Source organism: Streptomyces ardesiacus (assembly GCF_003112575.1).
GTDB classification, from domain to species: domain Bacteria; phylum Actinomycetota; class Actinomycetes; order Streptomycetales; family Streptomycetaceae; genus Streptomyces; species Streptomyces ardesiacus.
This window is the reverse complement of sequence record NZ_BEWC01000005.1, coordinates 170,800-395,192: the sequence shown is the minus strand read 5'-3', so window position 1 is coordinate 395,192 and position 224,393 is coordinate 170,800. Positions and strand designations below refer to the sequence as shown.

212 protein-coding genes, 1 tRNA gene and 4 pseudogenes (1 of these 217 running past the window's edge) are annotated in these 224,393 nt (G+C 72.3%); 128 read left to right on the top strand and 89 right to left on the bottom strand.

The window, feature by feature from the left end; all coding sequences use genetic code 11:
- Window positions 1–127 precede the first annotated feature (127 nt).
- Window positions 128–1,060, bottom strand: a complete 933-nt coding sequence (locus Sdi02f_RS18370) for a D-alanyl-D-alanine carboxypeptidase family protein (RefSeq protein ID WP_055467954.1) — start codon at window positions 1,058–1,060, stop codon at window positions 128–130.
- A gap of 220 nt (window positions 1,061–1,280) precedes the next feature.
- Here Sdi02f_RS18370 and Sdi02f_RS18365 point away from each other — a divergent pair, with 220 nt between their 5' ends.
- Entirely contained in the window at window positions 1,281–1,931 is a 651-nt protein-coding gene (locus Sdi02f_RS18365; RefSeq protein WP_030401539.1) for a GntR family transcriptional regulator, read from the top strand.
- Complete coding sequence (locus tag Sdi02f_RS18360) at window positions 1,928–3,238, top strand: MFS transporter (RefSeq protein ID WP_030401538.1); 1,311 nt, start codon at window positions 1,928–1,930, stop codon at window positions 3,236–3,238. The genes Sdi02f_RS18365 and Sdi02f_RS18360 overlap by 4 nt, the downstream gene beginning before the upstream one ends.
- A 118-nt stretch (window positions 3,239–3,356) precedes the next feature.
- Here the strand turns inward: Sdi02f_RS18360 and Sdi02f_RS18355 are convergent, their stop codons facing one another.
- Entirely contained in the window at window positions 3,357–4,181 is an 825-nt protein-coding gene (locus Sdi02f_RS18355) for a maleylpyruvate isomerase family mycothiol-dependent enzyme (RefSeq protein ID WP_030401537.1), read from the bottom strand.
- A gap of 182 nt (window positions 4,182–4,363) precedes the next feature.
- Here Sdi02f_RS18355 and Sdi02f_RS18350 point away from each other — a divergent pair, with 182 nt between their 5' ends.
- Window positions 4,364–5,173 carry a carbon-nitrogen family hydrolase gene (locus Sdi02f_RS18350; RefSeq protein ID WP_031085779.1) on the top strand — a complete coding sequence of 270 codons (810 nt, stop codon included), beginning with the start codon at window positions 4,364–4,366 and terminating at the stop codon, window positions 5,171–5,173.
- A 67-nt stretch (window positions 5,174–5,240) separates the two neighbouring features.
- A complete protein-coding gene (locus Sdi02f_RS18345; protein WP_030401535.1) occupies window positions 5,241–5,699 on the top strand; it encodes a DUF2867 domain-containing protein in 459 nt (152 codons plus the stop codon).
- A gap of 7 nt (window positions 5,700–5,706) precedes the next feature.
- Here Sdi02f_RS18345 and Sdi02f_RS18340 read toward each other — a convergent pair whose 3' ends face one another.
- The 4 genes from Sdi02f_RS18340 to Sdi02f_RS18325 form a co-directional block, all read right to left on the bottom strand.
- Window positions 5,707–6,201 (bottom strand): LURP-one-related/scramblase family protein, encoded by a 495-nt coding sequence (locus tag Sdi02f_RS18340; RefSeq protein ID WP_030401534.1) that lies wholly within the window; start codon window positions 6,199–6,201, stop codon window positions 5,707–5,709.
- 76 nt (window positions 6,202–6,277) lie between these two features.
- The gene (locus tag Sdi02f_RS18335) at window positions 6,278–6,529 is read right to left on the bottom strand and encodes a DUF6458 family protein (protein ID WP_030401533.1); all 252 of its coding nucleotides are present in this window, start codon (window positions 6,527–6,529) and stop codon (window positions 6,278–6,280) included.
- Window positions 6,530–6,643: 114 nt separating this feature from the next.
- Complete coding sequence (locus tag Sdi02f_RS18330) at window positions 6,644–7,942, bottom strand: M18 family aminopeptidase (RefSeq protein ID WP_108933672.1); 1,299 nt, start codon at window positions 7,940–7,942, stop codon at window positions 6,644–6,646.
- A 97-nt stretch (window positions 7,943–8,039) separates the two neighbouring features.
- The gene (locus Sdi02f_RS18325; protein WP_030401531.1) at window positions 8,040–9,866 is read right to left on the bottom strand and encodes an acyl-CoA dehydrogenase; all 1,827 of its coding nucleotides are present in this window, start codon (window positions 9,864–9,866) and stop codon (window positions 8,040–8,042) included.
- A gap of 149 nt (window positions 9,867–10,015) precedes the next feature.
- On the opposite strand from Sdi02f_RS18325, the gene Sdi02f_RS18320 reads away from it, so the two are divergent.
- The 3 genes from Sdi02f_RS18320 (at window position 10,016) to Sdi02f_RS18310 (ending at window position 12,745) form a co-directional block, all read left to right on the top strand.
- On the top strand, window positions 10,016–10,486 hold the full coding sequence (locus Sdi02f_RS18320) for an SseB family protein (protein WP_003975142.1): 471 nt from the start codon (window positions 10,016–10,018) through the stop codon (window positions 10,484–10,486).
- Between the two features lie 115 nt (window positions 10,487–10,601).
- A complete protein-coding gene (locus Sdi02f_RS18315; protein WP_108933772.1) occupies window positions 10,602–11,579 on the top strand; it encodes a pirin family protein in 978 nt (325 codons plus the stop codon).
- A gap of 65 nt (window positions 11,580–11,644) precedes the next feature.
- Window positions 11,645–12,745, top strand: a complete 1,101-nt coding sequence (locus Sdi02f_RS18310; protein ID WP_030401529.1) for an AI-2E family transporter — start codon at window positions 11,645–11,647, stop codon at window positions 12,743–12,745.
- Here Sdi02f_RS18310 and Sdi02f_RS18305 read toward each other — a convergent pair.
- Window positions 12,661–14,841, bottom strand: a complete 2,181-nt coding sequence (locus Sdi02f_RS18305) for a SpoIIE family protein phosphatase (protein WP_030401528.1) — start codon at window positions 14,839–14,841, stop codon at window positions 12,661–12,663. The two genes, Sdi02f_RS18310 and Sdi02f_RS18305, sit on opposite strands and share 85 nt — an antisense overlap.
- Window positions 14,842–15,027: 186 nt before the next feature.
- Here Sdi02f_RS18305 and aspS point away from each other — a divergent pair, with 186 nt between their 5' ends.
- Window positions 15,028–16,791, top strand: coding sequence for an aspartate--tRNA ligase (aspS, locus tag Sdi02f_RS18300; RefSeq protein WP_108933671.1), 1,764 nt, complete (start codon window positions 15,028–15,030; stop codon window positions 16,789–16,791).
- Between the two features lie 72 nt (window positions 16,792–16,863).
- Here aspS and Sdi02f_RS18295 read toward each other — a convergent pair whose 3' ends face one another.
- Both Sdi02f_RS18295 and Sdi02f_RS18290 read right to left on the bottom strand, forming a co-directional pair.
- A complete protein-coding gene (locus Sdi02f_RS18295) occupies window positions 16,864–17,229 on the bottom strand; it encodes a hypothetical protein (RefSeq protein WP_108933670.1) in 366 nt (121 codons plus the stop codon).
- 94 nt (window positions 17,230–17,323) lie between these two features.
- Window positions 17,324–18,361 carry a hypothetical protein gene (locus tag Sdi02f_RS18290; RefSeq protein ID WP_108933669.1) on the bottom strand — a complete coding sequence of 346 codons (1,038 nt, stop codon included), beginning with the start codon at window positions 18,359–18,361 and terminating at the stop codon, window positions 17,324–17,326.
- A gap of 413 nt (window positions 18,362–18,774) precedes the next feature.
- Here Sdi02f_RS18290 and Sdi02f_RS18285 point away from each other — a divergent pair, with 413 nt between their 5' ends.
- Complete coding sequence (locus Sdi02f_RS18285; RefSeq protein ID WP_030401524.1) at window positions 18,775–19,053, top strand: hypothetical protein; 279 nt, start codon at window positions 18,775–18,777, stop codon at window positions 19,051–19,053.
- A 140-nt stretch (window positions 19,054–19,193) separates the two neighbouring features.
- On the opposite strand, the gene Sdi02f_RS18280 is transcribed toward Sdi02f_RS18285, so the two are convergent.
- The 3 genes from Sdi02f_RS18280 to Sdi02f_RS18270 form a co-directional block, all read right to left on the bottom strand.
- Window positions 19,194–19,559, bottom strand: a complete 366-nt coding sequence (locus tag Sdi02f_RS18280) for a PH domain-containing protein (protein ID WP_030401523.1) — start codon at window positions 19,557–19,559, stop codon at window positions 19,194–19,196.
- A 102-nt stretch (window positions 19,560–19,661) separates the two neighbouring features.
- Window positions 19,662–21,278: a methionine--tRNA ligase gene (gene metG / locus Sdi02f_RS18275; RefSeq protein WP_108933668.1), complete on the bottom strand. Its 1,617-nt coding sequence runs from the start codon at window positions 21,276–21,278 to the stop codon at window positions 19,662–19,664.
- Between the two features lie 125 nt (window positions 21,279–21,403).
- Window positions 21,404–22,915: a VWA domain-containing protein gene (locus Sdi02f_RS18270; protein WP_108933667.1), complete on the bottom strand. Its 1,512-nt coding sequence runs from the start codon at window positions 22,913–22,915 to the stop codon at window positions 21,404–21,406.
- Window positions 22,916–23,178: 263 nt separating this feature from the next.
- On the opposite strand from Sdi02f_RS18270, the gene Sdi02f_RS18265 reads away from it, so the two are divergent.
- Window positions 23,179–25,257: a PhoX family protein gene (locus tag Sdi02f_RS18265; protein WP_030401520.1), complete on the top strand. Its 2,079-nt coding sequence runs from the start codon at window positions 23,179–23,181 to the stop codon at window positions 25,255–25,257.
- Between the two features lie 34 nt (window positions 25,258–25,291).
- Here Sdi02f_RS18265 and Sdi02f_RS18260 read toward each other — a convergent pair whose 3' ends face one another.
- The 3 genes from Sdi02f_RS18260 to Sdi02f_RS18250 all read right to left on the bottom strand — a co-directional run bounded on the left by Sdi02f_RS18260 (window position 25,292) and on the right by Sdi02f_RS18250 (window position 27,184).
- A complete protein-coding gene (locus Sdi02f_RS18260; protein ID WP_030401519.1) occupies window positions 25,292–25,663 on the bottom strand; it encodes a hypothetical protein in 372 nt (123 codons plus the stop codon).
- 45 nt (window positions 25,664–25,708) lie between these two features.
- Window positions 25,709–26,629: a hypothetical protein gene (locus Sdi02f_RS18255; RefSeq protein WP_108933666.1), complete on the bottom strand. Its 921-nt coding sequence runs from the start codon at window positions 26,627–26,629 to the stop codon at window positions 25,709–25,711.
- Window positions 26,630–26,701: 72 nt separating this feature from the next.
- Complete coding sequence (locus tag Sdi02f_RS18250) at window positions 26,702–27,184, bottom strand: hypothetical protein (protein ID WP_108933665.1); 483 nt, start codon at window positions 27,182–27,184, stop codon at window positions 26,702–26,704.
- A gap of 84 nt (window positions 27,185–27,268) precedes the next feature.
- On the opposite strand from Sdi02f_RS18250, the gene Sdi02f_RS18245 reads away from it, so the two are divergent.
- Together Sdi02f_RS18245 and Sdi02f_RS18240 are read left to right on the top strand one after the other, a co-directional pair.
- Entirely contained in the window at window positions 27,269–28,534 is a 1,266-nt protein-coding gene (locus Sdi02f_RS18245) for a PP2C family protein-serine/threonine phosphatase (protein ID WP_108933664.1), read from the top strand.
- A 94-nt stretch (window positions 28,535–28,628) separates the two neighbouring features.
- The gene (locus Sdi02f_RS18240; RefSeq protein WP_030401515.1) at window positions 28,629–29,708 is read left to right on the top strand and encodes a hypothetical protein; all 1,080 of its coding nucleotides are present in this window, start codon (window positions 28,629–28,631) and stop codon (window positions 29,706–29,708) included.
- Between the two features lie 149 nt (window positions 29,709–29,857).
- Here Sdi02f_RS18240 and Sdi02f_RS18235 read toward each other — a convergent pair whose 3' ends face one another.
- Entirely contained in the window at window positions 29,858–30,049 is a 192-nt protein-coding gene (locus Sdi02f_RS18235; RefSeq protein ID WP_053638515.1) for a hypothetical protein, read from the bottom strand.
- A gap of 114 nt (window positions 30,050–30,163) precedes the next feature.
- On the opposite strand from Sdi02f_RS18235, the gene Sdi02f_RS18230 reads away from it, so the two are divergent.
- A complete protein-coding gene (locus Sdi02f_RS18230) occupies window positions 30,164–31,513 on the top strand; it encodes a helix-turn-helix domain-containing protein (RefSeq protein WP_031085745.1) in 1,350 nt (449 codons plus the stop codon).
- Window positions 31,514–32,035: 522 nt separating this feature from the next.
- On the opposite strand, the gene Sdi02f_RS18225 is transcribed toward Sdi02f_RS18230, so the two are convergent.
- The 5 genes from Sdi02f_RS18225 to Sdi02f_RS18205 all read right to left on the bottom strand — a co-directional run bounded on the left by Sdi02f_RS18225 (window position 32,036) and on the right by Sdi02f_RS18205 (window position 37,465).
- Entirely contained in the window at window positions 32,036–32,809 is a 774-nt protein-coding gene (locus Sdi02f_RS18225; RefSeq protein WP_245962221.1) for a hypothetical protein, read from the bottom strand.
- A 118-nt stretch (window positions 32,810–32,927) separates the two neighbouring features.
- Complete coding sequence (locus tag Sdi02f_RS18220; protein ID WP_053638513.1) at window positions 32,928–34,598, bottom strand: glycoside hydrolase family 13 protein; 1,671 nt, start codon at window positions 34,596–34,598, stop codon at window positions 32,928–32,930.
- Between the two features lie 171 nt (window positions 34,599–34,769).
- Window positions 34,770–35,756 (bottom strand): nucleoside hydrolase, encoded by a 987-nt coding sequence (locus Sdi02f_RS18215; protein WP_108933663.1) that lies wholly within the window; start codon window positions 35,754–35,756, stop codon window positions 34,770–34,772.
- A gap of 107 nt (window positions 35,757–35,863) precedes the next feature.
- Entirely contained in the window at window positions 35,864–36,940 is a 1,077-nt protein-coding gene (locus Sdi02f_RS18210) for an aminopeptidase P family protein (RefSeq protein ID WP_108933770.1), read from the bottom strand.
- A gap of 165 nt (window positions 36,941–37,105) precedes the next feature.
- The gene (locus Sdi02f_RS18205; protein WP_030401508.1) at window positions 37,106–37,465 is read right to left on the bottom strand and encodes a DUF6479 family protein; all 360 of its coding nucleotides are present in this window, start codon (window positions 37,463–37,465) and stop codon (window positions 37,106–37,108) included.
- Between the two features lie 157 nt (window positions 37,466–37,622).
- On the opposite strand from Sdi02f_RS18205, the gene Sdi02f_RS18200 reads away from it, so the two are divergent.
- The gene (locus tag Sdi02f_RS18200) at window positions 37,623–39,254 is read left to right on the top strand and encodes a right-handed parallel beta-helix repeat-containing protein (protein ID WP_167458195.1); all 1,632 of its coding nucleotides are present in this window, start codon (window positions 37,623–37,625) and stop codon (window positions 39,252–39,254) included.
- Between the two features lie 24 nt (window positions 39,255–39,278).
- Here Sdi02f_RS18200 and Sdi02f_RS18195 read toward each other — a convergent pair whose 3' ends face one another.
- Window positions 39,279–40,154, bottom strand: coding sequence for a serine hydrolase (locus Sdi02f_RS18195; RefSeq protein WP_030401506.1), 876 nt, complete (start codon window positions 40,152–40,154; stop codon window positions 39,279–39,281).
- A gap of 301 nt (window positions 40,155–40,455) precedes the next feature.
- Window positions 40,456–41,385 carry a LysR family transcriptional regulator gene (locus Sdi02f_RS18190; protein WP_234319749.1) on the bottom strand — a complete coding sequence of 310 codons (930 nt, stop codon included), beginning with the start codon at window positions 41,383–41,385 and terminating at the stop codon, window positions 40,456–40,458.
- Window positions 41,386–41,500: 115 nt separating this feature from the next.
- Here Sdi02f_RS18190 and Sdi02f_RS18185 point away from each other — a divergent pair, with 115 nt between their 5' ends.
- Together Sdi02f_RS18185 and Sdi02f_RS18180 are read left to right on the top strand one after the other, a co-directional pair.
- A complete protein-coding gene (locus tag Sdi02f_RS18185; RefSeq protein WP_108933662.1) occupies window positions 41,501–42,574 on the top strand; it encodes a CE1 family esterase in 1,074 nt (357 codons plus the stop codon).
- An 18-nt stretch (window positions 42,575–42,592) separates the two neighbouring features.
- The gene (locus tag Sdi02f_RS18180; protein WP_108933661.1) at window positions 42,593–44,233 is read left to right on the top strand and encodes a penicillin-binding transpeptidase domain-containing protein; all 1,641 of its coding nucleotides are present in this window, start codon (window positions 42,593–42,595) and stop codon (window positions 44,231–44,233) included.
- 19 nt (window positions 44,234–44,252) lie between these two features.
- On the opposite strand, the gene Sdi02f_RS18175 is transcribed toward Sdi02f_RS18180, so the two are convergent.
- The 3 genes from Sdi02f_RS18175 to Sdi02f_RS18165 all read right to left on the bottom strand — a co-directional run bounded on the left by Sdi02f_RS18175 (window position 44,253) and on the right by Sdi02f_RS18165 (window position 46,115).
- Window positions 44,253–44,483, bottom strand: coding sequence for a twin-arginine translocase TatA/TatE family subunit (locus tag Sdi02f_RS18175; protein WP_030401502.1), 231 nt, complete (start codon window positions 44,481–44,483; stop codon window positions 44,253–44,255).
- 95 nt (window positions 44,484–44,578) lie between these two features.
- Window positions 44,579–45,034, bottom strand: coding sequence for a tellurite resistance TerB family protein (locus tag Sdi02f_RS18170; RefSeq protein ID WP_030401501.1), 456 nt, complete (start codon window positions 45,032–45,034; stop codon window positions 44,579–44,581).
- Between the two features lie 82 nt (window positions 45,035–45,116).
- Window positions 45,117–46,115 carry a sporulation protein gene (locus tag Sdi02f_RS18165; RefSeq protein ID WP_030401500.1) on the bottom strand — a complete coding sequence of 333 codons (999 nt, stop codon included), beginning with the start codon at window positions 46,113–46,115 and terminating at the stop codon, window positions 45,117–45,119.
- Between the two features lie 308 nt (window positions 46,116–46,423).
- Here Sdi02f_RS18165 and Sdi02f_RS18160 point away from each other — a divergent pair, with 308 nt between their 5' ends.
- From Sdi02f_RS18160 to Sdi02f_RS18130, 7 genes are all read left to right on the top strand, one after another.
- Entirely contained in the window at window positions 46,424–47,800 is a 1,377-nt protein-coding gene (locus Sdi02f_RS18160) for a hemolysin family protein (RefSeq protein ID WP_030401499.1), read from the top strand.
- Window positions 47,797–48,822 carry a hemolysin family protein gene (locus Sdi02f_RS18155; protein ID WP_030401498.1) on the top strand — a complete coding sequence of 342 codons (1,026 nt, stop codon included), beginning with the start codon at window positions 47,797–47,799 and terminating at the stop codon, window positions 48,820–48,822. Before Sdi02f_RS18160 ends, Sdi02f_RS18155 begins: the two co-directional genes overlap by 4 nt.
- Window positions 48,823–48,966: 144 nt before the next feature.
- Complete coding sequence (locus Sdi02f_RS18150; RefSeq protein WP_108933660.1) at window positions 48,967–49,479, top strand: hypothetical protein; 513 nt, start codon at window positions 48,967–48,969, stop codon at window positions 49,477–49,479.
- Between the two features lie 83 nt (window positions 49,480–49,562).
- Window positions 49,563–50,810, top strand: a complete 1,248-nt coding sequence (locus Sdi02f_RS18145; RefSeq protein ID WP_108933659.1) for a sensor histidine kinase — start codon at window positions 49,563–49,565, stop codon at window positions 50,808–50,810.
- The gene (locus Sdi02f_RS18140; RefSeq protein ID WP_108933658.1) at window positions 50,807–51,481 is read left to right on the top strand and encodes a response regulator; all 675 of its coding nucleotides are present in this window, start codon (window positions 50,807–50,809) and stop codon (window positions 51,479–51,481) included. The genes Sdi02f_RS18145 and Sdi02f_RS18140 overlap by 4 nt, the downstream gene beginning before the upstream one ends.
- A 138-nt stretch (window positions 51,482–51,619) precedes the next feature.
- On the top strand, window positions 51,620–52,573 hold the full coding sequence (locus Sdi02f_RS18135) for an ABC transporter ATP-binding protein (RefSeq protein WP_167458194.1): 954 nt from the start codon (window positions 51,620–51,622) through the stop codon (window positions 52,571–52,573).
- On the top strand, window positions 52,570–55,113 hold the full coding sequence (locus tag Sdi02f_RS18130; protein WP_108933657.1) for an ABC transporter permease: 2,544 nt from the start codon (window positions 52,570–52,572) through the stop codon (window positions 55,111–55,113). Before Sdi02f_RS18135 ends, Sdi02f_RS18130 begins: the two co-directional genes overlap by 4 nt.
- Before the next feature lie 99 nt (window positions 55,114–55,212).
- On the opposite strand, the gene Sdi02f_RS18125 is transcribed toward Sdi02f_RS18130, so the two are convergent.
- Genes Sdi02f_RS18125 through Sdi02f_RS18115 form a run of 3 tightly spaced genes read right to left on the bottom strand, consistent with a single transcriptional unit; the run spans window position 55,213 to window position 58,768 of the window.
- Window positions 55,213–57,747 (bottom strand): ABC transporter permease, encoded by a 2,535-nt coding sequence (locus Sdi02f_RS18125; RefSeq protein WP_108933656.1) that lies wholly within the window; start codon window positions 57,745–57,747, stop codon window positions 55,213–55,215.
- Window positions 57,748–57,749: 2 nt separating this feature from the next.
- Window positions 57,750–58,505, bottom strand: coding sequence for an ABC transporter ATP-binding protein (locus Sdi02f_RS18120; RefSeq protein WP_031085713.1), 756 nt, complete (start codon window positions 58,503–58,505; stop codon window positions 57,750–57,752).
- Complete coding sequence (locus tag Sdi02f_RS18115; RefSeq protein WP_108933655.1) at window positions 58,502–58,768, bottom strand: hypothetical protein; 267 nt, start codon at window positions 58,766–58,768, stop codon at window positions 58,502–58,504. Before Sdi02f_RS18115 ends, Sdi02f_RS18120 begins: the two co-directional genes overlap by 4 nt.
- Before the next feature lie 207 nt (window positions 58,769–58,975).
- Between Sdi02f_RS18115 and Sdi02f_RS18110 the strand changes: the two genes are divergently transcribed.
- The 6 genes from Sdi02f_RS18110 to Sdi02f_RS18085 all read left to right on the top strand — a co-directional run bounded on the left by Sdi02f_RS18110 (window position 58,976) and on the right by Sdi02f_RS18085 (window position 62,782).
- The gene (locus Sdi02f_RS18110; protein ID WP_030401489.1) at window positions 58,976–60,226 is read left to right on the top strand and encodes a sensor histidine kinase; all 1,251 of its coding nucleotides are present in this window, start codon (window positions 58,976–58,978) and stop codon (window positions 60,224–60,226) included.
- Between the two features lie 126 nt (window positions 60,227–60,352).
- The gene (locus Sdi02f_RS18105) at window positions 60,353–60,739 is read left to right on the top strand and encodes an LPXTG cell wall anchor domain-containing protein (protein ID WP_030401488.1); all 387 of its coding nucleotides are present in this window, start codon (window positions 60,353–60,355) and stop codon (window positions 60,737–60,739) included.
- Window positions 60,736–61,362, top strand: a complete 627-nt coding sequence (locus Sdi02f_RS18100) for a class F sortase (protein WP_031184711.1) — start codon at window positions 60,736–60,738, stop codon at window positions 61,360–61,362. The genes Sdi02f_RS18105 and Sdi02f_RS18100 overlap by 4 nt, the downstream gene beginning before the upstream one ends.
- A 61-nt stretch (window positions 61,363–61,423) precedes the next feature.
- On the top strand, window positions 61,424–61,915 hold the full coding sequence (locus tag Sdi02f_RS18095; protein WP_003975205.1) for an RNA polymerase sigma factor: 492 nt from the start codon (window positions 61,424–61,426) through the stop codon (window positions 61,913–61,915).
- Window positions 61,899–62,432 carry a hypothetical protein gene (locus Sdi02f_RS18090; protein ID WP_030401486.1) on the top strand — a complete coding sequence of 178 codons (534 nt, stop codon included), beginning with the start codon at window positions 61,899–61,901 and terminating at the stop codon, window positions 62,430–62,432. Before Sdi02f_RS18095 ends, Sdi02f_RS18090 begins: the two co-directional genes overlap by 17 nt.
- Window positions 62,429–62,782, top strand: coding sequence for a DUF952 domain-containing protein (locus tag Sdi02f_RS18085; RefSeq protein WP_030401485.1), 354 nt, complete (start codon window positions 62,429–62,431; stop codon window positions 62,780–62,782). The genes Sdi02f_RS18090 and Sdi02f_RS18085 overlap by 4 nt, the downstream gene beginning before the upstream one ends.
- 2 nt (window positions 62,783–62,784) lie before the next feature.
- On the opposite strand, the gene Sdi02f_RS18080 is transcribed toward Sdi02f_RS18085, so the two are convergent.
- The 4 genes from Sdi02f_RS18080 to Sdi02f_RS18065 all read right to left on the bottom strand — a co-directional run bounded on the left by Sdi02f_RS18080 (window position 62,785) and on the right by Sdi02f_RS18065 (window position 66,155).
- Window positions 62,785–63,111, bottom strand: coding sequence for an SCO5918 family protein (locus Sdi02f_RS18080; RefSeq protein ID WP_108933654.1), 327 nt, complete (start codon window positions 63,109–63,111; stop codon window positions 62,785–62,787).
- 62 nt (window positions 63,112–63,173) lie between these two features.
- Window positions 63,174–64,760 carry a DEAD/DEAH box helicase gene (locus Sdi02f_RS18075; protein ID WP_031085195.1) on the bottom strand — a complete coding sequence of 529 codons (1,587 nt, stop codon included), beginning with the start codon at window positions 64,758–64,760 and terminating at the stop codon, window positions 63,174–63,176.
- 274 nt (window positions 64,761–65,034) lie between these two features.
- A complete protein-coding gene (locus Sdi02f_RS18070) occupies window positions 65,035–65,241 on the bottom strand; it encodes a cold-shock protein (RefSeq protein ID WP_030401482.1) in 207 nt (68 codons plus the stop codon).
- 329 nt (window positions 65,242–65,570) lie between these two features.
- A complete protein-coding gene (locus tag Sdi02f_RS18065) occupies window positions 65,571–66,155 on the bottom strand; it encodes a TerD family protein (RefSeq protein WP_030401481.1) in 585 nt (194 codons plus the stop codon).
- Between the two features lie 130 nt (window positions 66,156–66,285).
- On the opposite strand from Sdi02f_RS18065, the gene Sdi02f_RS18060 reads away from it, so the two are divergent.
- The 3 genes from Sdi02f_RS18060 to Sdi02f_RS18050 all read left to right on the top strand — a co-directional run bounded on the left by Sdi02f_RS18060 (window position 66,286) and on the right by Sdi02f_RS18050 (window position 68,830).
- Window positions 66,286–66,906: a VOC family protein gene (locus tag Sdi02f_RS18060; RefSeq protein ID WP_030401480.1), complete on the top strand. Its 621-nt coding sequence runs from the start codon at window positions 66,286–66,288 to the stop codon at window positions 66,904–66,906.
- Window positions 66,907–66,999: 93 nt separating this feature from the next.
- A complete protein-coding gene (locus tag Sdi02f_RS18055; protein WP_030401479.1) occupies window positions 67,000–68,289 on the top strand; it encodes a phosphatase PAP2 family protein in 1,290 nt (429 codons plus the stop codon).
- A gap of 112 nt (window positions 68,290–68,401) precedes the next feature.
- Window positions 68,402–68,830 carry an ATP-binding protein gene (locus Sdi02f_RS18050; RefSeq protein ID WP_030401478.1) on the top strand — a complete coding sequence of 143 codons (429 nt, stop codon included), beginning with the start codon at window positions 68,402–68,404 and terminating at the stop codon, window positions 68,828–68,830.
- Window positions 68,831–68,848: 18 nt separating this feature from the next.
- Here the strand turns inward: Sdi02f_RS18050 and Sdi02f_RS18045 are convergent, their stop codons facing one another.
- Window positions 68,849–70,279 (bottom strand): GAF domain-containing SpoIIE family protein phosphatase, encoded by a 1,431-nt coding sequence (locus tag Sdi02f_RS18045; protein WP_245962220.1) that lies wholly within the window; start codon window positions 70,277–70,279, stop codon window positions 68,849–68,851.
- A gap of 258 nt (window positions 70,280–70,537) precedes the next feature.
- Between Sdi02f_RS18045 and Sdi02f_RS18040 the strand changes: the two genes are divergently transcribed.
- On the top strand, window positions 70,538–70,891 hold the full coding sequence (locus tag Sdi02f_RS18040; RefSeq protein ID WP_030180495.1) for an ArsR/SmtB family transcription factor: 354 nt from the start codon (window positions 70,538–70,540) through the stop codon (window positions 70,889–70,891).
- A gap of 15 nt (window positions 70,892–70,906) precedes the next feature.
- Here the strand turns inward: Sdi02f_RS18040 and Sdi02f_RS35935 are convergent, their stop codons facing one another.
- Window positions 70,907–71,062: a DUF6126 family protein gene (locus Sdi02f_RS35935; protein WP_167458193.1), complete on the bottom strand. Its 156-nt coding sequence runs from the start codon at window positions 71,060–71,062 to the stop codon at window positions 70,907–70,909.
- Window positions 71,063–71,191: 129 nt separating this feature from the next.
- On the opposite strand from Sdi02f_RS35935, the gene Sdi02f_RS18035 reads away from it, so the two are divergent.
- The 9 genes from Sdi02f_RS18035 (at window position 71,192) to Sdi02f_RS17995 (ending at window position 80,288) form a co-directional block, all read left to right on the top strand.
- Window positions 71,192–71,815 (top strand): carbonic anhydrase, encoded by a 624-nt coding sequence (locus Sdi02f_RS18035; protein WP_030401476.1) that lies wholly within the window; start codon window positions 71,192–71,194, stop codon window positions 71,813–71,815.
- A gap of 209 nt (window positions 71,816–72,024) precedes the next feature.
- Window positions 72,025–72,555 carry a hypothetical protein gene (locus Sdi02f_RS18030; protein WP_030401475.1) on the top strand — a complete coding sequence of 177 codons (531 nt, stop codon included), beginning with the start codon at window positions 72,025–72,027 and terminating at the stop codon, window positions 72,553–72,555.
- A 166-nt stretch (window positions 72,556–72,721) separates the two neighbouring features.
- Window positions 72,722–73,564, top strand: a complete 843-nt coding sequence (locus Sdi02f_RS18025; RefSeq protein ID WP_108933653.1) for a DUF4097 family beta strand repeat-containing protein — start codon at window positions 72,722–72,724, stop codon at window positions 73,562–73,564.
- 128 nt (window positions 73,565–73,692) lie between these two features.
- Window positions 73,693–74,721: an ATP-binding cassette domain-containing protein gene (locus tag Sdi02f_RS18020; protein ID WP_107062379.1), complete on the top strand. Its 1,029-nt coding sequence runs from the start codon at window positions 73,693–73,695 to the stop codon at window positions 74,719–74,721.
- Window positions 74,718–75,506 (top strand): ABC transporter permease, encoded by a 789-nt coding sequence (locus Sdi02f_RS18015; RefSeq protein ID WP_031085183.1) that lies wholly within the window; start codon window positions 74,718–74,720, stop codon window positions 75,504–75,506. Before Sdi02f_RS18020 ends, Sdi02f_RS18015 begins: the two co-directional genes overlap by 4 nt.
- 220 nt (window positions 75,507–75,726) lie before the next feature.
- Window positions 75,727–75,816 (top strand): K(+)-transporting ATPase subunit F, encoded by a 90-nt coding sequence (kdpF, locus tag Sdi02f_RS18010; RefSeq protein WP_007451765.1) that lies wholly within the window; start codon window positions 75,727–75,729, stop codon window positions 75,814–75,816.
- Window positions 75,817–75,823: 7 nt separating this feature from the next.
- Window positions 75,824–77,488: a potassium-transporting ATPase subunit KdpA gene (gene kdpA / locus Sdi02f_RS18005; protein ID WP_030401471.1), complete on the top strand. Its 1,665-nt coding sequence runs from the start codon at window positions 75,824–75,826 to the stop codon at window positions 77,486–77,488.
- Window positions 77,485–79,617 (top strand): potassium-transporting ATPase subunit KdpB, encoded by a 2,133-nt coding sequence (kdpB, locus tag Sdi02f_RS18000; RefSeq protein ID WP_108933652.1) that lies wholly within the window; start codon window positions 77,485–77,487, stop codon window positions 79,615–79,617. The genes kdpA and kdpB overlap by 4 nt, the downstream gene beginning before the upstream one ends.
- Window positions 79,618–79,622: 5 nt before the next feature.
- Entirely contained in the window at window positions 79,623–80,288 is a 666-nt protein-coding gene (locus tag Sdi02f_RS17995; RefSeq protein WP_031085177.1) for a potassium-transporting ATPase subunit C, read from the top strand.
- A gap of 18 nt (window positions 80,289–80,306) precedes the next feature.
- Here Sdi02f_RS17995 and Sdi02f_RS17990 read toward each other — a convergent pair whose 3' ends face one another.
- Together Sdi02f_RS17990 and Sdi02f_RS17985 are read right to left on the bottom strand one after the other, a co-directional pair.
- Window positions 80,307–81,083 (bottom strand): polysaccharide deacetylase family protein, encoded by a 777-nt coding sequence (locus tag Sdi02f_RS17990; protein ID WP_031085175.1) that lies wholly within the window; start codon window positions 81,081–81,083, stop codon window positions 80,307–80,309.
- A 172-nt stretch (window positions 81,084–81,255) separates the two neighbouring features.
- Window positions 81,256–82,839, bottom strand: coding sequence for a hypothetical protein (locus Sdi02f_RS17985; protein WP_051849672.1), 1,584 nt, complete (start codon window positions 82,837–82,839; stop codon window positions 81,256–81,258).
- Window positions 82,840–83,176: 337 nt separating this feature from the next.
- Here Sdi02f_RS17985 and Sdi02f_RS17980 point away from each other — a divergent pair, with 337 nt between their 5' ends.
- Window positions 83,177–84,532: a hypothetical protein gene (locus Sdi02f_RS17980; RefSeq protein ID WP_053638915.1), complete on the top strand. Its 1,356-nt coding sequence runs from the start codon at window positions 83,177–83,179 to the stop codon at window positions 84,530–84,532.
- A gap of 103 nt (window positions 84,533–84,635) precedes the next feature.
- Here the strand turns inward: Sdi02f_RS17980 and Sdi02f_RS17975 are convergent, their stop codons facing one another.
- Window positions 84,636–86,198, bottom strand: a complete 1,563-nt coding sequence (locus Sdi02f_RS17975) for an alpha/beta hydrolase (protein WP_031085168.1) — start codon at window positions 86,196–86,198, stop codon at window positions 84,636–84,638.
- Window positions 86,195–87,406: a serine hydrolase domain-containing protein gene (locus tag Sdi02f_RS17970; protein ID WP_030401464.1), complete on the bottom strand. Its 1,212-nt coding sequence runs from the start codon at window positions 87,404–87,406 to the stop codon at window positions 86,195–86,197. Before Sdi02f_RS17970 ends, Sdi02f_RS17975 begins: the two co-directional genes overlap by 4 nt.
- 278 nt (window positions 87,407–87,684) lie before the next feature.
- On the opposite strand from Sdi02f_RS17970, the gene Sdi02f_RS17965 reads away from it, so the two are divergent.
- From Sdi02f_RS17965 to Sdi02f_RS17960, 3 genes are all read left to right on the top strand, one after another.
- Complete coding sequence (locus Sdi02f_RS17965) at window positions 87,685–88,605, top strand: FUSC family protein (RefSeq protein WP_234334113.1); 921 nt, start codon at window positions 87,685–87,687, stop codon at window positions 88,603–88,605.
- A complete protein-coding gene (locus Sdi02f_RS36480; RefSeq protein WP_234328428.1) occupies window positions 88,584–88,826 on the top strand; it encodes a hypothetical protein in 243 nt (80 codons plus the stop codon). Before Sdi02f_RS17965 ends, Sdi02f_RS36480 begins: the two co-directional genes overlap by 22 nt.
- Window positions 88,827–89,277: 451 nt before the next feature.
- Entirely contained in the window at window positions 89,278–90,213 is a 936-nt protein-coding gene (locus Sdi02f_RS17960) for an ion transporter (RefSeq protein WP_031085161.1), read from the top strand.
- A 68-nt stretch (window positions 90,214–90,281) separates the two neighbouring features.
- Here the strand turns inward: Sdi02f_RS17960 and Sdi02f_RS17955 are convergent, their stop codons facing one another.
- Window positions 90,282–91,055 carry an SDR family oxidoreductase gene (locus Sdi02f_RS17955; RefSeq protein WP_031085159.1) on the bottom strand — a complete coding sequence of 258 codons (774 nt, stop codon included), beginning with the start codon at window positions 91,053–91,055 and terminating at the stop codon, window positions 90,282–90,284.
- A 122-nt stretch (window positions 91,056–91,177) separates the two neighbouring features.
- On the opposite strand from Sdi02f_RS17955, the gene Sdi02f_RS17950 reads away from it, so the two are divergent.
- The gene (locus Sdi02f_RS17950; RefSeq protein WP_234342008.1) at window positions 91,178–91,759 is read left to right on the top strand and encodes a helix-turn-helix domain-containing protein; all 582 of its coding nucleotides are present in this window, start codon (window positions 91,178–91,180) and stop codon (window positions 91,757–91,759) included.
- Between the two features lie 95 nt (window positions 91,760–91,854).
- Here Sdi02f_RS17950 and Sdi02f_RS17945 read toward each other — a convergent pair whose 3' ends face one another.
- A complete protein-coding gene (locus Sdi02f_RS17945) occupies window positions 91,855–92,472 on the bottom strand; it encodes a TetR/AcrR family transcriptional regulator (RefSeq protein ID WP_030401459.1) in 618 nt (205 codons plus the stop codon).
- A gap of 100 nt (window positions 92,473–92,572) precedes the next feature.
- On the opposite strand from Sdi02f_RS17945, the gene Sdi02f_RS17940 reads away from it, so the two are divergent.
- From Sdi02f_RS17940 to Sdi02f_RS17910, 6 genes and pseudogenes are all read left to right on the top strand, one after another.
- Entirely contained in the window at window positions 92,573–93,484 is a 912-nt protein-coding gene (locus Sdi02f_RS17940; protein ID WP_382183317.1) for an alpha/beta fold hydrolase, read from the top strand.
- Between the two features lie 487 nt (window positions 93,485–93,971).
- A complete protein-coding gene (locus Sdi02f_RS17935; protein ID WP_474303518.1) occupies window positions 93,972–94,646 on the top strand; it encodes a lytic polysaccharide monooxygenase auxiliary activity family 9 protein in 675 nt (224 codons plus the stop codon).
- Window positions 94,647–95,113: 467 nt separating this feature from the next.
- Window positions 95,114–95,335: a type II toxin-antitoxin system VapB family antitoxin gene (locus Sdi02f_RS17930; RefSeq protein WP_030401456.1), complete on the top strand. Its 222-nt coding sequence runs from the start codon at window positions 95,114–95,116 to the stop codon at window positions 95,333–95,335.
- Complete coding sequence (locus Sdi02f_RS17925) at window positions 95,332–95,742, top strand: PIN domain-containing protein (RefSeq protein WP_031085156.1); 411 nt, start codon at window positions 95,332–95,334, stop codon at window positions 95,740–95,742. Before Sdi02f_RS17930 ends, Sdi02f_RS17925 begins: the two co-directional genes overlap by 4 nt.
- A 1,160-nt stretch (window positions 95,743–96,902) precedes the next feature.
- A pseudogene (locus tag Sdi02f_RS36475) lies at window positions 96,903–97,263 on the top strand (pyridine nucleotide-disulfide oxidoreductase); the annotation flags it as partial.
- 309 nt (window positions 97,264–97,572) lie between these two features.
- Window positions 97,573–98,106 carry a DUF5994 family protein gene (locus tag Sdi02f_RS17910; protein WP_030401453.1) on the top strand — a complete coding sequence of 178 codons (534 nt, stop codon included), beginning with the start codon at window positions 97,573–97,575 and terminating at the stop codon, window positions 98,104–98,106.
- On the opposite strand, the gene Sdi02f_RS17905 is transcribed toward Sdi02f_RS17910, so the two are convergent.
- Window positions 98,074–98,469 (bottom strand): DUF5994 family protein, encoded by a 396-nt coding sequence (locus tag Sdi02f_RS17905; protein WP_234319746.1) that lies wholly within the window; start codon window positions 98,467–98,469, stop codon window positions 98,074–98,076. The two genes, Sdi02f_RS17910 and Sdi02f_RS17905, sit on opposite strands and share 33 nt — an antisense overlap.
- Window positions 98,470–98,783: 314 nt before the next feature.
- Here Sdi02f_RS17905 and Sdi02f_RS17900 point away from each other — a divergent pair, with 314 nt between their 5' ends.
- Both Sdi02f_RS17900 and Sdi02f_RS17895 read left to right on the top strand, forming a co-directional pair.
- Window positions 98,784–99,374 carry a DUF5994 family protein gene (locus Sdi02f_RS17900; RefSeq protein WP_030401451.1) on the top strand — a complete coding sequence of 197 codons (591 nt, stop codon included), beginning with the start codon at window positions 98,784–98,786 and terminating at the stop codon, window positions 99,372–99,374.
- Window positions 99,375–99,379: 5 nt separating this feature from the next.
- A complete protein-coding gene (locus tag Sdi02f_RS17895) occupies window positions 99,380–99,661 on the top strand; it encodes a hypothetical protein (RefSeq protein ID WP_030401450.1) in 282 nt (93 codons plus the stop codon).
- Here the strand turns inward: Sdi02f_RS17895 and Sdi02f_RS17890 are convergent.
- The 5 genes and pseudogenes from Sdi02f_RS17890 to Sdi02f_RS17865 all read right to left on the bottom strand — a co-directional run bounded on the left by Sdi02f_RS17890 (window position 99,658) and on the right by Sdi02f_RS17865 (window position 104,796).
- Window positions 99,658–100,698 (bottom strand): fatty acid desaturase family protein, encoded by a 1,041-nt coding sequence (locus Sdi02f_RS17890; protein ID WP_030401449.1) that lies wholly within the window; start codon window positions 100,696–100,698, stop codon window positions 99,658–99,660. The genes Sdi02f_RS17895 and Sdi02f_RS17890 overlap by 4 nt on opposite strands.
- Before the next feature lie 100 nt (window positions 100,699–100,798).
- The gene (locus Sdi02f_RS17885; RefSeq protein WP_030401448.1) at window positions 100,799–101,314 is read right to left on the bottom strand and encodes a DUF5994 family protein; all 516 of its coding nucleotides are present in this window, start codon (window positions 101,312–101,314) and stop codon (window positions 100,799–100,801) included.
- A 395-nt stretch (window positions 101,315–101,709) separates the two neighbouring features.
- Window positions 101,710–103,341 (bottom strand): GAF domain-containing SpoIIE family protein phosphatase, encoded by a 1,632-nt coding sequence (locus Sdi02f_RS17875; protein WP_245962219.1) that lies wholly within the window; start codon window positions 103,339–103,341, stop codon window positions 101,710–101,712.
- A 194-nt stretch (window positions 103,342–103,535) separates the two neighbouring features.
- A pseudogene (locus Sdi02f_RS17870) lies at window positions 103,536–103,886 on the bottom strand (TerC family protein); the annotation flags it as partial.
- A 34-nt stretch (window positions 103,887–103,920) separates the two neighbouring features.
- Window positions 103,921–104,796, bottom strand: coding sequence for a helix-turn-helix transcriptional regulator (locus tag Sdi02f_RS17865; RefSeq protein WP_497595014.1), 876 nt, complete (start codon window positions 104,794–104,796; stop codon window positions 103,921–103,923).
- 164 nt (window positions 104,797–104,960) lie between these two features.
- On the opposite strand from Sdi02f_RS17865, the gene Sdi02f_RS35930 reads away from it, so the two are divergent.
- The gene (locus tag Sdi02f_RS35930) at window positions 104,961–105,332 is read left to right on the top strand and encodes a hypothetical protein (protein ID WP_167458185.1); all 372 of its coding nucleotides are present in this window, start codon (window positions 104,961–104,963) and stop codon (window positions 105,330–105,332) included.
- Window positions 105,333–105,359: 27 nt separating this feature from the next.
- On the opposite strand, the pseudogene Sdi02f_RS17860 reads toward Sdi02f_RS35930, so the two are convergent.
- Together Sdi02f_RS17860 and Sdi02f_RS17845 are read right to left on the bottom strand one after the other, a co-directional pair.
- Window positions 105,360–105,725: pseudogene (locus Sdi02f_RS17860) on the bottom strand (transposase); the annotation flags it as partial.
- A gap of 676 nt (window positions 105,726–106,401) precedes the next feature.
- A tRNA-Gly gene (locus Sdi02f_RS17845) sits at window positions 106,402–106,475 on the bottom strand.
- Window positions 106,476–106,998: 523 nt separating this feature from the next.
- Here Sdi02f_RS17845 and dcd point away from each other — a divergent pair.
- The 3 genes from dcd to Sdi02f_RS35665 are packed head-to-tail and all read left to right on the top strand — an operon-like array spanning window position 106,999 to window position 108,901.
- Window positions 106,999–107,574, top strand: a complete 576-nt coding sequence (dcd, locus tag Sdi02f_RS17840; RefSeq protein WP_030401434.1) for a dCTP deaminase — start codon at window positions 106,999–107,001, stop codon at window positions 107,572–107,574.
- A 28-nt stretch (window positions 107,575–107,602) separates the two neighbouring features.
- Complete coding sequence (locus tag Sdi02f_RS17835) at window positions 107,603–108,112, top strand: phosphoribosyltransferase (RefSeq protein WP_108933650.1); 510 nt, start codon at window positions 107,603–107,605, stop codon at window positions 108,110–108,112.
- A 24-nt stretch (window positions 108,113–108,136) separates the two neighbouring features.
- A complete protein-coding gene (locus Sdi02f_RS35665) occupies window positions 108,137–108,901 on the top strand; it encodes a hypothetical protein (protein WP_159107660.1) in 765 nt (254 codons plus the stop codon).
- Window positions 108,902–109,385: 484 nt separating this feature from the next.
- Here Sdi02f_RS35665 and Sdi02f_RS17830 read toward each other — a convergent pair whose 3' ends face one another.
- Window positions 109,386–110,051, bottom strand: coding sequence for a YdcF family protein (locus tag Sdi02f_RS17830; RefSeq protein ID WP_108933649.1), 666 nt, complete (start codon window positions 110,049–110,051; stop codon window positions 109,386–109,388).
- Window positions 110,048–110,842: a GntR family transcriptional regulator gene (locus tag Sdi02f_RS17825; protein ID WP_108933648.1), complete on the bottom strand. Its 795-nt coding sequence runs from the start codon at window positions 110,840–110,842 to the stop codon at window positions 110,048–110,050. Before Sdi02f_RS17825 ends, Sdi02f_RS17830 begins: the two co-directional genes overlap by 4 nt.
- Before the next feature lie 159 nt (window positions 110,843–111,001).
- Here Sdi02f_RS17825 and Sdi02f_RS17820 point away from each other — a divergent pair, with 159 nt between their 5' ends.
- The 7 genes from Sdi02f_RS17820 (at window position 111,002) to repSA (ending at window position 115,522) form a co-directional block, all read left to right on the top strand.
- Entirely contained in the window at window positions 111,002–111,331 is a 330-nt protein-coding gene (locus tag Sdi02f_RS17820) for an SCO3933 family regulatory protein (protein WP_052836754.1), read from the top strand.
- Between the two features lie 2 nt (window positions 111,332–111,333).
- On the top strand, window positions 111,334–112,668 hold the full coding sequence (locus Sdi02f_RS17815; protein WP_108933647.1) for an FtsK/SpoIIIE domain-containing protein: 1,335 nt from the start codon (window positions 111,334–111,336) through the stop codon (window positions 112,666–112,668).
- Between the two features lie 20 nt (window positions 112,669–112,688).
- On the top strand, window positions 112,689–113,348 hold the full coding sequence (locus Sdi02f_RS17810; protein ID WP_052836758.1) for a DUF2637 domain-containing protein: 660 nt from the start codon (window positions 112,689–112,691) through the stop codon (window positions 113,346–113,348).
- A gap of 14 nt (window positions 113,349–113,362) precedes the next feature.
- Complete coding sequence (locus Sdi02f_RS17805; protein ID WP_052836926.1) at window positions 113,363–113,545, top strand: mobile element transfer protein; 183 nt, start codon at window positions 113,363–113,365, stop codon at window positions 113,543–113,545.
- Between the two features lie 15 nt (window positions 113,546–113,560).
- Window positions 113,561–113,857 carry a hypothetical protein gene (locus tag Sdi02f_RS17800; protein WP_052836760.1) on the top strand — a complete coding sequence of 99 codons (297 nt, stop codon included), beginning with the start codon at window positions 113,561–113,563 and terminating at the stop codon, window positions 113,855–113,857.
- A gap of 92 nt (window positions 113,858–113,949) precedes the next feature.
- Entirely contained in the window at window positions 113,950–114,129 is a 180-nt protein-coding gene (locus Sdi02f_RS17795; RefSeq protein WP_052836762.1) for a hypothetical protein, read from the top strand.
- A gap of 4 nt (window positions 114,130–114,133) precedes the next feature.
- Window positions 114,134–115,522: a replication initiator protein RepSA gene (gene repSA, locus Sdi02f_RS17790; protein ID WP_108933646.1), complete on the top strand. Its 1,389-nt coding sequence runs from the start codon at window positions 114,134–114,136 to the stop codon at window positions 115,520–115,522.
- A 139-nt stretch (window positions 115,523–115,661) separates the two neighbouring features.
- On the opposite strand, the gene Sdi02f_RS17785 is transcribed toward repSA, so the two are convergent.
- The 5 genes from Sdi02f_RS17785 to Sdi02f_RS17765 all read right to left on the bottom strand — a co-directional run bounded on the left by Sdi02f_RS17785 (window position 115,662) and on the right by Sdi02f_RS17765 (window position 125,481).
- A complete protein-coding gene (locus tag Sdi02f_RS17785) occupies window positions 115,662–117,095 on the bottom strand; it encodes a recombinase family protein (RefSeq protein WP_108933645.1) in 1,434 nt (477 codons plus the stop codon).
- A 204-nt stretch (window positions 117,096–117,299) separates the two neighbouring features.
- A complete protein-coding gene (locus Sdi02f_RS17780; protein ID WP_108933644.1) occupies window positions 117,300–120,536 on the bottom strand; it encodes an FG-GAP-like repeat-containing protein in 3,237 nt (1,078 codons plus the stop codon).
- 158 nt (window positions 120,537–120,694) lie between these two features.
- Window positions 120,695–121,624: a Yip1 family protein gene (locus tag Sdi02f_RS17775; protein WP_030401431.1), complete on the bottom strand. Its 930-nt coding sequence runs from the start codon at window positions 121,622–121,624 to the stop codon at window positions 120,695–120,697.
- A gap of 140 nt (window positions 121,625–121,764) precedes the next feature.
- Window positions 121,765–123,063 (bottom strand): FG-GAP repeat domain-containing protein, encoded by a 1,299-nt coding sequence (locus Sdi02f_RS17770; RefSeq protein WP_108933643.1) that lies wholly within the window; start codon window positions 123,061–123,063, stop codon window positions 121,765–121,767.
- A gap of 135 nt (window positions 123,064–123,198) precedes the next feature.
- Window positions 123,199–125,481, bottom strand: a complete 2,283-nt coding sequence (locus Sdi02f_RS17765; RefSeq protein WP_030401429.1) for a (Fe-S)-binding protein — start codon at window positions 125,479–125,481, stop codon at window positions 123,199–123,201.
- Window positions 125,482–125,837: 356 nt separating this feature from the next.
- Between Sdi02f_RS17765 and dnaK the strand changes: the two genes are divergently transcribed.
- The 6 genes from dnaK (at window position 125,838) to Sdi02f_RS17730 (ending at window position 132,588) form a co-directional block, all read left to right on the top strand.
- Window positions 125,838–127,691: a molecular chaperone DnaK gene (dnaK, locus tag Sdi02f_RS17755; protein ID WP_030401428.1), complete on the top strand. Its 1,854-nt coding sequence runs from the start codon at window positions 125,838–125,840 to the stop codon at window positions 127,689–127,691.
- The gene (gene grpE / locus Sdi02f_RS17750) at window positions 127,688–128,362 is read left to right on the top strand and encodes a nucleotide exchange factor GrpE (protein ID WP_030401427.1); all 675 of its coding nucleotides are present in this window, start codon (window positions 127,688–127,690) and stop codon (window positions 128,360–128,362) included. The genes dnaK and grpE overlap by 4 nt, the downstream gene beginning before the upstream one ends.
- 42 nt (window positions 128,363–128,404) lie before the next feature.
- Window positions 128,405–129,595 carry a molecular chaperone DnaJ gene (dnaJ, locus tag Sdi02f_RS17745; RefSeq protein ID WP_030401426.1) on the top strand — a complete coding sequence of 397 codons (1,191 nt, stop codon included), beginning with the start codon at window positions 128,405–128,407 and terminating at the stop codon, window positions 129,593–129,595.
- A gap of 5 nt (window positions 129,596–129,600) precedes the next feature.
- A complete protein-coding gene (locus Sdi02f_RS17740) occupies window positions 129,601–130,056 on the top strand; it encodes a heat shock protein transcriptional repressor HspR (protein WP_030401425.1) in 456 nt (151 codons plus the stop codon).
- 233 nt (window positions 130,057–130,289) lie between these two features.
- Entirely contained in the window at window positions 130,290–131,408 is a 1,119-nt protein-coding gene (locus tag Sdi02f_RS17735; RefSeq protein WP_030401424.1) for a sugar ABC transporter substrate-binding protein, read from the top strand.
- Window positions 131,409–131,556: 148 nt separating this feature from the next.
- The gene (locus Sdi02f_RS17730; protein WP_030401423.1) at window positions 131,557–132,588 is read left to right on the top strand and encodes a helix-turn-helix transcriptional regulator; all 1,032 of its coding nucleotides are present in this window, start codon (window positions 131,557–131,559) and stop codon (window positions 132,586–132,588) included.
- Here the strand turns inward: Sdi02f_RS17730 and Sdi02f_RS17725 are convergent.
- Window positions 132,551–133,534, bottom strand: a complete 984-nt coding sequence (locus Sdi02f_RS17725; protein WP_108933642.1) for a helix-turn-helix transcriptional regulator — start codon at window positions 133,532–133,534, stop codon at window positions 132,551–132,553. The two genes, Sdi02f_RS17730 and Sdi02f_RS17725, sit on opposite strands and share 38 nt — an antisense overlap.
- Before the next feature lie 25 nt (window positions 133,535–133,559).
- Window positions 133,560–134,570: a helix-turn-helix transcriptional regulator gene (locus Sdi02f_RS17720; RefSeq protein WP_108933641.1), complete on the bottom strand. Its 1,011-nt coding sequence runs from the start codon at window positions 134,568–134,570 to the stop codon at window positions 133,560–133,562.
- 277 nt (window positions 134,571–134,847) lie between these two features.
- On the opposite strand from Sdi02f_RS17720, the gene Sdi02f_RS17710 reads away from it, so the two are divergent.
- The 3 genes from Sdi02f_RS17710 to Sdi02f_RS17700 all read left to right on the top strand — a co-directional run bounded on the left by Sdi02f_RS17710 (window position 134,848) and on the right by Sdi02f_RS17700 (window position 138,752).
- Window positions 134,848–135,183, top strand: a complete 336-nt coding sequence (locus tag Sdi02f_RS17710; RefSeq protein WP_030401420.1) for a Rieske (2Fe-2S) protein — start codon at window positions 134,848–134,850, stop codon at window positions 135,181–135,183.
- Window positions 135,184–135,449: 266 nt separating this feature from the next.
- A complete protein-coding gene (clpB, locus tag Sdi02f_RS17705) occupies window positions 135,450–138,047 on the top strand; it encodes an ATP-dependent chaperone ClpB (protein ID WP_030401419.1) in 2,598 nt (865 codons plus the stop codon).
- A gap of 168 nt (window positions 138,048–138,215) precedes the next feature.
- Window positions 138,216–138,752, top strand: coding sequence for a YbjN domain-containing protein (locus Sdi02f_RS17700; RefSeq protein WP_030401418.1), 537 nt, complete (start codon window positions 138,216–138,218; stop codon window positions 138,750–138,752).
- Window positions 138,753–138,834: 82 nt separating this feature from the next.
- On the opposite strand, the gene Sdi02f_RS17695 is transcribed toward Sdi02f_RS17700, so the two are convergent.
- Window positions 138,835–140,025, bottom strand: a complete 1,191-nt coding sequence (locus tag Sdi02f_RS17695; RefSeq protein ID WP_031085144.1) for a pyridoxal phosphate-dependent aminotransferase — start codon at window positions 140,023–140,025, stop codon at window positions 138,835–138,837.
- A gap of 901 nt (window positions 140,026–140,926) precedes the next feature.
- Here Sdi02f_RS17695 and Sdi02f_RS17685 point away from each other — a divergent pair.
- The 19 genes from Sdi02f_RS17685 (at window position 140,927) to Sdi02f_RS17595 (ending at window position 161,354) form a co-directional block, all read left to right on the top strand.
- A complete protein-coding gene (locus Sdi02f_RS17685) occupies window positions 140,927–141,463 on the top strand; it encodes a DUF2617 family protein (protein ID WP_030401415.1) in 537 nt (178 codons plus the stop codon).
- A 130-nt stretch (window positions 141,464–141,593) separates the two neighbouring features.
- Entirely contained in the window at window positions 141,594–143,237 is a 1,644-nt protein-coding gene (locus tag Sdi02f_RS17680; RefSeq protein ID WP_108933639.1) for a polyamine aminopropyltransferase, read from the top strand.
- Between the two features lie 260 nt (window positions 143,238–143,497).
- Window positions 143,498–144,658: a sensor histidine kinase gene (locus Sdi02f_RS17675; RefSeq protein ID WP_167458192.1), complete on the top strand. Its 1,161-nt coding sequence runs from the start codon at window positions 143,498–143,500 to the stop codon at window positions 144,656–144,658.
- Window positions 144,655–145,398, top strand: coding sequence for a response regulator (locus tag Sdi02f_RS17670; RefSeq protein ID WP_051783396.1), 744 nt, complete (start codon window positions 144,655–144,657; stop codon window positions 145,396–145,398). The genes Sdi02f_RS17675 and Sdi02f_RS17670 overlap by 4 nt, the downstream gene beginning before the upstream one ends.
- 52 nt (window positions 145,399–145,450) lie before the next feature.
- Complete coding sequence (locus Sdi02f_RS17665; protein WP_108933637.1) at window positions 145,451–146,332, top strand: SRPBCC domain-containing protein; 882 nt, start codon at window positions 145,451–145,453, stop codon at window positions 146,330–146,332.
- Between the two features lie 166 nt (window positions 146,333–146,498).
- Window positions 146,499–147,296 (top strand): aldose epimerase family protein, encoded by a 798-nt coding sequence (locus tag Sdi02f_RS17660; RefSeq protein ID WP_053638907.1) that lies wholly within the window; start codon window positions 146,499–146,501, stop codon window positions 147,294–147,296.
- 10 nt (window positions 147,297–147,306) lie between these two features.
- Window positions 147,307–147,855, top strand: a complete 549-nt coding sequence (pyrE, locus tag Sdi02f_RS17655) for an orotate phosphoribosyltransferase (RefSeq protein WP_030401409.1) — start codon at window positions 147,307–147,309, stop codon at window positions 147,853–147,855.
- A 145-nt stretch (window positions 147,856–148,000) separates the two neighbouring features.
- Window positions 148,001–149,032 carry a class II fructose-bisphosphate aldolase gene (gene fbaA, locus Sdi02f_RS17650; RefSeq protein ID WP_030401408.1) on the top strand — a complete coding sequence of 344 codons (1,032 nt, stop codon included), beginning with the start codon at window positions 148,001–148,003 and terminating at the stop codon, window positions 149,030–149,032.
- A 71-nt stretch (window positions 149,033–149,103) separates the two neighbouring features.
- A complete protein-coding gene (locus tag Sdi02f_RS17645; RefSeq protein WP_108933636.1) occupies window positions 149,104–150,558 on the top strand; it encodes an MFS transporter in 1,455 nt (484 codons plus the stop codon).
- A gap of 280 nt (window positions 150,559–150,838) precedes the next feature.
- The gene (locus Sdi02f_RS17640; RefSeq protein WP_030401406.1) at window positions 150,839–151,252 is read left to right on the top strand and encodes a DUF3151 domain-containing protein; all 414 of its coding nucleotides are present in this window, start codon (window positions 150,839–150,841) and stop codon (window positions 151,250–151,252) included.
- A gap of 145 nt (window positions 151,253–151,397) precedes the next feature.
- Complete coding sequence (locus Sdi02f_RS17635; protein ID WP_030401405.1) at window positions 151,398–152,213, top strand: tryptophan 2,3-dioxygenase; 816 nt, start codon at window positions 151,398–151,400, stop codon at window positions 152,211–152,213.
- Complete coding sequence (locus tag Sdi02f_RS17630) at window positions 152,206–153,531, top strand: kynureninase (protein WP_108933635.1); 1,326 nt, start codon at window positions 152,206–152,208, stop codon at window positions 153,529–153,531. The genes Sdi02f_RS17635 and Sdi02f_RS17630 overlap by 8 nt, the downstream gene beginning before the upstream one ends.
- Before the next feature lie 166 nt (window positions 153,532–153,697).
- The gene (locus Sdi02f_RS17625) at window positions 153,698–154,603 is read left to right on the top strand and encodes an alpha/beta hydrolase (RefSeq protein ID WP_031085132.1); all 906 of its coding nucleotides are present in this window, start codon (window positions 153,698–153,700) and stop codon (window positions 154,601–154,603) included.
- Between the two features lie 354 nt (window positions 154,604–154,957).
- Window positions 154,958–155,947, top strand: a complete 990-nt coding sequence (locus Sdi02f_RS17620) for an alpha/beta hydrolase (RefSeq protein WP_108933634.1) — start codon at window positions 154,958–154,960, stop codon at window positions 155,945–155,947.
- The gene (locus Sdi02f_RS17615; protein ID WP_030401401.1) at window positions 155,940–157,145 is read left to right on the top strand and encodes an acyltransferase family protein; all 1,206 of its coding nucleotides are present in this window, start codon (window positions 155,940–155,942) and stop codon (window positions 157,143–157,145) included. Before Sdi02f_RS17620 ends, Sdi02f_RS17615 begins: the two co-directional genes overlap by 8 nt.
- Window positions 157,138–158,550, top strand: a complete 1,413-nt coding sequence (locus Sdi02f_RS17610; RefSeq protein WP_108933633.1) for a sensor histidine kinase — start codon at window positions 157,138–157,140, stop codon at window positions 158,548–158,550. Before Sdi02f_RS17615 ends, Sdi02f_RS17610 begins: the two co-directional genes overlap by 8 nt.
- Entirely contained in the window at window positions 158,547–159,233 is a 687-nt protein-coding gene (locus Sdi02f_RS17605; protein ID WP_031085127.1) for a response regulator, read from the top strand. The genes Sdi02f_RS17610 and Sdi02f_RS17605 overlap by 4 nt, the downstream gene beginning before the upstream one ends.
- Before the next feature lie 13 nt (window positions 159,234–159,246).
- A complete protein-coding gene (locus Sdi02f_RS17600; RefSeq protein ID WP_031085125.1) occupies window positions 159,247–160,674 on the top strand; it encodes a sensor histidine kinase in 1,428 nt (475 codons plus the stop codon).
- Window positions 160,671–161,354 (top strand): response regulator, encoded by a 684-nt coding sequence (locus tag Sdi02f_RS17595; RefSeq protein WP_053639428.1) that lies wholly within the window; start codon window positions 160,671–160,673, stop codon window positions 161,352–161,354. Before Sdi02f_RS17600 ends, Sdi02f_RS17595 begins: the two co-directional genes overlap by 4 nt.
- A 200-nt stretch (window positions 161,355–161,554) precedes the next feature.
- On the opposite strand, the gene Sdi02f_RS17590 is transcribed toward Sdi02f_RS17595, so the two are convergent.
- Window positions 161,555–162,115 (bottom strand): hypothetical protein, encoded by a 561-nt coding sequence (locus tag Sdi02f_RS17590; protein ID WP_055467896.1) that lies wholly within the window; start codon window positions 162,113–162,115, stop codon window positions 161,555–161,557.
- Window positions 162,116–162,299: 184 nt separating this feature from the next.
- On the opposite strand from Sdi02f_RS17590, the gene Sdi02f_RS17585 reads away from it, so the two are divergent.
- The gene (locus tag Sdi02f_RS17585) at window positions 162,300–163,538 is read left to right on the top strand and encodes a cytochrome P450 (RefSeq protein WP_108933632.1); all 1,239 of its coding nucleotides are present in this window, start codon (window positions 162,300–162,302) and stop codon (window positions 163,536–163,538) included.
- Here Sdi02f_RS17585 and Sdi02f_RS17580 read toward each other — a convergent pair.
- The 3 genes from Sdi02f_RS17580 to Sdi02f_RS17570 form a co-directional block, all read right to left on the bottom strand.
- Window positions 163,521–163,742 carry a hypothetical protein gene (locus Sdi02f_RS17580; RefSeq protein WP_234319744.1) on the bottom strand — a complete coding sequence of 74 codons (222 nt, stop codon included), beginning with the start codon at window positions 163,740–163,742 and terminating at the stop codon, window positions 163,521–163,523. The genes Sdi02f_RS17585 and Sdi02f_RS17580 overlap by 18 nt on opposite strands.
- Before the next feature lie 93 nt (window positions 163,743–163,835).
- Window positions 163,836–165,482 (bottom strand): ABC transporter permease, encoded by a 1,647-nt coding sequence (locus tag Sdi02f_RS17575; protein WP_108933631.1) that lies wholly within the window; start codon window positions 165,480–165,482, stop codon window positions 163,836–163,838.
- Window positions 165,479–166,396, bottom strand: a complete 918-nt coding sequence (locus Sdi02f_RS17570; RefSeq protein ID WP_030401393.1) for an ABC transporter ATP-binding protein — start codon at window positions 166,394–166,396, stop codon at window positions 165,479–165,481. The genes Sdi02f_RS17575 and Sdi02f_RS17570 overlap by 4 nt, the downstream gene beginning before the upstream one ends.
- 88 nt (window positions 166,397–166,484) lie before the next feature.
- On the opposite strand from Sdi02f_RS17570, the gene Sdi02f_RS17565 reads away from it, so the two are divergent.
- A complete protein-coding gene (locus Sdi02f_RS17565; protein WP_174843367.1) occupies window positions 166,485–167,006 on the top strand; it encodes a GbsR/MarR family transcriptional regulator in 522 nt (173 codons plus the stop codon).
- A 43-nt stretch (window positions 167,007–167,049) separates the two neighbouring features.
- Here the strand turns inward: Sdi02f_RS17565 and Sdi02f_RS17560 are convergent, their stop codons facing one another.
- Window positions 167,050–167,946 (bottom strand): diacylglycerol kinase family protein, encoded by an 897-nt coding sequence (locus Sdi02f_RS17560; RefSeq protein ID WP_030401391.1) that lies wholly within the window; start codon window positions 167,944–167,946, stop codon window positions 167,050–167,052.
- Between the two features lie 185 nt (window positions 167,947–168,131).
- Here Sdi02f_RS17560 and Sdi02f_RS17555 point away from each other — a divergent pair, with 185 nt between their 5' ends.
- The 3 genes from Sdi02f_RS17555 (at window position 168,132) to Sdi02f_RS17545 (ending at window position 170,351) form a co-directional block, all read left to right on the top strand.
- On the top strand, window positions 168,132–169,415 hold the full coding sequence (locus Sdi02f_RS17555; RefSeq protein ID WP_003975310.1) for an adenylosuccinate synthase: 1,284 nt from the start codon (window positions 168,132–168,134) through the stop codon (window positions 169,413–169,415).
- A 184-nt stretch (window positions 169,416–169,599) separates the two neighbouring features.
- Entirely contained in the window at window positions 169,600–170,091 is a 492-nt protein-coding gene (locus Sdi02f_RS17550) for a DUF3515 family protein (RefSeq protein WP_031085120.1), read from the top strand.
- A gap of 59 nt (window positions 170,092–170,150) precedes the next feature.
- Complete coding sequence (locus Sdi02f_RS17545) at window positions 170,151–170,351, top strand: hypothetical protein (protein WP_030401389.1); 201 nt, start codon at window positions 170,151–170,153, stop codon at window positions 170,349–170,351.
- 38 nt (window positions 170,352–170,389) lie between these two features.
- On the opposite strand, the gene Sdi02f_RS17540 is transcribed toward Sdi02f_RS17545, so the two are convergent.
- The 3 genes from Sdi02f_RS17540 to Sdi02f_RS17530 all read right to left on the bottom strand — a co-directional run bounded on the left by Sdi02f_RS17540 (window position 170,390) and on the right by Sdi02f_RS17530 (window position 173,330).
- A complete protein-coding gene (locus Sdi02f_RS17540) occupies window positions 170,390–171,040 on the bottom strand; it encodes a putative DNA-mimic protein (protein WP_030401388.1) in 651 nt (216 codons plus the stop codon).
- Window positions 171,041–171,156: 116 nt separating this feature from the next.
- Complete coding sequence (locus Sdi02f_RS17535) at window positions 171,157–171,849, bottom strand: GntR family transcriptional regulator (RefSeq protein ID WP_030401387.1); 693 nt, start codon at window positions 171,847–171,849, stop codon at window positions 171,157–171,159.
- A 125-nt stretch (window positions 171,850–171,974) separates the two neighbouring features.
- Window positions 171,975–173,330: an aspartate aminotransferase family protein gene (locus Sdi02f_RS17530; protein WP_108933630.1), complete on the bottom strand. Its 1,356-nt coding sequence runs from the start codon at window positions 173,328–173,330 to the stop codon at window positions 171,975–171,977.
- Window positions 173,331–173,522: 192 nt separating this feature from the next.
- Here Sdi02f_RS17530 and Sdi02f_RS17525 point away from each other — a divergent pair, with 192 nt between their 5' ends.
- Window positions 173,523–175,679, top strand: a complete 2,157-nt coding sequence (locus Sdi02f_RS17525; RefSeq protein ID WP_108933629.1) for a serine/threonine-protein kinase — start codon at window positions 173,523–173,525, stop codon at window positions 175,677–175,679.
- Window positions 175,680–175,718: 39 nt separating this feature from the next.
- On the opposite strand, the gene Sdi02f_RS17520 is transcribed toward Sdi02f_RS17525, so the two are convergent.
- Window positions 175,719–176,477, bottom strand: coding sequence for an SLATT domain-containing protein (locus tag Sdi02f_RS17520; protein ID WP_108933628.1), 759 nt, complete (start codon window positions 176,475–176,477; stop codon window positions 175,719–175,721).
- Window positions 176,478–176,747: 270 nt separating this feature from the next.
- Here Sdi02f_RS17520 and Sdi02f_RS17515 point away from each other — a divergent pair, with 270 nt between their 5' ends.
- From Sdi02f_RS17515 to Sdi02f_RS17505, 3 genes are all read left to right on the top strand, one after another.
- Window positions 176,748–177,092, top strand: coding sequence for a YbaB/EbfC family nucleoid-associated protein (locus tag Sdi02f_RS17515; RefSeq protein WP_063760631.1), 345 nt, complete (start codon window positions 176,748–176,750; stop codon window positions 177,090–177,092).
- Between the two features lie 98 nt (window positions 177,093–177,190).
- Complete coding sequence (recR, locus tag Sdi02f_RS17510; RefSeq protein WP_030401382.1) at window positions 177,191–177,790, top strand: recombination mediator RecR; 600 nt, start codon at window positions 177,191–177,193, stop codon at window positions 177,788–177,790.
- Complete coding sequence (locus tag Sdi02f_RS17505; protein WP_030401381.1) at window positions 177,783–178,442, top strand: DUF5063 domain-containing protein; 660 nt, start codon at window positions 177,783–177,785, stop codon at window positions 178,440–178,442. Before recR ends, Sdi02f_RS17505 begins: the two co-directional genes overlap by 8 nt.
- A gap of 90 nt (window positions 178,443–178,532) precedes the next feature.
- Here Sdi02f_RS17505 and Sdi02f_RS17500 read toward each other — a convergent pair whose 3' ends face one another.
- Window positions 178,533–178,934 (bottom strand): hypothetical protein, encoded by a 402-nt coding sequence (locus Sdi02f_RS17500; protein ID WP_030401380.1) that lies wholly within the window; start codon window positions 178,932–178,934, stop codon window positions 178,533–178,535.
- 120 nt (window positions 178,935–179,054) lie between these two features.
- On the opposite strand from Sdi02f_RS17500, the gene Sdi02f_RS17495 reads away from it, so the two are divergent.
- Both Sdi02f_RS17495 and Sdi02f_RS17490 read left to right on the top strand, forming a co-directional pair.
- Window positions 179,055–179,810: a helix-turn-helix domain-containing protein gene (locus Sdi02f_RS17495; RefSeq protein WP_037824850.1), complete on the top strand. Its 756-nt coding sequence runs from the start codon at window positions 179,055–179,057 to the stop codon at window positions 179,808–179,810.
- Complete coding sequence (locus Sdi02f_RS17490) at window positions 179,803–179,988, top strand: DUF397 domain-containing protein (RefSeq protein ID WP_030401378.1); 186 nt, start codon at window positions 179,803–179,805, stop codon at window positions 179,986–179,988. The genes Sdi02f_RS17495 and Sdi02f_RS17490 overlap by 8 nt, the downstream gene beginning before the upstream one ends.
- A 19-nt stretch (window positions 179,989–180,007) precedes the next feature.
- On the opposite strand, the gene Sdi02f_RS17485 is transcribed toward Sdi02f_RS17490, so the two are convergent.
- Entirely contained in the window at window positions 180,008–182,194 is a 2,187-nt protein-coding gene (locus Sdi02f_RS17485; protein WP_108933627.1) for an FG-GAP-like repeat-containing protein, read from the bottom strand.
- A gap of 301 nt (window positions 182,195–182,495) precedes the next feature.
- Between Sdi02f_RS17485 and Sdi02f_RS17480 the strand changes: the two genes are divergently transcribed.
- From Sdi02f_RS17480 to Sdi02f_RS17465, 4 genes are all read left to right on the top strand, one after another.
- Window positions 182,496–183,773 carry an aspartate kinase gene (locus Sdi02f_RS17480; protein ID WP_030401376.1) on the top strand — a complete coding sequence of 426 codons (1,278 nt, stop codon included), beginning with the start codon at window positions 182,496–182,498 and terminating at the stop codon, window positions 183,771–183,773.
- Window positions 183,773–184,858, top strand: a complete 1,086-nt coding sequence (locus Sdi02f_RS17475) for an aspartate-semialdehyde dehydrogenase (protein ID WP_030401375.1) — start codon at window positions 183,773–183,775, stop codon at window positions 184,856–184,858. The genes Sdi02f_RS17480 and Sdi02f_RS17475 overlap by 1 nt, the downstream gene beginning before the upstream one ends.
- Before the next feature lie 518 nt (window positions 184,859–185,376).
- Entirely contained in the window at window positions 185,377–185,949 is a 573-nt protein-coding gene (locus tag Sdi02f_RS17470) for a SigE family RNA polymerase sigma factor (protein ID WP_030401374.1), read from the top strand.
- A complete protein-coding gene (locus Sdi02f_RS17465) occupies window positions 185,946–187,160 on the top strand; it encodes a hypothetical protein (protein WP_234319743.1) in 1,215 nt (404 codons plus the stop codon). Before Sdi02f_RS17470 ends, Sdi02f_RS17465 begins: the two co-directional genes overlap by 4 nt.
- A gap of 9 nt (window positions 187,161–187,169) precedes the next feature.
- Here Sdi02f_RS17465 and Sdi02f_RS17460 read toward each other — a convergent pair whose 3' ends face one another.
- A complete protein-coding gene (locus Sdi02f_RS17460) occupies window positions 187,170–188,042 on the bottom strand; it encodes an SURF1 family protein (protein ID WP_174843366.1) in 873 nt (290 codons plus the stop codon).
- Window positions 188,043–188,185: 143 nt separating this feature from the next.
- Here Sdi02f_RS17460 and Sdi02f_RS17455 point away from each other — a divergent pair, with 143 nt between their 5' ends.
- Window positions 188,186–190,063: a S9 family peptidase gene (locus tag Sdi02f_RS17455; RefSeq protein ID WP_435605215.1), complete on the top strand. Its 1,878-nt coding sequence runs from the start codon at window positions 188,186–188,188 to the stop codon at window positions 190,061–190,063.
- Between the two features lie 249 nt (window positions 190,064–190,312).
- Here Sdi02f_RS17455 and Sdi02f_RS17450 read toward each other — a convergent pair whose 3' ends face one another.
- The 3 genes from Sdi02f_RS17450 to Sdi02f_RS17440 form a co-directional block, all read right to left on the bottom strand.
- Entirely contained in the window at window positions 190,313–192,247 is a 1,935-nt protein-coding gene (locus Sdi02f_RS17450; protein ID WP_108933625.1) for an NAD-binding protein, read from the bottom strand.
- A gap of 324 nt (window positions 192,248–192,571) precedes the next feature.
- Window positions 192,572–193,654 (bottom strand): PucR family transcriptional regulator, encoded by a 1,083-nt coding sequence (locus tag Sdi02f_RS17445; protein WP_108933624.1) that lies wholly within the window; start codon window positions 193,652–193,654, stop codon window positions 192,572–192,574.
- A gap of 102 nt (window positions 193,655–193,756) precedes the next feature.
- The gene (locus tag Sdi02f_RS17440) at window positions 193,757–194,002 is read right to left on the bottom strand and encodes a zinc-ribbon domain-containing protein (RefSeq protein ID WP_031087676.1); all 246 of its coding nucleotides are present in this window, start codon (window positions 194,000–194,002) and stop codon (window positions 193,757–193,759) included.
- A 243-nt stretch (window positions 194,003–194,245) separates the two neighbouring features.
- Here Sdi02f_RS17440 and Sdi02f_RS17435 point away from each other — a divergent pair, with 243 nt between their 5' ends.
- From Sdi02f_RS17435 to Sdi02f_RS17425, 3 genes are all read left to right on the top strand, one after another.
- A complete protein-coding gene (locus Sdi02f_RS17435) occupies window positions 194,246–194,536 on the top strand; it encodes a DUF3040 domain-containing protein (RefSeq protein ID WP_030404642.1) in 291 nt (96 codons plus the stop codon).
- A gap of 72 nt (window positions 194,537–194,608) precedes the next feature.
- Window positions 194,609–196,153: a potassium/proton antiporter gene (locus tag Sdi02f_RS17430; RefSeq protein WP_108933623.1), complete on the top strand. Its 1,545-nt coding sequence runs from the start codon at window positions 194,609–194,611 to the stop codon at window positions 196,151–196,153.
- Between the two features lie 463 nt (window positions 196,154–196,616).
- Window positions 196,617–197,843 (top strand): cation:proton antiporter, encoded by a 1,227-nt coding sequence (locus tag Sdi02f_RS17425; RefSeq protein ID WP_108933622.1) that lies wholly within the window; start codon window positions 196,617–196,619, stop codon window positions 197,841–197,843.
- Between the two features lie 33 nt (window positions 197,844–197,876).
- Here the strand turns inward: Sdi02f_RS17425 and Sdi02f_RS17420 are convergent, their stop codons facing one another.
- The 3 genes from Sdi02f_RS17420 to Sdi02f_RS17410 form a co-directional block, all read right to left on the bottom strand.
- Complete coding sequence (locus Sdi02f_RS17420) at window positions 197,877–198,365, bottom strand: cation:proton antiporter regulatory subunit (protein WP_030404639.1); 489 nt, start codon at window positions 198,363–198,365, stop codon at window positions 197,877–197,879.
- A 218-nt stretch (window positions 198,366–198,583) separates the two neighbouring features.
- A complete protein-coding gene (locus tag Sdi02f_RS17415; RefSeq protein ID WP_108933621.1) occupies window positions 198,584–199,099 on the bottom strand; it encodes an SLATT domain-containing protein in 516 nt (171 codons plus the stop codon).
- A gap of 102 nt (window positions 199,100–199,201) precedes the next feature.
- The gene (locus tag Sdi02f_RS17410; RefSeq protein WP_245962218.1) at window positions 199,202–199,708 is read right to left on the bottom strand and encodes a hypothetical protein; all 507 of its coding nucleotides are present in this window, start codon (window positions 199,706–199,708) and stop codon (window positions 199,202–199,204) included.
- Window positions 199,709–200,673: 965 nt separating this feature from the next.
- Here Sdi02f_RS17410 and Sdi02f_RS17405 point away from each other — a divergent pair.
- The 4 genes from Sdi02f_RS17405 to Sdi02f_RS17390 all read left to right on the top strand — a co-directional run bounded on the left by Sdi02f_RS17405 (window position 200,674) and on the right by Sdi02f_RS17390 (window position 206,070).
- Complete coding sequence (locus Sdi02f_RS17405) at window positions 200,674–202,725, top strand: hypothetical protein (protein WP_218030779.1); 2,052 nt, start codon at window positions 200,674–200,676, stop codon at window positions 202,723–202,725.
- Between the two features lie 294 nt (window positions 202,726–203,019).
- A complete protein-coding gene (locus Sdi02f_RS36870; protein WP_108933769.1) occupies window positions 203,020–203,454 on the top strand; it encodes a helix-turn-helix domain-containing protein in 435 nt (144 codons plus the stop codon).
- Between the two features lie 656 nt (window positions 203,455–204,110).
- The gene (locus Sdi02f_RS17395; RefSeq protein ID WP_108933618.1) at window positions 204,111–204,914 is read left to right on the top strand and encodes a hypothetical protein; all 804 of its coding nucleotides are present in this window, start codon (window positions 204,111–204,113) and stop codon (window positions 204,912–204,914) included.
- The gene (locus Sdi02f_RS17390) at window positions 204,910–206,070 is read left to right on the top strand and encodes a helix-turn-helix domain-containing protein (RefSeq protein WP_391034180.1); all 1,161 of its coding nucleotides are present in this window, start codon (window positions 204,910–204,912) and stop codon (window positions 206,068–206,070) included. Before Sdi02f_RS17395 ends, Sdi02f_RS17390 begins: the two co-directional genes overlap by 5 nt.
- 186 nt (window positions 206,071–206,256) lie before the next feature.
- Here Sdi02f_RS17390 and Sdi02f_RS17385 read toward each other — a convergent pair whose 3' ends face one another.
- The 4 genes from Sdi02f_RS17385 to Sdi02f_RS17370 form a co-directional block, all read right to left on the bottom strand.
- Complete coding sequence (locus tag Sdi02f_RS17385; RefSeq protein ID WP_108933616.1) at window positions 206,257–206,754, bottom strand: zinc finger domain-containing protein; 498 nt, start codon at window positions 206,752–206,754, stop codon at window positions 206,257–206,259.
- 43 nt (window positions 206,755–206,797) lie between these two features.
- Window positions 206,798–207,538, bottom strand: a complete 741-nt coding sequence (locus Sdi02f_RS17380; protein WP_159107658.1) for a hypothetical protein — start codon at window positions 207,536–207,538, stop codon at window positions 206,798–206,800.
- 116 nt (window positions 207,539–207,654) lie between these two features.
- Window positions 207,655–208,368, bottom strand: a complete 714-nt coding sequence (locus Sdi02f_RS17375) for an 8-oxoguanine DNA glycosylase OGG fold protein (protein ID WP_368668290.1) — start codon at window positions 208,366–208,368, stop codon at window positions 207,655–207,657.
- Between the two features lie 348 nt (window positions 208,369–208,716).
- Entirely contained in the window at window positions 208,717–210,072 is a 1,356-nt protein-coding gene (locus tag Sdi02f_RS17370; protein WP_108933614.1) for a hypothetical protein, read from the bottom strand.
- 297 nt (window positions 210,073–210,369) lie between these two features.
- On the opposite strand from Sdi02f_RS17370, the gene Sdi02f_RS36460 reads away from it, so the two are divergent.
- Window positions 210,370–211,071 (top strand): hypothetical protein, encoded by a 702-nt coding sequence (locus Sdi02f_RS36460; RefSeq protein ID WP_245962216.1) that lies wholly within the window; start codon window positions 210,370–210,372, stop codon window positions 211,069–211,071.
- A gap of 54 nt (window positions 211,072–211,125) precedes the next feature.
- Window positions 211,126–211,689, top strand: a complete 564-nt coding sequence (locus Sdi02f_RS17360) for an HD domain-containing protein (protein WP_073726837.1) — start codon at window positions 211,126–211,128, stop codon at window positions 211,687–211,689.
- Here Sdi02f_RS17360 and Sdi02f_RS17355 read toward each other — a convergent pair.
- Window positions 211,677–212,144, bottom strand: a complete 468-nt coding sequence (locus tag Sdi02f_RS17355) for an NUDIX hydrolase (RefSeq protein WP_073726534.1) — start codon at window positions 212,142–212,144, stop codon at window positions 211,677–211,679. The genes Sdi02f_RS17360 and Sdi02f_RS17355 overlap by 13 nt on opposite strands.
- On the bottom strand, window positions 212,131–212,904 hold the full coding sequence (locus Sdi02f_RS17350) for a DUF5919 domain-containing protein (RefSeq protein ID WP_174843365.1): 774 nt from the start codon (window positions 212,902–212,904) through the stop codon (window positions 212,131–212,133). Before Sdi02f_RS17350 ends, Sdi02f_RS17355 begins: the two co-directional genes overlap by 14 nt.
- A gap of 98 nt (window positions 212,905–213,002) precedes the next feature.
- Here Sdi02f_RS17350 and Sdi02f_RS17345 point away from each other — a divergent pair, with 98 nt between their 5' ends.
- The 6 genes from Sdi02f_RS17345 (at window position 213,003) to Sdi02f_RS17315 (ending at window position 218,052) form a co-directional block, all read left to right on the top strand.
- On the top strand, window positions 213,003–213,728 hold the full coding sequence (locus tag Sdi02f_RS17345) for an HAD family hydrolase (RefSeq protein WP_108933768.1): 726 nt from the start codon (window positions 213,003–213,005) through the stop codon (window positions 213,726–213,728).
- Window positions 213,729–213,800: 72 nt separating this feature from the next.
- Complete coding sequence (locus Sdi02f_RS17340; RefSeq protein WP_108933612.1) at window positions 213,801–214,703, top strand: radical SAM protein; 903 nt, start codon at window positions 213,801–213,803, stop codon at window positions 214,701–214,703.
- Window positions 214,704–214,764: 61 nt separating this feature from the next.
- Window positions 214,765–215,337 carry a hypothetical protein gene (locus Sdi02f_RS17335; RefSeq protein WP_108933767.1) on the top strand — a complete coding sequence of 191 codons (573 nt, stop codon included), beginning with the start codon at window positions 214,765–214,767 and terminating at the stop codon, window positions 215,335–215,337.
- Window positions 215,255–215,917, top strand: coding sequence for a class I SAM-dependent methyltransferase (locus Sdi02f_RS17330; protein WP_108933611.1), 663 nt, complete (start codon window positions 215,255–215,257; stop codon window positions 215,915–215,917). Before Sdi02f_RS17335 ends, Sdi02f_RS17330 begins: the two co-directional genes overlap by 83 nt.
- Window positions 215,918–215,928: 11 nt before the next feature.
- On the top strand, window positions 215,929–216,516 hold the full coding sequence (locus tag Sdi02f_RS17325; protein ID WP_108933610.1) for a class IV adenylate cyclase: 588 nt from the start codon (window positions 215,929–215,931) through the stop codon (window positions 216,514–216,516).
- 582 nt (window positions 216,517–217,098) lie between these two features.
- A complete protein-coding gene (locus tag Sdi02f_RS17315) occupies window positions 217,099–218,052 on the top strand; it encodes an FAD-dependent oxidoreductase (protein ID WP_108933608.1) in 954 nt (317 codons plus the stop codon).
- A gap of 48 nt (window positions 218,053–218,100) precedes the next feature.
- Here the strand turns inward: Sdi02f_RS17315 and Sdi02f_RS36455 are convergent.
- Window positions 218,101–218,250: pseudogene (locus Sdi02f_RS36455) on the bottom strand (nucleotidyltransferase domain-containing protein); the annotation flags it as partial.
- Window positions 218,251–218,426: 176 nt separating this feature from the next.
- Window positions 218,427–218,579 (bottom strand): hypothetical protein, encoded by a 153-nt coding sequence (locus Sdi02f_RS35655; protein ID WP_167458184.1) that lies wholly within the window; start codon window positions 218,577–218,579, stop codon window positions 218,427–218,429.
- A 272-nt stretch (window positions 218,580–218,851) separates the two neighbouring features.
- Here Sdi02f_RS35655 and Sdi02f_RS35650 point away from each other — a divergent pair, with 272 nt between their 5' ends.
- From Sdi02f_RS35650 to Sdi02f_RS17300, 3 genes are all read left to right on the top strand, one after another.
- Complete coding sequence (locus Sdi02f_RS35650; protein ID WP_159107656.1) at window positions 218,852–219,625, top strand: hypothetical protein; 774 nt, start codon at window positions 218,852–218,854, stop codon at window positions 219,623–219,625.
- 274 nt (window positions 219,626–219,899) lie between these two features.
- Complete coding sequence (locus tag Sdi02f_RS17305; protein ID WP_108933607.1) at window positions 219,900–220,253, top strand: SPDY domain-containing protein; 354 nt, start codon at window positions 219,900–219,902, stop codon at window positions 220,251–220,253.
- Between the two features lie 124 nt (window positions 220,254–220,377).
- The gene (locus Sdi02f_RS17300; protein ID WP_108933766.1) at window positions 220,378–221,199 is read left to right on the top strand and encodes an SPDY domain-containing protein; all 822 of its coding nucleotides are present in this window, start codon (window positions 220,378–220,380) and stop codon (window positions 221,197–221,199) included.
- A 253-nt stretch (window positions 221,200–221,452) separates the two neighbouring features.
- On the opposite strand, the gene Sdi02f_RS17295 is transcribed toward Sdi02f_RS17300, so the two are convergent.
- The 4 genes from Sdi02f_RS17295 to Sdi02f_RS17280 form a co-directional block, all read right to left on the bottom strand.
- Window positions 221,453–221,833 carry a hypothetical protein gene (locus Sdi02f_RS17295; protein WP_030404615.1) on the bottom strand — a complete coding sequence of 127 codons (381 nt, stop codon included), beginning with the start codon at window positions 221,831–221,833 and terminating at the stop codon, window positions 221,453–221,455.
- 102 nt (window positions 221,834–221,935) lie between these two features.
- Window positions 221,936–223,672 carry a relaxase/mobilization nuclease domain-containing protein gene (locus Sdi02f_RS17290; protein WP_108933606.1) on the bottom strand — a complete coding sequence of 579 codons (1,737 nt, stop codon included), beginning with the start codon at window positions 223,670–223,672 and terminating at the stop codon, window positions 221,936–221,938.
- Complete coding sequence (locus tag Sdi02f_RS17285) at window positions 223,669–224,061, bottom strand: plasmid mobilization protein (RefSeq protein WP_093845231.1); 393 nt, start codon at window positions 224,059–224,061, stop codon at window positions 223,669–223,671. The genes Sdi02f_RS17290 and Sdi02f_RS17285 overlap by 4 nt, the downstream gene beginning before the upstream one ends.
- A gap of 317 nt (window positions 224,062–224,378) precedes the next feature.
- Window positions 224,379–224,393, bottom strand: partial view of a hypothetical protein gene (locus Sdi02f_RS17280; protein WP_174843364.1) — the end only. 1,272 nt of this gene lie beyond the right edge of the window; the window shows 15 of its 1,287 coding nt (coding positions 1,273–1,287); its start codon lies beyond the right edge, outside the window; it ends in the stop codon at window positions 224,379–224,381.

Sequence of the window (224,393 nt, the reverse complement as noted above, 5' to 3'; positions counted from 1 at the left end):
TTGGGGCAGGTGGTTCCGGCTGCCGGGGGGGCGGGGCCGAGGGCTTCGGGTCATGGGCCCGGGCAGCGGGAAGGGCCCGTCGCGTCGGCGACGGGCCCTTCCCGGCAATGGTGCGCGGGTGCCGGGTCTACTTGGTGAAGGCGTAGTTCATCAGCTTCGTGGCGTCCTTGGCGCGCTGCGCCGACGACGAGGAGGCCAGCACCGTGCCGATCACGGTCTTGCCCTTCCGGGTCGCGGCGAAGACCAGGCAGTACTTGGCCTCGGGGCCCGAGCCGGTCTTCACGCCGATCGCGCCGCTGTAACTGCCCAGCAGCGTGTTGGTGTTGGTCCAGGGCGCCATCGTGCGGGTACCGCCCTTCTTGGTCGTCGTCCTCGCCGTGTACTTCTTGGTCTTGACGACGGTGCGGAAGGTGGAGTTCTTCATCGCGTTGCTCGCGAGCTTGGTGAGGTCGCGCGGCGTGGAGTAGTTCTTGCCGTTGCCGATGCCGTCGAAGGAATCGAAGTGCGTGTTCTTCAGGCCGAGGCTCTTGGCGGTCGCGTTCATCTTGCCGATGAACGACTTCACGCGCGCCGCCCGCGTCTTGCCCGTGCCGAACTTGTCGGCCAGGGCGTACGCGGCGTCGCAGCCGGACGGCAGCATCAGGCCGTACAGCAACTGGCGGACCGTCACCTTGTCGCCGACGATCAGGCGGGCGGAGGAGGCGTTCTTCGACACGATGTAGTCGCTGTACGCCATCTGGATCGTGACCTTGGCGTCCAGGTTCAGCTTCGGCTGGGAGAGGACGACCTTGGCAGTCATGATCTTGGTTGTGGAGCCGGTGGAGCGCTTGGTGTCGGCGGCCTTGGTGTAGAGCGACGTGCCGGTCGCGTTGTTCATCACGAAGCCGCCCTTGGCGGCGATCGAGGGCGCGGCGGCGGCCCGCGCGGCGGCGGCCGGGGCGCGCTCGGGTGCGGCGGCCTGTGCGGGTGCGGTGGCGAGGGCCCCGGTGGCCAGGACGGCGCCGCCGGTCAGGGCGACGGCGAAGGCCCTGTGCGGACGGCTGCCCGGAATGGTGTTCATTGAGTTGATTACCCCGATTGTGGTGAAGTCACCTGGAACGCGGCCGAGTTGTGGTCGGTGGAGCTGTGGCCGCGTCAGTGCGACACCCGAAGGGGGCGAAAGGTTGCACGGCGGGGCGGAGGGGGTCCCGGGTTCCCCCCTGGCGAGTGAGCGGGTCGGGGCGGCGTCCGGATGCTGGAACGGATCCGTCTTGTGTCCCTGTTGTATCTATCCTGTCCTCATGACCACGGCAGTGAAGCAACCCCCGGCGGCGGACCGCGTCTACACCCACGTCAAGCAAGGCGTCCTGGAGCGCCGGTACGAGGGCGGGACGCTGCTCACCGAAGGGGAGCTGGCCGAGGCCGTCGGCGTCTCCCGCACGCCGGTGCGCGAGGCGCTGCTCCGGCTGGAGGTCGAGGGGCTGCTGCGGCTCTACCCCAAGAAGGGCGCCCTGGTCCTGCCCGTCTCGGCGCAGGAGATCGCGGACGTGGTGGAGACCCGGCTGCTGGTCGAGGAGCACGCGGCCCGGAAGGCCGTACCCGCCCCGCCCGGGCTGGTCGAACGGCTGGAGGAGCTGCTCGCCCGGCAGAAGGAGCAGGCGGATGCCGGTGACTTCGCCGCCGCCTCCGTCACCGACCGGTGCTTCCACGCGGAGATCGTCCGCAGCGGCGGCAACGAGATCCTCTCCCGCCTCTACGACCAGCTCCGCGACCGCCAGTTGCGCATGGGCGTCGCCGTCATGCACTCCCACCCCGACCGGATCGCCCACACCCTCGCCGAGCACGAGGAGATCCTCGACGCGCTGCGCGCCGGGGACGCGGACGCCGCCGTGCGCGTGGTGGGACGGCACGTGGGCTGGTTCTCGAACCTGGCCCGGGGGGAGGTCCGATGAGCGCGGCCACCTCGGCCGGCCGCGTCCTGCCCGGTGATCCTCCGGGGGGCCGGCGGGCGATCGCCGTGTGGGGCATCGGCGTGGCGGTCTACTTCGTCGCCGTCATCTTCCGCACCTCGCTCGGGGTCGCGGGCCTCGACGCCGCCGACCGCTTCCACGTCAACGCCTCCGCGCTGTCCACCTTCTCCATCCTCCAGCTGCTGGTCTACGCCGGCATGCAGATACCCGTCGGCCTGCTGGTCGACCGGCTCGGCACGAAGAGGGTGCTGGGAATCGGCGTCGTGCTCTTCACGGCCGGGCAGCTCGGCTTCGCCTTCTCCCCCTCGTACGGCATGGCGCTGGCCTCGCGGGCGCTGCTGGGCTGCGGTGACGCGATGACGTTCATCAGCGTGCTGCGGCTGGGCACCCGCTGGTTCCCGGCCCGGCGCGGTCCGATGGTCGCCCAGCTCGCCGGTCTGGCCGGCATGGCGGGCAACCTGGTCTCCACCCTCGTCCTGGCCCGGCTGCTGCACGGCATCGGCTGGACGGCGGCCTTCGCGGGCAGCGCGCTGGCGGGCGTCGTCGTCTTCGTCCTGCTGCTCCTCTTCCTCAAGGACCACCCCGAGGGCCACGAGCCGGAGCCGCTGCCGCACCAGGGAGCCGCCTACGTGCGGCAGCAGATCGCCACGGCCTGGCGCGAGCCGGGGACGCGGCTGGGGCTGTGGGTGCACTTCACCACCCAGTTCCCGGCGATGGTGTTCCTGCTGCTGTGGGGCATGCCGTTCCTGGTCGAGGCACAGGGGCTGTCCCGGGCCACGGCGGGCACGCTGCTCACCCTCGTCGTGCTGTCCAACATGGCGGTCGGCCTGGTATACGGCCAGGTCATCGCCCGGCACCACGCGGCGCGGCTGCCGCTGGCGCTGGGCACGGTGGGTGCGACGGCCGCGCTGTGGGCCGCGACGCTGGTCTACCCGGCCGAGCACGCGCCGATGTGGCTGCTCGTGGTGCTGTGCGCGGTGCTGGGGGCGTGCGGGCCGGCGTCGATGATCGGTTTCGACTTCGCGCGGCCGGCGAATCCGCCGGAGCGGCAGGGGACGGCGTCCGGGATCACCAACATGGGCGGCTTCGTGGCGTCGATGACCACGTTGTTCGCGGTGGGGGTGCTGCTGGACGCGACCGGGGACGACTACGCCGTCGCCTTCTCGTCCGTGTTCGTGCTGCAGGCGCTGGGGGTCTCGCAGATCCTGCGGTTGCGGAAGCGGGCCGCGCGGCGGGAGCGGGAGCGGTTGGTCGTCAGCCGGGTGGAGACGGTGCACGTGCCCGTGTAGGCACCCGGCGCGGGTGCCGGCCCGGCCGGGGGCCGCCGCCCCCAGCCCTCCGCTCCGGCCTGAACGGCCTGGTCCTCGGTCTCCCCAAAGGGGCCATCCCCCAACGGGGGAGCGATCGTCACGGCGTGACGGTGAAATGGTGCAGGATCGCCGTCGCCAGCTCCGGGTCGCCCTCCGTCTTGATGCGGTCCTTCACCGCCTCCGGGGTCACCCGGCCGCAGGCCAGCCGGACGTAGGTCTCCCAGTCGAGGCTGAGGGTGGCGGCGGGGCCGAGGGCCGGGGACGATTCGAGGGTGCCGCGGCCCTGGATGTCGACGCGGACGGTGCGCAGGAACTCGACCGGGCCGTGCACGTCGAAGACGACGGCCGAGCTGCGCGGCGCGTCGGCACGGTCGGCGACGACGGCGGGCAGTTCGCCGAGCAGCACGTCACGGGCGACGTGCGCGCCGGGGGAGTCGAGGTTGCCGGGGCGGCCCAGGGCCGTGCGCAGGTCCTGCTCGTGCGCCCACACGTCGAAGGCGTGCCGGCGCATCGACTCCTCGAGGGTCAGCTCGGTGCCGAGCGGGCCGCGCACCTTCGTGCCGGGGTCCCTTGACTCGTTGCGCAGCTGGCGGTTGCGCCGGATGATCATGTACTCCAGCTCGGAGGTCATCTCCGGTGCGGTGTGGTGGCGGCGGACGTCGACCTGCATCTCCATGTAGCGCTGGTGGTCGCTCGTCACGTGGAAGAGGTCGCGCGGGAGGGCGTGGATGGGGCGCGGGTCGCCGAGCATCTCGGAGTCCAGGCCCAGCACGTGCGAGACGACGTCGCGCACCGACCACCCCGGGCAGGGGGTCCGGCGGTTCCACTCTGCCTCCACAAGCGGCTGGACCAGCTCGGATATCGCCTCGATGGAGTGAGTCCAGGCGTCGGCGTAGGGCTGGAGGGTGGGATGCAGACTCACGGAAACGGGACCCCTCGGCGGTCGGTACACGGGCGGTTGGTGGCGGCGGTGCCAGTGGCGGCGGCGGCAGTCGGCGGGCGTCTTGAGAGGCTAAGTTACGCTGCTGTGCGGCACCCCGGCAGTGCTTTCGTGTGACGATCGTAGGCCCGTGTGGACGGCTCGAATGCCAGGACGGTGGTAGTGTGCGCGCCTCTCTGATCCAAATCGCCGTGAACGAGGACGAAACGGTCGAAGCGCGTCGCCTGCGGGCGGCTGCCCTGGTGCGGGAGCAGGCGGGCGCCGACCTCGTGGTGCTGCCGGAGCTGTGGACCACGGGCGCGTTCGCCTTCGAGGCGTTCGACGCGGCGGCCGAGCCGCTGCGCGGACCGACGTACGAGGCGATGGCCGAGGCGGCGGGCGACGCGGGCGTGTGGCTGCACGCCGGGTCGGTCCCCGAGCGCGGCACGGACGGACGGCTCTACAACACCTCCCTCGTGCTCTCCCCCTCCGGCGATCTGGCCGCCTCCTACCGCAAGATCCACCGCTTCGGCTTCGACAAGGGCGAGGCCGTGCTCATGGGCGCGGGGCGCGAGCCGGTGACGGTCCGGGTGCCGGACACCACCACGCTCGGCGTGGCCACCTGCTACGACCTGCGCTTCCCCGAACTCTTCCGCTCCCTCGTCGACGCCGGTGCCGAGGTCCTCGTCGTCCCGGCGGGCTGGCCCGAGCGCCGCCGGTCCCACTGGACACTCCTGGCCCGGGCACGCGCGGTGGAGAACCAGGCGTTCGTCCTCGCCTGCGGAACGGCCGGGACGCACGCCGGAGTTCCGCAGGCCGGTCACTCGATCGTGGTGGATCCCTGGGGCGAGGTGCTCGCCGAGGCGGGCGCCGGCGAGGAGGTCCTCACGGTGGACCTCGACACGGCCAAGGTGGCGCGGACCCGGGAGCAGTTCCCCGCCCTCAAGGACCGGGTGCTCGGGCTGGAGCCCCCGCGGCGGCAGCGGGAGCGGTAGGGGCGGCAGGGCGGGCGCGGCGCAACACGGCCCGGGGACGCCCGTCACGCCTCCTACACTCCCGCGCATGACATCGACCGGCACCCCTGTCGTCCGTCGCGTCCGGATCCCGGCCGACGGCGCCCACTTCGCGTCGGCGTTCGCGCTCCCGCTCGCCGGGCTGCCGCACCGCACGGCCGAGGAGTGGGCCCGCTCCACCTTCGAGGACACGCCGGCCCTGCTGCGCGAGCTGCTGCGGACCGGCTGGTCGGGCGTGCTGGGCCTGCGGCTGGGACCGCGGTCCTCGGCACGGCACGTGATCGGCTGGCGCACCGTGGAGTGCGGGCCGGAGCTGATCGCCCTGGAGGCCCGCGCCCCGTCGCTGACCGTGCGCAACGTCGTGACGGTCGACGGGACGCGGCTGCTCTGGGCGACGTACGCCACCTTCGCCCGCCGCGGCGGCCGGGCCCGGTGGTCCCTCGCCGCGCCGGTGCACCACCTGGTCGTGCCGCTGCTCCTGGGCCGCGCCGTGCGCCGCACGGCCTGAGGGCCCCTCAGCCGTCCTCCCGCTCCTTCTCCGCCAGGTGGATCACGCACACGGTCAGGGCGATCAGCAGCGCCGGGTCCGCGTCCTCCCGTACGACGTCCACGCCGTAGGTGTCGCGGAGGGTCAGCCAGCGGCGGGAGACGACGGCCAGGAGTTCGCCGTCGTACTCGATGGCGAACTCCCGGTCGAGGATCTTGCCGCTGACGTCCAGTTCGGTGCCGTCGGCCAGGGTGACGCGGTAGTGGTTGCGCAGCAGGGAGAGACGTTTCCGCTTGAGGCGGGCCAGGGGCTCGCCGCCCCGCTCGATCACCATCGTGTCGCGCAGGGCGAACATCTTCTGGTGGATGTCGATGAGCACGCGCCCCTGGGCGTCCTTCAGCTCCCAGGTGTCCCGCAGCCGCAGCGCCTTGCCGTCGACGAGGAAGACCTTGTTGCCGCGGTCGTCCTCGATCCAGTAGTCGTCACCGATGCCGAGGAGCCGGTCGTACACGAGGAATCTCATGCCCTGACCGCTTCCCCGCCGGGCGCCGCGGAACGCGGCCGGTAGGCCGACAGGCTGAGTGCCGGGCCCGGCCGGTTCAGGCGCCGTAGCCGTTCTGGTAGCCGTCCTGCGTGTGGTGGTGGGGCGGTTCCTCCACGACCGGGGTCGTCGGTGGCATCACGACGCGGCGGCGCCGGGCGATGCTGCTGAACGTCGCGACGCCGATCAGGCCGACGACCATGAAGATCACACCGACCAGGTCGAGGTTGACCCCCCGCATGTCCCAGTCGGTCGCGAACGTGAGGATGGCTCCCACGGCGATGAGGATGATGCACCCGCCGAGGCCCATGAGTGTTGCCTCCCTGTCAGATCCGGTCGGTTCCGGGTTTCCGGCCGATCCGGTTCCGTGCGGGTACCCCCGGCTCCAACCCTCATGCCGCGGGGCGGTGTTGTCCGCGCGCCCCTACGGCCGGAGGAAGGCCACCAGCGCGTTGGCCAGCAGGTACGGGTCGTCGGCGCCGCACAACTCCCGGGCGCTGTGCATCGACAGGATGGCCACGCCGATGTCGACGGTGCTGATGCCGTGCCGGGCCGCGGTGATGGGGCCGATGGTGGTGCCGCACGGCATGGAGTTGTTGGAGACGAAGGTCTGGAAGGGGACGTCTGCCTTCTCGCAGGCCGCGGCGAACACCGCGCGGCCCGAACCGTCGGTGGCGTAGCGGTTGTTGACGTTGACCTTGAGGATCGGGCCGCCGCCCGCGCGCGGGTGGTGCGTCGGGTCGTGCCGCTCCGCGTAGTTGGGGTGGACGGCGTGGCCCGTGTCGGAGGACAGGCAGACCGTGCCCGCGAAGGCGCGCGCCCGGTCCTCGTAGGAGCCGCCGCGGGCGAACACCGAGCGCTCCAGCACGCTGCCCAGCAGCGGGCCGTCGGCGCCCGTGTCCGACTGCGAGCCGGTCTCCTCGTGGTCGAAGGCGGCCAGCACGGGGATGTGGGTGAGGTCGCTGCCGGAGGCCGCGACCGCGGCCAGGGCGGCCGTACCGGCGTGCACGGACAGCAGGTTGTCCATCCGCGGGCCCGCCACCAGCTCCCGGTCGCGGCCCAGGTACGCCGGGGGCTCGACGGAGTGCGTCATCAGGTCCCAGCCGGTGACCTCGCCGCGGGACAGGCCCGCCTCGTCCTCCAGGAAGGCGATCAGGTCGCCGTCGCGCACGGTGTCGCCCAGGCCCCAGACGGGCTGGAGGTGGCGCTGCTTGTCGAGCTTGAGGCCGTCCGTGGAGACCGCGCGGTCCATGTGGATGGCGAGCTGCGGGACGCGCAGCAGCGGGCGGTCGACGTTCACCAGGCGGGTGGAGCCGTCGCGCAGCGAGAGCCGGCCGGCCAGGCCCAGGTCGCGGTCGAGCCAGGAGTTCATCAGCGGGCCGCCGTAGATCTCCACGGCGACCTGGCGCCAGCCGTGCGCACCGGTGTCCGGGCGGGGCTTGACGCGCAGGTTGGGGGAGTCGGTGTGGGCGCCGACGATGCGGAAGGGGGTGTGGGCGGCGGCGCCCTCCGGGACGTACCAGGCGATGATCGCGCCGCCGCGCAGCACGTAGCGGCCGCCGCTCGTCCCGTCCCAGGCGTCCGTCTCGGCGACCTGCCGGAAACCGGCCTTCTCCAGGCGCTCGGCGGCGTTCGCCACGGCGTGGTACGGGGTCGGGCTCGCCGACAGGAAGGTCATCAGGTCGTCGGTGTGGCCGCGGTCGAAGCGGGAGGGTGCGCTCATGGGGTTCACCTTAACGACGTACGGGGGCCCGCTCCCCGTGGAGCGGGAGCGGGCCCTCGTCAGGGTGTCCGGAAGGGGTGCGGAGGCCGGGCCGGTCCTAGAACGCGGCCTCGTCCAGCTCCATCAGGTCCAGCTCGACGCCCTGGGCGACCTTGCGGGCCAGGGTGAGGCCGGGCAGGACGTTGGCCGCGAAGAACTTCGCCGCGGCGATCTTGCCGGTGTAGAAGGCCTTGTCCTTGGCGGACGCGGTCGGCAGCTTCTCGGCGGCGACGGCGGCGCCCTTGAGGAGCAGGTAGCCGACGATCACGTCGCCGGAGGCCTGGAGCAGGCGGGTGGTGTTGAGCCCGACCTTGTAGATGTTCTTGACGTCCTGCTCGGTGGCCGCGAGGTCGGTGAGCATCAGGCCGACGATGGCCTCCAGCTCGACGGCGGCCTTGGCCAGGTGCTCGCGGGCGCCGGCCAGCTCCTCGCCGCCGGTGGCCAGTGCCAGGAACTTCTTGATGTCCTCGGCGAGCGAGTTCAGCGCGGCGCCCTGGTTGCGGACGATCTTCCGGAAGAAGAAGTCCTGGCCCTGGATGGCCGTGGTGCCCTCGTACAGGGTGTCGATCTTGGCGTCGCGGATGTACTGCTCGATCGGGTACTCCTGGAGGAACCCGGAGCCGCCGAAGGTCTGCAGGGACTGGGCGAGCTGCTCGTAGGCCTTCTCCGAGCCGTAGCCCTTCACGACCGGCAGGAGCAGGTCGTTGAGGGCGTGCTCGGCCGAGGCGTCCTCGCCGTTCGCCTCCTTGACCTGGATCTCGTCCTGCACGGAGGCGGTGTACATCACCAGGGCGCGCATGCCCTCGGCGTACGCCTTCTGCGTCATCAGCGAGCGGCGCACGTCCGGGTGGTGCGTGATGGTGACCTTGGGGGCCGTCTTGTCCATGAAGTTGGCCAGGTCCGGGCCCTGCACGCGCTCCTTGGCGTACTCCAGGGCGTTGAGGTAGCCCGTGGAGAGGGTGGAGATCGCCTTCGTGCCGACCATCATGCGGGCGAACTCGATGATCCGGAACATCTGGCGGATGCCGTCGTGCTTGTCGCCGATCAGCCAGCCCTTGGCGGGGTGGCGGTCGCCGAAGGTCATCTCGCAGGTGTTGGAGGCCTTCAGGCCCATCTTGTGCTCGACGTTGGTGGCGTAGACGCCGTTGCGCTCGCCCAGCTCGCCGGTCTCGAAGTCGAACTCGTACTTCGGGACGAGGAAGAGGGACAGGCCCTTGGTGCCGGGGCCGGCGCCCTCGGGGCGGGCGAGGACGTAGTGGAGGATGTTCTCCGACATGTCGTGCTCGCCGGACGTGATGAAGCGCTTCACGCCCTCGATGTGCCAGGAGCCGTCCTCCTGCTCGACGGCCTTGGTGCGGCCGGCGCCCACGTCCGAACCGGCGTCCGGCTCGGTGAGGACCATGGTGGAGCCCCACTGCTTCTCGACGGCGATCGAGGCGATGTGCTTCTGGACCTCGTTGCCCTCCTCGAAGAGGATGCCGGCGAACGCCGGGCCGGAGGAGTACATCCACACGGCCGGGTTGGCGCCGAGGATCAGCTCCGCGTAGGCCCAGATCAGGGAGCGCGGCGAGGTGGTGCCGCCGATCTCCTCGGGCAGGCCGAGGCGCCAGTACTCGGAGTCCATGAAGGCCTGGTAGCTCTTCTTGAAGGAGGCCGGGACCGGCGCCGTGTTGGTCTCCGGGTCGAAGACCGGCGGGTTGCGGTCGGCGTCGGCGAAGGACTCGGCCAGCTCGTTCTCGGAGAGGCGGGTCAGCTCCTCCAGCACGCTCTTGGCGGTGTCCGTGTCCATCTCCGCGAACGGGCCCGTGCCGTACACCTTGTCACGGCCGAGCACCTCGAAGAGGTTGAACTCGATGTCCCGGAGATTCGGCTTGTAGTGCCCCATGGCGACGGCTCCGTTGAGAGATCGGCGAGGCACTCGCTCCTCGCATCCGTACACGTACCAACTAGTAGCTCCGATGATGCTACCCGTCGGTAATAAGAAGCAACCCCGAGCCGCCCATCTGTGACTCGTTACTCGTTACTCTGTGCTGCATGTACGGCTACGACCAGACCGCGGGCCAACAGCAGCAGCAGTACGCCCCGCCCCCGCAGCAGCCGATGGGCGGCGGGTACGGCCAGCAGCCGCCGCTGTACCCCGAGCCGTCCCCGCCCTCGCTCGCGGACGCGGTGCGCGCCTTCACCACCGGCCAGATGTCCGCCGAGGACTTCCAGCAGATCTTCGCGACCTCGAAGGTCTACTGCCCGCGCGGCGACAACCCCGGCTTCCTCGCGCTGCACAACACCCAGCAGCCGGTGATCCCGATGTTCACCGGCCTGAAGGAGCTGCGGCGGTACGCGGGCAAGGAGTCGAAGTACTTCGTGATCACCGGCGCCGAGGTGATCGACCTGCTGCCGACCGGCTACGGCTTCGTCCTGGACATGGAGGGCGAGCACCGGATGGTGTTCGACGCGAAGGCCGTCGAACAGATGGTCGATTTCGCCATGCGCCGCATGTACGGGTGACCTGCCGCCGTCGCCGCGAGCCCGGAGGGAATGCCCTCCGGGCTTTCTTCGTTTGAGGTGGCAAGAAGTTCAACGCTCAACTAAAGTGGGGCGCACGCCGCCCGAGGAGGTCGACATGCCCGCAGTGACCGTCGAGAACCCGTTGACGCTGCCCCGCGTATCCGCGCCCGCCGACGCCGTCGCGCGTCCCGTGCTCACCGTCACGACCGCGCCCAGCGGTTTCGAGGGCGAGGGCTTCCCGGTGCGCCGCGCGTTCGCCGGGATCAACTACCGCCACCTCGACCCGTTCATCATGATGGACCAGATGGGCGAGGTGGAGTATCAGCCTGGGGAGCCGAAAGGGACCCCGTGGCATCCCCACCGCGGCTTCGAGACCGTCACCTACATCATCGACGGGATCTTCGACCACCAGGACTCCAACGGTGGCGGCGGCACCATCACCAACGGGGACACCCAGTGGATGACCGCCGGCTCCGGGCTGCTGCACATCGAGGCGCCGCCGGAGTCGCTGGTCATGTCCGGCGGTCTCTTCCACGGCCTGCAGCTGTGGGTGAACCTCCCGGCCAAGGACAAGATGATGGCGCCGCGCTACCAGGACATCCGCGGTGGCAACGTCCAGCTCCTGACCACCCCCGACGGCGGCGCGCTGCTGCGCGTTATCGCCGGTGAGCTGGACGGGCACGAGGGCCCCGGCATCACGCACACGCCGATCACGATGGTCCACGCGACCCTGGCGCCGGGCGCCGAGGTCACCCTGCCCTGGCGGGAGGACTTCAACGGCCTGGCGTACGTCATGGCCGGGCGCGGGTCCGTGGGCGCCGAGCGGCGTCCGATCCACCTGGGCCAGACCGCCGTCTTCGGCGCCGGGGGCTCGCTGACCGTCCGCGCGGACGAGAAGCAGGACTCCCACACCCCGGACCTGGAGGTCGTGCTGCTCGGCGGGCGGCCCATCCGGGAGCCGATGGTCCACTACGGCCCGTTCGTGATGAACACCAAGGACGAGCTGATGCAGGCCTTCGAGGACTTCCAGAAGGGCCGGCTGGGCACGATCCCGGCCGTGCACGGGATGTCGCAGGAGGGCCCCGGCGCCTGACCGGGCGTCACCCGGGCGGGCCGTCCGCGCAGGACAGCCCGCCCGGTGCGTGATCGGGTGGGGGCGTGCAGTTGCTCCCCGGTCCGGTGCGCCGGTTCGCCGCCTGGTGCGCCGTCATCCTGCTCGCCAGCGGTGTCGGCTACGTCGTGATCCGGCTCTGCGTCGAATTCCGCACCGCCGTGACCCCGGCGCTGCTCGCGCTGCTCGGCACCGCCCTGCTCCGGCCGCTGCACCGGCGGCTGGTGAAGGCCCACGTGCAGCGGTCGCTGGCCGCCGGGCTGACCTGCGTCGCCGTGCTGGCCGTGGTCGGCGGGGCCGTGTACATCGTGGTCTCCGCGCTCGTCCGGACCGGCGACGAGATCCTCGCCTCGCTCCGGCACGCGGCCAAGGGCGTCGCCGACCACTTCGGTGCGGCCGGGACCTCGCTGGACGACCTCGCCTCCAACGGGCGCGAACTGCTCGGCAAGTTCGGCGGTACGGCCGCCTCGGGCCTGGTGAGCGGGATCAGCGTGGTCGGCGAGATGATGGCCATGGCCGTCCTCGCCCTGCTGCTCGTCTTCTTCTTCCTGCGCGACTCCGACCGGGCCGTCGGCACGGTGCGCGCCCTCGCCCCGCCCGGCGCCGCCGACACGGTCGAGGCCATGGCCCGGCGGGCGTTCGGGGCGGTCGAGGGCTTCATGCGGGGCACCACCCTGATCGCCCTCATCGACGCGGTCTGCATCACCGTCGGGCTGCTCGTCCTGCGCGTGCCCGGCGCGGTCGGGCTCGGGGCGCTGGTCTTCGTCGGCGCCTACATCCCCTACCTCGGCGCGTTCATCTCCGGTGCCGTCGCGGTGCTGGTGGCGCTCGCCGACCGGGGGTTCGTCATCGCCCTGTGGGCGCTCGGCGTGGTGCTGGCCGTCCAGGTGCTGGAGGGACACGTGCTCCAGCCGATGGTCCAGAGCCGTACCGTCCAGATGCACCCGGCCGTGGTGCTGCTGGCGCTCACCGCGGGCGCCTCGGTGGCGGGCATCCTGGGGATGCTCCTCGCCGTGCCGCTGACCGCGGCGGCGTTCGGGGTCGTGCACGAACTGCAGGGGCGTTACGAGGCCGCGGCCGGCTCCGGTCCGGCCGCCCCGCCCCCGGCAGGGGGCCCGGAGGCGTCGTCCGGGGCCGGGGACTCGTAGATCTCGAACCAGATGCTCTTGCCCTCGCCGCGCGGAGCGACGCCCCACGCGTCCGCGAGCAGTTCGATCAGCATCAGCCCGCGTCCGGAGGACGCCATCTCCCCCGGCCTGCGCTTGTGCGGCAGGTCGTCGCCCTGGTCGGTGACCTCGACCCGGATCCGCCGCTCGCCCGGCTCCCCGACGACCTCGGCGACCAGGAGGGCGTCGGCGTCGGTGTGCACCAGGACGTTGGTCAGCATCTCGGAGAGCAGCAGCACCGCCGCGTCCCGCTGCTCCTCGCCGGGCCAGTCGTGCAGCAGGCCGCGCAGGTGCTCGCGGGCGGCGGCGATCCGCGCCGGCTCGGACTGGGCGACCGACAGCATCGTGCGGCGCACCGGTGCCTGGGCCACGGTGGATTCTCCGCAGCCGCAGCCCTCGCCCTGCCGGCACAGCAGCACCAGCGCGATGTCGTCCTCCCGGCGGTCGGACAGCGGGCCGACGGTGTGGTGCGAGGAGGGTCCGTGCACGGCCTGGACCAGTGCGTCGGCCAGCTCCTCCAGGTCGCCGGTGTGCTCCTCCAGGATCACGCGCAGGCGGTGCCAGCCGCTCTGCAGATCGTGGCCGCCGGTCTCGACCAGGCCGTCCGTGCACAGCATCAGGGTGTCCCCGGGCTCCATGGCGAGCCGCGTCGTCGGGTAGTCGGAGTCCGGATCGATGCCGAGCGGCAGCCCGCCCGCCGTGGCGAGGATCAGCGCCGTGCCGTCCGCCATGCGCACGACCGGGTCCAGATGGCCCGCGCGGGCGCTCTCCACGGTGCCGGTGACGGGGTCGACCTCGGCGTAGTAGCAGGTCGCGAAGCGATGGTCGCCCGGGTCGTCCTCGGCGGCGACGAGGCCGTGGAAGAAGTGGGAGGCGCGGGCGAGGACCGCGTCGGGGCGGTGGCCCTCGGAGGCGTAGGCGCGCAGGGCGATGCGCAACTGCCCCATCAGCCCGGCCGCCCGTACGTCGTGCCCCTGGACGTCGCCGATGACCAGGGCGAAGCGGTCCCCGGGCAGCGGGATCATGTCGTACCAGTCGCCGCCGACCTGGAGGCCGCCGCCGGTGGGGACGTAGCGGGCGGCGACGTCCATGCCGGGGATCCCGGGGCCGAGCATCGGCAGCATGGAGCGCTGCAGCCCCTCGGTCAGCTCCCGCTGGTTCTCGGCGGCGCCCGCCCGGGTCAGGGCCTGGGCCAGCATCCGCGCCACCGTGGTCAGCACGGAGCGCTCGTCGGGCGTGAAGGCGACCGGGTAGGCGAAGGCCGCCAGCCAGGCGCCCATCGTGCGGCCCGACACGGTCAGCGGCAGGTAGGCCCAGGAGCGGCGGCCGAAGCGCTCGGCGAGGGGCCAGGTGAGGGGGTAGCGGGACCGGTACTGCTCGGGGGAGGAGAGGTAGACGGCCCGGCCGGTGCGGACCACCTCGGTGGCCGGGTAGTCGGTGTCCAGGGACATGTCCGTGAACGGGTTGACCTCGTACTCGGGCTGTCCGTGGTGCCCGATGACGGTCAGCCGGTCGCCCGAGACCCCGAACACCGCGAGGCCGTCCGGGGAGAACCCCGGCATCGACAGCCCGGCCGCGACCCGCAGCACCTCCTCGGTGGAACGTGCCTCGGCCAGCGCCCGGCCCGCGTCCAGCAGGAAGGCCTCCCGGGAGCGGCGCCACTCGCCGGTGACCGCGCTGCGCCCGGCGGGGGTGCCCGGCCGGGGCTCGGCGACCTCCTGGAGGGTGCCGGTCAGCACGTAAGCCTTGCGTACGGCGTCGAAGGAGGGCTTGGAGCGGCTGCGTACGACCCGGACGACGTGACCGTGCTCGTCCATGATCCGGATCCGGACCTCGGCGAGGGTGCCCTCGGCGACGGCGAGCTGGACCACTCCGGTGATCTCGTTCCAGTCCACCGGGTGCAGCCGGGCCCGTACCTGTGCCTCGGTGAGGGTCGCCGGTTCGGCGGGCAGGCCGAGCAGGCGGGCGGCCTCTCCGTCGACCCTGACCTGTGCCGTGGCGGTGTCCCAGTGCCACAGTCCGGTCGCGAGGGAGGCGAGGACGTCCCCCACCTCGGGCAGGGGCTCACCAGTACGCATTGCCCCACTTTAAGAAGAGGTGATCGGACGCTGCCACCGCGCGCCGCGGTGGCCGGACGGCCTCGGAGCGATCCCGGGGCCGGGGTCAATGCGGAGGAAGGCAGGTGTGGCTGCCCGGTAGGCTGGGGTTGTTTCACGTGAAACGCGAAACGCCATCCCCGATCCGCGAAGGCTGGATGAACGACGATGCATCGGTACAGGTCCCACACCTGCGGCGAGCTCCGCTCCTCTGACGTCGGCACCGACGTCCGGCTGAGTGGCTGGCTGCACAATCGGCGCGACCTGGGCGGCATCCTCTTCATCGATCTGCGCGATCACTACGGCATCACGCAGCTCGTCGCCCGTCCGGGCACCGAGGCGTACGAGGCGCTGGACAGGCTGACCAAGGAATCGACCGTTCGGGTCGACGGCAAGGTCGTCTCCCGCGGCGCCGAGAACATCAACCCCGACCTGCCCACCGGCGAGGTCGAGGTCGAGGTCGGCGAGGTCGAGCTGCTCGGCGCCGCCCAGCCGCTGCCCTTCACCATCAACACCGAGGACGGGGTCAACGAGGAGCGGCGCCTGGAGTACCGCTTCCTGGACCTGCGCCGCGAGCGCATGCACCGCAACATCATGCTGCGCACGTCGGTCATCTCCGCGATCCGCAGCAAGATGGTCGCCCTCGGCTTCAACGAGATGGCGACGCCCATCCTCACCGCCACCTCCCCCGAGGGTGCCCGCGACTTCGTCGTGCCCTCCCGCCTGCACGCCGGCCGCTTCTACGCGCTGCCGCAGGCGCCGCAGCAGTTCAAGCAGCTGCTGATGATCTCGGGCTTCGACCGGTACTTCCAGATCGCGCCCTGCTTCCGCGACGAGGACGCCCGCGCCGACCGCTCGCCGGGCGAGTTCTACCAGCTCGACGTGGAGATGAGCTTCGTCGAGCAGGAGGACGTCTTCCGGCCCATCGAGCAGCTCATGACGGAGCTGTTCGAGGAGTTCGGCAACGGCCGCCACGTGACCTCGCCGTTCCCGCGCATCCCCTTCCGCGAGGCGATGCTGAAGTACGGCTCCGACAAGCCGGACCTGCGCGCCAAGCTGGAGCTCGTCGACATCACCGACGTCTTCGAGGGCTCGGAGTTCAAGGCCTTCGCCGGCAAGCACGTGCGCGCGCTGCCCGTCCCGGACGTCGCCGCCCAGCCCCGCAAGTTCTTCGACCAGCTCGGCGACTACGCCGTCGTGCAGGGCGCCAAGGGCCTGGCCTGGGTCCGCGTCGGCGAGGACGGCAAGCTGACCGGCCCGATCGCGAAGTTCCTCACCGAGGAGAACGTCGCGGAGCTGACCAAGCGGCTCTCGCTGGCCCCCGGCCACGCGGTGTTCTTCGGCGCGGGCGAGTTCGACGAGGTCTCCCGGATCATGGGGGCGGTCCGCGTCGAGGCCGCCCAGCGTGCCGGGCACTTCGAGGAGAACGTCTTCCGGTTCTGCTGGATCGTCGACTTCCCGATGTACGAGAAGGACGAGGAGACGGGGAAGATCGACTTCTCCCACAACCCGTTCTCGATGCCGCAGGGCGGCATGGACGCCCTGGAGAACCAGGACCCGCTGGACATCCTCGCCTGGCAGTACGACATCGTCTGCAACGGCGTCGAGCTGTCCTCCGGCGCGATCCGGAACCACGAGCCGGAGATCATGCTCAAGGCCTTCGAGATCGCGGGCTACGACGCGGAGACCGTCGAGCGCGAGTTCGCCGGCATGCTGCGCGCCTTCCGCTTCGGCGCCCCGCCGCACGGCGGCATCGCCCCCGGCGTCGACCGCATCGTGATGCTGCTGGCCGACGAGCCCAACATCCGCGAGACCATCTCCTTCCCGCTCAACGGCAACGCCCAGGACCTGATGATGGGCGCCCCGACCGAGCTGGACGAGACCCGGCTGAGGGAACTCCACCTGACGGTGCGCAAGCCGCAGCCGAAGTAACGGACTCGGGTACGAGAAGGGCCCCGCACCGGGATCGACCGGTGCGGGGCCCTTGCCGTCGCTCGTGCGCGGTCAGGCCGCCGGACGCCGGGAGACGGTCGTGTCCCGGGCCGCGTCGGAGGCCTGCCGGTGGGCGGCCGAGCCGCCCCGGGTGTCCTTGAGGGTCTGGCACACCATGCCGACCGCGCCCAGGAGGACGACGAATCCGGTGAGGACCAGCGCGACCACCACGTCACGGCTCCCGGGCAGCTGTCCGTAGCGGTAGGCGGCGGTGAAGACGGCGATGGCGGTCATCGCCGTCCAGAAGCCCGGCGTGCGCAGCCGCTGCCGGACGTGGGCCGGGAGCACCGGCACGGGGATGTTCAGCTTGCGGATCCAGTGCGGCTGCTGGACCCGCTGCGGCAGCGGGGTGACGTTGGTGTCGTCGGTGGGGTTCATGCGACCGTCCTTCGCACGGGTGGGGGCGGTGGGGGTACTGCGCCGCGCCCGCCGGTGACGCCTGAAGTGCCGGCGCGGCACCGGCGGGCGGGGGTCAGCGGGCGGCAAGCGGGACACGGCCCAGGTGCTGGGCGAGGTTCTTGGCGTTGATCTCGTACCGTCCCAGCACCAGGCCGGGGATGTCGGTCCCCTTGCTCAGGGAGGAGGCCAGCAGCCCGGTGCACTGCCAGGGCGCGAGGACGGTACCGCCCTCGGTGAGGGGGCGGACGAAGAAGCCGTGCGCGGCCGCCACCAGCACCACGGCGGACTGCAGGACGTGCCCTCCGTGGTAGACGGCGAGCGGAATGTGGCCCCCGATCAGCGCCTCGGTGATGGCCGAGGCGGTGTCGTCGGCGAACTGGGCGTGCGCGCCGAGCTGTTCGGGCAGGGGCGAGGGGACACGCAGCTCTTTCGGCAGGATGACGTACCCCGGTGCCACGGGATGGTGGACGTCGTCCTCGGTGCGCATCTTCCAGTCGCCCTCGGGCAGCAGCAGCCGGTAGGCGTCGGAGCAGTCGGCCGCCATGGCCTGGCGGGCGGTGGCGACGGCTGCCGCGATCGGCTCCCCCGGGGCCTTGGCCAGGATGGACAGGGAGGCGGCCCAGGGATGGCCGGTGACCAGGAGGTCCTGCAGCGAACCGCACAGGGCGATCGACACGAAGGCCCGCTTCTTCTCGATGCACGTGCGGATCTGCTCGAGGCGCGTGGCGGGGTCGCCGTGCGGACCGATGATGTCGAGCGCGTCGGTGTCGAGGTCCGTGCGCTCCCACAGCGTTCCGCGTACGGCCGAGGAGATGTCGGTGAGGGCGTTGACCGTCATCTCCCGCCAGAACGCGCGGGCCCGCGGCACCCCGGCGACCGGAGGGGCGGGACGCGGACGCGTCCGGTCGTGGAGGAGGGCGAGCTTCTCACTGGGGGACTGCGGCTGGGGCAGGACGTGGCGCGACTGGTCGACGTCGAGGTCGCGGACGAGGTGGGAGGATCCGCCGGCGATGGCCCGCACCGCCTCCTCGGCGGTGGCGCGCGCCAGCTCCGCCGAGATCCTGGGCGTCGGCGGTACGCCGCCGCTCTCAGAACCGCCGTGAGACTTCACCGGTACCTCCTGGCTCTCAAGCTTCCGGGGTCTGCCCGTCAGACTACACGCGTCGCGAACTACAGAGAGGTGACACGGCGCGTAGTTCTCAAGTTATTACTACCACCGCACCTATTGCTCCTGACGAGGGACGACGAGAGGTTCCGGGTCCGCGGGAGCCCGCCCGTCCGTATCCAAGTGGGGTGAACGTCGTTTGACGAGAGAGGACTTCGGGGAGTTACTCAGTCGATGCGCATTGTTGTGAGAGTGAGGTAACTACGAGATACTCGCACCACAGCACTACAGAACGACTAGTGTGGACCGCCGGAGTTCGTTCCCGTTCCCTGGCACTCCTGTGCCCGGGTGCGACAGCAACCGGCGTGCCGGCGTCCGTCTGGTCGGCGGCGGCATGCCCTCGTCGGAGAGAGGGTTCCATGACCGAACACACCCGGAAGACTGCTCGACAGGGGGACAAGGAGCGGCAGATCGTCGTCTCCGTGCGGTTTCCCGAGCCACTGCTGCAGAAGGTGAACGCCTATGCCGATGTGGTGGACGCCAGCGCGAACGCCGTCATTCGTGAGGCCGTGGAAGAGCACATCCGAACCCAGGTGCGCACGTCGGAGTTCCAGCGCAAGAGCAAGGAGTACCTGAGGCGGGCCCAGGAGCAGATCGCCGTCCTAGAGGACGAGGACACCACCGCCCTGGTCTCGTGAGCGATCCCGCGGCGTGGCGCCGGTGCCGATGGGGGTGGCACCGGCGGCGGGCCGCTCGGACCCGGACGACGGCGGACAGGGGACCGAACCCCGCGGGTTCGGTCCCCTGTCCCACGCCCGGCCGGCCCGGCCGGGGTCGGCTAGCGCGCCACGAACTGGGTCAGGATCGCCTGGACCTCGTAGATGTCGACGCCCTTGGTGAAGGTCTTTTCGATGGGGGCAGAAGAGCCGGAGACCCAGAGCTTCAGTTCGGCGTCGAGGTCGAAGTGGCCGGCCGTCTCGACCGCGAAGTGCGTGATGCTGCGGTACGGGATCGAGTGGTACTCGGTCTTCTTGCCGGTGATGCCCTGCTTGTCGATCAGGATCAGCCGCCGGTCGGTGAACAGGATGGTGTCGCGGATCAGCAGGTAGGCGGCGTGGATCTGCTCGCCCTGGCCGAGCAGACGCGCGTACTCCTGCTGGGCCTGGGCCGGGTCTATGCGGTGCGCGTTGCCGAAGAGTGCCATGGATGTCCCCCCACGTGAGCTGGTTCTTCGTCCGATCTTCGCAAACACGCAGGGCCCGGGAGAAGCCTCCGCCTCTCCCGGGCCCCGGCTGTGGCGAGCGCGTTACGCGGTCGGCTTCTCCTCGAGACGCGGGAAGAGCACCGCGCCCTTGGTGACCGTGGCGCCGGCGGGCAGCCGGCCCCAGTCCGCCGCGTCCTGGACCCGCTGGTCCGCGAGGGCGCCCAGGGAGGCCTCGGCGCCGAGGGAGTCCCAGAGCTTCTGCGAGGTGTCCGGCATGATCGGGTTGAGCAGGACCGCCACCGCGCGCAGCGACTCCGCGGCCGTGTAGAGGATCGTCGCCAGGCGGGCCCGGCCCTCCGGGGAGTCGTCCTTGGCGACCTTCCAGGGCTCCTGCTCGGTGATGTAGCCGTTGACCTGCTTCACGAAGTCGAAGACCGCCAGGATGCCGCCCTGGAAGTCCAGCTCCTCGCCGATCCTCCGGTCGGCCTCCGCGACCGCCCTGGTCAGGCCTCCGTGGACCGCCTTCTCCGCGTCCCCGTCGGCCGTCGCGGCCGGCAGCTCGCCGCCGAAGTACTTGGTGACCATGGCCGCAACGCGGGAGGCGAGGTTGCCGTAGTCGTTGGCCAGCTCGCTGGTGTAGCGGGCGGAGAAGTCCTCCCAGGAGAAGCTGCCGTCCTGGCCGAACGCGATCGCGCGCAGGAAGTACCAGCGGTACGCGTCCACGCCGAAGTGCGTGGTCAGGTCCTGCGGCTTGATGCCGGTCAGGTTGGACTTCGACATCTTCTCGCCGCCGACCATCAGCCAGCCGTTGGCCGCGATCTTCCCGGGCAGGGGCAGGCCCTGCGCCATCAGCATGGCCGGCCAGATGATCGCGTGGAAGCGCAGGATGTCCTTGCCGACCAGGTGCACGTCGGCCGGGAACGTCGACTCGAAGCGCGCCGGGTCCTCGTTGTAGCCGACCGCCGTGGCGTAGTTCAGCAGGGCGTCGACCCACACGTAGATGACGTGCTTGTCGTCCCAGGGGACCGGCACGCCCCAGTCGAAGGTCGAGCGGGAGATGGAGAGGTCCTGCAGGCCCTGGCGGACGAAGTTCACGACCTCGTTGCGCGCGGACTCGGGCTGGATGAAGCCCGGGTTGGCCTCGTAGTGCGCGAGCAGCTTCTCGCTGTACTCGCTCAGCTTGAAGAAGTAGTTCTCCTCGCTGAGGATCTCCACCGGCTTCTTGTGGATGGGGCACAGCTTCTGGCCCTCGTACACGCTCTCGCCGTCGAGCAGCTCGCCGGGGAGCTTGTACTCCTCGCAGCCCACGCAGTACGGGCCCTCGTAGCCGCCCTTGTAGATCTCGCCCTTGTCGTACAGGTCCTGCACGAACTCCTGGACGCGGTCGGTGTGCCGCTTCTGCGTGGTGCGGATGAAGTCGTCGTTCGCGATGTCGAGGTGCTCCCACAGGGGCTTCCACGACTCCGTGACGAGCTTGTCGGCCCAGGCCTGCGGGGTGACCCCGTTCGCCTCGGCCGTGCGCATGATCTTCTGACCGTGCTCGTCCGTGCCGGTGAGGTACCACACCTTCTCGCCGCGCTGGCGGTGCCAGCGGGTGAGCACGTCGCCTGCGACGGTCGTATAGGCGTGGCCCAGGTGAGGAGCGTCGTTGACGTAGTAGATGGGGGTCGAGACGTAGTACGCCTTCGCCCCCTGCTTCTCTGATCCAGTGGCCGCCATGGTCGAAATCCTACTGGCCTCGTGGAGGTCGGCTCACACGCGTTTCGGGGGGTGGACGGGGAGCGGGTCTGCTTCCGGTCCACCCCCCGAGGGCGGTGCGTGCGCGGTGGCGCGTGGTGGCGCGGCTACGGGCGCCAGGTGGCCAGTACGCCCTCGTACAGCTCCTTGTCGGTCAGCTCCTTCGGGGTCTCGCCGGCCAGGAAGTGCGAGGCGTTGCCCGTCTTGAGCTTGCGGAGGTAGTCGAAGGCCTTGTTCTCCGGGTCGCCGAAGGCGACGAAGGAGAAGTGGACGTTCGGGTGGTCCTCGGCCGCCTTGGTGAGCGCCTGGGTGGCGGGGGTCTTGGCGTCGGGGGCACCGTCGGTCTGGAAGACCACCAGGACGGGGGTGCCGGGGGCGTCCTTCTCGGTGTGGTGGGCGAGGACGGCCTCCACGGCGGCGTGGTAGCTGGTGCGGCCCATGCGGCCCAGCGCCGCGTGCAGCTCGTCGATCTTGTCCTCGTGGTCGGTGAGGGTCAGCTCGCCGGTGCCGTCCACTTCCGTGGAGAAGAACGTGACGTGGACCGTGGCCTCGGGGTCGAGGTGCGCCGCGAGGGCGAGGGTCTGCTCGGCCAGGGCCTGGGCGGAGCCGTCCTTGTAGTACGGGCGCATGGAGGCGGAGCGGTCGAGGACGAGGTGGACCCGGGCGCGGGTGCCGGTGAGGTCGTGCTTCTTGAGGGCGGTGCCGGCGGCCTTGTAGGCGGCGGTGAGGGCGGGGGCGCGGTGGCGGAGCCGGGTGGCGGGTGTCGCCGGTTTCGGCGCCTCGGCTTCGCCCTCGGCGTCGGTGTCCCCCTCCGCACCGGTCGCCTCCGGCTGCGGGGTCGTCGACGCCTCGGCTTCGCCTTCGGCGTCGGTGTCCCCACCCGTACCGCCCGTGCTGGTTTCGTCGTCCGGTGCGGGCGACCCCTGTGGGGCTTCCCCGCCGTCGGCGGGTGTGGGTGCGGATGCGGGTGCGGGTGTGGATGCGGCTGCGGGTTCCGGGGCCGGTGCCGGCTCCGCCTTGGCTTCCGGCTCGGACTCCGGATCCGCCTTGGCTTCCGGCTCGGGCTCGGGCTTGGGCTCCGGATCCGTCTTGGCCTCGGGCTCCGGCTTGGCTTCCGGCTCGGGCTCGGGCTCCGGCTCAGCCTCAGCCTCGGGCTCCGGCTTGGCCTCGGGCTCCGCCTTGGCTTCCGGCTCCGGCTCGGGGGCCGGCTCGGGCTCGGGGGCTGTCGCCTCCGGCTCGGGGGCCGTCTGAGGCTCGGGGGTTGTCCCGGGCTCAGGGGCCGGGGTCGGCTCCGGGGTGGGGGCCGGGGGTTCCTCGGCCTCCGTCGGGTTCGTCGGCTCCGTGGGCTTGGGGACCGTGACGTTGGTGAAGGCGGCCTTGACGAGGTCGTGCTCGTCGGGGGCGGCGGGTTCCGAGCGGGGCTCGGGGATCCGGGAGGTCTCCGGCTCGGCCGGGGTGGACTCGGCCGCCGGCTCCGGGGATGCGGTGGGCTGGGACGGGAGCTTCGGCTCCGGCTCGGTGGCCGGCGGTGCCGCCTCCTGCGTCGCACCCTCCGCCTGGGCGGCCCGTTCTTTGCGTGACCGGCCGAACGCGTTCCGCAGGAGAGTGAGAATGCCCATGTGCGCAACCCTTCGAGTGAGTTGGTGCCGTCAATCCCTGGCCAGGACGGACACGTAAGGTTAGCGGTCCCGGCTTGTGATCTTGTGCAGGGTCTGACATGCGAGCGGTGACGCGTCAAGGCCGGATCGAGACGTCGTCGTCGGACCTCCGAGGATTCCGCGGGTTCACCCTCCGTTCACCGCGATGCCCGGTCCCCGCACGCATGCGCGCCTACGGTCGCGCTGACACCAGGGCATCCAGGGATTCTCAAGGGGAGAACACAGTGCGCAAGCTCCTGCCGTTGATCGGAACGCCGTCCGGTTCGCACCCCGGCGGCCGGTCCGCGATGACCTGCCGTTTCCGGTGTGGTGACGCCTGCTTCCACGAGGTGCCGAACACCAGCGGCAACGAGTACGTCGGTGACGTCATCGCCGGTGCGCTCAGCCGCCGTTCCATGATGCGGGCCGCCGCCGTCGTGACCGTCGCCGCGGCGGGCGCCGGGGCGGTGGGCGTGGCGGGGGCGCCGTCGGCGCAGGCCGCGCCCGCGGCCGGAAAGGGCCACGGAGGGTCCTCCAAGGCGTCCGGTGCGCGGGGGCTGCGGTTCGCGCCGGTCGCCCCCAACACCGACGACACCGTGACCGTTCCGGAGGGGTACCGGCAGAACGTCGTCATCCGTTGGGGTGAACCCATTCTGCGCGGGGCGCCGGCCTTCGACCCCGAGCGGCAGAGCGCGAAGGCGCAGGCGGGGCAGTTCGGTTACAACAACGACTTCCTCGCGCTGCTGCCGCTGCGCGGCGAGCACGGCCGCCAGCTCCTCGTCGCGAACCACGAGTACACCGACGAGGTGCTCATGTTCCGCGGCTACGACCCCGAGAACCCGACGCGCGAGCAGGTCGAGACCGCCTGGGCCGCGCACGGGCTGTCCGTCGTCGCCGTGGAGGAGGAGCGCAAGAGCGGCCGGCTGACGCCCGTCACGCGGCACCGGCTCAACCGGCGGGTCACCGCCACCACCGAGTTCCGGCTGACCGGGCCGGCCGCCGGGTCCGACCTGGTGAAGACCTCCGCCGACCGCAGCGGGCGCAAGGTGCTCGGCACCCTCAACAACTGCTCCGGCGGCACCACCCCGTGGGGCACGACGCTGCACGGCGAGGAGAACTTCAACCAGTACTTCGCCAACGCCTCCAGCGCCACCGACAAGCGGTACGGGGTCGGGACCGGGGCCACCGAGCGGAAGTGGGAGCGGTTCGACAAGCGGTTCGACGTGGCGCAGGAGCCGAACGAGGTGCACCGGTTCGGGTACGTCGTCGAGCTGGACCCGTACGACCCCGACTCCACGCCGCGCAAGCACACGCTGCTCGGCCGGTTCAAGCACGAGGCCGCGACCGTGCGGCTGACGCAGGACGGGCGTCCGGTCGTCTACACCGGCGACGACGAGCGGTTCGACTACTTCTACAAGTTCGTCGGCAGCAAGCGGATGCGGCAGGGCAACTCGCGCGGGGCGCGTGAGCACAACCTCTCGCTGCTCGACGAGGGCACCCTCTACGTCGCCAAGCTCACCGGCGACTCCCCGGCGATCGAGATCGACGGGACGGGCACCCTGCCGGCCGACGGCGCGTTCGACGGCTCCGGGACGTGGATCCCGCTGGTCACCGCCACGGAGCGCGGCGCCGTCTCGCACGTGGAGGGGATGAGCGCCGAGGAGGTGTGCGTCTTCACGCGGCTCGCCGGGGACAAGGTCGGCGCGACCAAGATGGACCGGCCCGAGGACATCGAGCCGTCGCCGGTCACCGGCAAGGTGTACGTCGCCCTCACCAACAACTCCAACCGGGGCAAGGCCGGTTACGCCGGTCCCGACGAGGCCAACCCGCGCAACTCCAACAAGCACGGGCACATCCTGGAGCTGACCGAGCACCGGAACCGGGCCGACGCCACCGACTTCGGCTGGTCGCTGTTCCTGGTCGCCGGTGACCCCGAGGACCCGGCGACGTACTTCGCGGGCTTCCCCAAGGACCGGGTCAGCCCGATCTCCTGCCCGGACAACGTCGCCTTCGACGACCACGGCAACCTGTGGATTTCCACCGACGGCAACGCGCTCGGCAGCCACGACGGGCTCTTCGGCGTCGCGACCAAGGGCGACCGGCGCGGTGAGCTGAAGCAGTTCCTGACCGTGCCGACCGGCGCCGAGACCTGCGGACCGCTCGTCCAGGACCGGCGGGTGCTGGTCGCGGTCCAGCACCCGGGAGAGGTCGACGGCGCCTCCGTGGAGCGGCCCGCCAGCACCTGGCCCGACGGGCCGGGGAAGATCGTGCGCCCCGCCGTCGTCGCGGTGTGGCGCGCGGACGGCCGCGACATCGGCGTCTGAGCCGACCCGGGCGGCACAGGGGAGTACGGGAGTTCTACGCCCGCGCGTGGAACTCCCGTACGACCTGGATGCGGCCCACGATGTGCCGGTTGAACTCCGCCAGTTCCTCCGCCGGCACCCACAGCTCGAGGATCGTCTCGCCGCCGGCCCGGCGGACCGGGTAGCGCTCCAGGAACCCCGCGTCGACCTCGAAGCGGGTGACGTGGCCGGAACCGGAGGCGGGGACGTTCCAGTCGCGGGCGATGCGGACGGCGTAGTCCTCGTTGAGGACCGGGTAGAAGATCGGCTGCTCGGGCAGGCGCGGGGGCCAGGCCGTCCAGCCGGAGGACTCGACGAGCGCCAGTTCCTCGGGGCCCGTGGGGCGCCACAGGGTCGTCGTCCGGGGCCGGCGCGTGGTCTCCGTCATGCCCGGTGACCGTAGCCGCCGGGGCACGGGCCCCGCCACGCGGTTTCAGGGACCCGTGCGGGTCGGGTGGGGCGGGGCCGGTTCGGTGGCGGGCTCCGCCGGGGGGCGGCGGGGCGGCCGGCGCCGGTACCGGGCGGTGAGCCAGGCGGTCAGCGCGACCGTGAGGCCGAGGGCGACCAGGAGCCAGGAGACGGTGCGCAGGGTCTCGGTGAGGGCGTCGTACACGGCGCCCGCGGCGGGGCCGTCCACCGGGCCGGGGAGTTCGGTGACGGTGAGCCGGCGGCCGGCCACGACGGCGAGGGCGAGCAGCGCCCCGCCGAGGGCGGTGCCGAGGCCGGCGGCGGCGAGGGCCCGGCGGCGGCGGGCGGCGACGGCGATACCGGTGACCGCGAAGACGACGGCCGCCAGCGGCAGCCAGAAGGCGGCGACGTCGAGCATGCGGTAGCCCTCCCGGAGCCGGTCCGCCTCGGGGGCCGTGAGCAGGGTGACCGCGGTGTGCCGGACCGGGATGCGCCGGGCGAAGGGCACGTGGTCCTCGGCGAGCCGGTCCCGCACGCGTTCGGTGACGGGGGCCAGGTCGACGGTGACCGCGTGTCCGGCCGCCGCGTCGTCCCGCAGGGCGCGCAGCACGGCGGCGTGGACGGTGCGGTTGGCCTCGTCCCAGCCCTCCTGGAAGGCATCCGTCCGGGTGAACGACCGGGCCGCGTCCCGCACGAACAGGCGCACGGCGCCGTTCACGGGGCCGGCCGTGACCTCGTCGACGATGCCGGCGAACCCGGCGCCCAGGGTGTCGGCCGCCGCGTCCCGCACGTCGGGGTCGTCGGCGAGCGGCCCCACGGCGGCGACGTACCGGCCGGTGTCGGCCAGCGCGTACACCGCCCAGCCCGCCAGCGTCGCGCACGGCGCGAGCAGGCAGGCCAGGACGATCAGGGCGGCCGACAGGGCGCCCCGCAGGCGGGCGGACACCCTCCCAGGGAACCCCCCGGGCCGGTCGGCGGCGACCGGCGTGACTGCATATGGCCGCCCGGGACGAGCCGGTCAGGTGGTGCCGGACGGCCGGGCCCGCCCCGGGTCCCGGCGCGTGTAGTAGTGGTAGACGAGCCCCGCCGTCACCGCCCCCGCCAGCAGCAGGGACGCCAGGATCGACGTGAACATGGCCACCCCGCTGCCCGAGTAGATGAACCCCAGCGCGCAGCCCGCGAACGCCCCCCACAGCGCCGCGTGGATCTCGGGCGGCAGTCGCCGGGTCACCGCGCGGAGGGCGACGTACAGGATGACGAACACGAGCGCCGACATGAAGCCGGTCAGCAGGTTCCAGCCGGTGATGGGGCCGCCGTGGCGGCGGACGGACGCGACCCAGTAGCCGTAGACCAGGGCCGTCACGACGGGCAGCCCCCACTTCACCAGCAGGTGGGTCCTCGGGCCCAGGACGTCGGGCGTCGTGCGCCGCCCCGGCCTGCTCGGGCCCGTGCCGGTGCGGGCGCCGGTGGTCGTTCCGGGTGTGGGTACCGCGTGAGCCATGAGAGCACTCCTCTGCCTCGTCGCCCCGTCTGCCCTGCCCCCGTCTACCAGGGCACACCGGGGCGCCCCGGGCGGCAAGTCGGGATGCGGGGCGTGCGGGGGCGTGTTTCGCTGAGGTCCGTGAGGGGTCGTGTCCGCAGTCCGGTGCGCGCCCGGTGGCGGCCGCTCGGCCGGCTCGCGCACGCCGCCGGTCAGGGGGGCGCCGTGTCCCGGCACGAACTCCTCAGCGTGCGCGGCCGCACGGTCGCCTGGCTGTTCCCGCTGCTCCTGCTCGTGGGCATCGTCGCGGGCGACATCACCACCGGCGCGTTCGAGATCATCTCGTGGACGGTGCTGGTGCCGGGGGTCGCCGCCGCGATCTGCGGGGTGTGGGGGACGGCCGTCTTCGCCGTGCTCTCGGTCGTCGTCTACGTCATGGCCGACAGCGTCTGGCAGCACCGCGAGGAGACGGGGCTGCCGGGTCTGGTCCTCGTCCTGCTCGGCGGGGGCATCGCCGTGGTCGCCGCCGCGTTCCGGGTCGGCGGCGAGCGGCGCATGCTGCACATGCGGGACATCGCCGACACCACCCGCCGTACCGTGCTGCGTCCGCTGCCGGTGGGCTTCGGGGGCCTCGACCACGCCGCCGTCTACCTCTCCGCGGACAGCGAGGCCCGCGTCGGCGGCGACTTCTACGACATCCAGCCCGGACCGCACGGCACCCGGGTCCTCGTCGGGGACGTGCAGGGCAAGGGGCTGGGCGCGGTGGAGACGGCCGCCGCGCTGCTCGGCACCTTCCGCGAGGCCGCCTATCACGAGCCGGACCTCGCGACGGTCGCCGAGCGCCTGGAGACCCGCATGGTGCGCCACCGCGGGCACACCGCGGCCTTGGGCCGGTCCGACGGCGACCGGTTCGCCACCGCCGTGCTGATCGGCTTCTCCCCCGGCCTGCCGGACGCGGTGGAGGCCGTGGTCTTCGGCCACGAGCCCCCGATGGCGGTCGGACCGGACGGCGTGCGCGTCCTGCCGGTCGCGGGCGGGCTGCCGCTGGGCATGGCCGAACTCCTGCCGGGCGGGCCGGGCGGGCCGGGCGCGGCACCGCCCGTGCACCGGCTGCCGCTGGCCGCGGACGAGACGCTGCTGCTGGTCACCGACGGGGTGACCGAGGCCCGGGACCCGGCCGGGGTCTTCTACTGCCCGGCCGGCGACATCGCCCGCGCCCTCGCCGCCGACGACCGGTACGCCGCGCCCGCGCGCCTGGTCGCCCTCGTCCGGGACGGGACGCTGCGCCACTGCCGGGGGCGGCTGTCCGACGACACCACCGTCTTCGCGGTACGGCGCGGGCCGCGACGGGAGGAGCCGGCCGACGGGTGAGTGCCCCGCCGCGCAGTCGCAGCGGTTACCGTGCTGCCGTACGTGATCGACCGGTGAGGACAGTGCCCGGCACTGCTCGACAGGGGGAGGGGACATGCCCGGAACCGTGCTGCTGCTCGCGGCGGCGCCCGTGGGCCGCGGGTGCCTGGTGGACGCCGCCTCCGTGCTCCCCGTGCTCGCGGCCGTGCCGCCCGCCGTGCTCTCCGGCGCGGACACGGCCAACGTCGTCGAGCTGGCCGACCCGCTGGACCCGCAGGCCGTCCTCACCCGGCTGCGGGCCGCGGCGGCGGCCCCCGGACCGCTCACGGTCTACGTCGCCGGGCAGCTGCAGCTGGACCGGCGCCAGCGCCTTCCGCACCTGGCGCTGGCCCGCACGACCCCGGCGAACGTCCGCTACACCGCCCTGCCCTGGCACTGGATCCGCGAGGAGCTGCGGCTGCGGCCGAGCGGCGCGACGACCCTGCTGCTCGACCTGCACGCCGACCACGAGACGTGGCAGTGGCTGCGGACCAGCCCGCTGGACTCCGGGCGCAACAACGCCGTCTACGGCCGTGTCGCGCCACCGCCCGCACGGCGGACGGTGGCCGTCCCGGCGTACATGCGGGGCATCGCGACGATCCTGCGCAGCGGGCACCGGCCGCCGCCGGACGAGCTGCACCAGCAGGCGCTGGCCCGGGCCGCCGCGGACACCGCGGCCGCCGGTGCGGTGGCCGGCGCGGACCTGGTGCTGACGGCGCCGGGGCCGGTGGCGGGCGACCCGCACGCCGTCATCGCCGCCGCCGTGCGCTCCGGGCGGCACGGGGACGCCGACGCGCTCGCCGCCCGGCACGAGCGGGCCGCGGCCCACGCGTACGGGCCCGCCTCCGAGGACGCCCTGCACTGGACGGAGGTCCGGGCCGACCTGGCGATGTTCGCCGGGGACCCGGTGCGCAGCTGCCGGGCCTGGCTGTCGGTGGCCGAGGTCCGGCTCGGCGCGGGGCAGCCCCCGCAGGCGCCCGCCGTGGAGGCGGCCGTCGACCGGGCCCACCACCAGTGGGGACGCATCCGCGACGCCGGAAGCGCCCGCGAACTGGGCCCGCCGCTCGCCGCGTTGCGCGGCCGGGTACCGGGTCGCCGCGAGGGCGCCCTGGACCACGTCCAGCGCGAGCTGAGCCGCTTGCAGACCCAGGGCTGAGCGCGGGCCCGTACGCGGACCGACGGGGGCCGGGCCTGACCGGCGGGCCGGTTCGGGGGGAAGGACGCACGGCCCCGCCGATGCCGGTGGCCGGGGCCCGGTGCGCCGGCTCCCGCACCCGCACCCGCGGCCCGATCCGCCGCCGGGGCCTAGCGGGCCGCGGTGGCCGAGCCGTCCTGGGCGGGGACGGGGGCGGTGCCGGACACCGGCGCCGGGGAGGAGGAGCGTGGTTCCGCGTCCGCCGGGGCCGCGTTGGCGGCCAGCAGCAGACCGGCCACGGTGACGACGCCGGCGGCGACGGCCCTGGCGTAACGTTCGGCGGTGCGGGTGCGTACGGGCACGGTGTCCTCGGTGGGATCAGGGGGGTTGTGTCAAGCACGGTTAAGCGCACTTAATACGCCGTTTAACCTAGAGCCGTCCGAGCCGAACGGCAAGAGCCTCATGGGGAGTTGGCAGTGGGGGACCGTGACGACCGAAACGCCATCGGGCGCCGGGTGCAGCGGCTGCGCGCCGAGCGCGGGCTGACCCAGCGCCAGCTCGCGGAGCCGGCCTACACGCCCGCGTACATCTCCACCCTGGAGGCCGGCCGCGTCCGCCCCTCCGAGGAGGCCCTGCGGCACCTCGCCGAGCGGCTCGGCGTCGGCTACGAGGAGCTGGCCACCGGGCGCCCCGCCCACCTCGCCACCGACCTGCGCCTGCGGCTGACCGGGGCGCAGCGCACCCTCGCCACCGAGGGTGCCGAACAGGCCGCCGGGCAGTACGCCGGGCTGCTCGCCGAGGCCGAGGCGTACGAGCTGACCGACGAGCGGGCCGCCGCGCTGCTCGGGCTCGGGGAGTGCGCGGTGGAGACCGGTGAACTGGCCGCCGGGCGGGAGTACTTCGAGCGGGCCGAGCAGTGCCTGGCCGACGCCGGCGCCCCGCTGCCCGCCCGCGTCCCCGCCGTGCGCGGACGCGCCCTGTCCCACTACCTCGCCGGTGAACTGCGGTACGCCGTCTACCTGCTGGAGTCCACCCTCGACGAGCTGAACCGCGGCGGGCTGCACGACCCGGACGCCCTGCTGCTGCTGTACGCCAGCGCGATCGGCCCGTACATGGACATGGGCGCCCACGCACGCGCCGCCCAGGCCGCCGAACTCGCCCTCTCCCTGGCCCCCAGCGCCGGCGACCCCGCGCTGGTGGCCCGCATGCACCGGTCGGTCGCCCGCACCCTGCTCGCCGAGGGCCGCCTCGCCGACGCCGACGCCTCCCTCGCCAAGGCCGCCGAGCTGTACCGCACGCTGCAACTCCGCACCGAGCTGGCCAACTGCCACTGGATGCGGGGGTACGTCTACGCGCAGAACGGCGAACTCCCGCGCGCCGAGGCCGAGATGCGCGAGGCCCTCGGCATGCTGTCAGCCAGCCGCGCCGCCCTGTACAGCAGCCAGGTCGCCGTCGAGCTGGCGGACGTGCTGCACCGGCGGGGCAAGTCCCAGGAGGCCGCGGAACTGCTGCACGGCGTCCTCGACGACCTCTCCTCCGAGCGCGGCGCCGTGCACTCCGCGGGCGCGCACCGGCTGCTCGGCATCATCGCCGAGGACGCCCGGGACACCGAGGCCGCCGAGGAGCACTACGTCCGCGCGCTGAGCCTGCTGGAGCGGGCCGGGGCGGCCGGTGACCTCGCCGACCTGTGCCGGCTCCTCGGCGACCTGCTGCGCCGCACCGGCCGCGTCGAGGCCGCCCTGGACGCCTACCGCACCGGCCTGGGCCACCGCACCGCCCCGGGCACGACCACCCTGGGCCCGGCACCGGCGGCACCACCGCTGTAGGGACCGCGCCGCGCCGACGGCGCCGCGCCGCCGGGTTCGGTGTGCCGGGGCGGGGCGCCGGCGTGGCAGGGTTCGCGCGCTGCGGTGCGGTCGCGCTGGGACCAGGCACGTCAGCGTCGGGGCGGCCCTGTTGTGGCCGTTCGCCTGTGCCTGGGGGCGTGGTGGGCACCGCTGGGGCGGCACGGGGGTGGTTCCTGACCGGCGGCGCTGTGCCGCTGGTCACGGTGTGCCGGGGCGGGGGCGTCCGCGTGGCAGGGTTCGCGCGCTGCGGTGCGGTCGCGCTGGGGCCCGGCATGTCAGCGTCGGGCGGCCCTGTTGTAGCCGTTCGCCTGTGCCTGGGGGCGCGGTGGGCACCGCCGGGGCGGCGGTCGCCTCCGGTGGGCGCGCCCGGCCCGGCTCCCGCGCGGTTCGGTTTCCGCCGGGTTCGGCTCCCGCGCGGTTCGGCTTCCGCCCCGGTCGGCTCCTGCCACAGGGGCGGCTTCCGTGTGCGTCGGCGGCAGGGAGCCGTTGACCGGCGTGGCGTCACACCTGGGCGCGGCCCTGGCGCCGGGCTTCCGTCAGGCGGGCCGTGCCCGTTTCGGTGGCCGTGCGGGTGGCGGTGCCGGAGGGGGTGCCGAGGGTGCCGTGGGTGAGGCTCAGGGCGTCGTCGCCGATGCGGACGGCGATCACGTCCACGGTGAGGGTCCCGTCCTCGGTGGCCGCCGTGTCCCGCACGGTCACCCGCAGGCCGACGCGGGCGTCCCCCGTCTCCGGCGGGGTCAGGGCGGTGACCCGGACCTCCCGGGCGGTCCCGGCGGCCCGCGTCCCGACGTGCCCGCACGTGTCCGGCAGCGTCGCCAGCCACGCCAGGGTCCGGTCGAGGTCGGCGGCGCGGTACGAGGTGATCCGGTAGTGGAGCTGGGCCCCGGTGTCCGTGTCGTCCAGGGCGGCGGTGGCGCGGGGTGCGGCGGCGGCGCTCCCGCCGAAGAGGTCCTCCGTGTACAGGGCGTCGAGGAGGCGCCGGCAGCCGTCCTGCGCGGTTCCTTCCGACGCGGTCTTGAGCACCTCGTCTCGCCAGGTCGCGGCGCCCCGCGTCGGCTCCCACGCCTCCCCCAGGTCCGCCGCCGTGATCAGGGCCGCCCGCGCCTGCCCCGGGGTGAGCGCCGGGGGCAGCGCGGCCGACGGAAGCGCGGCCGGGGACCGTACGGTCCCCGACGGGGTGCCGGCCGGCCGGTCCGCCGCCCGCTCACCGGCCGCGCCGCAGGCGGTCGCCGTCAACGCCAGGGCCACGGCGAGCGCGGCGGGGGCCTGCTGCATCGGTGCCTCCTGGTGGGGCCGGTGCGGCCGGTGCCGTGCGGGTGCGGCCGCCCCTCCACGGCACCACCGTCCCCGCCCCGCCACCAGCGCGCACGGCCGTCCGGGTGAAGGGCGCCGGTCACAGGCCCAGCCACACCGTCGTGTCAGGGCCCAGCCGGCCGCCCTCCAGGGGCGCGCTGCTCAGCAGGACCTCGCCGGCCGGCAGGTCGACCGTCCGTGCGGAGAGGTTGGTGACGCAGCGCCAGCCGTCCGAGCGGTCGAACCGCAGGACCCCCGCCGGAACCTCGTCCGACCAGGTCAGCTCCTCGCCGTCGAGCAGCTTGCGGCGCAGGCGCAGGGCCGTGCGGTACAGCTCCAGCGTCGAGCCCGCCACCCCGTCCTGGGCCTGGACGGCGTACCGGGCGAAGGACGGCGGCTGCGGCAGCCACGCCGCGCCCGCGCCGAAGCCGTACGACGGCCCGTCCGCCGTCCACGGCAGCGGCACCCGGCAGCCGTCGCGGCCCTTGCGGACGTGCCCGGTCTGTTCCCAGATCGGGTCCTGGAGGACCTCGGTGGGCAGGTCGGCCACCTCGGGCAGGCCCAGTTCCTCGCCCTGGTAGAGGTAGGCCGAGCCGGGCAGCGCCAGCATCAGCAGCGTCGCCGCGCGGGCCCGGCGCAGCCCGGCCGCCGTGTCGACGGCGGGCGCGTGGCCGCCGGACAGCAGCCAGGCGTCGGTGTCCGTGCCCGGCGGCAGGGCGAGGCGGGTGGCGTGGCGGACGACGTCGTGGTTGGACAGCACCCAGGTCGCCGAGGCGCCGGCGGCCCGCGCGTCGGCCAGCGAGCCGGTGATGACCTCGCGCAGCTCGGCGGCGTCCCACCCGGTCTGGAGGTACTCGAAGTTGAAGGCCTGGCCCAGTTCGTCCGGACGGGCGTACAGCACGCGCCGGGGGCCCGGGACCCATGCCTCGGCGACCGCGGTGCGGGGCGGGGTGTAGGAGTCGAGGATCTTGCGCCAGTCGCGGTAGACCTCGTGGACGTCGTCGCGGTCGTAGAAGGGGTGGGTGCCCGGCGCGAACCGGGACAGGGCCGCCTCGCCGCTCAGTTCGGGGGCGCCCAGGTCGCGCAGCGGCTCGGTCAGGTCCTTGACCAGCGCGTGCGCGACGTCGACGCGGAAGCCGTCGACGCCCCGGTCGCACCAGAACCGCAGCGTCGTGCGGAAGTCGGCGCGGACCTGTTCGTTCTCCCAGTTGAGGTCGGGCTGCTGGGGTGCGAACAGGTGCAGGTACCACTGTCCGTCGGGCACCCGCTCCCAGGCGCTGCCGCCGAAGACGGACTGCCAGTCGGTGGGCGGCAGTTCCCCGTGCTCGCCCCGGCCGTCCCGGAAGACGTAGCGGTCGCGGGCCGCGGAACCCGGGCCCGCCCGCAGTGCCTCGCGGAACCACGCGTGGCGGTGCGAGGTGTGGTTGGGCACCAGGTCGACGATCACCTTCAGGCCCAGCCGGTGGGCCTCGGCGGCCATCGCGTCGAAGTCGTCCAGCGTGCCCAGCCGCGGGTCGACGTCGCGGTAGTCGTCGACGTCGTAGCCGCCGTCGGCGAGTTCGGAGGGGTAGAAGGGGCTCAGCCACAGGGCATCGACGCCGAGCGCGGCCAGGTGGGCCAGGCGCTGGGTGACGCCCCGCAGGTCTCCGAGCCCGTCGCCGTCGGCGTCGGCGAAGCTGCGGGGATAGACCTGGTAGATGACGGCCTGCCGCCACCAGGTGGGGTCCTTGGACGACAGGTCGGGGGCACCGGCGGTGCTGCGGACGGTCACGCGGCCTCCTTCGCGGTACGGGGTCTCGGTCCGTGGTTCCCGTAAGCGGTTCCGTTGCGTGGTTTCCGGTTCCGGTCCGTGGTTCCGGCACGCGGAGTGACACGAACCGATCCGTTACTTCTGTCCAGATCACCCGAAAAGCGAACCCGTGCGCCCGCGACGCGCCGGTGGCTATGCCTCCGTGCGCTCGACCGCCCCGAGGTACAGCTCCACGTAACGGGCCACGTCCACGTCCAACGCCACGTCGACCATCGGCTGTTCGCGCACGCCGTCGTGCAGCTCGGACTCGCCGGCGCGCAGGCGGCGGTCGACGAGCGTCTGACCGCGTGCCGGGCCGGGGGCGAGGGACACCTCGACGGGCAGCCGCCGCGTGGTCAGGCCCTCCGGGTCGATCACCGCGCAGACCGCGCCCGCGTCGCCGAGCCCGCCGCCCGGGTCGGACGCGTCGGTGGCCGGGCCGCGGTGGGCGAGCAGGTCGCCGGCGAGCCGGGTGCCGGGCTCGGCGCTCGCGCGCAGCCGCCGTACGTGCGTACCCGGCACGATCACCCGCTCGAACACGTCGAGCCCGTACATCGTGATCGGCACCCCGGCCGTGAGCAGGATCGCGGCCGCCTCCGGGTCGTGCCACACGTTGAACTCGGCGACGGGCGTCGCGTTCCCGGTGGCCACCGCGCCGCCCATGAACACGATCCGCTCGATGTTCCCGGTGACCTCCGGGTGGGTGCGCAGCAGCAGCGCGATGTTGGTCAGCGGCGCGGTCGGGATCAGGGTGACCGGGCGCGGGGAGGCGAGGATCTCCCGGCGCAGCAGCGTCACCGCGTCCACGTCGGCGGGGGCGCGGGTGGGGGCGGGCAGCCCGAGGTCGCCCATGCCGTCGGCGCCGTGCACGTGCCGCGCGGTGCGCACGCCCTCGATCAGCGGCCGCTCGGCACCCCGGGCGACGGGGACGTCCGGCGCGCCGGCCCGCTCCAGCACGGTCAGCGTGTTCCGCACGACGCCCGCCACGTCGGTGTTCCCGGCCACGCAGGTGACCGCGCGCAGGTCGAGGCGCGGGTGGCGGACCGCCAGCAGCAGGGCCAGGGCGTCGTCGACGCCGGTGTCGCAGTCGATGATCACCGGGATGGGCTGCTGCCGGTCGGAGGCGGAGGGGGGCGTCACGGCGGGGCTCCTTACGGTGCGCGGGGGTGCCGGTGACCTTACGCGGACTCCGCGCCCCGGGGCCGTGGGGCGCGGGGGCCGCCCGGACCGGTCCGGAGCCGGGCGGATCAGTGGACGACCACCAGCTCGTGCGAGGCGGTGTTGAGTCGTCGGCCACCGTCCTCCGTGCAGGTCACGACGTCCTCGATGCGGACTCCGAAGCGGTCCGGGAGGTGGATGCCGGGCTCGATGGAGAAGCACATGCCGGGTTCGAGCGGCTGCTCCTCGCCCTCCATCAGATAGGGCGGTTCGTGGGTGGTGACGCCGACGCCGTGGCCGGTGCGGTGCACGCCGTGCCCGGCATGGCCGGCCTCCTCCAGCACCGCGCGGGCCGCCCGGTCGACCTCCTGGCACGACGCCCCGGGCCGCACCGCCGCGAACGCCGACCGCTGCGCGGCCCGTACGGTCGCGTGGACCCGGCGCTCCTCGTCCGTGGGCTCCCCGACGTGGACGGTGCGGGCGGTGTCGAAGCCGTAGCCGTCCCGCAGGCCGCCGAAGTCCAGGACGACCATGTCGCCGTCCCCGACGATCCGGTCGCCGGGCCGGTGGCGCGGGTCGGCCGCGTGGGGTCCGGCGCCGACGACCGTGAAGTCGACCCGGCTGCGGCCGGGCCCGCGCAGCAGCCCGGCCAGGTCCGCGGCCAGCTCGCGCTCACTGCGCCCGGCGAAGCGCAGCCCGAGGACCTCCTCGTACGCGGCGTCCGCCGCCGCTGCCGCGGCCGCCAGCCGGGCCACCTCGTGCTCGTCCTTCACCGCGCGCCGCATGGGCAGGACGGCGGACAGCGGCTGGAAGACGGCGAGCGGCAGGGACTTCTGGAGGCAGAGCACGTGCAGCGCCCAGGTCGCGTCGGAGACGGCGTAGCGGCCGTGCGGGCGCAGCAGTCCGGCCGCGGCGGCGTAGGCGTCGTGGCCCTCCCACCAGTCGAAGACGCGCACCGCGCCCGCGCCGGGGGCCGCCTCGGCGGTCGGCCGGTCGAGGGCCGGCACCAGCAGCCGGGGCTGGGCGTTGGCCGTGAGGACGAGGAGGGTGAGGCGTGCGGCGGTGGCGGTGGGCCGGTAGCCGCACAGCCACACCAGGTCCGGACCGGGGGTGACCAGCACCCCGGCGAACCCGAGGGCGGCGGCCTCGTACGCGGTGCGGTCCATGCGGGCCGCGTACACCTCGTCCGTGAAGGCGGCGGGGCTGCCGTCGCCCGCACCCGGGCCCGGCCCGGGCGACGCGGCGCTCTCGCCGGTCACGTCCGCCTCACCCGGCACGCGCGGTGTCCCGCGGCCGGTGCCGGCCGCGGGGCGCCGACGGGACCCGGCGACTCATCCCGGTCCCCCGCTGCCGAAGGATCCGCTCGACCCCGGCGACCAGCGGCGCCGGTGCTGGTCGTCGCCGCGGCGGCTGCCGGCGTGGTGCAGTTGGTAGGGCATGAGCCGCGGGCTCCCGTCCTCGTTGAGGGGGATCTCGTCGGGTTCGCGCATCTCCCGCTCCTCGTGGACGGCGCCGGTGTCCGGGAGGTGCGGCTGTTCGTCGGCACGAGGGCGGTCGGGCTCCCGGTCCATGACCCGCAGGCCCGCGCGCACGGCCCAGATCAACGCGCCGGCGACCACCAGCCCGATGATGAAGGCCACCGTCACTTTGACCTCGCCCGAGGCCAGCAGTACATCCGTTGCCGTACTCATGTTCTGATTATGTACCCCCAAATGGGATAAAGCGCCCCCTGTGCTCCCACTCGTGCGGCCGTGATTGGGAGGGGGCGGTGGCTGGTACCCGGGCGGCACGGGGCGGCACCGGCCTCGGCCCCCGTCCCGGCCGCGTCACCGGTGGAAGGAGCACCCCATGACCGTGCCGCTGACGGCCGACGCCCAGGAGTCCGGCCTGATCGGGGACGGTGTCGCCGACGACCGGCCGGCCCTGCAGGAACTGGTGGACGCGCTCGGCGACGCCACCGCCGCGGACGGACGGCCGCGCACCGTGCGCGTGCCCGCCGGACGGTACGTGATCCGGGACCGGCCGGTGCTCTGGCGCAGCGGGGTCTCGCTGGTCGGCGCCGGACGCGGCGCCACGTGCTTCGAGCTCTCCAACCCCGGTGCGCCGACGCGGCCGGTGCCGCTGGCCTGGTTCACCACCGCGCAGCACGGCGCGGGACGCGAGCGCCATCTCGCCGACGTCACCTTCGCCCACTTCGAGATCGACGGCCTGCGGGTGCGGACCGAGGAGTACGACGTCCTGGCCAAGGGCCTGGGCCTGCAGTACGTGCTGCGCGGGCGCTTCACCGACCTGTACGTCCACGACACCGCCGCCACCGGCTTCGGGTGCGACTTCCTCCAGGACACGGTGGTCGAGGGGGTGCTGACCGAGCGGTGCGGGCGGCAGGACCCCGGCGAGGACATGGGCGGCGCGGGCATCGGGATCGGGGTCGGCGGGTGGGGGCCGGTCGAACGCCTCGCGGTGACGGACTGCACGGCGCGCGGCAACGGCACCAACGGCATCTTCCTCGAACTCCAGCAGGACGACTGGGTCCCGCCGCGCGGCATCCGCATCACCTCCTGCCACACCGAGGACAACCGTTACGGCATCTCCGACTGGGGCGCCGACGGCCTGCTCGTCACCGGCTGCACGATGCTCGGCAACCACGTCGCCGGGTTCGACGTGTCGGCGCAGGGCACGACGAACGTCGGCGGGCGCGGCGGCCTCGTCACGGGCTGCGTGATCGACGCCAACACCGGGGACGGGATCGCGCTCGGCAACACCCCCGGGCCGTACGGCTTCCACGGCAACCGGGTCGGCAACAACGGCCGGTACGGCTACTGGGAGCACAACCTGGCCGGCGGGGACCAGGAGCCCGCCACGGACATCGTCCTGGAGTCCAACGACATCCACGACAACGCGCTGGACGGCATCCGCGTCGACGCCCCGCTGCACGAGCCCGCGTTCCTGGGCAACCGGATCCGCGGCAACGGCCGCCGCGCGGCGCCCCGGACCGGCGGGGGCGGCGAGGGCGTCCACTGCGGGCCGCTGTCCCTGACCGACGAGCGGGCCGACTGGCTCCCGGGCGGCCACCGCGGCAAGGAGCTGGCGGTCGGCACCGGATCGGAACAGGACGACGTCACCGCCGTGGTCGTCGACAACACCACCACCGAACTGACCCTCGCCCCGGTGCGCCCGGGCGCCGGCACCGCCTGGTCCGGCGGCACCCCCGGCCCCGGCGCCGGCTACCGCCTCCCGGACTGCCCGGCCCCGCGCGCCGGCCTCACCGCGGCCGCCGCCGTGACCCACCCGTACGTGCAGGGCAACCGCGTCCGGGACGACGGGCACCCCCGCACCCAGGTCCACGCGGTGTGGATCGCCCCCGAGGCGACGTGGACGGGCGGCCGGGTCTCCGGCAACGACTTCGGCGGCAACGCCTCGGCGTCGACCCGCTTCGACTCGGCGCCGAGCGGCGGGCGCTGGCGCGACAACGCGGCCTGACGGGGGCCGTGCCGCGCCTCCGCGTCAGGGCGCCCGCAGCGCGTCCACCGCGATCCGGGCGGCGGTGCCGATCACGGCGTCCGCCGCCGGGAGCACGGCCGCGGTGTGGGCGGTGCGGGTGAAGACGGCCACGGCGTAGCGGCCGCCGTCGGGGTATTCCACGACGCCGACCTCGTTGCGCAGGGTGGGCAGACTGCCGGTCTTGCCGGCCACGTGCACGTCGTCGAAGGGGAAGCCGGCGGCCAGGCGGTGCGGCCACACCTGGAGCCCCATGATCCGGCGCATCGCGGCGCCGTACTCGGGCGGGCAGGCCTCGTCCCGCCACACCGCGCCGAGCAGGCGGGTCATGTCGCGGGGGGTGCTGCGGTTGGTGCGGGCCGGGTCCAGGGCGCGCAGCCGGGTGATGACGTGCGGGTCGGTCAGCGCCCGGGCGCCGTCGGGCCCGGCGTCCTCGCGCATGGTGCCCAGCATCTCGCCGAAGCCGTACACCGCCCGCGTCCGGGTGAGGCCGAGCCGGGCCGTGGTGCGGTTGACGGCGTCCAGGCCGACCCGGCGCAGCAGCAGGTCGGCGGCGGTGTTGTCGCTGACGGACATCATCAGGAACGCCGCGTCGCGCAGCGACAGCCGCACCGGGTCGAGCATGGCCGCGAGCCCCGTGGGCCCCGGGGTGCGTCCGGCGGGCGGGCACTCGACCTGCTCGGTGAGGTCCAGCGCCCCGGCCGCCGCCAGCTCGTGCAGCGTCACCAGGAGACACAGCTTGTGGACACTGGCCGTGCACACCGGCTGCTCCGCCCGGGTCCCGACCTGCGCCCCCGAGTCGACGTCCACGGCATGCAGCCATCCGGTGACCCCGGCATCGGCGAAGGCCGCGTCGAGACGGGCGGCGACGCTGTCGGTCATGACCGGGACTCCGATCCGGGGCGGGACCCCACCACCCGCCCACCGGCGACGACCCACGCGGGTTCTACACCGAAGGCGCCGCCGTCAGTGCGGGGAGCGGGGCCGGTGACGGGGGCCGGGGACGGGGTGGCGGGGCCGGTCGTGGTGGGGGCTCCGTCGTGGTGCGGGGGCGTGTCGGCGGGGTGGCGTGCGCGGTGGGTGCCGGAGGTCTGGGGGGCCGGGGGCCTCCCGGGTCGGCGGGTGGGGGCGGTCGCCCCGGTGCGGCGGCCCGGGCCGGGCGTCGAGGCGGGCGGGGCAGGGGTCACAGCCAGAACTCCGATGCCGGGCGTAGGTGCAGGGGCCGGGCGGGTGCCTCGGAGTGGGCGCCGGCCGTGGTGCGCAGGGCGTGGGTGGCCGCGTCCGCGAAGGCGCCGACGGCGGCGTCGCCGCGTCCCTTGGGCCAGGCCGCGGAGTGCCGCCAGGCGGGCGGGGCCCCGGCCAGCGGGCGCCAGACCAGGTCCGGGTCGCCGGGGGTCACGAGCCGGGTGTCGCGCGGGCCGAGGGCGACGGCCCCGGAGGACAGCAGCCCGCGGACGAACCCGGCGCCCTGCCCGTGCCGTACGGCGGTGGGGGTGTAGCCGCCCCGGGCGCAGGCGGTGAGCAGGTCGTCGTAGACCGCGGGCGCGTCGGCGCGCGGGAACAGGACCAGGTCGTAGCCGGTGAGGGCGGCCAGCGGCACCTCGTCCAGCTCCGTCTGCGGGGCGCCGCGCGGCAGCAGGACGCCGAGGTCGCGGCGGAGCACCGGGCCCAGCTCCAGGCCGGTGACGTCGCAGGGGTGGTGGATGAGGCCGACATCCAGCTCGTGCGCCGCGAACCCGGCGAGCTGCTGGGCGGTGGTCAGCTCGTGCAGCTCCAGTTCGAGCCCCGCGTGCCGGCGCCGGAAGTCGGCCAGCAGCGCGGCGACGGTCTCGCCGGACACGTCGGGGGACAGGGCGGCGCGCAGCAGGCCGCTCTCGCCGTCCCGGATGCGGCGCGCGGCGGCCCGCAGGGACTCGGCCCGGGCCAGCAGCTCGCGGGCCTCGGCGAGCAGCAGCGTGCCCGCCTCGGTGATCGTCACGTGGCGGCTGGAGCGCTCGAAGAGCCGGACGCCCAGCTCCTTCTCCAGCCGCTGGATGCGCTGCGACAGCGGCGGCTGGGCCATGCCGAGCCGGGCGGCGGCACGGCCGAAGTGTGACTCTTCTGCAACAGCCACAAAGCACTCCAGGTGCCGCACCAGGTCCACGACCAGTCATCATATCGGGGATTGATCGATCCGACATTCATATCGGTCTTGGACAACGACTCCACGGGGTTGCTCTCCTCGGGCCATGCGCTCCTTCCGTGAACGTGCGCGCCGGTGGCCCGGCGCGCTCGCCCTGGCCCTGGCTCTCCCGCTGGCCGGCTGCGCCACCGACTCCGGCCGTCCGGCCGCGGCGCCCCCGGCGAGCGACCCGTCCGGCACCGGCGGCGGCTCCGGTACGGCCACCCCGCCGCCCGGCACCCGCGAACGGCTCCGCGTGGACGGCGACGTCCGCCAGTACCTCCTGCACCGGCCCGCCGCCTCCGCCGCCGACGGCCCGCGCCCCCTCGTCGTCGCCTTCCACGGCCGCGGCGCCGACGCCGCCGAGATGCGGGCCAAGACCCGGCTGGAGCAGGCCGCCACCGCACGCGGCATGCTCGTCGCCTTCCCCGAGGGCCTGGGCCACGGCTGGGGCGCGGGCACCCGGGCGACGAAGCGGCGCCCGGACCCCGGTCTGGACGTGCGGTTCACCGAGGCGCTGGTCCAGCACCTGGTCCGCACCGAGCGGGCCGACCCCGCACGGGTCTACGTCGCCGGGTTCTCCAACGGCGGCTCGATGGCCCTGCGCGTGGCCGCCGAGCGCCCCGCCCTGTTCGCGGGCGCCGCCTCCGTCTCCGGCCAGCTCCCCACCGGCGACGCCGCCGTGGAGCCCACCGGACCCGTCCCGGTCATGGTCGTCTACGGCGCCGACGACCCCGTACGGCCCCTCGCGGGCCTGCCCTCCCCGCCGCCGGACCCCGAGGAGCCGATCCTGGCGACCAGGTCGGCCCGGGACACCGCGGCGGCGTTCGCGGCGGCCGCCGGCGCGGGCGAGCCGGTCACGCGGGCGGAGAAGGGCTACGACCGCACGGAGTGGCGGTTCGAGAACGCCTCCGTCGGCGGCAGGCGGGCCGACGGCACCGTGCGGCTCCTCGTCGTCCACGACGCCGGTCACACCTGGCCGGGCTCGACCCTGCCCCCGCCCCAGGGGTTCGGGCCGGTCAGCAAGGACCTGGACGCCACCAACACGATCCTCGACTTCTTCGCCGACCCCGGCCCCGACTCCGACTCCGGCCCCGATTCCGACTCCGGCCCCGACTCCGACTCCGGCCCAGGCCGCTGACCCGACAAGGACCCTCCCGTGCCCGACACCCCGCACCTCACCCCTTCCCGCCGCCGCAGGTCCCGCGGCGGTCTGCGGGCCGTCGCCGCCGTCGGCGTCGTGCTCGCGGTCGCCGCGGGCGGCTCGTACGCCGCCGGGTTCGGCCCCTTCGCGCGCGGCGACGACGGTCCCGACCCCGCCGCGATGAGACAGGCGCACGCCTTCCTCGCCGACTGGGCCGCCGGACGCCTGCCGAGCGCGGCGGGCCGCACCACCGACCCCGGCAAGGCGCAGGAGGTGCTGCAGAGCTTCACCGCGGGCCTCGACATCGACAAGCCGCGCCTGACGGCGGCGGACGACGGGGTGGAGGAGGACGAGGACGGCACGCTCGGCGTCCCCTTCACCGCCAGGATGCCCGTCACGGGCCTGGGCACCTGGACGTACGAGTCACGGCTGCCGCTGCGCGAGCAGGACGGCGGCTGGAAGGTGGACTGGCGGCTGTCCCTGGTGCACCCGAGGCTCAGCGACACCGAGAAGTTCCGCCTGGAGCGCGAGGAGACCACCCCGCCGAAGGTCACGGACCGCGAGGGCGTCTCCCTCGTCGGCGGCGCGTACCCGTCCCTGGCCCCGCTCCTGGGCCGGCTCGCGGGCGGGGAGGGCGGCGCGGGCGGTCCGCGCGGCGCGGTCCGACTGGTCGACCGGGCCAGCGGGAAGACCGTGCGCACCGAGGCGTCGTTCCGCGAGAAGCCCGACCCCGCGACGGCGGACCGGCCCGTGCGCACCACCCTGGACGCCACCTGGCAGGCGGCCGCCGAGAAGGCCCTCGGGGAGGCCGACGGCAAGAACGCCGCGCTCGTCGCCCTGCGCGTCGACAACGGCGAGGTGCTCGCCCTCGCCAACTCCCCCGCCTCCGGCTTCAACCGCGCCGCCTCCGGCACCTACGCGCCCGGCTCCACCTGGAAGATCGTCACGAGCAGCGCCCTGCTGCTCAAGGGCGCGGTCGCGCCCGACGACGTCGTGGACTGTCCCAAGTACCTGACGGTGGGCAAGGAGTTCCACAACGTCGAGACGTCCGAGCACCCCGGCGCGACCTTCCGCAAGGACTTCACGGAGTCCTGCAACACCGCCTTCATCGGCCTGCGCGGCAAGCTCGGCGACGGGGAGCTGGGCAAGGTCGCCCGCACCTACTTCGGGGTCGGCCAGGAGTGGCACGTCGGCATCCCGACGTACGACGGCTCGGTGCCGGCGCCCAAGGACGAGACGGAGAAGGCGGCGTCGATGATCGGGCAGGGCCGGATCCAGGCCAACCCCCTGATCATGGCGTCGGTGACGGCCACCGCGGTCTCCGGCGAGTTCCACCAGCCGTCGCTCACCGCGGGCCACGAGAACGGGACGCGCACCGAGCCGCTCCCCGACGGGGTCGTGTCCCAGCTGCGGGGGCTGATGCGGGCCACCGTCACCGACGGCACCGCCCGCGTCCTGGCCGACCTGCCCGGTGAGGTCGGCGCCAAGACCGGCACCGCCGAGGTCTCCGACGACCAGGACAACAACGGCTGGCTCGTCGCCCACCGGGGCAACGTCGCCGTCGCCGTCGTGGTGGAGGAGGGCGTCACGGGCGGCGGCTCGGCGGGCCCGGTCGTGCACAGCCTGCTGTCGGCCGTACCGGAGGACCCGTCCTGAACCCGGCCGCGGCGGCCGGTCAGGCCCGGGGCGTGTCCTGGGCGCCGGTGCCGGGGTCCTCGCGCCGGACCGCCTCCCCCTGGATGACGCGCGGGGTCCCCGGCTCGTCCGCGTCCTTGGCGGCGCGGGCCTCGGCCTTGAGGATGCGGGCCGACTTGCCCGCCGAGCGGGTCAGCTCGGGGAGCTTCTTGACGGCCAGGACGACGGCGACGACGACGAGAATGATCGCTAGTTCGCTGAGTCCGAACACGGGGCTCCCCTGGTGGATGTGCGGTGCGGGCCCGCGGCACGGGCCCGCACACGGAATCTACGGCACGGTCGGCGGGCCCGGAACCGGGCCCGGGCTCAGAGGTCGAACTCGTGCGGCGGCAGGTCGAGGGCGTAGCAGGCCTCGCGGACCACGGCGCGCTCGTCCTTGTCGAAGTCCCCGTCGGCACCGCCGATCACGATGCCGATCTGCACCACAGCCCGTGCCTCGGCGGGCTTCTTCTTGGCCTTGGCGATCTCCTGGAGGATGCCGACCTTGCCGAAGTCGTAGTCGGCGGTCAGCTTGTTCAGGTTGTCCTCGAACCGGCGGCGCAGGTCGTCGGCGGGGAAGTTCTGCAGCACCTCGTTGGTGGAGATGAGCTGGGCGACCCGCTGCCGCTCCGAGGGGTCGACGCTGCCGTCGGCCGCGGCGACCAGCGCGCACATCGCCATGCTCGCGTCGCGGAAGGCACCGCTCTTGAGGTCGTTCTTCTTCGCCACGAGCTGCGTCTGCATCTGCGACGCGGACTCCTTGAAGCGGTCCCACAGGGCCATGAGAACTCCGTACTCCGTACCGGTCGGACGGGAAAGGGGCGATCGGGGACGAGCCCGACCCTCTACAGCACTGTAGAAGTTATCAGCCTTCCTCGTCGTCGGAGTCGCCCTCGAAGAAGTCCCCCACCTCGTCGACGACTTCGGCCATCACCAGGCCCCCGGCGATCCCGGCCGCGCCCGCGACGACGGCGGTGCCGATCCCGGACCCGCCGCCCGCGTGCCCGGAGTCGTGACCGCCGTGGCCGGAGTCGTGACCGGCGTACCCGGACTCGTGGCCGTACACCGCGTGGGAGCCGTACGACGCCCGGTGCTCGACCAGTTCCCGGATCCAGCCGTCGACCAGGGCGTTCCAGTCCTGCGGTCCGGCGGGGCCCTCGTGCGGGACGGTGAAGCGGCTGAGCGCGTCGTGGCCGTCGGAGAACGCCCCGCCGCGCTTGTCCGCCTCCAGCACCACTTCGAGGGCGCCGGGCACGGCCAGGAAGGTCAGCTCGATCTCGTTGACCTGGTGGGCGTAGGCCGGGGGCGGGGTCAGCTCGATCTCCTGGTAGAAGGGGAGCTGCTGCCCGGTGCCGCCGATGCGGCCGTACTCCAGGTCGGCGGAGCGGAAGCCGAAGCCGAGCTGTCCGAGGGCCTCCAGGACGGCCTCCTGGGCCGGGAGCGGCGCCACGGCCAGCGGGTCCAGGTCGCCCTTGTCGCGGGCGCCGGCGACCGCGAGCTCCGTGCGCAGGCCGAGCACGATGCCGAGCGGCTGCCCGTGCAGCTCGGTGACCGGGGTCTCCCAGGGCAGCGTCACCGCGAACGGGAGGCTGGTCTCCTCGCCCGCCGCGAGCCGGAAGGCGCCGCCGACGACGTGCCGGTCGAAGACGAGGACGCCCTCCCCGTCGCCGTACTCCTCGTGCTCGGTCTCCACGCGGGCCACCAGCTCCAGCGCGACGTGCTCGACGTCGTGGTCGGCGGTGCCGCCGACGAGGTGGACCCGGCCCGACAGCGTGCCTCCCGGCCGGGCGGCGCCCGGGTCGAGGACCGTGTCCACCGTGGGTCCGCCCACGCCGAGGGAACCGAGCAGCCGCTTGAACACCATCGAGGCGTTCACTCCTTCACGTTCGTTCGGGGGTCATCCGTGCGGGAACTCCTGTGACGCCGCCCGAGGGAACAAGCGGATTCCTCCGGCCGTTCTCTACAGGCGAGTAGAAGCATAGGGGTCTCAGGACTCCCGATCTTTTTGCTCGTCCTTTACCATGAGGAAGAACCTACGGGCGCCCGGCTGGTACCGGAGCCCACCGACCCCGTTAAGGAGTCCCGTTCCGTAATGGAGCCCCCTAGTACCGGCCGTGCCATGGCCGGCCCGCAAGTCCCCCCGTACGTGCGTGAGGGAAGCGGGGTGGCACGGTGACCGAGGTCCTGCTGCTCCTGCTGGCCCTCCTGCTCACCCTCGCCTGCGCGGTCTTCGTCGCGGCCGAGTTCTCCCTCACCACCGTCGAGCGCGGTGACCTGGAGCGGGCCGCCGAGTCCGGTGAGCGCGGCGCCGACGGCGCCCTGAAGGCCGTACGCTCCCTGACCCTCCAGCTCTCCGGCGCGCAGCTGGGCATCACCGTGACCTCGCTGGTCATCGGCATGCTGGCCGAGCCGTCGATCGCCGTGCTGCTGCGCGGCCCGCTGACGGCGATCGGCCTGGGCGGTGCCGCCTCGACGGTGGCGACCCTGCTCGGCGTGGTGCTGTCCACCGTCGTCCTGATGGTCGTCGGCGAGCTGGTCCCCAAGAACTGGGCGATCTCCCGCCCCCTGGCCGTCGCGAAGGTCGTCGCGGGCCCGCAGCGCGGCTTCACCACCGCCTTCGGCCCCTTCATCCGGCACCTGAACAACACGGCCAACCGCTTCGTGCGCCGCTTCGGCCTGGAACCGGCCGAGGAGCTGGCGTCCGCCCGCAGCGCGGAGGAGCTGGTCGCCCTCGCCCAGCACTCGGCCGCGGAGGGCGCCCTGGAGGCGGACTCGGCCGAGCTGTTCGTCCGCACCCTGCACCTGAGCGAGCTGACCGCGGAGAACGTCATGACGCCGCGCGTGGACGTCAAGGCCCTGGAGGCCCACGCCACCGCCGCCGACGCCGCGAACCTCTCGCACGCCACCGGCCTGTCCCGCTTCCCGGTCTACCGGGACAGCCTGGACGACGTCGTCGGCACGGTCCACGTCCGCGACGTGCTGGCCCTGGAGCCCGAGCGGCGCCGGGCCACGCCCGTCACCGAGCTGGCCACGGCGCCCCTCCTGGTGCCGGACAGCCTGCCTGCCGACCGCCTCCTGGAGCGCATGCGCGCGGCCCGCACCATGGCCGTCGTCATCGACGAGTACGGCGGCACGGCCGGTGTGGCGACCGTCGAGGACATCGTCGAGGAGGTCGTCGGCGAGGTGCGCGACGAGCACGACCCGGTCGAGATTCCGGACCTGCTGCCCGCCCCCGCCGGCGCGGACGGCCGTGCGGCCTGGGAGGCCGACGGCTCGCTGCGCCTGGACCACCTGGAGCGCATCGGCCTGACCGCGCCGGAGGGGCCGTACGAGACCCTCGCCGGCCTGGTCGCCACCCACCTGACGCGCATCCCCGCCAAGGGTGACGTGGTCGCCCTGGACGGCTGGCGCATCGACGTCCTGGACGTCGACCACCACCGCGCCGACCGTCTGCGCGTCACGGCCCCCGCGCCGGACGACGACGCCCCGGAGCCCGAGCAGCCGGCCGGCGACCGGTCGGCGCAGGACGAGCGGGAGCTGGCCCGATGACCGTCGTACAGCTCTTCATCGGCGCGCTGACGCTGCTCACCAACGCGTTCTTCGTGGGCGCCGAGTTCGCCATGATCTCGGTGCGCCGCAGCCAGATCGAGCCGCGCGCCAAGACGGGCGACAAGCGCGCCCGGATGACCCTGTGGGGCCTGCGGCACATCTCCCAGATGATGGCCACGGCCCAGCTCGGCATCACCGTCTCCTCCCTGGTGCTCGGCGCGGTCGCGGAGCCGGCCATCGCGCACCTGATGGAGCCGGTGTTCGAGGCGGTCCACATGCCGCACGCGCTGGTCCACCCGGTCGCCTTCGCCATCGCCCTGACCCTGGCGACGTACCTGCACATGCTGATCGGCGAGATGATCCCGAAGAACATCGCCCTGGCCGCCCCGGCGACCACCGCGCTGATCCTCGGCCCGCCGCTGGTCGCCCTCACCCGGGCGCTGAAGCCGGTGGTGTTCGGCATCAACGCCTTCGCCAACACGCTCCTCAAGCTGCTGCGGGTGGAGCCGAAGGACGAGGTCGAGGCCGTCTTCACCGACGACCAGCTCGCCCGCATGGTGGTCGACGCCAGCGAGGCCGGACTGCTCACCCCGGCCGACGGCGAGCGCCTGCGCGACGCGCTGGAACTGGGCACCCGCCCGGTCGGCGAGATCCTGGTCCCGGTCCAGAAGATGCGCACGGTCCCGCACACGGTCACCCCGGCCGAGCTGGAACGCCTGGCGGCCGACGCGGGCTACTCCCGCTTCCCGGTCACCGGCCCCGGCGGCACCGTCCTCGGCTACCTGCACATCAAGGACACCCTGGGCCTGACCGACCGCGAGAGCCCCTTCCCGCGCTCGGCCCTGCACCGCGTCACCCGTGTCCGCATCGACACCCCCCTGGACGACACCCTGACCGCCCTGCGCACGGAGGACAGCCACCTGGCCGCCGTCACCGGCGAAACGGGCTCGGTCCTGGGCTTCGTCACGATGGAGGACGTCCTGACGGAATTGGTGGGCCCGACCACACCGGTGGCCCCGTAGACCACGCGGCCGACCGGCACCGCCGGCCGGCCGGCGCTCCTCCTCGTCGTTCCGGGGGAACTCGGGCGTGAGTGTGTTCGTCTCCCCCCACGACGGCGGCGCGAGGGGCGTCGACGGTATCCGTACCTTCGGGGGGAGACGCCCATGGCCATGGTCGGCCTGTTCTGGATCACTGAGGACTGCGTGTACATGGGGGCCGAACCCACCGGTACCGCGGCCGGTGTGCGGCTGACCGGGGACGGGGTGGAGATCCTGGGGCACGAGCAGGGCGGGCGGTCCTGGGGCTGGGGCGAGGTGCGGGGGCTGGACGTGCGGGACGTCGCCGTGCGGTCCGCGCGGCGACGGCTGGCGTCCATGGCGTTCGACTCGGTCGTCGCGCTGATCACGGGCGACGGCGAGCAGCCGCCGTACTTCACGGTGCGGGTGGAGACGGAGGCCGACGGCACCATCGAGGCGAACGCCCTGATCGCCGTCACCGGCGGCATCCACACCCCGGACGAGTACGAGCTGTCCCGCACCCTGCTCGCCCGCCTCGCCGACGGCACCGCCACCGTCGGGGAGCTGGTCGCCTGGCGCCGGGAGGAGCCCGAGGACGTCGCCCCCACGAGGGACCAGCAGGTGGCGCTGCTGCGGGGGTGGACGGCGGCCTCCGTCTGACGGCCACCCCCTACCGGGGTAGCACTCCGGCTTGGCTCTCCAGGGGGACGGCACGGCAGCGCGGGACACCTAGTCTGGTGCCCATGACCTCAGTGGAGCGCCGGCGTGCGCTGCTCGCGGGGGCTTCGCGGCGGTGGGTGCGGATGCTGCCGTGGGCCGTGGCGCTCGTGCTGTGCGTCGCGCTGCTGCCCACCACCATCGTGGTCCTGACCGCCGACTACGGCCTGAACGGTGCCGTCGCGAGCGCGCTGGCCGTCGCTCAGGCGGCCCCGCTGCTGCTCGCCGTCGTACGCCCGCTGCACGCCTGGTACGTCGTCGTCGCCGCGGACGTGGCCGGGGCGCTCGCCCTGCTCACCGTCGATTTCGAGGCGCGGCTGCTGTGGCCGTTCCCGCCCATGGAACTCGTCGGGTACGTCGCCCTCTGCCTCGCGCTCGGCCTGCGCGAGCGGCGCCGGACCCTGGTGCTGGTGTGGCTGGCGACGGCGGGTGCGAACGTCGGCCTGGGATTCGCCGCCCCCCACGGCGCCGGCGCCAGGGACCTGCTCCTCACCATCCTCGGAGGCGTCACGCTCCTGCTGAGCGGCGCGCTGCGCGAGCGGTACGAGGCGCAGCGCAGGCTGGCCGAGCAGGAGACGATCAGCGAGGCCGAGCGGGGCCGGCGGACGCTGCTGGAGGAACGCGCCCGCATCGCACGCGAGTTGCACGACGTCGTCGCCCACCACATGTCCGTCATCACGGTGCAGGCGGACACCGCCGAGTACCGCCTCGCGGTGCTGCCGCCCGACGTGCGCGAGGAGTTCACCTCCATCGCGGCGACCGCCCGGGAGTCGCTCGGCGAGATGCGGCGGCTCCTCGGCGTCCTGCGCAGCGAGGAGACGCGGGGCGAGCTGGCGCCTCAGCCGGGCCTTCCCGAGATCGGGCAGTTGGTGGAGGCGACGGAACGGACGGGCGCGCCGGTGGACTTCACCCCCTGCGGCACCTCCGGCGACGCCGAGGTGCCCGAGGCGGTGGGGCTCTCGGCGTACCGCATCGTCCAGGAGGCCCTCGCGAACGTCGTACGGCACGCGCCGGGGGCCGCGACGCGCGTGGCGCTGTCGGTGTCGCGTCCCGCCGACGGCGAAGGCGGGGCCCGGCTCACCGTCCTGGTGGTCAACGGGCCGCCGCCCGACCCGCCCTCCGGTCCGCTCGAGGCGGGCGGCACCGGGCACGGCCTCGTGGGCATGCGTGAGCGGGTGCGGCTCGTCGGCGGCACCCTCGACGTGGGCCCGCTGCCGGACGGCGGCTTCCGGGTCGCCGCCCGACTTCCGCTGACCGAGGAGGAGTTAACGTGACGACGCGCGTCATCATCGTCGACGACCAGGCCATGGTGCGGGCCGGATTCGCCGCGCTGCTGGCCGCCCAGAGCGACATCGACGTGGTGGGCGAGGCCCCCGACGGCGCGCAGGGCGTCGAGCTGAGCCGGCGCGCCCACCCGGACGTCGTGCTGATGGACGTGCGGATGCCGGGGACGGACGGCCTGGAGGCCGCGCGCCGGCTGCTCGCGCCCCCGCCCGGGGTGACACACCGGCCACGGGTCCTGATGCTCACCACGTTCGACGTCGACGACTACGTCTACGAGGCGCTGCGGGCGGGCGCGAGCGGTTTCCTGCTGAAGGACGCGCCGCCCGCCGACCTCATCGCCGCCGTGCGGATCGTGGCCTCGGGCGACGCCCTGCTCGCCCCCTCCGTGACGCGCCGCCTCATCGCCGACTTCGCCAAGCAGCGCCCCGTGGCCCGGGGCAGGCCCGCACTGCGGCTCAAGGGCCTGACCGAGCGCGAGAGAGAGGTCCTCACCCTCGTGGCCCGCGGCCTGTCCAACTCGGAGATCGCCCAGATGCTGGTGCTGGCCGAGCAGACGGTGAAGACCCACGTCAGCCGGGTCCTCACCAAGCTCGGCCTGCGCGACCGCGCCCAGGCCGTCGTCTTCGCCTACGAGTCGGGGCTCGTGGCCCCGGGGGAGTAGCCCGGCGGCCCTCCACCCTCCCCTACCGGGGTAGCAGTCCCGTATGGGCTCCCGGGTATGACGCCCGCCGCACGTACGGCCCCGCACGCTTCACCCCGTCGTCGACACGTACGGCGCAGGGACGAAGGAGACGGGGCCATGAGGCTACGCAGAAGCAGGCGGCAGAACGACGGTCACCGGCCGGAGACGGACCACCGTCCCGGGAAACCGGACACGACGGCGGCCACCACGGCCCGTACACCCGCCGTGCCCACCACGGCCCCCACGCCCACCGTGCCCACCACGGCACCCGCCCCCGGGCCCGCCGTCGAACTGCGCGGTGTGCGGAGGCGGTACGGACGCGGCGCGGGCACGGTGCACGCGCTCTCCGGCATCGACCTCGCCCTCCCGCACGGCACCTTCACCGCCGTCATGGGGCCGTCCGGGTCGGGCAAGTCCACCTTCCTGCAGTGCGCCGCCGGGCTGGACCGGCCCTCGGCGGGGTCGGTGCGGCTCGGCGGCACGGAGATCACCGGCATGAGCGAGAACGAGCTGACCGAGCTGCGCCGCGGCCGTCTCGGCTTCGTCTTCCAGGCGTTCAACCTGCTGCCCTCGCTGACCGTGGAGCAGAACGTGCTGCTGCCCGTGCGCCTCGCCGGGCAGCGCCAGGACCACGGGCGCGCGGCCGAGGTGCTCGCGCGGGTCGGGCTCGCCGACAAGGCGCGGCGCCGGCCCGGTGAGCTGTCCGGCGGCCAGCAGCAGCGGGTGGCCGTCGCCCGTGCCCTGGTCACCGCCCCCGACGTGATCTTCGCGGACGAGCCCACCGGCGCCCTCGACACCGGCACCGCCGCCGAGGTCCTCGGGCTGCTCCGGCACGCGGTGGACGCCCTCGGCGCCACGGTCGTCATGGTCACCCACGACCCGGCCGCGGCCGCCTGGGCCGACCGCGTGCTGTTCCTCGCCGAGGGGGCCTTCGTCGACCGGCTGGAGCGGGGTTCGGCGGAGCAGATCGCGGCGCGGATGGCCGCGCTCACCGGCCGCGCCCGGGCGACGGCCGGGGCGGGTGCGGGTGCCGGTGCGGGTGCGGGCGTGGGTGCGGGGGCGGCGGCATGAGCGTCAGGCCCAACGGTCTCGCGCGCGCGGCCGTGCGGTTCAGGCCCGCCTCGTTCGTGGGCACGTTCGTCGCGCTGATGATGTCGGCACTGGTCGTCGCGGCCTGCGGCGTCCTGCTGGAGACCGGCATCCGTGCCTCGGTGCCGGCGCAGCGGTACGCGGACGCCCCGGTCGTCGTGGCGGCCGACCAGTCCGCGCGGGTCGTCGCCGACACGGTCGACGGTCCCGAGGTGACCGAGTTCCCGCTGCCCGGCAAGGCCCGCGTGGACGAGGGGCTCGCGGCGAAGGCCGCCGGGGTACCGGGTGCGGCCGCCGCCGTGGCCGACCACACCTTCCCGGTGCACGGCTTCCCGGCGCACGGCGGTGACGGTACGCCGGGATCCGCCGCGGGCGCGCTCACCGGGCACGGCTGGGGCTCGCACGCCTTCACCGGCGCCACGCTGTCCCGGGGCACCGCGCCGCGGGCGGGCGAGGTCGTCCTTGACGCCGGCGCGGCCCGTGCCGCGCGGGCCGGCGTCGGCGACACCGTCACGCTGGAGACGGCCGACGGGCGGGCCGCCTTCCGGGTGTCCGGGCTGGCCGGGGCCGGTGCCGGTGACGCCGCGCGGGAGGGGGCGGGCGGCGGGGCCACGGCCTGGTTCGCCGACGCCGAGGCGTCCGTGCTGGCCGGGCACCCGGGCGAGGCCGACGCCGTCGCCGTCCTGGCGCGGGAGGGCGTAAGCCCGGACGCCCTCGCCGCGGCCGTCGGTAAGGCCCTCGCCGGCTCCGGTGCGCAGGTGCTCACCGGCGACGACCGCGGCGAGGTCGAGGACCACGGGCTGGCGTACGCCAAGGAGACGCTCCTCGCGGTCGGCGGTTCCTTCGGCGGGATCGCCACCCTGGTCGCCGTCTTCACCGCGGCCGGCACGGTCGCCCTCTCCGTCGGCCGGCGCACCCGCGAGTTCGCGCTGCTGCGGGCCGTCGGCGCCACCCCGCGGCAGATCCGCCGGGCGGTCGCCGCCGAGGCGCTGCTCGTCGCCCCGCCCGCCGGGCTGCTCGGCTTCCTGCCGGGCGTCGGGCTCGCGCACTGGTGGTTCGGGCAGATGCAGGACCGCGGGGCCGTCCCGGAGGCGGTCGGCGTGCACGTCTCCGTGTTTCCGCTGCTCGCCGCCGTCGGTCTCGGGCTGCTCACGGCACTCGGCGCCGGGTGGGCGGCCGGGCGCAGGCCCGCGCGGACCAAGCCGGGGCAGGCGCTCGCCGAAGCGTCGGTGGAGCGGCTGCGGCCGGGCGCCGTCCGCAGCGCCCTCGGGCTCGCCGCGGCCTGCGGCGGGTCGGTGCTCGCCGGCGTGGCGGCCTCCGCCGCCGGTGCGGACGCGGCCAACGCCTCGCTCGGCGTCGTCATGCTCTTCATGCTGGCCGTCGCCCTGCTCGGCCCGGTCCTCGCGCGGCTGGTCGCGGCGCTCTTCGCCCTGCTGCTGCGGGGCGGGGGCGCGTCGGCCTCGCTGGCCGCCGCCAACTCCCGTACGAACGCCCGGCGGCTGGCCTCCGCGATCACTCCGGTCGTGCTGGCCATGGCCTTCGCCTCGACGCTGGTCTTCATGCACACGAGCGAGAGCCACGTCGCCTCTCAGCAACTCCGCGACGGCATCACGGCCGACCACGTCGTGACCGCCCCGGCCGGTCTGCCCGCCGACGCCGCCGAGCGCGCGGCCCGCGTTCCCGGCGTCGACGCCGCGGTGGCGCTGCTGGACACGCAGGTGTTGGTGCCCGTACGGGGTGGTGGTGAGACGTCGTTGCAGGCCACGGCGGTCCAGGGGGTCTCGGCCCCCGGTGAACGGCTCGCGCGGGTGCAGGACCTGGACGTGCGCGAGGGCAGCCTGGACCGCGTGGGTCCGGGCCGGGTCGCCGTCGACAGGACCCTCGCCACCGCCACGAGGACCGGGCTGGGCGACAGGCTGCCGCTGCGGCTGCCCGACGGCACGGAGGCCGCCCCGAAGATCGTCGCGGTCTACGGCCGCGGCCTGGGACTGCCCGCGGTGACCATGGACCGCGCGTCCCTGGAGGGACACGTCACGTCCGCCTTCGACGACACGCTGCTGGTCAGCGGCGGCGACGCCGGGCCGCTCGGCGCGCTCGGCGAGGTCACCGACGCCTCGGGCTACGCCCGCGCGCAGAACGCGGACCGCGCGTTCGGCGCCTGGGCCAACTTCATGATGGCCGCCGTCCTGGGCGGCTTCGCCGCCGTCGCCGCGGTCAACACCCTGGTGATGACGGTCCTGGACCGGCGCCGCGAACTGGAGACGCTCCGCCTGGTCGGCGCCACCCGGCGCCAGGTGCTGCGCATGCTGGGCTGGGAGAGTCTGCTGGTGTCGGCGGCGGGCGTGTTCCTGGGCACCGCCGTCGCCCTGGTCACGCTGACCCCGATGATGCGCGGGCTGACGGGCGAGTCCCCGTACGTCCCCCCGCTGCTGTACACCGCGTTCGCCGCGACGACGGCGATCCTCACCCTGGCCGCCGCGACCCTCCCGGCCCGTGCGGCCCTGCGCCCCCGGGGGTCCTGAGCCCCGGCGGGTGGCGGTGCCGCGCGGGCCGGGCAGGGGGAGGCGGGCCCCGGCCGGCGGCGGGGGCCCGCCCGCCCGGCGCGCCCGGGTCACCCCCGCTCACCCCATACGCAGCCCCTCCGCCGACGGCACCCGGAGGGCGTGGCGGGTGGGGAGCTCGATCGTGAGGTACGCCGTCGCCGTGACCGCCGTCGCCACCACCGGCAGGAGCCACGCCGGGCCGGCCGGCCACGGGTGGCCGAGGAAGCCGACGCCCAGCAGTGCCAGCGGGACGGCGGAGAGCAGGAGGCCGCAGGCCAGGGACAGGGCGGCGACCACGGCGGCCTCGCGGCGCATCATCGCGAGGATCTGCCGCGGGGTCGTGCCGGCCAGCCGCAGCGCGGCGATCTCGGTCCGGCGCTGGGCGGTGGCGGCGACCAGCTTGTTGGCGATGCTCAGCAGGAGATAGCCGAGGAGCACCACGACCACCGCCAGGTTGATCCACACCTCGGGCGGCGGGTCCGTGCCGGCGGCGTCCCGGGCGGTGCCCGCGACGGCGAGGCCGGGCCGGCCGGCGGCGAGCGCGGTGAGCCCCGCCCCGGCCTCGGGCGTGCCGTCGGTGCGGACCAGGATCCGCTGGTCGAGGCCGGTCGTGGTGTGCCCGGCGGCCAGTTCGCGCGAGAGGACGACCGGGCCGAAGCCCAGCCCCCGGTCGTAGACGGCGACGACCCGGGCGTCGACGCGCGCCCCGTCGCCGAGCACCAGCCGCACCCGTTTCCCGAGCCCGGCGCCACGGGTGCGGGCGGCCTCGCCGCTCACGGCGACCGTCGCCCCGGTCAGTCGCTCCAGGCCGCCGTCCGTGACGCCGAGGTCGAGGACGCCCCCGGCGTCCGGCGCGAGGATCAGCGCCGGGGCCGACTCGGCCGCGGGATCGCCCAGTTCCTCGTACTCCCACACCACCGTGGTCGTCCCGGCCGGTGCCGCCGCCCGTACGCCGGGCACGTCCCGCACGGCGGACAGGGTGCCGTCGGGCAGCCCGCCCAGCGCCGGTGCCGTCACCTCGTACTGGGCGAGCGTGCCCGTGCGGGTGTCCTCGGAGGTGGCGGCCAGCACCGTGGTCTGGGTGAGGGTGTACGTCAGGACGAAGACGACGCCCATCGCCAGCGGGCTCACCACGCCCGACAGGCGCAGCGCGTACGCCCGTACGTTGGACAGCGCCAGCCACGTCGGCGCCGCCGTCCCGGGCCGCAGCCGCCGTACGACGGCGTCGCCCGCGCTCCGGACCAGTGCCGGGCCGCACAGCGCCAGGCCGATCGCGGCGAGGATGCCCGCGACGGACGTGACCGAGGCCCCGAGGACCGTCCGCGACAGCAGCGGCACCACGGACAGCGCACACGCGCCGAGGACCAGCAGCAGCCCGGTCCCGGTCCGTGTCCGCGACGGGGTGCGCGGCTCGCTGCGGGACTCGGCGACCGCCTCGGTGGCCGGCATCCGCGAGGTGCGCCAGGCCGCGCACCGGGCGCAGAGCCGTACGGCCGCCACCACCAGGAGCAGCGTGGCGAGCGCGGGCAACGGACTGACCGTGAGGGGGAGTTCGGGCGGGAGGACGCCGCGGCCGGCCAGCAGGTCCCGGAAGCGCCCGGCGAGCAGGTAGCCGACGGCCACGCCCGGTACCAGGGCGATCACCGCGACGACCGTGGACTGCGCGGCGGCCAGCCGGCGGATCTGTTTCGGCGTGGCGCCGACGGCCCGCATCAGCGCCAGGTCGCGGCGCTGCCCGGCGACGGTCACGCCCAGCGCGCCCGCGACGACGAACCCGGTGATCAGCAGCACGATCCCGCCGAGCGAACCGGCGAGCAGGATCAGCAGGGAGCGCGCGGAACCGGTGCCGGGCGCCACCGCCTCGCCCCGGCCGGCGCCGGTGTGCACGTCGAGCCCCGTGCCCGCCACGGCCGCGCGGACGGCGGCGGCGACCCGGTCCCCGGCGCCCTCGTCGGTCCGCAGACCGATCAGGTCCACCGTCCCGGCGCGCGGGCCCCCGCCGCCCGCGTCACGGGCGGCGAGAGCGGCGGCGGTGCCGTCCGCGAAGTAGAGGCCCGCGCCGGGGGCGTCGACCAGTGCGGAGACCCGGTAGGGCGTCGCGGGGCGGCCGTTCGCCACGACCTCGACCCGCGCGCCGACCGCCAGCCCCGTACCGGCGTCCACCGCGACCTCGTGCGGGCCGGACGGCGCCCGGCCCGTCACCCGCGCGTCCGCCAGGAGCCGCGTCGAGGACCAGCCGTGCCCCGCCGTCCCCGGGTCCTCCGCGACCGGGGTGACGCCGGTGCGGGCGTCGACCAGTGCCGCGGGGAAGCCGATGTCGCCGACGGCCGCGGTGACGCCGGGCAGGGCGGCCAGCCGGTCGACGAGCCGGGCCGGGACCGCGGCCCGTTCGGGCAGCGCGAGGGGGAGGTCCCCGCTCGGGTGGAACTCCTGGTCGGCGGCGACCACGACGTCCGCGCCGCCGAGCCGCCCGGGCGGGACCTGCGAACGCAGCCCCGACTCGGCGAGCACGCCGGTGGCGGTGATCAGGGCCGCGCCGCCGAGGACCGCGCACGCCACGGCGAGCAGGGCGGTGATCCGGTGCGCGGCCATCCGCAGGGCGAGGTGCAGCACGGCTACCGCTCCCCCAACGCGACGAGCCGCTCCGCCAGGTGCGGCGCCGTCGGCCGCTCCAGGGCCTCGACCACCCGGCCGTCGGCCATCACCAGCGCGCGGTGGGCGCGGGCCGCGGCGGCCGGGTCGTGGGTGACCATGACCACCGTCTGGCCGAGGTCGTCGACGAGCGCGCGCAGCAGGTCGAGCACCTGGTGGGCGCTGCGCAGGTCCAGCGCTCCGGTCGGCTCGTCCGCGAAGACGACGGCGGGCCGGGCCGCCAACGCCCGTACCAGGGCCGCTCGTTGCTGCTGCCCGCCGGACAGCTCGGCCGGTCGGTGCGCCAGCCGGCCGGCCAGCCCGACCCGTTCGGTCAGCGCGCGCAGCCACTCCCGGTCCGGGCGCCGCCCGGCCAGACGCAGCGGCAGCGTGATGTTGTCCTCGACGCTGAGCGAGGGGATCAGGTTGTACGCCTGGAAGACGAACCCGACGCGCTCGCGGCGCAGTTCGGTGCGGCGGGTCTCGTTCAGGCCGGAGATCTCCTGCCCGTCAATGCGGACCCGGCCCGAGGTGGGGGAGTCCAGCCCGGCCGCGCAGTGCATGAGGGTGCTCTTGCCGGAGCCCGAGGGCCCCATCACCGCGAGGAACGTGCCGTGTTCCACGGTCAGCGACACCTCGTCGAGCGCCCGGACGCCGCCCGGGTAGGTCCTGGCCACGCGGTCCAGCGCGATGGCGGGCGCCCTGCGCGCGGTGGCGGCGGTGAGCGCGGCGGTGCTCATCGCCGCCCCCGCAGGGCGCGTACGACGAGGGTGCCGGCGGCGAGCACGGTCACCACGCCGGTGGCCAGGTGGAGCGGGGCGGCGGCACCGGTGAAGGAGAGGGCCGTGTTGGCGACCGCGCTGAGCACCACGACGGCCCACAGCAGCGTCCGCAGGACGTCCCCGCGGGAGACGGCGTCCGGGCCGCCGCCGGGTGCGGGAGCGGCCCGCGGCGCGCTCAGGCGGTAGGGGTCGTCGTGGGCTGGGCGGTCCTGGTGCGTCATGGCTGCGGCCTCCGTCGGCGTCGCTCTCGGTCGCCTTCGACGCTAGGCAGCGCGACCCCCGGCGGCCGATCCCGTGGGCCGCCCGGTCCGGGGTACAGCAGGCTGTACTCTCCGGCTCCGCACCCGTCGCGGGCCCGCCGGGCGGCATAGGGTCGGGCACGCCCGGCACGTCCGCCGGGGGCGTACGGGCCGGAGGGAGGCAGGCGGATGACGGTGGTCCCGGTGACGTCGGTGCGGGAGACCGCCGTACGGACCCTGCGCGCCGCCGCTGCGGCGACGGGCCGGCTCGTCGGCGGGTTGGGCACGGCGTCGCGGGCGCTGGGCGTGCTGCTGCTGTCGGCCGTGGCCGCCGTGACCGCGCCGGCCGGGATCGGGCTGCTGCTCGCGCCGCTCGCGCTGCGCGCCCTGCACGCGCTGGCCCGGCGCGAACGCGAGCGCCTCGCCCGCCGGGGCGTCGACATCGTGCCGCCGGACCCGCCGCCCGTCCGGCTGCGGTCCGCGCTGGCCGACCCCACCACCCGGCGGGAGCTGCGCTGGCTGGTGCGGCACGGCACCCTGGGGCTGCTGCTGGGCCTGCTCGGTCTGCTGCTGCCGCTGTGCGCCGTCCGGGACACCACGTTCCCGCTGTGGTGGTGGCTGGTGCCCGAGACGACGACCACGTCCGTCGGCGTCGGCACCGCGCACACCTGGCTGGACGCGGTCGCCGCGATGCTGCTGGGCGTGGGCTGGACGGCGATCCTCCTGGGCCTGGGTCCGGGCATGGCACGGCTCCAGGCCGCCCCGGCCCGGCGGCTGCTCGCGGCCGGCCCCGGCACGGACCTGTCGCTGCGGGTGGCGGAACTGACCGCGACCCGGGCGGCCGCACTGGACGCGCACGCCACCGAGCTGCGCCGGATCGAACGCTCCCTGCACGACGGCGCGCAGAACCGGCTCGTGTCGGTCACGGTGCTGCTGGGCGCCGCGCGGCGGATGGCGGCGCGCGACCCGGCCGGGGCCGACGAGCTGCTGGAGCGGGCCCAGTCGGCGGCGGAACAGGCGCTGGCGGAGCTGCGTTCGGTGGCGCGGGGCATCCTGCCGCCGGTCCTGGCCGACCGCGGCCTCGCGGGCGCGCTGTCGGGCCTCGCGGCGGACTGCGGGGTGCCGTGCCGCGTCGAGGCGGACGTGCCGGAGCGGTGCGCGGCCTCGGTCGAGGCCACGGCGTACTTCGTGGTCGCCGAGGCGCTCACCAACATCGCCAGGCACAGCGGTGCCGAACGGGCCTCGGTCACCGTCCGGGCCAGGGGCGGCCGGCTGCGGCTGCGGATCGAGGACGACGGCAGGGGCGGCGCCGACGAGGAGGGCGGCTCGGGCCTGACCGGCATCCGCCGCCGCGTGGCGGCCCTGGACGGCACCCTCCGCCTGACCAGCCCGCCCGGCGGTCCCACGCTCCTGGAGGCCGACCTGCCCTGCGGCGGCTGACGGCACCGGCGACGGCGACTTTGCCGTTTCTTTGCAACCCGCGCCGTGCGCGCCTCGTCTCTCCGTCCGATCCGTCCCGCACCCACGCGGTGCGCCGACGCGCCGACGACGAGAGAGAGCGACCCCATGCGCCGAACCATCCTCAGTGCCGTGGCCCTGGCCTGCACCGCCGTACTGGCGGGCACCGCCCCCGCGTTCGCCGACGACCCCACCCCGGTCCCCGCCGCCCCCGCCGCGAGCACCCCGAGCCCCACGGTCGCCCCCACCGACGCCACCCCCGAGCCGTCGGTCAGCGTCCCGGCGGAGGAGCCGACCCGGGCGCCCGCCGCCGCGCCCGCCGACGGCCAGGTCTCCGTCGTGCCCGAGGGCGCGGCCGACACCGGTGTGGCCGGACCCGCCGACACGACGGGGACCGACCGGACGCTGGTCGGCACGGGCGCCGGCGGGGTGCTCCTGGCGGGCGGCGCGGTGCTGTTCGTCGTACGCCGTCGACGGGCGGCGACCGGCGCATGACGCCGCGCCCCGGTCACGCGCTCGCCACCGCCGCGCTGGCCGCGCTGCTCGTCGGCTGCGGCGGCGGTCAGGGGGACGGCGACGCCGCTCCCGCCCCCTCGGCGACCGCGACGGCCGCGGCACCGCCCGCGCAGGCACCCGCGAAGTCGGTGCGGCCCCTGGCGCGTTCGGTTCCGGTGGGGCTGCGCATCCCCGCCATCGGGGTCGACACCCCGGTGATGAGCCTCGGGCTGGCGTCGGACGGCACGGTGGAGGTCCCGCCCGTCACGGACGACGACCGCGCCGGCTGGTACCGGCACTCGCCGACCCCGGGCCAGGTGGGGCCGTCGGTCCTCCTCGGCCACGTGACGGTGGGCCGGTACGGCGACGGGGTCTTCCGGCACCTCGCGCGACTGCACCGCGGCGACCGTATCGAGGCCCGCCTGCGCGACGGCGCGTCCGCCGGGTTCACGGTCACCGCCGTACGGACGGTGGCGAAGGCCGACTTCCCCACCGACGACGTCTACGGGGACGTGGCGGGGCCGGAGTTGCGGCTCATCACCTGCGGCGGCCCGCGCGACGGCGAGGAGTACCGGGACAACGTGATCGTCTTCGCCGAACTGAGCACCACCAAGGGCGCGTAGCGCCACCCCGAGGCGCGCGGAGCCCTGCCCGCGCCGCACACCCCCACGACGATGGAGAGCGTTGAAACGGTCCCGTGACAGGGCGGCGTCCGAGCTGTTCGCCGCCCTGTATCCGCGCCTCGCCGGCTGGTGCCGCCGTCTCGTCGACGACGACGAGACGGCCCACGAGATCGCCTCGGAGGCGTTCACCCGGCTCTGGGCCCGCTGGACGTCCGTGGAGGAGCCGCGCGGTTTCCTCTACGTCACCGCCGCCAATCTCGTCCGGGACCACTGGCGCAAACTGGAGCGCGAGCGCCGGGCCGTGCGCCGGGTCACCGCGGAGGTGGCGGTGCGCCCGCACCCCGAACAGGCCGACCCCTCGGTCCGGTTGCTCGTCCAGTCGCTGCCCGAGCGGCTGCGCGTGCCGATCCTGCTCCACTACTACGCCGACATGCCGATCCGGGAGGTGTCCGTGCTGACCGGACGCAAGGAAGGAACCGTCAAGGCCGACCTGCACGCGGCCCGCGAACTGCTCCGCGTCCACCTGAGGAGAAGCCTTGACCACACGCCTTGAGGACGAGATGGACGAGCCGGGGTTCGGGCCGGACGGCGACGATCCGCTGCTGGTCGTCCTGCGCCCGGACGCCGGCTTCCTGGGCCCGCCCCCGGGCCGCTACGAGGCGATCCGCCGGGCGGCGTCCCGACGGCGCCTGCTGCGTGCCGCCGCCGGTGCCGCGGCGACCGCTGCCGCCGCCGCCCTCATCGTGCTCCCGCTGCACGGGGCCTCCCCCGCCCCGCCCGCGCACCCGGCGCCGCCGCTGGCCCCGGCCCCCGCGCGGCCCACGCCGGAGGCCACACCGAGCCCGGCACCGTCCCGCGACTCGACCCGCTCGACCGACCCGGGCCCGGCACTGCCGACCGAGGCCCCCGGCTCGGCCGCCGCCACCCCGTCGCCCTCCGCGCCCCCGGCCGAGCCGAGCGACCCGCCCGCCCGGCGGACACCGTCGAGCGCGCCCCGGACCGTGGAACCGGCGTCCCCGGAGCGCGACCTCGTGCCCCAGGACGGCCCGGCTGCTACAACGGGCCGATGATCTACCACGTGGTCCCGCTCGCCGAGTGGAACGCCGGCCCGGACCGGCCGTACGCGCCCGCCTCCCTCGCCACGGACGGCTTCGTCCACTGCTCGCCCGACGAGGCGGCCACCCTCGCCGTCGTCAACGCCTACTACCGCGGCGCGCCCAGGCCCCTGGTCGCGCTGCTGCTGGACGAAGACCGGCTCACCGCGCGGTGCGTGTGGGAGGCGCCGGACCCCGCTCCGCCGCCCGGCGTCGCCGCCGGGACGCTGTTCCCGCACGTGTACGGCCCCGTCGACCGCGAGGCGGTCCAGCGGGTGCTGGAGGTCCGCTGGGACGACGGGGGCCGGGCCACGCGGCTGCTGTGACCTCAGAGTTCCCGGGGCGCGGTGGTGCCGCCGAGCAGCGCGGACGCCGTCTCGACGGCCGTGGCGGCGGGCGCCGGCGCCGCGGGCTCGGCGCCGGGGGCGGGGTGGCAGGTGAAGCCGAGGCGGGTCATCGCCCGGGTCACCTCGGCGCCGGAGAAGTCGCGCCGGTCCTGGCGGGTGACGACCTCGCCGACCTGCTTGACGGGGTAGCGGCGGCGGCCGATCGTCACGGACTCACCGGTGACGGGCTCGGGCGTGACGCCCTTCATCGAGTCCAGCACCCCGCTCTTGGTGAGGTCGAACGGGTACCGGGCGATGACACAGCGCATGATGCCTCCACAGGGGGAAGGGAACGGACGGGATCCGTTCCCGGGGACGTGCCAGGAGTGTCCTAGGCCGCCGAGCCGGTCGAGCCGCCGGCGGACTGGCGGCGCGGCCTGCGGCGCGGGGCTTCGCCGGCGGGGCGCCCCTGGCCGGTGCGGGACTGACCGGTGCGGGACTGGGCGGCACCGGTGCGGTTGGACCCGCCGGACGCGCCGGTCCCCTGCCCGCCGCCGCGTCCCGAGGAACGGCCCCGGCGCCCGCGGGACGAGGAGCCCGCGCCGGAGGCGGCACGGCGGGGCCGCTCCACCACCGGTGCGGCGATGACGACGGGGACTCCGGAGGGGGCCTGCGCACCGGTGATGCGGGCCAGCTCCGCCTCGCCCGAGGCGACCGGGGTGACCTGCGGGGTGATCCCGGCCGAGGCCATCAGCCGCGTCATGTCGCGCCGTTGGTCCGGCGTCACCAGCGTGACGACACTGCCGGACTCGCCGGCCCGCGCGGTGCGGCCGCCCCGGTGCAGGTAGTCCTTGTGGTCGCCGGGCGGGTCCACGTTGACGACCAGGTCGAGGTTGTCGACGTGGATGCCGCGGGCCGCGACGTTCGTCGCCACCAGCGCCGTCACCTGCCCGTCCTTGAACTGGGCCAGCGTCCGGGTGCGCTGCGGCTGGGACTTGCCGCCGTGCAGGCCGGCCGCGCGCACGCCGCTCTTCAGCAACTGCTTCACCAGCCGGTCCACCCGGTGCTTGGTGTCCAGGAACATGATGACCCGGCCGTCGCGCGCGGCGATCTCGACGGTGGTGCGCTGCTTGTCCTCGTCCCGCACGTGCAGCACGTGGTGCTCCATCGTGGTGACGGCACCGGCCGACGGGTCGACGGAGTGCACCACCGGGTCGGTCAGGTAGCGGCGGACCAGCTTGTCGACGTTGCGGTCCAGGGTGGCCGAGAACAGCATCCGCTGCCCGTCCGGCGCGACCTGGTCGAGCAGCGCCGTGACCTGCGGCATGAAGCCCATGTCGGTCATCTGGTCGGCCTCGTCCAGGACCGTGATCGTGACGTCGCCGAGGGCGCAGTCGCCGCGGTCGATGAGGTCCTTGAGCCGTCCGGGCGTGGCGACGACGACCTCCGCGCCGGAGCGCAGCGCCCCGGCCTGCCGGCCGATCGACATGCCGCCGACGACGGTGGCCGACCTGAGGCCCACGGCACGGGCGTACGGCGTGAGCGCGTCCGTGACCTGCTGGGCCAGCTCGCGGGTGGGCACGAGGACCAGGGCGAGCGGACGCCGCGGCTCGGCGCGCCGGCCGGCCGTGCGGGCCAGCAGGGCCAGGCCGAACGCGAGCGTCTTGCCCGAGCCGGTGCGTCCGCGGCCGAGCACGTCCCGTCCGGCCAGGGAGTTCGGCAGGGTCGCCGCCTGGATCGGGAACGGCTCGGTCACGCCCTGGTCGTTGAGGGCGGCCAGCATGCGGGCGGGCAGGTCGAGTTCGGCGAAGGTCCCGACGGCGGGCAGCGCCGGGGTGACGGTCTTGGGCAGGGCGAACTCGCCGCCCTGGGGCGCGGCGGCCGGACGGCGGCCGGAGGCGGGGGAGCGGCCGGCCGAGCGGGAGCGCCGGGGGCCGTCGCCGGAGCGCCGACGGTCGTGGGTGCGTGTGCGGTTCATGGGGAACCTTCCTCGATACGGCACGTATCGAGGGAGACCCGCAGCGGACGAGCGGCGCAGGGAATCGCAAGAACGAGCCGGCCCGGTCGATTTCGGCGCGGAGGGCCGATCGGACCGGGAGAATGGGTGAATGCGGGAAACGCGGGAAACGCGGTGAAAGCGAATGTGCGGGGCGGAAACCGTGCCCCGCGGGGCGCCGTGCGCCCGGAAACGTCGCGAGCTGGGGCCCGCACCCCAAGGTGCGGGCCCCAGCTGCGGAGTGTGCGCGAGGGCGTCAGGCCGAGGGGGTGATGTTCTCGGCCGTCGGGCCCTTCTGGCCCTGCGCGATGTCGAAGGTCACCTTCTGACCCTCGAGCAGCTCGCGGAAGCCCTGGGCGTTGATGTTCGAGTAGTGGGCGAAGACGTCGGGGCCGCCGCCGTCCTGCTCGATGAAGCCGAAGCCCTTTTCGGCGTTGAACCACTTCACGGTGCCGGAAGCCATGTTTTCTCCTTCGGTACGGTGCTCGGAGTTCACCCTGTGTGCACTCCGGTCGCCGCGATGATCACCCCGTCGGACAAAACCTTCAGGCAACCACAACTGCAACTTCCCTCGACAGTAGCACGCCGTGATCGGGCGGGTGCCGGCGATAATCCCGGCCCGGACGGCCGCCCGGGAATATTCCCCGGACGAGGGGCCGGTTTTCCCGCCTGCGCGGCGGATTCCGGGGCGCGCGGGGGTGCGGACACCGCCGTACGAGACGAAGGACACGTCGGGCGGCCGCGGGCGCACGACGGTGCGCGGACGGGCGCCGGCGTCGTCTCGGCGGGCTGCTACTTGCTGACCGCGAAGCGCATCAGGGCGTGTTCGTCGCCCTGCTTGATCTTGCCCGTCTCGTTGACGACCTCCAGCTTCCAGGAGCCGCCGACCCGCACGGCCTTGGCGACGGCGCAGCCGTTGTCCTGGGTGAGCAGGCTGGGCCAGATGTCGGCGACCTGCTCCGAGCTGCCGCCGGTCGCGTCGTAGACCTTGAAGCTGATGTTGCGCGCCTTCTGGAAGGAGCTGCCCTTCTTGTACGCGGCGGCGACGAACACGATCGACGTGATGGCGCTCGGGAGCCGCGCGAACTCGACGGTCACCGTCTCGTCGTCACCGTCCCCGTGGCCGGTCTGGTTGTCGCCGCTGTGCAGCAGCGAACCGTTGCCCATGGGGTCGAGCGAGTCGAGTCCGGCCAGCCGCACCGGGTCGCCGCCCTGCATGGCGACGGCGATCAGGTCGAGGTCGGTGCCCTGCTTGCGCCGCAGCTTGCCGAGCACTCCGCCGCTGCTGCCGGCGGTGGGGTCCCAGGAGACGCCGATGGACAGGTGTGTCACCCCGTCCAGGTCCGCGGGGCCGCCTTCCTTGGTGAGCGTGATCATGTGTGGGTCATCCTCCGTGGTCGTGCCTTTGGGGCAGAGTCTGCCTGGCGCCCGGGCATATGGGCAGGGCGGGGCGGTCCGTCAGTTTTCGAGAAGCACCGCGGGCCCGCCCGCTCCTACCGTCGAGGGCATGAACTCCATCGACGCCGTCACCCTCGAAGTGGCCGACACCGAGGCCGCCGCCCGCTTCTACTCCGACGCCTTCGGACTCGACGGGTCACGGGTGCGCCTGCGCGCCTGCGACAGCCCGACGACCGGCTTCCGCGGCTTCACCCTGTCGCTCGTGGTGGCCCAGCCCGGCAACGTCGACGCCCTGTTCACCGCCGCCGTCGACGCCGGCGCCACCGTCCTCAAGCCCGCCGAGAAGTCGCTGTGGGGCTACGGCGGAGTCGTCCGGGCCCCGGACGGCACGGTCTGGCAGATCGCGACCTCGGCGAAGAAGGACACCGCCCCGGTCACCCGCGACGTGGACGAGATCGTGCTGCTCCTCGGCGTCGAGGACGTCAAGGCCACCAAGCGGTTCTACGTCGAGCAGGGCCTGACCGTGGGCAAGAGCTTCGGCGGGAAGTACGTCGAGTTCGCCGCCGGGCCGGGCACCGTCAAGCTCTCGCTCTACAAGCGCCGCGCCCTCGCCAAGGTCGCGGGCGTGCCCGCCGAGGGCACCGGCTCCCACCGCCTCGTCGTGTCCGGCGGCACCCGCCCCTTCGCCGACCCCGACGGCTTCGCCTGGCAGCCGGAACTCCGCCCCTGATCCGTTAGTTTCCTGTGCATGTCATCACGGGAAACACCGCGAATACCCGGGCGCCGCACACCCGGGCGCCGGGCGCGGGCGAGACTCTGGGCCGTGGCGGGAGTGGCGACCCTCGCGTTCCTCGTCGCGCTGGAGATCGCCGCGCGCCGCTACGGCCTGCCGGGGCCGATGACCAACCAGGCCAAGGAGTTGGTGTTCGCCCCCGCCTCGGGACCCCTGCTCTACGCCGGTCTGGCGCTCACGATGGTGGTCCTGACCTGGCGGGAACGGTTCGTCGCGGCGGCCGCCGCGGTCGGCATCGACCTCGCCGTCGCACTGGTGCGGTGGGCGGCGGACGCCACCGCCACCGGCAGCCACTCCTTCGGCAACGGCGCGCTGTGGGCGGTCCTGGGCTGCGGGGTCGTCGCGGTGACCCGGCGCACCGGCCCGGAGCGGATCCTCCTCCTGAAGGGCGTCGGGCTCGGCCTGCTGCTGGTGGCCGGCCGCAAGACGGGCGACGCCTGGCTGCTGATCACCTCCAAGACCCGCCCGGACGTCCTCGACCCGTACGTCGCGACCGCCGACCACGCGCTGGGCAACCCGTCCTGGCTCGTGGGACGGGCCGTCGAGGCCACGGGTCCGGTCGGTGAGCACCTGCTGGACTGGGTCTACGTCCAACTCGCGGTGGCCGCGGTCGTCGTGGCGCTCTACCAGCTGCGCAAGGTGGCCGCCGAGCGCCGGTTCCCGCGCCACCACCTGGTCCGCACCTTCCTGTTGATAGGTCTGCTCGGCCCGGGCATCTACATGATCTTCCCGGTGGTCGGGCCGGTCTTCGCCTACGGCACCGGCGCCTTCGGCACCGGCGGCGAGGAGTGGGCGATCGCCAACCTGTGGCCGCACACGCTGCCGCCGGTCTCCGCGCCGCAGCCGTTCACGTACGACGGGGTCACCCCCCGCAACTGCATGCCCAGCCTGCACACGGCGTGGGCCACCGTCATCTTCATCCACTCCCGCACGGGACCGCGCCTCCTGCGCTGGGCGGGGACGTTCTGGCTGGTGGCCACGCTCACCGCGACGCTGGGCTTCGGCTACCACTACGCCATCGACCTCGTCGCCGGCGTGGTCTTCGCGGTCACCGTCGAGGCGGGGCTGCGCGCGCTGGACCGCGGCTGGGACCGAGCGGGGACCCTGCTGGTGGCCCACGGGGCGCTGGTGTTCGCCGCGATCCTGGCGTCGACCCGCTTCCTGCCGCTGGAGATGGCCCGGCACCCGTGGGTCTTCGGGCCGCTCCTGCTGCTGTCGATGGCCTCGGTGGTCCACGGCTACGTACGGACCACGAGGGGGTGGGAACCGGCGACCGCGGCGGCGCCGCCGCGACCGGAGCCCCGGCTCGAGGCGGCCTGAGGGAGCGCGGGGGACTCGCACGCATGGTGAATTGCGAAAGTTCGCAAGTCGTTGGATGCTGAGGGCCCGGGTCCGCAGGAAGCCGCGGACCGGGTTCCCCCGTGGAGACGCGATGAGCTCCTTGCTCCAGCCCCTGCCCCACCGGCACGTGCTCACCCTGCCGACGGCACCGGCGGCGGTCCGGGTGGCCCGGGAGACCGCCGAGCAGGCGCTCGCCGAGTGGGGGGTGAACCCCGGGCATCCCGTGGTGGCGCCCGCGCTGCTGATCGTGAGCGAGCTGGTCGCCAACAGCGTCCGCCACGCGTCCCCGCCGAGCGAGCAGGTGACCGTCACGTACGCGGCCGGCGCCGACCGCCTGGCCCTCGCCGTGCACGACCGGCACCCCCACCGGCCCCGGCTGCCCGACGCGGACACCGGCGGCCGCCGGACGGGGGGCCTGGCGACCGTCATGGAACTCACCGGCGCCCTGGGCGGCACCGCGGTGGTCCGGGGCGACGGCGACGGCGGGGGCAAGAGCATCTGGGTCACCCTTCCGCTGTGAGGCGGGCCACGGCCGGGTTCACGCGGAGCCGTAGCCCGTCAGGGGCGGGGTGCGCAGGGCGATGACGGCCTTGTCGTCGTGGCCGATACCGGTCCGGTGGGCGACCAGGGCACGGCACAGGTCGTCGGGCTCCAGCCCCGCCAGCCGGGAGGCGGTGACGGCCAGGGCGTCCAGACCCCGGTCCAGCGGCTCGCCGGGGACCTCCACGAGGCCGTCGGTGAACAGGACGACGGTGCTGCCCACCGGCAGCGGCCGGCAGTGGTCGGGCCGCGGCAGCTCGGGCGCCACCCCGAGGGGGAGTCCGGGTTCCACGTCCAGGTAGCGGACCCGCCCGTCGGGCAGCAGCACGAGCGGCGGCGGGTGCCCCGCACTGGACCACCGCAGCTGCCACGCGCCGTCGGCGGGCTCCAGGCGCGCGAGGAGGGCCGTGGCGACCGGGGCCTCGTCCAGGGCCGCGTTCATGATCCGGTCGAGCAGGGCGAGGGAGGTGCCGGGCGAGGCGCTCGGCTCGTAGTACAGGGCCCGCAGCATGTTGCGGATCTGCGACATGTCGGCCGCCGCCCGCAGGTCGTGCCCCACGACGTCCCCGATCACCGCCGCGCAGGCCCCGCCGGGCAGCAGCATGGCGTCGTACCAGTCGCCGCCCACGGCGGCGGGCGCGCTCGCCGGACTGTAGGCCGCGCCGGCGGAGAAGGGACGCAGGTCCGGCAGGCGGGGCAGCAGCAGCCGCTGGAACTGCTCGCCGCTGTAGCGGACCTGCTGGTAGAGGCGGGCGTTCTCGATCGCCACGCCCGCCGTGCCGGCCAGCGTGCGGATCACGCCCTCGTCGTGCCGGTCGAAGGGCTGGCCGTCCTTGCGTTCGGAGAGGTAGAGGTTGCCGTAGATCCGGCCGCGCGCACTGATCGCCACCCCGAGCAGGCTGTGCATCGGGGGATGGCCGGGCGGGAAGCCCGCCGACTCCGGGTGGCGCGAGATGTCCTTGACCCGCAGCGGCTCGGGGTGGTGGATCAGGTGCCCGAGCAGGCCCCGGCCCCGCGGCAGCTCCACTCCCTCCAGGTCCGCCAGTTCCTTGGTGGTGAGCCCCAGCGGGATGAACTCCTCCAGGAGCCTGCCCTCCTGGTCGAGGACGCCCATGGCCCCGTAGCGGGCGCCGACCAGGTCCATGGCGGTGCGCACGATGCGGCGCAGCACCGTGGGCAGCTCCAGCTCGCCGGTGATGTTCACCACGGCCTGGAGCAGCTCCTGCAGGGTCCGCTGGGCGCGGGCCAGGGCGTGCAACTGCTCGCCGATCCGGTCCAGGTCGGAGGTGAGCGGCAGGTCGAGAAGGGAGGCGTACGGCTCGCCGGGGCCGCTCGCGGGGGCCTCGGCGTCCGCGGGGCCCTCGCCGTCCGTGGGGCTCTCGTCGGCCGCGGACGCCCCGTCCGGTGGGCGCCGCCAGTCCTCCGCCATCGCGCCTGCCTCGTTTCCCGCCGTGCGGATCGTCCTGGGCCCACCCTCACCCGGCGTGCGCGGCCGTGCCGCCCGGTCGCAGCCGGTCGGAGTACACGCGGCACCGTCCGGACGGACCGGGTGCGTCCCGGCGGATTCGGTCCGGCGGGCGGCGCGCGCGAGGATGGACGGCATGCTGATGAGGACGGGACGGACGCGACGCGCCCGGGGCGGGTCGACCGTGGCGCGCCGCCGCGCTGCGAGAAGGGGGAGGGCACGATGAGTACGCCGCTGTACCAGTTGAAGGCGGAGTTCTTCAAGACACTCGGTCATCCGGCGCGCATCCGCGTCCTGGAACTGCTGAGTGAGCGCGAGCACGCGGTGGCGGAGATGCTGCCCGAGGTGGGGATCGAGCCGGCTCACCTGTCCCAGCAGCTCGCGGTGTTGCGCCGGTCGAACCTGGTGGTGTCCCGCAAGGAGGGGTCGACGGTGTACTACTCCCTGACCAGCCCGCAGGTCGCCGAGCTGCTCAGGGTCGCGCGCGGCATCCTCTCCGGCGTGCTGGCCGGGCAGGCCGAACTGCTCGCGGACCTCCGGGCCGGGCAGCCCGAGCCGGGACCGCCACCGGCGTAGCGGCGGGGTGCCCGGTCACTTGTGGGCGTGCTCGCCGATGGCGAAGAGGAGCCAGATGAAACCGCCGAGCACGTGCGTGCCGAAGATGTAGAAGCCCGCCCGGAGCGCGACCCCTCGTTCGAACCGGCGTTCGCTGGTGTCGCGGTCGCCTCGTGCAGGGGAACCGGCCATCCCGGCCACCTCTCGTCCACCCGTGGGACGGGTAGGGTTCTGAGCAACTGATGAATTGCTTAATTCGGCAAGTCTTTTCACTGTACCCGCCTGCGCGGCCTCCCGCCCCCCGCCCAGTACCGTGCACCCATGCCTGATCTGACCCCTTCCTCCCCCGCCGATGCCTACGCCGCCCTGCTCCAGGGCAACGCCCGCTTCGTGAGCGGTGACCGTCTGCACCCCAACCAGGACGCCGACCGCCGGTCGGAACTGGCGCCGCGGCAGCATCCGTTCGCGGTGCTCTTCGGGTGTTCGGACTCGCGCCTGGCGGCAGAGATCATCTTCGACCGGGGGCTGGGCGACCTGTTCGTGGTGCGCACGGCCGGCCACGTGGCGGGCGCGGAGGCGCTGGGCAGTGTCGAGTACGGCGTCAAGGTGCTGGGCGCACCGCTCGTGGTGGTCCTCGGGCACGACTCCTGCGGTGCCGTCACCGCGGCCGCCGAGGCGGAGCGCGGCGGTGTGGCCCCGGCCGGGTACCTCGGGGACGTCGTGGAACGGGTGATCCCGAGCGTGCTCGCGGCCCGCGCCCTGGGCCGCACGGAGGTCGACGAGTTCGTGGACGAGCACATCCGCCGCAGCGTGGACGGGATCGTGGGGCGCTCGGCGCTGCTGGCGAACGAGGTGGCCGCCGGCCGGTGCGCCGTGGTCGGCCTGTCCTACCGCCTGGCCGAGGGAACGGTGAAGCGCGTGGCGGCCCACGGACTCCCGGAGTAACCGCGCGGACTCCGTGTCTCCCGGGTCTCCCGTGTCCCGCGCCTTCATGGTGTCAACGGTGTCATCGTGACGCCACGGGTGGCGCCACGGGATTGCGTGCAGGACTTTTCGGTGTTCTCGCAGGTTGCGGACGTAGCAGGCGGGCTATTTCCGGGTGAGGTGTCAGTAAGGGATTGCGTATGGCGTCACCATGGTGTCATTATGGCGTCATGGACCTCGCCCCGTATGTCGACACCCTCCGTCGCGAACTCGCGGTGGCCGCCGAAGCCGGTGGCCACGAAGCCCGGGAACTGGCCGAGCGGCTCATCGCTCCGCTGGAGTCGGCGACCCGCCTGACCATGCTCAACGTGCTCTCCGCCGCGATGGCCGAGATCACCCGCGACCTGGCCCCCGGCTCCGTCGACGTACGGCTGCGCGGGCTCGAGCCCGACTTCGTGGTGACGCCGCCGCCCGCCGGGGGCGGCGGCTCCGCGGAACCGGCCGCGCCCGTCGAGACGCTCACGGCACCGGCCCCGGCACCGGCTCCCGCCGACGCCGACGAGGGCGGCGCCGCCCGCGTCAGCCTGCGCCTGCCGGTCCACCTCAAGGCGCGCGCCGAGGAGGCCGCGAGCCGCGAGGGGCTGTCCGTCAACGCCTGGCTGGTGCGGGCCGTGTCGGCCGCGCTCGACGGCGGCGGCACGCCGCGTCCGCCGGAGCGGGTCCGCAACGTCGGGCAGAGCTTCACGGGCTGGGTGCGCTAGCCCGCGCCGGGGCCCGGGCCGCCTCCGGCTCGGCGCCCGACTCCGGCTCCGCGCCCGCACATTCGGCTCCGCGCCCGCATCCGCGCTCCGAGAGAACCGCAGCACAGCGCTCACACCACGTCCCACCAGCGGGGACGCCCCACGGACTCACGAGGACGGTACAGCCATGCCTTCTTTCGACACTCCACAGCCCATCGCGGTGACCGCCCACGTGGGCGCCGGGTCCATCCGGTTCACCGCCGGCGAGCGGCCCGACACGGTCGTCCAGGTGCGGCCCGGCGACCCCGGACGGGACAAGGACGTACGCGCCGCCGAGCAGACCGAGGTCTCCTACGCGAGCGGCGTCCTGACGATCAGCACGAAGGAGCGCCGCTTCGTCGGCCCCACCGGCGCGGTCGACGTGACGGTGGAACTGCCCGCCGGCTCGCGCGTCGACACGGACGGCGCCTGGACCCAGGTCCTCGGCGAGGGCCGGCTCGGCGAGGTCCGGGTGAAGACCTCGGGCGGCGACGTCCGCCTGGACACGGCGGGGCCGCTCCGGGTCACCGCCTCCCACGGCTCGGTCACCGTCGACCGCGTCGACGGCCCGGCCGAGATCACCACCAGCTCGGGCAGCGTGCGCGTCGGCGTCATCGAGGGGGCGGCCGAGCTGAAGAACTCGCACGGCTCCACGACCGTGGGCGCCGCGCTCGGCGAGCTGCGGGTGCGCAACGCCAACGGTGACATCAACGTCGCCCACGCCGCGTCCTCGCTCACCGCGACCACCGCCTACGGCGCCCTGCGGGTGGACGAGGTGACCCGCGGCGAGGTCCGGCTGGAGACCTCCTACGGCGCCATCGAGGTCGGCGTCCGCGAGGGCACGGCCGCCTGGCTCGACGTCCGTTCGAGCGGCGGGCAGGTGCGCAACACCCTCACCGCGTCCGACGGCCCCGTCGAATCCGAGGAGACCGTCAAGGTCCACGCCCGCACCCGGTACGGCAACATCGACGTCCGCCGCGCCAAGGCCTGAGCGCCGCCGGGCCCCGCCGCCGGTCGCCCCCCACCTCTTCGCCCCACCTTTTCGCCCCACCTCTTCGCCCCATCCCTGTTGCGCGCCCCCGCCATCTTCCACGTCACCCCTTCGAACGGGAGGGCTCCATGCCTTCATCTGTCATGCCCACGACTAACTCGGGAACCGGTCCGCGGGCGTCCGCCGCCGTCACCGCCTTGGGCCTGCGCAAGTCGTACGGCGACAAGACCGTCCTCGACGGCATCGACCTGCGCATCCCCGCCGGATCCGTGTTCGCGCTGCTCGGCCCGAACGGCGCGGGCAAGACCACCACCGTCAAGATCCTCTCCACCCTGGTCTCCGCCGACGGCGGGCAGGCCCAGGTGGCGGGCCACGACCTCGCGGCGGACCCGCAGGCGGTACGGGCCGCGATCGGGGTCACCGGGCAGTTCTCCGCCGTCGACGGCCTGATCACCGGCGAGGAGAACATGCTCCTCATGGCCGACCTGCACCTGATCCCCCGGCCCGCGGGCCGCCGGATCGCCGCCGAACTGCTGGAACGCTTCGGCCTCACCGACGCCGCGAAGAAGCCCGCCGCCACCTACTCCGGCGGCATGAAGCGCCGCCTCGACATCGCCATGACCCTCGTCGGCAGCCCGCGGATCATCTTCCTCGACGAACCCACCACCGGCCTCGACCCCCGCTCCCGCCACACCATGTGGCAGATCATCCGCGAACTCGTCACCGGCGGCGTCACCGTCCTCCTCACCACCCAGTACCTCGAAGAAGCCGACCAGCTCGCCGACCGCATCGCCGTCCTCCACCACGGCACCCTCGCCGCCGAAGGCACCGCCGAAGAACTCAAACGGCTGGTCCCCGGCGGCCACGTCCGGCTCCGCTTCACCCACCCCGACACCTACCGCGACGCCGCCACCGCCCTGCCCCACAGCACCCGGGACGACGACGCCCTCACCCTCCGCGCCCCCAGCGACGGCAGCCAGCGCGACCTCCGCGCCCTCCTCGACCGCCTGGACACCGCCGGCCTCCAGGCCGACCACCTCACCGTCCACACCCCCGACCTCGACGACGTCTTCCTCGCCCTCACCGGCGACACCACCACCCCCACACCAACCACCCGACCCCACCAGCCCGACCAGTCCAAGGAGACGGCCCGATGAGCAACCTCACCCTCGCCGCCCGCAACTCCTCCACCATGCTGCGCCGCAACCTCCTCCACGCCCGCCGCTACCCCTCCCTCACCCTCAACCTCCTGCTCACCCCGGTCATGCTCCTGCTCCTGTTCGTCTACGTCTTCGGCGACACGATCAGCGCCGGCATCGGCGGCGCCCCCGACCGCTCCGCCTACATCGCCTACCTCGTGCCCGGCCTGCTCCTCATGACCATCGGGTCCACCACGATCGGCACCGCGGTCTCCGTCTCCAACGACATGAGCGAGGGCATCATCGCCCGCTTCCGCACCATGCCCATCCACCGCGGCTCGGTCCTCACCGGCCACGTCGTCGGCAGCGTGCTGCAATCAGTGATCAGCGTGATCCTCGTCGGCGCCGTCGCCGCGGCCATCGGCTTCCGCTCCACCGACGCCACCCCCGTGGAGTGGCTCGCGGCCCTCGGACTCCTGGTGCTCTTCACCCTCGCGCTCACCTGGATCGCCGTCGGCATGGGCCTGATCAGCCCGAACGCGGAGGCCGCCAGCAACAACGCACTGCCGCTGATCTTCCTGCCGCTCATCTCCAGCACCTTCGTCCCCATCGACGCCATGCCGGGCTGGTTCCAGCCGATCGCCGAGTACCAGCCCTTCACCCCCGCCATCGAGACCCTGCGCGGCCTCCTCCTCGGCACCGCCATCGGCCACAACGGCTGGCTCGCCCTCGCCTGGTGCCTCGCACTCACCGTGCTCGGCTACGCCTGGGCGACCTCGAAGTTCAACAGCCAGGGGAAGTAGTCCGCGTCCGAGGTTCGTCAGAGAGGTGTCAAAGGCGAGCGCGCCGCCGTATGGAAGCCGTCAACGGCGGTCGAATCGGGTCGGAAGAGGGCTGTCATCTCTCTGTCAGCTTCTCTTCCGCACCTCACTAGGAGCTCGCGATGGCCGACGTGGCCTTCGTCGTCACCACGCTCGCGGTGTTCGCGCTCGTGGCCCTCGTCGCCAAGGGGGTGACGAAGCTGTGACCGCGGAGAACGTCGTCGGCCTGATCGTGGCCGTCGCCCTGCTCGGTTACCTCGTCCTCGCCCTGATTCACCCGGAGAGGTTCTGAACGCCGCATGAGCCCCGTCCTCTCCGGCGTGCTCCAGATGCTCGCGCTCGTCGCCGCGCTGGCCCTCGCCCACCTGCCCCTCGGCACCTGGATGGCCCGGGTCTACTCCTCCCGCACGCACTGGCGGGTGGAGAAGTGGATCTACAAGGGCATCGGTGCCGACCCGGACACCGCAATGCGCTGGCCCGCCTACCTGCGCGGCGTCCTCGCCTTCTCCCTCGCCGGTGTCCTCTTCCTCTACCTGCTCCAGCGGCTCCAGGGAATCCTGCCCGGCTCGCTGGGCTTCGTCTCCATCGACCCGGACCAGGCGTTCAACACCGCCGCGTCCTTCGTGTCCAACACCAACTGGCAGTCGTACTACGGCGAGCAGGCCATGGGCCACGTCGTGCAGACCGCCGGCCTGGCCGTGCAGAACTTCGTCTCGGCGGCCGTCGGCATCGCCGTGGCCGTCGCCCTCGTGCGCGGCTTCGCCGGGTCCCGCACCGGTGAACTCGGCAACTTCTGGGCCGACCTGGTCCGCGGGGTCGTCCGTGTCCTGGTGCCGCTCGCCGCCGTCGGCGCGGTGGTCCTGGTGGCCTGCGGGGTCGTCCAGAACTTCTCCGGCATCCACGAGGTCGGTCAGTTCCTGGGCGCTCCGCAGCAGTGGAACGGGGGCGCGGTCGCCTCGCAGGAAGCCATCAAGGAGCTGGGCACCAACGGCGGCGGCTACTTCAACGCCAACTCGGCCCACCCCTTCGAGAACCCCACCCCGTTCACCAACCTGTTCGAGATCTTCCTGATCCTGCTGATCCCGGTCTCCCTCACCCGGACCTTCGGCGTCATGACCGGTTCGGTGCGCCAGGGTTACGCGATCCTCGGCGCGATGGCCACCATCTGGCTCTCCTTCACCGCCCTCATGATGTGGACCGAATTCGCCCACCACGGACCGGCGTTGCAGGCGGCCGGGGGCGCGATGGAGGGCAAGGAACTCCGCTTCGGCATCGGCGGTTCGTCGCTCTTCGCGGTGTCCACCACCCTCACCTCGACCGGCGCGGTGGACTCCTTCCACTCCTCCTTCACCGGTCTCGGCGGCGGCATCACGATGCTCGGCATGATGCTCGGCGAGATCGCGCCCGGCGGGGTCGGCTCCGGGCTCTACGGCATGCTGATCATGGCGGTCGTCGCGGTGTTCATCGCGGGGCTCATGGTCGGGCGCACGCCGGAGTACCTGGGCAAGAAGATCGGCAGCCGCGAGATCAAGTACGCGGCCTGCTACATCCTGATCACCCCGGCGCTGGTCCTGACCCTCACCGCCGCGGCCGTGGTCCTGCCCACCCCCGGCGACTCGACGACCAACAGCGGGGCGCACGGCTTCTCCGAGATCCTCTACGCCTACACCTCGGCCTCGAACAACAACGGTTCGGCCTTCGCCGGTCTGAACGCCGACACGCAGTGGTTCAACACCACCCTCGGCCTCGCCATGCTGCTCGGCCGCTTCCTGCCGATGGTGTTCGTCCTCGCGCTCGCCGGATCCCTCGCCGAGCAGCGGCCCGTTCCGGTGACCGCGGGCACCCTGCGCACCGAGAAGCCGCTGTTCACCGGCCTGCTCGTGGGTGCCGTCCTGATCATCGCCGGCCTGACCTACTTCCCGGCGCTCGCTCTGGGCCCCCTCGCCGAAGGGCTGGCGTCATGACCACCCACACGCACGAGCACGAGGACACGATGTCCACAGCCACCCCGACCCGGGCGCCGCGCGGCGGCGCACCCACCGGGCACAAGACCGCGGAGGGCCGCGTCGGCGCGGGCCTCTTCGCTCCCCGGCAGTTGGCCGGATCACTGCCCGAGGCCTTCCGCAAGCTCGATCCGCGGCTGATGGTGAAGTCGCCCGTCATGTTCGTGGTCCTCGTCGGCTCCGTCCTGACCACCGTCTTCTCCTGCACGAACCCCGGCGACGGGTTCGGCTGGGCCATCAGCGCCTGGCTCTGGCTGACCGTGCTCTTCGCCAACCTCGCGGAGGCGGTCGCCGAGGGCCGCGGCAAGGCCCAGGCCGACACCCTGCGCCGGGCCAGGACCGGCACCGTCGCCCGCCGGCTCGTCGACGGGCGCGAGGAGCGGGTGCCCGGCACCGGGCTGACCGTCGGCGACCTGGTGGTCTGCGAGGCCGGCGACATCGTCCCCGGCGACGGCGACGTCGTCGAGGGGGTCGCCTCGGTCGACGAGTCGGCGATCACCGGTGAGTCGGCGCCCGTCATCCGGGAGTCGGGCGGTGACCGGTCCGCCGTGACCGGAGGCACGAAGGTGCTCTCCGACCGGGTCGTCGTCAGGATCACGACGAAGCCCGGCGAGACCTTCATCGACCGCATGATCGGCCTGGTCGAGGGGGCGGCCCGGCAGAAGACGCCCAACGAGACGGCGCTGAACATCCTGTTGGCCTCGCTGACCGTCGTCTTCCTGCTGGCCTGCGTCACCCTCCCGGCCTTCGCCGGCTACGCGGGCACCGAACTGACGACGGTCGTGCTGGTGGCACTGCTGGTCTGCCTGATCCCGACCACGATCGGCGCCCTGCTCTCCGCCATCGGCATCGCGGGCATGGACCGTCTGGTCCAGCGCAACGTGCTGGCCATGTCCGGCCGCGCCGTCGAGGCCGCCGGTGACGTCTCCACCCTGCTGCTGGACAAGACCGGCACCATCACGCTCGGCAACCGGCAGGCCGCCGGGTTCGTGCCGGTGCGCGGCGCCACCGAGGCCGAGGTCGCGGACGCCGCCCGGCTCTCCTCGCTGGCCGACGAGACGCCCGAGGGCCGCTCGATCGTCGTCCTGGCGAGGGAGAAGTACGGGCTGCCGGAGGGGGACCGGAGTGAACTCCCCGGCGCCGAATGGATCCCGTTCACCGCCCAGACCCGCATGTCCGGCGTGGACGTCGACGGCCGCAAGGTCCGCAAGGGCGCGGCGGGCTCCGTCGTCGACTGGGTCCGGGAACGGGGCGGCACGGTGGCCGCGGACGCGGACACGGCCGTCGAGCGCATCTCCGTGGCGGGCGGCACCCCCCTGCTCGTCGCGGTCGAGGACGCACGCGGCGCACGCGTCCTCGGGGTCGTCCACCTCAAGGACGTCGTCAAGCAGGGCATGCGCGAGCGGTTCGGGGAACTGCGGAGCATGGGCATCAGGACCGTCATGATCACGGGCGACAACCCGCTGACGGCCAGGGCGATCGCCGAGGAGGCGGGCGTCGACGACTTCCTCGCCGAGGCCACCCCCGAGGACAAGATGGCCCTGATCAAGCGGGAGCAGGCCGGCGGCAAGCTGGTCGCGATGACCGGCGACGGCACCAACGACGCGCCCGCGCTGGCCCAGGCGGACGTCGGCGTCGCGATGAACACCGGCACGTCGGCCGCGAAGGAGGCCGGCAACATGGTCGACCTCGACTCCGACCCGACCAAGCTCATCGAGATCGTCGAGATCGGCAAGCAGCTCCTGATCACGCGCGGAGCGCTCACGACCTTCTCCATCGCCAACGACGTCGCCAAGTACTTCGCGATCATCCCGGCCCTGTTCACGGCCGTCCATCCGGGCCTGGACAAGCTCAACGTCATGGGCCTGTCCTCGCCCGACTCCGCGATCCTGTCCGCGGTGGTCTTCAACGCCCTGATCATCGTCGTGCTGGTCCCGCTCGCCCTCAAGGGAGTGCGCTACCGGCCGGTCAGCGCCGACCGGATGCTCCGCCGCAACCTGGCCGTCTACGGCCTGGGCGGCCTGATCGCCCCGTTCGTCGGCATAAAGATCATCGACCTGTTCGTCTCGCTCATCCCCGGAATCGGTTGACCGCCATGAAGATCTCCGCCACCCACACCGCCCGGCTGCTCGGCGCGGGCCTGCGCGCCCTGCTCGTCCTGACCGTGGTCACCGGCATCGTCTATCCCCTGGTGATCACCGGAGTCGCCCAGGGCCTCTTCCCCGGCAAGGCGAACGGCTCCCGGATCGAGGCGGACGGCGAGGTCGTCGGCTCGTCGCTCGTCGGGCAGGCGTACGACCTTCCGCTCGGGGACGGCCGGGAGACTCCGGAGCCCGACCTCAGGTGGTTCCAGGGCCGCCCGCAGAACGGCCTCGGCACCAACAGCGTCAACACCCGGTACGACCTGATCCTCTCCGGCGCGACCAACCGTTCCGCGGACAACGCGGAGCTGGTCCGGTGGGTGGAGGAGGCCAAGGCGGCCGTCGTCCGGGACAACTCCGTGCCCGGCCGTCCCGTGCGGCCCTCGGACGTGCCCCCGGACGCCGTCACGTCCTCCGGCTCCGGCCTGGACCCGCACATCTCCCCCGAGTACGCCGGTCTCCAGGTGCGCCGGGTCGCCGAGCGCAACGGCCTGCCCGTCGCGCGCGTCCAGGAACTCGTCGACGCGCACACCACCCCGCGCACCCTCGGCTTCATCGGCGAACCACGCGTCAACGTCCTGGAGTTGAACATCGCGCTGAGGGAACTCCGGCAGACCTGAGGCAGCTCCGCCAGGCGGTCAGCGCACCGGGAAGCCGAAGGAGTACCCCTGCTCGCCGAGCCAGGGCAGGACCTGCCGCAGGGCCTCGACGGTCTGGGTGCGGTCGCCTCCCGCGTCGTGGAAGAGGATCGTCGGCCCGTTGGACAGCTCCTGCTGGACGGTGGCGACGACGGCGTCCGTGCCCGGCCGCTCGAAGTCCTTGGTGTCCACGTTCCAGCCCAGCGGACGCATGCCCCGGGAGGCGGCGAGCTTGCGGCTGTAGGGGGTGAAGGCCCCGCCCGGGGCCCGGTAGTACATCGGCCGCACGCCGCCCGAGGCCTTTGTGATCATGCGCTCGGCATCGAGGATCTCCTTGGACTGGTAGGCCTCGGACTTCTTGTCCATGGCCGTGTCGTGGGACACCGAGTGGTCGCACAGCCGGTGCCCGGCCGCGACGACGTCCTTCACCAGGTCCGGGTGGGCCTCGGCCTGGAGGCCCGTCATGCAGAAGGTGGCCTTCACCCCGTACTGCTGGAGCAGGTCGAGCACCTGGGGCGTCCACGCGGGGTCGGGGCCGTCGTCGATGGTGATGTTGACGCCGCGCGGTCCCGCGTCCGAGGCGTGGGCGATGCCGACGTCGACCGGCGCGGCGTCGCCGCCCGGCGTGGCCGGCGCGGACGCCGTCGGGGTCGCACCGTCGCCGGCGGTGTCGGCCTGCGCGGTCCACACCGACGCCCCGACGGCGAGCACCGTCACACCGAGCGCCGCCCCGACCACCTTGCCGTACCAGCCCCGTCCACCACCGTGCCGCGCCATGTCCGCCGCCCCGCCTTCGCGTAGTTTTTCGCCGCCGGTCCCCGACCGGGTCGGCGACCACATGACAGGACGGAGGGAACCGGCCGGGGGATCCGCCCGTTACCGATCACGGACAATTCCGGGGGAGTTCACGGACAACCCGGCACGGCGCCGGAGGGTTCGTCACGGCCCGTCAGGTCTCCGTGGACGCCGTCCCGGCGGGCGCGGTCCCGGTGGGCGCCGTCTGTGCCGACGCCCTCGCCGCGTCCAGCGCGTGCAGGACGCGGCTCAGGTCGGCCGGGGCGGCGGCCAGGCGGACGGGCTCGCCCGCGTCGTCGAGTTCGGCCACGTGCCAGCCGCGGGGGACGGCCTCGCCGTCGCCGCCCCGCAACCGCCGTACGCGCCCCGCGGTGAGCCGCCGCACCGGGATCTCCCGCGCCGCGAACCGGCCCGGGCCGGAGTGGGGAACGACCGCGGGCGGGCCGCCGCCGAACACGACATGGGTGCCGAAGTGGTGCGGGTTGTAGTCGGTGCTCTCCAGGAAGCGCGCGGCCACGAACACGTCCTCGCCGGCGGTTCCCCGGTCCGGCGCCGCGGCCGGACGGGGCGTCCGGATCCGGGTGGCACGCCAGGCCGGGACGAGGAGGCCCGCCGTGCCGAGCGTCCCCGCCGCCGCCCACGCGAGGGGCCCGGCCGAGGCTGGGAGTCCGAGGGGGTGGAGGTAGCACAGCGGCAGCAGCCACAGCGCCGTGACGACCAGGACGCCCAGGAACGGCAGCACCGACGGCAGCACCTCGTCGTCGGGAAGCCGGCGCCCGCGCCGGTGCATCAGCACCCGGGCGCCCGGCCAGCCGGCGGCGAGGGCGAGCCCGGCCGCGAGGACGGCCACCGGTCCGGCGCCGGAGAAGTACTCCCGCCACACGTAGTGCTGCCCGGCGACCACCCTCACCCGGTCGCGCCACAGGGTGAGTTCGACCCGGTCGCCCGCCCGGAACGCCCGGGCCGCCTGCCGGGTCACCGCGACCCGGTCCACGGGCCGGCCGTCGGCGAAGTACAGCCGGGCGGCCTGCTTCCCCCGGCTCACCTCGGTCCGCGCGACCACCGCGTCCACGGTGGTCAGGCACGCGCGGCGCTCGTCGGGCGGCGTCCCGGCGGCGCACGGGACGGCCGACGTCCACGCCTCCTTCGTCGCCCCGGTGACCGGCACGAACCACGCGGCCAGCCCCGCGCCCGCGAGCAGCAGCACGCACAGGACCACGGGCACGGCCACCCCGCGCCCGGCGGTGTGCTTCGCGAGGACGACGAGGTGGTCCGACTCCGGTTCCCCGTACCGGCGGTGCAGCGCCCGCAGCGCGTCCAGCGTCGCGTCGAAGTCCGGCCGGTCCTTCGCGGACACGGACAGCGGGAGGGGCAGCCGCCGCGTCCGGCCGTCCCGGGTCAGCACGCCGACGCGGACGTACTGCTCCCCGTGCCTCCCGTACTGGATGTGGACGCGCAGGTCGGCGACGTCGTGCCACGGAACGCTCCGGCGGCGCCGCAACCGCGAGCCGCTGTGCACGCCGTACGCGTCCGCGCGCACCTCGAGGGTGGCCGCGTGGAGCGCTCCGGCACCCACCAGGGCGGCCAGCAGCCCGCCGGCCACCCACCAGTCCGCGAACGTGCCCGAGTACACCAGGCGTCCCACGGCCAGTACGGCCCCGGCCGCGCCCGCCCGGACGACGACCCACAGGGGACGGGTGCGGCCGGAGCGGCAGATCACTTCCTCGCCGACGCTCATGGGTGCAGGGTGCCACCGGCCGTGCCCCGCCCGCCTGTACGGCACCCGGCAGTGTTCCGGCCCGCGAGGCTGCCGGGGGCCGGTGGGCGGGCGGAGCACCGGAAAGGCGCCCGGGGCCCCGACAGTGACATGGGCCACACAAAAAGTGCGGCCTACGCGGGCAACTGCCCCCTTGTGCGCGTCTTGTCCGCCCGTCACCGGGCCCTTTCCGGCAGGCCCGTGAAAAGTCACGGGTGGCGGCGGCCGGGCAGGTCGTACGATCGCCGGGGCGTCGCCCCGCGTGAGCACCCCGCGAACCCGGCGCCCCACACCTTTCGCCACCCGATCAGGGGTCCATGTGAAGATTCGCCGTGTTCTCGCCACCGCCGTCGCCGCCGCAGTGATCTCCCCGGCCGTCCTCCTGTCCGCCGGGCCGGCCTTCGCCGACGGGAAGCCCGCCGCGTCGCAGACCCAGCACGCGAAGCCGACGGTCGAGGAGCTCCGGCAGGCCGTCGAACGCGCGCAGAAGGAGTACGACGCCGCCGTCGTCGCGGTGAACGACGCCATCACGTTCCTGGAGAAGGACATGGAGGCGGACACCTACCCGACCAAGGCCGCGGTCATCGAGACCGGGAACGCCGCCGCGGCCGCCGCCAAGGCCAGGACCGAGGCCGACCAGGCCGTCGCGGACGCCCGGGCGAAGCTGGACGCCGCCACCACCGAGGAGGACAGGGCCGCGGCGCAGACCGCACTGGACGAGGCCGAGAAGGCCGCCGAGGAGGCCGCGGACGCCCAGACCGCCGCCGACGCCAAGGCCACCGCGGCGCAGACCGCCCACGACGACGCCCGCGTCGCCCAGACCCGGAAGATCGGCCTGCTCCAGAAGGCGCGGGACGAGGCCAAGGAGAAGCTCGCCGACGCCGAGAAGGCGCTCGCGGACGCGGAGGCCGCCGGCGAGGGCGAGGAAGACGGCGGAAACGGCGGAAACGGCGAAGACGGGCAGGACGGGGAGGAGCCGGGCGGCGAGTGCGTCCCCGAGCCCCGGCTCACCGCCGCGGTCACCGGACTGCCGGACAAGATCGTCGGCGGCACCACGCAGACCTTCACCCTGCGCATCACCAACGGCACCGCCAAGACGATGGACGCGGTCTACCCGTACGTGGGCGTCCACGCCTTCGACGACAAGGGTCTCAAGGAACTCGACTCCCACCTGGACCTGGAGTGGTCCACCGCCGCGAACCCGGCCTGGCGCGACGCCGACCTGATGGACGCCTCCTCCCTCGGCTCGCTCGCGTCGAAGGCGTCCCTCGACGTCAAGCTGCGGCTGAAGGTCGACGCGGACGTCCCGTCCGGTCAGGGCGCCGCGTTCGTCACGGCCGACTACGTCAACGACGACGGCTCCTGCGGCGGTTACCCGGACCTCGACCAGTACGAGTTCCGGATCCTGGCCAAGGCCGGCGGCGGCGCGGGCTCCCCGGGCAAGAACGACGCCACCGGCAGCAAGCCCGGCAACGTCACCGGGCAGGGCGGCGCGTCCACCACTCCGGTGACGGCGTCCGGCGGCAGCGGCACGGGCGGCGGTGGCGGGGCGCTGGCCCGGACGGGTTCGAGCGACGCCCTGCCGACGGTCGGCCTGGCGGGTGGCGCGGCGCTCGTCCTCGGCGCGGGCGCGGTGCTCGTCGCCCGCCGCCGCAGGACGGCCGCCGACGCCTGACCCCGTCCGGTCCCGTTCGGCCCGACCCGTCCGGTACATGACGCCCGGCGCGGAACGACCGGCGCCCCTGCTTAGGGGGCGCCGGCCGGCCGGTCCGCCGCCCTCAGCCGGAGGGACGGTCGCAGGTGACGTCGGCGGCCGGCAGCCGGCCGGTGGCCAGGTAGCCGTTGACCGTCGCATCGGCACACGCGCTGCCGAAGACGCCGTACACGGCGTGCTGGTCCGCGCCGCGGAGGGTGACCAGGCGCGAGGAGGGCCACGTGCGGCGCAGCGACCGCGCGTTCTCGTAGGTCGTGCGCGGGTCGCCCGTCGCGTTCACCAGCAGGGCCGGGAGGTCGTCGCGGACCGTGGTCGGCCGTTCGCGCGGCGGGTCCCAGAAGGCGCAGGGTCCGATGTTGTTGGTGACGGGACCGAACAGCGGGTACGCCGCGCGGGACCGCTCGACGTCACGCCGGTACACCTCGGGCGAGCGCGGCGCCGCGACGTCCCCGCACAGGATCGCCGTCTGCCCGCTGCCGTACGCGGAGTCGGACCCGGTCAGCAGGAAACCGAGCGCGTCGGCCAGCCACGGCGAGGGCGTCACCGTACGGCCGTCCGCGGCGCGGCGCAGGTCCCGCACGGCCCGGGCGAGATCGGCGTAGGCGGCGTCGTTGTCCTGCGAGAGACCGTTGAGGAGGACGACGGGCAGCACCTGCTCGTCCACCCGGTACCCGCCGACCCGCAGGGGCGACCGCCCGGCCGCCGCCCGGATCCGCTCCACGGTCGCCAGCACCCGCCCCGGCGTACGGCCCAGACCGTGGGCGGCGTCGCGGCCGGCCGCCCAGGCGGCCCAGCCCCGGAGCGCGTGCCGGTTGGCGGGCTCCGTCCCGCGCAGCAGCCGGGGGCTGTAGCGGTCGGCGGTGACGACGCCGTCGAGCACGACCCGGTCGGTGCGGCCGGGGAACATCGTGGCGTACACCTGGCCGAGGTAGGTGCCGTAGGAGTACCCGAGGTAGGAGATCCGCCGCTCGCCGAGCGCGGCGCGCACGACGTCCATGTCGCGGGCGGTGTTCCGGGTCGTGACGTACGGCAGGACGTCGCCCCGGGTGGCCCGGCAGCGGTCGGCGAGGTCCTCGGCCACGGCCACCGACCGGTCGAGGCCCGACCGCCCGGACCCCGCGCCGCGTATGAAGGAGCCGGTGGGCCAGTGGCAGTCCAGCGGCGTGCTGCGGCCGACGAAACGGGGGTCGACGCCCACCACGTCGTAGCGTTCACCGACCTGCTTCATCGCCGCGCGCACCCACGGCGGGTCGCCGATCGTCTGGCCGCCGGGGCCACCGCCGTTGAGCAGCAGCGCGCCCACGCGGTGGGCGGTGTCGGTGGCCCGGATCCGGGAGATCGCGACGGTGAGGGTGCGGCCGTCCGGTTCGTCGTAGTTCAACGGGACGGTGACGTCGGCGCACTGGGCGCCGGCCTGCCGGAGTTCCTCGCCCATCGCGTCGTCGGGCCCGAGCCGGCAGCTCTTCCAGTCGAGGTGCTGCCGGTGGTAGCGGGCGAGGGGGTCGGCCGACGCGGGGCCGGGCCCGTGCGCCGCCGCGGGCGACGCGGTGAGGGTGAGCGCACCGGCCAGGCACAGGGCGACCCCGGTCGCGGTGCGTGAGGCGAGCCGGTGCAGGGAGCCGTTCATGGATGCGTCCTCTCCGAGGACCCGTCCCCGCAGAGGGACGTGTCGACGACGTCGAGAAAATCGAGTTCGGCCGGGAGCGTGTCGGGCACCGTGTTCAGGGCGACGGCCACGCTCCGGCCCCCGGGGCCGACGGCGACCAGCGCCCGGTGACCGCCGGGCACCGTCCCGGCGTGCCCCCACCACGCCCCGCCGCAGGACAGCGGCGTCGAGATCAGGCCCAGCCCGTAGCGGCCCCCCGGCCACAACCGGTCGGGATCGGCCGCCACCGTGCGGCGCATCTCGGCCAGTTGGGCCGCGGGCAGCAGCCGGCCGTCGAGCAGGGCGGTGGCGAACCGCGTCAGGTCGCCCGGCGACGAGACCAGGGCGCCGCCCACACCGGCGAAGGTCATGTTCCAGCCGGTGCCGTCGACGCGACCGCCGTCGGCGCCGGCGAAGTAGCTGCGCGAGTGCGGCCCCCGGATGCGGGTGCCGTCACCGGGCCAGTACGTGTCGTGCAGCCCCAGCGGCTTGAGGAAACGGCGGTCGATCTCCGCCTCGGCGCTGCGGCCGGTCACCTCGCGGACGAGCAGGCCGAGGACGAGGTAGTTGGTGGTGGCGTAGTGCCAGGTGCCCTGCGGCGGGCGCGGCAGTTCGAGCGCCCGCCCGACGAGGTCGCGCGGCTCGAAGTGGCGGTACCGCAGCCGCTCGGGGTGCTCCCACTCGGGGGCGTCGAGGTAGTCGGGCAGTCCGCTGGTGTGCTGCAGCAACTGCCGTACGGTGACCGGGCGCCCGTCGTCGCCGTACCCGTCGAGCAGCCCGGGCAGCCGCCGGCCGACGGGCTCGTCCAGCGAGAGCCTGTGCTCGGCGACGAGCTGGAGGACGAGCGCCGCGGTGAACGTCTTGGTTACGCTGCCCACGCGCAGCCGGTCGGTGGCGGTCATCGGGCGTCCGGTGCGCAGGTCCGCCGTACCCGCGCTCTCGGTCCAGCGTCCGCAGGGCCTCTCGGCGGCGGGGTCGGTCACCAGGACCGCGGCCCCGGCGATGCCGTCGTGATCGGTGAGGACGCGCAGCGCCCGGCGGGTCTGCTCGCGCCCGCCGCAGTCGTCGCCCGTGGCGGAGCCCGACGCCCGCGCGGTCGCCGCGGGCACACCGGCCAGCACGGTGGCCGTCACCAGCGCCAGGAGCACGGCACGCCTGCGGGTCCGCGAAGCAGATAAGAAGGTTGGCATGCCACGCCACGGTAGGTGCGCGGGTCCCCGAGGTCGCTACGGCAGGCAGGTGCTTGGAACCTGGGGACCGCCCACGCCAAAAGCGGGCGCGGTCCCCCTGGACGGCGGCGACTTCGCGCTGGTACGGGGCCGGCGGCGGCACCTCGGCCACCGCGTCACGAGGCACCGTGATCCTGGCCCGGGGGGCCTCTCGTCGCCGCCTTCCGGCGGGTCGGACCGCTCCCCACCGGTTCCCTTCGGAGAATCGGCCCTCAAGGTGTGTTCCGGGTGAGAGGGCGATGAGCGTGGCCACGGAGAGCACAGGCACGGGAGAGCCCGCCCGCGGGGGCAAGGTCATGACCTGGCTGTCGAAACTGTTCGAGGTCCACCCCGCCGGGCTGAACTGGCCGCGAGCGGTTGCGTTCCTGGACGCCGCGCTGGTGCCGATGTTCGTCTTCTGGGCGATCGGCCACGAGGAGTACCTGCTGAGCGCGTTGTTCGGCCTGCTGTTCGCGGCGCTCGCCGACCCGGGAGGCGGCTACGGTCACCGCGCGCTCCACGTCTCCGTCTTCGCGCTGACCGGTGCCGGGGTGACCGCGCTGGCCTTCGGTGTCGGCTCCGGTTCCTGGGGGCTGCTGACGTGCGTCTCCTTCGCGGTCACCCTGGCGGCCGGGCTGATGGCCGCCTTCGGGGCCCGGAGATTCGTCAACGCCCTCCTTCTCAACGTGTGGTTCGTCGTCGCCGTGGGCTTCGAGTCCGGCATCCACCAGGAGGGCCGCATCACCAGCCACGTCTGGGCGCAGGTGCTTTCGTGGACCGGAGGGGCGTTGCTGTGGATCACGGTGGCGTTCCTGTGGTGGCTCGTGCGGGGGCGCACCGACCGGGACCAGCCGTTCTCGGAGCTCCCGGGCGACACGTCCCGCAAGGGGCTGACCCGGCCGCTGGTCCTGTTCGCACTGATCCGCGCCCTGGTCATCGGCGGTACCGTCGCGCTGGCCTTCGGGCTGGACCTGTCGTACGGCTACTGGATCCCGATCGCGGCCATCGTCGCCCTGAAGCCGAGCCTGGAACAGGCCGCGCTCGCCGGCGCGCAGCGGCTCGTCGGTGCGTCGATCGGTGCCGTCGTGGCCGCGCTCCTGCTGTGGGTGCCTGCGGGCGAACACGGGCTCAGGCTGTTCGCGGTGCTCGCGGACTCGAAGTGGTGGCACTCGTCCTGCTGATGCACGGGGCAGGGATCCGCTTCTGGAACTACACGCTCTACACCGCGGCCATCGCCGCCGGAGTGCTCGTCCTGATCGACCTGCCACAGCCCTCCGACGATGCGGCCGAGGGCTACCGGGTGCTGTGGACGCTGTGCGGCGCCGGTACCAGTCTGATCGTGATGCTGCTGGCGGGACTGCTGGCCAGACGCACCGCCGGCACGCCGTCGCCGTCGGTCTGAGGCCAACCAGGCGGCGGCCGGAGTCGTCTTCCCGTGGAACTGCGCGAAGGCGGCGCACCGCCGTGATCGACGTGCGCACGGCCCGAGCGCCCGCGCGCCACCTGACGGTCCCGGCCGCCGACACCGTCGACGCAGACGCAGACGCAGACGCAGACGCAGACGCAGACACCGAGGCCGAGCAGGCCGTGCCCGAACCGGGCGAGGACGCCACGGTCGCCGAGGCGATCGAGGTCCCGAAGTCCCGCGCCGGCGCAGGGCGTCCCTCGCCGTGGTCCGGGACGACGGGGGCGGTTCCCGGCATCGTGAGCGGCCGGCAACAGGACCGTCCCGTCCGCCGCTGTCTACAGTGCTGTAGAAAGCCTCCTGCGGCGTGATCGCCGACCGCATCGGCCCCTCATCGGCGAGTGGGCCGAGCGGGCCGGCGCGCCATGTGAAGGAGGCAGGGCAGCAGATGCCCCAGCAGCAGTTTTCCCGTGCCCGAGGGGTCCTGGCCCGTCGTTGCACGGCTGTCGTCCAGGCCCGCTGGTTCGCGGTCACCGTCTTCTCCCTGATCCTCGCCAACGCCGCGCTCCTGGGCGCCGAGACCTACTCCGGGATCGTCGCCGGCTGGCAGCACTGGTTACGGCTGGCCGAGCACGTCTGCCTGGTCGCCTTCACCCTCGAGATCGTGCTGCGCCTGGCCGCGCACGCCGATCGTCCCGGAGCGTTCTTCAGGGACCCGTGGAACCTCTTCGACCTGGCCGTGGTCCTGTGCGCGTTCCTGCCCGTCGTGCGCGAGAACACCACCGTCCTGCGGCTGCTGCGCCTGGCCCGGGTCCTGCGCACCGCCCGCTTCCTGCCCCAACTGCGCATCGTGCTCATGGCGGTGGTCCGCAGCCTGCCCGGCACACTGAGCTTCCTCCTCGTCGGCGCACTGCTGCTGTACGTCTACGCGATGGTGGGCTGGGTCTTCTTCGGCAGCCACGACCCCGAGCACTACGGGTCCATCGGCCGCGCCGTACTCACCCTCTTCCTGCTGATGACCCTGGACGGCATCGGCGACGCCGTCCACGGCGGCCTGGACATCTCCCGCTGGAGCCTCCTCTACTACGGCTCCTACGTACTGCTCGCTTCCTTCGTGCTCGTCAACGTCCTCATCGGTGTCGTCATCACGTCCCTCGACGAGGCCCGCGAGATGGACGGGGCGGCCCCGGCGGAGCCCAGGCCACACGCCGACCGGACGGAGCCCCGGCCGCACGCCGACCGGACGGAGCGCACGGCGCTGGCCCACCGCATCGAGGAGGCCCGTCGGGCCCTGGACGCACTCGAACGCGAACTGGTGCGGACACCGCCACCCCCGGTGGACGGCACCCGCCGCCGGATTCCGACCGCGCAGCGACGCGACTGACCCGCCGGGCGGACCTCCCGAAAACGACCCGCTCACCGGGATCGCCGTCCGTGACCGGCTCCGGGCCGTCAGACGCGCGGTCCGAGAAACAGGCCGCCGCTCGCGTCGATGACCTGCCCGGTGATCCAGCGCGCCGCGTCGGAGGCGAGGAACGCGACCACGTCGGCGACATCCTCGGGCCTGCCCAGCCGATCGAGCGCCGTCGTGCCGGCGATGAGTTCCGCCAGGCCCGGTGCCTCGAAGGACGTCCCGTTGGTCGCGGTCCGGGTGGCGCCGGGAGCAACGGCGTTCACGGTGATTCCCCGTGCGCCCAGCTCGTTGGCCAACGTCAGGCTCATGGTCTCGACCGCTCCCTTCGTCATGGCGAAGGAGGTCTGGGAGGGGTTGGCCATCCGGGTCGCCACGGAGGAGATCGTGATGATGCGGCCCCCGTCGGGGAGCAGGTCCAGCGCGCGCTGGACGATGAAGTACGGCGCTCGCACGTTGACCGCGAACAGGTGGTCGAACTCCTCGCGCGTCGTGGCCCCGATCGGCCCGGCGGGCGCGGCTGCCGCGTTGTTGACGAGGACGTCGAGCGGCCGCCCGGCCAGTGCGGCCTCGACTCCCGCGAAGAGCGTGTCGATGTCGTCCTCCACGCCCAGTTCCGCCCGGACGGTGATCGCGGTTCCACCGGCACGCTCGATCTCGTCGGCCGTCGCTGCCGCACCGTCCCCGTCCGCGCCGAAGTGCACGAGGACCGCGGCCCCCTTCGCCGCCAACCGGACCGCGATCGCCCGTCCTATGCCGCGCGACGCGCCGGTCACCAGAGCCGTCCTGCCCGTCAGGTCGTCTGCGTCCGTCATGCCCGCCCCCCATTCTTGTGAGTGTCTACCAATGTGGTAGTCACTATCAGCAAGGTAGGGTCTACCACATGGTGGACCGGCCCTCAACCCTGCGTGCGCAACGGCGAGCGGAGACGCAGCGCATGATTCAGACGCTCGCGGTCCGGATGTTCGTCGAGCGCGGATACGACGCCACGACCGTGGCCGACATCGCCGAAGCCGCAGGCGTGGCGCCCATGACGGTGTACCGGCACTTCCCCACGAAGGAAGACCTGGTGCTCGTCGACCAGAACGGCCCGCTCGTCGCCGAGCACATCGCCGCCACCTCCCCGGCGCAGCCCCTGGTCCGCCGTATCGGCAGTGCGCTCGTCGCCGCGGCCGCGACGTTGACCGGCGGCGCTCGCCCGGACGACCCGGCGACGGGCGACACCTTCCTGCTCGCCCGCCTCCAGCTCATGATCTCGACGCCCGCCCTGCGAGCCAGGCACCTGGACAGCCACTACGCCCTTCAGCAGGCGATCGTCGACGCCCTGGCGGACGATGCCACCGATCCCGACGCGGCGTTCCGCGCCCGAGCGGCGGCCGGCGCCTGTCTGGCCGCCATGCACACGGCATTGGTGCGCTGGGCCGAGGACGACGGGCGGACCGAGCTTCCCGGCCTGATCGTGCAGGCGCTCGTCGCCGCCTTCGGCGCCGATGCCGTCGACGTCGACCCGGCCGGGTGAGGAGTCCACGACGTCACGGCGAGGGAAGGCGGGGCGCGACCGCCCACCCGGTCCGGCCGTGGCGAAGTCGATGAAGCGCTCGAACGGGCCTTGTGTCACCCGCCCGCGTCGGCCGCGCGGAAGACGCGGTTGAGCTGGTCCTCCAAAACCGCGGCGGCGGACTCGGGACTGCGCTGACCGACGAGGACGCTGGTGCCGAGTCCCGCAGACATCGCAAGCAGGCCGGCCGCGGCCAGGTGCGCGTCCACGCCGGGCCGCAGCAGATCCGCCGCCTGCGCCTGCCGGAGGACGGCGGCCAGGACGCCTTCGGCGGCGTCGGGGTTCCTGATGAAGGGCTGGGCCGCGAGCGTCCGGTCGGTCACGGCCAGAACGGCGTACGAGGTGTAGAGGTGGTGGAAGGTGCGGCTCTCCTCGTCGGTCGGCAGCGCCGTCATCAGCAGCGCTTCGACCGTCGCACGTGGCCCCGGACCGTCCCCGGCGGCTCGGACGCGGGTGGCGAGCCGCTCCCCGAACTTCCCGGCCAAGTGCTCCAGTCCGTAGAGCAGCAACTTCTCCTTGGTCTCGAAGTAGTACTGCACCAGCCGCAGTGACACGCCCGCCTCGGCCGCCACGTCGCGCATCCCCACGGCGTGCAGCCCGCGTCGTCCGGCGACCCGGACGAGCGCCTCCGCGATCTCGGTGCGCCGTTCCGCATGGTCCACGCGCTTGGGCATCGGCTGCTTCTCCACTCGTCGTCCGCCGCCCCTTGATGGTACATCCGTATCATCTCCGTGATACGTTCGTACCACGAAAATCGACCCTCCGGAGGTGGCCGTGTCCGAGACCACTGCCCGCACCCAGGCCGACGTCGGCCGCTATGTGAGCGACTCCTGGCGCGACCGCTACTTCGCCGCGTGCGACGCCGTCTACGCGATGGGGGCACGCGCCCTCGCGGAACACGACGTGGAGACCTCGTTCGGCACCACCCACGTGTACCGCTACGGACCCACCGACCCCGCGGCCCGCTCCCGCACCCCGGTCGTCCTGGTGCACGGAGCGGGCTCCTGCTCGGCCATGTGGTACCCGAACACCCCCGCCCTCAGCGCCGACCGCCCCGTCTACGCCGTCGACACCCCGGGCGACCCCGGGCGCAGCGTGCAGCGGGAGCCGATCCATCAGCCCGAACGGGCCGCGCAGTGGCTGGACGAGACGCTCGACGGCCTCGGACTCGAACGCGTCCACCTCGTCGGTGCCTCGTACGGAGGCTGGCTCGCCCTCAACCAGGCGCACCGCAGCCCCGGACGCCTCGCCTCGGTCACCCTGCTCGACCCGGGCGGCCTGGAGAAGGTGGGCCTGCGCTTCTTCGTCTGGATCTTCGCCGGCCTCTTCGCGACCTTCGCACCCAAGGCGCTGCGCCCGCGCCTGGCGGCCTGGCTGGAACAACCGGTCCTGGTCACGCCCGAGCTGCGCACGATGATCAGGACGGCCGTCCGTGCCTACCGCATCCGCCGCCCGGCACCGCTCCCCCTGTCCGAGGCGGAACTGACCACCCTTCGCACCCCCCTCTACCTGGTGCTGGGCAGGCGCAGCCTCCTGGTGCACCCCGAGCGGCAGCGGGAGCGCGTCCCACGTCTGGTGCCGGGCGCCCGGGCCGAGATCATCACCGGCACCGGGCACGGACCTCAGATCGACCACGCGGACGAAGTCAACCGCAGGATGCTGGAGTTCATGGCCTCCGTCGACTGACGATCGCCGAGTCGGCACGAGGCCGGGCCGGTGACGAGAATCAAACTCGCGCTCTCAGCTTGGAAGCGAGGACGCGCGAGCGTGCTGTACGGCCACGACGTGCGCAGATGCCGTGCGCTCCGCTGGTCCTGCGCGTCGGGTCGCACCGCTGTTGACCGTGTTGGTCCACTCATACGGGCACGCCATGGGCACGGAGCTCGGGCGGTGTCGGCGGGGGAACCGTCATCAGTGGGGGACGGGCGACGGCCGAGTCGCGACCCGTGCTGCCCGCTCACTGCGGGGCGGTCCTGCCCGGAACAGCCGGGCCGGCAAACAGGGAACGGACCTGGGCGTGATCAGCCGGGTTGCTGCTTCATGGCCCGGCGATTTCCCGCTCGTTGCCCACCACTGTGATCAACTTTGTGCGTTTCGTTGACATTTCACCCGGGAGCCCTACCGTTGGGAGCGCTCCCATAACAGCCTTGCAACTGGAAGGAGTTCCCCCCACATGCGCACACAGAGTCCGTTAACCGGGCGTTCGCGCTCGTCCCTCCGTCGCCCTCTCCAGGCGCTCGTCATGCTGTTCGCCGTGGTGGTCGGCGCACTGACCTGGTCGGCCCCGGCCCAGGCTCACGGCACCATCGTCGACCCCGCCTCCCGGGCGTACCAGTGCTGGAAGACGTGGGGCAGCAACCACACGAACCCGGCCATGCAGACCGAGGATCCCATGTGCTGGCAGGCCTTCCAGGCCAACCCCGACACCATGTGGAACTGGATGAGCGCACTCCGCGACGGCCTCGGTGGCCAGTTCCAGGCGCGGACCCCCGACGGGACGCTCTGCAGCAACAACCTCTCGAGGAACGCCAGCCTGGACAAGCCCGGGCAGTGGAAGACCACCACCGTCGGCAACAACTTCTCGGTCCACCTGTACGACCAGGCGTCCCACGGTGCCGACTACTTCAAGGTCTACGTGAGCAAGCAGGGCTTCGACCCCAAGACCCAGACACTGGGCTGGGGCAACCTCGACTTCATCACGCAGACCGGCCGTTTCGCCCCGGCGCAGGACATCACGTTCCCCGTCCAGACTTCCGGCTACACCGGACACCACATCATGTTCGTGATCTGGCAGGCCTCGCACCTCGACCAGGCCTACATGTGGTGCAGCGACGTGAACTTCGGCTGAGCCGGGCAGCGCCGCACAAGGCACCGGCCTGAGCGTCGAGCGCACCATGTGCGAAGGACCGACGGCGGGCCAGCGGTAAAACACAAACCCCAGGTCGCTGACCTGGGGTTTCGTGTGGAGCGGATGACGAGAACCGGACTCGCGCTCTCAGCTTGGGAAGCGACGGCGCTTGCATGGCCGCGTAGCTGCTGACCTGCACGGATTCGTATCGGGACGGCAGGTGTGAGTACTTGGGGGGCACTGTTGGCGACCGTGTTTGTCCAGTCTTACGGGCGCGCTGTGGGCACGGGAGTGACCAGTGGCCGGGCTGCACAGCGCTCAATGCCTGCACCGGACGGACCGGACCGTCTCCGAGGGTGATCTGGAGGGCCCGTCGCGACTGCGCACCGGGAGCCGACGTGTGGACCGGTGAATGTTGGTGACGTATTCTCCTATGTACATCACCAACATTGCGTGGGAGGTGCGATATGTCCGTGACCCAGATCGACATCGACGACGACGCCCTGGAGCGAGCCATGGCTCTGGCCCGCGTCCGGACCAAGAAGGAGGCGGTCAATCTCGCTCTGAACTTCTACGCCGAACAGCAGGAGCGCGCGGCGCGCATCAGTCGTCACTTCGAGCGTGCCCGTGAGTGGGGTGCCGTCGAGGACGCCGAGCGTCTGCACGGGGCGGAGAAGCACAGCCGGTGATCTACCTGCTCGACACGTCCGGCCTGGTCCGGCTGCTCCGCGATCCGAAACTGCAAGTGGCCTGGTACGACGCGATCGATGCCGGGGCCATCGCATCCTGCTACGTGCAACGCACCGAGTTCCTCTACAACGCCCGGAACCGCCGCGAGTACGACGAGATCGCGGAAATGTTCTCCGACCTCTATCCCGATGCGGCGGTGCCGAAGAACGCAGGGCGTTGGATCAGCGCGGTGCAACACCGCATGGCGCAGGCCGGGGAGCACCGCAGTGCCTCGACAGTGGACCTTGTCATCGCAGCCACTGCCGCCCACCACGGCCTGACCGTCCTCCACGACGATGCCGACTACAGCACTGTCGCCCTGCACGCATCCGACCTGACCGAGCACAACATCCACGACGTCGTCTGACGTGCCTTTGCCGTCTGACGGGTGGCGTATTCGGGGTGGCGAAGGGTCCGTGCCGGGCCAGGCGGAGGATCCGCCGACGGCGTGCCCCAGCAGGTCGTCAGCGGCGCTACGCCGGCCGCCGACCCCGGTGATCAGCGCTCCGACCCGCCGCGGCCAGTCCTGACCCGCTGTGCGCGATGGTCAGCTGCTTCTGCTGGAGCGGTGGGCGAGGGAACCGGGGAACGGCTGTCGCACGGGTTCGGGACCCGGCGGCTGGAACGAGGCAGTACTCAAGGACCTCTGCGAAATCCGGCCCGGGCCGCCGTACACCCGCCTGCCGGCAGCGGCACGTACGCGTCTCGGCACTTGGCCGGCTGCGGGGCGGCGGTACGCGAGCTCAAACGACAGAACAACTGACCCGGACCGATCGTCCGCGCGTCCGAGCCTGGCCGACAAAAAGGCCCAGGTCTCTGACCTGGGCCTCAGTCATGGAGCGGGTGACGAGAATCGAACTCGCGCTCTCAGCTTGGGAAGCGAGGGCGCTTCGCGGGGGAGACCACCTCTCACCTGCGGCTACGTATTCTGGAGCGCGTTTTCGGCTACCTGTTCCGCGCCGCTGTTTACCGTTGTTGTCCGGTCGTATGGGCACGCTGTGGGCACGAGGCTGGTCGGCGCTGCTTCGCGGAGGGCCGCTGGGCACTTGGCGATGAGGAATGCCTGGCGGGGGAGCACCGCTGCCACGGTGACTTGCGTGTGCACACTCCTGACCGAGGATGCCAAGATCGCAAAAAGCGTCTCTTTGGGTACAGACTTCGATCTTCGCCGCAGGCAGCCTGGGGTTCTGGGCGAGGAGGCGGCCGATGTGGTGGATCGGGATGGGGCTCGGAAGCGTCGCGGGTGTTGTGGTCCTGCGCGTTCTGCTCCGGCAGGTCCGGGGGCTGTTGCTGGACATCGGTGACTTGGTGTGTGCGTGGACCGAGGTTTTGTCGAGTATCGGCAGCAAGGCGGGGCAAGGGGGTGGATGCTGCGCTGCCCGCTATCGGTGTTCCGGCGTCGCAGAGGCTCCGAGGTGCTTGCGTAGGCTCAGGTAGACGATCAGCGTGATGCCATGGTCGGTCTGAGCGGCCCCGTCTTCGCGTGGTGGACGGTACCGGTGTGACGGTCGACGACGAAGATCGCGCTCCGACCTCGCCCACGACACCGAACTGACCTGGGTGACCCAGCGTCCGCCCCGGTACCTTGCCGACGACATCGACGGCCGCGCCCTGTTTGACGCGGCCACCGCCCGACGCCGTGCCCTCGGCGAGGGCCGCACCGACACCGGAGGCGTCGCCTCACTGGGACATCGTCGCCGTACCGCCGGTGCGCGAGGCCCGGGAGGCCGGGCGGCTCAAAGCGTCGCCCGTGTTCGCCCGCCTCGACCGTGACGGCGTCGCCTGGGCCGACGGCACGCGCGCTCCCGCCGACGCCGTAATTTGGTGCACCGATTACCGGCCTGCCCTCTCGCACTTGCCACCCCTGGGTCTGGGCGGCACGCGCGGTTGCCGCCTTCGGCGCGGGGCTGCGGTCCGCGGTTGGTCAGCGCGCGTTCCTTGCGTTGGGGGGAGTAGGTCGTGGTGGCGGGCGTTGGTATTGCGCCGACGCAGGTAGCGGTGCAGTGCCTGGGTTTGTCGCGGGGCGGCTGCGGTGGTGGTGGGTGGGGGAGGAAGCACAGCTCGACCTTGTTCTTCTACGTGTATGCGGCGGTGACGGTGAGTACCCCGGTGATCGTGGAATCCCGGCCGTCGTCGGCCGAGGAGTACGGTGAAACCAGGCTTTCGGTTTGCCGTCCCCGGTAGGTAGGCGAGTGCGATGTCCGACCCCGACCCCCCGCGGGTGGCCAGGCTCCTGCCCGACGCTGTGCATCAGGCGGTTTCGCGCCCCGGAACCGCCGTGGTGCGGCTCGAGACGACCCATGACCGGAAGGGCGCGCTCGACGGGGCGTGGTGGCCCCGCTCCCGCGACATCGCCGGTGAACTGCCCGGCCTCGTCTCCGCGCTGTCCGAGTACCTCGGGCCGATCACACGTGTCGGTCTGGACACCGACGCCTGGGACGAACTGCCGACGCGGCTGACGATCGACGGTCGTGTCGTCCGCATCGACTCCTTCCCGGTCGGAGACGACACCGTTCTCATCACCCGGGGCGGCAATGATCTCTTCTCGCTGCTGGTGGTTCCGCCGCACACCGCGGCCGACGCGGCCCGCGCGGCCATGGCCGCGGCCGTGCGCGCAGGCAGTCAGACGTCGGCGGAACAGATCCTCATCGACACCGGCACGGAGCGTGTGGGCCCGGGGCATGCACCCACCGCTGCGCTACGCCACGGCCGCCATGAGCCGGGCCGCTGACGACGCGCTCGTCTGGGGCGGCACCACGAGGAGATCCCAACGGCCCGCGGTGTAGGACTGCAGCAGGATCCTGTGCGGGTTGAGCACCTCGGTGAATCGGTCGACCGCCACGTCGTAGCCGTTGACGACGACCACGCCGTGCGGGACAGGCTGCCAGTGGCGGGGATTGACGGCCACGTGGGTGAGTCGGCCCCACAGCGGATCGATCACGTCGGCGAGTTCGCCGAGCTCTCGTGCCAGGTCGCGGGTCCGTGGCCACCAGGCGCCGTCCGGACGGCCGAAACGGCTGGCGGATCCTAGGACGAGGCGCGCGGCACGTGGTCGGAACGGTGCCGCGTGCGGACGGAGCTGAGTGGTGTTCATGATCATGAGGAAGAAGCCTGACTGCGGGCCTGCGCCTACTGACGGAGCGCCCGGTGGTGGGTGAGCGAGGACGGGACCGGCGGCGCCGGTACACGAAAGCCCTCGAAGTCCTCAGGCTACTCCTCGACGAGCCCCGACAAGAGGCTTCGGCCTCATCGGGTGGACTGCCCCCGGCGTACGGCCTGCTCGGGCGCCGCGAAGAGTAGGCTGGAGGAACCGGGGACACTCCGCGCACGGATATTTCGCGTCTGTGCCGTTCTCGGCGATCGAATACGCCGGGTCGGCTCAGGCCCGCCCGGGGCAGGGTTCGCGTCATGACTGCGACCGTCTCCCCTCCGACGTCGTCCGAAGACCGGCGTCCCACCTCCCCCGTACGTCTCTCGCTCGCCCCCGCCGGTTCGGCACCGCTCCTGCTCGACGGCGCCTGGTGGCCATGCTCGCGTGATCTCACCGCCGAACTGCCGGCCCTGGCGTCCGTTCTCGATCCGCTGTGGGGGCGGATCACCCGGATCACGGTGAACCCCGCCCAGTGGCCGGTCGTCCCGCGCAAGGTGCCTGTCGCCGGGCACGTGGTGAAGGTGGGCTGGTTCCGCTTCGAGCAGGACGAGCACGAGGTGCTGCTGCTCTCCTACCACGTGGGCCGCTGGAACCTGCTGGTCGTTCCCCCGCAGACGCCCTCGGCCGCGGCCGACTGGCTGATGGCCGCGGCGAGTGACCCGCGCCGGACAGCGACCGCGAGCAGCCTGCTGGCGGATGCCGCGCGTCTGACGGTGACCGCCGAGGCCGACCGCACCAGGGAAGCGGTGTGGGAGTCCGAAGGAGGACATGGAGCCGGTGCTTCCGTCACTTCTCCATGGCTTCGAGTCGTCGTCGCCACACCGGAGGACCGGCCGGAAAGGGTGTGAGGGCCATGGACATCCTCGTGACGGTGTTCGTGCTGCTGGCGGTGATCGCGGCAGGCGCGTTCCTCATCCACCGCCTGAACTCTCAGCACGGGGGCAGAAGTGCCGCCTTCCACTACGGCCGCAGCGGTGTCGTCGCACCAGACCGGAAGACCGACGAAGGGCCGGCGGTACGCCGACGGTCCCCGGTCGCCAACGACGCCGGCGAGCGCCGGGGCTCCCGGTACGGCGGACGCGGACGGCTGCGTCCTGGACGCCGCCGTACCCACGGCGGCGTCTCGCCCCGCTAAGTGAGGACGCGGGCCCGTCGGAGCGGGGCGCCGGCGTCGTGGAGGCTGGTGAGTGCCAACCGGTAGGAGGCGACCAGGCCCGTTTCCGCGTAGTCGACGCCCAGGTCCCGGCAGTACCGCCGGACGATGGCGCGGGCCTTGCGCAGGTTGGGGCTGGGCATGCTCGGGAACAGGTGGTGCTCGATCTGGTGGTTCAGGCCGCCGAGCGCCAGGTCGGTGAACCGGCCGCCGTTGACGTTGCGTGAGGTCAGCACCTGGCGGCGGAGGAAGTCGGGGCGGTCGTCGGCCGTCAGGATCGGCATCCCCTTGTGGTTGGGTGCGAAGGCCGAACCGAGGTAGACGCCGAACAGGCACTGGTGGACGGCGAGGAAGGCGATCGCCATCCCGGGCGGCAGGACCCAGAACAGGGCGGCCAGGTAGACGGCGCAGTGCCCCAGGAGCAGAGCGCCGTCGACTGCCCGGCGTTTGAGCCGGCGGTTGGCCATGGCCCTGCCGCTCGCCACGTGCAGGTTGAAGCCCTCCAGCGTGAGCAGGGGAAAGAAGAGGAACGCCTGCCAGCGGCCGAGCAGGCGGGGCAGTCCGGTGGCGGCGCGGGCCTGGTCCGGGGACCAGACGAGCAGGTCGGGTCCGATGTCGGGGTCGAGGTTCTCGGTGTTGGGGTTGGCGTGGTGACGGGTGTGCTTGTCCTGCCACCAGCCGTAGCTCATGCCGATCGACGCGCCGGCGATCCGTCCGGACAACTCGCTGGCCCGGCGGCGGCGGAACACCTGCCGGTGGGCCATGTCATGGGCGACCAGGGCGACTTGCCCGTACATCACGGCCAGGAACGCGGCGATCGCCAGTGTCCACCAGGAGGCGCCGACGAGGACGAACGCGGCCCATCCGGCGGCGTAGAGCCCGGTCACGGCGGTGATGCGTAACGTGTAGTAGCCGGGGCGGCGCCCCAGCAGTCCGGCGTCCGCGATCTTCTTCGACAACCGGGCGAAGTCGCTGCCGGGAGTGTCGGGGCGCGTGGCGGTGGTGGTGGCCATGGTCATGAGGACGTCTCTCTCAGAAGCGGGCGGATGACTCGGGGCGGCCCCAGGGCGAGTAGGGCGCGGGGAGCGGGTGCGTACATGGACGTGCCCGCGGCGGCTCCTACCACCGAGGTGCCCGGGTTCCCCGCCCGGTGGGTCCCACACGGCCGCGCGGACCTGCCGCCGCCGTCGTGGCCGGGGGCCGGGCTTCTCCGTCGGCGCCGGGCCGCCGGTCGTCCAGGGCGGCGGCCGTGAGGAGAGCGGCTGCTTCCTCCGTCGCGTCCGGCGGGATCACCTGCAGGTCCCAACGGCCGAGCCCGGGGGAGAGCAGGACGACCCGGTCCGGGGCGTGCGGAGAGGCGGGGGCCTTGTGCAGGCGCACGACCTGGTTGGCGACGAACATGCGCCCCGGTGCCGCCGACCAGGCCGCGGCGTCCACGGTGACGCCGGTGATGTCGCCCCACGCTCTCGGCAGCGCGGCGAGCATCTTCGGGAGCTGTGTCAGAAGATCGCGGGAGTACGGCCACCACACCCCGTCGATCCGGCGCGGCAGCGCGCCGTGTGGCGCGAGACGCAGGCGGACGAGGGGCAGGGGCGGGGACAGTTGGAACGGTGCGGTGGGGACTGTGGCGATCACGTGGGATCTCTCTGACGAGTTGGGTGCCGGCCGGTTCGGCAGGGCACGGCGGCCGACGGTCCGCGGGCTGTCGGGCAGCGCCGGACGTGGCCGGTGGATCCGGGTGCTGGAGGTCGTGCCTGGCCGCTCTTGCCGGAGGAAAGCGCCGACAACCGCCGCGAGTTCGCGGGAAGGGAGTCGACGGGCGTATGCGGGGTGAGGGGGGGGAGACCCTCCCGCGTGACGAACGCCGGCGGATACCGGGGTGGAGCCGGTCCGCCACCGGCGTGCCTGATGCCCTCGGTCTCCTCAGACTACTCCTCGGCGTGTAAAGGCGGCGTGACAGCAGGTCACCGGTGCCGTCGGAGACGGTGGGCACCTCCGCGGCGCCGGCCCGGACCGACGGCCACCACGTCTCATGGCGGCGGTACGCGCAGGGCCAGCAGGGCCACGTCGTCGGTGCTGCCGGGCGGCAGGTGGGCGAGCACCTTTCCGCACAGCCTGTCCAGCGGCTCGTCGACGAGCGTGAGGGCGTGCCGGCGCAACCGGTCCAGGCCCGTGTCGAGGTCGCTGCCCGGTGTCTCGACGAGCCCGTCCGTGTACAGCAGCAGGGTGGAGCCGGGCTCCAAGGGATGCGCGGCGTCCGGTCGGCCCGCGCCACCGACGGGTCCGGTGCCAAGGAGCAGTCCCTGGCCGGCTTCCAGGTAGCACGCGGTGCCGTCCGGGGAGAGGAGCAGCGGGGGCGGGTGCCCCGCGCTGGTCCAGCGGAGCGTCCAGGGTCCCGTGTCCGGGTCGCCCTCGACACGGGCGAGGATCAGGGTGGCGAGCGGGACGGTGGTGATGACCGGCATGGCGGCGTCGAGGCGGTCGACGACGGCGCCGGGCGGTCCCGTGTGGTCCCAGGCCAGCGAACGCAGAATGCCGTGCAGTTGGGCCATACCGGCAGCCGCGGTCAGGTCGTGGCCCACGACGTCACCGATGACCAGGGCGAGCGCGCCGTCCTTCAGGATGAAGGCGTCATACCAGTCCCCACCGACCTGGGAGCCCGCGGGTGCGGGCTGGTAGCGGGCGGCCAGCCGGAGGTGGCCCGGCCGGGGCAGCGGGGCGAGCAGGTTGCGCTGCATGGCCTCGGCGACGGCGCGCTGACGGCCGTAGCGGCGGGTGTTGTCGATGAGCACGCCGACCCGGCGGCCGACGTCGCCCACTGCCGCCAGGTCGTCTTCGTCGAAGGGGTGCGCCGGGTCGGTGCGCACCACCGTCAGCGCCCCGGTGATCCGGTCCCGGGCGCCGAGGGGCACCGTAACGGCGGAGCTGGCGCCCACCGCCGTCAGAAAGCCATGGTGGAGAGCGGCGAGAGGAGGGTGTCCGGCGGCCGGGGTGACTGCAGCCACCCGCTCCTGGAGCACGGATTCGCCCCCGGTCAGCGCACGGCCCAGCGGCGAGTCCTCCCCCTCACCGGCCCCCTCCGCGCCGGGTACGCTCCGGCCCTGGAATCCGGCGTCCCGTCCCTCCGGACCGGTCACCGCCACCCGGTGGACCTCGTCGGAACCGGTCCGCAGGTCCACCGCGGCCCAGTCGGCCAGACGGGGCACGAGCAGCCGCACCAGGCGGGCCAGCGCCTCGTCGGTCTCCAGGGTCTGCCCCAGGACGTCCGTGATCTCCGCGACCAGGGACAGCCGCTCGTTGAGGTCCTCCAGAGCGCGTGTGCGAGCCGTTCGCTCCCGGTGGACGCGGTGGTCCTCCGTGGCGTCCGTGAACAGCAGCACCATGCCCTTCACGGAACCCTCCTCCGTCAAGGGGGACGCGGACCAGGTGACGGCTAGCAGGCGGCCGTCACCCCGCAGATATGTGCCGCCCTCCCCCTGTGCACCCCTCCCCTCGGCCAGCGCGTGGAGCAGTGGGCACCGGTCCCGCGACACCCTGTTGCCGTCCGCGTCCCGGTGCAGCAGATCGTGTGCGTCGGCGCCCCGCATCGCCGCGGTTGTGCGGCGCAGCAGCCGCTCGGCCGCCGGGTTCGCGGCGATCACGCGTCCGGCTGTGTCCAGCACCAGCACCGCCGTGACCAGTCTCTCGAGAACCTGCCGCCAGAAACCTGGCTCGACTACCGGCCACGGCCCCACGTCATCACCCACCGCATCGCGCACGGACCTCCAGAAGCTGCGTTCCTGTAGATGGTGCTCCGACGCGGCCCTGCTCGCACGGCATCGGGGCAGTCGGCGCACACTGCGCGGGCACGGCCCACGGGCCGGCCAGGTCCGGACCAGGGGCAGTCGTCATCCCGCTGTCTGTCCGGACCCGCGCCGTCCTCGCCCCGGTCCGCGAGGAGCGCAGCCCCGCCCGGGCCCGGGCGTCGGATGCTCAGGACGACGGACGCGGCCGGGACCGTGACGAGGACGGCGAGGCTGACGGGCGACGGGATCTCCGGGACGCTGCGAGCCCTGCTGAGGTAGCGGAACCGGTCGAGCAGTCCGACGGGGAGGAAGTACAGGGCCCACAGGCCGAGAATGGCGAACGCGTTGCTGGTGCAGACGATGAAGGCGTCGTCGCTGACCGTCAGGACGGCGAGCACACGGATCACGGCTACGACGGTGTCGCGGTGGCTGAGGGGCCGGCCGAGATGATGACAGTCAAAGCCTGGGCGGTCGTGGGGAGGATGCCCGTCCCGAAAAGGGACAGCCAGAGACCCCCGCGGAACAGTTCGGAGTCGCGCGCATGCTCAACAGGATCCAGTAACGGGTGGACAGGGAACCGTCCCCGCGCCTTGCCACCTTCTCGGCGGCCGACAGCGTGCCGACCGCGTCGGCGTACCGGCGTTCGTACAGATCGACGTAGGCGTGGCGGACGAGGGCACACGCCCACAGGTCGTAGGACTTCGCCTCCTGGCTGGCAGAGGCGGCGAGCGTGTAGGAGGCGGCGGCGTCGGTGTAGCGGTTGCCGTCGAAGGCCAGTTCTCCGGCGAACTGGAAGAGGTCGCCGGCCGTGCCGCACAGGGCCTGTGCTTCGACCTCGGGCCGTCCGTCGAGGGTCTCGTTCAGGGCGGTGAGCTGGTCGCGGACGACCGGGTAGACGGAACGCTTGGCGCGGGCGAGTTGGTAGATCTGCCACAGGTGTCCGTTCATGCGCAGGAAGTCGTCGGACATCCCGCGCAGCGCGCCCTCCGCGAGGGCTGCGCCCTCGTCGGGGGGCAGGGCCACCAGGGCACTGGTGACGGTGATGGCGCGCAGGAACTGGCGTCGGATCATGTCGTCAAGGTCCCCTGAGCCGTGGTGGCCGCGAGGCGGCGGCTCTGCCGACTCCGGGTGGGCTGCTCGTGGCTGTCCCACCAAGGCGTCGAGTTCGTCAAGGTCGAGGTGGAGTAGCTCGGCCAGCCGTGGTCTCAGCGGCGGCTGCGGCGTGGTGGTGCGGCTTTCCCAGCGGCCGACGGTTCGTCGGTCCACGCCGAGGGCGTGCGCGAACTCTTCCTGACTGTAGCCCAGCGCCCTGCGCCTCTCCGCAAGCCCCATGCCGCCCCCTTTCCACGCATCAACCCGCGTCTAACCCGACGGCACCGGGCTGTCCCAGAAGTGTCCCAAGACTGCCCCGTGGATGCCGTGGCCGCGCCAACGCGAGCCGCTTTTCTGGGCGTTGTCAGGCACGACAACGGTGGAGACCGGAGAAGGGGTGCGATATGGCAGCAGGAAGCGTCACGTCGTCCGAGGCGGCTGGAGTGTCGATCGTCCTGGAGGCGGTCGACGAGGCCGTGGACACTGCGCTGGCCATTCGCCTGATGATGCCCGAACGCCCGGTGATCGACGCCACGGCCCGAGACCCGGTCGGTCACCTGAGAGTGCTGATGGTCGAGGAACTCGGCTTTGACGAGGACCCGGCCGTCCAGGCGCTGTTCCGAGAGGGCTACCGGGTCCTCGACCTGACGCGCCGGCCGACGGAGCAGTCCCCCCACTTCATCGCCTACCAGTACATGCGCGACGTCGGCGCGCTGACCAGACGCTTCGCCGACGTCTACCGCGCGACCCGGAGGGAGGACCAGAACGATGGCTGACCAAACCCCGGCCGAGCCGCCGGTGTGCCGGATCGCGGACACCAGCTGGGTAATGGTGTCCTGGGTGGCCACTGCATCGTCCAGCACGGTGGAGTCCAGTGCCCTGCGCTGCTTGCCCTTGAGCACGCCGGTGGCCCGCACGACCTCCCGCACCGCGTCGAAGATCCGGTGCGGACGGGCCGAGCGGGCCAGCCGCCGCCGGAAGTACGACAGCAGCGACGGATCGAACGCCGTGTCATGCAGGCCCAGCCCACATGCGGCCTTCCACCGCAGGTCACACCGCAATTCCTGAACAGTCTCGAAGTCCGACAGACCATGCAGGGACTGCAGCACCACCGCCGCGGCGAGAACCTGCGGCGGCATGCTCGGCCGCCCGTTCGCCGACGGATACAACAGCCACCAACGGCAAGGCCATGATTCTCAACGCGAAGTGGGCCCGGCACCACGCCGTGGCCCACTTCGCGCTGCGGGTTCAGCTGCAGCAGTCACCGCCGACTCGGCAGCCGCAGGCGTCTGCTGCGGCCGGCTGCGGGCGGGACTGCTGCGGCGGACGCGGGCCCGCAACAGCCCATGCCGTGCCACGCGTCGCGGCCTTCCTTAACGGTGGCGATCCCGAGGGCGGCGACGGGACCAGCCCCGCTCAACCTGCCCGCCTGGTGTCACATGACCGGCCACATCTACCTCGGCCCCGTGCCCGGGACCGAGCAGCCCACCTACGCCCTGCGCTGACCGCCGGCGCACTGCCCACCCGCGCTGACGCGCCATGGCATTCAGCCGCGCCGTAGTCCTTCCGGTGGCCACGATCGCGCAGTGACGTCGTGCCACTGCCTTACGGCGCGAACTGCTGCTTTGCGGAAGCTACTTCCCGTTCGACAGCGCGCATAGTGGCGCAGGTCACATAAAATGCGTCTCGCGATTCGAGACGTTCCGGCGCCGAGTCGGCTGAAATGGCATGCCAGGGCCCACCTGGACGTCACCTACCTGCTGTTAGGGCACGTGGAGGGCACGCCACTCTGGGATTGGTCTAGACAACAAGAAACCCCCGGGCTGATGACCTGGGGGTTCAGAGTGGAGCGGGTGACGAGAATCGAACTCGCGCTCTCAGCTTGGGAAGCTGATGTTCTACCATTAAACTACACCCGCGTAAGACGCCGACCACGGCCGGTGTCTGGACGCTCGCTCACTCTACCCCATGCCCGGCCCCCGGTGTTCGCGCCGTGGGGCCGGTGGCCGTTCCGGGGTGTGGATGCGGCTGCGGGGGGCGGGGGTTGGGGCGTACCGTGGGGCCGCCGGAGAGGGTGTGTGCGAGGGCGGAGTGCCGCCTGGAGAGTCGTCTCTTTCATCCCGTACTGTGGCTTTTGTCGTCAGGGTAGTACGCCAGACGCGGCTCTTGGGGAAGGGACTTGAAGGATTTGATGGAGCGCACCGTCGTCCGCTGTGCCGATGGGCACGTGTTCACCGCCACCTCGTTCCCGATGCAGCAGGCCGAGCGACTCGGCCCCGGCCGGCTCGTCCGATGTCCGCGGTGTGCGCGGCTGCGGAATGCCGTGCCCGTGGGCGCGCAGAAGCGGTAGCGGAGGAGCGGCAGCACAGACGCAGAGCGGGTCCTGGCGCGTGGCGCGGCGGCGGTTGTCGCTGTTCCGCGCGCCTTGCGTATCCTCGGTGCGTGCTTCTCTCAGACAAGGACATCCGGGCCGAGATCGACTCCGGTCGGGTGCGGATCGATCCGTTCGACGACTCCATGGTGCAGCCGTCGAGCATCGACGTGCGCCTCGACCGCTACTTCCGGGTGTTCGAGAATCACCGGTACCCGCACATCGACCCCTCCGTCGAGCAGGTGGATCTGACCCGGCTCGTGGAGCCGGAGGGCGACGAGCCGTTCATCCTGCATCCCGGGGAGTTCGTGCTGGCCAGTACGTACGAGGTGATCACCCTCCCCGACGATCTGGCGTCGCGGCTCGAGGGCAAGAGCTCGCTCGGGCGGCTCGGACTCGTCACGCACTCCACCGCAGGGTTCATCGACCCGGGCTTCTCCGGCCACGTGACGCTGGAGCTGAGCAATCTCGCGACCCTGCCCATCAAGCTGTGGCCGGGGATGAAGATCGGGCAACTGTGCATGTTCCGGCTCACCTCGCCGGCCGAGCACCCGTACGGGAGCGAGCGTTACGGGTCCCGTTACCAGGGCCAGCGGGGGCCGACCGCCTCCCGGTCCTACCTCAATTTCCATCGGACCCAGGTATGAGCGGCAAGAACGCAGGCGGGACGCGCGCATGAGTGATGTTCGGGAGAATCTGACCTACGAGCAGTTCGGCGTCGCCGTGCGCGAGCTGGCGCAGGCCGTCGCGGACGACGGGTACGAGCCGGACATAGTGCTCTCCATCGCCCGCGGCGGGGTCTTCGTCGCCGGCGGGCTGGCGTACGCGCTGGACTGCAAGAACATCCACCTCGTGAACGTGGAGTTCTACACCGGGGTCGGGACCACCCTCGACATGCCCGTCATGCTCGCGCCGGTCCCGAACGTCATCGACTTCTCCGACAAGAAGGTCCTCATCACCGACGACGTCGCCGACACCGGCAAGACGCTCAAGCTGGTGCGGGACTTCTGCCTCGACACGGTCGCCGAGGTGCGCAGCGCGGTGATCTACGAGAAGTCGCACTCCCTCGTCCAGTGCGAGTACGTGTGGAAGCGGACCGACGACTGGATCAACTTCCCGTGGAGTGTCTTGCCTCCAGTACATAAGTCTGGTTCACCGGCCAGGGTCAACAAGGAAGCTCTCTAGGGATCGCCAAAGTCGGGGGGAAGCGTGACTGCTCCAGATGTGACGGTAGAAGCAAGCTCGAACATCACAGTTCGGGGATGCAAGCTGCATCGAAGAACCATCGAAAAATGGGTGCGGGCGCTGCGATCAGGACTACCCGCTGAGGCGAAGGTCGATTTTTCGACTGAGCGAGCCATCACGACTTACAAGTCAAACTCTCTTGACGGTCTCGCTCAGGCGCTGGCAGAGTCCACCGAGCCAGGAAATGTTGAGGTTCTCGACAACCTTGTTATCTTTGCCAGCGATATTGGTCACAATCGCGGACCGGGGCCGCGACGCATAGCCCGTCTGGCTATCAAATCTGATGGCTGGGTCGCTTGTCATATTTCGGGCGATCCGAGTTGGGTGAACGCGCAGACTGCGGTGCTCCGTCCCCTGTTTGAGGAAGCCCGCCCTCGCAAGTGGGGTTTCTGGTATTCGCCCAGATGGATTTTCGCGGCCTGGGGGGTGTCTTTTGCTCTCATCTTCACTGCCCTTTTTGATTCCTTGCCGCTGACGGTCCTGATTGTTTTGGCTGGACTGGCTTGCGGGTTTGCCATTGGTAGTGTCCTCAGGCGCATTCTTAAGGTTGAGATATTTCTTACTCAAGATGAACTTGCATCATCGTATTGGCGTTTCACTGCAAATGAAATAGTGACGGCTGCTATCGCACTGCTGGCGATCGTTGTCGCTGTCATTTTTGGCGTAATTGCCCACAATGATTCACAAGATGGAGCTGGGGAAACGTCGGGGCTTGCTAGGTATTGGTGAAGTCGGATATTCGATATCACCATTACCCACCACCTTCCCTAGCTCCCATCCCGTCCGCCGTCGACCCACACACCGTGGAGCGGGCGTGGTTCAGGGCGTCCAGGTGGAGCGCGCCACTGTACGAACGACCTGGACGCCCTGGGCCGCGTCTGCTCGGCTCTGCCTGGGTCGACGGTGGACGGGATGGGAGCACCCCACGCGCACCCCTACGGGCCCGCGGTCGGCAACGGCGCCCCCTCCATCCCGGTGCCGGCCGATCCCCCGCCGGAGGCATCGTCTTTGACCGAGGGCCGCTCTATGCGGTGATCGACTCATGGCTTCCGGCCCTATCCACCTGTGGGCGCGCGTCGGCGCAGCGCGGGCGGAGCGGGCCGAAGGCAGGAGCGGCGCCCGGAGCGGAGCCGGGAAGCGCGCCCGGCGGAGCGGAGCGCAGCCGGGGCTTGATGAGGTAGAGAAACCTGTAACAGCTCACCCTGTTGTCTGGTCAGGACGAGGCTGCGTCGATGGTCAGGAGTCGGCTCGTGAATCCGGCTTGGCAAAGGCGCTCGTACGCCTCGATCACGTCGGCCGGTACGGGCTGGCTGATCAGGTAGCCCTCTTCCGGGTAGACCAACAGACGCTGTAGTGCGCCAACGAGCATGTCGATGACCATGCGGGCATCGCCGATGGAGTCGACGTACTCGCTCAGCGTCATCGGGCTGGACGCGCTAACGATCTCAACTTCGGGCCACAGCTTGCGCGCCGTCGCGTACGCCCGACGCTCCTCGTACGGCTTGCTGATCAGCAAGACCGAGGACACGTCAACGTCGGCCTCCTTCAACAGCTCCCGCGAGAAGCGGATGTTGTCCCCCGTGTTCCGTGCCCGCGGCTCCACCAAAACGGCTGAGCTGGGGACGCCAAGCTCAAGAGCCCGCTCCCGGTAGTGGACCGCCTCGCCCCGCGGCATGCGCTCTCGCGTCGTGGGGCTGGTGGCGCCCGTGAATACGATCAGCGGAGCCATGCCACGTTCGTACAGCTCGGCCGCCGTGTCGGCGACGCCCAGGTCGTGACTGCCGAGTCCGATCGCGACAGAACAAGGCCGGGGCGTATGGCCCATCTGGTGGTAGTCCCACAGACGTCGTGTGTCGGCCCAGTTCTGCGTCGAGATCACGGCTGGTCTTCCCTGTCCTTCGCTGAGTCTGGCACCTTGAAGTCGTACTCCCACGCGAAGCGTGACGCAGCATGCACACCGATGGCGAACTCCACCACGGTGCCGTCCGCCGTGTAGGTGGTGCGGTGCAGCTCGACGACCGGTTCCCCAGGCGGCAGCTGCAGAAGACTCACTTCGTCGGCCTTCGGGGCGCGGGCGAAGATCCTCTCCTGCATGTGATCGATCTCGTAGCCCGCGTCGTACAGCACACGGAAGCCACCACCCCGACCGGCGGGTCCCGGTGTCGGGTCAACGATGCGCGTGCCCTCGACATGCTCGGGCCGGTAGTAGCTGGTCAGAGTGTGCGTCGGCTGGTCGCCTTCCTTTACAAGCCGTGCGCGGGCGTAGACCGGGGCGCCCACCGGCAGGCTGTGTGCGGCTGCCACCTCCGCCGGCGCTTCAACGAGGCTGACCGTCTGAGTCTGTTCGTTGCGGCGGTACGGCCGCCCCGAAGCCACACGGTCCGCGATGAACGCCACCTCGTCGCCGTCCCGCCACTTCGCCTTGTCGTACCTGGCGATACCGAGTCGCTTGAGCGGGACTTGCTGCCGGACAACCGTGCCGTGACCTCGTGACGAGGTGACCAGGCCCTCGGCTTCCAGCGCCTTGTAGGCGGCGTGAACGGTCGCCTTGGAGCCTTCGCCAGCCTCGACCAGTTCCCTGATGTGCGGCAACTGCTGGCCCGGGGCGTAGTCGCCCCCCTTGATCTGCTCAGCCAGCTTGTCCGCCAGCTCCCGCCACTTCGGCGCCATCACGAAACCCCTCTCTACGAGGTCCAGTGAAACATAGTCCTAGGACTGTTGACAGTCCTAGGACTGCGGTGCACTATCTCTCTTGTCGCTCGCAGTCCTAGGACAGCGGGGATGTGCAGCTCTCTATTGGGCTGCTCTGTCGTCGAACAAGGAGTTCTCATGCCGTCCTTCAAGATCGACCTCTCCACCGCCGTGGTGTTCGTCGCGACCGCGCCGGAACCGAAGATGGCCAACAAGAAGACCGGAGAGCGGGCCGTCGACCGGGACACCGGTGCGGGACTGTCCACCGTGGGCCTGCTGGTCTCGGACGAGGGGGAGGGCAACCTCTACCAGGTCACTATCCCGGAGACGGGCTACCCCGAGGGTCTGGCCCCGGGCATGCCGGTCCGGGTGGTCGGCCTCAAGGCCCGTGACTGGGAGAACGAGTTCAACGGCCAGAAGCGGCACGGGATCTCGTTCCGCGCGGTCGCGATCACCTCGGCGGCCTGACCATGGCTGACCTGACGCTGTTGATCGAGGCTACGGGGGCCCTGGCGGGTGCCGGTGGTGTCAGCTACGCGAAGCACCGGGCGCCGCGCCTGTACTGGTCGACGGTGGGTCTGCCGCTGACGTGGGGCCGGTTCACCTGGTCCTACCGGTCCACGATGGACGTGTGCGGGCTGACCGTGCAGCCGTCCGGGCTGCGGGCCTTCATGACGCGCAACCTGTCCCGCCGTGAGGTGCGGCCGGTGCCGCCGAAGGTCCGCCGGGTCCGGCCCACCTCGACCGGGCTGCGCATCACGCTGCGCCTCCCGGCCGGCCTGGAGCCCGCCGACGTGGCCACCTCCTCGGAACGGCTGCGCCACGCCTTCGGCGTCCAGTCGGTCACCGTCGCGGAGACCAAGCCCGGCTTCGTAGAGCTGCGGATGACGGGCTACGACGTGCTGCGCCGGGTCCGTCTTCCGCGCTCCGCACAGCCCCGCGGGCTGCGGGTTCCGGTGGCGTTGCGGGAGGACGGCACGGTCTTCGAGCGGGACTACCGCGCGGTTCCGATGGCGCTGACCCTCGGGGCCACGCTGTCCGGGAAGTCCGTCTACCAGCGCAATCTGGTCAAGGGCCTGGCACAGCTCCCGGTCGGGTTGATCGGCATCGACTGCAAGCGCGGCGTCGAGCACAGCCGGTACGCGCCCCGCCTGTCGGCTCTGGCCACCGACCCGGACATGGCGGGACGGCTGATAGACGCGCTGGTCCTGGAGATGGGCGAGCGTTTCGATCTCCTCGCCCTGCACGGGGTCTCGGACGTGTGGGACCTGCCCGCGAAGCTGCGGCCGGTGCCGCTGGTCGTCCTGATCGATGAGGTGGCAGAGCTGTTCTTCGTCACCTCGAAGAAAGATGAGGCAGCGCGGGACCGGACGGTCATGCAACTGGTGCGGCTGGGTCAGATGGCCCGTGCGGTCGGCATCTACCTGGAGGTCTGCGGGCAGCGCTTCGGCTCCGACCTCGGCAAGGGTGCCACCGCGCTGCGTGCCCAGCTCACCGGGCGTGTGGTCCACCGGGTCAACGACAAACAGACCGCTGAAATGGGCTTGGGTGACATCGCTCCGGATGCGGTGATGGCGGCGACCTCGATCCGGGCCGATCGTCCCGGTGTCGCGGTGGCCGGTGACACCTCCGGTGGCTGGTCCCGCATCCGCACCCCGGAGACTTCGCCGGCCGATGCGGCGGCCGTGTGCCGGGAGTTCGCGCATCTCACTCCGGGGCTGCCGTTCCTGGCCCCGTTCCGGCCCCCGGCCCGGCAGATGCCGCCGATGCCCACCGTTCCGCCGCTGGTGTCCCCGCAGCCCTGACCGGAGGGAGGTGAAGAGCCGTGATCCGCTCGATCCGCATCGACGCCGTACTCATCCAGGCCGTAATTGCCGGGGCTCTGTCCTTCGCCCACCTGCACGACCTCGCCGAAGCGGCTGGCCAGACCGGGTGGAAGGCATGGGCCTATCCCGTCTCCGTCGACCTGCTCTTGGTCGCCGTGTGGCGTCGGCTGCGCACTGAGCGCTCGAAGCTGGCTTGGTTCTGGTTCCTGGTTGCCCTGGTCGCCTCTCTCGGCGCGAACATCGCGACCGCCGGGCTCCTCGACCTGGACCATGTTCCGGCCTGGCTGCGCATCCTCGTGGCCGGTTGGCCCGCGCTGGCGTTCCTCGGCGGCACCCTGCTGGCCCACACCCCGACCGACCATGCACCGGCCCCGGCGCCCGAGCCTCGGCCCGTACCGGTCGTCGACCGACCCGCGGCTCCCGAACCGACCCAGACGCCTGCTCCGGTCCCGGAGATCCCGACACCGGAGCCTGCCCCGGCCCTGCCGCAGGCCCCGGCCTCGACTCCCGCGGTCCCGCCTGCGCTGGTCGACCACGCCCGAAAGGTCGCCACCGAACACCGCACCCGCACCGGAGCCGACATCGACACGGCCACATTGCGCGATCGCCTCGGCATCCCGGAAGACCTCGCCGGCGCCATCGTTGCCCAACTCGCCTGAAGGGAATGACCTGCGTGCGCCCGAACCGCTTCTACGACGTCATCCGCGTTGGCCCGGTCCGAGTGGCCTCGTTCAACAACGGCCGGGGCCAAACCCGGCACACCGCCGCCTGCACCGCGCCGAAGTGCGGATTCTCCAACGAATACGGCGACCGGTCGGCCGCCGAACTCGCCGCCCGCACCCACCGCTGCGCCTGAAAGGAGGACCAAGCCATGCAGCTGCCCGAAGACCAGATCCGCGCCGGCCACATCCCCGCCGACCTCTACCGGCAGATCCCGCCCGGCACCGACATGCGACGCGTCGTGATCGTCCAAGAGGCGCCGCGTTCGTACAAGGGCCCGATCGTCCTCACGCTGGTCGTCCTCGCGGGATCGGTCGTGGTGCTGCTGGTCATCGCCTTCGTCGTTCAGGTCCTCGCCGGCGCCGCCGTTGCGGTCCTGTCGGCCACCGGCGGACTCGGCTACACGATCAACCGCACGTCCAAGCGCAAGACCCTCCGCAGCAAGTAACGCCCTCCGGGGCGGCCTCTCTCGCCAAAGATCCGCCGCCCCGGACGGCCACCACTTCCAGGCCCCAATGGACCCGAAAGGGAAGCCTCATCATGCCCCAGCCCGCCCAGAACACGCGCGTCTGCCGCGACTGCGACGGCTTCGCCATGGTCGCCATCACCACCGGCACCCGCCACGCCGACGGCTCCCGCGCCACCCTCCGGATCGCCTGCCCGGCCTGTAAGGGCGCCGGACGCACCGCCCCCGCCGCCCTGTACCGCATCGGGCGGTGACCACGTGACCGACACCGCCACCATGGCGGGCCTGGACCCGGCCACCCTCGCCGACGTGCTGAGGTTGGCCGGGTCCACCGGCTTCGACCGCATCCAGGACCAGATCCGCCGCACCGGCGGCTGCTCCGACCCCATCCACCTGACCGGCTCGACCGTCACCCGCGACGCCACCACCGGCAAGGTGTTGCACTCCTACTCGACCGACACCGAACCCGGCGGACGGCTCCGCCTCGCCTGCGGCAACCGGCGGGCCTCCCGCTGCCCGGCCTGCGCCTGGACCTACGCCGGCGACACCTACCACCTCATCCGCGCGGGCCTCGTCGGCGACCCCGCCAAGGGCACCCCCGAAACGATCCGGGACCACCCGCGGGTGTTCGCCACCCTGACCGCCCCGTCGTTCGGCCCGGTCCACAATCGCCCCGGAAGCCGGCCCTGCCGCTGCGGTGTCCGCCACGCAGAGGACGCCCCGGAACTGGGCACCCCGCTCGACCCCGACACGTACGACTACGCCGGGGCTGTGCTCTGGAACAACCACGCCTCCGAGCTGTGGCGCTACTTCACGATCTACCTTCGCCGAGAGATCGCCAAGCGCGCCGGGCTCACCCAGAAAGCCGCCAAGGAACAGTCGCGGGTGTCCTTCGGCAAGGTGGCCGAGTACCAGAAGCGCGGCGCCGTGCACTTCCACGCCGTGATCCGCTTCGACGGACCCGACGGCCCGGACGACACCCCGCCCGCGTGGGCCACCCTCGACCTTCTTACCGACGCGATCCACGGCGCCGCCGCCCGCGTGGAAGTCGACGTGCCCCCGGCCGGGGACCAGCCTGCCCGCACTCTCAAGTGGGGCACGCAGCTCGACGTGCGCCCCATCCGGGCCTTCGGCGACGGCGAGGACATCACCGAACAAGCCGTGGCCTCCTACGTCGCCAAGTACGCCACGAAGGCAGCCGAGACCACCGGCACCGTAGACCGCCGCATCGGCAGCAAAGACGCCCTCGTCCTGCTCGGCGTGCCCGACCACCCCGCACGGCTCATCGCCGCATGCCTCGACCTGCACGCGCTCTACCCGGACCGCAAGCTCCGCGACTGGGCCCACATGCTCGGCTTCCGCGGCCACTTCTCCACGAAGTCCCGGCGCTACTCGACCACCCTCGGCGAACTGCGCCAGACCCGCGCCGATTACCGGGCAGCCCAGCAACGCGCCGCCCTCGGTCTGCCCGACCCCGACGACGAGGACGCCACCACGCTCACCCTCGCCCACTGGACCTACGCCGGCCACGGGCACACCCCCGGCGAATCCTGGCTCGCCGCCAACATCCGCCGCGAGATCCAGCACAACCGCGAAACCGCCCGCGAAGAACTGGCAGGAGGTGCCCTTGATGAGTCAGACCAGTAGCCCGGAGTCCCGTAAGGCGACGGCTCAGCGTGAGGTCATGAGCACTGACGAGTGGCTGCGGATGCATCTTCGCCGTGCTCCTGAGCGTGATGAAGAGTGGGTACGCCGTGCCCTCGTGTTGCAGGGGCGGGCCTGATCGTCACCGCCAGACGGGTTCGATCAGGCTCGGGTCGAACTTCCGGCGTCCTCGTCCGGCCGGGTGAATGATCACGGCTGAGAGGCTGTGCAACACGATCTCCTGCTGGCGCTCCACCGGCAGCGCAAAGAACTCCTCGACGGTCAGGTTCGCCGCGTCGCCTTTGGCCTCGGCCTGCTTCTGCTCCTTGTAGAAGCGGGCCCGCTCCAGTTTAAGTTCGTCGCGCAGCCGCTCTTTGGCCGGCAAGAGCTGCAAGAGGGTGGCCACCGTGATCTGTTTCGAGCGTTCGGCATCCACGAGTTGGGTGATGTCTTGGGAGACCTGCTGCAACTCGTCCTCGCGCGGCCACCGCTGATCGACCGGGACGGCGGTTACTTCTGCTCGCGCGCGCTGTTCTTCGAGTGCGAGTTGGACTATGAGCCTGTCGACGGGCTCTCCAACCCGTCCGACCTTGCCGCATCCGCCGTTCACTACGGAGCACTGGTACGTGTATTTCGCGGCCTTCGAGCCTGGCTGCCAGCGGTTGTTGATCTGTCCTCGGATCTTCGTCTTGCACAGTCCGCACCGGGCAATGCCCGAGAGCAGGTACTTACGGGCGAGGGACTTGCCGGGATGCTTCTGCTTCCGCTCGGCGACGGCCGCGCAGACGGCTTCCCACTCTTCCAGGCTGTTGATCTGCTCCCAGTTGCCCTTGACCGGTTCGCCGTCTTCGCCGACCAGGATTTCACCGTGGTACGTGCGGTAGCCGACCAGTCTGGGGTTGGTCAGGATCTGCTCGACGTGGTGGTGGGCCATGCGCTTGGTGCCTGCGCGCGGGTTGCCCAAGCCCTGTTGCTGCCACCGGGTCCGGATGGTTCCGATGCGGACGCCGGCGAGGACTTCGCGCTGCGCCTCGCGGATGGCCTCGGCGGCCTTCGGGTCGACCTTGGTGCGGTCGTCCTTGCTCCAGCCGTACGGCGCTGGCCCGCCGCTGTCCTTGCCCTGTTGGGCCAGCTCTAGGTGCTTGCGCTTGATCCGGCGTGACGCATCGTGCGACGACTTGTTGGCGAACGCGACCATGATGCGGGCCATGGTGCGGCCGTCCGGAGAGCCAAGGTTGATGTCGTTCGTGACGGTGGCGAACTCCAGGCGGGGCCGCTCGTCGAAGATCTCGATGAGGCGTTCCAGGTCCCGCGGCTGTCGGGCTAGGCGGTCCAGGTCGTAGGCCACGATTCCGTCGATGAGGCCGGCGCGGAGGTCTCTCAGCATCAGCTCGAACTCGTCGCGCACGACGTTGCGCTTGAACGCCGATACGTCGTTGTCCTCGTAGGTCTTCACGACCTGCCACGACCGGAGATCCGCGAGGCGTTCGCAGTCCTGCTGCTGCCTGGCGACACCCAGAGACTCGCCCTCGTCGTCCCGAGAAATCCGGGTGTAGACCCCTACCTTGCGTGCCACGGTCGGCCCTCCCCCTGCCTCCTGAGCGGGGCCAGACTACTACCGTCATCGAGTCAAGTCAGCCTGGTCCGTCCTGCCTCCCGTCGTGCGGCGGGACGGGCAGGTGCTCGACGCCTGACGGGCCGGGAAAGCCCGACGGACAGGAAGAGGGGCCCCGGGTGTGACGACGTCACACTCGGGGCCCCTCCCTGGTGCTCGCCCGGGTCAGTACAGGCCCTTGAAGGTGTTCCAGCCGCCCGTGCCCACCAGCACCCGGGCCCCGTACGTGCCGTCTCCCGCGGACGCGTACCGCCACAGCTTCCCGGTGGTGTCCCGGGCCAGCAGGTCGGTGCGGCCGTCGCCGGAGAGGTCGCCGGTGCCGACGAGGGCGGAGTAGACGTTCCAGCCGCCGCCGACCCGCTCCCGCTTGGTCACACTGCCGGCCGCGGTGCCGTAGTACCGCCACAGGACACCGGCGGAGTCCTGGCCGAGCAGGTCGCCGCGGCCGTCGCCGTTCAGGTCGCCCGCGCCGGTGATCCACTTGTACAGCTTCCAGTTCGCCTGGATCCGCACCCGGGTCTTCAGGCGGTGGTCCGCGGTGCCCGCGTAGAAGTAGATGTCGCCGGTGCTCGTCTGGCGGGCGATCAGGTCGGTGAAGCCGTCGCCGTTCAGGTCGCCCGGTGAGGTGAGCTGGTCGTACTGCCCCCAGCCCTTGCCGATCGGCGTGTACGGCGACGACGCGCCGACGACCTTGCCGCAGCCGGGGCGGTAGGCCCGCAGCTCGTCGCCGGTCCGCACCAGTACGTCGGCGCACCGGTCCCCGTCCACGTCCCCGAAGGGCACGAGCACCGAGCCGGTGGCGAACGCGCCGGCCGACCCGGCGACGCGGGAGGACACGCCGCCGGTGCCGTCGCCCCGGTACATCGACACCGCGCCGTTGGCGTCGACGGCCAGCAGGTCGCCGAAGCCGTCGTCGCCCGCCATGTCCCGCCACACGGCGGCACCGCCGGTGACCGGCACGGTCCCGGAGACGGACAGGCCGGTTCCGACGCCGTCGGCGGGCTTCGCGGTCAGGGTCCAGGTGTAGGCGCCGTTCGGGACGTACGTCCCCCCGGCGTCCCTGCCGTCCCAGGTGGCCGACAGCATGCCCCGGGCCTCGCCGCCGGACAGGGTGCGCACGGTCTTGCCGCTCGCCTTGTTCCGCAGCGTCAGCGACCAGGAGGCGGCCGGCTTGGACAGCCACCAGCGCGACGTCCACGCCGCCCCGGTGGCCCTGAGGTTCAGGGCGGGCGTCGTCTCCGCGTCGATCACGGCGATCCGGGAGGCCGGGACGCCCGACGGGACGATCCGCACCCGGCGGTCCGCGCCGACGTAGGCGACGTGGCCGCCGAAGCGGTCCACGGTCCAGTCGGCCCGGCGCACGGTCCGGTCGCCCAGCTCGGCCGCGGGGACGAGCACGCGCCGGGGCAGGTCCGCCTCCGTGCCGCCGGCCGGCAGGCCCTCGTGCAGGTCGACGAGGGTCAGGCCGGCCGGGTCGGACTGGCGGACCAGGTAGCCGTCGCCGAGGAGCGTCTTGCCGGTGCCGAGCCTCAGGGTGCGCTTGGCCTCACGGTCGTAGACGCCGCCGCCCGGGTAGTTGGGCCAGGAGTCGTCGCACTGCCAGTACACCCAGCGCCCGACGGCCTGCAGCTCGCGCGGGACGCACCCCGCGTCGAAGGTCTCGCCCGCGGCGCCCGTCGACAGGTTCTTCGCCGACACCGTGGTCGGCAGTTCCAGGCGTGGGTCGTCCCAGCTCCCGGTGGCGCTCCACAGGGTGCTGCCCCACAGGGAGGCCGCGACCGTCCCCCGCTTCTCCAGGACGCTTCCGGTGTCGCCGTCCGCGAACCGGAGGACGGCCTGCGCACCGCCCGACGCCTCGTCCACGACGCCGTACCGGCCGGAGAGGTCGACGAGTTCCGGGCTGTGCTGTCCGGAGGTCACCCGCGGGCCCCAGGACGTGTCGCCGTTGGTGTGGAGCACGGTGACGCCCTGCTCGGTCGCCGCCTTGCGGCCGTGGTGTCCGTCACCGCCGGCGAACATGGTCACGCAGGGACCGTTCTCGGAGTCGCCGCAGTCGGCGTCCCGGCCGCTCACGAGACCGTCGACGGTCGACTTCAGCTCCTCGGGGCGGCCGGAGGTCTTCAGCCAGGTGCTGCGGTAGGCGCCGACGTAGGTGCCCGGCATGTAGAGCTTCGAGTCGTCGGCCGTGGTGAGGATGCCGCTGCCCAGGGAGATGCCGAAGGGATCGGCCTCCCGGTCCTCGATGTCCGCGACGCGCTTGCGGGTGACGGTGCCGTCGGCGGCGGGCGTGAGGAGGTAGTACCCCCAGTCGAGCGGTCCGTAGTCGGTCTTCTGCTCGGCGCCGGCCACCAGCAGCGAGCCGCCGGGGGTGCGGTCCACGGAGGGGGAGGCGACGGCCAGCAGGGTCTTCGCGTTCCCCTCGGTGTCCTCCAGGTAGAGCCCGTTGCCGCGGTACTCGTTGTCCCCGGGGTTCGGCGGGGTCACGGTGGCGAAGCCCCCGCCGAAGGGCAGGATCGTGTCGTCGTACGTGCCCACGTCCCGCAGGTCGACGGTGACCGGCTCCGCGTCCAGGTCGTCGCGGCGGTACACCTGGGCGGCGTACGGCTCCGGGGCGCCGAGGTGGAAGACGGTGTCCCCGTCGAACCGGACGGCCTCGCCGTGGGGGGAGAGTGTCTTCAGGGACCCGGTGGCGAGGTCGACGACCCACCACCCCTGGGACATCGTGCTGTCCTCCCACTTGATCGCGCGGACGGCCACGGACCGGGCGTCGCCCCCGCTGACGCTCAGGTGCCACCCCTCCGGCAGCCCCTGCAGCTTCCGGTCCCGCACCGCGCCGTTCTCCAGGCGCAGCAGGTGCAGGCCGGTCACGGCGTTCTCGGGGCCGGTGCGGGTGATGACGGTGTCGCCGTAGGTCGCGACGTACGTCTGGCCGTCGGGGACCGGGACCGTGACCTTCGCCCCGTCGCCGGCCCGCTGCTGGAGCGTGACGTGCGGGGCGGGGGACGGCGCGTAGAGGGCGACGGTGTCGGAGCCGTGGCCGAAGTCCCCCGGGTGGCGGTCGAAGCGGCGGTCGTCGACGTCGTAGGCGAGCGGCTCGGGCAGGCGGTGGTCGAGGACGGTGGTCGCGCCGGTGGCGTAGTCGATCCAGCGGAGGCGGTCGTCGCCTTCCTGCGCGGTGAGGAACCCGGTCTCGCCGGCGTTCAGGACGAGGGTGGCGCGGGGCACGAAGCGGGCGCCCGGGCTGACGACGACGGGGTCGGCGGACGCGGCGGACACGGCGGGGGCGGCGGCCGTCCCCGTGGCGGCGCCGAGGCCGGCGGTCACGGCGAGCGTGACGGTGAGAGCGGTACGGCCGAGCACACGCCGACGGCGCACGGCCCGCTTGTCGAGCGGACGAGTCACGAAAGGAGTCCCTCCCCAGGGCGGTCACGCAGGGGGGCGTTTCACGTCTTCGCCGCTCGTCCCGCGTGAGCAGGGCGACAGTAGCACCAGGGGATCACCGTGCGGCAGGGGAAAGGCCCCCGGTGCGGGACACCGGGGGCCTCTTCCGTGGCGGTCGGTCAGAACGTGCCGAGCTTCACGATCGACAGCAGGGCGATCAGCTGGATCGCGGAGGCGCCGAGCGCCTTCGGCCAGGGCAGGTCGTGGGAGCGGCTGACCATCAGCGTCAGCAGGGCCCCGGCCGCGACCCAGGTGGCCCAGCCGAGGATCTGGACGAAGGGCGCGTCGCCGCCCGCGAACATCGCGACGACCAGGCGCGGGGCGTCGGTGAGGGACATGATCAGCATGGAGAGGCCGACCGTGGGCTGCCAGGCGCCGTCGCCGCCGAGCTGGCGGGCCAGGGTGTGGGTGACCACGCCCAGGATGAAGGCGCTGAGTACCAGGGCCACCGCCGTGGTCAGGACGATCGGGACGGCGTTGGAGAGGGTGGCGTTGATGGCGTCCTCGCGGGCGCCGTCGAAGCCGAAGACCGCCAGCAGGCCGTAGAGGAACGTCACGATGAGCGCCGGGGCCCACATCGCGTAGTCCCGCATCTGGAGGAAGGTCTGGTTGGGCGCGAGGACGACGCCCTTCAGGAGGTCCTTCCAGTGCAGGCGGGGGCCGACGGGGCCGGGCGCGGGGGCGGAACCGGCGCGGTAGGTGTCGCCCTGGTTGTAGGGGTCGTCGACCGTGAACGCCTGGGTGTGGCCCGGGTTGTTGGCCGCGTACGGGTCGTACGGGGCCTGCTGGGGGTGCCCGCCGTGGCCCCCGGGGCCGTAGCCGCCGTCGCCGAAGTACTCCGGCTCGCCGTGGCCGCCGCCGGGTGCCTGCGGCCACGGGGATCCGCCCGGGGCGCCACCCCCGTACGGAGGCTGCGGGTACGGCTGCCGAGGCGTCGCCGGACCGCCGTACGACGGTCCCTGGGGCGCCTGCTGTCCGTACGGAGGGCGTTGTGGTTGCGCGTGTGGAGCGCCGTTGTCCCGGCCGCGTCCGATCCTGAATCCAGCCACGCCTTCGAACGTACCTGGTCCCGGAGAGTGACGTGCGGGGTCCGGCCGTTCGGGGGACCTTTGCGGCCGAGCTGTGACATCCCCTACGGGTGCTCCCCGAGGCCGGTCCGGCGGGAGCCGCCCGCCCCTCGGCCGGTCCCCTACGGGGCCAGGAACTGCGACGTGGAGAACGTGACCGCGGCCCGTGCCGTCACCAGGTCCTCCGCCGAGCCCCGGTGGACCTCGACGGTGTCCTGCGTGTCGCCCCGGTGGGTGCGCAGCACCAGGTCGGCGAGGCCGTCGCCGTCGAAGTCGCCGGCCGCCAGCACCCGCGTGGTGCCCGTCGTCGCCGGCCGTACCGCGACCGCGCCCCGGGCGGTGGGACCGGCCGCGCGGCCCGGGTGGACCCGCACGCCGGAGCCGCTGGAGACCAGTTCGCTCAGGCCGTCCCCGTCGAAGTCGGCGGCGTCGAGCATCGAGCCCGGGGTGCCGAGGGTGCCGCGGGCGGCGGTGGGCAGGTCGTAGCGCATCGCGATGCCGCCCGGGGATCCCACGGCGGCGTCCAGCGCCTTGCCCCGGCCGAAGGCCCCCAGGGCGACGTCGTCGCCGGCGGGGAGGGTGGCCCCGGTGCGGGTGGGGCCGTCGGGGCCGCCCAGGACGAGGGTGGCCCCGCCGGGGCCCGCGGAGGCGCGGACGACGAGGTCGTCGTACCCGTCGTGGTTCACGTCGGCGGCGGGCCCGGTCGGTGCCTCGCCGGCGGAGGGGACGGGCGGGCCGGCCTCGCGCGGGGCGCCCTTGCGGGTGAAGGGGCCGCGCAGGTGGCTGAGGCGGCCGGTGGAGGCGTGGAGGACCAGGTCCGCGGCGCCGTCGCCGTCGAAGTCGCCGCACACGGGACGCTCCGGCCAGTCGTTGCCGTAGCGGGCCCGGTCGGGGACGACGAGCGGGACCGCGCGGCCGGCCGGTCCCGACGGGGAGCCGAAGAGGAGCTGGAGGGGGACGGGGGGACGGCCCCGGCCGTCGTAGGGCGGGTCGGTGGTGACGACCAGGTCGGTGAAGCCGTCGCCGTCGAGGTCGCAGCTCGCCTCCGCCTCGAAGACGGCCGGCGGCCGGCCGCCCACCGGCGCCGCGTACTTCTCCGGGGTGAGCAGCTGCCGGGCTCCGGGCACCAGCCCGCGGGACGAGCCGTAGACGATGCCGATGCCCGCGTCGTCGGCGTGGCTCTCCGCCGTGACCAGGGTGTCGAGGACCAGGTCGCGGTGGCCGTCGCCGTTGAAGTCGTCGGGGACCTCGCTGCCTCCGCCGCGCGGGACGGGGAGCGGGGCGGGGGCCTCGGCGGCGCCTACGGGGGTGGGGGCGGCGTCCTTGGCCGCGTGGGCCGGACCGTGGCCGCAGGCCGTGAGCAGCAGCAGGCAGCCGGCGGCGGCCGTGCCGGCCAGGGTGGTGCTTCTTCGCGGGGGCACCGTTCACCTCGTCCGTATCGACCCGTATCACCGGCACCGGTGACACCGACCGGGTCATGATGCACGGGTTCGACACGTGAGGGCACCCCCGGGTTCGCGGGGAATCCGGGGGTGCCGTCGGGCGGGAGGGGCCGGTTACTTCACCGGCTCCGGGGCCGGCTCGGTCTCCGGCTGCGGTTCGCCGGTCGGGTCGGCCGGGGTCTTGACGGAGTCCAGCAGGAGCTGGGCGACGTCGACGACCTGGATGGACTCCTTGGCCTTGCCGTCGTTCTTCTTGCCGTTGACCGAGTCGGTGAGCATGACGAGGCAGAACGGGCAGGCCGTCGAGACGATGTCGGGGTTGACCGACAGGGCCTCGTCCACGCGCTCGTTGTTGATGCGCTTGCCGATCCGCTCCTCCATCCACATCCGCGCGCCGCCCGCGCCGCAGCAGAAGCCGCGCTCCTTGTGGCGGTGCATCTCCTCGTTGCGGACGCCCGGGACGGCGGCGATGATCTCGCGCGGCGGCGTGTAGATCTTGTTGTGGCGGCCCAGGTAGCAGGGGTCGTGGTACGTGATGATGCCCTCGACCGGGGTGACCGGGGTCAGCTTGCCCTCGTCCACCAGGTGCTGGAGGAGCTGGGTGTGGTGGACGACCTCGTAGTCGCCGCCGAGCTGCGGGTACTCGTTGCCGAGGGTGTTGAGGCAGTGCGGGCAGGTGGCGACGATCTTCTTCGCCGACCTGGGCCTGCGGGACTCCTCGGTGACCTTGCCGTCGTCGTCCATCTCCTCGCCGAAGGCGGCGTTGAGGGACATGACGTTCTCCATGCCGAGCTCCTGGAACAGGGGCTCGTTGCCCAGGCGGCGGGCGGAGTCACCGGTGCACTTCTCGTCGCCGCCCATGATCGCGAACTTCACGCCCGCGATGTGGAGCAGCTCGGCGAAGGCCTTGGTGGTCTTCTTGGCGCGGTCCTCCAGAGCGCCGGCGCAGCCGACCCAGTACAGGTACTCGACCTCGGTGAGGTCCTCGATGTCCTTGCCGACGACCGGGACCTCGAAGTCCAGCTCCTTGAGCCACTCCAGGCGCTGCTTCTTGGCCAGGCCCCAGGGGTTGCCCTTCTTCTCCAGGTTCTTGAGCATCGTGCCCGCCTCGGACGGGAACGCCGACTCGATCATGACCTGGTAGCGGCGCATGTCGACGATGTGGTCGACGTGCTCGATGTCGACGGGGCACTGCTCGACGCAGGCGCCGCAGGTGGTGCAGGACCAAAGGACGTCGGGGTCGATGACGCCGTTCTCTTCGAGGGTGCCGATCAGCGGGCGCTCGGCCTCCGCGAGGGCGGCGGCCGGGACGTCCTTCAGCTGCTCCTCGGACGCCTTCTCCTCGCCCTCCATGGTCTTGCCGCCGCCGGCCAGCAGGTAGGGGGCCTTGGCGTGCGCGTGGTCGCGCAGGGACATGATCAGGAGCTTGGGGGAGAGCGGCTTGCCGGTGTTCCAGGCGGGGCACTGCGACTGGCAGCGGCCGCACTCGGTGCAGGTGGAGAAGTCCAGCAGGCCCTTCCACGAGAACTGCTCGACCTGGGAGACGCCGAAGACGTCGTCGTCGCCGGGGTCGGTGAAGTCGATCGGCTTGCCGCCCGAGGTCATCGGCAGGAGCGCGCCGAGGGCGGTGCCGCCCTTCGCGTCGCGCTTGAACCAGATGTTGGGGAAGGCCAGGAAGCGGTGCCAGGCGACGCCCATGTCGGTCTTCAGGGCGACCGTGATCATCCAGATGAAGGAGGTGGCGATCTTCAGGCCGGCGAAGAAGTAGACGAGGTTCTGCAGCGTGCCGGTGTCCAGGTCCCGCAGCGCGGCGACGACCGGGTACGAGATGAAGAACGACGCCTCGTAGCCGTCCACGTGGTGGAGGACGCCCTCCAGCGCGTGCAGCATGAAGATGCAGACGCCCACGACGAGGATGACGGCCTCGACGAAGTACGCCTGGCCGAAGTTGGAGCCTGCGAAGCGGGACTTGCGGCCCGGCTTGCGCGGGTGGCTGAGCTGCCGGATCACGATCAGGGCCAGGATGCCGAGCACGGTCATGGTGCCGATGAACTCGACGAAGACGTTGTACGGCGCCCAGTCGCCGATGACCGGCAGGATCCAGTCGGCCTGGAAGAGCTGGCCGACGGCGTTGACGATGGTCAGCAGCAGGGAGAAGAAGCCCACCGCGACGAACCAGTGCGCCACACCGACGATGCCCCAGCGGTTCATCCGGGTGTGGCCGAGGAACTCCCTGACCACGGTGACGGTGCGGTCCACGGGGTCGTTGGTCCGCGTTCCGGCCGGCACCGGCTGGCCCAGCCGCATGTAGGTGACGATCTGCAGGACGGCGCGGCCGAACAGTGCGACGCCGACCACGATCAGGACCAGCGACACGATGATCGCGGCGAGTTGCATTTGGGGGCTCCTCGGGCCTGCGAGGTTACGAGGGGGCGGTATTACTAAGCGGTAACTTATTGAGTCCGTTCGAGACTACCCCCATCCTTTGCCGCACTGTAGTCGGACGTGCGGTGATCTGCGTCGCTGAGGCCACCCTGACCCGCCGGGGCCGGGAGTCCCGGGCGACGCGTTCGTTCCGTGGGCGATTTTTCCGGTTCGTCGAGCCGGTGGCGACGGGAATGTGCAGCTCAGCGCGCCGTTGCGCGTAAGGAGCGGATAAGAGTTGAGTCTGCCCGGCTCACCTCTGTTGACCCGGTGCCGGGCGTCATGCACACTTGAGCCTGTTCCACTCAAGTCGCTGGAGGTTATTCACCATGGCACGTGCGGTCGGCATCGACCTGGGCACGACTAACTCCGTCGTCAGCGTTCTGGAGGGCGGCGAGCCCACCGTCATCACCAACGCCGAGGGCGCCAGGACCACGCCGTCCGTCGTCGCCTTCGCCAAGAACGGTGAGGTGCTCGTCGGCGAGGTCGCCAAGCGCCAGGCGGTCACGAACGTCGACAGGACCATCCGCTCGGTCAAGCGCCACATGGGCACCGACTGGAAGGTCAACCTGGACGGCAAGGACTTCAACCCGCAGCAGATCAGCGCCTTCGTGCTGCAGAAGCTGAAGCGGGACGCCGAGTCCTACCTGGGCGAGAAGGTGACCGACGCGGTCATCACCGTCCCGGCGTACTTCAACGACGCCGAGCGCCAGGCCACCAAGGAGGCCGGTGAGATCGCGGGCCTCAACGTCCTGCGCATCGTCAACGAGCCGACGGCCGCCGCGCTGGCGTACGGCCTGGACAAGGACGAGCAGGTCATCCTGGTCTTCGACCTCGGTGGCGGTACGTTCGACGTCTCGCTGCTGGAGATCGGCGACGGCGTCGTCGAGGTGAAGGCCACCAACGGCGACAACAACCTCGGTGGTGACGACTGGGACCAGCGGGTCGTCGACTACCTGGTCAAGCAGTTCCAGTCCGGCCACGGCGTGGACCTGGCCAAGGACAAGATGGCCCTCCAGCGTCTGCGCGAGGCGGCCGAGAAGGCCAAGATCGAGCTGTCCTCGTCCACCGAGACCACGATCAACCTCCCCTACATCACGGCCTCCGCCGAGGGCCCGCTGCACCTGGACGAGAAGCTCACCCGCGCCCAGTTCCAGCAGCTCACCTCCGACCTGCTGGAGCGCTGCAAGACGCCGTTCCACAACGTCATCAAGGACGCCGGCATCCAGCTCTCCGAGATCGACCACGTCGTTCTCGTCGGTGGCTCCACCCGTATGCCCGCCGTCGCCGACCTGGTCAAGGAGATGACCGGCGGCAAGGAGGCCAACAAGGGCGTCAACCCGGACGAGGTCGTCTCCATCGGCGCCGCCCTGCAGGCCGGTGTCCTCAAGGGCGAGGTCAAGGACGTCCTGCTGCTCGACGTCACCCCGCTGTCCCTCGGCATCGAGACCAAGGGCGGCATCATGACCAAGCTGATCGAGCGGAACACGACGATCCCGACCAAGCGCTCGGAGATCTTCACCACCGCCGAGGACAACCAGCCCTCCGTGCAGATCCAGGTCTACCAGGGCGAGCGCGAGATCGCGGCGTACAACAAGAAGCTCGGGATGTTCGAGCTGACCGGTCTGCCGCCGGCGCCCCGCGGCGTCCCGCAGATCGAGGTCTCCTTCGACATCGACGCCAACGGCATCATGCACGTGACCGCGAAGGACCTGGGCACGGGCAAGGAGCAGAAGATGACCGTCACCGGCGGCTCCTCGCTGCCGAAGGACGAGGTCGACCGGATGCGCCAGGAGGCCGAGAAGTACGCGGAGGAGGACCACGCCCGCCGCGAGGCCGCCGAGTCCCGCAACCAGGGCGAGCAGCTCGTCTACCAGACGGAGAAGTTCCTCAAGGACAACGAGGACAAGGTCCCCGGCGAGGTGAAGACCGAGGTCGAGTCCGCCGTCGCCGAGCTGAAGGAGAAGCTCAAGGGCGAGGACACCGCCGAGATCCGCACCGCGACCGAGAAGGTCGCCGCCGTCTCGCAGAAGCTGGGCCAGGCCATGTACGCCGACGCCCAGGCCGCGCAGGCCGCCGGCGGCGAGGCCCCCGGTGCGGGCGCCCAGGCCGGTGACAAGGCCGACGACGACGTCGTCGACGCCGAGATCGTGGACGACGAGCGCAAGGACGGTGCGGCGTGACCGAGGAGACCCCGGGCTTCGACGAGAAGCCCGACGTCCCCTCTGGCGCCACCCCTGACGCCGCCGAGCCGCAGGCCGCCTCCGAAGAGGGGGCGGCCGCGGCCGGGGACGCGAGCGAGACCGCGGGCCTGGTGGCCCAGCTGGACCAGGCGCGCACGGCGCTCAACGAGCGCACGGCCGACCTCCAGCGGCTCCAGGCCGAGTACCAGAACTACCGCCGCCGGGTCGAGCGGGACCGCGTCGCGGTCAAGGAGATCGCCGTGGCGAACCTCCTGTCCGAGCTGCTTCCCGTCCTCGACGACATCGGCCGCGCCCAGGAGCACGGCGAACTGGTCGGCGGCTTCAAGTCGGTCGCGGACTCGCTGGAGACGGTCATCGCCAAGATGGGTCTCCAGCAGTTCGGCAAGGAGGGCGAGCCCTTCGACCCGACGATCCACGAGGCCCTGATGCACTCCTACGCACCGGACGTCACCGAGACGACCTGCGTGGCGATCCTGCAGCCCGGGTACCGGATCGGCGAACGGATCATCCGCCCCGCGCGGGTGGCGGTCGCCGAGCCGCAGCCGGGCAGCCAGACGGTCAAGCCGGCCGAGGACGCCGCCGAGGCGCAGGACGCCGAGTCGAAGGACGACGGCGCGCACAAGGAGAGCGGTGGCCCGGACGAGGGCTGAGCTCGAAATGAGCAGTAGGGCGCGAGAGGAGGGACGTCGGGGATGAGCACGAAGGACTTCATCGAGAAGGACTACTACAAGGTTCTCGGCGTCCCCAAGGACGCCACCGAGGCCGAGATCAAGAAGGCGTACCGGAAGCTCGCCCGCGAGAACCACCCGGACGCCAACAAGGGGAACGTCAGGGCGGAGGAGCGCTTCAAGGAGATCTCCGAAGCCAACGACATCCTCGGTGACCCCAAGAAGCGCAAGGAGTACGACGAGGCCCGCAGCCTCTTCGGCAACGGCGGCTTCCGGCCGGGGCCGGGCGCGGGCGGCGGCACCTTCAACTTCGACCTGGGCGACCTCTTCGGAGGCGGTGCCCAGGGCGGGGGCCAGGGCGCCGGCGGCTTCGGCGGCGGCCTCGGGGACGTCTTCGGCGGCCTGTTCAACCGCACCGGCGGTGGACCGGGCGCCGGCACGCGTACGCAGCCGCGGCGCGGTCAGGACATCGAGTCCGAGGTCACCCTCAGCTTCACCGAGGCGATCGAGGGCGCGACCGTGCCGCTCAGGATGTCCTCGCAGGCCCCCTGCAAGGCCTGTTCGGGCACCGGCGACAAGCACGGCACGCCGCGCGTGTGCCCCACCTGCGTCGGCACCGGGCAGGTCGCCCGGGGCTCGGGCGGCGGCTTCTCGCTCACCGACCCGTGCCCGGACTGCAAGGGCCGCGGCCTGATCGCCGAGGACCCCTGCGACGTCTGCAAGGGCTCCGGACGTGCCAAGTCCTCGCGGACGATGCAGGTCCGTATCCCCGCCGGGGTCTCGGACGGGCAGCGCATCCGGCTGCGCGGCAAGGGCACGCCGGGCGAGCGGGGCGGTCCGGCGGGCGACCTGTACGTGGTCGTGCACGTCAAGGAGCACCCCGTCTTCGGCCGCAGGGGCGACAACCTCACCGTCACCGTCCCGGTCACCTACGCCGAGGCGGCCCTCGGCGGGGAGGTCCGGGTCCCGACCCTGGGCGGTCCGCCCGTCACGCTGAAGCTTCCGGCGGGCACGCCGGGCGGCCGTACGATGCGGGCCCGGGGCAAGGGCGCGGTCCGCAAGGACGGCACTCGCGGCGACCTCCTGGTCACCGTGGAGGTGAGTGTTCCGAAGGACCTGACGGGGAAGGCTCGTGACGCGCTGGAGGCGTATCGCGAGGCGACCGCGGGTGAGGATCCGCGGGCGGAGTTGTTCCAGGCCGCGAAGGGAGCTTGACGGGAATGGACGGTCGTCGACGCAATCCGTACGAACTGACCGAGGACACCCCGGTCTACGTCATCTCGGTGGCGGCCCAGCTCTCCGGACTGCACCCGCAGACGCTGCGGCAGTACGACCGCCTCGGCCTGGTCTCCCCGGACCGTACTCCCGGCCGCGGCCGGCGCTACTCGGCCCGCGACATCGAACTGCTCCGTCAGGTCCAGCAGTTGTCGCAGGACGAGGGCATCAATCTGGCCGGAATCAAGCGCATCATCGAGCTGGAGAACCAGGTCGCCGCGCTCCAGGCCAGGGCGGCCGAGCTGGCCGCCGCGCTCGACGGCGCGGCCACGGCGATGCGTCAGCGCGAGGCCGCGGTGCACGCGTCGTACCGCCGTGACCTGGTTCCCTACCAAGAGGTACAGCAGACCAGCGCGTTGGTGGTCTGGCGCCCCAAGCGCCACGGACAGACCCCGGACTGACCGGAGCGCCCTGGCGGCACAAGGGAAAACGGCATCGACAGCCCCGGAGGACCCACCGTCCTCCGGGGCTGATTCGCAACGGTGCAGTCTCATTGGTCTAGTACTTCTTGACGATTTGGTGAAGAGAGCGTTGGCTTCCTTCACCGGGGGTTGCCGGGGGTCCCCGGGGCCACCGGGGTCACCCGGGTTCACCCGGTTCACCAACCACACCCGTGTGTCGGAAGGCAAGCGCAGTGAGTAGCCGTCCCCGTCGTATCGCCATATCCGTGGCCGCGTCCCTGCTGACCGTCTCGCTGGCCTCCTGCGGTGTGCTGGGGGCGTCGGAGGACAGTGGCGACGCGAGCCCGGCCAAGGGCAACGACATCACCGCCGGCCTGCTGCTGCCGGAGAAGGAGAACACGCGCTACGAGCTGTTCGACTACCCCTTCTTCAAGGCGAAGTTCGGCGAGCTCACGCGCGACGCGGGCAACGTCAAGTACGCCAACGCCGAGGCCAGCGCCACCAAGCAGGCCGAGCAGCTGCAGCAGATGGTCGACGACAAGGTCGACGTGATCGTGCTGGACGCGGTCGACGCGCACGCCATCGCGGACGGCGTGCAGAAGGCCAAGGACGCCGGCATCCCCGTGATCGCCTACGACCGGCTGGCCGAGGGCCCGATCGACGCCTACATCTCCTTCGACAACGAACTGGTCGGCGAGGTCCAGGGCCGTTCCCTGATCGAGGCGCTGGGCGGCGACCCGTCCAGCTCCGACAGGATCGTGATGATGAACGGCTCGTCCACCGACCCGAACGCCAAGCAGTTCAAGGCGGGCGCGCTGTCCGAGCTGAACGGCAAGGTGACGATCGCCCAGTCCTTCGACACGAAGGACTGGAAGCCGGAGAACGCCGAGGCGAACATGACCGAGGCGATCGAGAAGATCGGCAAGAAGAACATCGCGGGCGTCTACTCCGCCAACGACGGCATGGCGGGCGGCATCATCAAGGCCCTGGAGGACGCGGGCGTCACCGACCTGCCCCCGATCACCGGCCAGGACGCCGAACTCGCGGCGGTGCAGCGGATCGTCACCGGCGAGCAGTACATGAGCGTGTACAAGTCCTACCCGCAGGAGGCCGAGAACGCCGCGGAGATGGCCGTGGCGCGGGTCCAGGGCCGCGACATCCAGTTCGAGGCGCTCGCCCGCGACAAGGTCGACAGCCCCACCCACAAGGGCATCCCCGCCCAGCTCGTCCCCGTCGTCGCCCTCACCAAGGACAACATCGAGGACACGGTCGTCGCGGACGGGTTCTACAAGGTGACCGACATCTGCACCGCCAAGTACGCGGACGCGTGCGCGGAGGCCGGGCTGAAGTAGCCCGCGCGGTCCCGCTCCCGCGGACCGGGTATTCGGTTGCCAACCGGTCCATTTCGCTTGCCGCCCCGGGCGGAGCCGTGTTGCGGAGCGGGTCCCGGCCGCGCATAGTTGCGCTGCGGAAGAGCCGGAACCGGGGGTGGAATGGGCGATGGCCGGGCACGGGGCTCAGGAACACCCGCACGGGGCCGACCGGCTGTGCGCGGCCGGTGACCGCGTGTACTCCCGGGCCGTGCGGCGCGGGAGGGTGCCGCGCCGTGACGCCGATCAGGTCCCCTGCCTGCTCGAACTGGCCCTGCTGCACCCCGACCCCGACGACATGGACTGGCTGGTGCCGACCTCCCCGCAGGAGGTCATGACGCGGCTGCTGCGCGGGGTCCAGGAGGAGGTCAGCGCCAGTCAGCGGCGGGTGGGTTCGGCCGTGGAGGCCTTCGAGTGGTACGCCGGACTGGGCAGGCTGCTCCAGCCCCCGGCCGGCCCGGAGGGAACGGCGATCCGGGTCCTCGACGGCCTGTCCCGCATCCAGGCCGCGATGGACGAGGCGACGCGGGCCTGTACGACGGAGGTGCTCACCGTCCAGCCCGGCGGCATCCGGCGCGAGCACGAACTGTCGGAGGGGCTGCACCGGGCGCTGGCGCTGCGCGGGCGCGGGGTGCGGATGCGGGACCTGTACACGCACGTGGCCCGGCACGGCCAGGGCCTGCTCAACTACCTGGAGCTGATGGGCGACGCGGTGGAGGCCCGCACGCTGGACGAGGTCGTCGACCGCCTCATCCTCTTCGACCGCACGGTGGCCTTCATCCCCGCCAACACCGACCGCACGATGGCCCTGGAACTGCGCCACCCCGCGCTGGTCGCCTACCTGGTCACCGTCTTCGAACGCCTGTGGCGCCTGGCGATCCCCCTGACGGCGCCGCTCCCCGACACCGGCATCGAGGGCATCTCCCTGCGCGAGCAGTCCATCGCGGCGCTCCTCGCGGAGGGCCACCAGGACGCGGTGATCGCGGAACGCCTCGGCATCAGCGTCCGCACGGCCCGCGCGCACATCGCCCGCCTCTCGGAGACCCTGGGCGCGGCCAGCCGCACGCAGTTGGGCGTCCGCATAGCCCAGGCCGGCCTGGACGGCTCCCCGCGGACCGCCCCCGTCATCCTTCCCGGTCGAGAATCCCCGACTGCCCGATGAGATAGCCGAGCTGGGCGCGGCTTTCGCTGCCGAGGGTGGCGGCGAGTTTGGCGATGTGGACGCGGGCGGTGCGGACGTTCATGCCGAGGCGGTCGGCGATGTCGCTGTCGGTGTGGCCTTCGATGAGGAGGGCGGCTATGGCGCGTTGGCGGGGGGTGATGCCGTTGAGGGTGGGTTGGTGGACGGCTTGGGGGTGCATGGGGGTGGCGAGGTGCCAGAGGCGGTCGAAGGTGTTGACGAAGTAGGCGATGAGGGCGGGGTGGCGGACTTCGAGGGCGAGTGAGCGGTCGGCGCTGGCGGGGATGAAGGCGACGGTGCGGTCGACGACGATGAGCCGCTCGGTGACTTCGTCGAGGGTGCGGGCTTCCACGTCGCCGGTCAGGTGCTCGTAGCGGGCGCGTGCGTAGGGGGCGTGGCGCATCGTGTGCTGGTACAACGCCCGTATGCGGGCGCCGCGGTCGAGGAACTCCTGGTCCCGCTTGATGGCCCCTTCGAGGATGTCGGGGCGCCTGCTGACGCGTGGGTCGTGCGGCTGGATGGCGAGCAGTTCCGTTCTGCCCTCGGCCATGGCCTCCTCGATGGCCTGTCCGGTCCGCTCCTTGCTGCTGAGGATCCTGAGGGCCCTGGTGTCCTCGTCGGCCGCATGGCGTGTGCCCAGGCGCATGAGGGGCTCGAAGACGTCGGCCAGGCGTTGTCCGCGCCGCCGCTCGTCGGCGATGCGGTCCTCCGAGGAGCGGAGCAGGCGTTGCAGCGCGACGGTCGGTGGGACCGGCTCCAGCCGGGCCAAGTCGTCGACGGCCGGATGGAGCAGGCCGTTGTCGATCAGGCAGGGTGCCGTTGCCGCATAGTCGGCGGGAAGGTGGCCTTCGCGCAGCGCGCGGGCGTAGATCTCCAGTCCCGCATCACACAGCTCCTCCGTTTCGTGGTGATGCACCTCTGGGGTCACGTGGGGCTCTCTTCGTCTGTGGGGATCAGTGATCCTTCTCCAGGATCCCGGACTGGGCTATGAAGAAGCCGAGTTGGGCACGGCTGCCGCTGCCGAGGGCCTGGGCCAGTTTGGCGATGTGTGCCCGGCACGTACGGACGTTCATGCCCAGTCGTCGGGCGATGGCCTCGTCGACGTGGCCCTCCACCAAGAGCTTGGCTATGGAGTGCTGAATGTCGGTGATGCCGTCGGGGGCTGTTTCGTAGGGTGTTCCCACCTTGAGCGGCACGGCACGGGACCACATGAACTCGAAGACTTTGATCAGGTAGCGCACCAGCCCGGGGTGGCGCAGCTCAAGGGCGACTTGCCGGTCCTCGCGCGTCGGTATGAAGGCGACGGTCTCGTCGCAGATGATGAGCCGCTCGACCAGTTCGTCGATGGTGCGCACTTCGACCTTGCCGTTGGCGATCTGCTCCACATAGGCCAGGGTTTCCGGGCTGTGTCGCGCGGTGTGCTGGTAGAGCGTCCGCAGCCGCACCCCTCGCTCTATCAGCGGCCTGTCGCGTTCGAGACCCTTCAGAAGGTTGCTCTCCAGCCTTCGGCCGCCGGGCTGCACGGTGAGAACCTCGGTCTGGCTCTCCGAGGTGGCGAGGTTGAGCGCCGCGTTGATCCGGTCCCTGCCCTCCAGCACTGTGATGGCATGGACGGACGCCGTGCTCTGCGCGCTCACGGCCATGAACGGCTCGAATGCGTCAGCCAGCTGCACGGACAGGCGTCGACGTTCTGTGATCTCCCGTTCGATCGGGTGGAGACGCTGTGCGAGGGCTACCGTCGGAGGGACGGGGCGCAGCCAAGTGGCGTCGTCGGGATCGGGGTGGAGCAGCGCGAACTCCATCAGGCAGGGGGCCGACTCGACATCCGCACGAGCGATGCGTCCGGCGCGCAGTGCGGTGACGTAAATTCTGCTGCCTTCGACGCACAGTTCGGTTATGGCGTGGGGATGTGCCGTTTGTGTCTCATTCGTCCCCAATTTTCCACCCCCCAGGGTCCTGAACATGCAGGAACATGATGCACCGATTGTGTGGCCATGACGTGCCTGAATGAGCCATCGTCTAACCCGACGGGGGAAGAGGAGACCATCGAGTGAGGACGAAGCCGACTATGAGTAAGAGAATGCTTCGCTCGGTACTTGCCGCTGCTCTTTCCGCCGCTGTGGTGTTTGGGGCCGTGAGCGGCCTGGCCGGCAAGTCCAGTGACGTTCGTGCGGGCGCGGGGTCGACGGCGGTGGTCGCGGGCACTGACCGCACCGACGACACGTCCTGGAACTGATAGCCATGACGACACCACCGGACGACCGCTCCTTCCGCCGGGAAATGGCCACCGCCTACCGCTCCGGCTGGCACTTCATCGACCTGGTCACCGCGATCCCGCACGCCGGTGACTCCCTGATGGTGACCGTCTTCGGTGAGCCGGTCGTCGTCACGCTGGACGAGGACGGCGACGTGCGGGCGTACCGGTGTCTGCGGCGGCCTCGGGGGGCGCCGCAGCCTGTGAGGTGTGCCATCCGGTACGGAATGATCTTTGTGAACCTGGACCAGCGGGACCACCGGCTCGAGCAGTCGGAGGTCCCGGAAGTGAGGACCATCTCGGCCACCCCCCGCAGCGCCTGACGCGATTCCCCCGTCGTAACAAATCGCTCAGGTGCTTCCCCCCGGCAGCGGCGTCACCGTGACCTGAACACGGTGACGCCGCTGTCGTATGTGCGGACATCTCACGACACCCGGCGGTCCCACGGCTGGCCGAAAAGGCACGGAGGTCGTGCCCGGCCCGGCAGGCGTCAGCCCGTGGGTACGTTCCGGCTCCTGCCTTGAGTGGGCCAGGCTCAACTTTGTGTACGCTGGACGAGTCAGCACTACGCGAGGAGGAGAGCCAGAACGTGGACGCCGAGCTGACCAACCGGAGCCGGGACGCCATCAACGCCGCCAGCAGCCGGGCCGTGACCGAGGGGAACGCCGACCTCACCCCCGCCCACCTGCTCCTTGCGCTGCTCCAGGGGCAGGACAACGAGAACATCACCGACCTGCTCGCCGCCGTCGAGGCGGACCTCGCGGCCGTGCGCTCCGGCGCCGAGCGCATCGTCGGCGGGCTGCCCAGCGTGACCGGGTCCACCGTCGCGCCCCCGCAACCCAGCCGTGAGATGCTCGCCGTGGTCGCCGACGCCCAGGCCCGCGCCAAGGAACTCGGGGACGAGTACCTCTCCACCGAGCACCTGCTCCTCGGCATCGCCGCGAAGGGCGGCGCGGCCGGTGAGGTACTGGAGGGGCAGGGAGCCAGTGCGAAGAAGCTGCAGGAGGCCTTCCGCAAGGCGAGGGGAGGGCGCCGGGTGACCACGCCCGACCCCGAGGGCCAGTACAAGGCCCTGGAGAAGTTCGGTACCGACCTCACCGCCGCCGCGCGGGACGGGAAGCTCGACCCCGTCATCGGCCGGGACCAGGAGATCCGGCGCGTCGTCCAGGTGCTGAGCCGGCGGACCAAGAACAACCCCGTGCTCATCGGCGAGCCCGGCGTCGGCAAGACCGCCGTCGTCGAGGGGCTCGCCCAGCGGATCGTCAAGGGGGACGTGCCCGAGTCGCTGAAGGACAAGCGGCTGGTGGCGCTGGACCTGGGGGCCATGGTCGCCGGGGCCAAGTACCGGGGCGAGTTCGAGGAGCGGCTGAAGACCGTCCTCGCCGAGATCAAGGACTCCGACGGGCAGGTCGTCACCTTCATCGACGAACTGCACACCGTCGTCGGCGCCGGCGCCGGCGGGGACTCCGCCATGGACGCCGGGAACATGCTCAAGCCGATGCTCGCGCGCGGTGAGCTGCGCATGGTGGGCGCCACCACCCTCGACGAGTACCGGGAGCGGATCGAGAAGGACCCCGCCCTGGAGCGGCGCTTCCAGCAGGTGCTGGTCGCCGAGCCCACCGTCGAGGACTCCATCGCGATCCTGCGCGGGCTCAAGGGCCGGTACGAGGCGCACCACAAGGTGCAGATCGCGGACAGCGCGCTCGTGGCCGCCGCGAGCCTGTCCGACCGGTACATCACCTCCCGGTTCCTGCCCGACAAGGCCATCGACCTCGTCGACGAGGCCGCCTCCCGGCTGCGCATGGAGATCGACTCCTCGCCCGTCGAGATCGACGAACTCCAGCGCGCCGTCGACCGGCTGAAGATGGAGGAGCTGGCGATCGGCAAGGAGACCGACGCCGCCTCCCTCGAACGCCTGGAGCGGCTGCGGCGCGACCTCGCCGACAAGGAGGAGGAGCTGCGCGGCCTCACCGCCCGCTGGGAGAAGGAGAAGAAGTCCCTCAACCGGGTCGGCGAGCTGAAGGAGAAGCTCGACGAGCTGCGCGGCCAGGCCGAACGCGCCCAGCGCGACGGCGACTTCGACACCGCCAGCAAGCTGCTGTACGGCGAGATCCCCACCCTGGAGCGCGACCTGGAGGCCGCCTCCGAGGCCGAGGAGGAGGTGGCCCGGGACACCATGGTCAAGGAGGAGGTCGGCGCCGACGACATCGCCGACGTCGTCGCCTCCTGGACCGGCATCCCCGCCGGACGCCTCATGGAGGGCGAGACGCAGAAGCTGCTGAGGATGGAGGAGGAGCTGGGCAAGCGGCTCATCGGGCAGACCGAGGCCGTACGGGCCGTCTCCGACGCCGTACGCCGCTCCCGGGCCGGGATCGCCGATCCCGACCGGCCGACCGGGTCGTTCCTCTTCCTCGGTCCGACCGGCGTCGGCAAGACCGAGCTGGCCAAGGCGCTCGCCGACTTCCTCTTCGACGACGAGCGGGCCATGGTCCGCATCGACATGAGCGAGTACAGCGAGAAGCACAGCGTGGCCCGGCTGGTCGGCGCGCCGCCCGGGTACGTCGGCTACGAGGAGGGCGGCCAGCTCACCGAGGCCGTGCGGCGCCGCCCGTACACGGTCGTGCTGCTCGACGAGGTGGAGAAGGCGCACCCGGAGGTCTTCGACATCCTGCTCCAGGTGCTGGACGACGGGCGCCTCACCGACGGACAGGGCCGCACCGTCGACTTCCGCAACACCATCCTCGTGCTCACCTCCAACCTGGGCAGCCAGTACCTGGTCGACCCGATCGCCGGCGAGGCGGAGAAGAAGGAGCAGGTCCTGGAGGTGGTGCGGTCCTCCTTCAAGCCGGAGTTCCTCAACCGGCTCGACGACCTGGTGGTCTTCTCGGCGCTCAGCAAGGACGAGCTGAGCCGCATCGCACGCCTGCAGATCAACGGCCTGGCCCGGCGCCTCGCCGAACGCCGCCTCACCCTGGACGTCACCGAGGACGCGCTCGCCTGGCTCGCGGAGGAGGGCAACGACCCGGCCTACGGCGCCCGGCCGCTGCGCCGCCTCGTCCAGACCGCGATCGGCGACCGGCTCGCGCGGGAGATCCTCTCCGGCGAGATCAAGGACGGCGACTCGGTCCGGGTGGACCGCTTCGGCGACGACCTGATCGTGGGCCCGGCGAGCGGCAAGACCCTGTAGCCGCCCCGCCCGCCCCGGCGGCCCGTCCCCCGCGGGTTGCCGGGGCCCCGAGGGGGTACCCGACCGGTCGGATCAAGTCAGCCCAGGGCTGACAGGCCCGCGGCGGGCTTGCCACGCCCCTCCCCGGATGGGGGAGGATGGCCAGATCCGTACGAAGGGAAATTCACGGTGAGCATCGACCCGTCCTCGATTCCGAACTTCGGGGGCAAGCAGCCCGAGCCGCAGCCCCAAGGACCGGCGGGCCCCGTCGTCCCGGATCAGGATCTCGTGAAGCAGCTCCTCGAGCAGATGGAGCTGAAGTACGTCGTCGACGACGAGGGCGACCTCGCGGCGCCCTGGGAGCAGTTCCGCACGTACTTCATGTTCCGCGGCGAGGGCGACCAGCAGGTCTTCTCGGTGCGGACGTTCTACGACCGGCCCCACAAGATCGACGAGAAGCCCCAGCTCCTCGAGTCGGTCGACGACTGGAACCGGCGCACCCTGTGGCCCAAGGTGTACTCCCACACCCACGACGACGGCACGGTCCGCCTGATCGGCGAGGCGCAGATGCTGATCGGCATGGGTGTCAGCCTGGAGCACTTCGTCTCCTCGACGGTGAGCTGGGTGCGGGCGGCCATCGAGTTCGACCGGTGGCTCGTGGAGCAGCTCGGTCTGGAGCAGGAGGTCAACGAGGCGGAGAAGCCGTCCGACGAGGACGGCGAGTAGTCCGCCCCCGCGGCTGAGTCCAGGAGAGCCCGGCACCCCGGACCACGGGGCGTCCGGGCTCTCGTCGTCCCGGTGCGCGTGCTCAGCCCGCGAGGGTCTTCAGCCGCCGCACCGCCTCCTCCAGCACCCCTGCCCGCTTGCAGAACGCGAACCGGACGAAGGGCGCGCCCTCCTCCCGGTGGTCGTAGAAGACCGCGTTGGGGACGGCGACGACGCCCGCGCGCTCGGGCAGCGAGCGGCAGAAGGCGAAGCCGTCGCCCTCGCCGAGCGGGCGGATGTCGGTGGTGACGAAGTAGGTCCCGGCGGGCCGGTACACGCCGAACCCCGCCTCGGCCAGTCCCGTCGCCAGCAGGTCCCGCTTCGCCTCCATGTCCTGCCGGTAGGCGGTGAAGTACGCGTCCGGCAGCGCCAGCGCCTCGGCGACCGCGTACTGGAAGGGGCCCGCGCTGACGTACGTCAGGTACTGCTTGGCCGAGCGGACCGCCGTGAGCAGGGCGGGCGCGGCGGTGATCCAGCCGACCTTCCAGCCCGTGAACGAGAACGTCTTGCCGGCCGACCCGATGCTCACCGTGCGCTCGCGCATCCCGGGGAAGGTCGCGAGCGGGACGTGCTCGGCGCCGTCGAAGACCAGGTGCTCGTAGACCTCGTCGGTGACCACGAGCAGGTCGCGCTCCACGGCCAGCTCGGCGACCGCCGCCAGCTCCTCGCGGGTCAGGACCGTGCCGGTCGGGTTGTGCGGGGTGTTCAGCAGCAGCAGGCGGGTGCGGTCGGTGACCGCGTCGCGCAGCTCGTCCAGGTCCAGGCGGAACGCCCCCTCGTGCGGGCGCAGCGTCACGGGCACGCGGGTGCCGCCGGCCATCGCGACACAGGCCGCGTACGAGTCGTAGTACGGCTCCAGCGCGACGACCTCGTCGCCGGGCTCCAGCAGGGCCAGCAGGGCGGCGGCGATGGCCTCGGTGGCACCGGCGGTGACCAGGACCTCGGTGTCGGGGTCGTAGGACAGGCCGTAGCGGCGGCGCTGGTGGTCGGCGACGGCGGCGCGCAGCTCGGGGACGCCGGGGCCCGGCGGGTACTGGTTGCCGCGCCCGTCGCGCAGCGCCCGTACGGCGGCCTCGCGGACCTCCTCGGGGCCGTCGGTGTCGGGGAATCCCTGGCCGAGGTTGATGGCCCCGGTCGTCACCGCCAGGGCGGACATCTCGGCGAAGATCGTCGTCCCGAACTCCGCGAGCCGGCGGTTCAGGAGGGGGCGGGCGCTGGAGCTCATCGAGGTCATGGCGGCCATCCTGCGCCGAAGCTCTGGACTTCCTCAACTCTGCTTTGGGCCGCCGCGGCGCCGGGCATCTCCCGTTCACGCAGGCGAGCTTCACGGCGTGAACCACAGGAAACCGATACGCGGCGAGGCGTCCGACGGGGGACTGCTTCGGGGGACTTCCGGGCGAGGGCCCGGACGGAAGGAGGGTGGAGCCGTGGTCATGGGCATCATCCTGTTCGTGGTCGCAGCCCTGGTGATCAGGGCGTTCGTGGTACGGCGGCGCCCCTCGCGCCCGGTGCGGACGAGGAGCGGCAGGGGGCCGCACCGGTCCGGCGGGAGCGGGACCGGGACCGTGGGCGGCGGCGGTGACAGCGGCGGCAGCGGCGGCGACAGCTGGTGGGCCGGCGACGGGGGCGACTCGTCCTCGGGCGGCCACCATTCGGGCCACTCCTGCGGTGGCGGCTCGTCCTGCGGAGGCGGGTCGTCCTGCGGGGGAGGGGGCGGCGGATGCGGCGGAGGCAGCTGACACGGGGCAGCTGAGCTTCCGCGGGGGACCGCATCCCGTGCACGGGGCCCACTCCTGGGGCCGGGCCCCGCGCCCCCACGAAGAGCGCCCGCCGGGCCACACCGCCGGTGGGCGCTCGCACGCACCGGCGCGCGCCGTGCGGGCGGGGTGTGCGCCATGGTTGAACAATTGAGCTGTTGAGCCCCCTGAGGGATGGAAACGCCACGAAGTTGGGTAAAAACGCTGTGGCGGCACCACCGTTCATGGTTCGCTCTTGTTCATCAACGCAGCTCCTCGGACGACCTGTTGACCCCCCTCCTGACCGGCCGACTGGGCTGAGCGGGCCGCATCCCCGGCAGTGCCCCGGATGCGCAGGCCCCACACCTTCCTCTCCTTGTGTGCTTGCGGAGCCGATCCATGCTCACGACCCTGACAACCGCCTACACCGACACCAGCGCCGCCGACCTGGCCTGGGCCCTGGGGCGCGAGCCGCTCCCCGCGCTCGCCTGCCTGGACGTGGAACTGACGGACGCGAAACTGCAGTTGAGGCTCCTGGGCGCCTCGCACCAAGTCCTGCTCGAGGAGGAGGGGGGCAGTTGTTCGGAGACGGTGGCGTGCATCCCGGGCAGCAGCACCCCCCTCCCGCTGGGCGTCGCCAAGCGGGTGGGCGACTGGGAGTACGAGTTCGCCGCCCGCGTGGAGGTGCTGACGCCGGGCTCCTTCGCCGGCCGCGCCCAGGAACTGCTCGCCCTGGTCTCCGACCATCCGCACGGCCTGGCCGGGGTCTTCCCGGGCAGTCCGCACGCCTTCACCGCGCTGCTGGCCCAGCGGCACGAGGGCCAGGTGCACTGGCGGACCTGGCACGCCTACCCGCAGGACGGCCAGCTCGTGGCGACCCGGACCCGGGTGGGCGTGCGGACGCCGGCCTCGCAGGCCGGCCGGTCCGCGGGGTGAGGCGGGCGGGCGGGTGAGGTCCGGGCCTGCTTGCGAGTAAGGGCCGGATAAACCTCTGGTGTCCGAAAGAGCCCGAGTTTCACACGTGTGGGTGACGAAGTGTGGTGGTGGTGTGACGTAACGTCACCCCGTGATCGAACCGCACGCGCCCGCCCCGCCCGGCACTCCGCCGTCCTGGGGCGGCCCCTGCGGGCCCGAAGCGCCCGCGTGGCTGCCCGTCCGGCCGGCCGTCGGGCGGCTCCTGGTACTGGCGGGCGTGTTCGTGTGCGCGGCCTGCGGGCTCGTCTACGAACTCGAACTCGTCGCGCTCGCCTCGTACCTGATGGGCGACTCCGTCACCCAGGCGTCCGTCGTCCTGTCCGTCATGGTCTTCGCCATGGGCATCGGCTCGCTCGCCGCCAAGCGGCTGCGCGGCCTCGCGGCGGCCGGCTTCGGCGCGCTCGAGGCCGGCCTCGCCCTCGTCGGCGGCTCCAGCGCGATGGTGCTGTACGCCGTCTTCGCCTGGACCGGCGGCTGGGGCGGCCTGTGGGCCGACGGCCCGCGCATCCTGCTCGTCGTCTTCTCCCTGGTCATCGGCGTGCTGATCGGCGCCGAGGTGCCGCTGCTCATGGAGCTGATCCAGCGGGTGCGCAGACAGGACCCGGGCGGTGCCGTGGCCGACCTGTTCGCCGCGGACTACGTCGGCGCGCTCGTCGGCGGCCTCGCCTTCCCGTTCGTCCTGCTGCCCTTCCTCGGCCAGCTCACCGGCGCGCTGCTCACCGGCACCGTCAACGCGGCCGTCGGCGCCGCCCTCGTCCTCGGCCTGTTCCGGCGCGACCTGACCCGCCGGGCGCGCCGGCTGCTGCTGGCCGTCAACGTCGTCGTCCTCGCGCTCCTCGTCACGGCGACCGTCCTCGCCGACGGGTTCGAACGCGCCGCCCGGCACGCCATGTACGGCCAGGACGTCCGCGTGGCCGTGCAGACCGACGTGCAGGAGGTCGTCCTCACCGGCGACACCGACGGGCGGCCCCTCGACCTGTTCCTGGACGGCCGGCTGCGGGTGCGCGGCAGCGACGAGCGGCGCTACCACGAGGCGCTCGTGCACCCCGCCATGAACGGCCCCCACGCGCGCGTGCTCGTCCTCGGCGGCGGCGACGGCCTCGCCGCCCGGGAGGTGCTGCGCCACCGGGGCGTACGCCGCGTCGACGTCGTCGACCCCGATCCCCAGCTCGCCCGGCTGGCCCGGGTCGACCCCGGCCTGTCCGCCCTCAACGAGCACGTGTACGGCGACGCGCGCGTCCACGTCGGCACGGGCGACGTCTTCCGCCGGCTGCGCTCGACGCCGTCCACGACGTACGACGTGGTGATCTCCGATTTGCCCGACCCGGCCGCCACGGCCAGCACGAAGCTGTACGCGCAGGAGTTCTACCGCCTGCTGCGGCGGGTGCTCGCCCCCGACGGACGGCTGGTGGTCCACGCGGGCCCCGTCTCCGCGCAGCCCCGGGCCTTCTGGACGGTGGACGCCACCCTCCGCGCGGCGGGCCTGCCGGCCGTGGCCTACCGGGTCGGGGCCGGCCCCGCGCAGGGCCCCGACGGCACCGCCGCGGCCCTGCGCGCACCGCGCGGCTGGGGCTTCCTCCTGGCCGCCCGCACGCCCCCCGCGCTGCGCCTCGACCCGGCCGGACCCCGCCCGCGCACCCTCACGCCGCAGACCCTGGCCCGGGACGCCCGCGCGGCGGACCGCACCCGGATCCCCGGGCTGCCGGCCTCCACGCTGGTGCATCCGCGGTACTGAGCCCGGCGCGCGGGGTGCGGCGACCGCGACCGTCCACGCCCCCGTGCGGCGGCCCGCCCCTCCCCCGGACACGGGACGGACCGCCACACCCCCCTGTGGATCGTTCGCACCGAGAACCTACGGCCGCCCCGCGCGTGCCGGAATCCGGCGGTGGGTGGAGACCGGCCCCCACCCGGCGCGGTAGCCGGCCGAAGCCTGCAACTTCCGCGGTACGGCAGAAGGATGACGCGACGCCGGGCGGGCCGACCTACGCTGCGGGAATGCGCCTGCACCCCTTGGTGGCCGACGGCCTGATCGCCGCGGCGCTGACGACCGTGGCGGTCCTGCTCGGCACCGAGGCCGTCGCCCAGGGGTGGCCCGCGCTCGACCCGCTCGCCTGGACGCTCGTCGCCCTGCTCACCCTCCCCCTCGTGCTGCGCACCCGTGCCCCCGTCACCGTCTGTCTCGCCGTCCACGCCTGCTGGGCGGTCTACGTCACGCTCGGTTACTGGCCCGTCGTCGGCTCCTTCGGCCCCATGCTCGCCGTCTACACCGTCGCCTCCCTGCGCCCCGACCGCACCGCCGCCGCCTGCGCCGCCCTGCTCGCCGGGGTCTGGATCTACGCCGGGGTGTTCAGCGGCACCGGGTCGATGGCCTCGGTGGCGGGGCAGGCCGTGGGCTTCCCGCTGGTGCTGTGGCGGTTCGGGTACGTGGCCCGCCGGACGGGCGAGCTGACGCTGAGGCTGCGGGCCGAACAGGCCGACCGGGCCCGGCGCGAGGTCGCCGGGGAACGGGTGCGGATCGCCCGCGAACTGCACGACGTGGTCGCCCACCACATCGCCGTCATCAACGTCCAGGCCGGACTCGCCCGCTTCGTCTTCCACACCGACGCCCGCACCGCGCGCGACGCCCTGGACACCATCGAGGGCGCCAGCGGCGAGGCCCTGGCCGAACTGCGCCGCATGCTGGGCCTGCTGCGGGCCGACGGCGTGCAGGGAGCGGACGGCGCGCCCGCTCCCGGCCTGGACCAGCTCGACGAGATGGTCGCCCGGGTGCGCACCGGCGGCGTGGGCGTCCTGCTGCGCGTCACCGGCACGCCGCGCACCCTGCCGCCCGGCGTCCAGCTGTGCGTCTACCGGGTGGTGCAGGAGGCCCTCACCAACGTGCTCAAGCACGCGCCCGGCACGGACGCCGCCGTGGAACTCGCCTACCGCGCGGGCGAGGTGACGGTGTCGGTGACCGACGGCGGACCTCCCCAGGGGCGGGATCCGGTCACACCTGCCGGGCCGGGCGGACACGGCTTGATCGGGATGCGGGAGAGGGCCAAGCTCTATGGCGGGACGATCGCCGTCGGCCCGCGCAGCGAGGGTGGATTCGGCGTGCGCCTGACCCTGCCGACGCCGGTACAAGCCGCACGCCGGGGAGACACCCCCAGGGAATGACCGACGCAGACCGCCCGCCGGACGGGCCGCTCCCCGGCGCCGCCGGGCCGATACGCCTGCTCGTCGCCGACGACCAGTTCCTCGTCCGCAGCGGCCTCGCCGCGCTGCTGCGCGCCGCCCCCGGCATGGAGGTCGTCGGCGAGGCGGCCGACGGGGCCGAGGCCGTGGCGCTGGCCGCGCGGACCCGGCCGGACGTCGTCCTGATGGACATCCGCATGCCCGGCCTCACCGGCATCCAGGCCACCGAGCGGATCATCGCCGAGGCGGTGGACCCCGCGCCCCGCGTCCTCGTCCTGACCACCTTCGACCTCGACGAGTACGTGTACGGCGCCCTGCGGGCCGGCGCCTGTGGCTTCCTGCTCAAGGACGCCGGGCCCGAGCGGCTGCTGGCCGCGATCGCCGCGGTGCACGGTGGTGACGCGCTGTTCGCGCCCGCGGTCACCCGGCGTCTGGTGGAGGCGTTCACGCGGATGACGGAGGCGGGGCGGACCGACGCCCCGGACGCCGGTCCGCCGCCCGCGCTGACGGCGCTGACCGGCCGCGAGGCCGAGGTCCTGGAGCTGGTGGCCCGCGGTCTGAGCAACGCCGAGGCCGCGGACCGCCTGTTCATCAGCGAGGCCACCGTGAAGACCCACCTCAACCGCACCATGTCCAAGCTGGGCCTGACCAGCAGGGCCCAGGCGGTGGTCGTGGCGTACGAGACGGGACTGGTGACGCCGGGCGGCGCGGGCGGCGGGTGAGTTTGCCCCGACGGGGGGTGCGCCGGGCGCCCGCTGGGTAGGGTGCCGTGACATGGAGCATGAGGTGTTCGTTCCGGTTCCGGCCGAGCGGCTCAGGGACGTGCTGGCCGACCCCGTCCGGGTCGCCCGTGCGGTTCCCGGGCTCCAGCAGGACGCCGGTGCCGAGCCCGTCGCGGGCCGGCTGAAGGTGCGCATCGGCAGTCACTCCATCACCTACCGGGGCTCGCTGCGTCTGTCCGCGCGCGGGGACGGCACGTACGCCGTCGAGGGCGAGGCCACGGAGTCGCGCGGCACCGGCACGGTCACGCTCGCGCTGACCCTCAGCGCGCAGGATGCCGACGGCGGCGCCACCCTCGCCTTCACCGGCACGGCCACCGCGGACGGCCGGGTCACGGAGCTGCCGGAGGAGTCGGTCGGGTCGGCCGTGACCCGGCTGCTGACCCGGTTCGCGGAGAACCTGGGCACGGCGGCGCAGACACCCCCGGAACCGGAACCCCAGCAGGAACGGGAACCCCAGCAGGAACCGGAACCCCAGCAGGGCCCGGAGCAGGAGCCGCACCACACCTCCGTCTTCGACACGGAGGTCCCCCCGCCCTCCCTGATGGACACGGGCGAGGACGCCGCGACCGACGAGGACACCGCCACCGATGAGGGCACCGCGGCCGACGAGGCCGAGGAGGACACGACCGACGGGCCGTACGCCGCCGACGAGCCGGTCGTCCAGCCCCCCGCCGAGGCCGCGCACGCCCGTCGCACGATGATCGGCCGCAGCGCCGAGGAGGTGGACCACGCCCCGCCGCGCGGCCGGTACGCCCCCGTCCCCGCCCCGCAGCCGAGCGCGGTCGGCGCCCCGCTCCGCTGGGCCGCCCCGGCGGCCGCCCTGGTCGTCGCCTCGGCGATCGTGGTGAGCCGCGCCCTGCGCAAACGCCGCTGACCCACGCGGTCGCCCTGCCCCGCGAGTCGCCACGGGCCCGCCACGGGGCCGCACCCGCGCGCCCGCCACGGGGGCCCGCCCGCGCGCCCACCACGGGCCCCACCCGGAGCCCGTCCCGGTCGCGGGCCGGCTGGGGCGGGCCCCGTCGGCCCAGTAGGGTCGTCGCGTGAGCAACGAACCCATCACGCTGACCGCGGGTGACGCGGAGGCGACCGTGCTGCCGGGGAACGGCGGACGGATCGGCGGGCTCCGGGTCGGTGGTACGGAGCTGCTCCGCCAGGGCGAGCGGTACGGGTGCTTCCCGATGGTCCCCTGGTGCGGACGCATCCGCGACGGGCGTTTCAGCGACGGCGCCGTGGTCCACCAGATGCCCCTGAACTCCCCGCCGCACGCCATCCACGGCACCGTCCGCGACGCCGCCTGGCGCACCGCCCGCGTCAGCGGGAACGAGGCCGTGCTCACCTACGACCTCGTCGACCCCTGGCCCTACACCGGCCGCGTCACCCAGGTGATCGCCCTCGCCGAGGACGCGCTGACGCTGACGATGTCCGTGGAGACGTACGAGTCGTCCTTCCCGGCGCAGATCGGCTGGCACCCCTGGTTCAACCGGACCCTCGACGGCGGGAGCGGCGCGGGCGCCGAGATCGCCTTCGACCCGGCCTGGCAGGAGGAGCGCGGCGACGACCACCTGCCCACCGGCAACCGCGTCGAACCGAAGCCGGGCCCCTGGGACGACTGCTTCGGCATGCCCGACGGCGTCGACGTCACGCTGACCTGGCCGGGGCGGCTGGAGCTGAGGGTGACCAGCCCGGAGCAGTGGGTCGTGGTCTACGACGAGCAGGAGGCCGCCGTCTGCGTGGAGCCGCAGACCGGGCCGCCCAACGGCCTCAACACCCTCCCGCGCCTGGTCACGCCCCTGGAGCCGCTGGAGGCCACGGCCACCTGGGCCTGGCGCCGCCTTTAAGCTGGCGTACATGACGGACGTACGCGGCGCGCTGCTGCAGCAGATCAAGGACAAGGCCGTGGTGCACGGCAAGGTGACCCTCTCCTCGGGCCTGGAGGCCGACTACTACGTCGACCTGCGCCGCATCACCCTGGACGGCGAGGCCGCGCCGCTGGTCGGGCAGGTGCTGCTCGACCTGACCGCCGACCTCGAGTACGACGCGGTGGGCGGGATGACGCTGGGCGCCGACCCGGTCGCCGGGGCCATGCTGCACGCCGCCGCGGCGCGCGGCCGCACGCTGGACGCGTTCGTGGTCCGCAAGACCGCCAAGACCCACGGCATGCAGCGGCGCGTCGAGGGTCCCGACATCAAGGGCCGCCGCGTCCTGGTCGTCGAGGACACCTCCACCACCGGCGGCACCCCGCTCGCCGCCGTCGAGGCCGTGCGCGAGGCCGGTGCCGAGGTGGTCGCCGTCGTGACGATCGTCGACCGGGCGACCGGGGCCGGCGAGAAGATCCAGGACGGCGCCGGCGTGCCGTACCTGTACGCCTACGACAAGGACGAGCTGGGCCTGGACTGAGACCAGGGGCCGAGACGGGGCCGGGGTCCACTCGGGTATTCCCGTCCGGTCTGGAAGGATGGGGCCGACGATGACGTCGCCCCCCAGTCCTAGGTCAGGGCCATAAGCACCAACACGCCCACCCGCACATACAAGGAGCGGACAGATGCCCATCGCAACTCCCGAGGTCTACAACGAGATGCTGGACCGGGCGAAGGCAGGAAAGTTCGCCTACCCGGCCATCAACGTGACCTCTTCCCAGACGCTGCACGCGGCCCTGCGCGGCTTCGCGGAGGCGGAGAGCGACGGCATCGTCCAGATCTCCACCGGCGGCGCCGAGTTCCTGGGCGGCCAGCACAACAAGGACATGGTGACCGGCGCCGTCGCCCTCGCCGAGTTCGCGCACATCGTCGCCGAGAAGTACGACGTCACCGTCGCCCTGCACACGGACCACTGTCCGAAGGACAAGCTCGACGGGTACGTCCGCCCGCTGCTGGCGGTCTCCGAGGAGCGCGTGAAGGCCGGCCGCAACCCGCTCTTCCAGTCGCACATGTGGGACGGCTCCGCCGAGACCCTGTCCGACAACCTCGCCATCGCCCAGGAGCTGCTGGAGCGCGCCCGCGCCGCCAAGATCATCCTCGAGGTCGAGATCACCCCGACCGGCGGCGAGGAGGACGGCGTCTCCCACGAGATCAACGACAGCCTGTACACCACGGTCGACGACGCGGTCCGCACCGTCGAGGCGCTGGGCCTGGGCGAGAAGGGCCGCTACCTGCTCGCCGCGTCCTTCGGCAACGTGCACGGCGTCTACAAGCCGGGCAACGTCGTGCTCCGCCCCGAGCTGCTCAAGGAGCTGAACGAGGGCATCGCGTCGAAGTACGGCCAGCCGGCCGGCAGCAAGCCGTTCAACTTCGTCTTCCACGGCGGCTCCGGCTCCACCGCCGAGGAGATCGCGACCGCGCTGGAGAACGGCGTGGTCAAGATGAACATCGACACCGACACCCAGTACGCCTTCACGCGTCCGGTCGCCGACCACGTCTTCCGCAATTACGACGGCGTCCTCAAGGTCGACGGCGAGGTCGGCAACAAGAAGACCTACGACCCGCGCACCTGGGGCAAGCTGGCCGAGGCCGGCATGGCCGCGCGCGTCGTCGAGGCCTGCGGCCACCTGCGTTCGGCGGGCCAGAAGATCAAGTAACACCCGGGTCGACACGACCGTACGCACGAGCCCGGCGCCCTCCGCGCCGGGCTCGCTGTATACCTGGGGACATGCCCGATGTCCGGCTGGCCTCGTCGCAGGGCAAGTGGATCCTGCTGACCACCGTCCTCGGCTCCAGCATGGCGCTGCTGGACTCGACCGTCGTCAACGTCGCGCTGCCCCACATCGGCCGCGACCTCGGCGCCGACCTCGCCGCCCTGCAGTGGACCGTCAACGCCTACATGGTCACGCTGGCCGGGCTGATCCTCCTCGGCGGCGCCCTCGGCGACCGGTTCGGCCGCCGCCGCATCTTCGTCCTCGGCGTGCTGTGGTTCGCCGCCGCGTCCCTGCTGTGCGGCCTCGCCCCGAACGCCGGTGTGCTGGTCACCGCCCGCGCCCTCCAGGGTGTCGGTGGCGCGCTGCTCACGCCCGGTTCGCTCGCCCTCATCCAGGCCTCCTTCCACGCCGACGACCGAGGCCGGGCGGTGGGCCTGTGGTCGGGGTTCGGGGGCGTCGGCGCGGCCGTGGGGCCATTCCTCGGGGGCTGGCTCGTGGACGGCGCGGGCTGGCGCTGGGTCTTCCTGCTCAACGTCCCGCTGGCGCTGCTGTGCGCCCCGATCGCGCTGCGGCACGTACCGGAGTCCTCGGACGAGCGCGCCCACACGCGCTTCGACGTGCTCGGCGCCGCCCTGTGCGCGGCGGCCCTGGCGCTGCTCACGTACGCGCTGATCGAGGCCCGTACGGCGTCCTGGGCGGTGGCGGTCAGCGCGGTGGCCGGAGCGGTGGCCGCCGTGGCCTTCGTCCTCGTCGAGCGGCGCGGAAAGGACCCGATGATGCCGCTGGACGTCTTCTCCTCCCGCCAGTTCACGTCGGTCAACGTGGTCACCCTGTGCGTGTACGCGGCCTTCGGCGGCTTCTTCTTCCTCGCCGCGCTCCAGCTCCAGGTCGTCGTCGGCTGGTCCGCGCTGGCCGCGGGTACGGCCCTGCTGCCGACCACCGTCCTGATGCTGCTGCTCTCCGCCCGCTCGGGCGCACTCGCCGAGCACCTCGGGCCGCGCCTCCAGCTGACCGTCGGCCCGCTGCTGTGCGCCGCCGGGATGGTGCTGATGCTGCGGGTCGGCCCGGGCGCCTCCTACGTGGCCGACGTGCTGCCCGCCCTGGTGGTGCTCGGCCTCGGCATGGTCACGCTGGTCGCGCCGCTGACGGCGAGCGTGCTGGCCGCCGTGGACACCGCGCGCGCCGGGCTCGCCAGCGGCATCAACAACGCGGCGGCCCGTGCGGCGGGGCTCGTCGCGGTCGCCGCACTGCCGCTGCTCACCGGCATGGGGGAGGAGGCCTACCGGTCGCCCCGGGCGTTCGACGACGCGTTCGGACCGGCGATGCTGATCTGCGCCGGTGTCCTGGTCGCGGGCTCCGTGATCGCCTTCACGACGGTGCGCCGCCCGGCCCCGGACTGCGCCCGGCCCGAGTGCCGCACGCACGGCTCGGTGACGGTGCCACCCCTGGAGGGAGAGCACACCGCCTAGCCACGCCCGCGCCCAACGGGCGCGAAGACCTGCGCGACCAGACGCGGAGTGCCGTGTGAGCCGACGACCGGGTTCATGCCTCCAAGGGGCGCGGGGAACTGCGCGTCCAGCCACAGCGCACCCGCGGTCGCAAAGCAGCCGCGGGGAACTGCGCGACCAGCCGCAACGCACCCGCAGCCGACCACGCCTCCCCAGCCGACAACGCGCCCCCCGGGAACGCGCCCCGTCGCACCGGCGGGACCCGTCCGGCCGCCCCCGGCCCATGCCGCAGACTTGTCCCATGGCCATTCACGAGAACCTTCTCGGGGGACCGCCCCCGACCCACCTCCCCGACGACCCCGGGCCGCGCGAGCTGCTGGCGGGCGGCACCTCCCCCGCCGACGTCGCCGCGAAGTACCCGACGTCCTCGCTCGCCTGGGCCCGGCTGGCCGACGAGGCGTTCGAGCGCGGCAGCGTCGTGGAGTCGTACGCGTACGCCCGTACGGGCTACCACCGCGGCCTCGACGCCCTGCGCCGCAGCGGCTGGAAGGGCCACGGCCCGGTGCCCTGGGAGCACGAGCCGAACCGCGGCTTCCTGCGCGCCCTGCACGCCCTCGCCCGCGCCGCCCAGGCGATCGGCGAGAAGGAGGAGTACGAGCGCTGCAGCGAGTTCCTGAAGGACTCCTCGCCCAGCGCGGCCGAGGTGCTGGGCTGACCCGCGTGTTTCCGGCCCGTCCGCCGTGCGCGGGCGGGCCTTGCGGTTTCCTGCGACGATTGCGGAGGATGCCGTTGGGGACCGGGGCCCCGTGCCGGTAACGGCAGGGCGGACCGCTACCCGAAGTGCACATCAGGAGACAGCGATGTCCCACGACGCCCCGAATCTCGACTTCGAGGGCAGCACGCCGTACGAGGACTACGTCAAGGCGGACGTGCTCACCCACCTCCAGCACACCCTCTCCGACGACCCCGGAGAGATGGTCTTCCTGGTCACGACCCAGGTCATGGAGCTGTGGTTCACCGTCATCGTCCACGAGTGGGAGACCGCCGCCCGCGCCCTGCGCGAGGACCGGGTCCCGGTGGCGACCGACGCGCTCAAGCGCTCCGTGCGGGAGCTGGAGGCGCTCAACGCCTCGTGGACTCCCCTGGGGCAGCTCACCCCCGCCCAGTTCAACTCCTACCGGTCCGCCCTCGGCGAGGGCTCCGGCTTCCAGTCGGCGATGTACCGCCGCCTGGAGTTCCTGCTCGGCGACAAGTCCGCGTCCATGCTCGTCCCGCACCGCGGCGCCCCCCGCGTCCACGCGGAACTGGAGAAGGCGCTGCACGAGCCGAGCCTGTACGACGAGGTGGTCCGGCTGCTGGCCCGGCGCGGGTACGACATCCCGGACGCCGTGCTCCGGCGCGACGTCACCCAGAAGTACGAGGCGTCCCCCGAGGTGGAGGCCGCCTGGACCGCGGTCTACTCCGGCGACCAGAACGGCGAGCTGGCCCGCCTCGGCGAGGCCCTCACCGACGTCGCCGAGCTGGTGTGGCGCTGGCGCAACGACCACCTGGTCGCCACCCGCCGCGCGATGGGCGCCAAGACCGGCACGGGCGGTTCCGCGGGCGTGGCCTGGCTGGAGAAGCGGGCCCGGGGCAACGTGTTCCCCGAGCTGTGGACGGCGCGGTCGTATGTCTGAGCCGACGGGCCTCGCGGGCGAGGCGGAACGACTGGACGCCGCCGACGCGCTGGCGGCGGTGCGCGAGCGGTTCGTCCTGGACGACGTGACCTACCTCGACGGCAACTCACTGGGCGCCCTTCCCGCGCACGTCCCCGCGCGCGTGGCGGACGTCGTACGGCGCCAGTGGGGCGAGCTGCGCATCCGGTCCTGGGAGGAGAGCGGCTGGTGGACCGCCCCCGAGCGGATCGGCGACCGGATCGCCCCGCTGGTCGGCGCGGCGGCCGGACAGGTCGTCGTCGGCGACTCGACCAGCGTCAACGTCTTCAAGGCGCTCGTCGCCGCGGTGCGCATGGCGCGGGAGGACGGTGAGGGCGGGCCCGTCGGGACCGGCGGGACAGGCGGGACCGGCGGGACAGGCGGGACCGATGGGGCAGGCTGGACCGATGGGACAGGCGGGCCCGGCGGTCCCGGTCCGGTCCGGGACGAGATCCTCGTCGACGCCACCACCTTCCCCACGGACGGGTACATCGCCGAGTCGGCCGCCCGGATGACGGGCTGCACCCTGCGTCCGGTGACCCCGGCCGAGGTGCCGTCGGTGCTGGCGGACCGGGGCGGCCGTACCGCGGCCGTGCTGCTCAACCACGTCGACTACCGCACGGGCCGGCTGCACGACCTGCCTGCGCTCACGGCCGCGGCGCACCAGGCGGGGGCGTACATCGTCTGGGACCTGTGCCACAGCGCGGGCGCGCTGCCGGTCGGGCTGGACGAGCACCGCGTGGACCTGGCGGTCGGCTGCACCTACAAGTACCTCAACGGCGGCCCCGGTTCGCCCGCCTACCTGTACGTGCGCCGCGACCTCCAGCATCGCTTCGACTCCCCGCTGCCGGGCTGGAACTCGCACGCCGAGCCGTTCGGCATGCGCTCCGACTACGCCCCGGCCTCCGGCGCGGTGCGGGGCCGGGTCGGCACGCCGGACATCCTCTCCCTGCTCGCCCTGGAGGCGGCACTGGACGTGTGGGACGAGGAGGGGGTCTCGGTGGCGGCGGTGCGGGCCAAGTCGCTGGCGCTGACGGACTTCTTCCTGCGCTGCGTCGGGGCCTACGTCCCGGACGGCCGCGTGGAGTCCGTGACCCCGGCGGCGCACGCCGAGCGGGGCAGCCAGGTCGCGCTGCGCTGCGACGACGCCGGCGAGGTGATGAAGCGGCTGATCGAGCGCGGGGTGGTCGGCGACTACCGCGCCCCCGACGTGCTGCGCTTCGGCTTCACCCCGCTGTACGTCGGCTTCGCGGACGTGGAGCGGGCGGCGCGGGTGCTGGCGCGGACGCTGGCCGGCTGAACCGCGGCCCCGGCGAGCCGCGGGTGGGGGCCGGACGAGCCGTTCCGGCCCTCACCCAGCGTCACATCCCCGTGTCCGCGCACGTCACCGGCCTGATAACGTCCCGCCGACGGCCGATTTCCTTCCCCCGGTCCGCCAACATGGTTTCGTCGCTGAGAGGTTGAGCATGCCGGACGCCGCCGCAGAACCGGGCACCGCTGCCGCGAGGGACGCGGCGGAGGAGAAGTCGGCCTTCTCCCACCCGGCGGTCGAGCCCGACTCCACCGCCGGTTACGGCGACCACCCCGACCAGGTGATCGACTTCTACGCGCCACGCGACGGCGCGGGTCCGGGCGAGGCCGCTCCCGTCGTGGTGGTCCTGCACGGAGGCTCGTGGCGCGCTCCGTACGACCGGCGTCACATCAGCCCGTTCGCCGGTTTCCTGGCCCGGCGGGGCTTCGCCGTGGCCAGTGTGGAGTACCGGCGCGGGGCGGAGGGGGCCGGTGCCGCGACGGACTCCGGGGATCCTGTCGCTGGGCGCTGGCCCGACACGTTCGACGACGTGGCCGCCGCGCTGGACGCGCTCCCGGAACTGGTCCGGCACCACCTGCCGCGGGCCGACGCCCGTCGCATGGTGCTCACCGGCCACTCCGCCGGCGGCCACCTCGCGCTGTGGGCCGCCGCCCGGCACCTGCTGCCCGCCGACGCCCCGTGGCGCACCGGCCGCCCGGCGCCCCTGCGGGGCGTGGTCGCCCTCGCGCCGATCGCCGACTTCGAGGTCGCCGACAAGCTCGGCGTGTGCGGCGGGGCGGCGCGCCAACTGCTCGGGGGCGGCGAGCTGTTCGCCGAGCGGCGGCCGTATGCCGACCCCGCTCTGCTGCTCCCCACCGGCATCGCGACGACCCTCGTGCAGGGCCGCGCCGACGTGGACGTCCCCCAGGCGGTCGCCGAGGCGTACGCCGACGCGGCGGCCAAGGCCGGGGAGGTGGTGGGGGTGACGCTGCTGGAGGACGTCGGCCACTACCCGCTGATCGACCCGGCGGCGGACGCGTGCGCGGTGGTGGCGGAGGAGATCGCGCAGCTGGCCTGGTGAGCCGCGCGGTCGGCCGACGGGTCGACGGGCCGACGGATTGATGGGCCGACGGGTTGATGGGCCGATGGGTCGGCGGGTCGGCGGGTCGTCCTACGGGCGGCGGGCCGATGGGCGGACGGTCCTGCGGTCCTTCGGGCAGGCGGTCCTACGGGCAGGCGGGCAGGCGGTCCCACGGGCAGGCGGGCCGACGGACAGGCATGTGGCCGTCGGCCGGGCGGTGGTGCCCGTCGTACCCGTAATACCTGAGAGCTACTCGCCAGGTGAGTTCCCTGGCGGGACGCGGGTTACCCGGCCCGATTCATAACTTCCCCTGCAGACGCGTCCGATGGGCGGCCGCGCCGGAGGGGAGAGGCCATGAGGCCGGGGACGACGGTACGTTGGCGGCGACGGGTGGGCCGATGGCGCCGCGCCGGTTGCGCCGCACTCATCACCGGCGCCGTGGTGTTTCCCCTGTCCGGCGCCGCGCGGCCCCAGATCCCCGCCCCGGCCCCCGCCGTGCTCGCGGCACCGACGGCGGCCACGCTGGAGGAGGCCTACGCCGCCAACCGGGCCAACGCGGAGCGGGCCGCCCGGATGGCCGCCGACCACGGCGACCACGACCGCGCGGCGGCGGACCGTTCGCTGGCCGACCGGTCCCGCCGTCTCCTCGCCTTCGACGGCCGGGGCGCGGGGCTGGTCACCGAGGTCCTCGGCGACCTGGCGCGCGCCGACCGCGTCGCCGTGCTGGTCCCGGGCTCCGACACCGGCATCGACACCTACGGCCGGTTTCGCGCCGCCGCCCTCGCCCTGCACCGGCAGCTCGTCGCCGAGGCCCCCGCGGGGACGCGCACCGCCGTCGTGGCCTGGCTGGGCTACGCGACACCGGGCACCGTCAGCACCACCGTCGTCACGACCGACCGCGCCGACGGGGCCGCCCCCGGGCTGCGCGACCTGGTCGCCGACCTGCGCCGCGTCACCGGCCCCGACACGCACCTCTCCCTCCTGTGCCACTCCTACGGCTCGGTGGTCTGCGCCCGCGCCGCCCACGGCCTGGCCGTCTCCGACATCGCCCTGGTCGGCAGCCCCGGCACCGGCTCGGACACCGCCGCCGGCCTGCACACCGAGGCCCGGATATGGGCGGGGCGGGGCGCCGACGACTGGGTGGAGCACGTTCCGCACGTCGGCGTCGGCCTGTTCGGCACCACCGTCGGCTTCGGCACCGACCCGGTCTCCCCGGACTTCGGCGCCCGGGTCTTCGACGCAGGCGACGGCGGCCACAGCGACTACTTCGACACCGGCTCCCGCTCCCTGACGAACCTGGCCCGGATCGTCCTGGGCCAGACCACGGAGGTGACCCATGGCTGACCCGGCCCCCGCGCTCCCGCGCGGCGCGCTGCGTGCCGCCGCCGCCCGCGTCGACGCCGCCACACCCGCCGAGCGGGACCGTGCCGTGGACGCCCTGCGCGCCGTCGCCATCCTCGGAGTGGTACTCGGGCACTGGCTGGTGACGGCCCTGGTCGCCGACGGCACCGGCCTGCACGCGGCCAGCCCGCTCCAGGGCATGCCCCGGATGGCCCCCGTCTCCTGGGTCTTCCAGACCCTCGCCGTGTTCTTCCTGGTCGGCGGGCATGTCGCCACGCGTGGATACGCGTCGGCCCGCGCTCGCGGGGAGTCCTACGGCCGGTGGCTGGGTGCCCGGCTGTCCCGGCTCTTCCGGCCGGTCCTGGCCGTCCTCGGCCTGTGGACGGTGACGGCCGCTCTGCTCCTGCTGACCGGCGCGGACTTCGTGACCGTCCACACGCTGGTGAAGCTGGCGCTGTCCCCGATGTGGTTCCTGCTGGTCTTCGCCGCGCTGACCGCGGCGACGCCGTTGCTGACCCGGCTGCACCCGCTCTGGCCGCTGGTCGTCGTCCTCCACACAGACCTGCTGCGCTTCGGACTCGGCGCCCCGTCCTGGCTCGGCTGGGTCAACCTCGCGGCCGGCTGGCTGGTCCCCTACACCCTCGGCGCCGCCTGGACCCGCGGCGAACTGGACCGGCGCCGCGCCGGCTGGTTCCTGCTGGCCGGCGGCGCGGCGGCCACCGCGGCGCTCGTCGCCTGGGCGGGCTACCCGGCGTCGATGGTCGGTGTCCCCGGGGCGCCCGTGTCGAACCTCAACCCGCCGACCCTGGCCGCCGTCACCTTCGGCCTGGCCCAGTGCGGGCTCGCCCTGCTCCTGCGTGAGCGGCTGCGCCGCGCGATGCGGCGTCCCGTGGCCTGGGCCGGGGTCGCGCTGGTCAACCTCTCCGCGATGACGGTCTTCCTCTGGCACCAGACGGCACTGATGGCGACCACGGCCACCGGTCTCCTCGCGGGCCGTCTGCCCGGCCTCCACACGCTCCCCGACGGCCTGGACTGGGTCGCGGCGCGGCTCCTGTGGCTGCCGGTGTTCGCCCTGGTCCTGGCGGGCTGCTGGGCCACCTTCCGCTCCTGCGAGCACGGGGGAGTCCGGCGCCGCGCCCGGGTCGTCCGGGTCCACCGCCCGCGGCGCCGGGCGACCGCGGCGGGAGCACGCCATGTCTAGGGTGGAGCCCGTGACGCGATGGGGGAGACGGCAGTGGGACCGGTCACGGGCCCGGGCCGGGCGCGGGCTGCGCGTGCTCCGCGACGACCTGTGGACCTGGCGGGCCGACCCGCTGCCGCCGTCGGTGTGGCTGCGCTGGTTCCCGCACGGGCTGGTGTACCTGGTGGCGTTCGGGGTGCTGCTGGGCGACACCGCCCAGCTCGGGGACAACGGCGGGATCGATCCGGGCTTCGGCTTCGTGATCGCCTGCGCCCAGGCCGGTGCGACGGCGTTCGCCCTCTGGCGGCCGGTTGCGGCCTGGTGGCTGTCGACGGCGGCCATGCTGGTGGGGGCCTTCGCCGTGCGGGCCGCGATGGAGACGGGCGGCGACGCGTTCACCTGGCCCTGGACGGCGGCCGGGCTCATCGGCCACATGTTCGTCCTGCTGCTGCTCGCCCTGCGGGCGCCTACCCGCGTGGCGCTGGAGGCGCTGGCCCTGAGCGCGCTCACCACCTACCTGGTGCAGGGCGTGGTGGGCGCGGTGGGCTACCAGCCGACGGGGCAGCTCGCCGTCATCCTGTTCACGGTCGTCGTCGTCCTCGGCATCGCCTTGCGGGGCCGCAGAGAGGCCCGCACCCAACTCGCCCAGCAGACCTCGCTCACCGCCGAGGAGCGGGCCCGGCGGACCCTGCTGGAGGAGCGCGGCCGCATCGCGCGCGAGCTGCACGACGTGGTGGCGCACCACATGTCGGTGATCTCCATCCAGGCCCAGGTCGCCCCCCTCCTCGTCGAGAACCCTTCGGACGAGCTGAAGGAGAACCTCGCCGGCATCCGGCAGAACGCGCTGGAGGCGCTCACCGAGCTGCGCCGGGTGCTGGGCGTGCTGCGCGCCGAGCACCCGGACGCGCTGGACGCACCGGAGGGGGGCGAGGCCGCCCCGCACGCCCCGCAGCCCACCCTCGACCGGCTCGACGCGCTGGTGGACAACATCCGGGCCGCCGGCCTGACCGTCACCACGGGCAGCAGCGGGACGCGCAGACCACTGCCGCCCGGCGTGGAGCTGTCGGCCTACCGGATCGTGCAGGAGGCGCTCAGCAACGTGCTGCGGCACGCACCGGGCGCGAGCGCCCGGGTCCACCTCACCCACCTTCCGATCGGACTGCGCGTGGACGTCTCCAACACCCGGCCGAAGCGCGCGCCCGCGCCCTCGCAGGGGGCCGGGCACGGGCTGCTCGGCATGCGGGAGCGGGTGGCGATGCTCGACGGCATGCTGACGGCCCATCCGATGCCGGGCGGCGGCTACCAGGTGGCGGCGTTCCTGCCGTCCGACGGCCCCGACCTGCCCACCGCCCCCGCCACCGCCTCTCCCACCGCCTCTCCCACGGCCTCTCCCACCGCCCCTTCCACCGAGGACGACTCCCCATGACGACCAGCAGCAACGGCCGCGTGATCCGCGTGCTGATCGCCGACGACCAGCAGATGGTCCGGCAGGGTTTCACCGTGCTGCTCAACACCCAGCCCGACATCGAGGTGATCGGGCAGGCGGTGGACGGTCTGGACGCCGTGGCCAAGGTCGCCGAGCTGGCGCCGGAGGTGGTCCTGATGGACATCCGGATGCCGGAGCTGGGCGGTATCGAGGCCACCCGGCGCATCACCGGGGCCACCCCGGAGATCCGGGTGCTGGTGCTGACCACCTTCGACCTCGACGAGTACGTGTACGAGGCCCTGCGGGCCGGGGCCTCCGGGTTCCTGCTGAAGGACGCCTCCGCCGACCAACTGGCCGAGGCGGTGCGCGTGGTGGCCGCCGGTGACGCCCTGCTCGCCCCGGGGATCACGCGGCGGCTCATCGCGGAGTTCTCCCGGCTGGACGACCGCCCGCGCGCCCCGTTGAAGGCCCGCGTCGGCGAGCTGACCGAGCGGGAGACGGAGGTGCTGGCTCTCATCGCCCAGGGCCTGTCGAACGCGGAGATCGCCCAGCGTCTGGTGGTGGCCGAGCAGACGGTGAAGACCCATGTGGGCAGGATCCTGGTGAAGCTGGGCCTCAGGGACCGCACCCAGGCGGCGGTGTTCGCCTACGAGTCGGGGCTGGTGCGCCCCGCGGGGTACTGAGGACCGGTGCGTCGTGGCCCGCGTAGTACTTGAGAGGGACGCCGGAGAACCCCTCTCCACGGGGACGACCGGCCACTTCCGGTCGGCCTACCGTGTGAGCGTGACCGAGACGACTCACCAGCAGCACGAGGGCGGGGCCCGCAGCCAGGAGTACCGGCTGGCCCGGACCTCCCTGCGGGGGCTGCGCCAGGACCTGTTCCACGACCCCTTCGCCTACGACCGCCTGCCGCCCCGGCACACGGACGGTCCGTTCGTCCGCCGGCTGCCCGGCCGGCTGCGGTCGGACGCGCGCTACCTCCCGCACGCGGTGGTGGGGGCGATCGCGTTCATCGCCCTGGTCGTCGGCTCGGTGGGGGGCAGCCTGCCCGGCGGTGACCTGCCGGCCCTGCTGTCCGGCGTCCTGTGCGCCCTCCCGGTGCTCGCGACGCTGGTCCGGCCGGTCGGCGCGTTCTGGATGTCCCTCGCCGCCACCCCACTCGTCGCCTTCGTCAACGGCGACGGATGGGACTGGCCCTGGATGCCCGGCGCGTTCGTCTGCCACCTCGCGGTGATGGTCGTCGTGGCGCTGCGCACCCGGCCCCGCACCGCCGTCTGGATGTGGGTCCTGACCGCGGTGTACTCCTTCCTCGCGGACGCCTTCTTCGGCGGGACGTACTACTCCACGAACGGCGGGCCGATGCTGGTGACGTCCGCGTTCGCCCTGCTCGTGGTCTGCCTGTGGCACATACGGCAGACCGCCCGGCGGGAGGTGACCGCCCAGCTGACGGTGACCGCGCACGAGCGGTCCCGCCGCACCCTGCTCGAGGAGCGCACCACCATCGCCCGCGAGCTGCACGACGTCGTCGCCCACCACATGTCGGTGGTCGCCATCCAGGCGGAGGCCGCGCCCTACCGGGTGGAGAATCCGCCGGAGGAGCTGGAGCGTGCCTTCGCCACCATCAGGGAGAACGCGGTGGCGGCCCTCACCGAGCTGCGCCGCGTCCTGGGCGTCGTCCGCGCCGAGGACTACGAGGCCCCGGACGCCCCGCAGCCGACCCTGGCCGACCTGGACGCCCTGCTCGCCAATGTGCGGGAGGCGGGCCTGGCCGTGGACAAGGCGGTGACCGGTGCGGTGCGCGAGCTGCCGCCCGGCGTGGAGCTGTCGGCGTACCGGATCGTGCAGGAGGCCCTCAGCAACAGCCTGCGCCACGCGCCCGGGGCGACGGCCCGCGTCGAGGTCTCCTACGTCCTGGGGGGCCTGGGCCTGCGTGTGGTCAACACCGCCGTCCCGCGGAACACCCTGGTCAAACCGTCGCCCGGCGCCGGTCACGGCATCACCGGCATGCGCGAGCGCGTCTCGATGCTGAACGGCGAGATGACGGCGGGCCCGACGGACGACGGAGGGTACGAGGTGGCGGTGTTCCTGCCGGTCGCCGCCGACCGGAGCGAGGACGAGGCATGACCGACCGCGCCGACGGCACGATCCGCGTCCTGATCGCCGACGACCAGATGATGGTGCGCGAGGGCTTCTCGGTCCTGTTGAACGCGATGCCGGACATCGAGGTCGTCGGTGAGGCGGTCAACGGCCGGGAGGCGGTGGCCAAGGTCCGCGAGCTGTCCCCGGACGTCGTGCTGATGGACATCCGCATGCCCGAGGTGAACGGCATCGAGGCGACGCGGGAGATCGTCGCGGCGGACGGCACGTCGAAGGTGCTGGTCCTCACCACCTTCGACCTCGACGAGTACGTGTACCAGGCGCTCCGCGCGGGCGCGTCCGGCTTCCTCCTCAAGGACGCCTCGGCCCGGCGGCTCGCGGACGGCGTCCGGGTGGTGGCGTCCGGCGAGGCCCTTCTCGCCCCGTCGGTGACCCGGCGTCTGATCACGGAGTTCTCCAGGCTGTCCGACACCCCGCGGCTGATGCCCTCGGCGCAGGCGGCGTACGGCGACCTGACCGAGCGCGAGACGGAGGTCCTGGTCCTGATCGCGCAGGGCCTGTCCAACTCGGAGATCGCCGAGCGCCTGGTGGTCGCCGAGTCGACGATCAAGACGCACGTCAGCCGCATCCTGGTGAAGCTGGGCCTGCGCGACCGTACCCAGGCGGCCGTCTTCGCCTACGAGGCCCGCCTGGTGACCCCGGGCTAGGCGCCGTCCGGCGCGTCCGGCCCCCGGCTCCCGGCGCGTCCGGCCCCCGGCTCCCGGCGTGCCGGGTCCGGGCTCCCGGCGTGTCCGGTCCCCGGCTCCCGGCGCGACCGCCGCCGCAAGGGCAGCGCGGGCGGCGGGCCCACCGGCTCCGACCGCGACCGCTGCCGGCGCCGTGGCTCCGGTCATGATCCGCCGGTCGGTCAGAGGCGCATGTCCTCGGCCCAGGCCGGCAGGCGCCGCTCGCCCGTCTCGCGGAGCACCTCCAGCCTTTCCCGGAACCGCGACATGTCCGGTGCCGCCCAGCGGAACCACTGGGCGGTGCTGGGCCAGGCGGCGTCCGCGACCGCTGTCTCTCCTTCGGTGACCAGCCAGACCGGCGGATCGGGCTGCCCGAGATCCGCACCGTCGATCAGGTGGTACGCGTACGCCTGGTGCTCCACCAGAACGAGAGCCGAGGCGGGATCACGGATGCCGTGGCCCGGCAGCGCGTCAAGCGTCGCGAGCGCGTGCGCCTTCATGGCGGAGGTCATCGCCCGCACGCCGAAACCGCTGCCCGCCAGCCACAGTCCGGGAGACCTTCCGACGAGGCGCAGGACCTCGCGCACCGCCGACGGGGCGTCAGCCACCCCCTGCGCTGCCAGCGCCGTGTCGATCTCCGCGTCGGTCGCTCCCTCCACCGACTCCCGGCGCAATCCGTCGGCGATCACGGATTCGAACACCGTTCGGATGTCCTTCATCGCCTCAGACGACGTGCTGTCCATGGCCTCAGGCTATGCGGGAGGGGACGTGGGCCCGGCTCAGGTGGGGCTTCTCACCGGCCTGGCCGGTGCGCCGGCGGCCGGTCGACCGGCCCGCGGGAATCCCGGACCGTCGCCCACCCGTCAGCGCGGCGCTGACGTGCCCTTCCTCTTCCGTGGAGGGGCCGTCGTTCCCTATCGTCCGTGCATGACGGCTGCATCCGATGAATCCCGGGCGTCCGGCCTCGCGTTCGACCCGTGGGACCCGGCGTTCGTCGCCGACCCGTACCCCGCCTTCGCCGAGCTGCGGGCACGCGGACGCGTGCTCTACTACGAGCCGAGCGACCAGTGGCTGGTCCCGCACCACGCGGACGTCTCGGCGCTGCTGCGCGACCGCCGCCTCGGCCGGACCTACCAGCACCGTTTCACGCACGAGGAGTTCGGGCGCACCCCGCCCCCGCCGGAGCACGAGCCCTTCCACACGCTGAACGACCACGGCATGCTCGACCTGGAGCCGCCGGACCACACCCGTATCCGGCGCCTGGTGTCGAAGGCGTTCACGCCGCGCACGGTGGAACGGCTGCGGCCGTACGTGCGCGCACTGGCCGACGACCTGGTCTCCCGGCTGGTGGCGGCGGGCGGCGGCGACCTGCTGACGGACGTGGCCGAGCCGCTGCCGGTCGCCGTGATCGCCGAGATGCTGGGCATCCCGGAGTCCGACCGCGCGCCCCTGCGCCCCTGGTCGGCGGAGATCTGCGGGATGTACGAGCTGAACCCCTCCGCGGAGACGGCGGCGAAGGCGGTCCGGGCGTCCCTCGACTTCTCGGAGTACCTGCGCACCCTGATCGCCGCCCGCCGCAAGGACCCCGGCGACGACCTGATCTCGGGCCTGATCGCGGCGCACGACGAGGACGACGACCGTCTCACCGAGCAGGAGATGATCTCCACCTGCGTCCTGCTCCTGAACGCCGGTCACGAGGCCACGGTGAACGCCACGGCCAACGGCTGGCTGGCCCTCTTCCGCCACCCCGGCCACCTGGCCGCCCTGCGCGCCGACCACTCCCTCGTCCACTCGGCCGTGGAGGAGCTGATGCGCTACGACACCCCGCTGCAGCTCTTCGAACGCTGGGTCCTGGACGAGATCGAGATCGACGGGACGACGCTCCCGCGCGGTGCCGAGGTGGCGCTGCTGTTCGGCTCCGCCAACCACGACCCGGCGGTCTTCACCGACCCGGAACGCCTCGACCTCACCCGCCGGGACAACCCGCACATCTCCTTCAGCGCCGGCATCCACTACTGCATCGGCGCCCCGCTGGCCCGCATCGAACTCGCGGCGTCCATGACGGCCCTGCTGGAGCGGGCCCCCACGCTGCGCCTGGCGGCGGAACCGGAGCGCAGGCCGAACTTCGTGATGCGCGGACTGACCGGGCTACGCGTGGAACTCTGACACCCCGGCCGCCCGCGACCGCCGGCGCCGTCCCAGCAGCCACGCCCCGAGTCCCCAGACCACGGCCGGTACGACGGCCCCGGCGAGGAAGACCAACGGCAGCTCGGTGAGGACGGCGCCGAAGTCCTGACCGTTGTTCTCGAACTCGTTGCCGAGGTGCCGTTGGGTCCGGGAGGTCTGCCACCACACGACCACCGCACCCACCGCCCCGATCAACGAGACCGCACAGCCACCACCCGTCACCGCATCCCGACTCATACCTGTCCCGACGCTCCCGGCCGCACCGCCGGTTTCACCTCAGGCCGCCAGATCCCGCCGCCGCAGCCCCGCGAGCCCCAGCCCGACCAGGGCCCCCGCGACCAGGAGCAGCGTCAGCACCGGCGGCCAGCTCATCCCCCCGCCGGGCAGCTTCGGCAGGTGCCCGTACGGCGACAGGTCCAGGACGGCCCGCGGCACGTCCAGCGCCGGTCCGACCCAGCCGAGCAGCAGGACCGCGCCCGCGAGGCCCCACGCGGCCACCGCCGCCCGGGGCAGCAGCCCGTGCAGCAGGACCGCCGCGCCGCCGACCACCCACACCGCGGGCAGATGCACCAGGCACGCGCCCAGGATCGGCCCGAGGTCGTGCCCGTACCCGGCCGCGAAGCCGAGCCCGGCGAGCAGCATGATCAGCGCCGCACCGCCGAAGGCGATCACCAGGTGGCCCGCGGCCCACCGCAGCCGTCCCACCGCGCCCGCGAGCACCGGTTCCGCGCGCCCGGAGGTCTCCTCGCCGCCCATCCGCAGCACCGACGCGACGACGTACAGCGCGGCGACCAGCCCGAGCATGCCGATCATCGCCGACACGAACGCGTCGGTGAGTCCGGCCTGCCCGCCCATCCGTTCGATGATCTCCCGGGCCCGCTCGTTGTCCCCGACCAGTCCGGCCGCGCCCTCGGTCATCCCGCCGTAGACGAGCCCGGCGAGGAGGAAGCCGGTGCTCCAGCCGAGGACGCTGCCGCGCTGCAGGCGCCAGGCCAGCGCACCGGCCGTACGCAGGCGTCCGGCGGCCGGTCCCGGGCGGGTGGGCAGGAAGCTCATGCCGAGGTCCCGGCGTCCGGCCAGCGCGTAGGCGACGGCCGCCTGCGCCGCCGTCGCGCCCGCGAGCAGCAGCAGGACCCACCACCGCTCACCGGCGAAGGCCCGCAGGTTCTCCAGCCAGCCGAGCGGCGAGACCCACGTCAGGACCGACGAGCCTCCCCCGGAGCCGACAGCCCGGGAGGTGTCCCCGCCCGCCGCCGAGTCGCCCGCGGCACGCAGGACGAAGGCCCCGCCCAGCACGGCCGCCGTGAGCCCCCGGGCCAGGCGCGCGCTCTCGGTGAGCTGGGCGACGATCGCCGCCGTGGTCGCGAAGAGCATCCCGACGCCCGCGATCCCGAGCCCGAGGGCCAGGGCGCCCGCCACCCCCTGCCCGGCGAGTCCGGCGGCGACCAGCAGGGCCAGGGCGGCGTTGGCGACCGCCGCCGCGAGCAGTGCCGCCGTCAGCGGGGCCCGGCGGCCGACCATCCCGGAGGCGACGACCTCCTGCCGCCCGCTCTCCTCCTCGTCGCGGGTGTGCCGTACGACGATCAGCAGGCTCGTCACGGCGGCCAGCGCACCGGCGTACACGCCGACGCGCCAGGCGGTGAGCGCGCCGAGGCTGTCGCCGAAGACCGGGCCGACCAGCGCCCGCAGCGAGGAGTTGGTCTCCATCTGCCGCATCAGACCGGCGCGTTCGGCGGCGGTGCCGTACAGGCCCCGGAGGGTGCCCGGCATGGACAGCACCATCAGGGCGTTCACCGCGACCCAGACGGGGACCAGGACGCGGTCGCGGCGCAGGGCGAAGCGGAGCAGCGTGCCGGTGCCGGCGGTGGCGGAGCCGGTGGCGGCGGTGGCGGAGGAGCCGGTGGTGGTGCCGGTGGTGGTCATCGTGCCGTCGCCTCCGCCCCGGTTCCCGCCGCGTCGGCCTGGTAGTGCCGCAGGAACAGCTCCTCCAGCGTCGGCGGCGTCGACGTCAGCGAGCGCACGCCCGTCTCGCCCAGCGCCCTGAGCACGCCGTCCAGCCGGCCGGTGTCGACCTGGAGCCGGACCCGGTGGCCCCGGACGTCGAGGTGGTGGACGCCCGGCAGGCCGGCGAGGCCGTTCGGGGGGCCCGCGAGTTCGGCGGTGACGCTGGTCCGGGTCAGGTGGCGCAGGTCGGCGAGCGAGCCGGTCTCGACGGTGCGGCCCTTGCGGATGATGCTGACCCGGTCGCACAGCTCCTCGACCTCGCTGAGGATGTGGGAGGAGAGCAGCACCGTCCGGCCGCGCTCGCGCTCCTCCTCCACGCAGCGCCGGAAGACCTCCTCCATCAGCGGGTCGAGTCCGGAGGTGGGTTCGTCGAGGATCAGCAGGTCGACGTCGGAGGCGAAGGCGGCCACCAGGGCGACCTTCTGCCGGTTGCCCTTGGAGTAGGTGCGGCCCTTCCTGGTCGGGTCGAGTTCGAAGCGCTCGACCAGCTCCGCGCGCCGCCGGCTGTCCAGTCCGCCGCGCAGCCGGCCGTAGAGGTCGATGACCTCGCCGCCGGAGAGGTTGCGCCACAGCGTCACGTCGCCGGGGACGTACGCGATCCGGCGGTGCGCCTCCACCGCGTCCGCCCACGGGTCGCGGCCGAGCACCTGTGCGGCGCCGGCGTCGGCGCGCAGCAGGCCGAGCAGGACCCGGATCGTGGTGGACTTGCCGGCTCCGTTGGGGCCGAGGAACCCGTGGACCTCGCCGGTCTCGACCTCCAGGTCGAGTCCGTCCAGCGCATGCGTGCGTCCGAACGACTTGTGCAGTCCGGAGACGCTGATTGCCTTCGTCATGTTTCGGAAAGTACGCTTCTTTCAGAAACTTGTGAAGTTAAGGAAACGTCAGGATGATGAGTGCCGCCGGGTGAGGGATGATCGACGGATGACGAAGGAACCAGCGGGAGCGGCGGCGGACGCGGCGGGGCCGGGACGCGACCCCGAGGCGGTGTCGAAGTTCGTCGAGGGTTTCGCGGCCCAGCTCGTCGAGGCCGGGATGCAGCGCATGCCGGCCCGGGTCTTCGCCGCGCTGCTGGCCTCCGACTCGGGCTCGCTGACCTCGGCGGAACTCGGCGAGAACCTCCGGGTCAGCCCGGCCGCCGTCTCCGGCGCCGTGCGCTACCTCTCCCAGCAGCACATGGTCGCGCGCGAGCGCGAACCCGGCTCGCGCCGGGAGCGCTACCGGGTGCACAGCAACCAGTGGTACGAGGCGCTCACCAGCCGCGAGGCCGTCCTCAAGCGCTGGGAGGACGCCCTGCGCGAGGGCGTCGCCAGCCTCGGCGAGGACACCCCGGCGGGCCGGCGCATGGCCGAGACGCTCGCCTTCTTCGAGTTCGTCGACGGGGAGATCGCGGCGATGATGGAACGCTGGCGCGAGCACCGGCAGGAGCGGTTCGGGCGGGGGTGAACCCCGACGACGGGCCCTACCCCGCCGGCAGCAACGACGGGCCCTACCCCGCCGGCAGCATCAGCCCCCACGCCCCCTCGCGGGCCACCCACGTCCGCGTCCCCACCGGACCGCACACCACCGCGTCGGCCCGGTAGCGGAAGTGGGCCCCCGACACGGTCACCGTCCGTCCGCTCGCCGTCAGCCCGGACGCCTGCGCGCCCGCCGGCAGCGGGCGCACCTCCACCGCGGCGACCCCTCCGCCGCCCGGCGTCACCGTCACCGCCTCCACCGGCTGGTCGAGGTCCACCAGCGTCACCCCGTCGACCTCCACCCGCAGCCGGGCCGGACCGGCGGTGCCCGGTGCCGCGGCGGTGCGGGCCGGACGCGAGGACGCCAGCGTCCGGACGAGCGACTGGCAGCCGCGCAGCCAGGGGCGCAGCGGCCCCGGGCCGACGTCCCCGTCCTCCCGCGCCGGCGCGGGGAGCGGGACCGGTGGGATGCGCACCGCCCCCAGCACCACCCCGTCGCTGTCGTCGACGAGCAGGTCCAGGCGCCGTTCCGCGCCGTCGAGGACGGCCCGCGCCGCCGCCACCGCCCCCGTCGGCAGCCCCAGGGACCGGGCGAGGCCGAGCGCGGGGCCCACCGGCACCACCGACAGCGCGCAGGTCGCCAGCTCCCGCTGCCGGTGCAGCAGGGCCACGGCCCGCAGCAGCGCGGCGTCGTCGCCGACCACCACCGGACGCCGCGAGCCGCGCCGCCGCAGCGCCCGCGCGAACTCCTCCGGGCCGTCCGGCAGACACACCTTCGTGTGCGACGCACCCGCGCTGAGCACGTCCTTGGCGATCCGGACGGATTCCCCGTCCAGCCGCCGGGCGGCCGGATCGACGACCACCAGGAGCTGGTCGGACCTCGCGGAAGGGTTCGCGGAAGAGCTCGCGGAAGTCGCCACCTCGGCCATGCCTCGCTTCCTCGGGTAGCATCTTTGTGCAAGAGCCCCTTGCGCTGTTGCGCCAGGGGCTTCGTCTATTCCGGGGCACCCGGTCCGACGGTTGGCGGCCAACGACGGTCGCGGTGTACGTGGCGGAAACCCGTCGCATACGCCCTCGACCATGGACATGCCCCGCCCGGAAGGGGTGTACGCGCGTGCCCGCACTTGTGCTGCTCGGTGCTCAGTGGGGTGACGAAGGCAAGGGAAAGGCGACGGACCTGCTCGGTGGTTCCGTCGACTACGTGGTGCGCTACCAGGGCGGCAACAACGCCGGCCACACGGTAGTCGTGGGCGACCAGAAGTACGCCCTCCACCTGCTCCCTTCCGGGATCCTCTCCCCCGGCTGCACGCCGGTCATCGGCAACGGTGTCGTCGTCGACCCGTCGGTCCTGTTCTCCGAGCTGAGCGGGCTGAACGAGCGTGGCGTCGACACGTCCAAGCTCCTGATCAGCGGCAACGCTCACATCATCACGCCGTACAACGTCACCGTCGACAAGGTGACGGAACGCTTCCTCGGCAAGCGCAAGATCGGCACCACCGGGCGCGGCATCGGCCCGACCTACGCCGACAAGATCAACCGCGTGGGCATCCGGGTCCAGGACCTCTACGACGAGTCGATCCTCACCCAGAAGGTCGAGGCGGCGCTCGACGTCAAGAACCAGATGCTCACCAAGCTCTACAACCGCCGCGCCATCGCCACCGGCCAGGTCGTCGAGGAGCTGCTGGGCTACGCGGACAAGCTCGCCCCGTACGTCGCCGACACCGTCCTGGTCCTCAACCAGGCCCTCGACGACGACAAGGTGGTCCTCTTCGAGGGCGGCCAGGGCACGCTGCTCGACATCGACCACGGCACCTACCCCTTCGTCACCTCGTCGAACCCGACCGCGGGCGGTGCCTGCACCGGCGCCGGCGTGGGCCCGACGAAGATCAGCCGGGTCATCGGCATCCTCAAGGCGTACACGACCCGTGTCGGCGCCGGCCCCTTCCCGACCGAGCTGTTCGACGAGGACGGCGAGGCCCTGCGCCGCATCGGCGGCGAGCGCGGCGTCACCACCGGCCGCGACCGGCGCTGCGGCTGGTTCGACGCGGTGATCGCCCGCTACGCCACCCGCGTCAACGGCCTCACCGACTTCTTCCTCACCAAGCTCGACGTCCTCACCGGCTGGGAGCAGATCCCGGTCTGCGTGGCCTACGAGATCGACGGCAAGCGCGTCGAGGAGCTGCCGTACTCGCAGTCCGACTTCCACCACGCGAAGCCGGTCTACGAGACGCTGCCCGGCTGGAGCGAGGACATCACCAAGGCGAAGTCCTTCTCCGACCTGCCGAAGAACGCCCAGGCGTACGTCAAGGCGCTGGAGGAGATGTCCGGCGCCCCGATCTCCGCGATCGGCGTCGGCCCGGGCCGGGACGAGACGATCGAGATCAACTCGTTCCTGTAGGAGCCGCCCGCGCACCGCGCACGCACACCGACGGCCGGGACCCCGCACGGGGCCCCGGCCGTCGGCGCGGGGACGGCGGTTACGCTGGCCGGAGCCGCAGCGCCGCACGGCCTTCCGGCACCCGGACAGAACCGGACAGCACAAGTCGAGCACGGACAGCACGGACAGCACGGAGCGAGCGGACATGCGGAAGCCCACCACCCGGACGTGGATCTGGCTGGCGGTGGCCGCCGTCGCCGTGACCGGCGGTGCCTTCTACGTGGACGGCCACCGCGTCTCCGCGGCCCCGCACGCCGGTGACCCCAAGTGCGACCAGGTGATCTCCCGCCTCCCCGACGGCATACCCGGCGCCTCGCGCGACTGGGCCCTGGGCAACGGGGTGGCGTCCTGGGGCGGCCAGAAGGCCGTCTTCCGCTGCGGCGCCGAGGAACTGCAGCCGAACGTCAACCTCTGCGTCACCGCGGACGGCGTCGACTGGGTCCTGGACGAGGCCCGGCTCAAGCGCGACGGCGTGAGCGTTCTGCGCACCTACGGCCGCTCACCGGCCGTGGAGTTCACCTACTCCGGTCCGCGCGAGGAGGTGGGCGGCATCCTCGCCACCCTGGACGCCGCCGTGAAGTGGCTCCCGCAGGAGCGCAAGTGCATCGGCCTGGAGGACGCCGACACCGTCCTGTAGCCCTGCGTTCGGCCCCCTCCACCGGGCGTCCGCGGGCCCGGTGGTGTCGGATCGGGGCCATGACCGACCGCTACAGCACCGCCCGCTGCCGAGGCCCGTACGGCGGCGAGAACGGACCCGCCGACTGCGGCGACCCGGTCCGCTTCGAGGTCGCCCGGCATCTGCGGGCACCGCTGCGGGTGTGCCCGGTCCACCTGGGACCGGCGCTGCTGCTGGCCGCCGGGGTGCTGTGGCCGCCGGGCATCACGCTGGTGTCGTGAGGCGCGGGCGGCGGCCTCCCGGGATTCTCCCGCCCCCGTCAGCTGAAGACGATCATCGACCCCTGCGCCAGGCTCCGGGTCGCCGCCGCGTGCAGGCCCAGCCACACGTGGCGCTCCCGGGCGAACGGGCTGGTGTCGTACGGCCCGGGCACGGCCGGTTCCTCCAGCTCCGTCGGGGCGAGCGGCGGCTGCGGCGGGGCCGGGGGGTTGGCCGGGTCGATGCCGAGGGCCGGGGCGACGGCCTCCAGCTCCCGCAGCAGGCTGTGCGAGGAGCCCAGGGGGCCGCCGCCCGCGAGGAGTTCGTCGTCGGCGAGCGGGTGCGGGAAGTCGACCGGGACGTAGGCGCCCGCGTGGTCGTAGTGCCACACGAGGTGGGACTGCTGGGCCGTCGACTCGAACATCTCCAGCAACTGCTCGTAGTCACCGCCGAGTTCGTCCACCGGGGTCACCGGCAGACCGCACAGCTGGAGGAGGTGCGCCCGGCGCAGGAAGTGCAGCGCGTCGTAGTCGAAACCGGCCACCGGGGCGACCTCGCCGGACAGGCCCGGCATGTACTGGTACACCGGCACCGGCGGCAGCCCGGCCTCGGCCAGCACCTTGTCGTACTGCGCGAGTTCCTCGGCGAACGGGTTGTCCGGCGTGTGGCACAAGACGTCGACGAGCGGTACCAGCCACAGGTCACAGGCCAAAAGAGGGCTCCTCACACAGCACGGTGGTCAGGGCAGCGTAGTCGGTGTGCGCCGGGGCGCGTTGCGTGCAGGTCCCTTACCCATCTGGGGCCGGACCACGACACGTCCGGCCTTGGTCATCCGCCCGTGAGCCCCTCGACGAGGCGCAGCGAGTGGGTGTTGTACGCGTCGACGAGCGCGCGTGCGCCGGGGACGTCGCGGTGGGCGAGGGCGTCGACCAGTTCGGTGTGCCCGGACCACAGCGCGCCGCGCAGTTCGCCGAGCCGGCGCAGGTGCTGCACCGTGCACACCCAGCTCTGCACGCGCAGCCGGTGCAGGAAGTCGGAGAGGTAGGGGTTGCCGAAGAGGGCGGCCAGCTCGCGCCAGTAGCGCAGGTCGTAGCCGATCAGGACGGTCAGGTCCCCGGCCGCGGCGGCGCGCTGGGCCTCCTCGCCGCGCCTGCGCACCCCGGCGAGGGCGACGGCGACGCGCGGATCGCCCGGGTCCGGGAGGTCGGCGGCGAGGGCGAGGAACATCCCGTCGGTCACCAGGCTGCGGGCCTCGATCATGCCGCGGAAGTCGTCGACCGAGTACTCGTGGACGCGGAAGCCGCGGTGGTGGTCGGCGTCGAGGAGCCCCTGCGCCGACAGGTCGACCAGGGCCTCGCGCACGGGCGTCGCCGACACCCCGTACTGCTCGGCGATCTCCTTGACCGTGAACTCCTGCCCCGGCTGGAGGCGCCCCGCCAGCACCTCGTCGCGGAGCGCGTCGGCGATCTGCTGCCGCAGGGTGCTGCGCGTGACGGCACCGGTACCGCGGGGGCCGGGCATGGGCGGGCGTCTCCTCGTCGCGTGCGGGGCGTCGCGCAAGGCGTCGTCCGGGGGCGTGCTCGTACACATGTCTACCGCGTACGAGCACGCAACCCTACGCGCTCGGACCCCTCGGCCCCTTCCGCCTACTCTGTGTACTCGTCCGCCACGGACAGTGCCGTGTCCAGGGCGGCGAGGCCCTCCTTCAGCTCCGCCTCGGTGATGTTGCACGGCGGGACCACGTGGGTGCGGTTCATGTTCACGAACGGCCACAGCCCGTGGGCCTTGGCGGAGGCGGCGAACGCGGACATCGGCGTGGCCGCCTGCCCGGTCGCGTTGTACGGCACCAGCGGTTCGCGCGTCTCCCGGTCCTTCACCAGCTCCAGCGCCCAGAACATGCCGGTGCCGCGCACCTCGCCCACGCTCGGGTGGCGCTCGGCCAGCTCCCGCAGCGCCGGTCCGACGACCTCGGCACCGAGCCGCGCCGCGTGCTCGACGACGCCCTCCTCCGCCATGACGTTGATCGTGGCGACGGCGGCGGCGCAGGCCAGCGGGTGTCCGGAGTAGGTCAGTCCGCCGGGGTAGGGCCGCTCGGCGAAGGTCGCGGCGATCTCGCCGGAGATCGCGACGCCGCCGAGGGGCACGTAGCCCGAGTTCACGCCCTTGGCGAAGGTCATCAGGTCCGGCACGACGTCGTACAGGTCGGCCGCGAACCACGTACCCGTCCGCCCGAACCCGGCCATGACCTCGTCGAGCACGAACACGATGCCGTGCTTGTCGCAGAGCTCGCGCACCCCGGCGAGGTACCCGGCCGGCGGCGTCATGATCCCCGCTGTGCCCGGGATCGTCTCCAGGACGATCGCGGCGATCGTCCCCGGACCCTCGAAGGCGATCGTCGTCTCCAGGTGCTCCAGCGCCCGGGCGCACTCCTGCTCCTCCGTCTCGGCGTAGAAGCGCGAGCGGTACAGGAACGGCGCCCAGAAGTGCACGACGCCGGCCGTGCCGCTGTCGGAGGCCCAGCGGCGCGGGTCACCGGTGAGGTTGACCGCCTGCTGGGTGCCGCCGTGGTACGAGCGGTACGCGGAGAGCACCTTGGGGCGTCCGGTGTGCAGCCGGGCCATGCGCAGGGCGTGCTCGACGGCGTCGGCTCCGGCGTTGGTGAAGAAGATCTTGTCCAGGTCACCGGGCGTCCGCTCGGCGATCAGCCGGGCCGCCTCCGAGCGCGCCTCGACGGCGAACGCGGGGGCGAACGTCGTCATCCTCGCCGCCTGCTCCTGGATCGCGGCGACGACCTTGGGGTGCTGGTAGCCGATGTTCGTGTAGACGAGCCCGCTGGAGAAGTCGAGGTAGCGCCTGCCGTCGTAGTCCCAGAAGTACGACCCCTCGGCGCCGGCGACGGCGAGCGGGTCGATCAGCTCTTGCGCTGACCAGGAGTGGAAGACGTGCGCGCGGTCCGCGGCCTTCACGGCGGCGCCGGTCTGGGGGGAGGGCTGAGGGGTCATGCGGCCGAGGGTAGATGTCCGCGATGCGGAAACGGAATCGGCGTCCTGTCTGCGGTCGGGAGCTTTCCACGACAGGTTGTCGACGCCCGCGGGCGCTCCGTTACGGAACCGTGGACGAAGCCCGCGCCGCGGGCGCCCGGCCCCGCACTATCCTCGCCCTGTTGCTCACGTTCGGGGGGAAGGCGGCGCCGCATGCGGAAACTCGGGGGCGGGGACCCGCAGCGCATCGGGGCCTATCGGCTGCTGGGGCGGCTGGGGGCGGGCGGCATGGGCCACGTCTACCTGGCCCGCTCGGACCGCGGGCGCACCGTCGCCGTGAAGCTGGTGCGCGAGGAACTGGCCGCGCTGGAGGAGTTCCGCGAGCGCTTCCGGCAGGAGGTCGAGTCCGCCCGGCGGGTCGGCGGGTACTGGACGGCGCCCGTACTGGACGCGGACACCGAGGCCGCGGTGCCGTGGGTCGCGACCGGGTACGTCGCGGGGCCGAGCCTCCAGCAGGTCGTCGGGCACGACCACGGCGCGCTGCCGGAGCGGTCGGTGCGCACGCTGGCGGCCGGTCTCGCCCACGCCCTCCAGGACATCCACGCCGCCGGGATCGTCCACCGGGACCTCAAGCCCTCCAACGTCCTGGTCACCATCGACGGCCCCCGCGTCATCGACTTCGGCATCGCGCGCGCCCTGGAGACGGTGACCGACGGCGGTGTCACCCGCACCGGCGCGCTCGTGGGCTCGCCGGGCTTCATGGCGCCCGAGCAGGTGCGGGGCGACCGCGTCACGCCCGCGTGCGACGTCTTCTGCCTCGGCTCGGTCCTCACCTACGCCGCCACGGGCAAGCTGCCCTTCGGTACGGCGACCAGCGGCGTGCACGCGCTGATGTTCCGCATCGCGCAGGAGGAGCCCGACCTGGAGGGCGTGCCCGAGGGCATCGCCGACCTGGTCCGCGACTGCCTGCGGAAGGACCCCGCCGCGCGGCCGGGCCTCGCCGAACTCCTGGAGCGCACCGGCGCGCAGGACACGGTCACCCACGGCCGCTCCCGCGACCCGTGGCTGCCCGGCGCCCTGGTGGCCCAGCTCGGCCGCCACGCGGTCCGCCTCCTCGACACGGAGAACCCCGAAGCTCCTGAGCCCGACGACGCCCCCGGGGCACCGGGAGGCGCTGGGCTGCCGGGGGCCGCCGGGGCGGGGGGTGCGGTGCCGGGTGCGGGAGTGCCCGGCGGGGTGGCATCCGGTGGTGCGGGGTTCGGTGGTGCGGTGCCGGGTGGCGGGGCATCCGGTGGTGCGGGGTTCGGTGGTGCGGTGCCGGGTGGCGGGGCATCCGGTGGTGCGGGGTTCGGTGGTGCGGTGCCGGGTGGCGGGGCATCCGGTGGTGCGGGGTTCGGTGGTGCGGTGCCGGGTGGCGGGGCACCCGGTGGTGCGGGGTTCGGCGGTGGAGTGCCCGGTGGCGTGGGTGCCGGCGGTGCGGTGCCCGGCAGTGCCGGGACCGGTGGTGGGGTGGCCCATGGCGTCGGCCCCCGTGACGCGGGCCCCGGGGACGGGGGTGCCGTTCCCGGGGACGGTCCGGTGCCGGGGGGTCCGCCGCCGCGGGAGCCCGGGAGCGGTGGTGCCCCGCTGGACCACCTCCCCACCCTGGTCGCCGGCCAGAGCCCGCCGGTGCCCCCGTCGGCCGCCCACGCCCACGCGTCCGTCCCGGGGCCGGACGCGGCGTACTCCGGGTATCAGCACCCGTACGGCGGGAGTCTCGGTCCGACCCCGCCCCAGGGGCCGCCGCAGCCGTACGGCCCGTACGAACCGCCGCGCAGCGCCCGTTCCACCGTGCTGCTGATCGTCGTCGCCCTGGTGGTCGCGCTGGGCGCGGGCGGCGCGGTCTACGCCCTGATGAGCGGCGACGGCGACCACCGCGCGGGCGGCGACCCCACCCCCGGACAGACCACCGGCGCACCCGAGGACCCCGGCTCGGGCTCACCCGGCCCGTCGGCCGGTTCGACCGCTGCGGCCGACGAGGGCACGGTCCCGGCCGCGTACGTGGGCGAGTGGGCGGCCTCCATCGACAACGCCTCGGGTACGCACCCCCGGAGCCTGACCATCGCCCGGGGCGGGGTCGGCGACACGGTGATGACCCTCGTGGCGGACGGACCGACGGCCACCGGCACCTACCACTGCGTCTTCGACGCCTCCCTCGCCGCCGAGCCGGGCGCCGGCGGCCCGCTGCGGCTCGGCCCGTCCGAGGTCAGGACGGGGCCGCCCGCGAGCTGTGCCCCGGGCGGGTCCTCCACGGTCACCCTGCTGCCGGACGGCAGCCTCCAGCGCACCAACGACGACACGGGAGAGTCCCTCGTCTACACCCGCCGGTGAACACCCGCCGGTGAGGGACGCGCACCCGCCGCCGGGAGGTCACCGGGGCTCCGGCGGGCGCTGGCGGGGCATGTTCGGACGGGTGCCGTTCTGCGGCGGGACGGTGAACCGCCCGGTGCCCGGACCCCCGCCCTCCGCACGGGGCCCGTCGGCCGCCGCCGCGCCGTGCGGGCCCAGGGGCGCCGGTCCCGTCCGGAAGCTCAGCATCCAGTCGGCCGTCTCCGCCCGCACCAGCTCCGTCACGTCCTCGGAGAACCGCCGCAGCACCAGCAGGCACCGCTCCGCGGCCTCGCTCGCCGTCCCCTCGGCCGGACCCAGCACCTCCCGCACGCTCTCCGACGCCCAGTCGAACTGCAGCGTCTGCAGCCGGCGCTGCACCGCCTGCGCCGTGGCCACGTCCCGCATCCAGCCGGACGTGACCCCGAAGTACCGGTCACCGGCCACGCACGCCACCGCCCACAGCAGCGCCAGATACCCCCAGCGCGCGACCCCGCCCAGCGCCCCGGACAGGTCGAGCAGCGGCAGCGCCGCCCCGGCGACGGCACCCACCGCGGCCCCGCCCCGCAGCAGCACGGCTCCGCGCCGCTTCCACACCCGGTCCGCGAGATACCAGGCCGCCGTGTCCAGCGCGCCCCGCTCCACCCACCGGTACAGCTCGTCCAGCCGCTCGGCGGGCAGGGCCCAGTCCCCGAGGGGAAACGCCCGCCCGGTCAGGTCGCCCGGCCGCATTCCGGCCGCCCCCTCGCCGTTCCGCCCGCGCTGCGGCGGCCCCTCGGGCTGCATCTCCGGCTGACCCACCCGGCACTCCCTACTGCTCGCCACTGCTCGCCGTACCGCTCGCCGTCCACGCGGACTCATACGCCGGACCCCTGCGCCGCAACCCTTCCTACCGCCCAACGGGTGGCGAAGGGCCGGGTTCCGCCGCTTTTCCGCCCGGAAGAGGGCGTTGATCAGGTATAGGGCCACGGCGTTATCACTCGAAAGAGTGCTGGGGCGAGGGCCGCCCGGACCACGTAGGCTCGTGCCGAACGGCAAAACCGTCGTGACCGGACGTGATGGGAGCTGAACGTGATCCCCGGTGGTGGCCAGCCCAACATGCAGCAGTTGCTGCAGCAGGCCCAGAAGATGCAGCAGGACCTGGCGAAGGCCCAGGAGGAACTGGCCCGGACCGAGGTCGACGGCCAGGCGGGCGGCGGCCTGGTGAAGGCCACGGTCACCGGCTCCGGCGAGCTGCGCGGCCTCGTGATCGACCCGAAGGCGGTGGACCCCGAGGACACCGAGACCCTCGCCGACCTGGTCGTCGCCGCCGTCCAGGCGGCCAACGAGAACGCGCAGAACCTCCAGCAGCAGAAGCTCGGCCCGCTCGCCCAGGGTCTGGGCGGCGGCAGCGGCATCCCCGGCCTGCCGTTCTGAGCCGGGCGGAACCGGCCCTTTCCCGGTTCGCCTTCCTCAGACCGCCCGAAGCCATCTACCGTACGTAGTGCACGAACCTCAGGAAGGACGGCAGTCCGTTGTACGAAGGCGTGGTCCAGGACCTCATCGACGAACTCGGGCGGCTGCCCGGCGTCGGTCCCAAGAGCGCGCAGCGGATCGCCTTCCACGTCCTGCAGGCCGAGCCGGCCGACGTACGGCGGCTCGCCCAGGCCCTCATGGAAGTGAAGGCCAAGGTCCGCTTCTGCGCGACCTGCGGGAACGTCGCGCAGGAGGAGCAGTGCGCCATCTGCCGCGACACCCGGCGCGACCCTTCCGTCATCTGCGTGGTGGAGGAGCCGAAGGACGTCGTCGCCATCGAGCGCACCCGCGAGTTCCGCGGGCGCTACCACGTGCTCGGGGGCGCGATCAGCCCGATCGACGGGGTCGGCCCCGACGACCTCCGCATCCGTGAGCTGCTGGCCCGCCTGGCGGACGGCACCGTCACGGAGCTGATCCTGGCCACGGACCCGAATCTGGAGGGCGAGGCCACGGCCACGTACCTCGCCCGCATGATCAAGCCCATGGGCCTCAAGGTCACCCGCCTGGCCAGCGGCCTCCCGGTGGGCGGCGACCTGGAGTACGCGGACGAGGTGACCCTCGGCCGTGCCTTCGAGGGGAGACGACTCCTAGATGTCTGACGCCACGCTGCACGCGACCGACCAGAACCCGGACGACTTCGCGGTCCAGATCGCCGACCAGATCGAGAGCTTCCTGGTCGCCGTCACCGAGGTGGCGAAGGGCGACGAGCCCGACTCGGCCGTCCCCTTCCTCCTCCTGGAGGTCTCCCAGCTCATGCTGGCCGGGGGCCGCCTGGGCGCCCACGAGGACATCGTCCCCGACGAGCGCTACGAGCCCGACCCCGGCCCGGAGCAGGACGTGGACCAGCTCCGCGAGAACCTGGCCCGCATCCTCGACCCGATCGACGTCTACTCCGAGGTCTTCGACCCCTACGAGCCGCGCAGGGCCCCGGTCCCGGCCCGTATCTCCGACGACCTCACCGACGTCATCACCGACCTGCGCCACGGCATGGTCCACTACAAGGCCGGCCGCACCACGGAGGCGCTGTGGTGGTGGCAGTTCTCCTACTTCTCCAACTGGGGCTCCACCGCCTCCGCGACCCTGCGCGCCCTCCAGTCGGTCGTCGCCCACGTCCGCCTGAACCAGCCCCTGGAGGAGCTGGACGGCCTCGACACCGACCAGGACCTCGGCGACGACGCCCTGGAGACGGAGGCCGGTCACGTCATGGTGCGGGAGATCGCGGGCCCGCTGGGGCTGCGCCCGGTCACGTGACGCGGTCCGTCCGGCGGGCTCACCGCGCTCCGCGCAGGGCCCCGGCCCCCCCGCCCGTAGCGGACCCGCTCCTTCTCGCCCCGCCGCGCATCATGCCAGCGCGGCCCGCAGCCGCACCGGGCACACGTACGGCGCGGTGACCGTCGGCACGCTGTACCAGCGCAGCGGCCAGGTGTTTCCCTCCAGCGCCGGGACGCCGACGTAGGTGACGGTGCGCGTCCCCCGCCCGCCCCCGAGCCGCTGCACGCCCAGCGGCCACTCCCGCGCCGCCACCTCCCCGGGCGCCAGCAGGAAGTACACCCACCGTCCCCCGCTCCCCTCGCACACGATGGGCCCCGCGTCGTCGTCCGTGGCCTCGACGAGCCAGTCGGCGACCAGTTCGCCACGGATGCCGTCGACCCGTACGGCGTCGAAGTGCACGCCGGCGAGGCGCAGTTGGTGCCCGGCGGCCGGGACCCAGGAAGGGCGGTGCGGTGTTTCCGTCATGGTCACACGGTGCCGTCCGAGCGGCTACGCTCGGTAGCGACTGAGGGGATACACGCCGGGGTGTATCGGTCGGAGGTGTGCACTGTGTCCCAACCACCCGTCGCCTGGCGCTACAGCGGCAACCAGATGAAACGCTGGCGCACCAGGGCCAACGTGACCAGGGAGCAACTGGCCGAGGCGGCCAACTACTCCCCGGACACGATCAAGTCGATGGAGCAGGGCGTACGGATGCCCACGGCGCGCGTTCTGGATGTCGCCGACGAGTTGTGCCGGGCGCAAGGGTTGCTCAGTGCCGCCAAGGACTATCTCCAGCGGGAGAAGTTCCCGGCGCGGGCGCAGGACTTCATGGAGCGAGAGAGGGAGGCGATTGGCCTCGGGTGGTACGAGGTCACGCTCGTTCCCGGGCTGTTGCAGACGGAGGGCTACGCGCGGACGCTGATCGAGAATCGGCACCCGCCGTTGGAACAAAGCACAGTGGACGACCGTGTTGCCGCGCGCATGGAGCGGCAGGCCATTCTCACTGGACGGCGGCCCCCGGTGTCCTTGAGTTTCGTGCTGTACGAGGCGGTTCTGCGCAACCCCATGGTGGATGCTGAGCAGTTGAACCGACTTCTGGAGGCGTCGGTGCCCAGGAATGTCGTTCTGCAGGTGTTGCCGTTCGAGCGGGTCATCAGCGACGCGATCATGGGGCCGATGGTGCTGCTGGAATCCCAAGACCATGAGCGCTTCGCCTTTACTGAAGGCCCTTTCGCGAGTGAACTCTCAGCCGACCCAGGGGTTGTCAGCCGCGTGTCGGAGCGGCTTAGCATGATCCGCGCGCAGGCCCTCAGCCCCGCTGAGTCGGCCCGCTTCATCGAGGAGATGGTGGATCGTCGTGAGTGACCAGCCGACGTGGATCAGGTCCAGCTACAGCGACAACGAAGGCGGAGCCTGTGTAGAGGTGGCCTTCGCCCCCGCCATCCACATCCGCGACTCCAAGACCGCCCCGGCCGGCCCCGAACTCCGCCTCTCCGCCCCGGCCTGGTCGGCGTTCATCGCCGCAGTGCGGCCCGGGGCCTGAGCCCCGGGCTTCTCCGCGGTCAGGAAACGGCCGTGTGGTCCGGGTACGTGTCGAGGACGGCGTCGGCCTTCCGGCCGGCGAAGGGCGCGCGCCAGTCGCCGGTGCCGGGGTAGTAGTACGTGTACTCGGGGCCGTAGGCGTACAGGTCGGGGCGTCCGTCGTGGTTGGCGTCACCGATGCCGACGAGATGCTGGTAGGTGTTCCAGCCGCCGCCGATCCGCGTGCGGGGCGCGAAGGTGCCGTCGCCCTTGCCGAGGTAGAGCCACAGGACGCCCGCCTTGTCGCGGGCGACCAGGTCACCCGTGGCGGCGCCGCCGATGTCGCCCGTGGCGGTCAGGTCGTTGTAGACGCCCCAGCCGCCGCCGACCCGGGTGCGGGCGGCGAAGGGGGCCCGCCAGTCGCCGGTGCCCTTGTAGAGCCACAGGACGCCGCTCTTGTCGGTGGCCAGGAGGTCGGCCCGCCCGTCGTTGGTGAGGTCGCTGCCCGCGGTGATCTTGTCGTAGGTGTTCCAGCCGCCGCCGATGCGGCTGCGGGTGGCGAAGGTGCCGTCGCCCTTGCTCAGGTAGAGCCAGAGGACGCCGGTCTTGTCGCGGGCGACCAGGTCCCCGTGGGCGGCGCCGCCGAGGTTGCCGGCCGCCTCGATGCGGTCGTAGGCGTTCCAGCCGCCGCCGACGAGTGTGCGTTCCGAGGCCCGGGTCAGTTGGCCGTCCAGCGGGAGGAAGTGCGAGTCGGTGAGCCACAGGCGGCCCGACGGGTCGCGGGCCAGGAGGTCCGGGCTGCCGTTGTCCGTGTAGTCGTGCGGCGCGGCCTCGCGGGCGGCCTTGAAGGAGCCGGAGGCGGTCAGGGCCGGGCCGATGCCGTTGCGCGGGAGGGCCGAGATCTCCCACGTGTAGTCGCCGTTGGGCGCGTCGGCCGTCCCGTGCTCGACGTCGCCCCGCCAGTCGAAGGTGAAGTCCGTCGGCTCGGGCCCGTAGAAGACCGCCTGCGCGGTCTTCCCGGTGTTCTTGTGGCGCAGCGTCACCCGCAGTTCCGCGTTGTCCCGCGACAGCGTCCAGCGCAGCTTGACCCGGCCGCCGTCGCGGTCGAGGTCGATCACCGGGGGGACGTTGTGGCCGACGAGCGTGAGCTTGGTCGGTTCGCCGGTGCTCGCGACCATGGCCGCGACCGGGGTGCCGTCGGCATCGGAGGTGATGCGGTAGAGGCCCTCGCCCTGGGCGACGGTGCCGCCGCGCACGTGGAGGACGCCGTCGGGGGAGGTCGCGGCGGAGGTGAGGTGGTCCAGCAGCCTCGTGGTGGCCCCGGTCTTCAGGTCGCGGGCGGTCAGCGGGTGCAGGGAGCTCGTGTAGGGGTCGGTGAGCCCGCCGGGGTCGCCGTAGACCAGGTGGTCGCCCTGGAGGCCCACCTCGATGTCGCGGACCGTCGCTCCGCGCACGAGGGCGACGGTCTGGTCCTCGCCCGTGGCGCGCGTGCGGACCACGATGCGGGGCCCTTCCGAGCGGTATTCGACCCACGCGACGTACTCCGTGGAGACGGCGATGTCGCCGTTGCCCGAAGACTCGTCCCGCAGGCCGGTCTCCGTCACGGCGCCGGTGGCCAGGTCGATCAGCCCCCAGTACTTCTTGCCGCCGCTGGTGTACGTGACCAGGCCGTGCGTCGGCGTGCCCGCCGAGACCCTGAGGATCCCCGCGTCGGCCGGGAGGCCGGTGACCGGGACCCGCCCGCCGTCCTTGGTGTGCATGACCAGGACGGTCTCCGCGGGAGTGCTCCGGTCCGTGACGAACAGGGCCCGGCCCGCCGCTCCCGCGTAGTCGAGCCCGGCGGTGGGCAGGAGGGAGACCTCGAAGACCTTGTGTCCGGTGGCCAGGTCCCGCATTTCGGCCGTGTCGCGCCGGGGGAGTACGGCCGCGAGGTCGCCGTATCCGGTGGCCTGCAGGGCGGGACCGTCCGCCAGATCGGTCACCGCGCCGTCCGAGGCCCGGACCCAGGCACGGTCGTTCTTCATGTTGTCCCAGGTCAGGTACCCGGAGGCGGTCGCCGCCACGATCTTGTGGCCGACGGGGAAGGCGGGTGCGGCGGTCACGGCCGCCGGGCGGGCCGGCGGAGCCGCCGCGGCCGGAAGCGCCGGAAGCCCGGCGCCGACGGCGGTGGCGAGAACGACGGAAGCGGCGACGGCGAGTCGTCCGCGCCACGGGCGTGCGTGAGACAAGGCGGTGATCCTCCTCGGACGTGGCGCACCGCGCGCCACAGCCCTCAGACTCACCACCGGGCCCAAGGGTTGCACGTTCAACCAAGTCGCCTTTCCCCGTGGCGGGAAGGCACTTGTGAACGTGTGACACACCGCACTTTCCCGAGTGACCCGCCTCCCCCTGGGCATGAGCCAGCCTGAGCGAGTACCCGGGTCTCACCATGCGATACCGCAGGGGGGAAATCCGGACGCTCGGTAAAATGAGCCGACCGCAGTACATATACGTACGTGCGGAAAGAGACGGATTGAGCGAGGAGCGCACGTGGGCCTTGTCGTGCAGAAGTACGGAGGCTCCTCCGTAGCCGATGCCGAAGGCATCAAGCGCGTCGCCAAGCGGATCGTGGAAGCGAAGAAGAACGGCAACCAGGTGGTCGCCGTCGTTTCCGCGATGGGCGACACGACGGACGAGCTGATCGATCTCGCCGAGCAGGTTTCCCCCATCCCTGCCGGACGTGAACTCGACATGCTGCTGACCGCCGGAGAGCGTATCTCCATGGCGCTGCTGGCCATGGCGATCAAAAACCTGGGCCACGAGGCCCAGTCGTTCACCGGCAGCCAGGCCGGAGTCATCACCGACTCGGTCCACAACAAGGCCCGGATCATCGACGTCACGCCGGGGCGCATCCGCACCTCGGTGGACGAGGGCAACGTCGCCATCGTGGCCGGCTTCCAGGGCGTCAGCCAGGACAGCAAGGACATCACCACGCTGGGCCGCGGCGGCTCCGACACCACGGCCGTCGCCCTCGCCGCCGCGCTCGACGCGGACGTCTGCGAGATCTACACCGACGTCGACGGCGTGTTCACCGCCGACCCGCGCGTGGTGCCGAAGGCGAAGAAGATCGACTGGATCTCCTTCGAGGACATGCTGGAGCTCGCTGCCTCCGGCTCCAAGGTGCTGCTCCACCGTTGCGTGGAGTACGCCCGCCGGTACAACATCCCGATCCACGTGCGGTCCAGCTTCAGCGGACTGCAGGGCACGTGGGTCAGCAGCGAGCCGATCAAGCAAGGGGAAAAGCACGTGGAGCAGGCCCTCATCTCCGGAGTCGCGCACGACACCTCCGAGGCCAAGGTCACGGTTGTCGGGGTGCCCGACAAGCCGGGCGAGGCGGCCGCGATCTTCCGCGCCATCGCCGACGCCCAGGTCAACATCGACATGGTCGTGCAGAACGTGTCCGCCGCCTCCACGGGCCTGACGGACATCTCGTTCACGCTGCCCAAGAGCGAGGGCCGCAAGGCCATCGACGCGCTGGAGCGCAACCGTCCGGGCATCGGCTTCGACTCGCTGCGCTACGACGACCAGATCGGCAAGATCTCGCTGGTCGGCGCGGGCATGAAGAGCAACCCCGGTGTCACCGCCGACTTCTTCACCGCGCTCTCCGACGCCGGGGTGAACATCGAGCTGATCTCGACCTCCGAGATCCGCATCTCGGTCGTCACCCGCAAGGACGACGTGAACGAGGCCGTGCGCGCCGTGCACACCGCCTTCGGGCTCGATTCCGACAGTGACGAGGCCGTCGTCTACGGAGGCACCGGACGCTGATGTCCGGCACGCAGGACCGTGGCCGGGACGGCCGTACCGGCAGGCCCACGCTCGCCGTCGTGGGCGCCACCGGTGCCGTCGGCTCGGTCATGCTCCAGATCCTGTCCCAGCACGCGGACGTCTGGGGCGACATCCGCCTGATCGCCTCCCCGCGCTCGGCCGGCCGCAAGCTGGCCGTGCGCGGGGAGGAGGCCGAGGTCGTCGCACTGTCCGAAGAGGCCTTCGACGGCGTCGACGTCGCGATGTTCGACGTGCCCGACGAGGTCGCCGCCCAGTGGGCGCCCCTCGCCGCCGCCAAGGGCGCGGTGGTCGTCGACAACTCGGGCGCGTTCCGGATGGACCCGGACGTGCCGCTCGTCGTGCCCGAGGTCAATCCGCACGCGGTGCGGATGCGGCCGCGCGGGATCGTCGCCAACCCGAACTGCACGACGCTGTCCATGATCGTGGCGCTGGGCGCGCTGCACGCCGAGTTCGGGCTGCGCGAGCTGGTCGTCTCCTCGTACCAGGCGGTCAGCGGGGCCGGGCGGGACGGCGTGGAGACGCTGCGCCGGCAGATGTCGCTGGTGGCCGGGACCGAGCTGGGGACCCACCCCGGCGACCTGCGGCGGGCCGTCGGCGACGACACCGGGCCGTTCCCGGAGCCGGTCGCGCTGAACGTCGTACCGTGGGCCGGGTCCCTGCGGGAGGACGGCTGGTCCTCGGAGGAGATGAAGGTGCGGGACGAGTCCCGCAAGATCCTCGGGCTGCCGCACCTGCCGGTCGCCGTGACCTGCGTACGGGTCCCCGTCGTGACCACGCACTCCCTGACCGTGCACGCCCGCTTCGAGGGTGACGTCAGCGTCGAGGGCGCCCGGGAGATCCTGGCCACCGCGCCCGGCGTCGTGCTGTTCGACGACCCGGCCGCGGGGGAGTTCCCCACGCCCGCCGACGTGGTCGGCACCGACCCGACCTGGGTGGGCCGGGTGCGCCGGGCCCTGGACGACCCGACCGCGCTCGAACTCTTCGTCTGCGGGGACAACCTGCGCAAGGGCGCCGCGCTGAACACCGCTCAGATCGCGGAACTGGTGGCGGCCGAGTTCGCCTGACCGACGGTCACCTATGGATCGTTGGGGCAAAAGCCCTGGCCGTTGTGGGTTTCGTTTGTAGGATCCCTGGACGAGATGTGATCCGGAAGTTGGTCCGGACTACTTGTACCCGGCACCCGTGCCGTCAGAGGATTTCCTCCCCGCCCTCCGCAACCGCGCGAGCGGCGGGGAGCGTCTTTGCGGTCGCCCCTTCGGGGCGCGGGGGCGCGTGGTCCGGCGTGGGGACGCCGGGGACGGGCGTGGGGACGCCCGTTCACACGGGACATAGGGGAAGAGCGGACGATGAGGGCCTATGACGCACCGTCAGGCGGGTGGCTGCCCGGGAGACTGTCCGGGCGGTGGACCGGCGCGCGCGGGAACGTGACGTCCGGCACGTACAACCCTCACGGGGGTGGACGTGTCCAACTGGCGTGGCAGAGGTTCTCGAATTCACCGCAGGGGTACGGGGAGCGGCGCTGCGCCCGCCCGTCCCGCCCGCCCGGCCCGTCCGTCCCCGTGTGGCCGGTCCGGCCGGTGGCATGCCGGTGATCGCGCCCATGCCCGCAGCGCGGCCGGCCCGCATGACGAACGAGCGCGACGGCGCCGAGGAGGTCGCGGCGGGCACCACCGTCGACCACCTCACCGAGACCTACCGGGCGCACTACCGCTCGCTGCTCGGCCTCGCCGCCCTCCTCCTCGACGACACCGCCTCCTGCGAGGACGTGGTCCAGGAGGCCTTCATCCGCGTCCACTCGGCGCGCAAACGCGTCCGGGACCCGGAGAAGACCTTGGCGTACCTGCGCCAGACGGTCGTCAACCTCTCCCGCTCGGCGCTGCGCCGCCGCATCCTCGGCCTCAAGCTCCTGTCCAAGCCGATGCCGGACATGGCGAGCGCGGAGGAGGGCGCCTACGACCAGTTGGAACGGGACTCCCTGATCAAGGCGATGAAGGGACTGCAGCGCCGGCAGCGCGAGGTCCTGGTCCTGCGCTACTTCGCCGACATGACGGAGGCCCAGGTCGCCGAGACGCTCGGCATATCCCTGGGCTCGGTCAAGGCGTACGGCTCGCGCGGGATCGCGGCGCTCAGGGTGGCCATGGAGGCACCGGCATGAGCGACGGCAACGACGCACGCCCGGACGGCCACGAGGGACACGATGCCGCCGGGGGACACGAAGCCCCCCAGGGGCACGACGCGCCCGCCGGTCCGGACGGGCGGGAGCAGCAGGAACAGACACACGCTGGGAACGGAACTGTGAACCACGGCCCCGCCGAGCAGGACCCCCACGCCGGGGGACCCGACGGGCCGGCCACCGACGAGGCCGCCGCCCTGCGCGCGATGATGCGGCGGGCGGTCGGCGAGATCGAGCCGAGCGAGGGCACCCTGGAGCACCTGCGGCGTGCCGTGCCCGCCCGGCGGGCCCGCAGGCGCCAGGCCGCCGTCGGCGCGGCCGCCGCCGTCCTCTTCCTCGGCACGGCGGTCCCGGCCCTCGTGCACGTCTCCCGCTCCACCGGCGCGGGAGCCGACCCGTCCGTCGCCGGCAACGCCTCTCAGGCCCAGGGCGGCGCCTCCCAGGGCAAGGACCCGGCCGGCGGCCAGAGCGGCGTCGCCGGTTCCGGCAACGCCCCGGAGGGCAAGGACAAGGCCGGTCCCAAGGAGACGCCGGGCGGCGAGAAGAGCGGCGCCGCGACGGGCTCGTCCCCCACGGACGTCCCCAGCGCCAGCAGCCCCGCCGACGTGCCCGCCTGCGCGCCGGGCTCGCTCGACCCGGCCGTCGCCGGCAGCGCGGCCCCCGACTCCACGGGCGTGGTCTACGGCTCCTTCCGGGTCACCAACGTCTCCTCGGGCGCCTGTACGGTCACGGGCCCGGGCAGCGTGGTCACCGCCTCGCTGGGCGCCGCGGACGCCGGCCGGGTCGGCACCGCCCGGCACGCCGCCGGGGACGCCGCGGCCGGGCTGCCCGACCCGTCGCTGGAGGCGCCCTCGCTGACCCTGGCCGCGGGCGCCGCGTACGAGGTGCGGTTCGCTTGGGTGCCCTCGGAGACCTGTCCCACGACCGGCGGGCCCACGGGCGGCGGCACCGGCGGACCCACGCCCGCCCCTTCGCCCACCGACGACACGGCCGCTTCGGGCGGCGGCGCCGCGGGGGGCGGCGGCGAGGCGGGGCCCGCGCCCCAGCTGGTCACCGCGGACGGCCCGGCCGAGGGAAGCGTGTCGGTGACGTACACCCCCGAGGGCGGCTCCGGTTCCGCGACGGCCACGGTGTCCAACGCGTGTACCGGGACCGTGTACTGGACGGGGCTGCTGGCGGACTCGGTGGCCTAGCCCCGGGGGTCAGGAGACGAGACCTGCCTTGGCCCCGTCGGCCTTGTCCCCGCTCCCGCCGTTCTCCCCGTTCTGCCCGTTCTGCCCGTTCTCCCCGTCCCGCCGCTCGTCCGGCTGCTCGTCCTCGGGGGCCAGGCCCAGCTCCGCGTCGCGGGCGAGTTCGAGCTCGCGGCGCAGCAGCCGGAACCACATGAAGATCACGAAGCCGACGAAGGCGAACCACTCGGCGGTGTAGCCGAGGTTCTGGAAGGCCTTCAGGTCGAGGCCCGTGTTCTGGGGCGCGCTCACCGGTACGGCCCGCATCCCGGAGTCGCCCTCGTTCAGCGTGACCCACGCGTCGTACACGTCGTACGGCACCAGGTTCAGCAGGGTCGCCGCGCTGATCGAGCCGGTCTGCCCGTCGGGCCATCCCGAGCGCCCGCTGACGCCGTTGCTGCCGGGGGACTCGGCGGCCTGGAGCGATCCGGTGACGGTGACCTGGCCGGCGGGCGGGGCCGGGGCCCTGGCCGGGTCGGGCTCGCCGGGCAGCCAGCCGCGCACGACGGGCAGCGCCTCGCCGCCGTCGGTGCGCAGGAGGGTCAGGACGTAGAAGCCCGTGCGGTCGTCCAGCTTCCGCTCGGGGACCAGGAACTGATCGTCGTACCGGCCGGTGACGGTGGCCTGCTTGCCGACCGTCGCCTTGTCCACGGGCAGCAGCTCGGTCAGCGGGCGCGCCGCCTCCCGGCGGCCGGACTCCTGCTGGGTGGTGGCGGTCTCGTGGTCCTGCACCCGGTCCTCGAACCGGCCGAGCTGCCAGGAACCCATGAAGATGCAGAAGGGGATGGCCAGGACGACGAAGACGTTGATCCCCCACCATCGGGGCGTCAGCAGAAACCGGTACACGCCTACCACGGTACGGTGCGTGCCGCGCGGCCCCGCAGCGGGGCTGTGGAAAACGTGGGGGGAAGACGGGCGGGCGGAGGAGGTTGTCCACAGGCTGGGGATCTCTTCTGCGCGGTGTCGCCCGGTCGGGGCAGTATGGGGCCATGACTGAGAGCAACAAGCCCGTTCCGCCGGACGTGGACGCGGCCGTGGACGTGGACGGGGACGAGCGGGCCGCGGACGGGCGGCGCGGGCGGGACGGGCAGATGCCCGACTGGGAGAAGCGGTTCCGGGCGCCGAGGGTGTCGCTGCCCGACTGGGCCGAGGACGCCCCGGACCGCTCCCTGTTCGTGTCGAACGCGACGGGGACGTACGAGCTGTACGCCTGGGACCGCGCGAGCGGCGAGCAGCGCCAGGTCACGGACCGGCCCAACGGCACGACGGACGGCGTGCTCGCGCCCGACGGCGAGTGGATCTGGTGGTTCGACGACAAGGACGGCGACGAGTTCGGCGTCTGGCGGCGCCAGCCCTTCGCGGGCGGCGCGGACGAGCCGGCCGTGCCCGGCCTGGACCCCTCCTACCCGGCGGGCCTCGCCCTCGGCCGGGACGGGCGCACGGCGGTGATCGGCCGCTCGACGGACGAGGACGGTACGACCATCCACCTCGCGCACGCGGGCGAGCCCCCGGCGGAGATCTACCGGCACCGCGAGTCGGCGGGCGTCGGCGACCTCTCCCACGACGGCTCCCTGATCGCGATCGAGCACACCGAGCACGGCGACGCGATGCACTCGGCGCTGCGCGTCCTGCGCCGCGACGGCAGCAAGGTCGCCGAGCTGGACGACACCGAGGGCGGCCGGAAGGAGCTGGGCCTGGAGGTCCTGGGCTTCGCGCCGGTCGACGGCGACACCCGCCTGCTCATCGGCCACCAGCGCCGGGGCCGCTGGGAGCCCCTGGTGTGGGACGTGGCGACGGGCGAGCAGACCGACCTCGCCCTGGAGCTGCCCGGCGACGTCAGCGCCGAGTGGTATCCGGACGGCTCCGGCCTGCTGATCGTGCACGGCTTCGAGGCCCGCAGCGAGCTGTTCCACTACGACTTCGCCGAGCGCGAGCTGACCCGGATCGACACCCCCGCGGGCACCGTCTCCGGGGCCACGGCCCGTCCCGACGGGACCGTGGAGTACCTGTGGTCCTCGGCCGCCGAGCCGTCGGCGGTCCGCTCCACCACCGGGCGCGTCGTCCTGGACCCGCCCGGCCTGAAGTCGCCGGGCTCGGTCCCGGTGGAGGACGTGTGGGTGGACGGGCCCGGAGGCCGCATCCACGCCTTGGTCCAGAAGCCGGCGGGGGCGGCCGGTCCGCTCCCGACGGTCTTCGACATCCACGGCGGCCCGACCTGGCACGACAGCGACGCCTTCGCCGCGGGCCCGGCCGCCTGGGTGGACCACGGGTACGCGGTGGTCCGCGTCAACTACCGGGGCTCCACCGGGTACGGCCGCGCCTGGACCGACGCCCTCAAGCACCGGGTGGGCCTCATCGAGCTGGAGGACATCGCCGCGGTCCGCGAATGGGCGGTGACCTCGGGCCTCGCGGACCCCGAGCGCCTGATCCTCACCGGCGGCTCCTGGGGCGGTTACCTCACGCTGCTCGGCATCGGCACCCAGCCCGAGGCGTGGACGCTCGGCATCGCGGCCGTGCCGGTCGCGGACTACGTCACGGCGTACCACGACGAGATGGAGGGCCTCAAGGCCCTCGACCGCACCCTGCTGGGCGGCACCCCCGAGGAGGTCCCCGAGCGCTTCGAGGCGTCCTCCCCGCTGACCTACGTCGACGACGTCAAGGCCCCGGTGTACATCTCCGCCGGCGTCAACGACCCCCGCTGCCCGATCCGCCAGGTGGAGAACTACGTGGACCGCCTGAAGGCCAGGGGCGCCGTCCACGAGGTCTACCGCTACGACGCGGGCCACGGTTCCCTGGTCGTCGACGAACGCATCAAACAGGTCGCCCTGGAACTGGACTTCGCCAGCAGACACCTCCCCCAGAACTAGCCCTCCCGCCCCCCGGCCCCCACTCCGTGCCCCGTCCCTCGGGCGCCGGGCCCGGCCCCGGGCGCGCCGCATGGGCGCCTGAGCCGGGGCCAGGGGTGCTACTTGGCCCCGAGTCGGGTTGGGGCGCCTTCTCGGGGGCCGAGCCGGTCTTCGGGGTGGTTTCTCGGCCGACCGAGTCGGGTGGTGGGTGGGCATGGGCCGGGGGTCCAGGGGGCGGAGCCCCCTGGCGGGGTCGTAGGGGCAGCGCCCCTACACGCCCGACCCGTGCCGCGCCCGCCGCCCCAGCAGCTCCGCCAACCCCCTCCGCGTAGCCGCCAGCACCACCCGGTCCACCCCCCGGAGGACATACGTGTCGGGCAACTCCCACACCAACCGAGACCCCACCGACCCACTGCTCCCCACCGACCCACCGCTCCCCGCACGTCCCCCACCAGACGCACCGTCGGCCACCTCGAGCGCCAGCACCCGCCAGGCCCCCGCCCGAAACGCCTCCCCCACCGTCTTCCCCTCCAGCTGCGGATGCCCCGCCACCTCCACCGCCGCGAACAGCAGCACCCGCCGCTCGACAGGGATCGCTCCCAGGATCTGGCGGCCCATCATCGCCCCGGCGAAGGACGGTGCCGCCAGGTGCGTCACGCTCCGGCTCCGGGTCAGCGCCCGGGGGTGCGCGGCACGCAGGGTCCGGTACACGGCGGTCGCGAAGTCGTCGTCGTACAGCCGCAGCACCACCCGCAGCCGCGACCGTACGGAACGCGCGTACAGCACCGCCTCCAGGTTGGTCGTGTCCACACTGGTCAGTGCGAGCAGCGAGTGCGCCCGGTGGATCTTCGCGGCCTCCAGGACGCCTTCCTGGGTGACGTCCCCGAGCACCACCGGCACCCGCAGCCGCCGCGCCGTCGCCATCCCGCGTGCCTCGGGGTCGGCCTCGACGCACACCACGGGGATGTCCATCTCCCGCAGCCGGGTCAGGACGCGCGTGCCGATCTTGCCGAGTCCCAGCAGGACGACGTGCCCGCCCAGCCCGCGCGGCGGCTTGCGCAGGGAGGACGCGGTGCGGAAGGTGCCGAGGGCCTCCAGCACGGCCGCCAGCAGGACCGGCAGCAGCAGCAGTCCGACGAAGCCGGAGAGAAGCTGGAGGATCTGGCGCCCGACGTCGTCGTTGTGCGCGGGCTCGTTGATGGAGAAGAGGTCGAGCAGCGTCACGTACGTGGCGTGCAGCGGATGGTCGCCGGTGACCACCATCAGCGCCACCGCGAGCGCCACCACGCACGCCGCCAGACCTGCCAGGGACCACCGCAGCCGGCGCGAGAACAGCTCGCCGAAGGCGGGCACACCGGCCCGCCCGGCGGGCAGCGGCGGCCCGGAGTACGACACCTGTTCCAGGACCACGGTCCCGCGCCCGGTGGCGGCCTCCACCGCCGCGGCGTCGGGCAGGAGTTGGGGTCCCTGCTCGCCGCTGTCCTCCGAACCGTCCGTGCCGGCGGGGTCGTTGCTGGTCGCGGAGAGCAGCGCGAGGGTGCACAGTCCCGGGTCGGCCACCTCGCCGGGCGCGGGCGGGTGCCGTTCGACGGCGCGCAGCAGGATGCCGTCCGTGTCGACGATCTTGCTGGTGCCGACCAGGGCGGTGGCCGCCAGCGCGGGCGCGGCGGTGTCGGCGTCGGACAGCACCGTCGTGGACCCGGACCCGGACCCGGACCAGGCCCCGGCGTCGGGATCGCCGCCGGGACCGGAGCCGGAACCGTCCCGGGTCGCCAACGCGGCGCTCTGGTCGAGGAGTTCCTCGATGTGCTGGCCCAGACGCCGGTTGTACAGACGCAGGACCAGTCGCAGACGGGGGTTGAGCCGGCGGGCGGTCAGCGCGGCGCGGATGTTGGTCTCGTCGTCGTCGTACACGAGGGCCAGCGCGGTGGCCCGTTCGACCCCGGCGTCCGCGAGCACGTCCTCGGTCGGCTCGGTGGCCTCCAGCTCACGGTCGGCGCCGCCCTGGTCGCCGTTGCCCGAGCGGTTGACGGCCGCGTTGACCATGTCGAGCAGTGCCGCCGACGCCGCGCGGGCCCGGCCGACCACCGGCTGACGCACCCGGCGCCCGGAGGGCGGGACGACGAGGGTGACCTGCTCGCGGTAGACGCCGCGCAGTTCGGCGGCCAGGCGGTGCGCCAGCCCGTCGTCGCCGCACACCACCATGTGCGCGTAGCCGTCGCCCTGCGGAACCTGGTTCGGAACGCTCCCCGTATGAGTCCCCATTTGAGGAAGGACAGTACCGGTACCCGCCGCGGTTCCGGGCTCGCCGGAAGAGATCGAGGACGGCATGGAAGACGCCCGAAGGTTGCCGGAACGCGGCAGTGACGCGTGGCGGAGCCCCGTGTGACGATCGGTCTCACCGAAGCACAGTGACGGGCGGGCCGGGGGAGGCACGGCGGCACGGGGGGTGCCGCGGGGGCGTGCCGCCCGTCGCGTCGCTGGTCTTCGGTGAGTGCCGGGCCGGCCCCGCGGGGGGTGGGGCGGGGGCTAGATCTCCTGCGCGGGCCAGCCCAGCAGCCGGGCGCCGATGACCGCGGTCTGCAGCGTGTAGCGGTGCACCGGGTCGGAGGCGTCCGCCCCGGTGAGCTGGTGGATGCGGTCCAGCCGGTAGGTGAGAGCCCGCACACTGAGCGAGAGCCGCCGGGCGGCCTCGGCGGCGGTGCAGCCGGCGTCGAAGTACACCTCCAGGGTCCGCAGCAGCGGTTCGGCGCCGCCGCGGGCCTCGCGCAGTGGACCCAGCACACTGAGCACCAGGTCGGCCATCGCCTGCCGGTCCCGGGCGAGGACCGGGTAGACGAGCATGTCGGCGGCGCGCACCACGGGCTCGTCCAGGCCCAGCCGCTCGGCGAGTTCGAGGGTGCTGAGCGCCTCCTCGTAGCTGTGCACCACGCCGCCCGCACCGCTCTGGGGGCGCCCGATCGCGACGCGGCTGCCGTCCGTGGCGGCGTAGGCCTGCTTGGCGAAGAAGGCCAGGACGTCGTCCTGGTCGCCGGGGGCGATGCAGATCAACTGACCGTTCTTGGTGGTGATCAGGACACGCCGGTCGCCGAAGCGGGAGTTGAGCGCGGTCTCCACGATCCGGGTGACCGGTGCGGTGTCGTCGTACGCGTCGGGGCCCTCGGCCACCGCGACGGCGTGCGCGCGGGAGAGGACGAGCCCGAACCGCTCGGCCCGCTCGGCGAGGCGGCCCAGGTCGCTGCGCCCGTAGAGCAGGTCGTCGATGAACTCCCGCCGCGCGGCCTCCTCCTGGCGCACGGCGAGCCGCTGGGCGCGCTCGTACCCCTCGGCGAAGGCGTCGACGGCCTGCGCGACGGCGGCGAGCACGCTCGCGGCGACGTCGGAACCCGACCCCGTCGGGCCGCCGCCGGGCCAGGACGCGCGCGTGGCGTCCAGATGCAGCCGTACGAGGCTGCGCAGGCTGTGTCCCGCCTCCGCGGCCTGCTCACCGAAGAGCCGCCGCTCCTCCAGCTCGTCCCGGGTCAGCCGGCGCCCCGTGTCGGCGACCCCCGCCAGGATCTCGGCGTACCCGGTCAGGTACGTCTCCCGCTGGTCCGTCTGCAGGTCCGTCACCCCGTGCCTCCCCTGCCGTTCACGCCCCGTGCGCGGAGTCCGGCAACGAGAGGGTAGTCAACACTGCCGGAAACCGGCAACGCGCGCGGCAGGGGTCAGCCGCTAGCCTCCGCCGGCCTCCTGCGCCTGGAGCCGCCGGGCCTGTTCCGGGGTCACCCGCTGCTCGGCGCCGCAGAAGGTGCACTGCGTCGCGTACGTGGTGGAGACGGGGAACAGCGGCACGAAGAAGAGCGTGAACTTCCTGACGCGCTTCCTGAGCGCGTGCGCGGCGGGATTGCCGCACCGGCCGCACACCAGCGACAGCATCGCGAGCTGGTAGAGGTAGCCCTTGGTGCCGAAAACGATCACGAGCCGGGTCCTTCCGGTAGGCCCCGCGGGGCGCCCGCGTTTCCTACAGGTTGCACGCTGCGGTATTTGGGTGCCGCCCCGTATGGCCCGGACGGCCCCGTACGGGCGAGCCTGGAGGCCACTCCCCTTACCCGGCGGCCTCGTCCCGGTGTGACCGGGACGACCAGCACCGCAAGGAGAGCACATGGCCCGCCCCGCTGACCGCGTCGCCTTCGCAGGGCCCCGCGGCGGGAGGAGGACCTCATGTCCCTGTCCGACGACCGCAGACTCACCGAGATCGAGACCCGGCTGCACCGCGAGGACCCCGAGTTCGTCCGGTCCTTCACCGACGGCCGCCCCCTGCGCCCGCGCGAGTACCGGTACCACCGGGCCTGGCTGCTGCTCTGCCTCGCGCTCGGCGCGCTGGCCACGGGCGTCTTCATGGCCCACGGGCTGCTCATCGCCGCCGGGCTCGTCTTCGCCGGCGTCGCCGGTGAACTGTTCGACCCGCACCGACGCGTCCGCGCGAGACGGTGCCCGCCGTCCGGGTCCTGACCCCGGCGGGGGCAGCGCGGCCGAGGCGGAGGTGACCCCGGGCGCGGGCGCGTACGGCACGGAGCCCGTCCGATGACCCTGTCCGAGCTGTACGTCATGCTGCTGATCGGCGGCACGGTGCTGCTGGCGAGCATCGCCGCCGCCCGCGCCGCCCACCGCATCGGCCTGCCCAGCCTGCTGCTGTTCCTGTGCGTCGGCCTCGTCGCGGGCGAGGACGGCCTCGGCCTGCGGTTCGACGACGCCCAACTGGCCCAGGCGCTGGGCGCCGCCGCCCTCGCGCTCATCCTGGTCGAGGGCGGCCTGACCACGCAGTGGAGCGACGTACGGCGGCTGCTCGCCCCCGCCGGGGTGCTGGCCACGGTGGGCGTGGCGATCTCCGTCGTGGTGACCGCGGCGGGCGCGCACTGGCTGCTGGGGATCGACTGGCGGCTGGCCCTGCTGATCGGCGCGATCGTCTCCTCCACCGACGCCGCCGCCGTCTTCTCCGTCCTGCGCGCCCTGCCGCTGCCGCAGAAGGTGAGCGTGCTGGTGGAGGCCGAGTCCGGCTTCAACGACGCGCCGACCATCATCCTGGTCCTGCTCTTCTCCACCACCGCCGGCCTGCCCGGCCCGCTGCCCGTCGTGGGCAACCTGCTCTTCCAGCTCGTGGTCGGCGGCGTCCTGGGCGTGGTGATCGGCCGCCTGGGCGTCGCGGCGCTGCGGCACATCGCCCTGCCCGCGACCGGTCTGTACCCGCTGGCCACGGTCGGCTTCGGCGTCATCGCCTTCGCCGCCGCCGGAGCGCTGGGCGCCAGCGGCATCATCGCCGCCTACCTGTCCGGTCTGGTCCTCGGCAACGCCAAGCTGCCCCACCGCGCGGCCACCCGCTCCTTCTCCGAGGGCGTCGGCTGGCTGGCCCAGATCGGCCTGTTCGTCATGCTCGGCCTGCTCGTCGACCCGACCGAACTGCCCTCGGCGATCCTCCCGGCCCTGGTCGTCGGCCTGGTCCTGCTCCTGGTCGCCCGGCCCGTGTCGGTCCTCCTGTGCCTGCTGCCCTTCCGGGTGCCCTGGCGCGAGCAGGTCTTCATCTCCTGGGCCGGTCTGCGCGGCGCGGTCCCCATCGTGCTCACGACCTTCCCCGTCGTGGCCGGAGTGACCGGTGCGCGCGACGCCCTGAACATCGTGTTCGTGCTCGTCGTCCTGTTCACCCTGCTCCAGGGGCCCACGCTGCCCGCGGTCGCCCGGTGGACGGGCGTGACCCGTCCGGACACGCTGCGCGAGCTCCAGGTCGAGTCCGCCCCGCTCGACCTGCTGGACGCCGACCTGCTCACCGTGTCCGTACCGCCGGGCTCGAAGCTGCACGGCGTCACCGTCGCCGAACTGCGGCTGCCGCACCCGACGGTGGTCAGCCTGGTCGTGCGCGACGGCGCCACCCTCGTACCCGACCGGGAGACCGTGCTGCGCGCCGGTGACGAACTGCTGCTCATCACCGCGCCCCAGGTCCGCGAGGCCGCCGAACGCCGCCTGCGCGCCGTCGGCCGCCGCGGCAGACTGGCCCGCTGGCTGGGCGAGCCCGGTGCTCCGGAGTCGGAGAATTTGCTCCCGGTTCACCCGAGAAAGCGCCAGAATGCCCAATAAGTGATGCGGTAAACTTCTTTACCGAGCCGTGACCGTGCGGCAGTTCGAGGAGACGGGGGGTACGCGCGATGCACCGAGCGACCCCGACCGTCATTCCCGCCGGCCCCACGGGAGCCGTGCGCACCGCACGCATCGACAACGCGGCCCGAGACAGCGTCCCCGAATTCTGACGCCCCTCGCCGCGCCCTCTGCAGCCGAGGCACGTCACAAGGCTGCGTAGCCGCGGGCAGTCGTGCCGCCGGGACGGCACGGGTGGGCGGTGGAGGTCCCCCCAGACCGTTCAGGCACTGGGGAAGGAACCCGCACCGCCGGGCAGCGCACCACCCCGCACCGCCACCGGACCACCCGCACCGCCTCCGCCCCGCACCACAACCGCACCCGCGCCCACGCACCGCACTCGCCTCTCGCGCCGCAGACCCCGCACGCCCCCCGCCACCGACCCGCCCCGGAGGGACATCCGCCCGTGCACAACACGACCGCCGTGCTCATCGAACTGGGAGCGATCATCCTCGCTCTCGGGATCCTCGGCCGCATCGCCGGCCGCATGGGCTTCTCGCCCATCCCCCTCTACCTGCTGGCCGGCCTCGCCTTCGGCCACGGCGGCATCCTGCCCCTGCAGGCCAGCGAGGAGTTCACCGCCACGGGCGCGGAGATCGGCGTCATCCTGCTGCTGCTCCTGCTCGGCCTGGAGTACAGCGCCTCCGAACTGGTCACCAACCTCAAGACCCAATACCCCTCCGGCGCCGTCGACTTCGTACTGAACGCCGTACCCGGCGCCGTGGCGGCACTGATCCTCGGCTGGGGCCCGGTGGCCGCCGTCGCGCTCGCGGGCGTCACCTGGATCTCCTCCTCCGGGGTGATCGCCAAGGTCCTCGGCGACCTGGGCCGGCTCGGCAACCGCGAGACCCCGGTCATCCTCGGCGTCCTCGTCATCGAGGACCTCGCCATGGCCGTCTACCTGCCGATCCTCACGGCCCTGCTCGCCGGTGTCAGCCTGGCCGGCGGAGCGGTCACGCTGCTGATCTCCCTGGGCACCGTCGGCGCCGTCCTCTACCTCGCCCTGCGCCACGGCCGGCTGATCAGCCGCGCGGTCTCCTCCGACAGCGCGGAAACCCTCCTGCTGGTGGTCCTCGGCCTCACCCTCGTCGTGGCGGGCCTCGCGCAGGAACTCCAGGTCTCCGCCGCGGTCGGCGCCTTCCTCGTCGGCATCGCCCTGTCCGGCGAGGTCGCCGAGGGCGCCAGCAGCCTCCTCACCCCGCTGCGGGACCTGTTCGCCGCCGTCTTCTTCGTCTTCTTCGGCCTGTCCACCAACCCGGCCGACATCCCGCCGGTCCTCGTCCCGGCCCTGATCCTTGCCGCCGTCACCGCCCTCACCAAGGTCGCGACCGGCTGGTACGCCGCGCACCGCGCCGGTCTGCGGGGCGGTGGCCGCTGGAGGGCGGGCGGCACACTGGTGGCGCGGGGCGAGTTCTCGATCGTCATCGCCGGGCTCGCGGTGGGCGTCGAACCCCGCCTCGGCCCGCTGGCGACGGCGTACGTGCTCATCCTCGTCGTCCTCGGCCCCCTCACGGCCCGCTTCACCGAGCCCTTCGCCCGCCGCCTCACCCGCGGCCCCGGCGGGACGGCGGCCGCGCGGGACGCGACGGCACCCGAGCCCACGACCCCGGAGTCGACGCACGCCAACGCATGACCGCGGCGGCCGGCAGGGCTGCGGGCCGGTGCCTCACTCCCGCCCGAGGATCTCCGCGGCCGCGTCGACGCCCTCCCGTGTACCGATCACGATCAGCGTGTCACCCCCGGCCAGCCGGAAGTCCGGCCCCGGCGACGGCAGCGCCTCGGTCCGCCGCAGCACCGCGACGATGGACACACCGGTCTCGGTCCGGGTGCAGGTGTCGCCCAGCAGGCGCCCGTTCCAGTACGACGACGCCGAAAGCCCGACGCGCTCGGCGACCAGGCCCAGCTCGGTCGTCGACAGCAGACTCGGGCTGTGGTGGGCGGGCCTGAGCGCGTCGACGACCAGGGCCGCCTCCTGGGCGTCCAGCCGTACCGACAGCGCGGGGTCGTCGTCGGGACCGTTCTTGCGGTACGCGCTCAGCGTCCGCACCCCGTCCCGCTCCGCGACCACCGACAGCCGCCGCCGTTCGCGGGTGACCAGGTCGTAGCGCACCCCTATCCCCGGCAACGGCGTCCTGCTCGTCCGCGCAGCACCCACGGCCGCCTCCCTGTCTGCCCAGGCCAGTCCTTCCGGCAACCCGGGACACCTTAGGCCCTGCCGGCCCGGACACCTTCACTCCGTTCCACTCCCTGACGCCTCTCTTACGCCGTGCCGCCCTCCGTGTCCGGCGTCACGACGAGACTGATGAGGTGACGGAGTGCCGCGGACGCGCCTCACCCGCCTCGTCCACTCGGAGGCGCAACGGTGGGCCGGTGTCATTCCGGCGCACGCTCGCCGGGCGGCTGGAAGGGCTGGTACTGGACTGCGGCCAGGGGTGTCCGGCTCAGACTGCCCCAGTTGCCGGCGTCCTGGCTCAGCGTCGTGTCGAGCAGTTCCATCGCTTCCCGCGCGATGACCTGCCGGTCGTCGCCCGAGGCCTCCCGACGCTCCACATTCCTTATGATGCGCTGGAGTTCGGCGAGTATCAGGCTCCGCTGCTGCCACAGTTCGTGGTGGCGCATGAGGCCGCTCCACGCCGAGAGCACACTGACGACGCCGGCCACGGCCGTGCTCGCCAACCCGAGCCAGGCGGCGTAGTCCCGCCAGGCTGCGACCGCCACACCGAGCACGGCGATGAGCCCGTTGAGGGCTGCGATGCCCACGGTGGTCCGCCGGGCCTTCTTCTTCATCAGCTCGCGTGTGCGCGTGTATTCCTTGCGGAAGTGATGCAGGTAGTGGGTGGTCACTCCGAGGGCGTCCGCGCCGGCCGGGGGCGGTTCCATCGGCCGCATACCGGTGAACTTCTGCTGCTCGCCCGCTTGTTGCTCCTCACCGGTCCGCCGCCTCAGGCCCCGGATCCTAGCCGCGGCAGCATCCACCACCTCAGGTCCCGGTCACGGGGGCCAACGGACACCAGACCGCTCGAGCAGCCGCTGGTGTGTCGCCAGGCGACGCCGCACGAAGATCCGGGAAGCGGCCAGAACCAGGAACAGCGCCGCGGCGGCACCGGCCGCGACAGTCAGTCCTCTCACGTGCAGTTCGCCGTTCACCAGCAGAAAGAACAGCAGTACCACCGGAATCCCGACGAGCCACGGACGCAGACGCTGCCGCCCCAGCGCACCGAAGTAGTCGAAGGCGATCCGGGCGTGCAACAGCCTCACCTCGCCCCGTGCCTCCGGCAACGTCAGCACGGGCACGGGCCAGGCCCGCATACCCGGCAGCCGGCCACCTGCGAGGGCGCCGGGAAACCGCGCCCTCGTCACCGCGGCCCGCTCACGCGCGTCCGGCAGCGCCCGGAAGACGAAGAACGGGGTATCGGAATCCCGCAGCTCCGGGTCCAGGCCCGAGTAGCGGTATCCATACTGCTCGGCGACGTAGGCGAACTGCGCGAACTTCCACAACGACGGCCACGGGACCTCGGTCGTGAAGGACGCCCCCGGTGCGCCCGGCGACCCTGGGCCCCTGCCGGTCCGACCGCCCTCTCCCACCTCGCGCAAGAGCTTCCTGAGCTGCCGTCGAAGGGTCACATCTCTCCCCGCTCTCCGTCGGCTGGTGGTCCCTTTGGCCGACGGAGAATACCCGGAGACACAGAAAGGACCCGATCCTCACTGAGGATCAGGCCCTTGACCTGCTGTCTCTGTCGGGGTGGCGGGATTTGAACCCACGACCTCTTCGTCCCGAATGAGGTTCGGGCGTGATCGACACCGGCTTGTTTGCTGTTTTTCCTGGTCAGGGCGTTAGGGTGCGGTGGTCTCGGGTGGTCTTGAAGAGGCTCGGGGAGCGGGTCGGCTCCCAGGTGGCTCCCAGCGGGGCATCAGCCAACGGCCGCCGAGTCCGTCTGACCCGCCGTATCAGCTCACACGAAGACTTGGCGCCATGGCACTCGACCAACTGGCTCAGATCACCATTGAGGGCGCCGCTCTGGCCGGCTCACAAAGCTGCCATGGTCGCTCGGCCGCGCCGATCGGCTACAGGGCATCCGGGCCGGCGGGATCCGCAAGACCACACCACTCGGTGGGACCTCGCTGTCGTCATGAGCCGCGGCAAAGAAGCCCTGTTCCCGCGAAAACCACCTACCACAATTGTGCGCCCAACCGGTATGGAAACGAGAAATTCTGAGGGGGTGTCACCCCTGCTGCTAGCGTTTTTTGGGCAGTCACATCAGCGGGCTCAAGCTCCTCACCTTCGCCATGTGGGCGGTGGGCGGCAACGCCGGCAGTCGAAGCCGGTACGTCTCGGAAGTGCGGTCGAGCGTGCTGATGCCGTCTCGGACACATCGGGTCTTGCCCGGGCGAGCTGAGGGGGAGAACGGGAAACAGCGTGACCGATCTCCTTGGACGACCACGGCGTCCAGGTGCGTGCCTGGATGGACCCCGGGACGAAGATCGGAGAACACCTGATGGAGCCATCATCCGGCGCGGGCGAGACCGTACTGCCCCGCCCTGTCGAAGCGCTGCCCCTGCCTGCATTGGCGACCGCAGCACGGAAGCTTGCCGACAAACTCATCGAGCACTTCACCATGGGCGAGCCCGCCGCATTGGCCCTCGCGCAGGCTGTCGTCGACCCCTCTGCTGCCCGCCGAGCGGCAGAGTCCCCAGAGCGGCTGCGGGTGCCCGGCGGCGTGATCCTCGCCATCCGGGCTGACGTATGGGCGCGGTATATCATCCCAGACCCGCGAAACCCGCGGATCGGTCCGTCGCGCCGGCACCCGGCCTCGAACCTGATCGGCACTGGCGAGAGCACGCGCTTCCGTCCGATGGCCGAGCCCGTCGCGGCGTCAGGGAGTCGCCCGGAACTCGTGCAGAGGCTCGCGAACCAGGAACACCTAGCGTGGGCGGCACAACTGGCCAAAGAGTACGTGCTTGACCACAACGATTGGCGCGAGTCCCTCCGTCACCAGGGAGTGATGACAGAGGTGTGGCTGGCCGCGACGGCTTTTCAACACGAGGACAGCACACCCGGGGTAACGGTTCCGGTCACGGTCGAGGGGTCGAGCCGAGTGACGTGCGCCCACGACCTGCTCGACCTCAGGTCCGCCGACGTTCCGTACCTCCGGGACACGGCGAAGCTGCGTTCCCACATCCGCAAGCTCAACGCGGCGATCACGACCGCAGGCGACCCGGCACAGGTTGACCCCGAGGTGGCGGTCACCGTGCGTTGCGAACGGCTTCCGGCGCTTCTGCTGGTCGGTTTCGAGCCGCATGACGGCACCACCGCTGACTTCGGAGTCGCGGTGAAGTCGTTGGTCGCACTTCGGCACGTCGACTCCCCGAAGCCGTGGGGTGAAGCCGCAGAGAACGAGGCCCTCGCCGACGCAGTGGTGGACGAGATCGAACGACGGAAACTGATCACTCCTGCCAAGGCCGACTGGCTACGCGGTGCCCTGACCCCCGACCAGGCGATGGCGGCCGGATTCAACGACGACCCGTCCGTCCGGGCGGCGGCAATTGTCCGGCTCTTCGCCGAGCGTAATCAGACGATCCACGCTGCTGTGCGGGTCGCCATCACCGGACAGAGCACCCGCAAGAACATCACCACCAAGCTGCTACTCGACGTAGCTTCCTCTCTGGTCATGCGCTCGGTTTCGGAAGAGGACTCCCGCAGGCGGGAACGGATGCGGAAGTACCTGAAGTCGGCCTTCCCGGGTGAGCTGGCCAAGGACTGGGAGGCCACTTTCCGTGGGACGGAGGAGCTGGCCCAAGCCGCACTTGAGGAGGTGACAAAGGGGGAGCCAGGCGCGGCAACCCGGGAACTCGCGGCCCGCAGTGCCTATCCCCTGGTGATCAACGGCCAGCTCACGGGTGACCGTGGCTCAAGCAACAACGATCAACCCGATCGGCGGCACCCAGGCGAGGTCATCGACCGTATGCGCAGTACCCAGCACGGTGTGCACCAGCTGAAGCAGACGCTCCTCGACTCTGCGGCGGGGCGCAGGACCCGCAAGGTGGACGAGACAGGACGGGTCACTCAGAACGACGACGGCCGCGACATCCTCGTCACCGACGCGGACCTCCGCCGAACCTTCCCACCCGCCGGCGAAGGTCCATCACCCACACCGGCTCCTCGGAACGCGGCTGAGATTCTCGGGAATGCTCTGCATGACCTGGCCACTTCGATCCAGGCGGTCGAGGGTGCGGTCAAGGTCGTGGAGGCGGTCAGGTCCGACGATGGGACCCGTGCTGTCGATTCGCTGGGCGCCGACCGAGCCGACTGTGAGGCGTGGCGGAACGTCCTGCAGGACGTCCTATTCAAGCTGCCTGTCTGGCAACAGCGGAGTGTCCAGCGACACGGGATTATCGCCGAGGACCCGTACGACCTCGATGCGGACCGTGACGACGAGGAAGCCGAGGAATCGGACGACGAGTTCGACGGTCAGTCGACCGATGAAGATTCGCCGCCTCAGGACGAGGTCGTTTGAATCGCTCGCCCCCGGAGTTCTCCGGATAGGCATAGAAACCCGGCCGCGCGCCGGGAGCCGCGACGCGGATGAACGGTGAGGCCCACCCACCCGACCAGGGCGAGGGCGGCAACGCCGGCTTTCCGGGCTTTAGCTTGGGAAGCCGGTACACCTCGGGGCCGAAACCGCAATCCGCTGCCGCTTGCCGTCACACCGGGCGTGACCCGGAAGACATCAAGTGGGTGCGCCGGGCAGTTCCCAGCTCACCCTGGCTATTCACTGTGGACCGGACATGGCCACGGGCTGGAGCCCCCGATGGACAGCCTGCACTTTCTCGTCGGCCGCGAACAGGAGCTTCGCGATCTGATCCAATCGCCTCAGCACCGGAACCCAGTCCCTGCGGCATGCAGGGACGAGGACGTGAATCTCTATCATCCGGAGGACGGGGAGCGGCCCGCCGAGGGCCCCTTGGCCGTATGCGTTGGCTGCGGGGGGCGCTTGGAGTGCCTCGCCCTCGCGTTGCGCGCGGAGGACCCGGAAACCCGTCACGGTTGGTACGGCGGCCTCGGCCCGGCAGACCGCGACCGCATCGCGGCAAGGCTCCGGCTTCCCAATGGGGCAACGCCCTTGCCGGACCGTGCTCACACGGTCATCCGTCTGGGCCGAGACGGATGGAGAGTCAACGACATCGCGCAAGCGCTTGGTTGCTCCAGGCGAACCGTGCAGCGCTACCTCCGCTCCGTGCGCTGACACCAAACCCGCAGCCGAGGAGCCCTGGGCTCGCTACGGCCTATGTCCAGGAGATCGTCTGTTCCTCCGCGCACGGCCTGCCGGATTCGGTTTACTGGTGCACGATCGTCCCCTGACGAGCGGTCTCCAGGTCGAGAGTAAGGGGAAAGTCCACGAAGGACTTGGGTGGGATGCCGCCAGCGGTCAGGGCATCGAATGCGTCCGGATTGTTGCCCTCGCCGACGGGCTCATCTCCAAGGCGACGTTCTCGGCAGCGGCCTCCCCCAGGTTCTCCACGCAGAGTCGTTCCCTCACGCGCCGCATCCTGAGTCGACCCTTACTGTCCTGCTTGGGCTCGGTGTCGCTTCCTCCGAACCAGGCATTGCGGGTGCACCCGTTGATGGCGGCTCTCCGCCGAGAAGACGACATGAGGCTGGGCGGCAGGCCCGCTACCGCGGCCACCCTCGGCTACGAGCTCGGCGCGATTGGTGCGCCAGCTCCTTCCTGCCCCACACGGCGGGGGAGGCACGACTTGCGCGATCGCAGGCGATCGGTGCGGCAACTTGCCACTGGGAGATCGGTGAGAAGTAGCAGAGATGCAAGAAAATCTAGATCAACTAAAGTTCGTGCGGTAGCATCCTCGGAGTAACGCAAGCTGTCGTGGATCGGAGTGATGCGTGGACGCGAACGTCGACGGGCCGATGCCGGCCTGGGCCAGTGCTCGCTTTGGGGAAGATGTCGCCGGTCTGCGACTGGCGATCCAGATGGGGCTTCTCGATACCGAGTCGGCGATGCTCGAGTCACATGTGGCCGGTCGGTCCAAGCACAAGTTCGCCGCGGGAGCGGCTCGCATGACCAATCAGTACGACCGGATCGCCGAGCATGTGCTTGACCTCGGCATCCCGGGCACTGAGCTGATCAAGCCGGGCACCTTCTACGAACTCGTGCTGGTGCACAACACCCTCCTCTGTCCCTACCGCGTGGAGTCGGTCGACGGCTTCGAGCCGGGTGACAAGTGGCCGAAGAAGCTGTCGCGCGTGATGCGGGAGCTGTTCGCGCTCACTGACGCGCCGACGCCACGCTGGGTCGCCGATCCGTTGTTGAAGGTGGAGGGCGAGGAGCTGGTTCTCCGACGATCCCTGGCTGATCTGGCTGAGCGGGACCCGCGCCTCAGCCTGGTCCTCATCCCGTACGAGATGAACATGAGTGGCCTGCAACGAGCCTGGTGGGGACAGGCTAATCTCCTGGACGAGGCCGGAAACCTTCAGTGGGTGACCGAGAAGTCTCTCCTCACGGCCGGCACCGAGAGCCGTCTCTACGCCGTGCCGGATCAGCGTACAGGGGATAACTTCGCCTCTGGTGATCTTCCCGAGGTGGCGCTTTCCACGCGCAGTGAGGCGGCCCGTGCCACGGGAACTCCGCCGCAGAGCGAGATCGAGTACGACGCGTTCGTGAGCGCTGCTGAGGGCAATGAAGATTGAGCAACCACTACTTCCAGGGACGAGCCTGGGCGGTACGTCGCCGAGAGCGGTCTGGGACGGCTTCCACGCACCCCGACTGACACAGGCGCGACGTCTCGCCGGGCTCACGAAGCGTGAGGTCGCGGACGGCATTGGTGTGTCGGCAGCTGCTGTAGGTCAGTACGAGGCAGGCACCAGCCGCCCTCGCCCTGAACTGATCCCTCGGCTCGCTGAAGTGTTGGACGTGCCGATTCAGTTCTTCGTCGCCGGCCGGCCGATGGGCAAGGTCGATACCTCCATGGCGCACTTCCGGGCTTTGCGTTCCACCTCTGGGGCCCAGCGCGAGCGAGCCCTCGGCTTCGTCGAACAGGTATGGGAGCTCACTCATGCCCTCGAGAAGCGGGTGCAGCTTCCACCCGTGAACCTTCCGGGCTTCACGGGTGGCGAGGTGTATCCCGGGATCGACCTACCTGACGATCCCGTGGGTGCTGCGCGAGCGCTCCGGCGCCACTGGAGACTGGGTGACGGACCGGTGCGCCATCTGGCGCGCCGGATGGAGTCGCACGGCCTCATCGTGGTGGCACCTGTAGAGGCCGACGAGGCGGCATCCAAGGTTGACGCCTTCTCCAGTTCCGGCCTACTGCGTCCTGTCATCGTGCTCACACCCAATCGCGCTGATGATGTCTACCGATATCGCTTCAGCGCGGCCCACGAGCTTGGGCACCTGGTCCTCCACGCAGGTGCCACTGGTGACAGCCGTTTGGAGCGGGAGGCAGATGCTTTCGCCGCCGAGTTCCTCACCCCTCAGAAATCGATCCTTCCTCTGCTGTCGCGGCGGGTGGACCTGGCACAGCTGGCCGGCCTGTCCCAGACCTGGGGCGTGTCGGTGAGTTCGCTCATCTACCGGTACCGGGAACTCGGGCTCGTCTCAGACGCGACGATCAGCCGCGCGTACCAGCGACTTCGGGGTCTCAGCGGGCAGCCGGGCTTCGCCCCGGAATCGGTCCGCGGATACCCCGGGGAACAGCCGGTGATGCTTCGCAAGGCATTTGAGCTGGCGGAACAGGACACCGGACTGACGATCCGCGCGCTTGCCGCGGAACTTGCTTGGAAGCCGGCGAGGGTGCGCGAGCTGCTAGGGATGCCGGACAGCCGCCCTGTGCTGAAACTTGTCTGACGAGCCGCTGGGGGAAGGGACTTGCGCCGCACCCCCAGCGGCTGCCAGCTGGCCTGCCAGTCCCATTGCCGAAGGGCGCGGGTCAGGATCTGTGGACCGCCGCTCTGCCGCAGGGTTTTCGCTCCTACGACCTGGGAAGTCGGAAGGCCGAGACGCCGTCTATCGTCCCGACCTCAGACCCGGCTTTCAGCGCAGCCCGTACGCGTGGTTGTAGGGCGCTTCGGCGTCGGTGGCCCGGAGGAAGTGCGACTGCTTCCTGGGCCTTCCGCCGCCCGTACGGCAAGCGATCCCAACCGGGGCGCCGCAGGCACGGCAGTCCCAGTCAAGGGCCTCCGCCAGCCCCTGCGCCCTGATCTCGTCGAGCACCGCCCTGCGCTCCTTCCACCAGGCTTCCCTCTCGGGCCCTGTCGCCGGTGCCCTCGAGTCTTGTAGGTGACGGAACGCTTGCTGGCGTTCGGGATCGGCGAGGGGGCCGGACAGCGGCTTGGTGACGATGGCCGCCTGGGCTGCTTGCTCACCTGCCTCCAGTTCCGCCTCCATGGCGTCGACCCGCTGACGCAAGTGGCGCTCGAAGTCAGCCAGCGTCGCCTCAGGATGCGTTCCGGAGAAGTTCAAGGTCTCCAGGTGGAAGGCGCGCAGAACGCCGAGCGTGTGCTGTGCCTTGTGGTTGGTGAACTCGCGCATCGCGGTACCGGTGCGTCCTCTCGTTTGCTGATCGGGTGGGGGCTCAGAGGTACCGGCCGAAGGCCGCCTCCAAGCGCTCGACGGCATCGTCGTGGGCACTCAAGTGCGGTCGCATCACCCACAGGTCCTCGCGGAAGGACTCGAATCCCAAGGATTGCCAGGTCCGTTGGACGACGGTCTTCTCGCGTGTCTCGCGTGTTCTGTCGTCCCATTCGTCGACGGGGATGTCGATGGGGTACGGATGCGTCGCCACGAGCGCCGCCTGGCTGGCCACCCACCGGAGCATGCGACCGATCAACAACCGGCCGACGCCGCCCAGGCCACGCCAGGCCGGCGCGATCCGCGCCCGATCGATGATGACGACGTGGGTGCCGCTCACCAGGCACTCTTCCAGGTCGCTGTGGAGGCCGAGATCGCCGGACTTGTCGAAAAGCGGGGCGAAGTGTTCGTAGTCGGCGTCGCGCGAGTCCAGCGACGCGTAGGTGTGGCCGATGCGCCACAGGTCCAGCGTGAGCCCGGACATGGAGAGGATCGTCAACTCCTGGCGCTGGCCCTGGAACGTCTGGGCCAGTGATACGCCCGGGCCGAGGAGGCGGGCGTTGTCGGCCACGGCCTCCTCGTCGTCCGGTTCCCACAGGGGCAGGACGGCACGGCAGCCCCATTCCAGCGTCGCTGGATCGTCGTGGGCGTCCGATGCGACAAGAGATGCGGCGGAGTCGAAACGTAACTCCAGACGGTTCAGGGACATCAGAAGCTCCACCCGTTCGGGTGCGGCATCAGTCATAAGGCCAAACGCTAGCCACTGGCTCCGCTTCCTACGGGGCGTTTCAGAGGATCGTGCCACCTTGTAACGGTCTGCGCCGCCCTCGGCCACTCGGTTTGCCATGTCTTGCTCACCACTCACGGTCGAGCGGGACTGTCCCCGTCGACGGTAGCGGCAGGCACTGACAGGCGGGTGGGTTGATAGGGGAGCCGGATTCTGCTCTGGGATCCCAAAGAGGCCGAATCCTCGGGATCCGGCGCGAACAGCCAGCGCTCGATCTCATCGGCGCCGATGCGGCGCCCGAGCCGCTGACTTTCCTCCTGGGACCAGCGCTGCAGCAGTGCGCAGTACCGGGCGTAGGTACTGGTCGGCCATTCGCTGCTGCCGAGCGAGTCCCACTGGCAGGCCGTTCTGAGCGTCTTGGCGACACGGGAGTCCAAGATCGAGCACGGGTGGTCCAGGGCGCCGCCGCCGACGAAATACAGGACCTTGGTCGAGAAGGCCGGGCCCAGGTGTGCGATGGCGTTGCGGCCTCTTGGGCGCAGAGCTTCGTAAGCCTGCCCCGGATCTTCGTGGGCCGCCAGTAGGGCCTGGCGAAGAGCCGCCGTAGCCGATGGCAGGCCATCCGCCACAGCTCGGATGCGTTTGCGGTTGTGGCGGAGCTTCATGCCGCTGCCCCAGGCAAGGATCCGCCACAGGAATCGCAGCAGCTCCTCTTCCGAATCCAGATCGAGGCTGGCTGCATGCGCGAAGAGGTCGCCCCGACTGAGATGCGTGGTGCCTGGGCCGGTCACGGGAGCGCCAGGCAGGTGAGCGGCGGCTACCTCGGAGTTCCACCAGTGGGCAGGTATGGCAATGGTGTGATCGTCGATCCGCTCTGACCGCTGCTGGGCAAGATCCTACGGCACGCGTGTGGCAACTGCAGGCGAGACAGGTCGGTGGGTGTCATGCAGCCATCCTGCCCGGCTATGGGCGGGCAGGATGGCGACTCTGGTACTCCTGCTTGCTGTGGGCTGCTCCTGCTGGATCCATCTGCGGGAAGCTCTGCGTAAGGCACTGCCGGACGGATTCGGCTGTTGTCGCCGCAATCAGGAGGCGGCTCAGCTGCACGGACTCTCTTCGCCAGCGCTTGCGCGGCTGTGTGCACCTCCGCCCGGCAGGCGGCGGGCGCGGATCTGGAGCTTTCACGGGCTCCTGGGTCACTCGTCCCGGAGGCGGATAGCCAGTACTGTCCCGTCGGCTCGGACCGACACCGTGTTCCAGTACTTCGCCGTGCTGTGCGGCGGCCACTGTCCTCGCAGGCCGTGTACCTGGCGACGGTACTCGTTGACGTGTCCGCGGTGGAGATGCGTGTAGAGGGTTCTCTCCAGACCGGAGAAGGCTTCTACCCGGGTGCCGTTGAGGCGGTAGATGTGATCGGTGCCGACGAAGTCGATGTCGTGGATGCGGTGCTCCGCGTCTCGCAGCCTGGCCGTGCTGGCATGGGTGTCGTGCTGGAAGTGCCGTCGCCCTTGTTCCTTGGTCAGGTACCGGGCGGTGGGTTTGCCACCGCCGGTGAAGGCGGTGAGTGTGGCTGCTTCCGTACGGGCCAGCACGATGCTGAACCATGCGAAGGACTCGGGCTGTACCTGGAACCCGGGAATGGTTGCCCTGTCGCCGTTGGTGGGCAGTACGACATCGGGCATGAACTCTTCCTGCGTGAGGGCGAGGTCGAGGTCGATTCCCGGTTTCCCGTCGGGCGGGCGGAGCAGAGTTGTGCCCGGCGCTTCCAGAACGTGCAGGGCGAGACTCTCCTTGGCTGGGATCTCGGTACCTATAAGGAGGTAGGGGACAGTGCCGTAGGGGCCGATGTGGACTGACTCCACGTGGGCACTGGCGGTGCTGAGTTGCTTGTACACCTGGTGGATGCTGCTGTGCGTCCCCTTCGAGGACATCAGGAAGATCTTGGACGGCTGTCCGGGTTGCCAGGCTTCGACGAAGAAGTGGGGGCGTCGCTGCAACGGTTCCGGGCGAGGCCCGGTGCCGGAGCTGCGCAGTGTCCAGCCGGCTTTGAGGGCGATGTCCGCCGGTATCACGGAGACCGAGTGGTCCGGGTATCGGGACCTGACTATGTGCTCGGCCAGCAGCGAGGCGAAGCCGGTGCCGATCTCTCCGGACTGCGTGGCTTTGTAGAAGCGCAGGAGGTCGCGTCCCTCGGACGACAACTGCAGGAATCGCCCCCTGTTCGCCTCGAGTGCCTGGCTGTAGCGCAGGCTGCCCCAGTGCTCGGCGAGTCCTCGGCCGGCTCCCTGACGGGCCGCGGCAGAGCCAAGGCCGATGGCGTGCAGGACTTGCCAAGGGGTGAGTGACAGGGATCGCGGCGCTTTCCGGACGGCTCTGTAGTCGGTGCGCCTGCGCAGCGGGCCCCGGCCGTCCTCCGCACGCTTCTTGTCTTCGTCTGAAGCCGCCTTGTTGACTTCGGCAGCGAGTTCGTGAGACGAGCGGACCTGAATGTTGGAGGTGGTGCTCAGTTCGTCCAAGATCTCGGTGACGGTTTTGGTTCCGTCATCGTTCACCGGCGCCCCCTCTGTCGAAGCCGTGTGGTGTGAGCCGTTGGACGTTAGGAAAGTGCCGGGGAGCGCAACAAGTACGCACTAGGGGCGCACGAACGGATTCGGCCACGTCCTCCGGCTCAGTGCCATGTATCACCCGCAAGGCACAGGTGCGTCGGCGCGTGAGGCCAGTGCCTGTCCCTTGTCCAGGTGTCCGAGCGAACGAAATCGGTCATTAGGTGAACGGCATCCCACTCGTAGTGCGGCGTGGATAGGGTTGATCGCGCTAGGTAATCGATGGATCCTCGGACGGATGCCGAAGTGACAGTGCCCAACCCTTTCGCGCCGCCGCCGGAGAACGCGAACCGGTCGGCGTGGTCCCCGCTGGACGAGTATCTGTGGCACACGTGCGACATCCTCGCCGACCTGCTCGAAGGCCGCCTGGCTGACCGCCCCCTCGTCGCCACAACCGCAAGACTGGACCAAGGGGACCGTGCGCTTGCCGTGGGCCCCGGTCAGCGCTCGACTTGGCGAGCCCTGGGAGACGGTCGTTACCAGCACAGCAATGTGGTCGCCATCGGCAGTCCTGCACTTGTCATCGGGAGTCTGGTGGGCTCAGCGTTGGGCAACTCCACGAGGCGCCGGCAGGCGGCGCGTGACGCGCAGCCACGGTGGGTGGTGGACGGATCAGGTGCAGTGACGCTCACGCCACGCAGGCTGCATTTCGCGAACTCGACGTGCGAACTCGACCTCGACTGGAGGGCGCTGAGCGCAATCGAACTCGTTGCTCCGGACACCTTCCAGACAAGCTTTATCAGCACGCGCGGCCAGCAGGTGATGACACGCGTGCACACGCCGTGGGCATCGCTCGCTTTCGTCGTTGCCGCGATCACGGCGTTTCCCGCACACCCGCGCTTGCTGAGCCGCGGCTGGCTACCGTCGGACTTTGAGCAGAGATGCGCCCTCTTGGGCCGGCCCTGTCGTCCGGCGGCTCAGCTCACTGCCGAGCGACGGGCCCACTGAGGCGGGATGGGGACCAATGCGACTGGCAGGCACTCGGCTGGGGATGTAGAGGCCATGGGCGAGGAGATGGTGGGCTGGGCCACGCGAGTTGCGGCGGCTGAACTCGGGAATGTGCTCCCACGACGGTGGGCGCACAGCTGTGGAGTCGCAGCCCGGGCGGCCGAGGTCGGTCTGATCTTGGGGAAGGACGCTGACCTGCTGACCTCGGCCGCGATCCTGCATGACGTGGGATATGCGCCTCGCTTGGCCACCACCGGGTTCCATCCGCTCGACGGCGCGCGCTTCCTACGGGACGAGCACGGTGCCGACGAGAGGCTGATCTGCTTGGTAGCGAACCACTCGTTCGCGCTGCTGGAGGCGGAAGAACGGGGGCTGCGGGAGGAGTTGGCTAGGGAGTTCCCGTTGCTGGACGATCCGCTGTTGGTGGACGCCCTCGTGTATTGCGACATGACGACGACGCCCGACGGCGGCCGGACGATCGCGCGGGAACGGGTCGCGGAGATCGTCGGCCGTTATGGCGCGGACAGCGTGGTCGGTCGGTTCATCCGGCGGGCGGCGCCGGAGATCTTCTCCTCTGTCGAGAGGATCGAGGCCGCTCTGGCGGCTCAGCCGAGGTAGGGATAGGTGCCGGCGAGGTAGTCGCCGATCTGCTGGCGCATGCTGGGGTGGATGTCGTACTGGTCCAGGTCGGCGGGTTGGACGAAGCGGACGCCGTCGGCCTCGTTGTTGATTGTGGGCTCACCGCCGACAGGGCGGCCGATGTAGGTGTTCTCGTACTGCTGGCGGATCTCGCCGTCGGTGTAGGCGACGATGTGGTTCGGGTTGGTGTAGACGCCGAGGAAGCCGGTGATCTCCGCGATGATGCCGGTCTCCTCCAGGCACTCGCGGACCGCGCACTGGGCCGCGGTCTCGCCGATGTCCTGGGCTCCGCCGGGGAGTGCCCACTGTCCGGTGTCGCGGCGGCGCTGGAGGAGGATGGCGCCGGTCTCGTCGGCGACGAGCAGGTTGCTGGCCGGGATGAGGGTGTTCGCTTTCGGCGCGGCCGGGTCGTTGTAGTACTCAGTCCTGCCCATGGTCGGCGGTCCTCTCCTGGTCGGGTGCCCATGGCCGTGCGGTGGCCCAGACGGCGTCGAAGCTCTGAGCGTAGTTGTCGAACCACCCCATGCCGTCGGCTCTCCTGAGGTGGAGGAGGGGGTTGGCGCTGGCCGGCTGCCCCCAGATGTGGGGATTGACGAGGAGGTCGTCGTCGTAGCGGAACATGGACGTGTAGAGCGTGGTGTCATGCAGACGCACCGCGCACCCGGCCTCGCCCAGCAGGGGGCGGTAGTACGTCAGCGAGGCGCGGATCTTGGCGGCGAGTGTGTCGCCGATTCCCTCTTCGCGGCCCCGGACGGCGACCGCCTGTCCGTCGGGGTCACCGAAGCACAGGCGGACCCGGACGCCCTCGGCGGCGCGTTCGGAGAGCATCTTGGCGACGTGCGGGTTGGACTGTGCGAAGAACGTGCCGGAGAAGACGAGGACGCTGATCTCCTGCCGTGCCTCCCGCAGCAGCGAGAGCCATACGTCCCGCGGCACGCTGGCTCGGTTCTGGTAGGTGCCGACCAGTTCGGTGCCTAATCCGTCGCGGGGTGGACCGGGCCGCTTGGAGGGCGTCGGCCAGAGGAAGGTCTCCTCCACGCGCAGATGACCGGCCACGCGAAAGCGATGCCGCGCGTGAGGTACCCGTCCTCCCAGCCACCGGCTCACGGTCTTGGGGTCGACCTCGCAGATCTCCGCGAGCGCATCGGGTGAGACCCCTCGTTGGGCGAGCACGGTATGCAGTCGGTCGTTCACAGAAACCATGCAAGCGGTGCAACGCGTGATCGCGCAAGGACGTTGTGGGACGTTGTCGCGGAATCACAGTGTCTCCGGCTGCTGCATACGCTGGCGTCATGGAGCTCATCGTCCTGTGGGACATCGACCACACCCTCATCGAGAACGCGGGGGTGAGCAAGGAGATCTACGCCGCCGCCTTCTCGGAGCTTGCGGGGTTTGAGCCGTCGGAGCCGGCACGCACCGAGGGGCGTACGGACCGACTGATCATGCGCGACATGTTCGTTCGGGATGGGCTGCCCGTGCCCGACTGGCCCGGTATCGAGGCGGCCCTCGAACGGGCAGGGAGCGAGCGCCGGGACGCGCTGCGTTCGCGCGGCTGGGCCCTGCCCGGAGCCCATGAAGCATTGAAGGCCGCCTCGGCACGGAGCGGCTGGGTCTCCTCTGTCCTGACCGGCAACATCGCGGCCAACGCCCGTGTGAAGCTCTCCGCGTTCGGCCTCGACTCCTTGCTGGATCTGCCGGTGGGCGCCTACGGAGCGGACGCCGATCTCCGTTCCGATCTGGTCGCGGTCGCCCGCGAGCGCGTGCAGCGGCTTCGTGGCGTCCGGGTCGGCACGCCCATCGTCCTGGTCGGGGACACCCCTCGTGATGTGGAGGCTGCCCTGGCCACGGGGTGCGGGATCGTCGCCGTCGCCTCCGGTCTGCACGATCGTGCGGAACTCGCAGCGGCTGGCGCCGCCGAGGTCCTGCCGGACCTGGCAGACGCCAAGCGCCTTCTAAGCGTCCTGGAGTCGTTCGCAGGTGACGGAAAACGTCCCAGGACGTCCTCGGGCCGTCCCTGAACGCGGTGACGAGGTCCCCGGGCAGACAGCCACGATCGGGTTCCCGAAAGGCAGCCAGCCGAAGGAGCCCAAGTGATCAGGGAAGTCACCGGGATCAGGAAGATCCGGATGTTGTACCTGCAGCTGCTCTACCGCTGCAACTTCACGTGCCTGCACTGCTTCCACGGCAAGCGGCTTCAGTACGCGGACGCCTTCACCGCCGACGAAGCCACTCGCCTCCTCACCCTGATGCGAGACGAGTACGGCACGGAGGAAGTCACCCTGCTCGGCGGGGAGCCCTTCGTCCACCGGGACCTCCCGCAGGTCGTCCGCCACGCCAAGGAAGAACTGGGCCAGCGCGTCGAGATCTGCACCAACGGGTACCGGATCGAGCGACGCCTGACAGAGATCGCGCCGCACCTGGACCTCCTCAGGGTGTCCCTGGAGGGCGTCGGATCCACCAACGACGGCATCCGCAGGCACGGCAGCTACCAGAGCGCCCTCAACGCACTGAGCCTGGCACGGGACCTCGGAGTGCCGACCGGCGCGACCATGACCGTGACTTCACGAAACATCGGTGAGGTGCTTCCCCTCGCCGGCATCCTGGCCCGACTCGGGGTCCAGCAACTCAAGCTCCACCACCTGCGGCCTGTAGGCAACGCCGCCGACCACCCCGAGCTACTGGTCACCGAGCCTGCCGCCTACGGCCGGCTCCGCGAAGAACTTGCGGCGGCCGACCTGCCCCTGGAAGTGATCGTCGACGAGGACCTCTCCGAGCACGGCGCCCCACAGCTCTGCGCCCCGACCGGCGGGCCCCGCGAGATCGACCGCATCGAGGCCGACCCGCGTGGTGCCCTGACCATGTCCTGCAAGGCCGTGGGCAAGGACTCTCACGCCTTCTGGTACGAGAAGAGCGGTGGCCGCATCGTCCACCAGCCCTCGGCCAGCGACGAGCTCACGCTCACGGTGCCGGACGTGGTGTACGCCCGTGCCTGACCACCCGCGATTCGAGAGCCTGGAAGGCTTACGGGGCACCGGCAAGTCGACCATCGCCCCGATGCTCGCCGCCGCCCGGCAAGCCGTCCTCGTCCCCACCGTGCCCGCCCTGTACCAGCCCCTCAGAGCGGCCGTGGACCAGCGCACCAACGTCGAGGCGCGGATGTGCCTCTACCTCTCCGCGCTATTCACCGCGACCGAGGAAATCCAGAGCCACCTCGACGCCGGCGTCCCCGTAGTCGTCGAGAGCTACTTCGCCCGGTGCCTCGCCACCCACCAGGCCATGGGGGCTCGGCTCGGCGTCACGCTGCCGCGCCGGCTCCCGACACCCGTCACGTACTACCTCGTCTGCGGCGACGACGAACGCTGCCGCCGTCTGGCCGCCCGGGACAAGCCAGCGACGCAGTGGGACGCACTGATCGAAACCGTCCCGGACCAGGTGACCGACGCCTACGCCTCGTTCCCGATGCGTCGCGTCGACACCACGGGGCGCAGCCCCGAAGAGGTCCTCCGTGTGATCACAGAAACCGACAGGCAAGGAGCGAACTCCCATGCAGACCCAGAGCCTGTGGGAGCACACCCTCACGTTCTTCCCCCAGTTCCTCGGCACACTGCGCGAGCGAGTCGCCCCTGACGCCACCGTCGCGGTTATCGGGGCGAGCGACGGCAAGTTCGTCTTGCCGTTGGCCGCCGCCGGCTACCACGTGGTCGCCATCGAACGCGACGCGCTCGCCCTGCACGGAGGCGAGGTACGCCTTCCGGGTGACAGCGAAGCCCACGCGATGGGCCTGATCGACCGGCTGAAGCTCGAAGAACTCCATGCCCGCGTCCACGTGGTTGAGGACGACTTCCTTGAGGGCGAGCCCCTGGGTATGCAGTGCGAGGCAGTCTGGACGAGCTGCTCGTGGCATTACAGTGCCAACCACCACCGCCCGCTCGCCGAGTTCGTCGACCGCATGCAACGCCTGGTCCGCCCGGGCGGTGTGTTCGGTGCGGAGTTCATGATGCCCGTCGAAAGACGCCACCACATGACCGAGCATTACACCTCCCCCGAGCGCCTGCTCCCTCACTTCATCGGTGACTGGGAAGTCCTGCTCACCCTGCGCACGAACGAGTTCACGGAACGGGCCCACGTCGGCCAGCCGAACGACCACACCCACCGCATGGGCCTGCTCATGGCAGCCCGAACGTCCCCCTTCACCGACCACTTCTGAGAGAAGGACACATGAAGCACGAGTACGAGGCGAAGTTCCTGGCCGTCGACGCCACCGGCCTCCAGGCCAAGCTGACCGCCCTCGGAGCCGTCCAGGCGTTCCCGCGCACCCTCCTCACCCGCAAGATCTTCGAGAATGACTCCCTCGACGGAGGGGCCTGGATCCGCCTTCGGGACGAAGGCACCCGGTCGACCCTCACCCTCAAGCAGGTCACCGACGCCACCACGATCGACGGCACCAAGGAGATCGAGACCGAGGTGTCCGACCTGCACGCCATGGCCGACATCCTGCGGCGGGTCGGCCTCACCGAGGTGCGCTACCAGGAGAACTACCGAGAGGAGTGGCGCCTGGGCGAGGTCGCCTTCGACTTCGACACCTGGCCCGACCTCCCCACCTTCCTGGAGATCGAGGGGCCCGACGAGGCGTCGGTCCGGCAGGCCGCCGCGCTGCTGGACCTCGACTACTCCGAAGCCCGCTTCGGCAGCGTCGACGAGATCTACAAGAGCGAGGCCGGCCGCGACATCCTCGCCGAGCCCACCCTCCTGTTCTCCGACGCCGAGAAGCAGGAGGACGCTTCCTCCGCTGCCCGCAGCCACTGATCAAGGGGGCGGACAAGCCATGCTCACGGAAGCCGCATTACGGCACAGGGTGATCCCGGGGATCGCCGAGTTCGCACGCGGCGGACTGCCCGCACCGGCAGCCACCGATGACGGCAACGAGTGGGTCGACGGATCGTGCTGGCTCTACTGCGGGCAGCGGTGGACTCGCGTCCTGTGGATCGGCCCCGCCCGTGTCGCGGGCGCCCAGGCGCCGATGTACGCCTGCGGGCCCTGCATCCGAGCCCTCCAGGAGCGGGTCTGGCAGTCTCTCCTCAGCCGGGACGAACCAACTCGTCGTGCTCGGCCGAGCGATGCGACCTCCCCTGCGTCGGCCTCAGCACGGCGGGCCGGCAGACATCGGGGCCGACGAGGATTCCTCCGCCGCGGCTAAGCCCCCGCCCTGGTCACGGAAGTGCCTACCGTCCCCCGCGGTATGAGCCCCGCGACCAGGGCGGGCCTGCGGGGTACTACATCCCGCTTGGAAGGTCCTCACGATGCCCTGTGGTCAATCCCGCGGCGCATGTGTTGGAGGACAACCTCGCCCACGCACCGCCGCCACGCGCAGGCCGTTACGGTCGGCTCATGACAGCAGGGGAGCGCGTTGTCGTTGTCGGGGCTGGGGTGGCTGGGCTCACCACAGCCGTGGTTCTCGCCGAGGCCGGGGCTGCGCTGCACGTGATCGCCGAGCAGGTGCCGGGGACCACGTCGCTGGCTGCCGGGGCGGTGTGGGGGCCTTACCTGGTCGAGCCGAAGGACAAGGTCGACCAGTGGGGACAACGGTCCTTGGGGATCTTCCGGGAGCTGGCCCAGGATCCGGCGACGGGCGTCCGGCTCACCAGTGGCATCGAGGCATCCCGCACGACCGAAGCCGCGCCGGACTGGGCCACCACCTTGCCAGGTTTCCGACCGTGCGAGCGGGCCGAACTTCCGGCCGGGTTCATGGCGGGCTACCGGTTCACTGTGCCACTGATCGACATGCCCACCTACCTCGACTACCTCCTGCGCCGATTCCGCGCTGCCGGGGGTGTGGTCGAGCAGCGACGGCTGACCTCGCTCTCGGACGCCGGTCCGGCTTCGGCGATCGTCAACTGCGCGGGCCTTGGCGCACGCGACCTGGTTCCGGACCCTGACCTCCGGCCCATCCGCGGCCAGCACGTCGTCGTCACCAACCCCGGGCTGACCGAGTTCTTCTCCGAGGACACCGGCCTCTCGCCCGATCTGCTGTGCTTCTATCCTCACGGCGACACCGTCGTCCTGGGCGGCACAGCGATCGTCGGCGAGGGCGATCTGACCCCCGACGACAAGGCGGCTGCCGGCATCCTCGGCCGCTGTGCTGAGGTCGAGCCCCGCCTCGCCCACGCCCGCGCCCTGGAACACAGGGTCGGCGCTCGACCGACTCGCGCCACGGTCCGTGTGGAGGAAGAGGCTCGGGAGGACGGCACTGCGGTGGTGCACAACTACGGGCATGGAGGCGCCGGCGTCACGCTGTCATGGGGGTGCGCCGAGGATACTCGGGCGTTGCTCTCCGGCAGGTGATCTACACGTGGAGGAACTGACGTTGCGACGTCCATGGAGCGAGTTCCGTCAGGGAGCTCCAGCACGCTCGTAGCCGACCCACAACCGGCCGCCGGCCTGCCCGAGCACCTCGTCCACGACGGCCACGAGGGGCTCCACTCTCCCGCCCAGTACCTCGTTCAAGCCGTGGTGGAGGCATGTGCTGAGCCCTGGCGCGGTATGGGGCTGGGTCCCCGTAGAGCAGCACCACGATGTCGAGGTCTGACGCGCCCGTCCATTGGGGTTGCACCGACTAGAGGGGATAGCGAAGGCCCCGGCCGTATCGACCGGGGCCCTGCCTGTGTGGTCTGCTGATACTGGTGAACCGAGGTGCGCTCGCCCACCGAGCGCTGGCCTCAGCCGACCGTCACGGTCACTCCGTTCGTGGCGGCGATCAGCACCGCCCCGATGACGCCCACCGTGACCAGGATGCTGATCAGACGGACCGTCCGGCGCTCCCTCTTGATGGCGTACCGAACGGTCCGCCACCACTCATTGCTCCGCTCCATGTTGTTCACCTCCTCTGCCTCGAAGTCGATAAGAGCTTGCGCTGGAGTCACGAACGAGGAATCGCAGCGGTACGCTGTGGTCCACAAAGATCCGTGGTGAAACGCGGTGCAACACGCAAGCGCCTGATCTCGGCGGGGCTGGGGGAGCGATGGCGGGCTCGGCGGCCCGGAGCGTAGACATTCCGGAGGGTGTGCCGGCCGGACCGGTGCGGGACTGGCTGGAGTGGCTGCGCGAGTTACGTCGGTGCGCAGGTTTGCCCTCGCTATCCCGCGTGGCACAGAAGGCGGCTGAGCGAGGCAGCACCATCAGCGTTCCGACGATCAGTCGGGTACTCCGGGGTGAAACGGTGACGGAGCAGGCTGGTCTAGCCGTGGCCTACACATTGGCGGAGATGGACGTTCGCCCAACTCGTCGCACCGCAGCTGAGCAGTGGGAGCAGTTCGATGCCGTGCTGGAGAAACTGCTCGGGGACGCCCTCAGGTTGACAGCTGCACACGAAGATGCGGAGTCAACACCTGCATCATCCGACCGCAGCGGAGACCTGATTGCAGTCACGCTGCGGACGGCGCAGAGTCCGCTGCCATTTGATTCGCCCGAACTCGGCGCTCTCCATCGCTTCATCGCTGAGGCGCGCCAGATCTCTCATCTGCCATATGAAGCAGAAGATGGCGAGGACCTTATCCCGGCAAGGGCGCTGGGGGGCGCCGGTACTACTCCCTCTCGATACGTTGTTGTATCGGACGGCCCCAGGATTCCCTTCGAGCGACTCCCTACCTTCGAGCATGGTCTCTTCTTCGTAAACAACGGCCAGTATCTTCCAGGCGAGCTGCGGACACTGCTGAGCTTTGGGCGCGCGTTTCGCCAAGTTGTCGTAGTGGGTTTGAAGCGGGACACAGAGGGGGCGCTAGCGGAGATCCTGGGACGGTGTCAGGAGCCGCTTCCGGAGGGGCGGAGCCCTCTGGACCAAGTGGCCTATATCGCAAATAGGTTGTGTCGCGAGCTGCCGGATCTCTTTTCGTGGTCCCAAAATGACTCGCGTCGGTGATTTCTGCGGATTCGCCCCCCCCGGGCTCTACATTTTCCGGATGCCGGACAGAGGCGGCAGGCCGCGGTTCCCCCAACGTGCTCGCCTCGCACGACTAGGGTCACTGTCACAAAGACGAAACGACTGGGGCTGCTGTCAAACTACTCCGTTAGATGCCAAAGGAAATTCGCCGACGGCAGACAGCAAAGATCCACGAATGACTGGCCAACGCCGCAGCAGCATGTGAACCTGGACGACCTTCTTGCAAAGCGCCAGGTCAAAGAGGTGATTGCCCGTGACTGCTGCGTCATCGGGTCCCGGATTCTCCACCACCGTCGAGGCCCTGTGGCTGTGTGAGTGGCTGCTCGGCCCGGGTCGGGCCACGCTCGTGATGGATCAGTTCTCCGCCGACGACTTCCACCTCGTCGTGGACGACCGCGCGGACGTACACGTCAATTCGAGGGATGGTCGCTTCTACCTCGGGTGGTTCCCGTTCGGGCGTCCTGGCACCGACGGCGAGGGATGGAAGATCGCCGTCGCCGGAACAGCCAAGGTACGCGGCTACCAGATGACCTTCGACACCGAGACGCCAGCCGACATCGTTGCCGCCGCAGTCGCTCGCGTCCTGGAGACCTCTCCGCCGGTGTAACCGTCAGAGGCTCGAGTCGACGCCCTCGGACGCCCTGGACGTTCGTCCGCCTGAGACTCCGGCGCAGTCGACCCAGTACCCGTTCAGCTTGCGCACCGCTGGCGGTACCAAATTCACCAAGCCCTTGGAGGCGTACCTGCATCCCGACTTTCCGATCGATCCACCCGCTCCGGCCAGCGTCCCGTCCGCTTGCTGGGTTGGCCCCCGGCACTTGGCCGGTGACGACGGGCGCCCATATGACGCCGTCGCCGACACGCTCGCCGGCCTGGGCTGGACGAGCCTGACGCTCGTCCGTGGGCGCCGGGAGCCGGACGAGGCGCCGGAGGTCCGTCAGGTCCTGCGCAGCATCGTCTTGCACATCAGCCCCGATTCCCTGCGGTGGGCGCAGTGGGTCTTGCCGGACGAGCCGTTCCATTTGGGCAACCTGCCGACGGCCTGGCAAGTGTCCGCTCGTTCGGATCTGGCTGGTCCGCTCGCCCAGTGGTCGGCCTACTTCACCCCGGAGGTCCCCGGAGAGGCCCTTGGCGCCTTCCTCACCGCGCTCGACGCCCGCGATCAGCCGGCCCTGCCGCTTGGTGGCCCCGAGCTGGTCCTTGACGTGGTTACGGCACACGGTTGGCTGCGTGACGTAGACCAGCCCGGCACGGGCGCGGTGGATCCGACGTTCGCCTCCCACCTTCGCCTCGGCGAGGTGCCGCCCCTCATCCAGGATGGCGATCCATTGGCACTGTTGGCTGAGGTTGGCGAGGCGGTCCTGGCCGGGTGGCAGGCGTGGGCCGAGCCGGTGCTCGGCGCGGGCTACCTGTGGGCCGCTTCGTTCAGCAGCAGCGTGCCGCACGACCTCGTCGCCGCCTTCGCCGACTCCCTCAGCTCCAGCGCACCGGTCCTGCGCCGGGTGCTGCCGGAGAGCACACGCGACCGCCTCCTGCGCGCTCCAGCCAGCTAGGCCATCCAACGCATGGAAGCCGGGCCTCCCCTCGGGGAGGCCCGGCTTCATGTTGCTGTGCCCTGGTCGGCGTCCTCATGCGTCACGGCTTGAGGTTGTTGAGAGCGGTCCGCCTCCACGCCTGGTGCTTCGTTCTGCGTGACGATTCCTACCGGCTATCGCTTGGAACGCACACGCCTCTGTGCCAGATGCCGGAGCGGTCGTCGGAGCCGGTCACCAGCGCGTGGGGTGCGTATCGGCGCGGGGGCCAGGGTTAGAAGGCGTAGGGGGTGAAGGGACGGATTGGGTCGACGATAAGCCCAAGGAGGCGATCGAGCTCGGCTCGCTCGTCCTCATTCATGAGCTCGACAGCGTTGCCGAGTATCTTCACGTCGAGCCGATCCCAGAACGGGGCCAAGAACTGGTCGAGGGCATCCGGGGCTCCGTCCAGAGTGCGCCGGTAGTCCTCGTAGCGCTTGAGCTGCGTCCTAGCCTCTGCGAAATCGTCGCGAGTGACCTCGTCAATGAGGCTCTGCTCGTGCTTGCTGAACGGGCGCCCGTCGAGGTGGTACCAGTTGCCGGTCTCTATTCGGCGCTCGGCGTCCGTGTCGCAGAGCAGGACGACGGTCTCCGGTCGGGCTTGGGTCTTGGGCATACGGGAGCTCCTCCTGGGAGTGGGTGGGTGAGACATCAATGGTCGGGAGAATCGCCGGTTTGCCCAACCGGCGATCGTCGGCTATGTTGCGTCGCTTTCCGGTCAGCGGCGGCGGCTGGAAGAGTTCGCGGTGCCCTGCGCCAGCGGCGTGTTGGGCACTGAGGGCTTGTGGCGGTGACTGCCTTGGGCGAGTGCCTCGTGAGAGCTTTCGGACAGGGTGGGCAGGTGGGCGCTGTGGCGCAGGCGCCAGACGAGGACGTCGCTGATCGAGGTGGCGGTGTCGAGCTCGCGCCGCCGGGCAGCGTCGGCCAGCAGAGCTGCCGGGTCGTGGCCGGCCTTCCGGGTGTCGTCGAGGGTGGTGGCCAGTGCGGACCAGCCGCCCTCGGCCAGGATCCGTTCTGCCAGCTCGGGTAGCACGTGGTGAACAAGGTCGGCCTGCCGCTGCCGGACGCGCGGGGCCAGGCGCCGGCCTCGCTGGCCCAGTGCGGCCAGGGGCTCCCGCGCAGCGGCCTGGTAGGCGGCGCGCAGATGCTCGGCGGTTTGTCGGGCTGCTGCGGCCTGCTGACTGTGGTGCTTCTTGGCGTGCCAGTTCGCCGCGGCGATGGCAAGGAAGAACGCCACGTCGATGAGCATCGCGGTGGTGGCGCCGTCTTCCCCTCGGCCGAGCGCCGGCCCGCTGTGGACGAGGTCGCGGGCGGCTTGGCGCAGGGTCCGGTCATGCCCGCGTACGGCCCTCACGTGGGAACGGCTGGCCCGCTCGAACACGAATGCTGCCTCGCGGAGTTCGGCGCGGGTGTGGGCGGCGGACGTTTTGGCCAGCGCGTCCAGTACCTCACCCGCCGCAGCGATCTGGGCCGCTGCTGTGCCGTCGTCACTCTGGTCGATGATCAGCAGGGCCTGCCAGGTAGCGGCGGTGGCCCTGCGGCGCGCGAACGCGGGACCCGTCATGTCCGGCAGGGCGGGCTGCTGCGGCCCGGAGCCGTCCGCTGTAGTGGGCTCCGCGGGCAGGGCCCAGCGTTCGCGGATGCGGGGGAGGGACAGATCGGGTGCGAGTTTCGAACCGGAGTAGAAGACCGGCTCCCCGTCCTTGTTGTGGTCGTCGGGCAGGGCGACCTTGTAGCCGAGCAGGTCGCCGGAGGGCGCGATGCGCTTGCGGATCAGCAGACCGGCGGCGGCCAGGCGATCGAAGAACTCCTCCGTGGAGGCGGTGCCTGCGGCGGCGCGGCGGACGGTCTCGCGCAGTTCCTCACGCGCGGTGCGCTCGCGGCCTTCCCGTTTAGCTTTGTGGCGTTCGGCGCTGGTGGGCCGCTGGGCGGCAGTGCCGTCGCCGGCGTGGAGGCGGCGCAGCTCGTAGTCGATCTCGATCTTGCGGGCTTCGTCCTGGGAACGTTTGCCGTCCCGGCGGAGGCGGGCCTGGCGGCCGTCCTCGCGGACGATGGTGGCGATGATGTGGATGTGGTCGTCGGCGTGCCGGACCGCCGCCCATCGGCAGGCGGCGTCGTCGCCGTCGGGTGCGATGCCGGTTGCGGCGACCATCCTGCGGGCGATCTCGCCCCACTGCTCGTCCGAGAGGATCGGGTCTTCGGGGGCGGCGCGTACCGACAGGTGCCACACGTGCTCGGTCGGCCGTCGGCTCTCGGGCAGGGCCATGACTGGCTGGTCGAGCAGCCGCTGGAGAGCGCCGTACGTGGCGTCGAGGTCTCGGCCGGGATCGGGGGCAAGGCTGTCCCATGCAGCCACCAGGTGCGGGTCGATGTGCTCCTCGTGCGTGCCAGGCCCGTACAGGTAGTGGAGCAGGCCGATGGTGCGCGTGCCCCTGGCGTGGACGCGTGGGATCACGCAGCCGCCTGGTTGTCCAAGTACTGCTGGGTGAAGGCGTCGACCCGCGTGGCGGCGCGCTGGACGGCGGCGAGGACCGCCTCGGCCTGCGGGGCCTCGGCTCCGGAGTTCAGCGCTCTGGCCACCTGGTTGAGGTTGTTTCCGATCTGCCCGAGGCGCCGTCGCAGCGTGAACAACTCCTGCAGCATCTCCTTCTTGCCTGCGATGTCCGCGGTGGTGCGGTTGAGGTCACGGGCAGCGTTGAGAGCCGAGCGGGCAAGAAACCCGGCCATGCTCATCCGGCACTCGGCGGCTGCCCGGACGAGCAGTTGGTACTCGTCGTCATTCATGCGGCAGCTGGGCTGGCGCACGCGCTTCTTCTCGTCGCGCAGACGCTCACGCTGCTGCACACGGGGCTTCGACGAAGCGGCGTGAGCACAGTCGGTGCTGTGGCACGCGCGCGGTTCTTCCCTCTCAGGATGCGATCCGCCCTCGGTCGCATCCTGAATGATCGGCGCCCCCCGGTGCCGATCTGCTCGCACCGCTGTCGGGGCGGGGCAGGCAGGAGCATTGCTCCCGCCGGGAGCAATGCTCCTGCACCAACTTGCTCCCGACTGGGCAGGGGCGGTCGGCAAGGATTCCTCGTGAGGCTTGGGGTCTTCGTGGTGCGGGGTGTGCATGGGGCCCTTCGGGTCGGGGTCTGGTTGGGAGTGTTGGTGCTGGGGAATCAGCGGAGTGGATC

Excerpts from the sequence above, each read along its gene's own strand:
- Sdi02f_RS17550 (WP_031085120.1), top strand. The coding sequence starts at position 169,600 with ATGCGGAAGCCCACCACCCGGACGTGGATCTGGCTGGCGGTGGCCGCC.
- Sdi02f_RS17990 (WP_031085175.1), bottom strand. The coding sequence starts at position 81,083 with ATGGCGCGGCACGGTGGTGGACGGGGCTGGTACGGCAAGGTGGTCGGG.
- Sdi02f_RS17355 (WP_073726534.1), bottom strand. The coding sequence starts at position 212,144 with ATGGGCAGGACTGAGTACTACAACGACCCGGCCGCGCCGAAAGCGAAC.
- Sdi02f_RS17670 (WP_051783396.1), top strand. The coding sequence starts at position 144,655 with ATGACCGACGCAGACCGCCCGCCGGACGGGCCGCTCCCCGGCGCCGCC.
- Sdi02f_RS17530 (WP_108933630.1), bottom strand. The coding sequence starts at position 173,330 with ATGACCCCTCAGCCCTCCCCCCAGACCGGCGCCGCCGTGAAGGCCGCG.
- Sdi02f_RS17565 (WP_174843367.1), top strand. The coding sequence starts at position 166,485 with ATGACGAAGGAACCAGCGGGAGCGGCGGCGGACGCGGCGGGGCCGGGA.
- Sdi02f_RS18080 (WP_108933654.1), bottom strand. The coding sequence starts at position 63,111 with ATGCGCTGTGTCATCGCCCGGTACCCGTTCGACCTCACCAAGAGCGGG.
- Sdi02f_RS18225 (WP_245962221.1), bottom strand. The coding sequence starts at position 32,809 with ATGCAGCAGGCCCCCGCCGCGCTCGCCGTGGCCCTGGCGTTGACGGCG.
- Sdi02f_RS18365 (WP_030401539.1), top strand. The coding sequence starts at position 1,281 with ATGACCACGGCAGTGAAGCAACCCCCGGCGGCGGACCGCGTCTACACC.
- Sdi02f_RS17825 (WP_108933648.1), bottom strand. The coding sequence starts at position 110,842 with ATGGCGCCGAAGTGGCGGGAGCTGGCGGACAAGCTGGCTGAGCAGATC.
- Sdi02f_RS17675 (WP_167458192.1), top strand. The coding sequence starts at position 143,498 with ATGCGCCTGCACCCCTTGGTGGCCGACGGCCTGATCGCCGCGGCGCTG.
- Sdi02f_RS17450 (WP_108933625.1), bottom strand. The coding sequence starts at position 192,247 with ATGGTGGTGTGCGGCGACGACGGGCTGGCGCACCGCCTGGCCGCCGAA.
- Sdi02f_RS18335 (WP_030401533.1), bottom strand. The coding sequence starts at position 6,529 with ATGGGCCTCGGCGGGTGCATCATCCTCATCGCCGTGGGAGCCATCCTC.
- Sdi02f_RS17710 (WP_030401420.1), top strand. The coding sequence starts at position 134,848 with ATGACGACACCACCGGACGACCGCTCCTTCCGCCGGGAAATGGCCACC.
- Sdi02f_RS18195 (WP_030401506.1), bottom strand. The coding sequence starts at position 40,154 with ATGACCGACAGCGTCGCCGCCCGTCTCGACGCGGCCTTCGCCGATGCC.
- Sdi02f_RS18270 (WP_108933667.1), bottom strand. The coding sequence starts at position 22,915 with ATGGGCATTCTCACTCTCCTGCGGAACGCGTTCGGCCGGTCACGCAAA.
- Sdi02f_RS17640 (WP_030401406.1), top strand. The coding sequence starts at position 150,839 with ATGGCCATTCACGAGAACCTTCTCGGGGGACCGCCCCCGACCCACCTC.
- Sdi02f_RS17325 (WP_108933610.1), top strand. The coding sequence starts at position 215,929 with ATGAAGCACGAGTACGAGGCGAAGTTCCTGGCCGTCGACGCCACCGGC.
- Sdi02f_RS17730 (WP_030401423.1), top strand. The coding sequence starts at position 131,557 with ATGGCCGGGCACGGGGCTCAGGAACACCCGCACGGGGCCGACCGGCTG.
- Sdi02f_RS18340 (WP_030401534.1), bottom strand. The coding sequence starts at position 6,201 with ATGAGATTCCTCGTGTACGACCGGCTCCTCGGCATCGGTGACGACTAC.
- Sdi02f_RS18115 (WP_108933655.1), bottom strand. The coding sequence starts at position 58,768 with ATGACGCACCAGGACCGCCCAGCCCACGACGACCCCTACCGCCTGAGC.
- Sdi02f_RS17740 (WP_030401425.1), top strand. The coding sequence starts at position 129,601 with ATGGACGGTCGTCGACGCAATCCGTACGAACTGACCGAGGACACCCCG.
- Sdi02f_RS18025 (WP_108933653.1), top strand. The coding sequence starts at position 72,722 with ATGCCTTCTTTCGACACTCCACAGCCCATCGCGGTGACCGCCCACGTG.
- Sdi02f_RS17720 (WP_108933641.1), bottom strand. The coding sequence starts at position 134,570 with ATGTTCAGGACCCTGGGGGGTGGAAAATTGGGGACGAATGAGACACAA.
- Sdi02f_RS18295 (WP_108933670.1), bottom strand. The coding sequence starts at position 17,229 with ATGAACCCCACCGACGACACCAACGTCACCCCGCTGCCGCAGCGGGTC.
- Sdi02f_RS18370 (WP_055467954.1), bottom strand. The coding sequence starts at position 1,060 with ATGAACACCATTCCGGGCAGCCGTCCGCACAGGGCCTTCGCCGTCGCC.
- Sdi02f_RS17910 (WP_030401453.1), top strand. The coding sequence starts at position 97,573 with ATGTCCGACCCCGACCCCCCGCGGGTGGCCAGGCTCCTGCCCGACGCT.
- Sdi02f_RS17685 (WP_030401415.1), top strand. The coding sequence starts at position 140,927 with ATGCTCACGACCCTGACAACCGCCTACACCGACACCAGCGCCGCCGAC.
- Sdi02f_RS17405 (WP_218030779.1), top strand. The coding sequence starts at position 200,674 with ATGGACCCCGGGACGAAGATCGGAGAACACCTGATGGAGCCATCATCC.
- Sdi02f_RS17380 (WP_159107658.1), bottom strand. The coding sequence starts at position 207,538 with ATGACTGATGCCGCACCCGAACGGGTGGAGCTTCTGATGTCCCTGAAC.
- pyrE (WP_030401409.1), top strand. The coding sequence starts at position 147,307 with ATGACGGACGTACGCGGCGCGCTGCTGCAGCAGATCAAGGACAAGGCC.
- Sdi02f_RS18020 (WP_107062379.1), top strand. The coding sequence starts at position 73,693 with ATGCCTTCATCTGTCATGCCCACGACTAACTCGGGAACCGGTCCGCGG.
- dnaK (WP_030401428.1), top strand. The coding sequence starts at position 125,838 with ATGGCACGTGCGGTCGGCATCGACCTGGGCACGACTAACTCCGTCGTC.
- kdpB (WP_108933652.1), top strand. The coding sequence starts at position 77,485 with ATGACCACCCACACGCACGAGCACGAGGACACGATGTCCACAGCCACC.
- Sdi02f_RS18030 (WP_030401475.1), top strand. The coding sequence starts at position 72,025 with ATGGACCTCGCCCCGTATGTCGACACCCTCCGTCGCGAACTCGCGGTG.
- Sdi02f_RS17955 (WP_031085159.1), bottom strand. The coding sequence starts at position 91,055 with ATGACGGACGCAGACGACCTGACGGGCAGGACGGCTCTGGTGACCGGC.
- Sdi02f_RS17615 (WP_030401401.1), top strand. The coding sequence starts at position 155,940 with ATGGCTGACCCGGCCCCCGCGCTCCCGCGCGGCGCGCTGCGTGCCGCC.
- Sdi02f_RS18105 (WP_030401488.1), top strand. The coding sequence starts at position 60,353 with ATGCGCCGAACCATCCTCAGTGCCGTGGCCCTGGCCTGCACCGCCGTA.
- Sdi02f_RS18155 (WP_030401498.1), top strand. The coding sequence starts at position 47,797 with ATGACCGTCGTACAGCTCTTCATCGGCGCGCTGACGCTGCTCACCAAC.
- Sdi02f_RS17475 (WP_030401375.1), top strand. The coding sequence starts at position 183,773 with ATGTCCGGCACGCAGGACCGTGGCCGGGACGGCCGTACCGGCAGGCCC.
- Sdi02f_RS17815 (WP_108933647.1), top strand. The coding sequence starts at position 111,334 with ATGGCTGACCTGACGCTGTTGATCGAGGCTACGGGGGCCCTGGCGGGT.
- Sdi02f_RS17995 (WP_031085177.1), top strand. The coding sequence starts at position 79,623 with ATGAAGATCTCCGCCACCCACACCGCCCGGCTGCTCGGCGCGGGCCTG.
- Sdi02f_RS17945 (WP_030401459.1), bottom strand. The coding sequence starts at position 92,472 with ATGCCCAAGCGCGTGGACCATGCGGAACGGCGCACCGAGATCGCGGAG.
- Sdi02f_RS18040 (WP_030180495.1), top strand. The coding sequence starts at position 70,538 with ATGAGTACGCCGCTGTACCAGTTGAAGGCGGAGTTCTTCAAGACACTC.
- Sdi02f_RS17575 (WP_108933631.1), bottom strand. The coding sequence starts at position 165,482 with ATGACCACCACCGGCACCACCACCGGCTCCTCCGCCACCGCCGCCACC.
- Sdi02f_RS18245 (WP_108933664.1), top strand. The coding sequence starts at position 27,269 with ATGCGGGGCGTGCGGGGGCGTGTTTCGCTGAGGTCCGTGAGGGGTCGT.
- Sdi02f_RS17895 (WP_030401450.1), top strand. The coding sequence starts at position 99,380 with ATGGACATCCTCGTGACGGTGTTCGTGCTGCTGGCGGTGATCGCGGCA.
- Sdi02f_RS17610 (WP_108933633.1), top strand. The coding sequence starts at position 157,138 with ATGTCTAGGGTGGAGCCCGTGACGCGATGGGGGAGACGGCAGTGGGAC.
- Sdi02f_RS17470 (WP_030401374.1), top strand. The coding sequence starts at position 185,377 with ATGCCGGTGATCGCGCCCATGCCCGCAGCGCGGCCGGCCCGCATGACG.
- Sdi02f_RS17625 (WP_031085132.1), top strand. The coding sequence starts at position 153,698 with ATGCCGGACGCCGCCGCAGAACCGGGCACCGCTGCCGCGAGGGACGCG.
- Sdi02f_RS35655 (WP_167458184.1), bottom strand. The coding sequence starts at position 218,579 with ATGGAGCGGAGCAATGAGTGGTGGCGGACCGTTCGGTACGCCATCAAG.
- Sdi02f_RS17865 (WP_497595014.1), bottom strand. The coding sequence starts at position 104,796 with ATGGGGCTTGCGGAGAGGCGCAGGGCGCTGGGCTACAGTCAGGAAGAG.
- Sdi02f_RS17930 (WP_030401456.1), top strand. The coding sequence starts at position 95,114 with ATGTCCGTGACCCAGATCGACATCGACGACGACGCCCTGGAGCGAGCC.
- Sdi02f_RS17800 (WP_052836760.1), top strand. The coding sequence starts at position 113,561 with ATGCAGCTGCCCGAAGACCAGATCCGCGCCGGCCACATCCCCGCCGAC.
- Sdi02f_RS17570 (WP_030401393.1), bottom strand. The coding sequence starts at position 166,396 with ATGACGAAGGCAATCAGCGTCTCCGGACTGCACAAGTCGTTCGGACGC.
- fbaA (WP_030401408.1), top strand. The coding sequence starts at position 148,001 with ATGCCCATCGCAACTCCCGAGGTCTACAACGAGATGCTGGACCGGGCG.
- Sdi02f_RS17545 (WP_030401389.1), top strand. The coding sequence starts at position 170,151 with ATGACCGACCGCTACAGCACCGCCCGCTGCCGAGGCCCGTACGGCGGC.
- Sdi02f_RS18085 (WP_030401485.1), top strand. The coding sequence starts at position 62,429 with ATGATCTACCACGTGGTCCCGCTCGCCGAGTGGAACGCCGGCCCGGAC.
- Sdi02f_RS18325 (WP_030401531.1), bottom strand. The coding sequence starts at position 9,866 with ATGGGGCACTACAAGCCGAATCTCCGGGACATCGAGTTCAACCTCTTC.
- Sdi02f_RS17330 (WP_108933611.1), top strand. The coding sequence starts at position 215,255 with ATGCAGACCCAGAGCCTGTGGGAGCACACCCTCACGTTCTTCCCCCAG.
- Sdi02f_RS18130 (WP_108933657.1), top strand. The coding sequence starts at position 52,570 with ATGAGCGTCAGGCCCAACGGTCTCGCGCGCGCGGCCGTGCGGTTCAGG.
- Sdi02f_RS17495 (WP_037824850.1), top strand. The coding sequence starts at position 179,055 with ATGAAACGCTGGCGCACCAGGGCCAACGTGACCAGGGAGCAACTGGCC.
- Sdi02f_RS17335 (WP_108933767.1), top strand. The coding sequence starts at position 214,765 with ATGCTCGCCGCCGCCCGGCAAGCCGTCCTCGTCCCCACCGTGCCCGCC.
- Sdi02f_RS17950 (WP_234342008.1), top strand. The coding sequence starts at position 91,178 with ATGATTCAGACGCTCGCGGTCCGGATGTTCGTCGAGCGCGGATACGAC.
- Sdi02f_RS18260 (WP_030401519.1), bottom strand. The coding sequence starts at position 25,663 with ATGACGGAGACCACGCGCCGGCCCCGGACGACGACCCTGTGGCGCCCC.
- Sdi02f_RS17560 (WP_030401391.1), bottom strand. The coding sequence starts at position 167,946 with ATGGCCGAGGTGGCGACTTCCGCGAGCTCTTCCGCGAACCCTTCCGCG.
- Sdi02f_RS17435 (WP_030404642.1), top strand. The coding sequence starts at position 194,246 with ATGTCCCTGTCCGACGACCGCAGACTCACCGAGATCGAGACCCGGCTG.
- Sdi02f_RS17590 (WP_055467896.1), bottom strand. The coding sequence starts at position 162,115 with ATGGACAGCACGTCGTCTGAGGCGATGAAGGACATCCGAACGGTGTTC.
- Sdi02f_RS18250 (WP_108933665.1), bottom strand. The coding sequence starts at position 27,184 with ATGGCTCACGCGGTACCCACACCCGGAACGACCACCGGCGCCCGCACC.
- Sdi02f_RS18285 (WP_030401524.1), top strand. The coding sequence starts at position 18,775 with ATGACCGAACACACCCGGAAGACTGCTCGACAGGGGGACAAGGAGCGG.
- Sdi02f_RS18015 (WP_031085183.1), top strand. The coding sequence starts at position 74,718 with ATGAGCAACCTCACCCTCGCCGCCCGCAACTCCTCCACCATGCTGCGC.
- dnaJ (WP_030401426.1), top strand. The coding sequence starts at position 128,405 with ATGAGCACGAAGGACTTCATCGAGAAGGACTACTACAAGGTTCTCGGC.
- Sdi02f_RS17890 (WP_030401449.1), bottom strand. The coding sequence starts at position 100,698 with ATGACCATGGCCACCACCACCGCCACGCGCCCCGACACTCCCGGCAGC.
- Sdi02f_RS17620 (WP_108933634.1), top strand. The coding sequence starts at position 154,958 with ATGAGGCCGGGGACGACGGTACGTTGGCGGCGACGGGTGGGCCGATGG.
- Sdi02f_RS17465 (WP_234319743.1), top strand. The coding sequence starts at position 185,946 with ATGAGCGACGGCAACGACGCACGCCCGGACGGCCACGAGGGACACGAT.
- Sdi02f_RS17455 (WP_435605215.1), top strand. The coding sequence starts at position 188,186 with ATGACTGAGAGCAACAAGCCCGTTCCGCCGGACGTGGACGCGGCCGTG.
- Sdi02f_RS35935 (WP_167458193.1), bottom strand. The coding sequence starts at position 71,062 with ATGGCCGGTTCCCCTGCACGAGGCGACCGCGACACCAGCGAACGCCGG.
- Sdi02f_RS18150 (WP_108933660.1), top strand. The coding sequence starts at position 48,967 with ATGGCCATGGTCGGCCTGTTCTGGATCACTGAGGACTGCGTGTACATG.
- Sdi02f_RS17635 (WP_030401405.1), top strand. The coding sequence starts at position 151,398 with ATGTCCCACGACGCCCCGAATCTCGACTTCGAGGGCAGCACGCCGTAC.
- Sdi02f_RS17645 (WP_108933636.1), top strand. The coding sequence starts at position 149,104 with ATGCCCGATGTCCGGCTGGCCTCGTCGCAGGGCAAGTGGATCCTGCTG.
- Sdi02f_RS17525 (WP_108933629.1), top strand. The coding sequence starts at position 173,523 with ATGCGGAAACTCGGGGGCGGGGACCCGCAGCGCATCGGGGCCTATCGG.
- Sdi02f_RS17385 (WP_108933616.1), bottom strand. The coding sequence starts at position 206,754 with ATGCGCGAGTTCACCAACCACAAGGCACAGCACACGCTCGGCGTTCTG.
- Sdi02f_RS17965 (WP_234334113.1), top strand. The coding sequence starts at position 87,685 with ATGAGCGTGGCCACGGAGAGCACAGGCACGGGAGAGCCCGCCCGCGGG.
- Sdi02f_RS35930 (WP_167458185.1), top strand. The coding sequence starts at position 104,961 with ATGGCAGCAGGAAGCGTCACGTCGTCCGAGGCGGCTGGAGTGTCGATC.
- Sdi02f_RS17985 (WP_051849672.1), bottom strand. The coding sequence starts at position 82,839 with ATGAGCGTCGGCGAGGAAGTGATCTGCCGCTCCGGCCGCACCCGTCCC.
- Sdi02f_RS18360 (WP_030401538.1), top strand. The coding sequence starts at position 1,928 with ATGAGCGCGGCCACCTCGGCCGGCCGCGTCCTGCCCGGTGATCCTCCG.
- Sdi02f_RS18330 (WP_108933672.1), bottom strand. The coding sequence starts at position 7,942 with ATGAGCGCACCCTCCCGCTTCGACCGCGGCCACACCGACGACCTGATG.
- Sdi02f_RS18185 (WP_108933662.1), top strand. The coding sequence starts at position 41,501 with ATGCGCTCCTTCCGTGAACGTGCGCGCCGGTGGCCCGGCGCGCTCGCC.
- Sdi02f_RS17315 (WP_108933608.1), top strand. The coding sequence starts at position 217,099 with ATGACAGCAGGGGAGCGCGTTGTCGTTGTCGGGGCTGGGGTGGCTGGG.
- Sdi02f_RS18065 (WP_030401481.1), bottom strand. The coding sequence starts at position 66,155 with ATGATCACGCTCACCAAGGAAGGCGGCCCCGCGGACCTGGACGGGGTG.
- Sdi02f_RS17695 (WP_031085144.1), bottom strand. The coding sequence starts at position 140,025 with ATGACCTCGATGAGCTCCAGCGCCCGCCCCCTCCTGAACCGCCGGCTC.
- Sdi02f_RS18315 (WP_108933772.1), top strand. The coding sequence starts at position 10,602 with ATGCCCGCAGTGACCGTCGAGAACCCGTTGACGCTGCCCCGCGTATCC.
- Sdi02f_RS18320 (WP_003975142.1), top strand. The coding sequence starts at position 10,016 with ATGTACGGCTACGACCAGACCGCGGGCCAACAGCAGCAGCAGTACGCC.
- Sdi02f_RS18305 (WP_030401528.1), bottom strand. The coding sequence starts at position 14,841 with ATGCGTACTGGTGAGCCCCTGCCCGAGGTGGGGGACGTCCTCGCCTCC.
- Sdi02f_RS17345 (WP_108933768.1), top strand. The coding sequence starts at position 213,003 with ATGGAGCTCATCGTCCTGTGGGACATCGACCACACCCTCATCGAGAAC.
- Sdi02f_RS17905 (WP_234319746.1), bottom strand. The coding sequence starts at position 98,469 with ATGAACACCACTCAGCTCCGTCCGCACGCGGCACCGTTCCGACCACGT.
- Sdi02f_RS17415 (WP_108933621.1), bottom strand. The coding sequence starts at position 199,099 with ATGCGGCCGATGGAACCGCCCCCGGCCGGCGCGGACGCCCTCGGAGTG.
- Sdi02f_RS18045 (WP_245962220.1), bottom strand. The coding sequence starts at position 70,279 with ATGGCGGAGGACTGGCGGCGCCCACCGGACGGGGCGTCCGCGGCCGAC.
- Sdi02f_RS18165 (WP_030401500.1), bottom strand. The coding sequence starts at position 46,115 with ATGGTGTTCAAGCGGCTGCTCGGTTCCCTCGGCGTGGGCGGACCCACG.
- Sdi02f_RS18205 (WP_030401508.1), bottom strand. The coding sequence starts at position 37,465 with ATGAGTACGGCAACGGATGTACTGCTGGCCTCGGGCGAGGTCAAAGTG.
- kdpA (WP_030401471.1), top strand. The coding sequence starts at position 75,824 with ATGAGCCCCGTCCTCTCCGGCGTGCTCCAGATGCTCGCGCTCGTCGCC.
- Sdi02f_RS17430 (WP_108933623.1), top strand. The coding sequence starts at position 194,609 with ATGACCCTGTCCGAGCTGTACGTCATGCTGCTGATCGGCGGCACGGTG.
- Sdi02f_RS17820 (WP_052836754.1), top strand. The coding sequence starts at position 111,002 with ATGCCGTCCTTCAAGATCGACCTCTCCACCGCCGTGGTGTTCGTCGCG.
- metG (WP_108933668.1), bottom strand. The coding sequence starts at position 21,278 with ATGGCGGCCACTGGATCAGAGAAGCAGGGGGCGAAGGCGTACTACGTC.
- Sdi02f_RS17900 (WP_030401451.1), top strand. The coding sequence starts at position 98,784 with ATGACTGCGACCGTCTCCCCTCCGACGTCGTCCGAAGACCGGCGTCCC.
- Sdi02f_RS17535 (WP_030401387.1), bottom strand. The coding sequence starts at position 171,849 with ATGCCCGGCCCCCGCGGTACCGGTGCCGTCACGCGCAGCACCCTGCGG.
- Sdi02f_RS18060 (WP_030401480.1), top strand. The coding sequence starts at position 66,286 with ATGAACTCCATCGACGCCGTCACCCTCGAAGTGGCCGACACCGAGGCC.
- Sdi02f_RS18345 (WP_030401535.1), top strand. The coding sequence starts at position 5,241 with ATGACATCGACCGGCACCCCTGTCGTCCGTCGCGTCCGGATCCCGGCC.
- Sdi02f_RS17960 (WP_031085161.1), top strand. The coding sequence starts at position 89,278 with ATGCCCCAGCAGCAGTTTTCCCGTGCCCGAGGGGTCCTGGCCCGTCGT.
- Sdi02f_RS18200 (WP_167458195.1), top strand. The coding sequence starts at position 37,623 with ATGACCGTGCCGCTGACGGCCGACGCCCAGGAGTCCGGCCTGATCGGG.
- Sdi02f_RS17585 (WP_108933632.1), top strand. The coding sequence starts at position 162,300 with ATGACGGCTGCATCCGATGAATCCCGGGCGTCCGGCCTCGCGTTCGAC.
- Sdi02f_RS17835 (WP_108933650.1), top strand. The coding sequence starts at position 107,603 with ATGAGTGATGTTCGGGAGAATCTGACCTACGAGCAGTTCGGCGTCGCC.
- Sdi02f_RS17360 (WP_073726837.1), top strand. The coding sequence starts at position 211,126 with ATGGGCGAGGAGATGGTGGGCTGGGCCACGCGAGTTGCGGCGGCTGAA.
- Sdi02f_RS17970 (WP_030401464.1), bottom strand. The coding sequence starts at position 87,406 with ATGCCAACCTTCTTATCTGCTTCGCGGACCCGCAGGCGTGCCGTGCTC.
- Sdi02f_RS18135 (WP_167458194.1), top strand. The coding sequence starts at position 51,620 with ATGAGGCTACGCAGAAGCAGGCGGCAGAACGACGGTCACCGGCCGGAG.
- Sdi02f_RS18280 (WP_030401523.1), bottom strand. The coding sequence starts at position 19,559 with ATGGCACTCTTCGGCAACGCGCACCGCATAGACCCGGCCCAGGCCCAG.
- Sdi02f_RS18075 (WP_031085195.1), bottom strand. The coding sequence starts at position 64,760 with ATGAACCGCACACGCACCCACGACCGTCGGCGCTCCGGCGACGGCCCC.
- Sdi02f_RS17935 (WP_474303518.1), top strand. The coding sequence starts at position 93,972 with ATGCGCACACAGAGTCCGTTAACCGGGCGTTCGCGCTCGTCCCTCCGT.
- Sdi02f_RS17595 (WP_053639428.1), top strand. The coding sequence starts at position 160,671 with ATGACCGACCGCGCCGACGGCACGATCCGCGTCCTGATCGCCGACGAC.
- Sdi02f_RS18210 (WP_108933770.1), bottom strand. The coding sequence starts at position 36,940 with ATGGACCGCACCGCGTACGAGGCCGCCGCCCTCGGGTTCGCCGGGGTG.
- Sdi02f_RS17505 (WP_030401381.1), top strand. The coding sequence starts at position 177,783 with ATGTCTGACGCCACGCTGCACGCGACCGACCAGAACCCGGACGACTTC.
- Sdi02f_RS17295 (WP_030404615.1), bottom strand. The coding sequence starts at position 221,833 with ATGCCCAAGACCCAAGCCCGACCGGAGACCGTCGTCCTGCTCTGCGAC.
- Sdi02f_RS17605 (WP_031085127.1), top strand. The coding sequence starts at position 158,547 with ATGACGACCAGCAGCAACGGCCGCGTGATCCGCGTGCTGATCGCCGAC.
- Sdi02f_RS17630 (WP_108933635.1), top strand. The coding sequence starts at position 152,206 with ATGTCTGAGCCGACGGGCCTCGCGGGCGAGGCGGAACGACTGGACGCC.
- Sdi02f_RS17795 (WP_052836762.1), top strand. The coding sequence starts at position 113,950 with ATGCCCCAGCCCGCCCAGAACACGCGCGTCTGCCGCGACTGCGACGGC.
- Sdi02f_RS18145 (WP_108933659.1), top strand. The coding sequence starts at position 49,563 with ATGACCTCAGTGGAGCGCCGGCGTGCGCTGCTCGCGGGGGCTTCGCGG.
- Sdi02f_RS18120 (WP_031085713.1), bottom strand. The coding sequence starts at position 58,505 with ATGAGCACCGCCGCGCTCACCGCCGCCACCGCGCGCAGGGCGCCCGCC.
- Sdi02f_RS18110 (WP_030401489.1), top strand. The coding sequence starts at position 58,976 with ATGACGGTGGTCCCGGTGACGTCGGTGCGGGAGACCGCCGTACGGACC.
- Sdi02f_RS36870 (WP_108933769.1), top strand. The coding sequence starts at position 203,020 with ATGGACAGCCTGCACTTTCTCGTCGGCCGCGAACAGGAGCTTCGCGAT.
- aspS (WP_108933671.1), top strand. The coding sequence starts at position 15,028 with ATGCATCGGTACAGGTCCCACACCTGCGGCGAGCTCCGCTCCTCTGAC.
- Sdi02f_RS18170 (WP_030401501.1), bottom strand. The coding sequence starts at position 45,034 with ATGGCCCTGTGGGACCGCTTCAAGGAGTCCGCGTCGCAGATGCAGACG.
- Sdi02f_RS18035 (WP_030401476.1), top strand. The coding sequence starts at position 71,192 with ATGCCTGATCTGACCCCTTCCTCCCCCGCCGATGCCTACGCCGCCCTG.
- Sdi02f_RS18240 (WP_030401515.1), top strand. The coding sequence starts at position 28,629 with ATGCCCGGAACCGTGCTGCTGCTCGCGGCGGCGCCCGTGGGCCGCGGG.
- Sdi02f_RS18100 (WP_031184711.1), top strand. The coding sequence starts at position 60,736 with ATGACGCCGCGCCCCGGTCACGCGCTCGCCACCGCCGCGCTGGCCGCG.
- Sdi02f_RS18070 (WP_030401482.1), bottom strand. The coding sequence starts at position 65,241 with ATGGCTTCCGGCACCGTGAAGTGGTTCAACGCCGAAAAGGGCTTCGGC.
- Sdi02f_RS18050 (WP_030401478.1), top strand. The coding sequence starts at position 68,402 with ATGAGCTCCTTGCTCCAGCCCCTGCCCCACCGGCACGTGCTCACCCTG.
- Sdi02f_RS17765 (WP_030401429.1), bottom strand. The coding sequence starts at position 125,481 with ATGCAACTCGCCGCGATCATCGTGTCGCTGGTCCTGATCGTGGTCGGC.
- Sdi02f_RS17665 (WP_108933637.1), top strand. The coding sequence starts at position 145,451 with ATGGAGCATGAGGTGTTCGTTCCGGTTCCGGCCGAGCGGCTCAGGGAC.
- Sdi02f_RS17975 (WP_031085168.1), bottom strand. The coding sequence starts at position 86,198 with ATGAACGGCTCCCTGCACCGGCTCGCCTCACGCACCGCGACCGGGGTC.